This window comes from Vibrio sp. JCM 18905 (assembly GCF_055393305.1).
Map to the genome: position 1 here is coordinate 403,701 of NZ_AP043880.1, position 230,686 is coordinate 634,386.

At 45.7% G+C, this 230,686-nt stretch carries 194 protein-coding genes, 21 tRNA genes, 10 rRNA genes and 1 riboswitch (2 of these 226 only partly in view); of the genes, 145 read left to right on the top strand and 80 right to left on the bottom strand.

Going from position 1 to position 230,686, the window contains the following annotated elements; genetic code table 11:
* The 7 genes from ACZ5ZC_RS18540 to hflC all read left to right on the top strand — a co-directional run.
* Nucleotides 1–8 carry the 3' portion of a LysM peptidoglycan-binding domain-containing protein gene (locus tag ACZ5ZC_RS18540; RefSeq protein WP_085344841.1) on the top strand. The gene continues 1,708 nt to the left of window position 1, outside the view, so 8 of the gene's 1,716 nt are visible here — the last part of the coding sequence; its start codon lies off the left edge, out of view; the stop codon is at nt 6–8.
* A gap of 18 nt (nt 9–26) precedes the next feature.
* Nucleotides 27–2,039, top strand: a complete 2,013-nt coding sequence (gene mutL, locus ACZ5ZC_RS18545; RefSeq protein WP_085344842.1) for a DNA mismatch repair endonuclease MutL — start codon at nt 27–29, stop codon at nt 2,037–2,039.
* Nucleotides 2,036–2,968: a tRNA (adenosine(37)-N6)-dimethylallyltransferase MiaA gene (miaA, locus tag ACZ5ZC_RS18550; protein ID WP_005395375.1), complete on the top strand. Its 933-nt coding sequence runs from the start codon at nt 2,036–2,038 to the stop codon at nt 2,966–2,968. Before mutL ends, miaA begins: the two co-directional genes overlap by 4 nt.
* A 193-nt stretch (nt 2,969–3,161) precedes the next feature.
* Nucleotides 3,162–3,425 carry an RNA chaperone Hfq gene (gene hfq, locus ACZ5ZC_RS18555; RefSeq protein WP_005381379.1) on the top strand — a complete coding sequence of 88 codons (264 nt, stop codon included), beginning with the start codon at nt 3,162–3,164 and terminating at the stop codon, nt 3,423–3,425.
* A 38-nt stretch (nt 3,426–3,463) separates the two neighbouring features.
* Nucleotides 3,464–4,753, top strand: a complete 1,290-nt coding sequence (hflX, locus tag ACZ5ZC_RS18560; RefSeq protein WP_005381380.1) for a ribosome rescue GTPase HflX — start codon at nt 3,464–3,466, stop codon at nt 4,751–4,753.
* Nucleotides 4,754–4,798: 45 nt separating this feature from the next.
* A complete protein-coding gene (gene hflK / locus ACZ5ZC_RS18565) occupies nt 4,799–6,004 on the top strand; it encodes an FtsH protease activity modulator HflK (RefSeq protein ID WP_005395374.1) in 1,206 nt (401 codons plus the stop codon).
* A gap of 2 nt (nt 6,005–6,006) precedes the next feature.
* Nucleotides 6,007–6,987: a protease modulator HflC gene (gene hflC / locus ACZ5ZC_RS18570; RefSeq protein WP_005395373.1), complete on the top strand. Its 981-nt coding sequence runs from the start codon at nt 6,007–6,009 to the stop codon at nt 6,985–6,987.
* Between the two features lie 62 nt (nt 6,988–7,049).
* Here hflC and ACZ5ZC_RS18575 read toward each other — a convergent pair whose 3' ends face one another.
* Entirely contained in the window at nt 7,050–7,235 is a 186-nt protein-coding gene (locus ACZ5ZC_RS18575) for a DUF2065 domain-containing protein (protein ID WP_005381383.1), read from the bottom strand.
* Nucleotides 7,236–7,407: 172 nt separating this feature from the next.
* On the opposite strand from ACZ5ZC_RS18575, the gene ACZ5ZC_RS18580 reads away from it, so the two are divergent.
* On the top strand, nt 7,408–8,724 hold the full coding sequence (locus tag ACZ5ZC_RS18580) for an adenylosuccinate synthase (protein ID WP_256899815.1): 1,317 nt from the start codon (nt 7,408–7,410) through the stop codon (nt 8,722–8,724).
* 219 nt (nt 8,725–8,943) lie between these two features.
* On the top strand, nt 8,944–9,579 hold the full coding sequence (motX, locus tag ACZ5ZC_RS18585) for a flagellar protein MotX (protein WP_005387944.1): 636 nt from the start codon (nt 8,944–8,946) through the stop codon (nt 9,577–9,579).
* Between the two features lie 84 nt (nt 9,580–9,663).
* Here the strand turns inward: motX and hmpA are convergent, their stop codons facing one another.
* Complete coding sequence (hmpA, locus tag ACZ5ZC_RS18590; RefSeq protein ID WP_054868295.1) at nt 9,664–10,848, bottom strand: NO-inducible flavohemoprotein; 1,185 nt, start codon at nt 10,846–10,848, stop codon at nt 9,664–9,666.
* Between the two features lie 157 nt (nt 10,849–11,005).
* On the opposite strand from hmpA, the gene nsrR reads away from it, so the two are divergent.
* From nsrR to trpS, 5 genes are all read left to right on the top strand, one after another.
* The gene (gene nsrR, locus ACZ5ZC_RS18595; protein ID WP_005387939.1) at nt 11,006–11,431 is read left to right on the top strand and encodes a nitric oxide-sensing transcriptional repressor NsrR; all 426 of its coding nucleotides are present in this window, start codon (nt 11,006–11,008) and stop codon (nt 11,429–11,431) included.
* 115 nt (nt 11,432–11,546) lie between these two features.
* On the top strand, nt 11,547–14,051 hold the full coding sequence (gene rnr / locus ACZ5ZC_RS18600; protein WP_046874538.1) for a ribonuclease R: 2,505 nt from the start codon (nt 11,547–11,549) through the stop codon (nt 14,049–14,051).
* A 70-nt stretch (nt 14,052–14,121) separates the two neighbouring features.
* A complete protein-coding gene (gene rlmB, locus ACZ5ZC_RS18605) occupies nt 14,122–14,868 on the top strand; it encodes a 23S rRNA (guanosine(2251)-2'-O)-methyltransferase RlmB (protein ID WP_054868293.1) in 747 nt (248 codons plus the stop codon).
* Nucleotides 14,869–14,967: 99 nt separating this feature from the next.
* Entirely contained in the window at nt 14,968–15,654 is a 687-nt protein-coding gene (locus ACZ5ZC_RS18610) for a phosphoglycolate phosphatase (protein ID WP_005395368.1), read from the top strand.
* Nucleotides 15,655–15,769: 115 nt separating this feature from the next.
* The gene (trpS, locus tag ACZ5ZC_RS18615) at nt 15,770–16,786 is read left to right on the top strand and encodes a tryptophan--tRNA ligase (RefSeq protein WP_005395367.1); all 1,017 of its coding nucleotides are present in this window, start codon (nt 15,770–15,772) and stop codon (nt 16,784–16,786) included.
* Nucleotides 16,787–16,841: 55 nt separating this feature from the next.
* Here the strand turns inward: trpS and ACZ5ZC_RS18620 are convergent, their stop codons facing one another.
* Entirely contained in the window at nt 16,842–17,216 is a 375-nt protein-coding gene (locus ACZ5ZC_RS18620; RefSeq protein ID WP_012841336.1) for a hypothetical protein, read from the bottom strand.
* Between the two features lie 546 nt (nt 17,217–17,762).
* Here ACZ5ZC_RS18620 and ACZ5ZC_RS18625 point away from each other — a divergent pair.
* From ACZ5ZC_RS18625 to ACZ5ZC_RS18650, 6 genes are all read left to right on the top strand, one after another.
* Nucleotides 17,763–20,717 carry an ExeM/NucH family extracellular endonuclease gene (locus ACZ5ZC_RS18625; protein ID WP_464932184.1) on the top strand — a complete coding sequence of 985 codons (2,955 nt, stop codon included), beginning with the start codon at nt 17,763–17,765 and terminating at the stop codon, nt 20,715–20,717.
* A 175-nt stretch (nt 20,718–20,892) separates the two neighbouring features.
* A complete protein-coding gene (locus ACZ5ZC_RS18630) occupies nt 20,893–21,480 on the top strand; it encodes an aminodeoxychorismate/anthranilate synthase component II (protein WP_048626693.1) in 588 nt (195 codons plus the stop codon).
* Between the two features lie 361 nt (nt 21,481–21,841).
* Entirely contained in the window at nt 21,842–23,053 is a 1,212-nt protein-coding gene (locus ACZ5ZC_RS18635; protein WP_054868290.1) for an aspartate aminotransferase family protein, read from the top strand.
* 109 nt (nt 23,054–23,162) lie between these two features.
* Nucleotides 23,163–24,182 carry an arginine N-succinyltransferase gene (astA, locus tag ACZ5ZC_RS18640; RefSeq protein WP_085344615.1) on the top strand — a complete coding sequence of 340 codons (1,020 nt, stop codon included), beginning with the start codon at nt 23,163–23,165 and terminating at the stop codon, nt 24,180–24,182.
* A 28-nt stretch (nt 24,183–24,210) separates the two neighbouring features.
* A complete protein-coding gene (gene astD, locus ACZ5ZC_RS18645) occupies nt 24,211–25,668 on the top strand; it encodes a succinylglutamate-semialdehyde dehydrogenase (RefSeq protein WP_243328456.1) in 1,458 nt (485 codons plus the stop codon).
* Between the two features lie 249 nt (nt 25,669–25,917).
* On the top strand, nt 25,918–26,709 hold the full coding sequence (locus ACZ5ZC_RS18650; RefSeq protein ID WP_005397681.1) for a DUF1338 domain-containing protein: 792 nt from the start codon (nt 25,918–25,920) through the stop codon (nt 26,707–26,709).
* A 145-nt stretch (nt 26,710–26,854) separates the two neighbouring features.
* Here ACZ5ZC_RS18650 and crp read toward each other — a convergent pair whose 3' ends face one another.
* From crp to ACZ5ZC_RS18680, 6 genes are all read right to left on the bottom strand, one after another.
* The gene (gene crp, locus ACZ5ZC_RS18655) at nt 26,855–27,487 is read right to left on the bottom strand and encodes a cAMP-activated global transcriptional regulator CRP (RefSeq protein ID WP_005381432.1); all 633 of its coding nucleotides are present in this window, start codon (nt 27,485–27,487) and stop codon (nt 26,855–26,857) included.
* A 240-nt stretch (nt 27,488–27,727) separates the two neighbouring features.
* Nucleotides 27,728–28,597, bottom strand: coding sequence for a phosphoribulokinase (locus ACZ5ZC_RS18660; protein ID WP_005397679.1), 870 nt, complete (start codon nt 28,595–28,597; stop codon nt 27,728–27,730).
* 124 nt (nt 28,598–28,721) lie between these two features.
* Complete coding sequence (locus ACZ5ZC_RS18665) at nt 28,722–28,934, bottom strand: YheU family protein (RefSeq protein WP_048626696.1); 213 nt, start codon at nt 28,932–28,934, stop codon at nt 28,722–28,724.
* A 33-nt stretch (nt 28,935–28,967) separates the two neighbouring features.
* Nucleotides 28,968–29,975, bottom strand: a complete 1,008-nt coding sequence (locus ACZ5ZC_RS18670) for a hydrolase (protein WP_046874535.1) — start codon at nt 29,973–29,975, stop codon at nt 28,968–28,970.
* Nucleotides 29,976–30,062: 87 nt separating this feature from the next.
* Nucleotides 30,063–30,551 (bottom strand): TIGR02444 family protein, encoded by a 489-nt coding sequence (locus ACZ5ZC_RS18675; protein ID WP_054868287.1) that lies wholly within the window; start codon nt 30,549–30,551, stop codon nt 30,063–30,065.
* Entirely contained in the window at nt 30,548–32,467 is a 1,920-nt protein-coding gene (locus ACZ5ZC_RS18680) for an ABC transporter ATP-binding protein (RefSeq protein WP_054868301.1), read from the bottom strand. Before ACZ5ZC_RS18680 ends, ACZ5ZC_RS18675 begins: the two co-directional genes overlap by 4 nt.
* A gap of 209 nt (nt 32,468–32,676) precedes the next feature.
* On the opposite strand from ACZ5ZC_RS18680, the gene kefG reads away from it, so the two are divergent.
* The 5 genes from kefG (at nt 32,677) to ACZ5ZC_RS18705 (ending at nt 36,985) form a co-directional block, all read left to right on the top strand.
* Nucleotides 32,677–33,270, top strand: a complete 594-nt coding sequence (gene kefG / locus ACZ5ZC_RS18685) for a glutathione-regulated potassium-efflux system ancillary protein KefG (protein WP_301577692.1) — start codon at nt 32,677–32,679, stop codon at nt 33,268–33,270.
* A complete protein-coding gene (gene kefB, locus ACZ5ZC_RS18690; protein WP_464932185.1) occupies nt 33,254–35,050 on the top strand; it encodes a glutathione-regulated potassium-efflux system protein KefB in 1,797 nt (598 codons plus the stop codon). Before kefG ends, kefB begins: the two co-directional genes overlap by 17 nt.
* 33 nt (nt 35,051–35,083) lie before the next feature.
* Complete coding sequence (locus ACZ5ZC_RS18695; RefSeq protein ID WP_005381449.1) at nt 35,084–35,284, top strand: YheV family putative zinc ribbon protein; 201 nt, start codon at nt 35,084–35,086, stop codon at nt 35,282–35,284.
* Nucleotides 35,285–35,376: 92 nt separating this feature from the next.
* Nucleotides 35,377–35,913 carry a peptidylprolyl isomerase gene (gene slyD / locus ACZ5ZC_RS18700; RefSeq protein WP_047010415.1) on the top strand — a complete coding sequence of 179 codons (537 nt, stop codon included), beginning with the start codon at nt 35,377–35,379 and terminating at the stop codon, nt 35,911–35,913.
* A gap of 130 nt (nt 35,914–36,043) precedes the next feature.
* Nucleotides 36,044–36,985 carry an isoaspartyl peptidase/L-asparaginase gene (locus ACZ5ZC_RS18705; RefSeq protein WP_054868300.1) on the top strand — a complete coding sequence of 314 codons (942 nt, stop codon included), beginning with the start codon at nt 36,044–36,046 and terminating at the stop codon, nt 36,983–36,985.
* Nucleotides 36,986–37,056: 71 nt separating this feature from the next.
* Here ACZ5ZC_RS18705 and ACZ5ZC_RS18710 read toward each other — a convergent pair whose 3' ends face one another.
* Complete coding sequence (locus tag ACZ5ZC_RS18710; protein ID WP_005381455.1) at nt 37,057–37,284, bottom strand: SlyX family protein; 228 nt, start codon at nt 37,282–37,284, stop codon at nt 37,057–37,059.
* Entirely contained in the window at nt 37,281–38,267 is a 987-nt protein-coding gene (locus ACZ5ZC_RS18715) for a WD40 repeat domain-containing protein (protein ID WP_046874532.1), read from the bottom strand. The genes ACZ5ZC_RS18710 and ACZ5ZC_RS18715 overlap by 4 nt, the downstream gene beginning before the upstream one ends.
* 128 nt (nt 38,268–38,395) lie before the next feature.
* On the opposite strand from ACZ5ZC_RS18715, the gene fkpA reads away from it, so the two are divergent.
* From fkpA to ACZ5ZC_RS18775, 12 genes are all read left to right on the top strand, one after another.
* Nucleotides 38,396–39,178 (top strand): FKBP-type peptidyl-prolyl cis-trans isomerase, encoded by a 783-nt coding sequence (gene fkpA / locus ACZ5ZC_RS18720; RefSeq protein WP_054868284.1) that lies wholly within the window; start codon nt 38,396–38,398, stop codon nt 39,176–39,178.
* A gap of 143 nt (nt 39,179–39,321) precedes the next feature.
* Entirely contained in the window at nt 39,322–40,044 is a 723-nt protein-coding gene (locus ACZ5ZC_RS18725) for a helix-turn-helix transcriptional regulator (RefSeq protein ID WP_031780643.1), read from the top strand.
* Nucleotides 40,041–40,436 (top strand): sulfurtransferase complex subunit TusD, encoded by a 396-nt coding sequence (tusD, locus tag ACZ5ZC_RS18730; protein ID WP_046874531.1) that lies wholly within the window; start codon nt 40,041–40,043, stop codon nt 40,434–40,436. The genes ACZ5ZC_RS18725 and tusD overlap by 4 nt, the downstream gene beginning before the upstream one ends.
* Nucleotides 40,433–40,789, top strand: a complete 357-nt coding sequence (gene tusC, locus ACZ5ZC_RS18735; protein ID WP_005397648.1) for a sulfurtransferase complex subunit TusC — start codon at nt 40,433–40,435, stop codon at nt 40,787–40,789. Before tusD ends, tusC begins: the two co-directional genes overlap by 4 nt.
* Nucleotides 40,790–40,796: 7 nt before the next feature.
* The gene (tusB, locus tag ACZ5ZC_RS18740) at nt 40,797–41,072 is read left to right on the top strand and encodes a sulfurtransferase complex subunit TusB (RefSeq protein WP_047010412.1); all 276 of its coding nucleotides are present in this window, start codon (nt 40,797–40,799) and stop codon (nt 41,070–41,072) included.
* 177 nt (nt 41,073–41,249) lie between these two features.
* Nucleotides 41,250–41,624 (top strand): 30S ribosomal protein S12, encoded by a 375-nt coding sequence (rpsL, locus tag ACZ5ZC_RS18745; protein WP_004399892.1) that lies wholly within the window; start codon nt 41,250–41,252, stop codon nt 41,622–41,624.
* 101 nt (nt 41,625–41,725) lie between these two features.
* The gene (gene rpsG / locus ACZ5ZC_RS18750) at nt 41,726–42,196 is read left to right on the top strand and encodes a 30S ribosomal protein S7 (protein WP_005382796.1); all 471 of its coding nucleotides are present in this window, start codon (nt 41,726–41,728) and stop codon (nt 42,194–42,196) included.
* Between the two features lie 75 nt (nt 42,197–42,271).
* Entirely contained in the window at nt 42,272–44,371 is a 2,100-nt protein-coding gene (gene fusA, locus ACZ5ZC_RS18755) for an elongation factor G (protein ID WP_005397643.1), read from the top strand.
* 153 nt (nt 44,372–44,524) lie between these two features.
* Nucleotides 44,525–45,709 (top strand): elongation factor Tu, encoded by a 1,185-nt coding sequence (tuf, locus tag ACZ5ZC_RS18760; protein WP_012841343.1) that lies wholly within the window; start codon nt 44,525–44,527, stop codon nt 45,707–45,709.
* A gap of 331 nt (nt 45,710–46,040) precedes the next feature.
* Nucleotides 46,041–46,229, top strand: a complete 189-nt coding sequence (locus ACZ5ZC_RS18765) for a (2Fe-2S)-binding protein (RefSeq protein WP_031780493.1) — start codon at nt 46,041–46,043, stop codon at nt 46,227–46,229.
* 101 nt (nt 46,230–46,330) lie between these two features.
* Entirely contained in the window at nt 46,331–46,807 is a 477-nt protein-coding gene (bfr, locus tag ACZ5ZC_RS18770; RefSeq protein WP_005395745.1) for a bacterioferritin, read from the top strand.
* A 203-nt stretch (nt 46,808–47,010) separates the two neighbouring features.
* Complete coding sequence (locus tag ACZ5ZC_RS18775; protein ID WP_006742766.1) at nt 47,011–48,288, top strand: malic enzyme-like NAD(P)-binding protein; 1,278 nt, start codon at nt 47,011–47,013, stop codon at nt 48,286–48,288.
* Between the two features lie 113 nt (nt 48,289–48,401).
* Here the strand turns inward: ACZ5ZC_RS18775 and metJ are convergent, their stop codons facing one another.
* Nucleotides 48,402–48,722: a met regulon transcriptional regulator MetJ gene (gene metJ / locus ACZ5ZC_RS18780; protein ID WP_005381353.1), complete on the bottom strand. Its 321-nt coding sequence runs from the start codon at nt 48,720–48,722 to the stop codon at nt 48,402–48,404.
* A gap of 225 nt (nt 48,723–48,947) precedes the next feature.
* On the opposite strand from metJ, the gene ACZ5ZC_RS18785 reads away from it, so the two are divergent.
* From ACZ5ZC_RS18785 to metF, 3 genes are all read left to right on the top strand, one after another.
* Nucleotides 48,948–50,111 (top strand): O-succinylhomoserine (thiol)-lyase, encoded by a 1,164-nt coding sequence (locus tag ACZ5ZC_RS18785; protein WP_104969870.1) that lies wholly within the window; start codon nt 48,948–48,950, stop codon nt 50,109–50,111.
* Nucleotides 50,112–50,123: 12 nt separating this feature from the next.
* On the top strand, nt 50,124–52,532 hold the full coding sequence (locus tag ACZ5ZC_RS18790; protein ID WP_464932186.1) for a bifunctional aspartate kinase/homoserine dehydrogenase II: 2,409 nt from the start codon (nt 50,124–50,126) through the stop codon (nt 52,530–52,532).
* A 261-nt stretch (nt 52,533–52,793) separates the two neighbouring features.
* Nucleotides 52,794–53,696, top strand: a complete 903-nt coding sequence (gene metF, locus ACZ5ZC_RS18795; protein ID WP_046874624.1) for a methylenetetrahydrofolate reductase — start codon at nt 52,794–52,796, stop codon at nt 53,694–53,696.
* A 74-nt stretch (nt 53,697–53,770) separates the two neighbouring features.
* Here the strand turns inward: metF and ACZ5ZC_RS18800 are convergent, their stop codons facing one another.
* The 3 genes from ACZ5ZC_RS18800 to argE all read right to left on the bottom strand — a co-directional run bounded on the left by ACZ5ZC_RS18800 (nt 53,771) and on the right by argE (nt 58,778).
* The gene (locus ACZ5ZC_RS18800; RefSeq protein ID WP_005395734.1) at nt 53,771–54,310 is read right to left on the bottom strand and encodes a PadR family transcriptional regulator; all 540 of its coding nucleotides are present in this window, start codon (nt 54,308–54,310) and stop codon (nt 53,771–53,773) included.
* 425 nt (nt 54,311–54,735) lie between these two features.
* Nucleotides 54,736–57,369 carry a phosphoenolpyruvate carboxylase gene (ppc, locus tag ACZ5ZC_RS18805; RefSeq protein WP_074191330.1) on the bottom strand — a complete coding sequence of 878 codons (2,634 nt, stop codon included), beginning with the start codon at nt 57,367–57,369 and terminating at the stop codon, nt 54,736–54,738.
* Between the two features lie 272 nt (nt 57,370–57,641).
* The gene (argE, locus tag ACZ5ZC_RS18810) at nt 57,642–58,778 is read right to left on the bottom strand and encodes an acetylornithine deacetylase (RefSeq protein WP_047009947.1); all 1,137 of its coding nucleotides are present in this window, start codon (nt 58,776–58,778) and stop codon (nt 57,642–57,644) included.
* A 144-nt stretch (nt 58,779–58,922) separates the two neighbouring features.
* On the opposite strand from argE, the gene argC reads away from it, so the two are divergent.
* From argC to argH, 4 genes are all read left to right on the top strand, one after another.
* Nucleotides 58,923–59,927, top strand: a complete 1,005-nt coding sequence (gene argC, locus ACZ5ZC_RS18815; protein WP_006742772.1) for an N-acetyl-gamma-glutamyl-phosphate reductase — start codon at nt 58,923–58,925, stop codon at nt 59,925–59,927.
* A 21-nt stretch (nt 59,928–59,948) separates the two neighbouring features.
* On the top strand, nt 59,949–60,740 hold the full coding sequence (gene argB, locus ACZ5ZC_RS18820; RefSeq protein WP_046874627.1) for an acetylglutamate kinase: 792 nt from the start codon (nt 59,949–59,951) through the stop codon (nt 60,738–60,740).
* Between the two features lie 84 nt (nt 60,741–60,824).
* Complete coding sequence (locus ACZ5ZC_RS18825; RefSeq protein WP_464932187.1) at nt 60,825–62,039, top strand: argininosuccinate synthase; 1,215 nt, start codon at nt 60,825–60,827, stop codon at nt 62,037–62,039.
* Between the two features lie 253 nt (nt 62,040–62,292).
* Nucleotides 62,293–64,167 carry an argininosuccinate lyase gene (gene argH, locus ACZ5ZC_RS18830; protein WP_104971008.1) on the top strand — a complete coding sequence of 625 codons (1,875 nt, stop codon included), beginning with the start codon at nt 62,293–62,295 and terminating at the stop codon, nt 64,165–64,167.
* A 206-nt stretch (nt 64,168–64,373) separates the two neighbouring features.
* Here the strand turns inward: argH and ACZ5ZC_RS18835 are convergent, their stop codons facing one another.
* The 3 genes from ACZ5ZC_RS18835 to ACZ5ZC_RS18845 all read right to left on the bottom strand — a co-directional run bounded on the left by ACZ5ZC_RS18835 (nt 64,374) and on the right by ACZ5ZC_RS18845 (nt 67,427).
* Nucleotides 64,374–64,643, bottom strand: a complete 270-nt coding sequence (locus ACZ5ZC_RS18835; protein ID WP_012841349.1) for a DUF3624 domain-containing protein — start codon at nt 64,641–64,643, stop codon at nt 64,374–64,376.
* A gap of 390 nt (nt 64,644–65,033) precedes the next feature.
* A complete protein-coding gene (locus ACZ5ZC_RS18840; protein ID WP_464932188.1) occupies nt 65,034–66,506 on the bottom strand; it encodes a dihydrolipoyl dehydrogenase in 1,473 nt (490 codons plus the stop codon).
* Nucleotides 66,507–66,698: 192 nt separating this feature from the next.
* Entirely contained in the window at nt 66,699–67,427 is a 729-nt protein-coding gene (locus ACZ5ZC_RS18845) for a redoxin family protein (protein ID WP_005395721.1), read from the bottom strand.
* Nucleotides 67,428–67,597: 170 nt separating this feature from the next.
* Between ACZ5ZC_RS18845 and oxyR the strand changes: the two genes are divergently transcribed.
* The gene (oxyR, locus tag ACZ5ZC_RS18850) at nt 67,598–68,509 is read left to right on the top strand and encodes a DNA-binding transcriptional regulator OxyR (RefSeq protein ID WP_005395720.1); all 912 of its coding nucleotides are present in this window, start codon (nt 67,598–67,600) and stop codon (nt 68,507–68,509) included.
* Between the two features lie 51 nt (nt 68,510–68,560).
* On the opposite strand, the gene ACZ5ZC_RS18855 is transcribed toward oxyR, so the two are convergent.
* Nucleotides 68,561–71,122 (bottom strand): penicillin-binding protein 1A, encoded by a 2,562-nt coding sequence (locus ACZ5ZC_RS18855; protein ID WP_104974736.1) that lies wholly within the window; start codon nt 71,120–71,122, stop codon nt 68,561–68,563.
* 143 nt (nt 71,123–71,265) lie between these two features.
* Here ACZ5ZC_RS18855 and pilM point away from each other — a divergent pair, with 143 nt between their 5' ends.
* The 14 genes from pilM (at nt 71,266) to rplI (ending at nt 82,457) form a co-directional block, all read left to right on the top strand.
* Nucleotides 71,266–72,282, top strand: coding sequence for a type IV pilus biogenesis protein PilM (pilM, locus tag ACZ5ZC_RS18860; RefSeq protein ID WP_005395718.1), 1,017 nt, complete (start codon nt 71,266–71,268; stop codon nt 72,280–72,282).
* Nucleotides 72,266–72,841 (top strand): PilN domain-containing protein, encoded by a 576-nt coding sequence (locus ACZ5ZC_RS18865; RefSeq protein ID WP_464932190.1) that lies wholly within the window; start codon nt 72,266–72,268, stop codon nt 72,839–72,841. The genes pilM and ACZ5ZC_RS18865 overlap by 17 nt, the downstream gene beginning before the upstream one ends.
* Nucleotides 72,834–73,427, top strand: a complete 594-nt coding sequence (locus ACZ5ZC_RS18870; protein WP_012841351.1) for a type IV pilus inner membrane component PilO — start codon at nt 72,834–72,836, stop codon at nt 73,425–73,427. Before ACZ5ZC_RS18865 ends, ACZ5ZC_RS18870 begins: the two co-directional genes overlap by 8 nt.
* The gene (locus tag ACZ5ZC_RS18875) at nt 73,417–73,932 is read left to right on the top strand and encodes a pilus assembly protein PilP (RefSeq protein WP_005395715.1); all 516 of its coding nucleotides are present in this window, start codon (nt 73,417–73,419) and stop codon (nt 73,930–73,932) included. The genes ACZ5ZC_RS18870 and ACZ5ZC_RS18875 overlap by 11 nt, the downstream gene beginning before the upstream one ends.
* Nucleotides 73,933–73,957: 25 nt before the next feature.
* Nucleotides 73,958–75,706: a type IV pilus secretin PilQ gene (locus ACZ5ZC_RS18880; protein ID WP_006742777.1), complete on the top strand. Its 1,749-nt coding sequence runs from the start codon at nt 73,958–73,960 to the stop codon at nt 75,704–75,706.
* Between the two features lie 187 nt (nt 75,707–75,893).
* Nucleotides 75,894–76,412, top strand: coding sequence for a shikimate kinase AroK (gene aroK / locus ACZ5ZC_RS18885; RefSeq protein ID WP_005381319.1), 519 nt, complete (start codon nt 75,894–75,896; stop codon nt 76,410–76,412).
* Nucleotides 76,413–76,443: 31 nt separating this feature from the next.
* A complete protein-coding gene (aroB, locus tag ACZ5ZC_RS18890) occupies nt 76,444–77,544 on the top strand; it encodes a 3-dehydroquinate synthase (protein ID WP_258686143.1) in 1,101 nt (366 codons plus the stop codon).
* Between the two features lie 52 nt (nt 77,545–77,596).
* On the top strand, nt 77,597–79,111 hold the full coding sequence (locus ACZ5ZC_RS18895) for an SPOR domain-containing protein (RefSeq protein WP_054868242.1): 1,515 nt from the start codon (nt 77,597–77,599) through the stop codon (nt 79,109–79,111).
* Nucleotides 79,112–79,180: 69 nt separating this feature from the next.
* Nucleotides 79,181–80,020 carry a Dam family site-specific DNA-(adenine-N6)-methyltransferase gene (locus ACZ5ZC_RS18900; RefSeq protein WP_005395710.1) on the top strand — a complete coding sequence of 280 codons (840 nt, stop codon included), beginning with the start codon at nt 79,181–79,183 and terminating at the stop codon, nt 80,018–80,020.
* Between the two features lie 92 nt (nt 80,021–80,112).
* The gene (rpe, locus tag ACZ5ZC_RS18905; protein ID WP_005395709.1) at nt 80,113–80,784 is read left to right on the top strand and encodes a ribulose-phosphate 3-epimerase; all 672 of its coding nucleotides are present in this window, start codon (nt 80,113–80,115) and stop codon (nt 80,782–80,784) included.
* 242 nt (nt 80,785–81,026) lie between these two features.
* A complete protein-coding gene (rpsF, locus tag ACZ5ZC_RS18910; protein WP_005381299.1) occupies nt 81,027–81,416 on the top strand; it encodes a 30S ribosomal protein S6 in 390 nt (129 codons plus the stop codon).
* A gap of 8 nt (nt 81,417–81,424) precedes the next feature.
* Nucleotides 81,425–81,727, top strand: coding sequence for a primosomal replication protein N (gene priB / locus ACZ5ZC_RS18915; protein WP_005381298.1), 303 nt, complete (start codon nt 81,425–81,427; stop codon nt 81,725–81,727).
* Nucleotides 81,728–81,743: 16 nt separating this feature from the next.
* On the top strand, nt 81,744–81,971 hold the full coding sequence (rpsR, locus tag ACZ5ZC_RS18920; protein WP_000090472.1) for a 30S ribosomal protein S18: 228 nt from the start codon (nt 81,744–81,746) through the stop codon (nt 81,969–81,971).
* Nucleotides 81,972–82,004: 33 nt separating this feature from the next.
* Nucleotides 82,005–82,457, top strand: coding sequence for a 50S ribosomal protein L9 (rplI, locus tag ACZ5ZC_RS18925; RefSeq protein ID WP_005381278.1), 453 nt, complete (start codon nt 82,005–82,007; stop codon nt 82,455–82,457).
* A gap of 79 nt (nt 82,458–82,536) precedes the next feature.
* On the opposite strand, the gene ACZ5ZC_RS18930 is transcribed toward rplI, so the two are convergent.
* Nucleotides 82,537–83,301, bottom strand: coding sequence for a DUF481 domain-containing protein (locus ACZ5ZC_RS18930; protein ID WP_006743223.1), 765 nt, complete (start codon nt 83,299–83,301; stop codon nt 82,537–82,539).
* Nucleotides 83,302–83,522: 221 nt separating this feature from the next.
* Here ACZ5ZC_RS18930 and ACZ5ZC_RS18935 point away from each other — a divergent pair, with 221 nt between their 5' ends.
* Nucleotides 83,523–84,923: a replicative DNA helicase gene (locus ACZ5ZC_RS18935; RefSeq protein ID WP_005395704.1), complete on the top strand. Its 1,401-nt coding sequence runs from the start codon at nt 83,523–83,525 to the stop codon at nt 84,921–84,923.
* Between the two features lie 13 nt (nt 84,924–84,936).
* Nucleotides 84,937–86,013 (top strand): alanine racemase, encoded by a 1,077-nt coding sequence (alr, locus tag ACZ5ZC_RS18940; protein WP_395204481.1) that lies wholly within the window; start codon nt 84,937–84,939, stop codon nt 86,011–86,013.
* A 38-nt stretch (nt 86,014–86,051) separates the two neighbouring features.
* Here the strand turns inward: alr and ACZ5ZC_RS18945 are convergent, their stop codons facing one another.
* Nucleotides 86,052–86,471, bottom strand: coding sequence for a secondary thiamine-phosphate synthase enzyme YjbQ (locus ACZ5ZC_RS18945; protein ID WP_085344358.1), 420 nt, complete (start codon nt 86,469–86,471; stop codon nt 86,052–86,054).
* A gap of 306 nt (nt 86,472–86,777) precedes the next feature.
* Between ACZ5ZC_RS18945 and pgi the strand changes: the two genes are divergently transcribed.
* Entirely contained in the window at nt 86,778–88,430 is a 1,653-nt protein-coding gene (pgi, locus tag ACZ5ZC_RS18950; RefSeq protein WP_046874641.1) for a glucose-6-phosphate isomerase, read from the top strand.
* 103 nt (nt 88,431–88,533) lie between these two features.
* On the opposite strand, the gene ACZ5ZC_RS18955 is transcribed toward pgi, so the two are convergent.
* Complete coding sequence (locus tag ACZ5ZC_RS18955) at nt 88,534–88,995, bottom strand: chemotaxis protein CheX (protein WP_005381269.1); 462 nt, start codon at nt 88,993–88,995, stop codon at nt 88,534–88,536.
* A 9-nt stretch (nt 88,996–89,004) separates the two neighbouring features.
* Complete coding sequence (gene zur, locus ACZ5ZC_RS18960) at nt 89,005–89,469, bottom strand: zinc uptake transcriptional repressor Zur (protein ID WP_005381268.1); 465 nt, start codon at nt 89,467–89,469, stop codon at nt 89,005–89,007.
* Between the two features lie 321 nt (nt 89,470–89,790).
* On the opposite strand from zur, the gene dusA reads away from it, so the two are divergent.
* The 17 genes from dusA (at nt 89,791) to ACZ5ZC_RS19045 (ending at nt 108,211) form a co-directional block, all read left to right on the top strand.
* Entirely contained in the window at nt 89,791–90,771 is a 981-nt protein-coding gene (dusA, locus tag ACZ5ZC_RS18965) for a tRNA dihydrouridine(20/20a) synthase DusA (protein ID WP_257889838.1), read from the top strand.
* A gap of 163 nt (nt 90,772–90,934) precedes the next feature.
* Nucleotides 90,935–91,150 carry an envelope stress response protein PspG gene (gene pspG, locus ACZ5ZC_RS18970; protein ID WP_005398086.1) on the top strand — a complete coding sequence of 72 codons (216 nt, stop codon included), beginning with the start codon at nt 90,935–90,937 and terminating at the stop codon, nt 91,148–91,150.
* Nucleotides 91,151–91,248: 98 nt separating this feature from the next.
* Nucleotides 91,249–91,908, top strand: coding sequence for a TIGR04219 family outer membrane beta-barrel protein (locus ACZ5ZC_RS18975; RefSeq protein WP_005398096.1), 660 nt, complete (start codon nt 91,249–91,251; stop codon nt 91,906–91,908).
* A gap of 157 nt (nt 91,909–92,065) precedes the next feature.
* Nucleotides 92,066–92,296, top strand: coding sequence for a hypothetical protein (locus tag ACZ5ZC_RS18980; protein WP_005455817.1), 231 nt, complete (start codon nt 92,066–92,068; stop codon nt 92,294–92,296).
* 117 nt (nt 92,297–92,413) lie between these two features.
* Nucleotides 92,414–94,285 carry an assimilatory sulfite reductase (NADPH) flavoprotein subunit gene (locus ACZ5ZC_RS18985; RefSeq protein WP_048626709.1) on the top strand — a complete coding sequence of 624 codons (1,872 nt, stop codon included), beginning with the start codon at nt 92,414–92,416 and terminating at the stop codon, nt 94,283–94,285.
* Entirely contained in the window at nt 94,285–96,021 is a 1,737-nt protein-coding gene (cysI, locus tag ACZ5ZC_RS18990) for an assimilatory sulfite reductase (NADPH) hemoprotein subunit (protein WP_006743229.1), read from the top strand. Before ACZ5ZC_RS18985 ends, cysI begins: the two co-directional genes overlap by 1 nt.
* Nucleotides 96,014–96,793, top strand: a complete 780-nt coding sequence (locus ACZ5ZC_RS18995) for a phosphoadenylyl-sulfate reductase (protein ID WP_006743230.1) — start codon at nt 96,014–96,016, stop codon at nt 96,791–96,793. Before cysI ends, ACZ5ZC_RS18995 begins: the two co-directional genes overlap by 8 nt.
* A gap of 592 nt (nt 96,794–97,385) precedes the next feature.
* Nucleotides 97,386–98,938, top strand: a 16S ribosomal RNA gene (locus ACZ5ZC_RS19000).
* A gap of 89 nt (nt 98,939–99,027) precedes the next feature.
* Nucleotides 99,028–99,103 (top strand) — tRNA-Glu (locus ACZ5ZC_RS19005).
* 302 nt (nt 99,104–99,405) lie between these two features.
* A 23S ribosomal RNA gene (locus ACZ5ZC_RS19010) occupies nt 99,406–102,296 on the top strand.
* 163 nt (nt 102,297–102,459) lie between these two features.
* Nucleotides 102,460–102,576: ribosomal RNA gene (gene rrf, locus ACZ5ZC_RS19015) — 5S ribosomal RNA — on the top strand.
* Nucleotides 102,577–102,906: 330 nt separating this feature from the next.
* Nucleotides 102,907–104,459 (top strand): 16S ribosomal RNA (locus ACZ5ZC_RS19020).
* Between the two features lie 67 nt (nt 104,460–104,526).
* Nucleotides 104,527–104,603, top strand: a tRNA-Ile gene (locus tag ACZ5ZC_RS19025).
* A 42-nt stretch (nt 104,604–104,645) separates the two neighbouring features.
* Nucleotides 104,646–104,721: transfer RNA gene (locus tag ACZ5ZC_RS19030), tRNA-Ala, on the top strand.
* A 265-nt stretch (nt 104,722–104,986) separates the two neighbouring features.
* A 23S ribosomal RNA gene (locus tag ACZ5ZC_RS19035) occupies nt 104,987–107,877 on the top strand.
* 94 nt (nt 107,878–107,971) lie between these two features.
* A 5S ribosomal RNA gene (gene rrf, locus ACZ5ZC_RS19040) occupies nt 107,972–108,088 on the top strand.
* The 16S, 23S and 5S rRNA genes sit together here with 4 tRNA genes alongside, the layout of an rRNA operon.
* Nucleotides 108,089–108,134: 46 nt before the next feature.
* A tRNA-Asp gene (locus tag ACZ5ZC_RS19045) sits at nt 108,135–108,211 on the top strand.
* Between the two features lie 742 nt (nt 108,212–108,953).
* Here the strand turns inward: ACZ5ZC_RS19045 and ACZ5ZC_RS19050 are convergent.
* Nucleotides 108,954–110,285 (bottom strand): cation:proton antiporter, encoded by a 1,332-nt coding sequence (locus tag ACZ5ZC_RS19050; protein WP_041852885.1) that lies wholly within the window; start codon nt 110,283–110,285, stop codon nt 108,954–108,956.
* A gap of 191 nt (nt 110,286–110,476) precedes the next feature.
* On the opposite strand from ACZ5ZC_RS19050, the gene metH reads away from it, so the two are divergent.
* Complete coding sequence (metH, locus tag ACZ5ZC_RS19055) at nt 110,477–114,157, top strand: methionine synthase (RefSeq protein ID WP_464932191.1); 3,681 nt, start codon at nt 110,477–110,479, stop codon at nt 114,155–114,157.
* Between the two features lie 86 nt (nt 114,158–114,243).
* Here metH and lysC read toward each other — a convergent pair whose 3' ends face one another.
* Nucleotides 114,244–115,596, bottom strand: a complete 1,353-nt coding sequence (gene lysC / locus ACZ5ZC_RS19060; protein WP_012841364.1) for a lysine-sensitive aspartokinase 3 — start codon at nt 115,594–115,596, stop codon at nt 114,244–114,246.
* 101 nt (nt 115,597–115,697) lie between these two features.
* Nucleotides 115,698–115,876, bottom strand: a riboswitch (Lysine riboswitch).
* A gap of 220 nt (nt 115,877–116,096) precedes the next feature.
* On the opposite strand from lysC, the gene ACZ5ZC_RS19065 reads away from it, so the two are divergent.
* Entirely contained in the window at nt 116,097–117,218 is a 1,122-nt protein-coding gene (locus tag ACZ5ZC_RS19065) for a pyridoxal-phosphate-dependent aminotransferase family protein (RefSeq protein ID WP_337168554.1), read from the top strand.
* Between the two features lie 59 nt (nt 117,219–117,277).
* On the opposite strand, the gene ACZ5ZC_RS19070 is transcribed toward ACZ5ZC_RS19065, so the two are convergent.
* From ACZ5ZC_RS19070 to ACZ5ZC_RS19085, 4 genes are all read right to left on the bottom strand, one after another.
* Nucleotides 117,278–119,059, bottom strand: a complete 1,782-nt coding sequence (locus ACZ5ZC_RS19070; RefSeq protein ID WP_464932192.1) for a PglL family O-oligosaccharyltransferase — start codon at nt 119,057–119,059, stop codon at nt 117,278–117,280.
* 67 nt (nt 119,060–119,126) lie between these two features.
* Nucleotides 119,127–121,949 (bottom strand): excinuclease ABC subunit UvrA, encoded by a 2,823-nt coding sequence (gene uvrA / locus ACZ5ZC_RS19075; RefSeq protein WP_053809097.1) that lies wholly within the window; start codon nt 121,947–121,949, stop codon nt 119,127–119,129.
* A gap of 149 nt (nt 121,950–122,098) precedes the next feature.
* Entirely contained in the window at nt 122,099–122,971 is an 873-nt protein-coding gene (gene galU, locus ACZ5ZC_RS19080; RefSeq protein ID WP_005397418.1) for a UTP--glucose-1-phosphate uridylyltransferase GalU, read from the bottom strand.
* Nucleotides 122,972–123,129: 158 nt separating this feature from the next.
* A complete protein-coding gene (locus ACZ5ZC_RS19085; protein WP_065645062.1) occupies nt 123,130–123,774 on the bottom strand; it encodes a LuxR C-terminal-related transcriptional regulator in 645 nt (214 codons plus the stop codon).
* Between the two features lie 277 nt (nt 123,775–124,051).
* Here ACZ5ZC_RS19085 and ACZ5ZC_RS19090 point away from each other — a divergent pair, with 277 nt between their 5' ends.
* From ACZ5ZC_RS19090 to tldD, 26 genes are all read left to right on the top strand, one after another.
* Nucleotides 124,052–124,588 carry a single-stranded DNA-binding protein gene (locus ACZ5ZC_RS19090; RefSeq protein ID WP_012841367.1) on the top strand — a complete coding sequence of 179 codons (537 nt, stop codon included), beginning with the start codon at nt 124,052–124,054 and terminating at the stop codon, nt 124,586–124,588.
* Nucleotides 124,589–124,830: 242 nt separating this feature from the next.
* A complete protein-coding gene (csrD, locus tag ACZ5ZC_RS19095; protein WP_464932193.1) occupies nt 124,831–126,840 on the top strand; it encodes an RNase E specificity factor CsrD in 2,010 nt (669 codons plus the stop codon).
* A gap of 11 nt (nt 126,841–126,851) precedes the next feature.
* Complete coding sequence (locus ACZ5ZC_RS19100) at nt 126,852–128,297, top strand: hypothetical protein (RefSeq protein WP_048626837.1); 1,446 nt, start codon at nt 126,852–126,854, stop codon at nt 128,295–128,297.
* The gene (gspM, locus tag ACZ5ZC_RS19105) at nt 128,294–128,944 is read left to right on the top strand and encodes a type II secretion system protein GspM (protein ID WP_054868338.1); all 651 of its coding nucleotides are present in this window, start codon (nt 128,294–128,296) and stop codon (nt 128,942–128,944) included. Before ACZ5ZC_RS19100 ends, gspM begins: the two co-directional genes overlap by 4 nt.
* On the top strand, nt 128,937–129,269 hold the full coding sequence (locus tag ACZ5ZC_RS19110) for a hypothetical protein (RefSeq protein ID WP_046873588.1): 333 nt from the start codon (nt 128,937–128,939) through the stop codon (nt 129,267–129,269). The genes gspM and ACZ5ZC_RS19110 overlap by 8 nt, the downstream gene beginning before the upstream one ends.
* Before the next feature lie 20 nt (nt 129,270–129,289).
* Nucleotides 129,290–130,933 carry a pilus (MSHA type) biogenesis protein MshL gene (mshL, locus tag ACZ5ZC_RS19115; RefSeq protein ID WP_046873589.1) on the top strand — a complete coding sequence of 548 codons (1,644 nt, stop codon included), beginning with the start codon at nt 129,290–129,292 and terminating at the stop codon, nt 130,931–130,933.
* Between the two features lie 44 nt (nt 130,934–130,977).
* Entirely contained in the window at nt 130,978–131,823 is an 846-nt protein-coding gene (locus ACZ5ZC_RS19120; protein WP_046873590.1) for an ExeA family protein, read from the top strand.
* The gene (locus ACZ5ZC_RS19125; protein ID WP_464932194.1) at nt 131,820–132,914 is read left to right on the top strand and encodes a tetratricopeptide repeat protein; all 1,095 of its coding nucleotides are present in this window, start codon (nt 131,820–131,822) and stop codon (nt 132,912–132,914) included. The genes ACZ5ZC_RS19120 and ACZ5ZC_RS19125 overlap by 4 nt, the downstream gene beginning before the upstream one ends.
* Complete coding sequence (locus ACZ5ZC_RS19130) at nt 132,911–134,635, top strand: GspE/PulE family protein (protein ID WP_464932195.1); 1,725 nt, start codon at nt 132,911–132,913, stop codon at nt 134,633–134,635. Before ACZ5ZC_RS19125 ends, ACZ5ZC_RS19130 begins: the two co-directional genes overlap by 4 nt.
* Nucleotides 134,636–134,643: 8 nt before the next feature.
* Nucleotides 134,644–135,867 carry a type II secretion system F family protein gene (locus ACZ5ZC_RS19135; protein ID WP_464932196.1) on the top strand — a complete coding sequence of 408 codons (1,224 nt, stop codon included), beginning with the start codon at nt 134,644–134,646 and terminating at the stop codon, nt 135,865–135,867.
* A gap of 3 nt (nt 135,868–135,870) precedes the next feature.
* A complete protein-coding gene (locus ACZ5ZC_RS19140; RefSeq protein ID WP_065274904.1) occupies nt 135,871–136,332 on the top strand; it encodes an MSHA biogenesis protein MshF in 462 nt (153 codons plus the stop codon).
* A 291-nt stretch (nt 136,333–136,623) separates the two neighbouring features.
* The gene (locus tag ACZ5ZC_RS19145; protein ID WP_317387724.1) at nt 136,624–137,085 is read left to right on the top strand and encodes a prepilin-type N-terminal cleavage/methylation domain-containing protein; all 462 of its coding nucleotides are present in this window, start codon (nt 136,624–136,626) and stop codon (nt 137,083–137,085) included.
* Between the two features lie 70 nt (nt 137,086–137,155).
* Nucleotides 137,156–137,380 carry a prepilin-type N-terminal cleavage/methylation domain-containing protein gene (locus ACZ5ZC_RS19150; protein ID WP_039842641.1) on the top strand — a complete coding sequence of 75 codons (225 nt, stop codon included), beginning with the start codon at nt 137,156–137,158 and terminating at the stop codon, nt 137,378–137,380.
* Nucleotides 137,381–137,489: 109 nt separating this feature from the next.
* A complete protein-coding gene (locus ACZ5ZC_RS19155) occupies nt 137,490–137,951 on the top strand; it encodes a type II secretion system protein (protein WP_301948677.1) in 462 nt (153 codons plus the stop codon).
* Nucleotides 137,948–138,511: a type II secretion system protein gene (locus ACZ5ZC_RS19160; protein ID WP_170903450.1), complete on the top strand. Its 564-nt coding sequence runs from the start codon at nt 137,948–137,950 to the stop codon at nt 138,509–138,511. Before ACZ5ZC_RS19155 ends, ACZ5ZC_RS19160 begins: the two co-directional genes overlap by 4 nt.
* Entirely contained in the window at nt 138,511–139,272 is a 762-nt protein-coding gene (locus ACZ5ZC_RS19165; RefSeq protein WP_047009155.1) for a PilW family protein, read from the top strand. The genes ACZ5ZC_RS19160 and ACZ5ZC_RS19165 overlap by 1 nt, the downstream gene beginning before the upstream one ends.
* A complete protein-coding gene (locus tag ACZ5ZC_RS19170) occupies nt 139,262–139,690 on the top strand; it encodes an MSHA biogenesis protein MshP (RefSeq protein WP_145473461.1) in 429 nt (142 codons plus the stop codon). Before ACZ5ZC_RS19165 ends, ACZ5ZC_RS19170 begins: the two co-directional genes overlap by 11 nt.
* A 223-nt stretch (nt 139,691–139,913) precedes the next feature.
* Entirely contained in the window at nt 139,914–143,777 is a 3,864-nt protein-coding gene (locus ACZ5ZC_RS19175; RefSeq protein WP_464932197.1) for a DUF6701 domain-containing protein, read from the top strand.
* 151 nt (nt 143,778–143,928) lie between these two features.
* Nucleotides 143,929–144,972 carry a rod shape-determining protein gene (locus ACZ5ZC_RS19180; protein WP_005381144.1) on the top strand — a complete coding sequence of 348 codons (1,044 nt, stop codon included), beginning with the start codon at nt 143,929–143,931 and terminating at the stop codon, nt 144,970–144,972.
* A 150-nt stretch (nt 144,973–145,122) separates the two neighbouring features.
* Nucleotides 145,123–146,022, top strand: coding sequence for a rod shape-determining protein MreC (gene mreC / locus ACZ5ZC_RS19185; protein WP_005396268.1), 900 nt, complete (start codon nt 145,123–145,125; stop codon nt 146,020–146,022).
* On the top strand, nt 146,012–146,500 hold the full coding sequence (gene mreD, locus ACZ5ZC_RS19190) for a rod shape-determining protein MreD (protein ID WP_012841380.1): 489 nt from the start codon (nt 146,012–146,014) through the stop codon (nt 146,498–146,500). Before mreC ends, mreD begins: the two co-directional genes overlap by 11 nt.
* A gap of 4 nt (nt 146,501–146,504) precedes the next feature.
* Nucleotides 146,505–147,074 (top strand): Maf family protein, encoded by a 570-nt coding sequence (locus ACZ5ZC_RS19195; protein ID WP_005381139.1) that lies wholly within the window; start codon nt 146,505–146,507, stop codon nt 147,072–147,074.
* An 18-nt stretch (nt 147,075–147,092) separates the two neighbouring features.
* Nucleotides 147,093–148,562, top strand: coding sequence for a ribonuclease G (gene rng / locus ACZ5ZC_RS19200; RefSeq protein WP_005381138.1), 1,470 nt, complete (start codon nt 147,093–147,095; stop codon nt 148,560–148,562).
* A 12-nt stretch (nt 148,563–148,574) separates the two neighbouring features.
* Nucleotides 148,575–152,456 carry a YhdP family protein gene (locus tag ACZ5ZC_RS19205; protein WP_104974769.1) on the top strand — a complete coding sequence of 1,294 codons (3,882 nt, stop codon included), beginning with the start codon at nt 148,575–148,577 and terminating at the stop codon, nt 152,454–152,456.
* Between the two features lie 33 nt (nt 152,457–152,489).
* On the top strand, nt 152,490–153,311 hold the full coding sequence (locus tag ACZ5ZC_RS19210) for a carbon-nitrogen hydrolase family protein (RefSeq protein ID WP_085344285.1): 822 nt from the start codon (nt 152,490–152,492) through the stop codon (nt 153,309–153,311).
* Nucleotides 153,312–153,322: 11 nt separating this feature from the next.
* Complete coding sequence (gene tldD / locus ACZ5ZC_RS19215) at nt 153,323–154,768, top strand: metalloprotease TldD (RefSeq protein WP_047009150.1); 1,446 nt, start codon at nt 153,323–153,325, stop codon at nt 154,766–154,768.
* Nucleotides 154,769–154,837: 69 nt separating this feature from the next.
* Here the strand turns inward: tldD and ACZ5ZC_RS19220 are convergent, their stop codons facing one another.
* On the bottom strand, nt 154,838–156,214 hold the full coding sequence (locus ACZ5ZC_RS19220; RefSeq protein WP_006742346.1) for a PhoH family protein: 1,377 nt from the start codon (nt 156,212–156,214) through the stop codon (nt 154,838–154,840).
* Between the two features lie 560 nt (nt 156,215–156,774).
* Between ACZ5ZC_RS19220 and rapA the strand changes: the two genes are divergently transcribed.
* The gene (rapA, locus tag ACZ5ZC_RS19225) at nt 156,775–159,684 is read left to right on the top strand and encodes an RNA polymerase-associated protein RapA (RefSeq protein WP_301578632.1); all 2,910 of its coding nucleotides are present in this window, start codon (nt 156,775–156,777) and stop codon (nt 159,682–159,684) included.
* A gap of 108 nt (nt 159,685–159,792) precedes the next feature.
* Here the strand turns inward: rapA and ACZ5ZC_RS19230 are convergent, their stop codons facing one another.
* On the bottom strand, nt 159,793–161,058 hold the full coding sequence (locus ACZ5ZC_RS19230) for an NRAMP family divalent metal transporter (RefSeq protein ID WP_301578633.1): 1,266 nt from the start codon (nt 161,056–161,058) through the stop codon (nt 159,793–159,795).
* A 342-nt stretch (nt 161,059–161,400) separates the two neighbouring features.
* On the opposite strand from ACZ5ZC_RS19230, the gene ACZ5ZC_RS19235 reads away from it, so the two are divergent.
* Nucleotides 161,401–162,153, top strand: coding sequence for a pseudouridine synthase (locus ACZ5ZC_RS19235; protein ID WP_243328137.1), 753 nt, complete (start codon nt 161,401–161,403; stop codon nt 162,151–162,153).
* A gap of 93 nt (nt 162,154–162,246) precedes the next feature.
* Complete coding sequence (locus ACZ5ZC_RS19240) at nt 162,247–163,209, top strand: D-2-hydroxyacid dehydrogenase (RefSeq protein WP_395195821.1); 963 nt, start codon at nt 162,247–162,249, stop codon at nt 163,207–163,209.
* 87 nt (nt 163,210–163,296) lie between these two features.
* On the opposite strand, the gene yjgA is transcribed toward ACZ5ZC_RS19240, so the two are convergent.
* Nucleotides 163,297–163,824, bottom strand: coding sequence for a ribosome biogenesis factor YjgA (gene yjgA / locus ACZ5ZC_RS19245; protein ID WP_005396253.1), 528 nt, complete (start codon nt 163,822–163,824; stop codon nt 163,297–163,299).
* 110 nt (nt 163,825–163,934) lie between these two features.
* On the opposite strand from yjgA, the gene pmbA reads away from it, so the two are divergent.
* Entirely contained in the window at nt 163,935–165,278 is a 1,344-nt protein-coding gene (gene pmbA / locus ACZ5ZC_RS19250) for a metalloprotease PmbA (protein ID WP_054868193.1), read from the top strand.
* Between the two features lie 61 nt (nt 165,279–165,339).
* On the opposite strand, the gene mgtE is transcribed toward pmbA, so the two are convergent.
* The 11 genes from mgtE to ACZ5ZC_RS19305 all read right to left on the bottom strand — a co-directional run bounded on the left by mgtE (nt 165,340) and on the right by ACZ5ZC_RS19305 (nt 174,102).
* Nucleotides 165,340–166,698 (bottom strand): magnesium transporter, encoded by a 1,359-nt coding sequence (gene mgtE, locus ACZ5ZC_RS19255; RefSeq protein ID WP_006742352.1) that lies wholly within the window; start codon nt 166,696–166,698, stop codon nt 165,340–165,342.
* 148 nt (nt 166,699–166,846) lie between these two features.
* A complete protein-coding gene (locus tag ACZ5ZC_RS19260) occupies nt 166,847–167,122 on the bottom strand; it encodes an HPr family phosphocarrier protein (protein ID WP_005396244.1) in 276 nt (91 codons plus the stop codon).
* Between the two features lie 2 nt (nt 167,123–167,124).
* Nucleotides 167,125–167,988: an RNase adapter RapZ gene (gene rapZ, locus ACZ5ZC_RS19265; protein WP_006742353.1), complete on the bottom strand. Its 864-nt coding sequence runs from the start codon at nt 167,986–167,988 to the stop codon at nt 167,125–167,127.
* Between the two features lie 14 nt (nt 167,989–168,002).
* Nucleotides 168,003–168,449, bottom strand: a complete 447-nt coding sequence (gene ptsN / locus ACZ5ZC_RS19270; protein WP_005381116.1) for a PTS IIA-like nitrogen regulatory protein PtsN — start codon at nt 168,447–168,449, stop codon at nt 168,003–168,005.
* Nucleotides 168,450–168,451: 2 nt separating this feature from the next.
* On the bottom strand, nt 168,452–168,739 hold the full coding sequence (hpf, locus tag ACZ5ZC_RS19275; protein WP_005381114.1) for a ribosome hibernation promoting factor: 288 nt from the start codon (nt 168,737–168,739) through the stop codon (nt 168,452–168,454).
* Between the two features lie 24 nt (nt 168,740–168,763).
* Nucleotides 168,764–170,233: an RNA polymerase factor sigma-54 gene (locus ACZ5ZC_RS19280; protein WP_005396241.1), complete on the bottom strand. Its 1,470-nt coding sequence runs from the start codon at nt 170,231–170,233 to the stop codon at nt 168,764–168,766.
* A 50-nt stretch (nt 170,234–170,283) separates the two neighbouring features.
* Nucleotides 170,284–171,009 (bottom strand): LPS export ABC transporter ATP-binding protein, encoded by a 726-nt coding sequence (gene lptB, locus ACZ5ZC_RS19285; RefSeq protein WP_005396240.1) that lies wholly within the window; start codon nt 171,007–171,009, stop codon nt 170,284–170,286.
* Nucleotide 171,010: 1 nt separating this feature from the next.
* Nucleotides 171,011–171,505 carry a lipopolysaccharide transport periplasmic protein LptA gene (gene lptA / locus ACZ5ZC_RS19290; protein WP_005396239.1) on the bottom strand — a complete coding sequence of 165 codons (495 nt, stop codon included), beginning with the start codon at nt 171,503–171,505 and terminating at the stop codon, nt 171,011–171,013.
* Entirely contained in the window at nt 171,486–172,049 is a 564-nt protein-coding gene (gene lptC / locus ACZ5ZC_RS19295) for an LPS export ABC transporter periplasmic protein LptC (protein WP_005396238.1), read from the bottom strand. The genes lptA and lptC overlap by 20 nt, the downstream gene beginning before the upstream one ends.
* A gap of 86 nt (nt 172,050–172,135) precedes the next feature.
* Complete coding sequence (gene kdsD, locus ACZ5ZC_RS19300) at nt 172,136–173,107, bottom strand: arabinose-5-phosphate isomerase KdsD (protein ID WP_005396237.1); 972 nt, start codon at nt 173,105–173,107, stop codon at nt 172,136–172,138.
* A gap of 29 nt (nt 173,108–173,136) precedes the next feature.
* Nucleotides 173,137–174,102 (bottom strand): calcium/sodium antiporter, encoded by a 966-nt coding sequence (locus ACZ5ZC_RS19305; protein WP_005396236.1) that lies wholly within the window; start codon nt 174,100–174,102, stop codon nt 173,137–173,139.
* Between the two features lie 374 nt (nt 174,103–174,476).
* On the opposite strand from ACZ5ZC_RS19305, the gene mlaF reads away from it, so the two are divergent.
* From mlaF to ACZ5ZC_RS19345, 8 genes are all read left to right on the top strand, one after another.
* Complete coding sequence (mlaF, locus tag ACZ5ZC_RS19310; RefSeq protein WP_054868194.1) at nt 174,477–175,280, top strand: phospholipid ABC transporter ATP-binding protein MlaF; 804 nt, start codon at nt 174,477–174,479, stop codon at nt 175,278–175,280.
* Nucleotides 175,270–176,061, top strand: a complete 792-nt coding sequence (gene mlaE / locus ACZ5ZC_RS19315) for a lipid asymmetry maintenance ABC transporter permease subunit MlaE (protein ID WP_005396234.1) — start codon at nt 175,270–175,272, stop codon at nt 176,059–176,061. Before mlaF ends, mlaE begins: the two co-directional genes overlap by 11 nt.
* Before the next feature lie 2 nt (nt 176,062–176,063).
* Entirely contained in the window at nt 176,064–176,552 is a 489-nt protein-coding gene (gene mlaD, locus ACZ5ZC_RS19320; RefSeq protein WP_012841383.1) for an outer membrane lipid asymmetry maintenance protein MlaD, read from the top strand.
* A gap of 2 nt (nt 176,553–176,554) precedes the next feature.
* Nucleotides 176,555–177,193, top strand: coding sequence for a phospholipid-binding protein MlaC (gene mlaC, locus ACZ5ZC_RS19325; RefSeq protein ID WP_006742355.1), 639 nt, complete (start codon nt 176,555–176,557; stop codon nt 177,191–177,193).
* Complete coding sequence (locus ACZ5ZC_RS19330; RefSeq protein WP_005396231.1) at nt 177,193–177,513, top strand: STAS domain-containing protein; 321 nt, start codon at nt 177,193–177,195, stop codon at nt 177,511–177,513. Before mlaC ends, ACZ5ZC_RS19330 begins: the two co-directional genes overlap by 1 nt.
* Before the next feature lie 3 nt (nt 177,514–177,516).
* Complete coding sequence (ibaG, locus tag ACZ5ZC_RS19335) at nt 177,517–177,771, top strand: BolA family iron metabolism protein IbaG (RefSeq protein ID WP_005396230.1); 255 nt, start codon at nt 177,517–177,519, stop codon at nt 177,769–177,771.
* A 9-nt stretch (nt 177,772–177,780) separates the two neighbouring features.
* Nucleotides 177,781–179,046: a UDP-N-acetylglucosamine 1-carboxyvinyltransferase gene (gene murA, locus ACZ5ZC_RS19340; RefSeq protein WP_464932199.1), complete on the top strand. Its 1,266-nt coding sequence runs from the start codon at nt 177,781–177,783 to the stop codon at nt 179,044–179,046.
* Nucleotides 179,047–179,192: 146 nt separating this feature from the next.
* Nucleotides 179,193–179,918: a 1-acylglycerol-3-phosphate O-acyltransferase gene (locus ACZ5ZC_RS19345; protein WP_005381088.1), complete on the top strand. Its 726-nt coding sequence runs from the start codon at nt 179,193–179,195 to the stop codon at nt 179,916–179,918.
* A gap of 85 nt (nt 179,919–180,003) precedes the next feature.
* On the opposite strand, the gene ACZ5ZC_RS19350 is transcribed toward ACZ5ZC_RS19345, so the two are convergent.
* The 6 genes from ACZ5ZC_RS19350 to arcA form a co-directional block, all read right to left on the bottom strand.
* Nucleotides 180,004–180,393 carry a RidA family protein gene (locus ACZ5ZC_RS19350; RefSeq protein ID WP_005381087.1) on the bottom strand — a complete coding sequence of 130 codons (390 nt, stop codon included), beginning with the start codon at nt 180,391–180,393 and terminating at the stop codon, nt 180,004–180,006.
* Nucleotides 180,394–180,522: 129 nt separating this feature from the next.
* Nucleotides 180,523–180,984 (bottom strand): aspartate carbamoyltransferase regulatory subunit, encoded by a 462-nt coding sequence (gene pyrI, locus ACZ5ZC_RS19355; RefSeq protein WP_005381086.1) that lies wholly within the window; start codon nt 180,982–180,984, stop codon nt 180,523–180,525.
* A 15-nt stretch (nt 180,985–180,999) separates the two neighbouring features.
* Nucleotides 181,000–181,929, bottom strand: coding sequence for an aspartate carbamoyltransferase (gene pyrB, locus ACZ5ZC_RS19360; RefSeq protein WP_005397473.1), 930 nt, complete (start codon nt 181,927–181,929; stop codon nt 181,000–181,002).
* Between the two features lie 87 nt (nt 181,930–182,016).
* The gene (locus ACZ5ZC_RS19365) at nt 182,017–182,112 is read right to left on the bottom strand and encodes a hypothetical protein (protein WP_031780631.1); all 96 of its coding nucleotides are present in this window, start codon (nt 182,110–182,112) and stop codon (nt 182,017–182,019) included.
* Nucleotides 182,113–182,211: 99 nt separating this feature from the next.
* Complete coding sequence (locus ACZ5ZC_RS19370) at nt 182,212–183,216, bottom strand: ornithine carbamoyltransferase (protein WP_012841385.1); 1,005 nt, start codon at nt 183,214–183,216, stop codon at nt 182,212–182,214.
* A 156-nt stretch (nt 183,217–183,372) separates the two neighbouring features.
* The gene (gene arcA / locus ACZ5ZC_RS19375; RefSeq protein ID WP_006742359.1) at nt 183,373–184,593 is read right to left on the bottom strand and encodes an arginine deiminase; all 1,221 of its coding nucleotides are present in this window, start codon (nt 184,591–184,593) and stop codon (nt 183,373–183,375) included.
* 583 nt (nt 184,594–185,176) lie between these two features.
* On the opposite strand from arcA, the gene rraB reads away from it, so the two are divergent.
* On the top strand, nt 185,177–185,590 hold the full coding sequence (gene rraB, locus ACZ5ZC_RS19380) for a ribonuclease E inhibitor RraB (protein ID WP_005381081.1): 414 nt from the start codon (nt 185,177–185,179) through the stop codon (nt 185,588–185,590).
* A gap of 166 nt (nt 185,591–185,756) precedes the next feature.
* Nucleotides 185,757–186,557, top strand: a complete 801-nt coding sequence (locus tag ACZ5ZC_RS19385) for a glycosyl hydrolase 2 galactose-binding domain-containing protein (RefSeq protein WP_464932200.1) — start codon at nt 185,757–185,759, stop codon at nt 186,555–186,557.
* 19 nt (nt 186,558–186,576) lie between these two features.
* On the opposite strand, the gene ACZ5ZC_RS19390 is transcribed toward ACZ5ZC_RS19385, so the two are convergent.
* The 5 genes from ACZ5ZC_RS19390 to pepA form a co-directional block, all read right to left on the bottom strand.
* The gene (locus ACZ5ZC_RS19390) at nt 186,577–187,482 is read right to left on the bottom strand and encodes a bifunctional helix-turn-helix transcriptional regulator/GNAT family N-acetyltransferase (RefSeq protein WP_464932201.1); all 906 of its coding nucleotides are present in this window, start codon (nt 187,480–187,482) and stop codon (nt 186,577–186,579) included.
* Between the two features lie 115 nt (nt 187,483–187,597).
* A complete protein-coding gene (locus ACZ5ZC_RS19395) occupies nt 187,598–188,002 on the bottom strand; it encodes a DUF2061 domain-containing protein (RefSeq protein WP_464932202.1) in 405 nt (134 codons plus the stop codon).
* Between the two features lie 202 nt (nt 188,003–188,204).
* Nucleotides 188,205–191,063, bottom strand: coding sequence for a valine--tRNA ligase (locus tag ACZ5ZC_RS19400; RefSeq protein ID WP_464932203.1), 2,859 nt, complete (start codon nt 191,061–191,063; stop codon nt 188,205–188,207).
* A 96-nt stretch (nt 191,064–191,159) separates the two neighbouring features.
* Nucleotides 191,160–191,609, bottom strand: coding sequence for a DNA polymerase III subunit chi (locus tag ACZ5ZC_RS19405; RefSeq protein WP_046873623.1), 450 nt, complete (start codon nt 191,607–191,609; stop codon nt 191,160–191,162).
* Nucleotides 191,610–191,724: 115 nt separating this feature from the next.
* Nucleotides 191,725–193,233 (bottom strand): leucyl aminopeptidase, encoded by a 1,509-nt coding sequence (pepA, locus tag ACZ5ZC_RS19410; RefSeq protein ID WP_005397459.1) that lies wholly within the window; start codon nt 193,231–193,233, stop codon nt 191,725–191,727.
* Between the two features lie 200 nt (nt 193,234–193,433).
* Here pepA and lptF point away from each other — a divergent pair, with 200 nt between their 5' ends.
* Nucleotides 193,434–194,534, top strand: a complete 1,101-nt coding sequence (gene lptF / locus ACZ5ZC_RS19415; RefSeq protein WP_006742363.1) for an LPS export ABC transporter permease LptF — start codon at nt 193,434–193,436, stop codon at nt 194,532–194,534.
* Between the two features lie 3 nt (nt 194,535–194,537).
* On the top strand, nt 194,538–195,608 hold the full coding sequence (lptG, locus tag ACZ5ZC_RS19420) for an LPS export ABC transporter permease LptG (protein WP_046873614.1): 1,071 nt from the start codon (nt 194,538–194,540) through the stop codon (nt 195,606–195,608).
* A gap of 87 nt (nt 195,609–195,695) precedes the next feature.
* On the opposite strand, the gene ACZ5ZC_RS19425 is transcribed toward lptG, so the two are convergent.
* Nucleotides 195,696–196,175, bottom strand: a complete 480-nt coding sequence (locus tag ACZ5ZC_RS19425; RefSeq protein ID WP_005397453.1) for an RDD family protein — start codon at nt 196,173–196,175, stop codon at nt 195,696–195,698.
* A 184-nt stretch (nt 196,176–196,359) separates the two neighbouring features.
* Nucleotides 196,360–197,628, bottom strand: coding sequence for a DUF2254 domain-containing protein (locus ACZ5ZC_RS19430; protein ID WP_464932204.1), 1,269 nt, complete (start codon nt 197,626–197,628; stop codon nt 196,360–196,362).
* A 227-nt stretch (nt 197,629–197,855) separates the two neighbouring features.
* On the opposite strand from ACZ5ZC_RS19430, the gene ACZ5ZC_RS19435 reads away from it, so the two are divergent.
* Both ACZ5ZC_RS19435 and ACZ5ZC_RS19440 read left to right on the top strand, forming a co-directional pair.
* Entirely contained in the window at nt 197,856–198,521 is a 666-nt protein-coding gene (locus tag ACZ5ZC_RS19435) for an SDR family NAD(P)-dependent oxidoreductase (RefSeq protein WP_464932205.1), read from the top strand.
* Between the two features lie 190 nt (nt 198,522–198,711).
* A tRNA-Leu gene (locus ACZ5ZC_RS19440) sits at nt 198,712–198,796 on the top strand.
* A 329-nt stretch (nt 198,797–199,125) separates the two neighbouring features.
* Here ACZ5ZC_RS19440 and ACZ5ZC_RS19445 read toward each other — a convergent pair.
* Nucleotides 199,126–200,409 (bottom strand): carbohydrate-binding protein, encoded by a 1,284-nt coding sequence (locus tag ACZ5ZC_RS19445; protein WP_464932206.1) that lies wholly within the window; start codon nt 200,407–200,409, stop codon nt 199,126–199,128.
* A gap of 247 nt (nt 200,410–200,656) precedes the next feature.
* Between ACZ5ZC_RS19445 and ACZ5ZC_RS19450 the strand changes: the two genes are divergently transcribed.
* From ACZ5ZC_RS19450 to ACZ5ZC_RS19525, 16 genes are all read left to right on the top strand, one after another.
* Nucleotides 200,657–200,962 (top strand): PTS sugar transporter subunit IIB, encoded by a 306-nt coding sequence (locus ACZ5ZC_RS19450; RefSeq protein ID WP_025767645.1) that lies wholly within the window; start codon nt 200,657–200,659, stop codon nt 200,960–200,962.
* Nucleotides 200,963–201,050: 88 nt separating this feature from the next.
* Entirely contained in the window at nt 201,051–202,385 is a 1,335-nt protein-coding gene (locus ACZ5ZC_RS19455; RefSeq protein WP_048626863.1) for a PTS sugar transporter subunit IIC, read from the top strand.
* Nucleotides 202,386–202,436: 51 nt separating this feature from the next.
* A complete protein-coding gene (locus tag ACZ5ZC_RS19460) occupies nt 202,437–202,748 on the top strand; it encodes a PTS lactose/cellobiose transporter subunit IIA (RefSeq protein ID WP_031780628.1) in 312 nt (103 codons plus the stop codon).
* A gap of 10 nt (nt 202,749–202,758) precedes the next feature.
* Complete coding sequence (locus ACZ5ZC_RS19465) at nt 202,759–204,081, top strand: 6-phospho-beta-glucosidase (protein WP_005397437.1); 1,323 nt, start codon at nt 202,759–202,761, stop codon at nt 204,079–204,081.
* Nucleotides 204,082–204,099: 18 nt separating this feature from the next.
* Entirely contained in the window at nt 204,100–204,855 is a 756-nt protein-coding gene (gene chbG / locus ACZ5ZC_RS19470) for a chitin disaccharide deacetylase (protein WP_464932207.1), read from the top strand.
* Nucleotides 204,856–204,960: 105 nt separating this feature from the next.
* Nucleotides 204,961–205,959: a LacI family DNA-binding transcriptional regulator gene (locus ACZ5ZC_RS19475; RefSeq protein WP_006742369.1), complete on the top strand. Its 999-nt coding sequence runs from the start codon at nt 204,961–204,963 to the stop codon at nt 205,957–205,959.
* Between the two features lie 128 nt (nt 205,960–206,087).
* Nucleotides 206,088–207,341, top strand: a complete 1,254-nt coding sequence (locus ACZ5ZC_RS19480) for an HD-GYP domain-containing protein (protein ID WP_054868202.1) — start codon at nt 206,088–206,090, stop codon at nt 207,339–207,341.
* A gap of 486 nt (nt 207,342–207,827) precedes the next feature.
* Nucleotides 207,828–209,380: ribosomal RNA gene (locus tag ACZ5ZC_RS19485) — 16S ribosomal RNA — on the top strand.
* A gap of 95 nt (nt 209,381–209,475) precedes the next feature.
* A tRNA-Ala gene (locus tag ACZ5ZC_RS19490) sits at nt 209,476–209,551 on the top strand.
* Nucleotides 209,552–209,562: 11 nt separating this feature from the next.
* Nucleotides 209,563–209,638, top strand: a tRNA-Glu gene (locus ACZ5ZC_RS19495).
* Nucleotides 209,639–209,953: 315 nt separating this feature from the next.
* A 23S ribosomal RNA gene (locus ACZ5ZC_RS19500) occupies nt 209,954–212,843 on the top strand.
* A gap of 165 nt (nt 212,844–213,008) precedes the next feature.
* Nucleotides 213,009–213,125, top strand: a 5S ribosomal RNA gene (gene rrf, locus ACZ5ZC_RS19505).
* Nucleotides 213,126–213,226: 101 nt separating this feature from the next.
* Nucleotides 213,227–213,302, top strand: a tRNA-Thr gene (locus ACZ5ZC_RS19510).
* A gap of 56 nt (nt 213,303–213,358) precedes the next feature.
* Nucleotides 213,359–213,475: ribosomal RNA gene (rrf, locus tag ACZ5ZC_RS19515) — 5S ribosomal RNA — on the top strand.
* Between the two features lie 45 nt (nt 213,476–213,520).
* Nucleotides 213,521–213,597: transfer RNA gene (locus ACZ5ZC_RS19520), tRNA-Asp, on the top strand.
* A gap of 598 nt (nt 213,598–214,195) precedes the next feature.
* Complete coding sequence (locus ACZ5ZC_RS19525; protein ID WP_464932208.1) at nt 214,196–215,632, top strand: NAD-dependent succinate-semialdehyde dehydrogenase; 1,437 nt, start codon at nt 214,196–214,198, stop codon at nt 215,630–215,632.
* Nucleotides 215,633–215,915: 283 nt separating this feature from the next.
* Here ACZ5ZC_RS19525 and ACZ5ZC_RS19530 read toward each other — a convergent pair.
* The 16 genes from ACZ5ZC_RS19530 to mutY form a co-directional block, all read right to left on the bottom strand.
* Nucleotides 215,916–215,991, bottom strand: a tRNA-Asn gene (locus ACZ5ZC_RS19530).
* A gap of 15 nt (nt 215,992–216,006) precedes the next feature.
* Nucleotides 216,007–216,082 (bottom strand) — tRNA-Thr (locus ACZ5ZC_RS19535).
* A 40-nt stretch (nt 216,083–216,122) separates the two neighbouring features.
* Nucleotides 216,123–216,198: transfer RNA gene (locus ACZ5ZC_RS19540), tRNA-Asn, on the bottom strand.
* 22 nt (nt 216,199–216,220) lie between these two features.
* Nucleotides 216,221–216,296, bottom strand: a tRNA-Thr gene (locus ACZ5ZC_RS19545).
* Between the two features lie 53 nt (nt 216,297–216,349).
* Nucleotides 216,350–216,425 (bottom strand) — tRNA-Phe (locus ACZ5ZC_RS19550).
* A gap of 233 nt (nt 216,426–216,658) precedes the next feature.
* Complete coding sequence (locus tag ACZ5ZC_RS19555; protein ID WP_464932209.1) at nt 216,659–218,284, bottom strand: methyl-accepting chemotaxis protein; 1,626 nt, start codon at nt 218,282–218,284, stop codon at nt 216,659–216,661.
* A gap of 300 nt (nt 218,285–218,584) precedes the next feature.
* Nucleotides 218,585–218,660 (bottom strand) — tRNA-Asn (locus tag ACZ5ZC_RS19560).
* A gap of 38 nt (nt 218,661–218,698) precedes the next feature.
* A tRNA-Phe gene (locus tag ACZ5ZC_RS19565) sits at nt 218,699–218,774 on the bottom strand.
* A 7-nt stretch (nt 218,775–218,781) separates the two neighbouring features.
* Nucleotides 218,782–218,857 (bottom strand) — tRNA-Thr (locus tag ACZ5ZC_RS19570).
* Nucleotides 218,858–218,928: 71 nt separating this feature from the next.
* A tRNA-Asn gene (locus tag ACZ5ZC_RS19575) sits at nt 218,929–219,004 on the bottom strand.
* Nucleotides 219,005–219,058: 54 nt separating this feature from the next.
* A tRNA-Phe gene (locus ACZ5ZC_RS19580) sits at nt 219,059–219,134 on the bottom strand.
* Nucleotides 219,135–219,141: 7 nt separating this feature from the next.
* Nucleotides 219,142–219,217: transfer RNA gene (locus ACZ5ZC_RS19585), tRNA-Thr, on the bottom strand.
* A gap of 66 nt (nt 219,218–219,283) precedes the next feature.
* Nucleotides 219,284–219,359: transfer RNA gene (locus ACZ5ZC_RS19590), tRNA-Phe, on the bottom strand.
* Between the two features lie 100 nt (nt 219,360–219,459).
* Entirely contained in the window at nt 219,460–220,599 is a 1,140-nt protein-coding gene (mltC, locus tag ACZ5ZC_RS19595; RefSeq protein WP_005393998.1) for a membrane-bound lytic murein transglycosylase MltC, read from the bottom strand.
* Nucleotides 220,600–220,677: 78 nt separating this feature from the next.
* Entirely contained in the window at nt 220,678–220,950 is a 273-nt protein-coding gene (locus ACZ5ZC_RS19600) for an oxidative damage protection protein (RefSeq protein WP_005381002.1), read from the bottom strand.
* Between the two features lie 19 nt (nt 220,951–220,969).
* Nucleotides 220,970–222,046: an A/G-specific adenine glycosylase gene (gene mutY, locus ACZ5ZC_RS19605; RefSeq protein WP_464932210.1), complete on the bottom strand. Its 1,077-nt coding sequence runs from the start codon at nt 222,044–222,046 to the stop codon at nt 220,970–220,972.
* Between the two features lie 203 nt (nt 222,047–222,249).
* Between mutY and trmB the strand changes: the two genes are divergently transcribed.
* The 3 genes from trmB to glsB all read left to right on the top strand — a co-directional run bounded on the left by trmB (nt 222,250) and on the right by glsB (nt 225,034).
* Nucleotides 222,250–222,969, top strand: a complete 720-nt coding sequence (gene trmB, locus ACZ5ZC_RS19610) for a tRNA (guanosine(46)-N7)-methyltransferase TrmB (protein ID WP_006743099.1) — start codon at nt 222,250–222,252, stop codon at nt 222,967–222,969.
* A 17-nt stretch (nt 222,970–222,986) separates the two neighbouring features.
* The gene (locus ACZ5ZC_RS19615) at nt 222,987–224,015 is read left to right on the top strand and encodes a TRM11 family SAM-dependent methyltransferase (protein WP_104974790.1); all 1,029 of its coding nucleotides are present in this window, start codon (nt 222,987–222,989) and stop codon (nt 224,013–224,015) included.
* 98 nt (nt 224,016–224,113) lie between these two features.
* Nucleotides 224,114–225,034, top strand: coding sequence for a glutaminase B (gene glsB / locus ACZ5ZC_RS19620; protein ID WP_005393987.1), 921 nt, complete (start codon nt 224,114–224,116; stop codon nt 225,032–225,034).
* A 60-nt stretch (nt 225,035–225,094) separates the two neighbouring features.
* On the opposite strand, the gene hemW is transcribed toward glsB, so the two are convergent.
* The 7 genes from hemW to ACZ5ZC_RS19655 form a co-directional block, all read right to left on the bottom strand.
* Nucleotides 225,095–226,273, bottom strand: a complete 1,179-nt coding sequence (gene hemW, locus ACZ5ZC_RS19625) for a radical SAM family heme chaperone HemW (protein ID WP_464932211.1) — start codon at nt 226,271–226,273, stop codon at nt 225,095–225,097.
* An 18-nt stretch (nt 226,274–226,291) separates the two neighbouring features.
* A complete protein-coding gene (locus ACZ5ZC_RS19630) occupies nt 226,292–226,894 on the bottom strand; it encodes an XTP/dITP diphosphatase (protein ID WP_085342619.1) in 603 nt (200 codons plus the stop codon).
* Nucleotides 226,895–227,012: 118 nt separating this feature from the next.
* On the bottom strand, nt 227,013–227,444 hold the full coding sequence (locus tag ACZ5ZC_RS19635; RefSeq protein ID WP_005393982.1) for a DUF4426 domain-containing protein: 432 nt from the start codon (nt 227,442–227,444) through the stop codon (nt 227,013–227,015).
* 127 nt (nt 227,445–227,571) lie between these two features.
* Nucleotides 227,572–227,862, bottom strand: a complete 291-nt coding sequence (gene yggU / locus ACZ5ZC_RS19640; protein ID WP_005393980.1) for a DUF167 family protein YggU — start codon at nt 227,860–227,862, stop codon at nt 227,572–227,574.
* Nucleotides 227,862–228,419, bottom strand: a complete 558-nt coding sequence (locus tag ACZ5ZC_RS19645) for a YggT family protein (RefSeq protein WP_012841393.1) — start codon at nt 228,417–228,419, stop codon at nt 227,862–227,864. Before ACZ5ZC_RS19645 ends, yggU begins: the two co-directional genes overlap by 1 nt.
* Nucleotides 228,420–228,471: 52 nt before the next feature.
* A complete protein-coding gene (gene proC, locus ACZ5ZC_RS19650) occupies nt 228,472–229,290 on the bottom strand; it encodes a pyrroline-5-carboxylate reductase (protein WP_047008834.1) in 819 nt (272 codons plus the stop codon).
* A 158-nt stretch (nt 229,291–229,448) separates the two neighbouring features.
* Entirely contained in the window at nt 229,449–230,150 is a 702-nt protein-coding gene (locus ACZ5ZC_RS19655) for a YggS family pyridoxal phosphate-dependent enzyme (protein ID WP_054575409.1), read from the bottom strand.
* 28 nt (nt 230,151–230,178) lie between these two features.
* Here ACZ5ZC_RS19655 and ACZ5ZC_RS19660 point away from each other — a divergent pair, with 28 nt between their 5' ends.
* Nucleotides 230,179–230,686 carry the start of a type IV pilus twitching motility protein PilT gene (locus ACZ5ZC_RS19660; protein ID WP_464932212.1) on the top strand. Its footprint extends 533 nt past the window's final position, so 508 of the gene's 1,041 nt are visible here — the first part of the coding sequence; it begins with the start codon at nt 230,179–230,181; the stop codon falls past the right edge of the window.

A 230,686-nucleotide genomic window follows, 5' to 3' on the forward strand; every position in this document is an offset into this window, starting at 1 on the left:
ACAAGTAGGTGAGCTTTTAACTCATTATGACGATTAAAATTTTGCCAGCTAGACTTGCAAACCAAATCGCAGCTGGGGAAGTGGTCGAAAGACCCGCCTCTGTGATTAAAGAACTGGTTGAAAATAGTCTTGATTCTGGCGCAACTCGAATCGATATTGATATCGAGAAAGGAGGCGCAAAGCTGATTCGTGTTCGTGATAACGGCAAAGGTATCGCGAAAGATGAACTCGGCTTGGCGCTCAGTCGTCATGCTACATCTAAGATACATACCTTGGATGATCTTGAAGCCATCATGAGTCTAGGTTTTCGCGGTGAAGCGTTAGCCAGTATTAGCTCAGTCTCGCGTTTGACGCTCACATCGCGTCCTGCGGCACAAGAAGAAGCCTGGAGTGCCTACTCCGAAGGGCGTGATATGCAGGTGAAGCTTAAGCCTGCAGCGCACCCGATTGGTACGACTGTTGAGGTGTTGGATTTATTTTTTAATACTCCAGCGCGTCGCAAATTTCTTCGTACGGAGAAAACCGAATTTGCTCATATTGATGAGTTATTGAAACGTATTGCGTTAAGTCGCTTTGATGTCACCATCAGTGTGCGTCATAACGGCAAGATCATCCGTCAATATCGCGCGGCGAAAAATCAGCTTCAAACTGAAAAACGTATTGCAGCTGTCTGCGGTAATGCGTTTGTGCGGCATATGCTCAGAATCGAGCTTGAGCATCAAGGGTTAAAGCTACATGGTTGGATTACCACTCCAGAGGGAGCAAGGCAGCAAAGCGATTTACAGTATTGCTATGTGAATGGCCGAATGATGCGTGACAAATTAATCAATCATGCGATTCGTCAAAGCTATGAAATGAGCTTAAAGCCAGATCAGTTCGCTGCCTATGTGCTCTTTATTGAGTTAGACCCGCACCAGGTAGATGTGAATGTTCACCCCGCTAAGCATGAAGTGCGCTTTCACCAAGCTCGCTTAGTGCATGATTTCATCTATCAAGCTTTGGCGGATGCACTTGCGCAAAGCGCCGTGATTGATAAACCACAGGTTAATGAATCCGCATTTCATCGTGTGGAACCGACTGAGTCCGAAGAGGTTGAGCATTCGCCTGAGCCTGAAAAAGTGCAAAGGCCAGCATCTTCACCAGTTCCAGAGCGTGTTTATCAAGCGATAGAAAGTGCACCGGCTTATCCTGGACGCAGTGATTATGAAGTCAAACCTCGCGATCGCAGTCCTAGGGATACATCCGTGCGAGAAGCTCGCGTTGCGGACTCGTTCAAGCGTACTGATTGGGTGGAATCCAAACCAGCACCAAAGCCGAATCACAATAAAGAGCGCCATGTTGAGCCAGCACCAAGCAAGCAAGAAGTGCGCGCTTATCACGAGTTGTTGAAAACGCCAGAGTTTGAGTCTCAACCCGTAACGCCGATAGAGCCCCAAAAGGCAACTGCGCATGCATCACTTCCATCGATTAATGCACTAGGCAAAGCGCTAGTGATGGTCGATGAGCAATTTGTTTTGATGAGCAGTGACAGTGGGGCGGCGTTAGTCTCGTTACCTAGAGCGGAATTTTATCGTGTAAAAGGGCAGCTCACTCCAAGCGATGGCGCGCTTAAAGCACAGCCTCTACTCGTTCCTCTATCTATTAAGTTAGAGGCCGAGTTAGTGAAGCTGGCTCAAGATTATCAACAAGATTTGGCGTTACTTGGCATTCAATTGAAAGCGAGAAATGAGCAAGCCTTAATGGTGATGGGCGTTCCCGCGCCGCTACGTCAACAAAACTTACAAAATCTAGTACCAGATCTGTTATCTTACGCGCAATCTTGTGTGAAGGAAGGTATAGCAACGGCTCAGATGCTGTCTGAGTTGATAGATTGGCTCGCATTGCAGGTCACGACAGTGAAGAGTCATTATACTTTTTCTGAAGCAATTCAAATTATTGCGGAACTTGAACAGCTAAGAGATGGTCAATTGCCATTAGAAGATACAAAATTTGTATCCGCTGTTGATTTCTCTGCCACGATAGCCAAATTAAAACCATGACAGATAAACTACCTTTGGCGCTATTTTTAATGGGGCCAACTGCATCAGGAAAAACTGAGTTGGCGATTCGTCTTCGTCAAAAGTTCCCGGTTGAGATCATCAGTGTTGATTCTGCTTTGATCTATAAAGGGATGGATATCGGTACGGCGAAACCGGATGAAAAAGAGTTAAGTTTAGCGCCTCATCGCTTGATTGATATTTTGGATCCGAGCGAGTCTTACTCTGTAGCCGACTTTCGTCGTGATGCATTGAAAGCGATGGATGATATTGTTGCAGAAGGAAAAATTCCACTCTTAGTGGGTGGAACAATGCTGTATTATAAGGCGCTACTTGAAGGTTTATCCCCACTTCCTGCTGCAAATCCTGAAATTCGTCAGCAAATTGAACAAGAAGCATTGACTAAAGGTTGGTCAGTGTTGCACGATGAACTCAAAGAGGTTGATCCTGTGTCAGCAGCGAGAATCCATCCCAATGATCCCCAACGTTTATCTCGGGCATTGGAAGTTTTTCGTATTTCAGGTAAAACTTTGACTGAATTGACTCAAACGAAAGGTGAAAGCCTGCCATACCGAGTCAAGCAGTTTGCAATAGCTCCCAAGGATAGGGCAGAACTTCACCGTCGAATTGAACTTCGTTTCGAAAAGATGATGGAAGCGGGCTTTGAAGAAGAAATGAAAGCGCTACATTCGCGAAAAGATCTTCACCCCGATCTTCCTTCCATACGATGCGTCGGTTACCGACAGATGTGGGAGTATTTAGATGGGGAGTGTACACGTGACGAAGCAGTATTTCGTGGCGTATGCGCGACTCGTCAATTGGCCAAGCGTCAAATCACCTGGTTACGCAGCTGGGATGACTTAACTTGGTTGGATAGCGAGAACATTGAACAGGCATTAGAAACGATGTCGGAAGCAATAGCATCTGATTGACATAGCTGTGTATAATGTGATCGTTTTTGCGTGAACGCACTCTCAAAGGATCTGTTGTTGGCGGTTTTTATACTATGCTGCTAATTACTTAGAGTGCATTTTTGATTCGTTTAGCTCAGATGCAAAAGCAGTATCTTTTGCATTGCACCACTAGCTAAATAATTACAACTACAAATTAAATAAGGAAAATAAAATGGCTAAGGGGCAATCTCTACAAGACCCATTTCTAAACGCGCTACGTCGTGAGCGTATCCCGGTATCTATCTACCTTGTGAATGGTATTAAATTACAAGGTCAGATCGAATCGTTCGATCAATTTGTGATCCTGCTGAAGAATACTGTAAACCAAATGGTGTACAAGCACGCGATCTCAACAGTTGTGCCGGCTCGTCCAGTGAGCCATCACAGCGGTGAACGTCCACAAGGTGAGCGTCCACAAGAGAAATCAGAAGATTAATTCTTCATCGAGTATTTTTAAAATAAGGAGTTGATTGCTTGTTTGACCGTTATGAATCCGGTGAGCGAGCCGTACTTGTTCATATCAACTTCACGCAAGAAGGTGAATGGGAAGATCTGGCTGAGTTCGAAATGCTGGTTTCTTCTGCTGGGGTAGAGGCGCTACAAGTGGTAACTGGTAGTCGTCAATCCCCACACCCGAAATACTATGTCGGAGAGGGTAAGGCCCAAGAGATTGCTACTGCGGTACAGTCGACAGGTGCCGAAATTGTGATTTTTAATCACGCCCTCTCTCCTGCCCAAGAACGTAACCTCGAAGCACTGTGCCAATGTCGAGTTCTCGACCGCACTGGTCTTATTCTCGATATCTTTGCTCAACGAGCTCGAACACACGAAGGTAAGCTACAGGTAGAGCTGGCTCAACTTCGTCATATCTCTACTCGTTTGATTCGTGGTTGGACGCACCTTGAAAGGCAGAAAGGGGGTATCGGTTTACGTGGCCCGGGTGAAACCCAGCTGGAAACCGACCGTCGCTTATTGCGTGACAGAATCAAAGCCATCCTGCGACGCTTAGACAAAGTAGCGAAGCAGCGTGAACAAGGGCGCCGCGCCCGAAATCGAGCTGAAATCCCAACGGTTTCACTCGTGGGTTACACCAACGCGGGTAAGTCGACACTCTTCAACCGTATTACAGAAGCTGGCGTGTATGCCGCTGATCAACTATTTGCTACTTTGGACCCGACTTTACGTAAGATAGAGTTAGCAGATGTTGGGCCTGCCATATTGGCTGACACGGTTGGTTTTATTCGACATTTGCCACACGACTTGGTTGCGGCCTTCAAGGCAACCTTGCAGGAAACGCAAGAAGCTGACATTTTGTTACATGTTGTTGATGCCAGTGATGAGCGTTTTCGTGAGAATATTCAAGCTGTTCATGAAGTTCTAGAAGAGATCGATGCGCATGAAGTGCCGACTCTGGTTGTCATGAACAAAATCGACAATCTAGATTCGCAGAAACCACGTATAGAACGAGACGAGGAAGGCGTACCTCGCGCAGTTTGGGTTTCAGCAATGGATGGGTTGGGCATTGATGTCCTGTTTGAGGCACTGACGGAACGTCTGGCGTCACAAATGGTCGAGCATCAGTTGCGAATTCCTCCACAGTATCAAGGACGATTCCGTAGTACCTTCTTCCAAATGAAGTGTATTCAACGTGAGGAATATGACCAGGATGGTAACTTGTTGATCGATATTCGAATGCAGCAAGTAGATTGGTCTAGACTTGAAAAAAGAGAAGGGGCAGTTTTGACTGGCTTTATAGTCACTTAAAGGACTGCTACAGTATAACGTCATATCAAATGATGGAGCTTTCTAATGGCGTGGAATGAGCCTGGAAATAACAACGGCAACAATGGCCGCGATAATGACCCTTGGGGTAATAATAATCGTGGTGGCCAGCGTCCTGGTGGCCGAGATCAAGGTCCGCCAGATTTAGATGAAGTGTTCAATAAACTGAGTCAAAAACTGGGTGGCAAGTTTGGTAAAAAAGGCGGCGGTGGTTCTCCAATCGGCGGCGGTGGTGGTAGTGCAATTGGCTTTGGCGTGATTGCTCTTATTGCTGTTGCAGTTTGGTTCTTCGCTGGTTTTTACACCATCGGTGAAGCAGAGCGTGGTGTTGTGCTGCGTTTAGGTAAATACGATCGTATCGTAGACCCAGGCCTTAACTGGCGCCCTCGTTTTATTGATGAATACGAAGCGGTAAACGTACAAGCGATTCGTTCACTACGTGCATCTGGTCTAATGCTGACTAAAGATGAAAACGTCGTAACAGTCGCGATGGATGTTCAGTACCGAGTGACTGACCCGTACAAATACTTGTACCGTGTAACCAATGCAGACGATAGCTTGCGTCAAGCAACGGATTCTGCACTACGTGCAGTAATTGGTGACTCATTGATGGATAGCATTCTAACCAGTGGTCGTCAGCAAATTCGTCAAACTACGCAAGAAACACTGAACCAAATCATTGATAGCTATGATATGGGTCTGGTACTTGTTGACGTAAACTTCCAGTCTGCGCGTCCACCAGAGCAAGTGAAAGATGCGTTTGATGATGCAATCGCAGCTCGTGAGGATGAAGAGCGTTTCATCCGTGAAGCTGAAGCATACAAGAACGAAATTTTGCCGAAGGCAACGGGTCGTGCTGAACGTTTGAAGAAAGAAGCACAAGGTTACAATGAGCGTGTCACTAACGAGGCTCTTGGTCAGGTAGCACAGTTCGAAAAACTACTACCAGAATACCAAGCGGCACCAGGTGTAACGCGTGACCGTCTGTACATTGACGCAATGGAAGAAGTGTACTCAAGCACTTCGAAAGTGTTGATTGACTCTGAATCAAGCGGCAATCTTCTGTACCTTCCAATCGATAAGTTGGCGGGCCAAGAAGGTCAGGCAGACACAAAACGTAAATCGAAGTCATCTTCAACCTACGATCAAATTCAACTGGAGTCTGAGCGTACACAAGAAGACACTTCGAACACGCAGTCTCGTTCAACAGGTTCACGTCAAGGGAGATACTAAGAATGCGTAAGTTAATGATCCCTGTATTGGTAATCGCACTGGCATTAATGTTGATGTCTCTGTTTGTGATTCCTGAAGGTGAGCGCGGTATCGTGGTTCGATTTGGTCGTGTTCTTAAAGACAACAACGACATCACTCGAATTTACGAGCCTGGTTTGCATTTCAAGATGCCTCTGTTTGACCGTGTGAAACAACTTGATGCACGTATCCAAACGATGGATGGCCGTGCAGACCGTTTCGTAACGTCTGAGAAAAAAGACGTTATTATTGATACCTACGTGAAGTGGCGTATTGAAGACTTTGGTCGTTACTACCTAGCAACAGGCGGTGGTAATTCGCTAACGGCGGAGGCACTACTTGAGCGTAAAGTAACAGATGTGCTTCGTTCTGAAATCGGTGCTCGTGAAATCAAACAGATTGTATCTGGTCCACGTAACGATGATGTACTACCAGAAGATGCAAGTGCAGATGTTGTCGCAACTGAAGCGGCACGTGAAGCGCTTGAGATTGATGGTGAACGTGACCTAATTATGTCTGAAGTGTTGAAAGACACGCGTGAAAGCGCGATGAAAGACTTAGGTGTTCGTGTTGTTGATTTCCGCATGAAGAAAATCAACCTGCCTGATGAAATCAGTGAGTCTATCTACCGTCGTATGCGTGCAGAGCGTGAGTCTGTAGCTCGTAAGCACCGTTCTCAAGGTCGTGAGAAAGCGGAAGTTATTCGTGCTCAAGCTGAGCTAGAAGTGGCAACCATTCTAGCTGAAGCTGATAAGACTGCTCGTGTAACACGAGGTGAAGCGGATGCAGAAGCAGCGAAGATTTATGCTGAAGCATACAACAAAGACCCTGAATTCTTTAGCTTCCTACGTTCGCTACGTGCGTATGAGAAGTCCTTCAGCTCTAAGAGCGATATCCTGGTACTTGATCCGAAGAGTGAGTTCTTCCAATACATGAACCAGTCGAAGGGCGGCATGGAGAAATAATCTCAGCGTCAAATGAAACAAAAGGCTCCTTAGGGAGCCTTTTTTGTATCTGATGCTAAGTGCTAGCTCATCATTATGGCGATTACGGCTCCAGCAACTACTAGGCAGCCACCGATGCGTCGTAGCTGATTGTTGGGCTGTTCACTTAATTGAGCCACCATATTCCGCCAACCGTTTGGAGCAATGAGTGGTCCAATGCCTTCCACGATCAAGACGAGCCCAATCGCCAACCATATGGATTCAGACATACCGCTTTCCAGTCGAATAAAGAAAACTAAATACTATCAGTGATATGCTGATTTCAAAATGAGCAAAGCAGCAAGATGACATTCTGGTAGCAACTCTGTGAACAAAAAATGACTGCAAGAAGCGTGATTCGGTGCTAGAATCCATTTTTAACTAGCAATCAGACTTGGAAAGATGGGAAATAACGTAGTCGTTCTAGGCACCCAATGGGGTGACGAAGGTAAAGGTAAAATCGTAGACCTTTTAACTGAAGATGCAAAATACGTGGTACGCTACCAAGGCGGTCACAACGCAGGTCATACTCTCGTAATTGACGGTGAAAAAACCGTTCTTCACTTAATTCCATCAGGTATCCTTCGCGATAACGTAAAATGTGTTATCGGTAACGGTGTTGTACTATCACCTGAAGCTCTACTTAAAGAAATGAAACCTCTTGAAGAGCGCGGTATTCCAGTATGCGAGCGTCTTTTCATTTCTGAAGCATGTCCGCTAATTCTTCCTTACCACGTTGCAATGGACCAAGCTCGCGAAATCGCTCGCGGTAAAAAAGCTATCGGTACAACAGGTCGTGGTATCGGTCCAGCATACGAAGATAAAGTTGCTCGTCGCGGTCTACGCGTTGGCGACCTATTCGATATGGAATCGTTCGCTGAGAAGCTAAAAGAAGTCATGGAGTTCCATAACTTCCAACTAGTTAACTTCTACAAAGCTGAACCAGTAAGCTACGAAGCTGTGCTTGAAGAAGCAAAAGGCTACGCAGAGCTACTTACTTCAATGGTTATCGACGTAACTGACGAACTAGACGCAGCACGTAAGCGCGGCGATAAGATCATGTTCGAAGGTGCACAAGGTACGCTACTTGATATCGACCACGGTACTTACCCATACGTAACGTCTTCTAACACGACTGCTGGTGGTGTTGCTGCAGGTTCAGGTTTTGGTCCTCGTCACATCGGTTACATCTTGGGTATCGCGAAAGCGTACTGCACTCGCGTTGGTGCTGGTCCATTCCCAACTGAGCTATACGATGGTCTAGATAAGCAAGATCCAATTGGTAAGCACTTAGGTGAAGTTGGCCACGAGTTCGGTGCGACAACTGGTCGTCTACGCCGTACAGGTTGGTTCGATGCTGTTGCAATGCGTCGTGCAATCCAAATCAACTCTGTATCTGGTTTCTGTCTAACTAAATTAGACGTACTAGATGGTCTAGAAGAGCTAAAAATCTGTACTGGTTACAAGATGGAAGATGGCTCTGTGCTAGAAGTTTCTCCGATGGCTGCTGAAGCATTCGAAAAAGCAACGCCAATCTACGAAACAATGCCAGGTTGGTCTGAGAACACATTCGGTGCTAAAGCGCTAGAAGATCTACCACAAGCGGCTCTTAACTACATCAAACGTATTGAAGAGCTAACCGGTGTGCCTGTAGATATCATTTCAACAGGTCCTGACCGTAACGAAACTATCATTAAGGTTCATCCATTCGAAGCTTAATTGATAGTCGTTAAAGATTGCAAAAGCCGACCTTCTGGTCGGCTTTTTTGTATCTGAACAAAAAACGGCAGTGATTCTCATATGGCAAATTTTTGCCGCTGAGTCTAAGTCAGAGGCAAAAATTGTCTAAAGCTTAACTGGCTTTTGCCGATAAGGTTATCAAGCAGAGGAGATCCTTCATCGATCTTTGGTTTCTTAGATACCTTAAAGAGTACGTTTATGAAGTTACGAACAGTGGCTGCTTCACTGTTATTGACCTTGGTAGCTACCACAGCGAAAGCCAATGTTGCTGATGTGGGGGCGCCAGTTCCTATCTACACCGAAGCAGAGCTGATAAAGCTTATTGAGCAAAATAAGCACTTACAACGTGTGCGCGCTGATAACTGCCAGCTGGTGGAGGATATCGTTGCTCGTGCGACTCGAATTAACTTGCCCGCTTATGAATTTCTGTACGGCGACATGTTGGCGTGGGGTGTGTGTGTCGAGCAAGATGTCGAACTGGGCCTTTACTACATCGAAAATGCAGCACATCAGGGATTACCTGCCGCGCTAGAGCAGATCGGCCGATACTATTCGCGTGGCACTTTAGTGCAGCAAGATAAAGAACGAGCAATTCCTTACTTGCGAGAAGCCGCCTCAATGGGAAACCTAAATGCGCGTATTCATTTAGCCGAATTGCTCCTGCGTGATTACGGCAGCCCACTTGATTACGAAGATGCGTATCGTTGGTTATATAACTCTGTCACAGCAGATAAGCGGCAGCATAAGCGTATCACTGTATTGAGAAATGGCCTTGAGCAGCGCATGCCACAAAACGTTATTGCTCGAGCCAAACGGCGAGACACCTTTTGGTAACCTCCTATCAAGGCAAACAACTTCATACAACAAAGCCCACATAATGTGGGCTTTGTTGTTTTCCCGAAGAGTAATCTTGAGCGATTAAACGACTTTGTGTGGACCGAAGCATTCGTAATGGAATTGCTCTTGTGGTACGCCAAGTTCTAATAGTTGTTTCGCTACGTGCTGCATGAACCCGACAGGGCCACAGAAGTACACCTGCACGTTATCTTGCTTTAATGCGGCTTCAATTTCATACAGATTGACAAAACCCGTGAAGTGGAAGTCTTCACCTAGTTTGTCTTCTGCCGTTGGGTGGTTATACCAAACGAGCGCGTTCATGTTTTCTTTTTCTGCAACGAGCTGGTTCACGTGTTGCTTGAAAGCATGCTGTTGACCATTTTCTGTTGCATGAACCCAAGTTACAGGTGCTTGATGTGCTGAGAGACTTTCTAGCATGGACAGCGTTGGCGTCAGTCCTACACCTGCAGAAATTAGAACAACGGGTGTTTGTGGTTCGGCATCCATAAAGAAATCACCGGCAGGGGCGGCAAGCTGCACTTTTTCGCCAATGTTCAGGCTATCGTGCAGGAAGTTCGATACTTTTCCGCCTTCTTCACGTTTTACTGAGATACGGTAGGTGTTCTCTTGGACCGCAGAAGATAGGCTATATTGGCGAATTTCTTGGTTTTCTAACTGGTCACTGTTGATATAGATGCCAAGATATTGTCCCGGTTTATACGGTGCTACTTTTTGGCCATCGGTTGGCTTAAACACAAAGCTGCAAATGTGTTCGCTCTCTATTTGTTTATCGACTAACTCAAATTCGCGTAGACCGCGCCAACCGCCTTCCAAAGCTTCATTTTGTTGGTAAATTTGTTCTTCGCGCTGAATAAATACATTCGCAAGTACGCCGTAAGCCTCAGCCCAAGCATCCAACACTTCCTGACCTGGATTAAACAACTCATCAATCGTCGCAAGTAAGTGTTTACCAACGATTTGGTACTGATCTTCTGTGATCAAAAAGCTCGTGTGTTTATGCGCAATTTTTTCTACTGCGCCAAGTAGGGCTGGCAAATTTTCAATATTGGCAGCATAGGCGCAGATGGCGTTGAATAGCGCTTCACGCTGATCGCCGTTACGCTGGTTACTCATGTTAAAAATATCTTTCAACTCAGGGTTATGAGTAAACATACGTTCATAAAAGTGTGCGGTCAGTTTTGGTCCCGTTTCGGCGATAAGTGGTGCGGTCGCTTTGACGATCTCGATGGTTTGATTGCTGAGCATATGGGCTTCCTACTTTAAGTTGTATTTATAATGCATGTTTAAAGTTGTATCTCAAATGTATCTTTCGATCAAGAAAAGATTTACACTTTTATCGATAGCTCAAGTTTGGCGTTTTAGTGTCACCAGCGAGTTATTGAGTCGCACTTTGGGAGAGAATATGCAGTTAACGAGCTTTACTGATTATGCGTTGAGAACCTTAATTTTCTTGGCTTCGTTGCCGGAAGATGAGTTAACTAATATCACTGAAGTGACGGATTTATTTGGTGTGTCACGTAACCATATGGTCAAAGTTATCAACCGTTTAGGGCAACTAGGTTATGTCCACACCGTGCGTGGAAAAAACGGTGGTATTCGGCTGATGAAACCTGCTTCTGAAATCACAGTAGGTGGTGTCGTGCGAGATTTAGAGCCGTTAGATTTGGTCAATTGCGGCGTAGATTTTTGCCATATTACCCCTGCCTGTCGCCTCAAAGATAAATTGGCAAAAGCAAAAAGTGCCTTCTTGGCGGAGCTGGATGATTGCACGATCGAATCCTTGCTTAGCGACAATTCGGAGTTGTTGATCTTACTGGCTCGTCCTTAACTCATTTGCACGTCTAGAGTCGATCTCGATCATTCTTTTTTCAAAGCAATTCTGTAGCTTATCGAGAGACTCAGATATACTAGCCATATACCTTCCTTGCTAGATAGGCGTGCCTATGTCAGACAATATTCCAAACGATCCTTTTGCAGATCGTGAATCCAAAAATTACGAAAATCCAATTCCAAGCCGAGAGTTTATCATCGAGTTTCTAGAGCAAGCGGGCGTTCCAATGAATCGCAATGACTTGTTTGAGGCACTAAAGCTTGAGGGCGAAGAGCAATACGAAGGGTTGCGTCGTCGGCTACGTGCGATGGAGCGAGATGGTCAACTGGTGTTTACCCGCCGTCAGTGCTACGCATTGCCTGAAAAACTTGAAATGGTGAAAGGTTACGTGATTGGTCATCGTGATGGCCACGGTTGGGTGCGTCCAGAAGGCAGCGTCGGCAAGGATGATGATATTCTGTTACCGCACCATCAAATGAAGAACATCATCCACGGTGACTTTGTTTTAGTGCAACCTACAGACAACAGCAAGCGCGGTCGTCGTGAAGGGCGCTTGGTTCGAGTGTTAGAGGAGCGTAATGATCAAATCGTCGGTCGTTTCTTCCTCGAATATGGTTATTCCTATGTTGTCCCTGATGACTCGCGTATCAGCCAAGATATTTTGATCCCAAATGAGCACAAAGCGGGTGCACGCATGGGTAACGTGGTCGTGATTGAAATTACTGATCGTGGCTCACGCTCACGTGGCATGATGGGTAAAGTGGTTGAAGTACTTGGTGAAAATATGGCACCAGGTATGGAAACGCAAATTGCGATTCGTACACACCAAATCCCTCACGAGTGGCCAGAGGCCGTCGATAAACAAATCGAAAACTTAGGCGAAGAAGTACCAGAAGAAGCCAAAGTTGGTCGTGTGGATCTACGTGAGTTACCACTTGTGACCATTGACGGCGAAGACGCACGAGACTTTGATGATGCTGTTTACTGTGAGAAGAACAAAGAAGGTGGTTGGCGTTTATGGGTAGCGATTGCTGACGTCAGTTACTACGTTCGCCCTGACTCTGCGCTGGATAAAGAAGCCATCAACCGTGGTAACTCGGTGTACTTCCCATCGCAAGTAGTGCCAATGCTACCGGAAGTGCTATCAAATGGTTTGTGTTCACTTAACCCACAAGTTGATCGCTTGTGTATGGTGTGCGAAATGACCATCTCAGAGACGGGTAAACTATCGGGCTACAAGCACTACGAAGCCGTGATGAACTCGCACGCTCGTCTCACATATAGCAAAGTGAGCGCGATTCTAGAAGGGGATGAAGAACTACGTGAGCGCTACCAGCCGCTTGTTTCTCATCTAGAAGAGCTGCACAAGATGTACAAAGTGCTGAAAGAAGCACGAGATCAACGCGGTGCAATCGAATTTGAAACCGTTGAAACCAAATTTATTTTCAATGCGGAACGTAAAATCGAAAGCATTGAGCCAGTAATTCGTAATGACGCGCATAAGATCATCGAAGAATGTATGATTTTAGCCAACATTGCTTCGGCATCGCTGGTAGAAAAAGCGAAAGAGCCCGCGCTCTATCGTATCCACGAATCTCCAGGTGAATTACGCCTGCAAGGTTTCCGTGACTTCTTAAGTGAACTTGGTCTTGAGCTAAAAGGTGGTTTAGAGCCTTCACCAACGGACTATGCCGATCTCGCACGTCAAATCTCCGGGCGTCAAGATCAAGAGTTGATTCAGACTATGCTGCTACGCTCAATGAAGCAAGCGGTATACAACGCAGATAACGCGGGGCACTTTGGGTTGGCATTGAAACGCTATGCGCACTTTACGTCGCCAATTCGTCGTTACCCTGACTTGTTACTTCACCGTGCAATCAAGTATCTGATTGCGAAAGAAGAAGGTCGTAATCAAGATCGCTGGACACCAACAGGTGGCTATCATTACTCGTTTGACGACATGGATTTTTACGGCGAACAATGTTCGATGACAGAGCGCCGTGCTGATGATGCAACACGTGATGTTGCGGATTGGCTGAAGTGTGAATATATGCAAGACCACGTCGGTGACGAACTAGACGGTGTTATTGCTAATGTCACTAGCTTTGGCTTCTTTGTGCGTTTAACGGATTTGCACATCGATGGTTTGGTGCATATTTCTACCCTTGCGAACGACTACTATCAATTTGACCCGATTGGTCAACGACTTATTGGTGAAAGTTTCGGTAACATCTATCGCTTAGGTGATGCAGTAAAAGTAAAAGTACTGGCTGTTAACCTCGATGATAAGCAAATTGACTTTGAATTGGTCGAAACAAGTCGTAAGCTACGCGGTGAAGGTAAGACTGCGAAGAAACGCGCAGCGGAAGCAAAACGCAAAGCGAAAGATAAAAAACGCGCTGCGACTCGCTCTTCATCGAAAGAAGGTGGCGCGCCTCGCGCAGTTCCTGCGATAGAGCCAACTAAGCGTCCAGAAGAAACGGGCGCAGTGAGTAAGCGCAATGGCCCCAAACGTGATGACGCCGAAGGCAAAAAGAAGCCTAAAGTGAAAAAAGCACGTAAAAAAAAGCCACACAGTAAGCCGAAGAAAACCAAGCGCACTAAAAAAGAAGCGTAGTAGGCTGAAGCGCCAGCTCAGTTCAAACTCGGCTGGCGCAGGCAATACGACCCGAACAACAGGTTAAACAATGAGTAACGAATTTATCTACGGCATTCACGCAGTGAAAGCGGTATTGGAGCGCGAACCAGAGCGTTTTATCGAGGCATACGTTTTAAAAGGTCGTCAAGATGATCGCCTGATGCCAATCCTAAATGATCTTCAGGTTTGTGGTGTCTCTATTCAACAAATGACGCGTAAAACTCTGGATGATAAAGCGCGTGGTGCAAATCACCAAGGCATCATTGCACGCGTAAAACCAGCAAAACAACTGAACGAGAACGACATTGATGACATCTTAGCGCAGCATGAATCACCGCTACTGTTAGTGTTAGATGGTGTGACGGACCCGCACAACCTTGGTGCGTGTTTGCGTAACGCAGATGCGGCAGGCGCTGCGGCGATCATCGTACCGAAAGATCGTTCTGCACCAATGAATGCCTCGGTAAGTAAAGTAGCATGTGGCGCTGCAGAGGTTGTGCCTTTGATTCGTGTAACCAACCTTGCACGTACAATGCGTACGCTACAGGAAAAAGGTATTTGGTTTGTGGGTACGGCTGGTGAAGCTACGCACGACATTTATCAAGCTAAGCTTACTGGTCCTCTTGCTATCGTGATGGGTGCTGAAGGTGATGGTATGCGTCGTCTTACTCGCGAAACCTGCGATGATTTAATTAAGATCCCTATGGCGGGCAGTGTATCAAGCTTGAACGTATCAGTGGCTTCTGGTATCTGTTTGTTTGAAGCGGTTCGTCAGCGTTTGGCTGTCCAAAAATAAGGCGAGCACACTAAGCGTCGCTGAGTGTGACACTGAGTGACATCAAGATTAAGCACACAGGATGGGGAACCATCCTGTGTTATTTTAGCTAGGGAATTTATGACCCAACAAGATATTAAATTGATTGCTTTTGATCTGGATGGAACACTGCTTGATAGCGTGCCAGATCTTGCCGTAGCGGCCGATCAAGCAGTTCAGGCGTTAGGCTATCCTTCTGTATCAGAAGAGCAGGTGCGTGATTACGTTGGTAATGGTGCAGATATATTGATTGGACGTGCATTAAGCCAAAGCATGACCATCAGCAGTGATTTGAGTGATGAGCTGCGTGCAAAAGCGCGTGAGCTGTTTGATGAATACTACAAGCAAAGCGGCCATAAGCTAAGTCACCTTTACCCAACAGTAAAAGAGACGCTTGAAGAGCTACACCAAGCTGGTTTTACGATGGCGATTGTGACGAACAAGCCCTCGAAATTCGTACCAGAAATTCTAGAGCAGCATGACATCGCCAAGTACTTCGTAGACGTATTAGGTGGTGACGCGTTTCCAGAGAAAAAACCAAACCCGGTGGCGCTGAACTGGCTAATGGAAAAGCACCAGGTAAAACCAGCAGAGATGTTGATGGTTGGGGATTCGAAAAACGATATCTTGGCGGCGAAAAATGCGGGTTGTGCTTCATTTGGTTTAACTTACGGTTATAACCACGGCGAGCCCATTTCAGCTTCGAACCCTGACGTAGTGGCGAACCGCCTCGCGGAATTACTGGAAGTCGTCGCTGTTTCTGCATAACGGCAACAAAAGATCTTCCAAAATACTTGTTAATGAGTACACTGAGTAAACCGTGCGCTAAAAGCCGCACGGTTTTTCATTTTAATTAGATTAAGAAGTCAAAGGAATCATTCTAATGAGCAAACCCATTGTATTGAGTGGTGTTCAACCGTCAGGTGAACTAAGTATCGGTAACTACTTGGGTGCTCTACGTCAATGGCAGCAGATGCAAGACGATTATGATTGCCAATACTGTGTAGTAGACCTTCATGCGATTACGGTTCGTCAGGATCCTAAAGCACTGCATGAAGCGACATTAGACGCACTGGCAATTTGTCTGGCAGTTGGTGTTGATCCGAAGAAGAGCACGCTATTTGTTCAGTCACACGTACCAGAGCATGCTCAACTTGGTTGGCTTCTTAACTGTTACACGCAAATGGGTGAGCTGAGCCGTATGACTCAGTTTAAAGACAAATCGGCACGTTACGCGAATGACGTAAACGTGGGTCTGTTTGATTACCCTGTGTTGATGGCAGCAGATATTTTGCTTTACGGCGCACACCAAGTGCCAGTTGGTAGCGACCAGAAACAGCACCTTGAGTTAGCGCGTGATATCGCAACGCGTTTTAACAACATCTACTCACCAGAGAGTCCGATTTTTACCGTTCCTGAGCCGTACATTCCAACAGTCAATGCACGTGTGATGAGTCTTCAAGACGCGACGAAGAAAATGTCGAAGTCAGATGACAACCGTAAGAACGTGATTACTCTGCTTGAAGAGCCAAAGTCGATCATCAAGAAGATCAACAAGGCGCAAACAGACACCGAAACCCCACCAAGCATTCGCCATGATATCGAGAACAAAGCGGGTATCGCGAACCTAATGGGACTTTACTCTGCGGCGACAGGAATGAGCTTTGAAGATATCGAAGCCAAGTACAAAGGCGTAGAAATGTATGGTCCATTTAAGAAAGATGTTGGCGAGGCGGTTGTAGCAATGCTGGAGCCAATTCAAGCAGAATACCATCGTATTCGCGCTGATCGTGCTTACATGGATGAGGTAATGCAGCAAGGTGCAGAAAAAGCATCGGCTCGCGCCGCTGAAACGCTGAAGAAAGCATACAAAGCGGTAGGCTTTGTCGCTCGCCCATAGTTGCTAAGAATAGATTACAAAAAGCTCCACGTTGGTGGAGCTTTTTTTATGCTTTTTACTGGAATGGCGTGTCTTTCATGCAACGTTCCATATCGTAATATTCAACACGTCCTCGAGCACCTAAAAAGGCGGACTTCACCACCATGCCTCTATCAATGAAGTAACTGAGCTGCACGCATGATATATCGTAGCTAAGTTCTTTAATTCTCGCTGGGATCCAGTAGGTTCCTGGTGTTCTTAGACGCTGGGTAAAAGTAATAACCCCCTCGTCACTGACCTCTAACTCTTCAATTCCATCCAGCTCATTTTTGGCTGATTCGATGATGTTTTGATTCGCGGTAGGTTGAAGTGGCTCACTGGCGGTCAATTGACATCCCGTTATCAAGCCAAGTAAGAAGAGAGCTAGCGCACTACGTTGAATTTTTTTCATTTATCGTTCCTGGGTTTACAGCTAATGAGATCTTAATGTCTCGCGCAGGTGTTATATCTTTTGTGTATGAATTTGGCTAGTGAATAAGGAGAAGTTATTGAGCAAATGATGAAAATTTTGAAGTATGAGGGTCATGCGTAAGAAAAAGCCGAGCGAATAATAGGTGACTTAAGTTTAGACATGGCTATAAAAATGAAAATCAAAGCTTTCTAAATTAGTGATTAATTATATTTTCATTTATAACAAAGTGAGCTTGGTTAATAAGCCACTTCACGAGCGATGTATTTTCTACTCCTTAACATGAAGTGAAAAAATAAACTGAGTAATTAATCTAAATTTTGATTTGTTTATCAATAGCGTTCTGTATTTATTACAAAAAATGTTTGAATGGGATGTTCTGGCATATTTTCTTACATTCACATGTGATTCATTTCACGGCTTTAATTGCTCATTCTTATTTATTTCATAAATAAACCTGATAGTAGACGCAAATGGTAGGCTCTGATCAGAGCTAAGTTTGCATTTACATAAATATCAGGTATGACAATGGACACGTTAATCAAACCCTCAATACTCGCACTAACCATCGCCAGTGCACTTAGCGCAAACGCGAACGCAGAGATTATTATTTCCCAGTATGTGGAAGGCGGCGCTTATAATAAAGCGGTCGAGATCGCCAATACAGGTGATACTGCGGTGACACTCACAGGCTATGAATTAGCAAAATCTTCGAATGGTGGCGGCTCGTGGGGCAGCACTCTTGATCTTAGTGACGTAACGTTACAAGCGAAGCAAGTGTATGTGCTTGCTCATGGCGATGCGAGCGAAGCAATAAAGGCGGTTGCGGATTACACTGATAAAAATGTAGCGAACTTTAATGGCGACGATCCGTTGGCACTTCTTAAAGATGGGGAAGTGCACGATATATTAGGTGTGATGGGGGACGTGGATTTCGCTAAAGACACCACGTTAGTTCGTAACAGTGATGCGCTTACACCTTCAACTACCTACCAATCCACTCAGTGGACAGCCTTACCTAAAGATAATATTGATGGTTTAGGAGAATTAAATACAACTGAGCCACCTGCGCCATTTGCTTGTGAAGTAGATGGACAAGAACCAGCCTTTACCACCATCCAAGAGATTCAAGGTGAAGGTGCTTCTTCTCCATTTATTGATGGCTACCCTTACATCACGACCGAAGATCACTTCGTAACTGGTGTGGTCAGTGCTGTAACAACAGGCTTAACTAAAGGCTTCTACCTGCAAGCACTTGAGAATGATGGCAACGACAAGACATCTGAAGGTTTGTTTATTCACACCGATGTTGCCGATACAGAGCTGAAAGCTGGTGATGTTGTTTGTGTGAAAGGGAAAGTACAAGAGTACTACAGCAACACTCAGCTTTCTTCTGATGCAAACAGTTATGTAAAAACAGGCACATCAAACGCCTCTTTGGTTACTCCGTTAACGATTAAGGAAGGGGAAACACTACGTGATGCACTAGAGCGTCATGAAGGTATGCAAGTTGAGCTGAGCTCGGCTAGCGAACTTTTCGTTACTCGTAACTTTTCTTACGATTATGACTCTCGACGCAACAACATGATGTTGTCTCATGAAGCACCGTTGTTTAAGCCGACTCAATTGCATGCAGCAGAGAGTGACGCTGCGGTTGCCCTTGCCAAAGAGAATGCGGCCAACCGTATTTACTTGGAATCGGATAGCAAAGCGCCAAATGGTCAAATCCCATATTTCCCAACGTTTGCACAAGATCTTGACCAAAATGGCTCTTCAGAGCAGCACATTCGCCTAGGCTCTCGTGTCGAAGGCCTGCAAGGTGTCGTGGCTTACAGCTACAACGAGTACCGCCTAATTGCGACCAATGAAGTTGATAGCAGCAACTTTGTCACGTCAGGTGATGACTTTGACGTTGCGCGTAAAGCGGCGCCAGCCATAGCCGATTCTGATTTACGAGTGGCGAGCTTTAACGTTCTTAACTACTTCACTTCGGTTGCTGACAGCGGGCACGACAACCCAACCGGGCAAAATCGTGGCGCGACAAACCTTGATGAGTTCTTGATCCAGCAAGCGAAAATCGTTTCAGCGATGAATAAGATGGACGCGGACATCATTGGCCTGATGGAAGTGGAAAACAACGGCTTTGGTGATGGTAGTGCTATCCAAAACTTGGTTGATGCTTTAAACGCTGAGATTGATGACGTGGAAGATCATTACACGTATGTCGAAATCGAAGAGCAAGACAAATACCAAGAGGAATACTTTGGCAGTGATGCGATCATGGTTGCGATCTTATATCGTGCTAACGCAGTAACACCAAAAGAAGCAGCAAAAGTCATTGTGACGCCAGAGCAACACATTGCAGAGAACACCATTACTCGTAAAGAGGGCACTGAAAGTAACCCTGCATACGACAAATATCAACGCCATAGCTTATTACAGACCTTTACAGTTAAAGAGACTGGCGAAGATTTTTCAGTGGTCGTGAACCACTTTAAATCGAAAGGTTCTGAATGTATTGAAGAGTGGATTGCTGGTGTAGAAGACTCAGAACCCGCGGATCTGCAAGGTAACTGCAACAACTTCCGTGTTTCTGCTGCGAAAGTCGTTGGTGAAGCGCTGAAAGATATTGATGGCGATGTGCTCGTCATGGGCGATTTGAACGCTTACGGCAAAGAAGATCCGTTACTTACCCTCACTGATTACTCAAAAGAGAAATACGGCCGTGATATCTACACTGCCGCTTACACAACCATTGGTGGCGGTGAGCTTCAAGTAGAGAAAACCAAGATTGAAAAAGGCTACGGCCTACACAATTTAAACACCTTGCTGCATGGCGCTGATACGTTCTCGTACACCTATTCAGGTGAGTTGGGGAACTTGGACCATGCATTGGCAAGCAGCAGTTTAGCGCAAAAGGTGGTGGCGATTGAAGATTGGCACATCAACTCCCTAGAAAGTAACTTGTTTGAATACAGCAGCAAATACACGGGTGACATGCCGAAGTATAAAGATGCGTTCTCAGCCTCTGATCATGATCCAGTGATTATTGCTATTGATTTGCCAGATGATGATATCGATTTACCGAAAGCGGGTGAAAACTTAGCTATTGATGTACGTCTACCACCAACTGCGGTTGCGGGCGATATTGTGACAGTGAACTTAACAGCATCCACACAAGCGGCCGCGACAAGCAGTGATGCAAAAGTTTACTCGGCTAGCCAAACCTTGACTCAAACTGACATTGACGCACGCAGCGTGAATATTGAGTTTGAACAAGCGCCAGAACAAGGTAATTACCAGTTAGAAGAGAAAGTGACAGACTCGACAGGCAACGTCGTTAAGTTTAGCTCTGTTCGTGATGTCTCAATGACGCAAACTGAAACGGGTGCAGAAGGTTCGAAGGACTCAGATGGTGGTTCGTTTGGTTTTGGCGCGCTACTCGCGATGCTTGGACTTGGCTTAGTACGTCGCCGCAACTAAGCCTTTATCTCCTAAAATACAGCTGTAAAGACCAAAGGCCAGCCGATGCTGGCCTTTTTATTGCACAAAGACTTGCCTTTCTAGTTTGGTGTTGCAAAATACCGCCCTTAATTGTCGCAAACCAGACAATCATCTCTTAAGTCTTGCCTAAACGGATTGGAGCAGCTGACACTCTATGTTGTTGATCATCGATAACTACGATTCTTTCACTTACAACCTCTACCAATACTTTTGCGAGCTTGGCGCTAGTGTAAAAGTCGTGCGTAACGATGAAATCGACATTCAAGGGATTGAAGCGTTGAACCCAACTCACTTAGTGATCTCACCTGGACCGTGTACGCCAAACGAGGCAGGTATCTCTCTACAAGCTATCGAATACTTCGCTGGTAAGCTTCCAATATTGGGTGTTTGCCTTGGTCATCAAGCGATAGCGCAAGCGTTTGGTGGGGAAGTCGTGCGCGCTCGACAAGTGATGCATGGGAAAACGTCACCTATTCGTCACAATGGTCGCAGTGTGTTTAAAAACCTGAATAACCCACTCACGGTAACCCGTTATCACTCTCTCGTGGTGAAAAACGGTACGTTACCCGATGTGTTTGAACTGACCGCATGGACTGAGCTGCCGGATGGAAGTATGGACGAAATCATGGGTTACCAACATAAAACCCTGCCAATTGATGCAGTGCAGTTTCACCCAGAATCGATCAAAACAGAGCAAGGTCACGAGTTGCTCGCGAACTTTCTAGCACGTAAAGCGATCTGATCGCGATCACTTTTCTTAACAAATCATTCATCTTTTTGCCGAGGTGAGTGGATTGCAAAACTATGCGGTTCATTCTGGCCTCTTTGTCTATTCATGTCTTTTTAAACCTTCTATCCCCTGTATTACATAACATTTATAAAAAATCGCTTCTCTATTTTACTTTCTTGATGCATAAATAGTCATAAGCAGTGATTAATGGAAGTTGCTTTCGAGAACGAAAAGAATAAATCACTATTGAAATGGTTAATTAAATGTAAATACAATGCCGCAATAGCTTAAATGCAAAACATTATTTGCTGGCAAAGAGCGCCGGTTAAATTCGCTTATCTGCTACGCATGCGGTATCAAGAAGGAATGTGCAATGACAACGGAAATTAAAGTAGAGCGCGGTTTATTCGATGAGGTAATGGTACCTTGCTATAACCCGATGGAAATGATCCCTGTTAAAGGTGAAGGTTCACGTGTTTGGGATCAGGAAGGTAATGAATATATCGACTTTGCTGGTGGTATTGCAGTGAGCTGTCTTGGCCATTGTCATCCAGTAATGGTAAACGCATTAACAGAGCAAGCTAACAAGCTTTGGCACTTAAGTAACGTGATGACGAACGAACCAGCACTTCGTCTGGCGAAAAAGCTAACAGAAGTGAGCTTTGCTGAGCGCGTATTCTTTGCTAACTCTGGCGCAGAAGCGAACGAAGCGGCACTTAAGCTGGCACGTCGTTACGCTGCTGACGTACATGGTGCTGAGAAATCAGAAATCATCGCATTCAAACAAGGTTTCCACGGTCGTACGTTCTTTACCGTAACGGTTGGTGGTCAAGCGGCTTACTCTGACGGTTTTGGTCCTAAGCCTGGTGACGTTACCCACTTACCTTACAATGATATCGAAGCACTACAGGCACACATGTCTGATCGCACATGTGCGGTGATGATGGAGCCGCTACAAGGTGAAGGCGGTATCGTGCCACCAACGCCTGAGTTTGCTCAAGCAGTACGTGAGCTGTGTGACAAACACAACGCGCTACTGATCTTCGATGAAGTGCAAACCGGTAATGGTCGTACAGGTAACTTCTACGCTTACCAAGGTTTAGGTATTACACCTGATATTCTAAGCACCGCGAAATCACTTGGTGGCGGTTTCCCAATCGGTGCAATGCTTACTACTGCAAAATTAGCAGAGCACATGAAAGTCGGTACGCACGGTTCAACATACGGCGGTAACCCACTCGCGTGTGCTGTAGCAGAAGCAGTTGTGAACGAAGTTACTAAGCCTGAAGTGTTGGCTGGTGTGCTAGAACGCGAAGCGATGTTCCGAGAAGGTCTAGAGAAGATCAACGCGAAGTACAACATCTTCTCAGAAGTTCGTGGTCAAGGCCTATTGCTTGGCGCTGCACTGAATGAAGAATGGCAAGGCCGCGCACGTGATGTTCTCGTCGCTGCAGGCAGACAAGGTCTAATGGTATTGGTTGCGGGTGCCAATGTCGTACGTTTCACACCATCACTCGTTATCACACAACAAGAAATTGAAGAAGGCTTGGCGAAACTGGATAAAGCGATCGCGACTTTAGTTTAAGCGCGATATCAGTTTCAACGTCAACGCAGACACCCCCGTCAAGGATCTCTGATGGGGGAATTGTTCCTACAATATAGTTAGGATCTTCTTGCATCTGGAGGGAGTATTGATGCTAGTAGTTCGCCCTATCGCGATGTCGGATTATGACGCGCTGCACACTTGTGCGGTGGAGTCTGGTCACGGATTTACATCTCTACCGGTTAACGAAGAACTGTTAACCAATCGAATCAAACACTCAGAGTACAGCTTTGGTAAGCCAGATGTGGCAGAACCAGGTGATGAAGGCTACCTGATGGTCGGCTTTGACTCTGAAACGGGTGAGGTTGCGGGTACCACCGGAATCGAAGCATCTATCGGCTGGGATGTCCCATTTTACTCGTATCACATTAGTAAAGTGGTGCACTCGTCACCAAAGCTTGGCGTCAATAATGTCGTCAAACTGCTTACTTTTGGTAATAACTACACGGGTAACAGCGAAATTTGTACCTTGTTCTTGCGTGAGAAATTCCGCCAAGGTCTGAATGGTCGTCTAATGTCGAAGTGTCGTTTCCTCATGATGGCTGAGCACCCAGAGCGTTTCTCTGAAACGATCTTTGCGGAGATGCGTGGTGTTTCAGACGACGAAGGCAACTCGCCGTTCTGGCAATGGTTACAAGAGCATTTCTTCTCCATCGATTTCACGCTTGCGGATTACCTCACAGGTATCGGCAAGAAAGGCTTTATTGCTGACTTAATGCCGAAGCTGCCTATTTACATCAACCTGTTGAGTCCAGAAGCGCAAGCCGTGATTGGTCAAGTGCATGACAATACTCGCCCAGCATTAAAGCTGCTTGAGCGTGAAGGCTTCACTAACCGTGGCTACGTGGATATTTTCGATGCGGGTCCAACCGTTGAATGTGACTTACGCAATATTGAATCGGTACGTCACTCGTTCCGTGCGCAAGTGAAAATTGCACAACATAGCAGTACGCAAGACTTCTTGATGTGCAACTCATCGTTCGAAAACTTCCGCGCAGCAGTCACCAAAGCGGCGTATGACCCTGAAACACAAAGCGTCATGATCGCACCAGACGTTGCGGATGCACTTTTGGTTGAGGAAGGGGATTTTGTTCGCCTTCTTCCGCAGTAACAGACGACAGAATTTAAGGATAGAAACAATGACACATTGGATTGCAGGTGAATGGGTACAAGGTCAGGGTGAAGCATTTACGTCTCTGTCACCTTACAACCAAGAAGTGATCTGGCAAGGCAACGGTGCAACGGCAGAGCAGGTGAATCAAGCGGTATCTGCAGCGCGTGAAGCGTTTATTGACTGGAAAAAACGCCCATTTGCAGAGCGTGAAGCGATCGTGTTGGCTTTTGCTGAGAAAGTAAAAGAGAACAGCGAGAAAATCGCTGAAGTCATTGCCAAAGAAACTGGTAAGCCAATTTGGGAAACGCGCACTGAAGCAGCGGCAATGGCAGGTAAAATTGCCATCTCTATTCGTGCTTACCATGACCGCACTGGTGAAGCGAGCCGTGAAGCGGCGGGCAACCAAATTGTGTTACGTCATCGCCCACTGGGCGTGATGGCGGTATTTGGCCCATATAACTTCCCTGGTCACCTACCAAATGGTCACATTGTGCCTGCGTTACTAGCGGGTAACACCGTTGTGTTCAAGCCATCCGAGCAAACGCCTTGGACTGGCGAGCTAGCTATGAAACTTTGGGAAGAAGTAGGTCTGCCGAAAGGCGTGATCAACCTTGTCCAAGGTGCGAAAGAAACCGGTATTGCGCTTGCTGATGCGAAAGGCATTGATGGCGTACTGTTCACGGGCAGCGCGAACACGGGGCATGTATTGCACCGTCAATTTGCGGGTCAACCAGGCAAAATGTTAGCACTAGAAATGGGTGGTAATAACCCGATGGTGATCTCTGATAAATACGGTGATTTGGATGCCACGGTGTACACCATCATCCAGTCAGCGTTTATCAGTGCCGGGCAGCGTTGTACGTGTGCTCGTCGTTTGTATGTGCCATTGGGTGAGAAAGGCGATGCGCTTATCACCAAGCTCGTCGAAGCGACGAAGAATATTCGCGTAGACCAACCATTTGCAGAGCCTGCGCCATTTATGGGGCCGCAAATCTCCGTTGCCGCAGCCAAGTTCATTCTCGATGCACAAGCGAACCTTCAATCACTTGGTGGTGAAAGCTTGATTGAAGCTAAAGCAGGAGAGGCGGCGTTTGTTTCTCCGGGCATTATTGATGTAACGAACATTGCTGAGCTACCAGATGAAGAGTACTTCGGTCCACTTCTGCAAGTGGTGCGTTACGAAGGGCTAGAAAAAGCCGTAGAACTGGCGAACGACACGCGCTTTGGTCTCTCTGCTGGTTTAGTTTCAACTGACGACCAAGAATGGGAATACTTCGTTGACCATATTCGTGCAGGGATCGTGAACCGTAACCGCCAGCTCACTGGTGCAAGTGGTGATGCGCCATTTGGTGGTCCTGGTGCGTCAGGTAACCTACGTCCAAGCGCTTATTACGCAGCAGACTACTGTGCGTACCCGATGGCATCAATGGAAGGTCAAGAGACTATCTTGCCTGCAACATTAAGCCCAGGTGTGGCGCTATAAGTTTTAATAACAGAGTCGCAACCATGTATTGCGGCTCACCTTGCCGGCGAATCATTTAGGTATGGGTTGTAGTGATCGTTGGCAGAACACGGAAAGTGAGCAAAGACTCGGAAAAGCGTGTTGACTGACTGGCATTTACCGTCACAGGTTGATGGCTGCTCGTTCATTATTCTGGACAACTTTTCGTTGTGAGCGAGCAGTCAACTTCCGCTTACCTTTTAACTCTACATCTCGTAACAAGGAGTCGTTATGACGCCCGATGTGTTATTTGAATCGCTATGGCAAGATTACATTCAACGTCTTTGCCCTTCTGCTGCGAAAGTACATCAGCTGCTTCAAGAAGATGAGCCTCTGATTAATGATCATATAGCTTTACGTACCTTCAATATTGCGCCTCTTGGTATCGAAACCTTAGCTAAACCATTTGTAGCCATTGGCTACCAGGCATGTGGTGACTACGTTTTCGAAAGTAAAAAGCTGGTTGCTAAACACTATGAGCACCCTGATCCGAAGCAACCTAAAGTCTTTATTAGTGAGCTAAAAGTTGAGGAGTGTTCACCTGAGCTGCAAGAGATTGTGAAAAAGCTGGTGGCACAAGTCGATGCAGGCAAGCTGAACGATAGCGCATTCTTACATGGTGGACGCTTGTGGGATTTAAGCTTTGCTGACTACCAAACGTTGGCTAAAGAAAGTGAATATGCATCTTGGTTGGCTGCGCATGGTTACGGCGCAAACCACTTCACGGTGAGCGTTAACCAGCTCAATGAATACGAAGAAGTGAAGCAAGTAAACGATCACTTACGTACGGCCGGATTTACCATCAATGAAAACGGCGGGGAAGTGAAGGGCACTCCTGAGGTGCTACTAGAACAATCATCGACCATGGCGGATAAAGTGGCGGTTCGCTTTAGCGAAGGCACTGAAATTATCCCTGGTGGCTTTTACGAGTTTGCTAAGCGCTACCCGATGGAAAATGGTGAGCTGTACCCAGGTTTTGTGGCGGCTTCAGCGGACAAAATCTTTGAAAGTACGAATGGCTAACTTTTAGGGTGAACCTTTCGGCTAACCAACTTGCTCATTAGTCTTTTGTTGCTCTGAGCTTAATGTGGTTACAAGACAAATAAAAAGCCACCAATGTCGCCATTGGTGGCTTTTATAATTTTGTTCGCGTCACTCTGGTTTGAGATTAACGAGTACCGTAAACCACGATAGTTTTACCGTGCGCAGAGATTAAGTTCTGCTCTTCTAACATTTTCAAGATACGACCTACTGTCTCACGAGAACAGCCAACGATTTGACCGATTTCTTGACGAGTGATCTTGATTTGCATGCCGTCTGGGTGAGTCATTGCGTCTGGTTGTTTTGCAAGGTTCAGAAGCGTCTGAGCGATACGACCAGTTACGTCTAGGAACGCCAGGTCACCCACTTTTTGGCTAGTTACTTGAAGACGACGAGCCATCTGCGCAGAAAGGCGCATTAGGATGTCTGGGTTTACTTGGATAAGCTGACGGAATTTCTTGAAAGAAATTTCAGCAACTTCACAAGGAGATTTAGCACGAACCCAAGCTGTGCGCTCTTGGTCTTCCTCGAATAGACCAAGTTCACCAATAAAGTCTCCTTGGTTTAGGTAAGAAAGGATCATCTCCTTACCTTCTTCGTCTTTGATAAGAACCGCAACAGAACCTTTAACGATGTAGTACAAAGTTTCTGCCTTTTCGCCCGCGTGAATTAGCGTGCTCTTTGAAGGGTACTTATGAATATGACAATGTGAAAGAAACCACTCTAATGTTGGGTCGGTTTGAGGTTTACCTAGAACCATAATATCTCACTTCCTCTGCAGGGTACGCTTGCGCTATCCATATTTTAGCTAAGCCTGAATTAGGCATACTAGAATAAGAGCACTTTTTATATGCTGCAAGCTCTCTTGTGTTTCGGTAAGAAATAGTATCCTTTTTCGAAAACGATTTCTTGATTTTAATCGTGCCATGATTGAGATTTTGTAAGCAAAACTGTGCACATGATCACGGTATGAAAAGTAAACATCTTCGCAGGCAGGTTTTTAGCCAATTTTCCCTGTTTCGATGAGCTGTTGTAGGATAGGCCGAACTATGAGCTCCATTGCAAAGCTCATCTTACCGCCTGGCACGACAATCGTGTTGTGGCGTGACATGAATGAGCCATCAATCATAGCCAGGAGATATGGGAAGTCGACTTTCTTTATCCCACGCAAGCGAATCACGACAAAGCTCTCATCTAGACTTGGGATACCTTTCGCGTTAAGTGGGTTAGAGGTATCGACCGTTGGGACGCGCTGAAAGTTAATATGAGTGCGAGAAAATTGCGGAGTGATGTAGTTAAGATAATCGTCCATCGAGCGCACGATAGAATCCATTACTGCTTCTCGTGAATGACCGCGGTCACGAGTATCACGCACAAACTTTTGGATCCACTCTAAGTTTACGATTGGTACCATACCAATCAAGAAATCCACATGCTGCGCAACATTAACATCGCCATCCACAACACCGCCGTGCAAGCCTTCATAGAAGAGAACGTCACTGTTCTCCGGTAAGTCCTGCCATGGTGTGAAGGTACCAGGCATTTGATTATAAGGTACGGCCTCGTCAAAGGTGTGTAGGTAGCGACGTACGCTGCCTGCGCCATCGTGACCATATTTACGGAAAAACTCTTCCAATCCTGGAAAGTCATTAGCTTGAGGGCCAAAGTAGCTAATGTGTCGACCTTGCTCGCGCGCTTTACGGATTTCTATATCCATTTCAGGGCGAGTAAAGCGATGGAAGCTGTCGCCTTCAACCCATGCGGGTTTAACGTTCATCATATTGAACATCTTACGGAAGGCTTCAGATGTAGTGGTCGTGCCGGCACCGGATGAACCAGTAACCGCAATAATTGGGTGTTTAGCTGACATGACAAACCTTGTCGAAAATTACTTACCTGTAATGTGCAGTAGGCTGCTACTGCACGGTCGATAACCCACTATAGCACGTAACAATGCCTTGTCATTGAGTGGGGTACGGTAAAATGTGAAGGGTCTAAAATTTTGTTTTTACCTGAATATCGACGGTTTCGTGCAGTTCAGAGAATACGATAACCGCTTCGCCTTTTTCTAATTGAGTTTTTACTTGATCCACTTTGTCTTGCAAAGAAATCTCGACGGTTCCGTAATCCGTGCCTTCACGTAAGACGAATTCACGAATTAAGTTTTCCAATGTTTCTGGCGCAATGTCTTGCCATGGAATGATCATAAATACCTCGAACTTTTATGATGAGCGGCTAGTTTACTGCTTTCGCTGCTTGGATACAGCAGAAAGGTAATCTGCGGCAATACTTTCGTAATACGCTGGCAGCGCTTCTTCCAACCAAAATTTCGGCTTGAGCGCTGAACCTGTAAGGAAACCAACATGCCCACCGTGCTCAAAGAGACGGTAATCAATATTATCTGGCAGAACAAATTTCGGGATCACATCGTCGGTCATGAATGGATCGTCTTTGGCGTGAATGATCAGTGTCGGTAGCGTGATCTGTTGTAATTTACTTAAGCCAGAACATTGATCGTAATAATCTTGTGCGTCTTTAAAACCGTGCAGTGGTGCCGTGATCAAATCATCGAATTCATACAATCGTGTGACACGTTTTATTGAGTTGTAGGACAAAGCGAGCTCGCCATGCAACAAGTGATGTTTTTGCAACGCGTTGCGTTTGAGCGAAGAGAGCAGGTAACGGCGATACACTTTCGAAAAGCCTTGTTCAATACGGTTCGCACACGCTGCTAGGTCTAAAGGCGCTGAGATAATGGTCGCCGCATTCAAAATGGGGTGGTCTTTGTATTGGGCTAAATAATTCGCCAACATGTTACCGCCAAGAGAAATACCGACCGCAACTTTGGGGTTATCAGGAAAGCGTTGCTCAAGGTGCTCTAAGAAGTGGCGGGCGTCAGTCACTTCACCAGAATGATAGGCGCGAGCTTTCTTGTTTGGCTTACCGCTACAACCGCGGAAATGCATCATCACCGACAGCCATCCGGATTGAGCAAATGCATTCATTAGGCCATTGGCGTAAGGGCTATAGAAGCAGCCTTCTAGTCCATGAAATAAAACAAAAATCGGCTTTTTTTGCGCAGGTTCTTGGGTTGGGTCCTCGCTCCATGCGAGATCGAGAAAGTCTCCATCGGATGTATCGAGGGTTTGCCAAATCGGCGTAAACAACGCTTTTTTGCGAATAAAACGCGGTAAAAGCGTTTGAAGATGCGGGTTTTTGATCCCGGCGGCTGCGAAAAATTGTGTCATACCTAACTGCTCTTATGCGGTTCTTCGGTGTCAGTTGAAGAACTTATTAATATAATCCTTTATAAAGATTATAGGTATTCTACAGATTTATGGGCGTTTTGGTGGTTGAATGTTTGGCACCGGAATAGCAAAGGCCTGTTGCAAATGCTCACCACCAAGTTGACGACAGTATCTCAGCGTGAGTGGGACGCCATCATTTTTGACCAGCGTGAGCGAGTTAATGCAGTTCACCAAATCCGCTTGTTGCTGCTTTTCTAGTTGCAGCTCAAACTGCAAGGTTTCACGATATAAAGCGTCATTGACTTGAGACTTAAGATGGCGACGTAAGTCGCGAAAAGAGTGCAGTAAGGTTTCGCTTCGGCCCAGACAGCTTTGCACCAGAGGCCAGTCTTTTTCTTGGAAAATGAGTTGCTGCTCATCGAGCCATCTGAGCAGCAGGAGTAGGTTCACGTTGCCGTGATAATTGTTCTGCAATGATAAACACGCTTCTTTCACTTCTCGCACACCATAAAACTGCAGACTGAACTGCCAAAGGTGTTCTAGGGTGAGTGTGTATTCAGCGTGTTGATTACTCATTGATTAAACTCTAGCTCCATCTGCTCCAGTTCTTCCTGAGCAGACATCCATTCCATTTCAATTTCTTCGAGCTCTGCCTTACTAGAAGCTTGAAGAGCCAGCACTTGGTTAAGTTTAGCTTTATTTTCGGCTTCATACAGTGAGTTATCTGCCAATTGTTCTTCAGCTTCGGCCAGTGCAGCACCTAACTTATCCATTTTATTTTCTAATTGTGTCAGCGTTTTGCGAATTGGCGCCGTCTGCTTACGAAATTCTGCATCGCGACGTTTCTGCTCTTTTTTCGCTGCGGCGCTGTTGGCGCTATCTTTGGCTGGCTGTGTGGCTTGTGCCTCTTTGCGTTCCGCTCTTTGTTGCTCGGTTAACCACTTGTAGTAGTCGTTTAAGTCACCATCGAACGGCGCAACTTGACGATCGTGCACCAAGTACAAGTCATCGGTTGTAGCACGCAATAGGTAACGGTCGTGCGAAACAATCACCATTGCACCTTCGAACGTTTGCAGTGCCATCGTCAATGCCTGACGCATGTCCAAATCCAAGTGGTTGGTTGGTTCATCAAGTAGCAACAGGTTTGGCTTTTGCCACACAATTAAGGCCAGCACTAAACGGGCTTTTTCACCACCCGAAAACGGCGCGACGCTCTCCAGTGCTTTGTCGCCTTGGAAGCCAAAGCTGCCTAGGTAATCACGTAGCTGTTGTTCGGTTTGATCCGGCGCGATCTGCATCATGTGTTGCAGCGGCGTTTCCTCTGGGTGCAGCGTTTCTAATTGATGCTGAGCAAAGTAACCTATTTTTACGCCTTGTGAGTAAGTCAGATCGCCACCTTGCGCGTTAAGCTCACCAGAGAGTAATTTGATTAAGGTCGATTTACCCGCGCCATTACGGCCGAGCAGACCAATGCGACTGCCAGGAACCAAGTTCAAGCGGATCTTCTCTAAGATCAGGTTGTCACCGTAGCCTGCCGATACTTCATCCATCATCATGATTGGGTTTGGCAGCGCCGCGGGCTCACGGAATTGGAAGCTAAATGGGTTATCGAATTGAGCGGGTAACACTTTTTCCATACGCTCCAAAGCTTTAATACGGCTTTGAGCCTGGCGTGCTTTAGAGGCTTTATAACGGAAGCGGTCGATGTAGCTTTGCATGTGCGACATCTGTTTCTGTTGCTTCTCGAACATCGCTTGCTGCAGCACCATTTTTTGCGCTCGTTGGTTTTCGAACGACGAATAGTTACCCGTGTATTCGTTCAATTGTTGGTTTTCGATGTGGATAATACGGCCAACAATTGGGTCAAGGAAATCACGGTCGTGCGAGATCAGGATCAGTGTACCTGGGTAGTTTTGTAGCCAACGTTCAAGCCACATCACTGCGTCTAAGTCCAAGTGGTTGGTTGGCTCATCGAGTAGCAATAAGTCAGAACGGCACAATAGCGCCTGGGCTAAGTTAAGGCGCATACGCCAACCACCTGAGAATTGAGTCAAACTCCAACTCATTTGCTCTTGGCTGAAACCTAAACCGTCGAGCAATTCTGCCGCGCGAGCGCGAATGCTATAACCGCCGATGGTTTCAATTTTACCGTGGATCTCGGCAACCAAGGTGCCGTTGTCTTGTGCTTCCGCTTCAGCCAACTGCTTTTCGAGCGCTCGGTACTCGCGATCACCATCAATGACGTATTCCAGTGCAGTGCGCTCTAGCGCAGGCGTTTCCTGTGCGACCCAGGCCAACTCCCAATGTTGAGGTTGGCTAAATGAGCCTGCATCAATCGACAGTTCATCTTTCAGCAATGCAAATAGCGTTGATTTACCACAGCCATTTTTGCCCACAAGGCCGACTTTATCGCCAGGATGGATAGTCGCTGAAGCTTGATCTAAAAGAGGTTTACCGCCACGCAGTAACTGAATATCAGAGAAGGTAATCATAAAGTTTTCATTCACTTTGCGCAGTGCGCGTTGCTTGGTTACATAGCGAAGTGGTTTCAATCGTTTTTAAAGCCACTTGGGTATATATCTAGCGGTGAATAGTAGGGGTATTGGCCGGAAAAGTCGATTGATTCGCTTTAATTGCATTATGCTGTACAAAAAAGTATAACAATTTGATAACGGATAAAAATAACCACAAGGACGACCATTTGGCTGTTGCACCGTCTATTCTCCCAAAAGTTCTGGTCATTTATGCTCATCCAGAGCCACATAACTCGATTGCTAATCAAGTGATGATTAAAAAAGCTCAGTCGCTTGATCACGTCACTGTGCACGATCTTTACGGTGTTTACCCTGACTTCTTTATTGATGTGAATTACGAACATGAGTTGTTGCTTACGCATGATGTGATCGTGTTTCATCACCCGCTTTATATGTATTCATGCCCAGCCCTGTTAAAAGAGTGGTTGGACCGAGTGCTGGGCAAAGGTTTTGCTTTTGGCGGAGGTTCGGCACTAGAGGGAAAATACTGGCGCAGTGTGATTACAACGGGGGGGAAAGAAGAGGCCTTTAGCGCGAAGGGGTACAACAAATATCCATTAGAGCAAATCCTACAACCGTTTGAACTGACGGCCGCCTTGTGTCAAATGCACTGGATTGAACCTTTGGTGTTGTATTGGTCGCGTAATGTCTCGGATATTGAGCGGTATGAGCACGCCGAATTGTATCGTCGGTGGTTGAACAACCCACTTGAAAACTGGGAAGCAACAGACCAAGGAGGTCAGTATGGCGATAACCAGTGAGTTTCTTCAAAGTAGCGTGGTCTTTCTCTCGGCTGCGGTTATCGCGGTGCCGATTGCTCAGCGTCTCGGACTTGGCTCGGTTTTAGGTTATTTACTTGCCGGTGTGTTGATTGGCCCTTGGGGTCTTGGCTTAATCAGTGATGTTGATGCTATTTTGCACTTTGCTGAACTTGGGGTCGTGTTGTTACTGTTCTTGATCGGCCTTGAACTAAATCCTAAAAAACTGTGGCAAATGCGAGGACCGATTCTAGGTTTAGGCGGCGCGCAGGTGGTGGTTACGACCGCCGTGCTCGGCAGTATCGTCAGTATGTTCGGCGTAAGCATGCAAGTGAGTTTGGTGATTGGGATGGGGTTGGCGCTGTCCTCGACGGCAATTGCTCTTAAAGTGATTGAAGAGCAAGGGCTCAATGGCACCGAAACGGGTCAGTCTGGTTTTGCGGTATTGCTCTTTCAAGATATTGCCGTGATCCCAATGTTGGCAATGTTGCCCTTGCTTGCTGGCGGGCAGAGTGGCGGTAGTTGGGTGGATGTCTTCACGGTATTAGGCAGTGTGGTGGCACTGCTGATTGGTGGTCATTTCTTATTGCGTCCACTATTTCGTTTTGTTGTGATGAGCGGCGTTCGTGAGCTCTTTACCGTCGCCGCATTGTTGGTTGTGCTTGGGATTTCTGTCGTGATGCAAAAGCTCGGGCTTTCTATGGCTCTAGGGACTTTCTTAGCCGGCGTTCTGCTGGCTGAGAGTGAGTATCGACATGAATTGGAAATCGCTATCGAGCCGTTTAAAGGTTTGTTGTTGGGGTTGTTCTTCATCGCGGTTGGCATGGCGGTAAATTTGGGATTATTGGCATTACACCCTTTAGAGATTCTGGGCGCGGTGGTGGCTTTGGTCGTGGTTAAGGGCTTGGTTTTGTATGCATTGGCGAGAGCTGCCCGTGTCGGAGCTAAAGCGAGAAGCCGTATGGCCGCGATTTTAAGCCAAGGTGGTGAGTTTGCCTTTGTCATATTTACCGCAGCGAGCCAAGAGGGCATTTTATCCAAAGAGCAAGTAGCGTTTTTGTTGGTGGTGGTCAGTTTATCCATGGTGACGACACCACTTTTGCTGATGGGACAAAAAAAATGGTTTGCTCATACCCTGAATCAAGAAGAAGAGGGCATGACCACGAAAGTAGTGGATCGTCGGCCACGTGTGATCATTGCAGGCTTTGGACGTTTCGGTCAGATCGTCGGACGTTTAATGTATGCCAATAAAATCAAAGTGACGGTATTAGAAAGTGATGCCAGCCAAATCCACCTACTGCGCAAGTATGGTTACAAAGTGTTTTATGGCGATGCTACCCAAATTGATCTTTTGCGGGCTGCTGGCGCAGATAAAGCAGAAGCATTGGTCATTTGTACCGATTCACCTGATGAGGTGATGGCCATCGTTGATATCTGCCGCGTGCACTTCCCGAAACTTAAGTTGCTAGCCCGAGCAAGAAGCCGTGTCGAGGCGTATCAGTTAATGAGCCACGGTGTCGAGAATTACTCTCGTGAAACATTTTTAGGGGCATTAGATCTCGGTCGCCAAGCGCTCGTAGAACTTGGTATGCACCCTTATCAAGCAAAGCGGGCAGAAGCACATTTTCGTAAGTTAGATAATGCTATGCTTAAGGACTTATTGCCTCAGCACAATGAAGATAAGAAATTGGCTCAGAGAGCGAAAGAGGCACGCAAAGAGCTAGAAGAAATATTTGGTCGTGAGATGGAGAGCGACCATCAGTCACCTAATCATTGGAAGTAGTACTTGAGCCAAGACTCAAGCTAAGGAAATAGCGTGAAAATCAAGAAACGTTTTATTGCCGGCGCTAGCTGCCCAAATTGCAGCCAGCAAGATACCCTGCGCTGGTGGATTGAAAATAATATCGAGTTAGTTGAGTGTGTCGAGTGTGAGTTTACTGAGCAGCGTAAACCGCAATCTGTAGAGAAAAATAAACACTCAGATCAGGAAATGATCGGAATTTTTAAGCCGGAATAATTGAACTTCGATAATTGATCCCCATAATACACCCAGATATCTCAGTACTTAACCCCATTCAGGTTAAGTCAATTAATCTCCCTGGAGTTAGTATGAAAATTGAAAAGAACGTTGTTGCAAGCCTTGCATACAAAGTAATGTTGGAAGACGGTGTGGTTGTTGATCAATCAACAGCAGAAGCGCCTCTAGATTACCTTCACGGTCACAACAACCTAATCACTGGTCTTGAAAAAGAGCTTGAAGGTAAAGTGGCTGGCGACAAGTTCTCAGTAACGGTAGCTCCTGAAGAAGCTTACGGCGAGCACAACGATGCGCTAGTACAACGCGTTCCTGCGGACGTATTCCAAGGCGTTGACCAAATCGAAGTGGGCATGCGCTTCCTAGCTGACACTGACCAAGGTCCAATCCCTGTAGAAGTAACAGAAGTTGACGGCAACGAAGTGGTTGTTGACGGTAACCATATGCTAGCTGGTCAAACACTAACTTTCGAAGTAGAAGTTATGTCTACACGTGAAGCAACAGCAGAAGAGATCGAACACGGTCATATCCATCAAGCTGGTGGTTGTGGTCATGACCATGATCACGATGATGAAGGCTGCTGTGGCGGCGGCAGCTGTGGTTCTCACTAATCACAAGCTCCTTCACTAGATAATCTTATCTAGTAAAGCTTTGAAAAGCGCAAGTTGAGGTTTCAACTTGCGCTTTTTGTTTATCTAAGGTGTAGTGCATAGAAGAAAAGAACAACTCATGGAAAAAGCGATGACAAAACCTTTCTCGATTGCGATTCATGGTGGCGCAGGCACCATTTTACGTGAACAGATGAGCAATGAACTTCAGCAATCGATCTTGGCTGATTTGGAAGCGTCGGTAAAAGCTGGCTATCAAATTCTAGAGAAAGGCGGCGACGCTTTGGATGCGGTTGTTGCTGCAGTAAAAGTATTGGAAGACTCGCCTAACTTTAATGCGGGTAAAGGCTCGGTGCTGACCAACAACGAAATGGTAGAAATGGATGCCTCTGTCATGGATGGTCGAAACCAAGCCGCAGGCGCGGTCGCTGGTGTTCGTCATATCAAGAATCCAATTGAGCTCGCTCGTGACGTAATGCGAAACAGCAATCACGTGTTGTTGGTGGGTGAGGGCGCAGAGCAGTTTGCTTTTGAACAAGGCCATGAGTATACCGAACAGGATTACTTCTTTACTGATCGCCGTTATGAGCAGTTGCTGTCTATGCGTGAGAAAGGGCTGTTTGCTTTGTCGGAATCTCGCTACCCAGATGATCGTAAACATGGCACCGTCGGAGCCGTAGCGTTGGACCAACAAGGTAACTTAGCCGCTGCCACCAGTACGGGTGGCGTAACGAATAAGCAATACAATCGAGTTGGGGATTCGGCTTTGATAGGCTGTGGCACGGTGGCCGAAAATGGCGTTGTCGCAGTTTCAAGTACGGGTGTCGGTGAGTTTTTTATCCGTAAACGTGTCGCAGAAGACGTCGCCGCGCGGATGCGTTACTTACAAGAAGATATTCATACTGCTTGTGAGCATATTATTCAGGGGGAACTGAAAGAGATGGGCGGCGAAGGCGGTTTAATCGCAATTGACGCGCAAGGTGAGCTGCACTTTGCGATGAACAGCTCTGGCATGTACCGAGCTGGCATTAATACGCAAGGCGAGCTGAGCGTTAAAATTTACGCCGACGAATAGCTTCCTCTTAAGTAATCAATACAACAAAGCCCAGAATATGTTCTGGGCTTTGTGCTATTTGAGCCTGCATTTTAATAATGCGGTGGTGGGGTTTCTTCTGACGGATCGGCTAAATTCGACGAGTCCATATTTTTTACTTTACCTACCACATATTTCATCTGATCGAGCATCTTGGTAATTTGCAGTTGCTGCTGCGATAAGGCGCCGTTCAGATCTTCAATAGTCTGTTCTTGGAACGCAAGCTGACATTCTAAGTCATTAATGCGTGCTTCCAATTGCTGAATGATTTTTTCTGTCATGATCCGTTCTCTAACTGCCAAGCTTGGGCAATACCTGCTGAAGTAGCAGTAATTACGCGTTGTTTTGAATCAAAGGCTGCATCATACACGACCGCACGGGGAGGGCGAGTGTCTTTTTTTGGCTCAACTTCAAATCCGCCAATCCGTTTTCCGGTTTGAGTATCCCATATTGAAACGCGGCCAGAAGGCGTTCCTGTCACTAACTGAGTTCCGTCGTCAGAAAATCGCGCAGTAGAAAAGATCAATTGGCGCGACCAACTGCTCAACTGTGTGACTTCTTGTCCAGTTTTTAAATCCCAAATTACCGCTTGGTTTCCGCCATCGGATGTCATTGCTAACTTGCCATCTCGTTGCAGGGCAACACGAACAACCCGTTGTTCATGTTCGAAGGTCCGCAGCACTTGTCCGGTTTCGGTGTCCCACAAATACGCTTTGTAGTCATTACCACCAGTCAGTGCGAAGCGGCCATTAGGAGAAATGGCGACGGAATTGACTTTTTCACGATGCGCAAGGAACTCCAAGCGACGTCCGGTGACTAAGTTGACGTAAATTGCTTTACCGTTGGATAACCCGAGCAGAACTTGCTCACCGTTACTGGTGATATCAACGTCGCGAATGAGCGCATCAGAAATAGACCAAAGGCCTTCGGATTGCGTCCAACCTAAGTCCCAAACTGCGAAGTTCATTTGGCTTGCTGTGACTGCATAGCGACCATTGTCTGAGATACGAATATGGGATACCACGTTGGCATCGGCATCGAGCTCACCCAGGTTGGCTAGTTGTTCATTTTGCTCTAGGTCCCACAACATCAAATGGTGTTGCTGAGAATAGAGCAGAGCAAATCGTCCATCTCTGCTAAGTGCGAAGCTCGTCGCACCCTGAGGCTCTATCGGCCAACGGTGCACTTCACGCTCGGCGAAAAAGCAACCATTTAACGTGGTGATGACAATTAAATATAGGAATAAATGAGAAATTCTTTGCATCACATCTAATAATCCGGTTTGTGTCTTAAGACATATAGCTAGTATATTGGTATAACGATTGTCTTCACTAGTCTCATAGAAGATTTGTGCACAACAACCAATGGCAAAGCCATTATTGGGAGAATTTAATGAAATCAGTTTTAAAAGTGTCGCTACTTGCTGCAACAGTTATGCTAGCGGTAGGTTGTCAGAAAGAAGAAACTAAAACAGAAGCCGCACCTCAAGCAGAACAAGTTCAAGCAGAAACCGGTAAAGCGGTTCACTTTAAAACCGACGACGATAAAGCGGCATACGCAATCGGTGTTTCATTTGCTAACTACCTAAGCACAAGCATCGACAAGCCAAGCGAAATCGGCATTAATCTTAACAAAGACTTGGTACTAAAAGGTATCGAAGACGTCTTCAGAGGCAATGCTGAATTGAATGAAGAAGAAACACGTGCAGCACTAGAATCTCTAGATAAGCGTGTTGCTGAAAAGATGCAAGCACAAGCGGCTGAGAAAGCAGCTGAAGCAAAAAAAGCTGGCGATGATTTCCGTGCTGAGTTCGAGAAGCAAGAAGGCGTAGTGAAGACAGATACAGGTCTTCTATACCAAGTTATTACTCCTGCTGAAGGTGAGAAGCCAAAAGACACTGATACGGTTCAAGTACACTACAAAGGTACGCTAATCGATGGTACGCAATTTGATAGCTCTTACGATCGTGGTGAACCTGCAACATTCCCACTTAACCGTGTAATCCCAGGTTGGACAGAAGGTGTTCAGCTAATGCCTGTGGGTTCTAAATTCAAATTCGTTATCCCGCCAGAGCTAGCATACGGTGATCAAGACACACCAAGCATTCCTGCTAACTCAACGCTAGTATTTGAAGTTGAGCTGCTAAAAGTCGAGAACGACAACGCAGAGCAATAACAATAAGCCGCGATAAGTTATTGAAAAAGGTCCGTTTAACGGGCCTTTTTTGTTCTAGGTCACTAGTTGGTGAGTTTGCTAGGTTGATTTTCAAATTTTCTGATAAACTTACACCAATTTGTTGATTTTTCGCTCGAAGGCTTATGACAACTACAGAAACAATAAACGCGGAGATGTTGCTCGAAATGGAATCCGTTAACGTGATGCCGTTTACCGAGCACGACAAAATCATTTTAAGATCTTATGAGGCGGTCGTTGATGGTATCGCCAGCCTGATAGGTCCCTTTTGTGAAATCGTTCTTCACTCGCTAGAAGACTTAAATACCTCTGCAATTAAAATCGCTAACGGTGAAAACACGGGTCGCCAAGTCGGCTCACCGATCACTGATTTAGCGCTTAAAATGCTAAAAGACATCGAAGGCTCGGAGCGCAACTTCTCACGTTCGTATTTTACCCGTGCAAAAGGTGGCGTGTTGATGAAGTCGATCACTGTTGCCATTCGTAATGGTGAAAACCGCGTGATTGGTTTGTTGTGTATCAACGTCAACTTGGATGCGCCTTTCTCGCAAGTCCTTCAATCTTTCATGCCAACGCAAGAAGCAAAAGAAGCGGCTTCCTCGGTTAACTTTGCTAGTGACGTAGAAGAGCTGGTGGACCAAACTGTTGAACGCACCATCGAAGAGATCAATGCGGATAAATCCGTATCGAACAACACCAAGAACCGCCAAATCGTGATGGAGTTGTACGACAAAGGCATTTTCGATATTAAAGATGCCATCAACCGCGTTGCAGATCGTCTTAACATTTCAAAACACACCGTCTACTTATACATTCGTCAACGTAAAACCGAGGACGATGAAAAGTGAGTAAACTGACTTACACGTTGGTGGTGAACGGTCCTGTTTACGGTAGCCAGTCAGCGCGCAGTGCTTATCAGTTCGCCAAGGCGGTGATTGAGCAAGGCCATCAGTTAGTGAGCGTTTTCTTTTATCAAGAGGGCGTGACCAATGGTACTGCTTTGAGTGTGCCTGCCAACGACGAATTTGATCTCAATAAGGCATGGCAATCTTTGGCAAAAGAGCATGGTGTTCGTCTAGAAACTTGTGTTGCTGCAGCTTTGCGTCGCGGTATCGTAAGTGAAGAAGAAGCGAATCAACATGGTTTGGTCCAGAGCAATCTAGCGGAAGGTTTTGAGCAAGCCGGCTTAGGTAGCTTAGCCGAAGCGATGTTAACCCAAGACAGAGTGGTACAGTTTTGAGTCAGCTAACTTATCTATTTCGTAGCGCACCGCATGGCAGTGCGGCTGGTCGTGAAGGTGTGGATGCACTGTTAGCTGCATCGGCTTACTGTGAAGATATCAGCGTCATTTTCATGGGAGATGGGGTTTACCAGCTTCTACTAGGACAAGAACCGAGTAAGATCTTGAGCAAAGATTATGCGCCGATGCTGAAGCTTTTCGATTTATACGATATCGAACAAGTCTTTGTGTGCTCAGAGTCATTAGCTCAGCGAGGTTTGGCTCAAGCGGATTTAGTCATTGAAGCTCAAGCGTTAAGCTCAGAGCAGCTCAAAGATAAGTTGCAACACGCTGGCAAGCTACTGTCGTTCTGAGGAAGTTATGCTACATATTATAAAAACGGTCTCCGCTCTAGAAGACGCCATGCCCTTATGTAATGTACAGGATGACATCTTACTTATAGAAGATGCCGTGTACGCTGCTAACTCGCAGCATAAAGCGTTTTCCCACCTAAAAAACCGCAGTGTATTTGTGCTAGAGAGCGATATTCACGCTCGCGGTATTGCGAATCGTATCAGTCCATCACTGACGATCGTGAATTACTCAGGCTTCGTTGAGCTCACAGTTAAACAGGATAAATCGCTTACTTGGGATTGAACGTGATTTACTGTCGCTAAAGCTTTACGGATGAATTGTCCTAATTGAACAAAAAAGATCCGTATATTTCTTGACACACCTCTCACTGCTGCATAGAATTTTGCGTCCCTAACTGCAATGGTAGTTGGGGATAGATTTTTCACAAAGCTTACTTTCAAGTAAATCAGGAGCTAGTTAATGGCAACTATTAACCAGTTGGTACGTAAGCCTCGTGCAAAGCAAGTTGTTAAAAGCAACGTGCCTGCACTAGAAGCGTGCCCACAAAAACGTGGTGTATGTACTCGTGTTTACACTACTACACCTAAAAAACCTAACTCAGCACTTCGTAAAGTTTGTCGTGTACGTCTGACAAACGGCTTCGAAGTTACATCGTACATCGGCGGTGAAGGTCACAACCTTCAAGAGCACAGTGTTGTACTAATCCGTGGCGGTCGTGTAAAAGACCTTCCGGGTGTACGTTACCACACTGTTCGCGGTGCACTTGACTGTGCTGGCGTTAACGACCGTAAACAAGGTCGTTCTAAGTACGGTGTGAAGCGTCCTAAGTCTTAATGGATTCCGTTAAGTAAGGCCAAACACTAAATTATTTTTAATTTTTTGAAAAAACTGAAAAGTTTTGGATAAAACCTGAAGAAGACAACGGAGATAAATCCATGCCACGTCGTCGCGTCATTGGTCAGCGTAAGATCCTTCCAGATCCAAAATTCAAATCTGAATTGCTGGCAAAATTCGTTAACATCCTAATGGTTGACGGTAAAAAATCTACTGCAGAGAAAATCGTTTACACTGCACTAGATGCTATGGCTGAAAAGTCTGGTAAAGACCACTTAGCTATTTTTGAAGAAGCTCTTGAAAACGTACGCCCTGCGGTAGAGGTTAAATCTCGCCGTGTTGGTGGTTCAACTTACCAAGTACCTGTAGAAGTACGTCCGGTTCGCCGTAACGCACTTGCTATGCGTTGGTTGGTTGAAGCTGCGCGCAAGCGTGGTGAAAAATCTATGGCTCAACGCCTAGCAGCTGAAATGCTAGACGCGTCTGAGAACAAAGGTACTGCGGTTAAGAAACGTGAAGACGTTCACCGCATGGCTGACGCAAACAAAGCGTTCGCTCATTACCGCTGGTAATACCTTCTGTGCTGCGAGGTTCTCTCGCAGCACTTTTCTATACTCTAAGGTACACCTTAGTAAGAGGATACAATCGTGGCTCGTAAAACTCCTATTGAGCGCTACCGTAATATCGGTATCTGTGCTCACGTAGATGCAGGAAAAACAACCACAACTGAGCGTATTCTGTTCTACACTGGCCTTTCTCACAAAATCGGCGAAGTTCACGATGGTGCTGCAACCATGGACTGGATGGAGCAGGAGCAGGAACGTGGTATCACTATCACATCCGCTGCGACTACTACATTCTGGCGTGGTATGGAAGCACAGTTCCCTGAGCATCGCGTAAACATCATTGATACCCCTGGACACGTTGACTTTACTATCGAAGTAGAGCGTTCTCTTCGTGTACTTGATGGTGCTGTGGTTGTGTTCTGTGGCTCATCTGGTGTTGAACCTCAGTCTGAAACTGTATGGCGTCAAGCAGACAAATACCACGTTCCACGTTTGGTATTTGTAAACAAGATGGACCGTGCGGGAGCAGACTTCCTACGCGTTGTGGACCAAATTAAAAATCGTCTTGGTGCGAACCCTGTTCCAATCCAACTGAACGTTGGTGCAGAAGATGAGTTCAGAGGTGTCATCGACCTTATCAAGATGAAGATGATCAACTGGAATGAAGCCGATCAAGGCACTTCGTTTACTTACGAAGACATCCCAGCTGACATGATCGAACTTGCTGAAGAGTGGCGCAACCACATGGTTGAATCCGCTGCTGAAGCTAGCGAAGAGCTGATGGACAAGTACCTTGAAGAAGGTGAATTGACTGAAGCTGAGCTCAAACAAGCTCTACGTACTCGTACACTAAACAACGAAATCGTACTGGCCACTTGTGGTAGTGCGTTTAAGAACAAAGGTGTTCAAGCGGTACTAGATGCTGTGATCGAGTTCTTGCCATCGCCAGTTGACGTACCTGCAATTAAAGGTGTTGACGAAAGAGAAAATGAAGTTGAGCGTCACGCTGACGACAACGAACCATTCTCTGCGCTAGCATTTAAGATCGCGACTGACCCATTCGTGGGTACGCTAACGTTCATGCGTGTTTACTCTGGTGTAGTAAACTCCGGCGACGCTGTTTACAACTCTGTAAAAGAGAAGAAAGAGCGTTTCGGTCGTATCGTTCAGATGCATGCGAATAAGCGTGAAGAAGTGAAAGAAGTTCGCGCTGGTGATATCGCTGCTGCTATCGGTCTGAAAGACGTAACAACAGGTGACACATTGTGTGATCAGAACCACAAAGTGATTCTAGAGCGCATGGAGTTCCCTGAACCAGTTATTCAGATTGCTGTAGAACCTCGTTCTAAGGCAGACCAAGAGAAAATGGCTATCGCGCTAGGTAAACTGGCTGCGGAAGATCCATCATTCCGCGTGGAAACGGACGACGAATCAGGTCAGACTCTGATCTCAGGTATGGGTGAACTTCACCTAGACATTATCGTTGATCGTATGAAGCGTGAATTCAGCGTTGATTGTAACGTTGGTAAACCTCAGGTTGCTTACCGTGAAACCATTCGTGGTAAAGCGGAAGTTGAAGGTAAGTTTGTTCGTCAATCAGGTGGTCGTGGTCAATACGGTCATGTGTGGGTCAAACTTGAGCCTTCTGAACCTGGCGAAGGTTTCGTATTCGTAGACGAAATCGTGGGTGGTGTGATTCCTAAGGAATACATCAGTTCGGTATCGAAAGGTATCGAGGAACAAATGAATAGTGGTGTTCTAGCGGGTTACCCTGTACTAGATATTAAAGCTACACTATTTGATGGTTCTTACCACGATGTAGACTCAAGCGAGATGGCGTTTAAGATCGCTGGCTCGATGGCATTCAAGAAAGGTGCACTAGAAGCACAACCTGTGATTCTAGAACCAATGATGAATGTCGAAGTAACCACTCCGGAAGACTGGATGGGTGACGTTGTTGGTGACCTAAACCGTCGTCGCGGTATCATTGAAGGCATGGACGAAGGTGTGGCTGGTCTTAAGATCATCCGTGCTCAAGTACCACTATCTGAAATGTTCGGTTACGCAACTGATCTACGTTCTGCAACTCAAGGCCGTGCGTCTTACTCTATGGAGTTTCACGAGTACGCTGAAGTGCCGAAAAACTTCGCAGATAAAATTATTGCAGAGCGTGGTTACTAATTGACGATTGAACTACAAAAAGTTTACGACTTTTTGCGAGATCAGGGCGTCCAAATATTGCGCTAACGGGCGTTGGCGCATAAAATAACAATTTCTGGCGCGTCGTCGATCAATAATGATCACGACGAATCATAACTAGGAAGGAACACGATCGTGTCTAAAGAAAAATTTGAACGTACGAAACCGCACGTTAACGTTGGTACTATCGGCCACGTTGACCACGGTAAAACAACTCTAACTGCAGCTATCTGTACTACTCTTGCTAAAGTTTACGGCGGTGTAGCTAAAGACTTCGCATCTATCGATAACGCTCCAGAAGAGCGTGAGCGCGGTATCACAATCGCAACTTCTCACGTTGAGTACGACACTCCAACTCGTCACTACGCACACGTTGACTGTCCAGGACACGCGGACTACGTTAAAAACATGATCACTGGTGCTGCACAGATGGACGGTGGTATCCTAGTTGTTGCTGCGACAGATGGCCCAATGCCACAAACTCGTGAGCACATCCTACTAGGCCGTCAGGTTGGTATCCCATACATCATCGTATTCATGAACAAATGTGACATGGTTGACGATGAAGAGCTACTAGAACTAGTAGAAATGGAAGTTCGTGAACTTCTATCTGAATATGATTTCCCAGGTGATGACCTACCAGTTATCCAAGGTTCTGCACTAGGCGCACTAAACGGCGAAGAGCAGTGGGAAGCGAAAATCGTTGAACTAGCTGAAGCTCTAGATACTTACATCCCTGAGCCAGAGCGTGCGGTAGATCAGCCATTCCTAATGCCTATCGAAGACGTATTCTCAATCCAAGGTCGTGGTACAGTAGTAACTGGCCGTATCGAGCGTGGTATCCTAACTGTAGGTGACGAAGTTGCTATCGTAGGTATCAAAGACACTACTACTACTACATGTACTGGTGTTGAGATGTTCCGTAAGCTTCTAGACGAAGGCCGTGCAGGTGAGAACGTTGGTGCACTTCTACGTGGTACTAAGCGTGACGAAGTTGAACGTGGTCAAGTACTAGCGAAGCCTGGTTCAATCACTCCACACACTAAGTTCGAATCAGAAGTATACGTACTGTCTAAAGATGAAGGTGGTCGTCACACTCCATTCTTCAAAGGCTACCGTCCACAGTTCTACTTCCGTACAACTGACGTAACTGGTGACATCCAGCTACCAGAAGGCGTAGAAATGGTAATGCCAGGTGACAACGTACAGATGACTGTTGAGCTAATCGCACCAATCGCAATGGACGAAGGTCTACGTTTCGCGATCCGTGAAGGTGGCCGTACAGTAGGTGCTGGTGTTGTTGCTAAGATCTTCGACTAATTCATAACGAATTAAACGAAATCTTGCACTCTTCTTCTTTATGAAGAAAGCGCATCGAGAAAGGGAAGCTTAGGCTTCCCTTTTTTATATCTAAATTATATTTGGTTATAAGTGTTCGTAGGAAATACGTTAATTTTTTAATTTAAAAACAGAATATTACCGGCTCTATTTTTCAACACCTTTGGTCGTAACACCTAACTCTCTGATCTTGGCCTACTGTCACCAAATCTATATAACAAAATATTCTGAACAGACCCATCAATGCGACTGGTAACAAGAACTATTCTTGTTTATATTGGTTGCCACAGGTTAATTTAATAGGTTTTTGAGTATGTACGTTTGTCTTTGCCATGGGGTCTCCGACAAGAAAATTAGGAAGTTGGCGATAGATGAAGGCGTAACGGATATTAAAGGAATCAAAAAATGCACAGCATTGGGTAGCCAATGTGGTAAGTGCATCAGACAGGCCAAGGATATTTTAGCGGAAACCAGTTACACGGTATTCAAACAAGCTAGCTAATTACTGTGAGCATGCGGTAATTAAGTAATTATTTGCCTAGCGTTTTGACACCTTCTCATTTGCTTCTACATTTAAATGAAGCTAAAGAGGAGGTTTTTGTCATGAAAGGCGATCCAATCATCATCCAACATCTCAATAAAGTGCTCGGAAATGAGCTCATCGCTATTAATCAGTATTTTCTTCATGCTCGAATGTATAAGGACTGGGGGTTAAAGCACCTAGCAGATAAGGAATATCACGAATCTATCGATGAGATGAAACATGCCGATCATCTGATTGAGCGTATTTTGTTTCTTGAGGGCTTACCGAATCTACAAGATTTAGGCAAGTTGATGATAGGTGAAGACACTAAAGAAATGCTCGAGTGTGACTTAAAGCTTGAAATGGCCGCCATTCCAGATTTAAAAGATGCGATTGCTTATGCTGAAGACATTCGAGACTATGTGTCTCGCGATCTATTTCAAGATATTCTTGAAGATGAAGAAGAGCATGTTGATTGGCTAGAGACGCAACTTGGCTTGATTGAAATGTCTGGCATTGAGAACTACCTCCAAGCGCAATACGTAGACGAAGAGTAATAACGTCCAGGATTTTGCGCACTTCAATTGTAAGAAGAAAAGAGCACCTGACTCGAAAATCAGGTGCTTATCCCCGCTATCTGGTCTAATCTCTTTTATTATCGGCTTTTTAAGGATATTGCTCGCAATCTTGCCTATGAAGTTTGATTTCTATCCGATAGAATTTATCCCCCCTTACCTAAAAATAAAAAAGAGAAACGTCCATGTCTGAAGACAATCGCCAAGCAGCCACTCCAGAAGAAGAACATCGCCAAAAAGCATTGGATTACCATGCTTATCCAACCCCAGGGAAGATTGCTGTCGAGTTGACAAAGCCTGCGGAAACGGCGGGTGATCTTGCCCTTGCTTACAGCCCTGGTGTTGCAGAACCAGTGCGTGAGATCGCACAAAACCCTGATAACGTGTACAAGTACACAGCGAAAGGCAACATGGTTGCTGTTATTTCTAACGGTACCGCTATTTTAGGTCTAGGTAACCTAGGTCCACTTGCATCTAAGCCAGTAATGGAAGGTAAAGCGTTACTGTTTAAGCGTTTTGCAGGTCTTGATTCGATTGATATTGAAGTTAAGCACCGCACGATCGATGAATTTGTTGATACTGTCGCAAGCATTGCAGACACCTTTGGTGGTATCAACCTTGAAGATATTAAAGCACCAGATTGCTTTGAGATTGAAAAGCGTTTAATTGAGCGTTGTGATGTACCAGTATTCCACGATGATCAGCACGGTACTGCGATTGTAACGGCGGCAGGCATGCTGAACGCGATCGAACTTCAAGGTAAGAAGCTTGAAGACTCAACGATCGTTTGTCTTGGCGCTGGCGCTGCAGCTGTTGCGTGTATGGAGCTGCTGATTAAATGTGGTGCAATGCGCGAAAAAATTTACATGCTGGATCGTAAAGGTGTGATCCACACTCGTCGTGATGATCTTAATGAATACAAGCAGCTATTCGCAAACAACACGGACAAACGCACATTAGAAGATGTGATTGAAGGCGCGGATCTGTTCCTAGGTGTATCTGGTCCAAACCTATTGCCAGCGGAAGCGTTGAAGCTGATGGCAGATAAGCCAATCGTATTTGCATGTTCGAATCCAGATCCTGAAATTAAGCCGGAACTTGCCCACGCTGTTCGTGATGATTTGATCATGGGGACTGGCCGTAGTGATTACCCGAACCAAGTAAACAACGTATTGTGTTTCCCATTCATCTTCCGTGGTGCTCTTGATGTGCGCGCAAGTGAAATCAATGATGAAATGAAACTTGCAGCCGTTGAGGCGATTCGTGAGCTAGCAAAAGAGCCTGTACCTGAAACTGTATTGAAGGCCGCAGGCGTCGATAAGCTTGAGTTTGGTGCAGACTACATCATTCCAAAACCAATGGACTCACGTTTACTACCACGTGTTGCAAAAGCAGTGGCTCAGGCGGCGGTTGATTCAGGTGTTGCTCGTATCGAGATGCCTGAAAACTACATGGCAGAGTAATATATCTATTAGATGTGATGTACAAAAAATGGGACGCAATCGCGTCCCATTTTTTATGTCATTCTGTTGGCTTGAGATAAGAATTGCTATCTGAAGCCTCCAGCCTCGCTTTTTTACTCTTCGTCAAACGACTCAAATTCGATGCCCATTTCCGTCATCAGTGCTTTTACTTCTGTTGGAATATCATCTGGACGGTCTTTACGAAGGTCTTCATCTGTTGGAAGTGGCTGACCTGTGTACGCGTGCAAAAATGCTTCGCATAGTAATTCACTATTGGTTGCATGGCGTAAGTTATTGATCTGACGGCGAGTACGCTCATCAGTTAGCACTTTTAAAACTTTTAGCGGGATAGAGACGGTAATTTTTTTTACTTGTTCGCTTTTTTTGCCGTGCTCTGCATATGGGCTAATGTATTCGCCATTCCAGTCAGCCATTGCACACCTTCATTTATGTAATCGGTTAAAAATAATTTAGGTGCTGATTTTAGCTGCATTTACCGCCATAAGCAAAGACATATAGACGTCTAGAAGTGTTGACGTCTCATTTTTTGACGAGTAAAGTGAACAGAACAGCAAAGGAAGCGTGTTGATCACTTTATTTTACTCATTAGATATAGCGCATTCCTATTTAGAAGTCATTACCCGTGAAAGGATACACCCATGAGCTCTCGCAAACCTGCGACCATTGCAGTACGCACTGGTATTGAATCAGACAGCCAATATCACGCTGTCGTTCCACCTATTTATCTTTCCACTAACTATGGTTTTCCTGCTTTTGGTGAAGTACCTAAGTATGATTACACGCGATCTGGAAATCCAAACCGCGGACTGTTGGAAAGTGCGTTATCTGAACTCGAGTCTGGAAAAGGAGCGGTTGTCACGAACTGCGGTACGTCTGCATTAAATTTATGGGTGTCCGCTTTTCTTGGCCCTGATGATCTCATTATTGCTCCTCACGATTGTTATGGCGGCACCTATCGTCTTTTTAATACCCGAGCCAACAAAGGCGATTTTAAGGTTCAGTTTGTCGATCAATCAGACGAGCAAGCTTTGGATGCAGCATTAGCACAAAAACCAAAACTCATTTTGCTAGAAACTCCGTCAAACCCTCTGGTTCGCGTAGTGGATATTGCAGCTACCTGTGAAAAAGCGAAACAAGTCGGCGCGTTAGTTGCGGTGGACAATACCTTTTTGACACCCGTGTACCAAAAGCCCTTGGACTTGGGCGCAGATTTCGTCATTCACTCCACAACGAAGTATATCAACGGTCATTCAGACGTGATTGGTGGCGTGATCATCACCAAAACAGAAGCGCATGCAGAAGAGCTTGCATGGTGGGGCAATTGCATTGGTGCGACTGGCACACCTTTCGATAGTTATATGACGTTGCGAGGCATTCGTACACTTGGTGCTCGCATGCGAGTGCATGAAGAGAGTTCACAGCAGGTACTGGCTTATCTCCAGAAGCAAGCGTTAGTTAAAACCATTTATCATCCAAGCCTGCCGGAGCACCCAGGTCATGACATCGCTAAAAAGCAGCAAACTGGTTTTGGCTCTATGCTGAGCTTTGAGTTTGCCGGTTCGTTTGAGCAGTTAAAAGTGTTCGTTAAAGAGCTCCAACTGTTTTCATTGGCTGAGTCATTAGGTGGAGTAGAAAGCTTGATTTGTCATCCGGCATCCATGACGCATCGCGCTATGGGAGAGGAAGCACTGGCAGAAGCGGGGGTGTCACATCAACTATTGCGTTTGTCTGTCGGCTTGGAAGATGCACAAGATCTCATCACGGATTTAGAGCAAGCATTCGCTAAAGCTGCCCAACAATAGGAGACGAGAATAATGACTGTACAACGTCAGCTGCATAAGTTTGGTGGCAGTAGCTTAGCAAACCCAGAATGCTATTTACGCGTTGTGGATATTCTTAAGGAGTATTCGACGGAAAATGATCTCGTGGTCGTTTCGGCGGCAGGAAAAACTACTAACCGCTTGATTGAGTTCCTGGAAGGGTTAGAGAAAGATGGCCGAATCGCACATGAAGCACTTCAAAGCCTAAGGCAGTTCCAAACGGAGCTAATAGAAAATTTGTTGGAAAATGAAGTACAAGAAGAGCTATTAGCGTTACTGCATGATGAGTTCAGTACCTTATCTGAGCTGACAGCACCACTCACTGGCGCGCAAAAAGCCGCGGTACTAGGACATGGAGAAGTTTGGTCTGCTCGCCTATTGGCCGCGTTATTATCTCAACGTTCTATCCCCGCTGTTGCACAAGATGCACGAGCGTTTTTACGTGCGGAAGCCGGGACTCAACCTGAAGTTGATCGCGCTCGTTCATATCCTTTGATAAAAGAAGTTCTCGCGCAACACAATCATAAACGTGTGGTAATTACTGGCTTTATGGCTCAGAACGAGACGGGCGAAACCATTTTACTTGGTCGTAATGGCTCTGACTATTCTGCAACTGTCATTGGTGCTCTGGCTGAAGTGAGCACGGTCACCATTTGGAGTGACGTTGCCGGTGTCTATAGTGCCGATCCGCGTTTGGTGGCAGACGCATGTCTGTTACCGTTACTTCGATTGGATGAAGCCAGCGAACTCGCCCGTTTAGCCGCCCCAGTCCTACACAGTCGTACACTTCAGCCTGTGGCGCAAAGTACTATGGATCTCAACCTCAAGTGTAGCTATCTGCCGGAATCGGGCTCTACTCGTATTGAGCGTGTCTTAGCGTCTGGCCGTGGCGCTAAAATTATTACCTCGCTGGATGATGTTTTATTGGTGCAGATGTCTTTCATGCATGGGCACGACTTCGAAAAAACACAGAATGATGTATTACAAGCGTTGCAGCGAGCGCAATTGGAGCCATTGGCATTTGAGGCACAGCCCGATCAACACACGTTGCGCTTGGCGTATACCGCAGAAATTGCCGGTGGCGCACTGAAACACTTACAAGAGCTTGCGGTTGAAGCGGAGATTAAGCTCAAAGAAGGCTACTCTCTCTTGGCGGCGGTAGGCGCTGGCGTTACGAAAAACGCCAACCATTGTTTTGGTTTTTATCAGAAGTTAAAACACTCTCCGGTTGAATTTATTTCTGAAACTGAGTCGGGGCTGAGTTTAGTCGCCGTTTTGCGTCGTACTGATACCGAAGTGTTGGTTCAAACGATTCATAGCCAGTTGTTCCAAGCGCAAAAGCGCGTGGCGGTGGCTTTATGTGGCAAGGGCAACATTGGTTCTAGCTGGTTAAATTTATTTGCAACTCAAAAAGGTGAACTCGAAAAACGTCATGGAATGAGCTTTGACCTTGTAGCGGTCGTGGATAGTCAAACCTACTGGTTCGATGAGCAAGGTATTGATGCAGCAAGTGTTGCTGAACGATTTGATGATGAAAGCCTAGCAAACGATGGGTCTTGGTTGACTCACTTAGGAGCGCTAAAAAATTACGATGAAGCCGTAGTGTTTGATGTGACAGCGAGCAAAGACTTAGCTCAGCGCTATGTAGAAATTGCGCAGCAGGGCATTCATTTGATTTCCGCTAACAAAGTGGCAGGTTCGGCAGATAGCCAATATTACCATCAGGTTCAAGATGCATTCGCTAAAATTGGTCGTTATTGGCTGTACAATGCGACGGTTGGTGCAGGGTTACCAATAAACCATACCGTGCGAGATCTACGTGAAAGTGGGGATGAGATCGTTGCTCTATCGGGTATTTTCTCAGGGACGTTATCATGGTTATTCCAACAATTTGACGGCTCAGTACCATTTAATGATTTAGTCGACCTCGCTTGGCAGCAAGGTTTAACAGAGCCTGATCCTCGTTCTGATTTAGATGGTTCAGATGTGATGCGTAAGCTGGTTATCTTAGCTCGAGAGTCTGGTCTCGATATTGAGCCGGGCAGCGTTAAGGTTGAATCTCTGGTACCAGAAGAATTAACAGAACTTAGCATCGATGACTTCTTCGATAACGGAGGACTGTTGAGTGAAATACTTCAAGAGCGTCTGACAAAAGCACAGAGAAACGATCAAGTGCTTCGCTACGTTGCTCGTTTAGAAAAAAATGGTAAAGCGACGGTGGGAGTAGAAGCGTTATCTCGTGAACATGCGCTCGCCAACCTACTGCCGTGTGACAACATTTTTGCCATTGAAAGTAAGTGGTATAAAGATAACCCACTTGTTATTCGAGGGCCTGGCGCAGGAAGAGAAGTGACAGCCGGCGCGATTCAATCCGATCTCAACCGATTAGCTGGTTTATTCTAAAGTTGCGAGATACCTAAAACCCTGGAACCCGACCAGGGTTTTTTATTCTTCCTTCAGTGCCATACTGAAGTATCGGCTTGTGATAAGTGGTGAAATAACGTTCAAGTAATAACTTGAACTATCCTCATTATTAACTTGAGAAAAATTCATAATTACAAGGTTGACATTAAATCGTATTCAATACATTCTGTAGACATATAGACGTCTAAACGTCGATTTAAGGAATTTGTTTTCGTGGCGGAGTGCCACAGGGAGAGTAAGATGGGATACACACACGCAGGCCATATTGACGCCTTGAACCAGAATATTGCTGAGTTGTCAGACAACATCAATGTATCATTTGAGTTTTTTCCACCAAGCAGCGCTAAGATGGAAGAGACACTCTGGAATTCAGTGCACCGTCTTAAAACGCTCCAACCTAAATTTGTTTCTGTGACTTACGGCGCTAACTCTGGCGAGCGTGACAGAACGCACTCCATCATTAAAGAAATCAAGGCAACAACCGGATTGGTTGCTGCTCCTCACCTCACTTGTATTGATGCGACTCGCGAAGAGTTAATTAATATTGCCGATGATTACTGGAATAATGGTATTGAAAATATCGTTGCTCTGCGTGGTGATATTCCTCCTGGTGGCGGTGCGCCTGACATGTATGCCTCGGATCTGGTTGAGTTGCTGAAATCACGTCACGATTTTGATATCTCAGTTGCCGCATTTCCTGAGGTTCACCCTGAAGCTAAAAGTGCGCAGTCTGACTTATTGAACCTAAAACGTAAGGTTGATGCAGGCGCAAACCGTGCAATTACTCAGTTCTTTTTTGATGTTGAGTCTTACCTTCGTTTCCGCGATCGCTGTGTGGCGGCAGGAATTGATGTGGAAATTGTTCCTGGTATTTTGCCAGTGTCGAATTTTAAGCAAGCCTCTCGCTTTGCTGCGCAGAACAATGTGAAAGTACCAGGCTGGATGAGTAAACAGTTCGAAGGCTTGGATGATGATCCGGTGACTCGTCAGCTTGTAGGAGCTAGCCAAGCTATTGATATGGTGCGTGTACTGAGTCGTGAAGGCGTTAAGGATTTCCACTTCTACACCCTAAACCGTGCAGAGATGACTTACGCTTTATGTCATACGCTAGGCGTTCGTCCTCGCGCTGCAGTAGGTGCATAAATCGACCGGGTTTCAAAAAGACAAAAGGCTTGCCGAGCGGCAAGCCTTTTTCGTTGTATCAAAGTAAAAGGAAATTAACCAATCACTTCAAGTTCTGTTAGAACTTCTTCAGCCCACGTGATCCACGTTTCACGTAACAGTAGGTTACGACGAAGCGTTAGACGTTCTAGGCGAGCTTGTTTGTCTAAAGTTGACGGTGTTGCGTAGTAAGCCGCTTCAATTTCTTTGTAGTGAGAAACCAGTTTGCGAGACTCTTCAACTAGTTCGGCGAGTTGATCACGGAAAGGTGTTGATGGTTGAACGGCACATGCCATCAATTTCGCTGAAAATTCATCACGAACAGTCGGGTGTGCAGTTGGTTGATCAAACCATTCTCCTAAAGCGCTGCGACCAGCATCTGTGATGGAGTAAACCTTACGGTCTGGTTTGCCTTCTTGGGGTTCTAATACGCAAGTAACCAGCTCTTTCTCGGCCATTTTATTGAGTTCACGGTACACTTGTTGGTGGCTTGCTTTCCAGAAGTAACCGATGCTAGCAGAGAATTCTTTAGTGATATCGTAACCGGTTGCGTCGCGAGTGCTAAGAACAGTTAAGATTACGTGTGGTAATGACATGTCTTCAATCCAAATGGTCAATAAACTTGTAAACAAGCTACTTATACTTTCAGCTGTGCTCTTTCTGGCACTTGAGTTTTTTAATGTATAAGTAGCACCAACAATGTTGGTCCTGTCACCTTAAAGCCGTTTATCACCTAGAGAGATGGGGAGTCCCATCATGGCTGGAGCAGGTATGATTGGATTTATGAGCTCTCAGCAGGCAAGTAGTATATAAATAATAAGCATGAAGTGGAATAGTAGGACAAAATTACCCTAAAAAACTAACATAATAATCAATAGCGTTAACTTGTGGTTTTTTATTCTTTTTATGTGGTAATTTTTGGGTTTTTTATAGTTTATTAAACTGCCTTTTGGTTGCGCAATTATCCAGCGCCAAAAAAAAGCTGAGCACTTGCTCAGCTTTTTTATTACAAATGAAGTGATTAGCCTGTGTTGCGCATGCCAGCTGCAATACCAGCAATTGTCACCATTAGCGCTTCTTCTAGGTTTGCAGATGCTTCTTCGGTTTGGCGTGTACGGTATAGCAACTCGGCTTGTAGCATGTTCAATGGCTCAACGTAGATGTTGCGCAAGCGAATCGATTCGAGTCCCCAAGGGTCATGCTGCATCAAGTTTTCGTTGTTCTCTACATTCAGTACTGCTTTGATATCTTCTTGAAGCTGAGCGCGCAGCTTTTCACCGAGTGGACGGAGTGATTCATCCACCAATCGCTCATCATAATAGCGAGAAATATCGATATTACACTTCGAGTACACCATTTCTAACATGCCAAGGCGAGTCGAGAAGAACGGCCATTCACGACACATCTCTTCGAGCAACGCTTGGTGGCCTTTATCGATCGAGTATTGAATCGCTTCACCCGCACCTAACCATGCTGGAAGTACCAAACGATTTTGGCTCCACGAGAAGATCCACGGGATTGCACGTAAGCTTTCCACTCCGCCCTTCGGATTACGTTTTGCAGGACGAGAGCCAAGTGGCAACTTACCGAGCTCGAGCTCTGGTGTCGCTTGACGGAAGTAAGGCACAAAATCAGGCTCGCCGCGAACTACGTTGCGATAAGACTCGCAGCTAACTTCTGATAGCACTTCCATTAAGTCGCGCCATTCTTGTTTTGGCTCTGGTGGTGGCAATAGGTTGGCTTCTAGAATCGCGCTCGCGTAAAGGTTAAAACTGTTTACGGCGACGTCTGGGAGACCGAGTTTAAAGCGGATCATCTCGCCCTGTTCTGTTACGCGCAAACCACCTTTCAAGCTTTTTGGTGGTTGAGACAGAAGTGCAGCGTGTGCTGGCGCGCCACCGCGGCCTACTGTACCGCCACGACCGTGGAATAGAGTCAGTTCAACACCTTCTTCTTCCGCCACTTTTACTAACGATTCCATCGCATGGTACTGAGCCCAGCCTGCAGACATGACACCCGCATCTTTCGCTGAGTCAGAGTAACCAATCATGACCATTTGGTGGTTTTGGATAAAGCCACGGTATAGGTCGATACCCATCAGCTGTTTGATGACCGATTCTGCATTGTTCAAGTCGTCTAGCGTCTCGAATAATGGGCAAACATCCATACGATATGGGCAGCCAGCTTCTTGCAGAAGTAGGTGGACTGCTAACACATCCGATGCAGTGCGTGCCATAGAAATAACGTAGGCACCGAATGCTTCACGCGGTTGTGCTGCAATAATCTTACAGGTGTCCAAAACCTCTTTGACAGGTTCTGATGGTTCCCAATCACGAGGCAGAAGAGGACGCTTAGATGCGAGTTCGTTGGTTAGGAAAGCAATCTTATCTTGCTCGCTCCATTGTTCGTAATCACCAATGCCTAAGTAGCGGGTTAATTCAGACAATACGTCTGAATGACGCGTGCTCTCTTGGCGGATATCAAGGCGAACAAGATGAATACCAAATGCTTTTACGCGGCGCAATGTATCTAGTAGAGAGCCATTTGCGATCACACCCATGCCACATTCATTTAGCGACTGGTAACAGGCATACAGAGGTTCCCAAAGTTGCTCGACTTTTTGCAACGGAGCTTTAACGGCCAGTTTTTGACCATGGATTTTAGCATCGAGAATATCTTTGGTTTCGTTCAATAGTGAGCGAAGTTGTTTCAGGATCGCACGATATGGTTCGTGCTGATCTTCGCCAGCAAGTTCACGAACTTGATCGTTTGAAACCGTCATAGACAGTTCACTGATCAACTCGTTGATGTCATTGAGATAAAGATCTGCGGCTTTCCAACGAGACAGAAGCAATACTTCACGTGTCACGCTATGAGTGACAAACGGGTTACCGTCGCGGTCACCCCCCATCCAAGAAGAGAAGTGCACAGGGCGAGCATCAATTGGTAAACCTTCACCCAAGTAAGATTTCAAGCGATCGTGCATTTCACGTAAGAAGTCTGGCACTGCTTCCCACAGTGAGTTTTCTACTACGGCAAAACCCCATTTCGCTTCATCCAATGGAGTAGGGCGTTGTTGACGAATTACGTCAGAATGCCAGCTTTGTGCGATAAGTTGCTCTAAGCGACGCTCGGTTTTCTTGCGCTCTTTAGAAGAAAGATCACTCAGTTCCAACTTTGATAAGCACTCGTTGATCTTGACCAATTTGTTGATCATCGTGCGACGCGTGATTTCCGTTGGGTGAGCCGTCAATACCAATTCAATATTCAGATCACGAACCGCTTGCGCAGTGTCCAGTTTGCTCACATCGTTTTGTACCAGTTTAGAAAACAGCGAGTTAATCGCGTCTGGTTCACAGATGTGTTCTTCACAGTGGCGTGAAATCGTGTGGTATTGCTCAGCAATATTGGTGAGATTTAGAAATTGGTTAAACGCACGGGTAACGGGCGTTAGTTGCTCATCGGGTAGGTGTTTGATTTCTTCTATCAAGCTTTCCCTGTCTGCTTGATTACCTGCTTGAGCCGATTTGGATAATTTACGAATGGTTTCCACTTTCTCGAAGATTTCTTCGCCATGGGCATCGCGAATGGTGTTACCCAATAAGTGGCCTAACATGCGCACATTACTTTTGAGTGCGGCGTATTTCTCGTTCATTGTCGTCCTGCCTCGTAAAAAAACTACATCCATTGTCCTTGTTAAGACTCCAATCTAGCGAAAAGCACCAGTTATAGTCAAATAAAGCAGACTAAGTTTGCAATTATTCCGCTGTCTCCTGATTTAGAGCAAATTTACGGCAGCTGTAGAATAAGAAGTGAAAATTAATTACAAAATAACAAGTTAAAGAAGTGTTAAGGCTAGCGCTAAATTGTGAAGATAAAAAGATGCAGCTCAATCGAGCTGCACTGACTTTTGAGTTTATTCGTGTATTAACAGCAATACTTGACCATTGCCTTTGAAAGCACATCAATTGTGGGATCGATAAAATCAAATGAGAGAAACTCATCCGGTTGGTGCGCTTGGTCAATTGAACCCGGGCCGAGAACTAAGGTTGGACAGAGCTGTTGTAAGAAGGGCGCCTCAGTACAGTAGTTCACGGTTTCTGAACTGGTTTGGCAGATCTCTTCAACACCACCGATAAATGGGTGGTCATGTTGGCATTCGTAACCCGGAATTGGTTCATGTAACGGAATTATCTCCAAGCGTCCAGGCCACTTTGCTTCGACTTCTTTTAATGCTCCGCGCAGCATATTTTCTAGGCCATCCAGGCTGATCCCTGGTAGTGGGCGAACATCATAGTGCAGCTCACAACAACCACAAATACGGTTAGCGCTGTCACCGCCGTGAATGTGTCCAAGGTTTAGGGTAGGGCTTGGAATGGCAAAACCCGGATGGTGGTATTCTTTCACCAATTTATCGCGCAGTTGCATCATGGCAAACATCACTTCATGCATGATCTCAATCGCGTTAACGCCTAAGGCAGGATCGGATGAATGGCCTGACTTACCCGTGACCCGAATTGCATTAGCCACATGACCTTTGTGGCCGCGAATAGGAACGAGGCTGGTAGGCTCACCAATAATGCAGTAATCCGGCTTAAAAGGGGCGTTTACGGTGAAATGTCGCGCACCCAACATGGTGGTTTCTTCGTCACAAGTGGCTAATACGTATAGCGGCTTGGCTTGCTTGCTCCAGTCGACTTTTTTGACGGCTTCGTAAATAAAGGCAAAAAAGCCTTTCATGTCTGCCGTGCCTAAACCGTAAAAGCGGTTGTCTTTTTCAGTCAGTTTATGTGGATCAAAACTCCATCGCCCTTGATCGAATGGCACGGTATCACTATGGCCCGCAAGTAAAAGGCCGCCTTCACCCTCACCCATACGTGCAATCATATTGTGCTTGCCTGGCTCGACCTCGATCACTTCAACGCTAAAACCCAGATCTTTAAACCAAGATGCGAGTTTTTCGATGACTTTTGCATTGCCCTGATCCCAGCTCGGATCCGTGGAGCTGATAGAAGAGGTGCTGATGAGTCCTTCATAGACCTCTAGAAAAGTTGGTAATTGCATGGATTCTTCAAATCTCCTGTTGACAGACAGACCACAAAAATGTAAAACACATATTAAATCATATTTAATGAATAAAAAATCAAAATAAAGCAAAAATTAAATATGAATAGTCATTTGAGCCTTTAAGTATATGGATGTCACACAATGCTAAAAACCACGATTATTGGAGCCAGCGGTTACACCGGCGCAGAGTTAGCGTTAATGGTTAATAAACACCCACAACTCACGCTATCAGGTTTATACGTTTCCGCCAACAGTGTTGATGCAGGAAAGAATATTGCGCAGCTGCACGGTAAGTTAGCAGGCATCATTGATATGCCGGTCTCGCCACTAACGGATCCACTGCAAATTGCTCAAGAATCGGATGTGGTGTTTTTAGCAACGGCTCATGAGGTGAGCCACGATCTAGCCCCAACTTTCTTGGAGGCCGGCTGTCAGGTATTCGATTTATCGGGGGCATTCCGCGTCCAAAGTGAAGGTTTTTACAACACCTTTTATGGCTTCGAGCATCAACATAATAACTGGCTAGATAAAGCTGCATACGGCTTAGCAGAGTGGAACCAGGAATCAATTAAAACTGCTCCCTTAGTTGCTGTAGCAGGTTGCTACCCGACTGCTTCGCAGTTAGCCATCAAACCTCTACTCGAAAATGCATTAGTGGATACCAATCAATGGCCTGTCATTAACGCGACCAGCGGTGTGTCCGGAGCTGGGCGTAAAGCTTCTATGGTGAACAGTTTCTGTGAAGTGAGCTTGCAACCTTATGGTGTATTTACTCATCGTCACCAACCAGAAATTGCTCAGCACTTAGGTTGCGATGTGATTTTTACTCCGCACCTAGGCAACTTTAAACGCGGCATTCTTGCCACGATCACCATGAAGCTAGCATCAGGCGTTACAGAGCAACAAGTCGCTCAAGCATTTGAACAAGCTTATCTAGGAAAGCCTGCCGTGCGTTTAAAAGGCGATGGCATTCCACGTATTCAGGATGTCGAAAATACCCCTTTCTGCGATATCGGCTGGAAGGTACAAGGCGAACACATCATTGTGATTTCAGCCATCGACAACCTACTCAAAGGTGCATCAAGTCAAGCGATGCAATGTCTCAATATTCATTATGGTTACCCAGAACTGACAGCGTTGCTGTAGTCGTTGAAAGAGGGAAATGCGATGACGCAAACCAATCAAGCTCCTTTAGTCATTAAGCTAGGCGGTGCAGCTCTATCTTGCACTCAAACCTTAAGCCAACTGTTTGGTGCCATTGCGGCTTACCAAAAATCGGCACAGCGACAAATCGCCATCGTTCATGGCGGTGGCTACCTAGTTGATGAGTTGATGGCAAAGCTTCAGCTTGAAACCGTAAAGAAAAACGGTTTACGCGTAACGCCTTACGATCAAATTCCGGTGATTGCAGGCGCGCTTGCAGGTACCGCAAACAAGCTGCTTCAAGGTCAAGCGATTGCGGACGGTCTTAACGCTGTGGGTCTTAGCCTTGCGGATGGTGGTTTGTGTCTTGTTGAAGAACTTGACCCAGAACTCGGCGCGGTAGGTAAAGCATCACCGGGTGATTCAACGCTATTACAAGCGGTACTAAACACAGGCGCACTGCCGATCATCAGTTCAATTGGCTTAACCACAGATGGCCAGATGATGAATGTGAATGCTGACCAAGCCGCAGTCGCGGTGGCAGGTGCTCTCGATGCTGAATTAGTCCTGTTGTCAGATGTGAGTGGCGTACTCGATGGCAAAGGGCATTTGATCAAAACGCTATCTGAGCAAGAAGCCGATGCATTGATCAAAGGGCAAGTGATCACAGACGGCATGATCGTCAAAGTTAAAGCTGCTTTGGAGGCGGCCAATGATCTTGGTCGCCCTATCGAAGTCGCGACCTGGCGTTACCCAGAAAAATTAGTACAGCTATTCGCTGGTGAAAGTATTGGAACGCAATTTTTGCCTCAATAAGCATCAGCAAAAGAATTCAATATTAGGAAGTAGTAGTTGGCACTGACCGCCGAGCGCAGCGCCAGTTAAGTTTGGAGAATAAAGATGAGCAAAGTGAACGTAAATAAAGTGGTAGTCGCATACTCAGGCGGTCTAGATACCTCAGTAATTATCCCGTGGCTAAAAGAGAACTACGATTGTGAAGTCGTTGCTTTCGTTGCCGATGTTGGTCAAGGCGCAGAAGAGCTAGAAGGTATTGAAGAGAAAGCAAAAGCCTCAGGTGCTTCTGAGTGTTACATCGCTGATCTGAAAGAAGAGATGGTGGCGGATTACATTTACCCAACGCTAAAAACCGGCGCGTACTACGAAGGTAAGTACCTGCTGGGAACATCAATGGCGCGTCCAATTATTGCTAAAGCACAGGTTGAAGTCGCACGTAAAGTGGGCGCGGACGCATTGTGTCACGGCTGTACAGGTAAAGGTAATGACCAAGTTCGTTTCGAAGGCGCATTCGCAGCACTAGCACCAGATCTACAAGTGATTGCCCCTTGGCGTGAATGGGACCTAGTGAGCCGTGAAGAATGTTTAGATTACCTAGCTGAGCGTAACATTCCTTGTTCAGCGTCTCTTACTAAGATCTACTCACGTGATGCAAATGCATGGCATATTTCCACTGAAGGTGGCGTCCTAGAAGATACGTGGAACGCACCAAACGAAGATTGCTGGGTATGGACTGTAGACCCAGAGCAAGCACCAAACGAAGCGGAATACGTCACGCTGAAAGTAGAAAAAGGTGAAGTGGTCGAAGTTGATGGCGAAGCGATGACACCATACAACGCGTTGGTGTATCTAAACGAAAAAGGTGCGAAGCACGGTGTTGGTCGTATCGATATCGTTGAAAACCGTCTTGTAGGAATGAAATCTCGTGGCTGCTACGAAACACCGGGAGGCACCATCATGATGGAAGCGCTACGTGCCGTTGAACAGCTCGTGCTAGACAAATCATCATTCGAATTCCGTGAAGAGCTGGGTCTAAAAGCGTCTCACCTTGTGTACGATGGCCGTTGGTTTACGCCACTATGTAAGTCGATCCTTGCCGCTTCAGAAGAGCTAGCGCAAGACGTGAATGGCGAAGTGGTTGTTAAGCTCTACAAAGGCCAAGCCACGGTAACGCAAAAACGTTCTGACAACAGCTTGTACTCAGAAGAGTTCGCGACTTTTGGTGAAGATGAGGTTTACGACCAAAGCCATGCGGGTGGTTTCATCCGTCTTTACTCGCTATCAAGCCGTATCCGTGCGTTGAGCAGCCAGAAGAAATAATCTCTCCACATCTTGGATTGAGTAAAGACCTGCTATTGGATAGCAGGTCTTTTTTGTTGGCTTACGTCTATGAGCACAAAGATGCAAATACATTTCGTTTGAATATATATGTAAAAATATTGAATTTATACTTTATTTTTTGTCGAAATTGCCGTAACGTTGACCCATAAGAAAAAGTGAGCAAATGACCATCAAATTGGTTACTACTCATTCGAGAACGTTAGAGTAAGCAATAGTCATCAGGAGAAACGCAATGGCATTATGGGGCGGAAGATTTACCCAAGCGGCAGACACTAGATTTAAAGAGTTTAACGATTCGTTGCGTTTTGACTACCGATTGGCTGAGCAAGACATCGTAGGTTCAATCGCATGGTCTAAAGCTCTGCTTTCTGTAGATGTTCTATCGGCAGAAGAACAGCAAAAGCTGGAACTTGCTTTAAACGAGCTGAAGTTAGAAGTGATGGAAGATCCTCATCAAATTCTTCGTTCAGATGCAGAAGATATCCACTCTTGGGTTGAACAGCAGCTGATTAGTAAAGTGGGAGATTTAGGTAAAAAGCTCCACACTGGGCGTTCTCGTAATGACCAAGTAGCGACAGACCTAAAACTTTGGTGTCGTCAGCAAGGCCAGCAACTGTTGATTGCTTTAGATCGTCTGCAAGCACAAATGGTTCATGTTGCTAAGCAGCACCAAGGCACTGTATTGCCTGGCTATACTCATCTTCAGCGCGCTCAACCTGTCACCTTTGCTCACTGGTGTTTGGCTTATGTTGAAATGTTCGAGCGTGACTACTCTCGTCTGAATGATGCCTTACAGCGTCTCGACACTTGTCCACTTGGCTCGGGTGCTTTAGCTGGCACGGCTTATCCGATTGATCGTGAACAATTAGCTCATAACCTTGGTTTCCACCGCGCTACGCGTAATTCACTCGATTCGGTTTCGGATCGTGATCATGTGATGGAACTGATGTCGGTGGCCTCGATTTCTATGTTGCACCTTTCTCGTCTTGCAGAAGATATGATCTTCTACAACTCAGGGGAGTCTAACTTTATTGAGTTAGCGGATACGGTGACGTCTGGTTCGTCATTAATGCCACAGAAGAAAAATCCGGATGCACTTGAGTTGATCCGTGGTAAGACAGGGCGTGTCTATGGCGCATTATCGAGCATGATGATGACAGTGAAAGCCCTACCATTGGCGTACAACAAAGACATGCAAGAAGATAAAGAAGGGTTGTTTGATGCGTTAGACACATGGAATGATTGCATGGAAATGGCAGCGCTGTGTTTTGATGGCATTAAAGTGAATGGTGAGCGTACGCTTGAAGCTGCGAAGCAAGGGTATGCGAACGCGACGGAGTTAGCTGATTACTTAGTGGCGAAAGGCATCCCGTTCCGTGAGGCGCACCATATTGTGGGCGTAGCGGTGGTAGGGGCAATTGACAAAGGCTGCGCGCTGGAAGAATTGTCTCTGCAAGAGCTAAAAGCCTTCTCTGAGGTGATTGAAGATGATGTGTATGACATTCTGACAATAGAGTCTTGTTTGGAAAAACGTTGTGCGCTGGGTGGCGTTTCGCCTCACCAAGTCGCTTATGCGGTAGAGCAAGCGGATAAACGTCTGAGCCAGCGTGACAGCTCGGCAGTGAAAGTGCGTCCTGCACGTTTGACGGACATTGAAACACTAGAGGGCATGGTGGCTTATTGGGCGAACCTCGGTGAGAATCTACCCCGCTCTCGTAATGAGCTCGTGAGAGATATAGGCTCCTTCGCGGTGGCTGAGCATCATGGTGAAGTGACAGGTTGCGCTTCTCTATATGTGTATGACTCAGGGTTGGCTGAAATACGCTCTCTTGGTATCGAAGCGGGCTGGCAAGGCCAAGGGCAGGGCAGTGCAATCGTAAATCACTTGGTTGAGAAAGCACGTCAAATGGCGATAAAGAAGGTCTTTGTCCTCACTCGAACGCCAGAGTTCTTTATGAAGCAGAGCTTCTTACCAACATCGAAGTCGCTGTTGCCAGAAAAAGTCTTGAAAGATTGCGATCAGTGTCCACGTCAGCACGCGTGTGATGAAGTGGCGCTAGAGATCAATTTAATGGAGCAAGTGATCCAAAAATCGCATGTGGCATGAGCTGAAATTTCGGAGTGATTTTATTAGCATTCAATGACATAGTTATTTTCTGATTCACTTACATCAGTATTTGCTAAAAAAATCGAAAAAATTTGGAACCTTTGAGAGGAAGCTCGGTCTATTAAAGTACCACTGCTTTTTCTTAGAAGAATCTAAGAGAGCCCCAGAACTGATATTGGTTTTGGGGCTTTTTTCTATCTGCCACTTTACTCTTTTTTATCCGTCTCTTTTCGTCCTCGCCGACGTTGCCACGGCAAGATGACAAAACGCATCCATAAGTGCAAAAATAATAAAATATTGAAAGCGAAACCAGCAAAGATCAAAGCGATCGACTCGATGCTTTGTGGATCATCTTTGAACGCAAACCACCACACAATCCAGCACAGTACCGAAAGCACCGTTAACTGATCCAAGCATCGTTGGCAACGCCCAAGCTTTTTCCAAAACCAATGTTCCTCGCAACGGCGACAAGTCATAGTGTTTTCCAAGGCATCAGTGTTGCTTCAGATTATATACCCAACACAAAGAGAGAAAGCGTTTTTTGTCGCAGCTTAGAGCGCAGGAACACAACCAAAAATGGAAAGTTAGCTTTGTAGAGCTTATGTGGCACGTGATTGATGTATGGTGCGCTGTCAGTCTTTAATAGGAAAAATAATCATGTCGACAGAATTGAAATTTGCACTGAGTATCGCTGGTGGCTTTTTTACGATCGGTGTAGTCGCGATCATCATGGTAAGTCGTTACGCAATGATGGCAGTGTAGTACTTATGTAATCGCCTCAAAGTAGTCAACAGAAAGCCTCGTTAATCACGAGGCTTTCTGTTTTGTTTGGTATGTAAAGACTGGCTCGATTGAGCATGAAAGCGTTAGCAACCAGGCCCACAGTCAAGGCAATGTTTCACCATTTCTGGCCCTAAGTGTAGTTTTGCATTCAAATCACGTAGAGCGGTGCGGACACCCTCTTCGGTCACTGGATGATAGAAGGGCATATCTAGCATCTCAGAAATCGTCATTCTATTTTGGTGTGCCCAAGCCAAAAGATGCGCGAGGTGTTCTGCGTTCGGCCCCATCATCTCTGCACCTAAAAAGCGTCCAGTACCTTGCTCGCCATAGACATGTAACATCCCTTTGTTTCGTAGCATGACACGCGAACGTCCTTGATTCTCAAACGAGACTTCGCCAGTAACAAAACAACCACAGCTTCCTAAGCGAGTTTCCAGTTGTTTGAAAGTTTCACCGACCATAGCTATTTGCGGATCGGAGAATACAGCTGAAATTGGCGAACGACGCAGACCTGCACGAATATCCGGAAAGCGACCAGCATTATCACCAGCAATGCGACCTTGGTCAGCGGCTTCGTGCAGCAGTGGAATTTGGTTACTTGCATCACCTGCGATGAAGATGCTCTCTACCGAAGTTTGCAATGTATAGTGATCTGCGGTTGGTACGCCGCGTTCATCGAGGGTAATATTGGTGTTCTCGATCGCTAGCTTATCTACGTTAGGACGTCGTCCAGTGGCTGCTAAAACGTAATCAACAATAAAGGTTTCTAATTCGCCATCGTGGTTGATGAATTGGATTTCGACCTTGTCTTCGCTGTCATTGTCTGATGAAGCAATGCGCTTCATGCTTTCTACTTTTACATCGGCATCAAGATAGAACTCTTCTTTAAAAGTTTTATCGGCATAAGCCATCACCTCTGGATCTGTCAGTGGACCAACTTGACCACCAAGACCAAAGAGCTTCACTTTCACCCCTAGGCGGTGCAATGCTTGACCGAGTTCAAGTCCGATCACTCCGGGGCCAAATACCGCAACGGACTCAGGCAAATCATCCCAATCAAAGACATCATCATTAATTACAAGACGGTCACCCAACTCATTCCAAGCTGCTGGATAGGCAGGACGAGAGCCCGTCGCGATCACAATCCGTTTTGCGGTGACCTGAGTATGGTCATCTATGATAAGTGTATGATCATCGGCAAACTTCGCGTAACCTGACAACTTGTCGTCTGCGGGAATATCATCGACGCTCTCAAGTACAAAGCCAACAAAACGATCACGTTCGCGTTTTACACGATCCATGACTTCTTGTCCGTTAATGCGTATTTCACCTTGCGGATGGATCCCAAATCCAGGCGCTTTTTCGATTTGGTGGGCACTTTCTGCGGCCGCAATCAACAGCTTAGAGGGCATGCAACCGACGCGAGCACAGGTTGTTCCGTAAGGGCCGCCTTCAATCATTACTACGCTATTAGTATGAGCTTTTGCTGCTCGATAAGCGCCAAGACCAGCAGTACCACCACCAATAATCGCTACGTCGACATTAACTTGTTTCATCGTGAACTCTCGCTTTTTGTTTTTAAGCCAAGCTAGCTACATTGAGCTTGGAGAGTGAATTGGGTCGTTGAATCTGTATAAGGAGTCACCTTATCGGTAGACGACTACTTATCTAGACTAGTAGAAGAAGTGAGTTAGGGTTGGCCTCCGAGCCAAAGGCACCGGAGACCGAGGGTGTAGGCTATGGACAGCTTAGCCTAGATACGCTTCTAGCTCTTCGCTACCGCCGATGTGCTTGCCACCGATAAAGACTTGTGGAACAGTCGTGCGACCAGATATAGCTCGTAGACTAACTGTCGTTGCGTCTTTACCCAGAATCACTTCTTCATATTGAAGACCGTGGTCAATCAGGTTTTGTTTCGCTTTCATACAGAAAGGGCAGCCTGGTTTAGTGAACACCGTGATGGATTCTTGCGTTTTGTAGTCAGGCGCTATGTAATTCAGCATCGTATCTGCGTCTGACACCTTGAATGGGTCGCCTGGTTCGTTTGGCTCAATGAACATTTTTTCCACTACGCCATCTTTTACTAGCATGCTGTAACGCCATGAACGTTTGCCAAAGCCGATGTCGTTTTTATCCACTAACATACCCATGCCATCGGTGAATTCACCATTACCATCCGGGATGAAGGTAATGTTTTCTGCTTCTTGGTCTTGTTTCCATGCATTCATCACGAACGTATCATTGACCGAGACACAAATAATCTCATCCACTCCGTGCTCTTTAAATACAGGGAACAACTCGTTGTAACGAGGTAGATGGCTTGATGAACAGGTTGGAGTAAATGCTCCTGGTAAGCTAAATACGATAACGGTCTTACCTTTAAATAGCTCATCAGTCGTTACATTCATCCAAGAGTCACCTTGACGAACTGGAAAAGTAACTTGAGGGACTTGTTGACCTTCTTTAGATACAAACATAATGATTTCCTTTAACTATTTTAAATTATGCGTATAGAGCTTAGCGTTTTTCTTTGCTCTGTTTCGTTCTGTTGAGCCCATTATTGTAAAAATTCTTTGATAGCTCTAATCGTTTGGTGTTATGGTTTTGATAGGTATTAGCTATTGTTAAAAGAAGCGAATTGTGAGTTATGAATATTCGAGATTTTGAGTACTTAGTTGCACTTGCGGAACATAAGCACTTTCGCAAAGCGGCAGAAGCATGTTTTGTTAGCCAACCAACATTGAGTGGACAAATTCGTAAGCTAGAGGATGAACTCGGTACCACGCTTTTAGAGCGAAGCAGCCGTCGCGTTTTGTTTACCGATTCAGGGTTGCAGTTGGTGGAGCAAGCTAAGCGTATCTTAAGTGAAGTGAAAACTTTTAAAGATATGGCGAGTGGTCAGAGCGGAGCAATGACTGGGCCTATGCATATCGGTTTCATCCCGACGGTAGGTCCGTATCTACTACCCAAAATTCTGCCGCAGATAAAAGAAGCATTTCCTGAACTGGAGCTGTTCCTGCACGAAGCTCAAACACATCAGTTGGTGCGTCAATTAGAAGAAGGTAAATTGGACTGCTTAGTCTTGGCTTCGGTTGATGAAACGGCACCTTTTAAAGAAATCGAAGTGTATAACGAGCCGTTAAGTGTTGCGGTGCCATGTGATCATGAGTGGGCCTCTCTCGACCATGTTGATATGTTGGAGCTGAATGGTAAAACCGTTTTAGCGCTAGGAGACGGTCACTGTCTGCGTGATCAAGCGTTAGGTTTCTGTTTTGCTGCCGGAGCGAAAGACGATGAACGCTTTAAGGCCACCAGTTTGGAGACACTGCGCAATATGGTCGCTGCTGGTGCTGGGATTACGTTATTGCCTCAGCTTTCTATCCCCAATGAGAAGCAAAAAGATGGCGTGTGCTATGTACCAGCCGTTAACCCTACGCCTTCGCGCAATATAGTCCTTGTATATCGCCCGGGTTCACCACTGCGTGCAAGGTTTGAAGCTTTGGCGGCGAAGATTAAAGAAGTATTGGCTTCTTATCCTTCATTGAACGCCGCGGCGTAAAAGCCGACATAAAAAAGGGAGAGCGAATGCTCTCCCTTTTGCTTTAGTGATTTAGAACAGCTCTTCTGCGCCAGAGCCGGAAGAATAAATACTGTCTTCCAAACGGTCTCCAGCGTATTCGGTAGGCTCAGTGCCTTTTTCAAAGTATTCGAACATCGATGTGCTGTCTACTTTGTGCGTTAGCATGCCAGTGTTGCGATCAATACGAACACGAATGATGTTATCTGGAATATTTTTACCTTGCTCAGGTGTTTCTTCTAGTGCAACGCGCATAAAGTCAATCCAAGCGGGTTCTGCGGTTTTCGCACCCGATTCAGCACCAGAAATTTGGCCTTTGCCTAGGTTGCTATTAACTGTTGTGCGACCAAGGGCGCGTGAGTGATCATCAAAACCAACCCAAGCAATGGCAACAACACCAGGGCCATAGCCGTTGTACCAAGCATCTTTGGAGTCATTCGTTGTACCCGTTTTACCACCGATATCACGACGCCCCAGTTTTTGTGCACGCCAGCCAGTACCGTTCCACCCCGTACCTTCACGCCAGTTACCACCACCCCAAATGTTGCTGTACATCATCTCACGCATCAAGAATGCGTTTTGCTCAGAGATAACTTGTGGAGCATATTGAGGTTCATCATTTTCCAGTGCGTTGTCTGTTGCCAAACCATCAATCGCGACGTCTTGTTCGCCAAACTCATCGGCATAGCGATTGTCTGGCTGAGCGCTCATTTGTGGGCAATCCTTATGACAAACGCTCTTTGGATTCGCTTTAAACAGCACTTCACCGAATGCATCTTCCACGCGTTCTACGTAGAACGGTTCGACGTAATAACCTCCGTTCGCAAATACAGAGTAGCCTTGTGCCACTTTCATTGGTGTTAAGCTACCAGCACCGAGCGCGATGGTCTCTGAACGTGGTACTTGGTTAATATCAAAACCAAAACGAGTAAGGTACTGACGAGTTTCATCAAGGCCTACTTCACGCAGCGTACGCACTGCCATCACGTTCTTTGACTGAGCTAAGCCGAGGCGAAGGCGAGTTGGACCGCCATAGGTTGGTGGTGAGTTTTTAGGTCGCCAAGCCGAACCAGAACCTGCGTCCCATTTGTTAATTGGCGCATCGTTGATCAGAGTGGCTAAGGTAAGTCCCTTGTCAATTGCAGCTGAGTAGATAAATGGTTTGATACTTGAGCCAACCTGACGCACTGACATAGTGGCACGGTTAAACTTACTATGAACAAAGTTAAAACCACCCACTAACGATAATATCGCACCATTTTCCGGGTTCATCGCGACAAACGCGGTGTTCGCTGTTGGCACTTGGCTCAGTTTCCAGCTTTGTGTCGTGTTGTCATCTTCATTGGTTTCGCTCACTTCGCGAACCCAAACTTGTTGACCCGTCGCTAGCACATCATGCGCTGATTTTGGTGTTGAACCTTGGCGGTTTTCGGTGATGTATTTACGTGCCCAATGCATTCCAGTCCAAGGAATGGTCTGCTCTTCATGGTTTTTAACCCAAACTTGCGCAGTTTTATCATCGACTTTTGTCACGACGGCAGGGTAAAGGTCACCATAAGTTGGTTGCTTCTTAAGGTGCTTTTCTATTTGCTCGCTGTTCCAAGCGGTTTCACCTTCTTTCCAAAGCACTTTCTCCGCACCGCGGTAGCCGTGACGTTCATCGTATGACAGCAGATTATTTACCACGGATGTATTCGCGGCATCTTGCAGTTTAGAGTCCACCGTCATGTAGATATTCAAGCCAGAGGTATAGGCTTCTTCTTCACCATACTCTTTCACGGCCCATGCACGAGCTAGTTCTGCCACATAAGGAGCTGAAAGTTCAATTTCAGCACTGTGGTAACGCGCCACGATAGGTTCGTTGCGTGCTTCGTCATACTGTTCTTGCGTGATGTATTTTTCATCAAGCATTCGCATTAACACGACGTTACGGCGTTTTGTCGCACGCTCAAGAGAGTAAATTGGGTTCATCGTTGATGGCGCTTTTGGCATCCCTGCGAGTGTCGCAAGTTCGCTTAACGTCAATTCATCAAGGCTCTTACCAAAGTAAACTTGAGCGGCCGCACCAAAACCATATGAGCGGTAACCAAGGAAGATTTTATTGACATAAAGTTCCATGATTTCTTGCTTACTCAGAAGCTGCTCAATGTGGATAGCAATGAAAATCTCTTTAATCTTACGCATGATCTTCTTCTCATTAGATAAGAAGAAGTTACGCGCTAGCTGTTGCGTAATGGTACTTGCGCCCTGCTTAGCGGAACCTGAGATCGCAACTACAACGGCTGCACGAGTGATGCCGATAGGATCGATACCTGGGTGTTCGTAAAAACGGCTATCTTCGGTTGCGATTAGCGCATGAATTAAGTCTTGAGGAATTTCATCATAAGTAACAGGAATACGACGCTTTTCACCGAACTGTGCGATCAGCTTCCCGTCTTGACTAAACACCTGCATAGGTGTTTGTAATTCAACGTCTTTTAGAGTTGCAACATCTGGCAATTCAGGCTTCACGTACTGATAGAAGCCAAATATTGTGGTGACTCCAAGAATTATGCAAATCAATGTTAAAAATAATAAACGCTTTATGAACTTCACCGGAGAATCCCTGATTGGTTGAGGCTGTGTAACGGCAAACCCTTGTACTCTTAGGTCAAAAATTTAGCACATAGAGATATTAACTCTTATTTGGGTGCTAATAACAACCTTTGCACGAAGAAATTTCGGAGCGAGAGTAAGAGATGGATAAGCTAATCGTTACCGGCATCGATATAGGCCATAACAGCCTCAAAGCCGTAGTACTTAAACCCACAGGCAACAATTACGCTCTGTTGGGTTACAAAGAAATATTACTAAAGGAAGGTATTGTCGCTGAAAATAACACTATAAATCATCAAGAAATTGTAAAGACCCTAAAGCTGATTAAAAAAGAACTGCCTTTTGGTGCTAAAAAGGTCGCAATTTCAGTGCCTGATAATTCGGTGATCAGTAAAAAACTGCAAATAGAACAAAACCTTGAAGATAGCGAAGTTGAGTTTGCTGTGATTCAGGCATTTTCTCATCAATCGCCATTCCCTGTCGAAGAGCTGAGTTTAGACTTCGTCCGTCTTCGTGCCGAAGATGGGTTGCGTGGGACTGATAACTATCAAGTGTTTGCGACAAGAAAAGATGTGGTCGATAGTCGCGTGGATGCATTACAAAAATCCGGACTAAAACCCGTTTTAGTGGACGTGCATTCACAAAGTCTTGGTCATATCTGGAAGCTCACCGCCGATCGCTTTCCTGACAAAAATAAGTACTGCTTACTCGATATTGGCACCTCATCGAGCTCCTTTACCATGTTTACCGAACAAGGTGAGCTGTTTCACAAAGAGTTTGCTTGCGGCACACGCGGAGCAAACAGCCCTGTTCAAGATGATTTGATGTCCGATGATGCTCAGGAGAAAACAGAGCTGTTTAATCGCCAAATCGTGGAACGGGTGAAACGTCAGATGCAGCTCTACACTTCAATTAATGGCTCGCAAAATATCAAAGGTATCTGGTTATCAGGGGAAGGAGCTTCGACACCAATGCTCGCGGAAGAGTTATCTCAGCAACTGTCACTAGAGTGTGAATTGCTAAACCCGCTAGGGCTATTTGAGATGAAGGTGTCCAAACGTAAGCGTCGTGCCGCGGATTGGCAGCATTTCTCTACAGCAGCAGGACTCGCGATTCGAGGCATTCATTGGCTAGGAGGTGCGCGTGCTTTATCGCATTAATTTACTTCCTTGGCGAGAGAACCAAAGAGAAGAGCACCGACGTCGTTTCATTAGCTTGGTCGCGTTAGGCGTGTTGGTCGCCATTGGTATTCAATGGGGTATTGGAAAGTTTTTTGAGTACCAACAAGATCAGCAGCAGGAGCGGCTTGATTACCTCACTCACTACATTGCTGAGCTCGACCAGCGTATTGAAGCAATGAAAATCGCCGAGCAAGAGCACAGCAAAATCCTCGAACGTTTAAAAGTGGTTGAAGGGTTACAAAACGGTAGAAACAAAACGACCGAGTTTATGAACTTGATGCCAGCCGTCATTCCTGAAGGTGTATATGTCGACAAGATCAAAATGAATGATCTGGAAATTGAGATCTCGGGGATCTCTGATAGCACTCCAAAACTTGCCACGATGCTGGACAACATGGAGCGTTCGGCCAAGTTGAATGATGTAGAAATGCACTCCATCGTTCACGGAAAAGCGCGTTTTGGAAAAGAGTTCCAAACGTTCAAAGTGTCTTTCATGTTCAAAGTGCCGGAGAAGAAAGTGGAGGCCCAGCATGGTTGATTGGCAGGATCTCGAAATAGATGAAATGGCAGAGTGGCCATTGTTGCCTCAGCTTGTGGTTATCGCGCTGCTGATTTTCCTCATTCAAGGTTTTGGCTATTGGTTTTACCTTAAGCCAAAAGAAGAGCAATTGAATAACTTGGTCCAGCAGGAGCAGACGCTCAAGGTAGCACTGAAGATCAAAGCGAACAAAGTAGCTGCATTGCCTCAGCTTCAATCTCAATTGGATGAACTCACCACGCGTTACGAGTTATTGCTACAACAACTGCCCGCGCAAAAAGAGTTGGCTACGATGCTCGCTTCGGTGAATGAACTCGGTATCGACAATAAGTTGACCTTTACTCGTATCGACTGGGGTGAAAAGCAATCAGAGCATTTCCTCTATCGTCTTCCTTTAAACATTGAGTTAACGGGAGATTTTCATGACATCGGACATTTTTCTCAGGCGATAGCAACGCTACCTCGAATCATCACGTTTAAAGATGTGACTTGGCAGCGTGTCAGCCAAGAAAGTGAAACTCTGCACTTTAGGGTACGAGCCAATACCTATCAGTTTAAGCCAGAGGAGACGAACAATGACAAGTAAGCATTTGTTACTGGTACTGATGGGGTCTCTGCTACTTGGATGTCAGGCGAATGATGAGTCATTAACGGATTTTATTCGAGGGGTGGAGAGTCAGGCGCGTCGAGATGTCGAGAAACTTAAGCCTGCAGATAAGTATGTTGCCGTCACGTACGCACCTGAAGTACAGCGTGCGCCCTTTGAGTTACCAAAAGAAGCCACGATCGCCACTCAGCCCGTTGCAAGAAAAGATTGCTGGCAACCGCCTTCAAGAAGGCGCACTGGCAAATTAGAAAAATTCCCATTAAGCCAATTACGTTTGAAAGGAGTTATGGGCATGGGTAATACGGTTTCTGGTCTCGTTCAAGCACCCAACGGCACCGTTTATAAAGTGAAGCCGGGGCAATACCTCGGACGCAACAATGGCAAAGTGACCCATGTCAGCCATTCCTATTTGTTAATTAATGAAACGTTGCCCGACGGCTTAGGGTGTTGGCAGAAGCGTAAAGTTAAGTTGGCTTTGAGATAGCCCCATTTATTTTTGATATTGAGTAATGAAAATGAGACAAGGATTAACACGTACACCAAGGATACTAACTGGGCTCTTCTCCTTATGGTTGTTTGTATTTTTAGCCCCTTTAGTGGCAGCAGAAGAAGTATCGTCTAATGCCTTAAAGAGTATCGATTTTCGCACTAATAAAGATAAAGACGCCGTTATTGTCGTTGAACTGGCGTCACCTGCCGCGATTGTTGATGTCAAACGCGTACAGGAAGGGTTAAGTATCGATTTGCTTAATACTTCGGTAAAAGACGAGCAACTGTATCTCCTAGACGTAAAAGATTTCTCGACTGTGGTTGAAAGTGTAGAGGTGTTTCGCGATACCTCAACTACGCGCTTGGTTGCGCACATTAATGAAGAATATACGCATGATTACCGTTTAACGGGGCGATTCTTGGAAATCAAAGTGGCTAAGATCAAACCCAATGAGAAAGCCCCGGATAAAAGCATTCTAGAAAAAGAAGGCAAGCTCATTTCAATTAACTTCCAAGATATTCCTGTACGTAACGTGTTACAGCTGATTGCTGACTACAACCAGTTCAACTTGGTTGTCTCAGACTCCGTAGAAGGTAACCTCACACTTCGTCTTGATGGTGTTCCGTGGCAGCAAGTGTTGGATATTATTTTGCAAGTTAAGGGGTTAGATAAGCGTGTTGATGGCAACGTGATTCTGGTTGCTCCAACAGATGAGCTTGATCTGCGCGAAAAACAGCAACTCGAAAAGCAGCAGCTAGAACAAACGATGGGAGAGCTTTCGTCTGAAATCATCAAGGTAAACTTCGCTAAAGCATCAGATATTGCAGAGATGATCAACGGAGAAGGGAACATCAGTATGTTGTCTGAGCGAGGCAGTATGACCATTGATGAGCGGACTAACTCGTTATTGATTCGTGAGCTACCTGAAAACATTGAAGTGATTCGAGAAATTATTGAATCTTTGGATATCCCGGTGAAGCAGGTTCAAATTGAAGCGCGTATTGTGACCATCAATGAAGGCAACATGGACGAGTTGGGAATTCGCTGGGGCTTTACCTCTATTAATGGCAATAACACGGTTGGTGGTTCTATCGAAAACAACCTTGCCACGATCGGTTTATATAACGGTGGTGGTGAAGGAGAAGACGGTGGTGACGGTGATGGAGTAGGTATCGATGACTTTCTAAACGTAAACTTAGCTGCAACCAGTCCAAACGCGACCAGCATTGCTTTTCAGGTTGCAAAATTAGGCTCAGACACCTTGTTAGACCTCGAGCTTTCTGCGCTGCAACAAGAGTCCAAAGCTGAGATTATCTCAAGTCCACGTTTGATCACTACCAATAAGAAGCCTGCCTATATTGAGCAAGGTACCGAGATACCTTATCTAGAGTCCTCATCAAGTGGTGCTACGACGGTAACGTTCAAAAAAGCAGTATTGAGTTTGAAGGTGACGCCACAAATTACACCGGATAACCGTCTTGTGTTGGACTTAAGCGTTACGCAAGATAGACCTGGACAAGTCGTGAAAACAGGCACTGGTGAAGCCGTTGCGATTGATACTCAGCGTATCGGGACGCAAGTGTTAGTAAATAACGGTGAAACCGTCGTTCTTGGTGGTATTTTCCAGCACAGCATTACTAACTCGGTGGACAAAGTGCCTTTGTTAGGCGATCTGCCACTATTAGGTGCGCTTTTCCGTCGAAGTTATGAAAATGTTGGCAAAAGTGAGCTGTTAATTTTCGTCACCCCTAAGGTGGTGATTCAGTAGTTCTACCTCGTGAAAAACTGATTAAATCAAAAATAAAGTTGCAATAGTGGCACCATGCTTGGATAATTTCGGGTCTTATCACGAATTATCTGTGAGGAACTGGTGCCACAAGCCTTGTAGAACAGCGATTTAGCTGTGTTTTCTTGTGGCGATCTTATTGAATCAATGTTGTAAATTACTGCTAAACATGGCTGAGAAACGTAATATTTTCCTTGTTGGCCCAATGGGCGCCGGCAAAAGTACAATTGGTAGACATCTAGCACAGCAACTGCATATGGAGTTTGTTGACTCCGATACAGTGATCGAAGAACGCACTGGTGCAGACATCTCTTGGGTTTTTGATGTAGAAGGTGAAGAAGGCTTCCGCAAGCGTGAAGAAGCGGTACTTGAAGACCTAACACAAGAGCAAGGCATCGTGCTTGCGACTGGCGGTGGCTCTGTTAAGAGCAAAGAAAACCGTAATCGTCTTTCGGCACGTGGTGTTGTTGTTTACTTAGAAACGACGATTGAAAAGCAACTTGCGCGCACAAACCGTGACAAGAAGCGTCCTCTACTTCAAACGGACAACCCTCGCGAAGTATTGGAGCAATTAGCTGAAGAACGTAATCCTCTGTATGAAGAAGTAGCGGATTACACTGTTCGCACTGACGATCAGAGTGCAAAAGTGGTAGCCAACCAGATCGTAAAAATGCTAGAAGAGAGATAAGTTTTTATCTTTTTTTAATTGGAGCAAACCGATGGAACGGATTACGGTCAACCTAGCTGAGCGTAGCTACCCAATCTCTATTGGCGCCGGGTTATTTGAGGACCCGGCGTACCTCTCTCAAGTTCTCTCAAACAAAAATGCAAAACAAAAAGTTGTTGTGATCAGTAATGTCACAGTGGCGCCTTTGTATGCTGACAAAATTTTAAAGCAGCTCGAGCAGCTCGGTTGTAGTGCATCCTTGTTAGAATTGCCTGACGGCGAACAGTACAAAAACTTGGATGTGTTTAACCAAGTGATGGACTTCCTCCTCGAGGGGAATTACGCTCGTGATGTTGTGATCATCGCGTTAGGTGGTGGCGTTATTGGCGACCTTGTGGGTTTTGCTTCTGCCTGTTACCAGCGTGGGGTCGACTTTATTCAAATACCAACGACATTACTATCTCAAGTGGATTCTTCGGTGGGTGGAAAAACCGCGGTTAACCATCCGTTGGGTAAGAACATGATAGGTGCGTTTTACCAACCTAAAGCCGTGATCATCGATACCAACTGTTTATCGACGTTGCCTGAGCGTGAATTCGCAGCAGGTATCGCAGAAGTCATTAAGTACGGCATCATTTACGATGCAGACTTTTTTGTATGGTTGGAAGAAAACCTTGAACGCTTGTACGCGTTGGATGAAGAAGCGCTAACTTATGCCATTGCACGTTGCTGTGAAATAAAAGCGGAAGTGGTAGCTCAGGATGAGAAAGAATCGGGCATCCGCGCTCTGCTCAACTTAGGTCACACCTTTGGTCATGCGATTGAAGCTGAGCTTGGCTACGGCAATTGGCTGCATGGTGAAGCGGTTTCTGCTGGCACGGTTATGGCGGCCAAAACTTCGCATCTGCGCGGTCTTATCTCAGCAGAGCAATTTGAGCGTATTGTTGCGATTTTACGTCGTGCCAAACTGCCTGTTCATACTCCAGAAAGTATGAGCTTCGATGACTTCCTCAAACATATGATGCGAGATAAAAAAGTCCTCTCTGGTCAATTAAGATTAGTTCTACCTACAGGCATTGGTAGTGCCGAGGTCATTGCTGATACGACACAAGACGTACTCAAACAGGCGATAGACTTCGGTCGCGATATTTAACCTTGTAATGGCGCCTTTGGGCGTCATTCTTGTAGTGTATTAAGGTTATTAGATGAGTGTTGCTCACGTTCTGGAATTAGATTCTCAAATCGAGTTGCTTGATAGGTTAGGATTGCTGACTAATTTTGGTTCCAACTTCATTGCGATTAATGGTCATGATGGTTATGGAAAATCTTGGTTAGCGCAGCGATACCTTGAAGTGGGTGCCAGTAACAAGAATCAATGTTTGTTACTTTGTCATTCTAATCAAGATGATGTGCAGCGCCGCATCCTTATTTTGAGTCAACTGGTTTCGGACGCATTGTTTAATCAGCAAGAACCTTTACTTGATAGCCTCGAAAGACTATTGGGTGATGAGCCTTGTGATATCGCGATTGTGGTTGATGATGCGCATTTATTAAGTGAGACGCTCGTTTCTGAGCTTTGGATGCTGGTTTTAGAGGCGCATCATAAGCCGAATTGGACCATCAATGTCTTATTATTTACGCAGTCTGGGCGCTTAGAAGGATTGCTGTCACGTCTCAGTTACGGACAAGAGATAAAGCCTGTTGAGCTTGATATTGATATGTTGTCCGAAGTGGAAGCCCGTCGTTTCTTTGAATCACTTGTTGCGCGCTATGTTGATGATGAGGCGGAGAAGCGGGTTCGAGATGCATTTAAAAAAGTTGACCCAGTACCGGGTGACATCATGGCGTTAGGAGAGATGAAAGTGGAAAAAAGGATCATTATCCGCTCGATTGTCGGTTCACCGCTGAATATTGCGTTAGTGGTATTAGCATTACTGTTGCTTGCTGCTGGTGGCTATTGGTGGATGTATAATCAACCAAGCCCTGATGATAAAGCGCAGCAAATTGCTGGTAGTTTAGAGCAAACGGCTATCCCAACTTTTGAAGAGTCAGGAATCAGTGCTGCGCAGTCTTCACTACAATCTGTGACTGATGACACTAGCAGTGGCCTTGATGGCTCTGGCGCGATTGATGATTCTGATTCATTACCGCCAGCAGTAACGGAAGAAGTGGCGAGCGTTGGCAGTGATGACAATCAACAGAGAGTGGTGATTGAGTCGAATGTGGTCGATGCATTGCTTGAAGGTAAAGCTGATTCAGCAGACACAAAAGCGATTGATGATATCGTAGGTACTGATAAAGCAGAAACTGCTGATGAAACTGACTCTCCTTTGATTAAAGTCGTAAAACCAAATCAAGGTATGACGCAAACTTCTGCTCAGTCAGGAGAAGACGGTACGAAGCAGCCTGTGGTTAAGTTTTCATTTGCTCGCGAAGAATTAAAAGCACTATCACCAAGAGCCTATACACTGCAGCTTGCTGCTATGACGTCAATGGAGGATGTACAAGCCTTCCTCGATGAGCATCAGCTGAATAATCAAGTACGAATTTATCCTACCGTTCGCAATGACACCGAGTGGTATATCATCACATACCAAGATTATCCGACAATTCAAATGGCTCGCGATGCCGTTGCAAGCTTGCCTGATTCGGTTAAGTCGGTGAGTCCTTGGGCAAAATCACTCCGTCAGGTTCATCGCGAAATTGATCGCGTGAAATAAACCTGAGCTTCGCTGAAAAATATGTTACATTCCGCAGCCTTAATTTTTGGTCGATAGATAGAGCAGTAGATGAAAAAGCAACGAGCCTTTCTTAAATGGGCAGGAGGAAAATACGGACTGGTTGAAGACATCCAACGTCATTTACCGCCGGCTCGAAAGCTAGTTGAACCTTTTGTTGGCGCGGGCTCAGTGTTTCTGAATACCGACTATGACCATTACCTACTGGCAGATATCAACCCAGATCTGATCAATCTGTACAACCTACTGAAAGAACGCCCTGAAGAGTATATCTCTGAAGCGAAGCGTTGGTTTGTTGCCGAGAATAACCGTAAAGAAGCCTACTTACACATTCGCGCTGAGTTTAATAAAACAGATGACGTGATGTACCGCTCTTTGGCGTTTTTGTACATGAACCGCTTTGGTTTTAATGGCCTATGCCGTTACAACAAAAAAGGCGGCTTTAACGTTCCGTTTGGTTCATATAAAAAACCTTACTTCCCAGAGGCGGAATTGGAGTTTTTTGCCGAAAAAGCCAAGAAAGCCACGTTCGTTTGTGAAGGTTATCCAGAAACTTTTCGCCGAGCACGTAAGGGGAGTGTGGTGTATTGCGATCCCCCTTATGCACCGCTTTCAAACACGGCAAATTTCACCTCATACGCAGGTAATGGTTTCACGTTGGATGATCAGGCTGCATTAGCCGACATTGCTGAAAGAACGGCGACTGAGCGTGGTATTCCGGTTCTGATTTCTAACCACGACACTACGTTGACGCGTCGGTTGTATCACGGTGCAGATCTCAATGTAGTAAAAGTAAAGCGCACCATTAGCCGCAATGGCAGTGGTCGTAATAAAGTCGATGAGCTTCTTGCGCTTTTTCATGCCCCTGAGATGGATCAACCAAGCTCTTAGTTCTCACACTATTAAATCTAAATAGTGGATCTCCCCACTGGCTTCGGTAGAATTGCGCGCAGATTGTTTGCTCATTACTACTGAGGTCAGGTATGAAAGATTTTCTTATTGCTCCATCCATTTTATCGGCAGATTTTGCTCGTCTCGGTGAAGATGTCGAGAAAGTACTCGCAGCGGGTGCGGATGTGGTGCATTTCGACGTTATGGATAACCACTATGTACCAAACCTGACTTTTGGTGCGCCTGTGTGTAAAGCACTACGCGATTATGGCATCACAGCGCCAATCGATGTTCACCTAATGGTGAAACCCGTTGACCGTATTATTCCTGATTTCGCAAAAGCGGGTGCGTCGATGATTACGTTCCATGTAGAAGCTTCTGATCATGTAGACCGTACACTGCAGTTAATTAAAGAGCACGGCTGTCAGGCTGGTGTGGTACTAAACCCAGCAACGCCACTTGCAAGTCTTGAGTTTATTATGGATAAAGTCGACATGATTCTACTGATGTCGGTAAACCCTGGTTTTGGTGGTCAATCATTCATTCCTCATACACTAGATAAACTGCGTGCCGTTCGTAAGATGATTGACGAGTCTGGCCGTGATATCCGCTTAGAAATCGATGGCGGTGTGAAGGTTGACAACATTCGTGAAATTGCAGAAGCGGGCGCAGACATGTTTGTTGCAGGCTCGGCGATTTTCGGTCAGCCAGATTACAAACAAGTGATCGACCAAATGCGCACGGAACTGGCTGAAGTGAAATAAGTCCTGATATACGCGCGATAATGCCCTGATTTTACAGGCTGTCACTTTATTGGCAGCCTTTGTTATTTCTAGCGTTGGATGAAATAAAATATCCCCTGCGTTGAGCAAATAATCACTTGCCTATTTTGCGCCCTTTCTGTACTATTCGTGCTCCTTAAACTCAGTCAATTATCTTTAGTTCCTTGCTTCCTCTGGACGACTGAGCCATTTGTGGAAGCTGAATAATCCGTAAGGAGCAACCAATGCGTCATTACGAAATCGTATTCATGGTGCACCCAGATCAAAGCGAGCAAGTTGCTGGCATGATCGAGCGTTACACTGGTTCAATCACTGAAGCTGGCGGTAAAATCCACCGTCTAGAAGACTGGGGCCGTCGTCAACTGGCTTACCCAATCAACAAGCTTCACAAAGCTCACTACGTTCTTATGAACGTTGAAGCTGACCAAGCTGTAATTGATGAGCTAGAAACTGCTTTCCGTTTCAACGATGCAGTTCTACGTAACATGATCATGCGTACTAAAGCAGCGATCACTGAGCAATCTATCATGCTTAAGCAAAAAGAAGAGCGTGCTCCACGTCGTGAAGAGCGTTCTGAAGCTAAGCCTGAAGCTAAGTCAGAAGCTGCTGAGTAAGTTTTCTTATGGCCAATCGAATGGAGCTGAGCGGCACCATTGCCAAACCGCCCATTCGTAGTAAAAGCCCTGGTGGCATTGAACACTGTCGGTTTTGGCTGGAGCATCGCTCTACTATTATCGAAGCTGACTTACCTCGACAAGTTTATTGTCGTATGCCGGTAGTCGTCAGCGGGCTTGGGTCACAAGCACTAACTCAGAATTTAGTTCAAGGCAGTAACATTAAGGTAAGTGGTTTTGTCACTTATCAAACCGGCCGAAATGGCGTGGGAAAATTAGTGTTACACGCCGACAACATTACTCAAATTTAAGATCAGGAGATAGCCCATGGCTCGTTTCTTCCGTCGTCGTAAATTCTGCCGTTTCACTGCAGAAGGCGTACAAGAGATTGATTACAAAGACGTAGCAACTCTTAAAAACTACATCACTGAAGCTGGTAAAATCGTACCTAGCCGTATCACTGGTACAAGCGCTAAGTACCAGCGTCAACTAGCACGTGCTATCAAGCGTTCACGCTACCTAGCTCTACTACCGTACACTGACAAGCATCAGTAATCGGTTCATTTTATTAAGAAAGAGGATTAAGCAATGCAAGTTATTCTACTTGATAAAATTGGTAACCTAGGTGGTCTTGGCGATACTGCAAACGTTAAATCTGGCTACGCTCGTAACTTCCTTATCCCACAAGGTAAAGCAGTTATGGCAACTAAAGCTAACGTTGAAATGTTTGAAGCTCGTCGTGCTGAACTAGAAGCTAAAGTTGCTGAGCAACTAGCTGCTGCAGAAGCTCGCGCAGAGAAAGTTAACGCTCTAGAAGCTGTAGTTATCGCTTCTAAAGCTGGTGACGAAGGCAAACTATTCGGTTCTATCGGTACTCGTGACATCGCTGACGCTATCACAGCTGCAGGCGTTGAAGTTGCTAAGAGCGAAGTTCGCCTTCCTGAAGGTGCTCTACGTACAACTGGTGAGTTCGAGATCAGCGTTCAACTTCACTCTGAGGTTTTCGCAACTGTGAACCTACAAGTTGTTGCTGCTGAGTAATTCAGTATCAAGACGAAATACTAAAAAGCACCTCTTCGGAGGTGCTTTTTTTATTTCTAAAACTGGGAGAAAAAACGGGTTAAAAAGCGAAGAGTAAATTAACGGAAAATACGCTATCCGCTTTGCTTAAGCCTTCAGGCACTTTATCGTGATACTGACGAGAGTGTGCCAGTTTCAGTGCAATATCTTCAGTAATATCATTGGTCACGCTGAGTTCACTATCGGCCCGAGTGTTACTTTTACCTGTTACCAACGTAATATCAGCCGCGAAACTCAAATTATCTAGTGCGTGCCAAGTCGTATTGATATTCCCTCGAAAAATGCCTTCTCGAACGATATCGGGAAAGACAATGTCGTCATCATCTATCTCATCTAAATTTGGTTCTTGATAACGAAAACCAGGACCGACTTCTACCTCTAAAATGAAGTTTTCAGTGTAGGAGAACTGGTAACCCAAACCGCCTGATAATGTGTAGTCTTTAAAATAGGCACTGTAACGAGAATCCACCCCTTTAAAGCTGCCATACAAATACGTTTTAGGACCTAACTTGTAGTCACTCTGTAGGGCGTAGGTGGATGAGCGTTTGTCTTCTTCACCGTCTTTGTACAAGTTGTAGTACTTCCATTCACCATTAGAACGGTGTCGACCTGACGTATATTCAGCACTCAAACGAGCATTCAGGGAACGAGAGTCCGTGTTACCTGTGTGAGCTTGATAGCCGAACTCCACCTCGGTTTTTAATGGGTCGGGCACATCAATATTTTGCTCTGGCTGTACTGATTCGTCAGCATACGATGCACTAGCGCATAGTAGGCTAAAGCTAAGTAACCAGTATCGGGACACATCAACCTCGAACGTAATTAAAAAGGAGGGGCATGATACTGATACAGATATTTTGTTGGGTCAATGGTAGGTTAATTTTTATTAGAGCTGGGCGGAAGAACCAGGCTATTACTTGTGCGGTTCGCATGTTGATTTCTTAACAAGTAATTGTCGCTTCGGGGAAGCATCTCAGTTAGGTTAAGGTTATAATCGTGGGTCAATAGTAGTTATCGAGCAAAGTCATGGCGGAAAACAGAAATCGCAAACCTTCAGACAGTCAGGTCGACGCAATCAAAGTGCCACCTCACTCACTAGAAGCCGAGCAATCAGTAATTGGTGGTCTTTTACTGGACAATGAACGTTGGGACACCGTTGCCGAACGTGTTGTAAGCAGTGATTTCTATAGTCGTCCGCATCGCCTAATTTTTGAAGGTGTAAAAACAATTCTTGAAGCGGGCAAGCCTCTCGATCTTATTACTTTATCGGAATACCTGGAACGTCACGAGCAATTAGAAGATGTGGGCGGTTTTGCTTACCTTGCAGATTTGGCGAAAAATACGCCAAGTGCCGCTAACATTAACGCATACGCTGATATTGTTGCCGAACGTGCGATCGTCCGTGGTTTGATCGGTGTCGCGAATGAAATTGCTGACGCGGGCTATGACCCTCAAGGTCGCAGTTCTGAAGATTTAATAGACATGGCGGAGAGTAAAGTTTTTGCTATCGCCGAGTCTCGAACTAGTGAAAACGAAGGACCACAAAACGTCGACAACATCCTCGAAAAGACGTTAGAACGTATCGAGTTGTTGTATAAAACGCCACAAGATGGTGTTACCGGAGTCGATACCGGTTTCACAGATCTCAATAAGAAAACCGCAGGTTTGCAAGGTTCTGATTTGGTGATTGTCGCGGCGCGTCCATCGATGGGTAAAACGACCTTTGCGATGAACTTGTGTGAAAATGCGGCCATGCAACAAGAGAAGCCTGTGCTTATTTTCTCGCTAGAGATGCCAGCCGAGCAGTTGATGATGCGTATGTTGGCCTCTTTGTCTCGCGTTGACCAAACCAAGATCCGTACGGGTCAGCTGGATGACGAAGACTGGGCGCGTATTTCTTCTACTATGGGTATCTTGATGCAGAAGAAAAACATGTACATTGATGACAGCTCCGGTCTAACTCCGACCGAAGTGCGTTCACGCGCTCGCCGTATCGCACGTGAACATGGCGGTCTGTCGATGATCATGGTCGACTACCTTCAGCTTATGCGCGTGCCTGCACTCTCTGATAACCGTACGCTGGAAATCGCGGAGATTTCGCGCTCTCTGAAAGCGCTGGCAAAAGAGCTGAATGTGCCCGTCGTGGCGCTGTCTCAGCTTAACCGTTCCCTAGAGCAACGTTCAGATAAACGCCCAGTAAACTCGGACTTGCGTGAGTCGGGCTCTATCGAGCAGGATGCCGACTTGATCATGTTCATCTACCGTGACGAGGTATATCACCCAGATAGCCCATACAAAGGTACGGCAGAAATCATCATTGGTAAGCAACGTAACGGCCCTATCGGCTCTGTACGTCTCACCTTCCAAGGTCAACACTCGCGCTTTGACAACTACGCGGGTCCTGCATTCGATATTGATGATGAGTAACCCCATGAGCTATATGAAAGCGGCCAAGGCGTGCATTGATTTGTCTGCGTTGCAGCACAACTTACAGCGCGTGAAAGCGCAAGCGCCCCAAAGTAAAGTGATGGCTGTAGTGAAGGCCAATGGCTATGGTCACGGATTACGTCACGTTGCAAAACATGCCAACCATGCGGATGCCTTTGGTGTTGCGCGCATTGAAGAAGCGTTGCAACTGCGCGCTTGTGGCGTGGTAAAGCCGATTCTATTGCTAGAAGGTTTTTACTCTCCAGGTGACTTACCTGTTCTTGTGACGAACAACATCCAAACGGTGGTTCATTGTGAAGAGCAGCTTATCGCCTTGGAGCAAGCCGACCTTGAAACTCCGGTTGTCGTGTGGCTTAAGATTGACAGTGGGATGCACCGTCTTGGCGTTCGCCCTGAGCAATATGATGAGTTTGTCACGCGGTTGAAAGAGTGTCCAAACGTAGCCAAGCCGTTACGTTACATGAGTCACTTTGGCTGTGCAGATGAGCTGGATAGCCATATCACTCCCCAACAGATTGAGCTGTTTAAGTCGTTGACCTCTGGTTGTCAGGGGGAGCGTTCACTTGCGGCCTCTGCGGGGTTGTTGGCATGGCCTCAAAGCCATTTGGATTGGGTTCGTCCGGGCATCATCATGTATGGTGTATCGCCATTTGATGACAAGACCGCACAAGATCTGGGGTATCAACCCGTGATGACACTTAAATCCCATCTTATTGCGGTACGTGAAGTTAAGAAGGGCGAAAGTGTTGGCTACGGCGGTATGTGGACCAGTCAGCGAGATACAAAAGTCGGTGTCATCGCAGTAGGGTATGGCGACGGTTACCCAAGAAGTGCCCCGAATGGCACTCCGGTTTGGGTAAATGGTCGTAAAGTACCTATCGCAGGTCGAGTTTCCATGGATATGCTGACGGTCGATTTGGGACCAGATGCAACGGATAAAGTCAGCGACGAAGCGATTCTTTGGGGGAAAGAGCTCCCAGTAGAAGAAGTGGCGGGTCACATTGGTACCATTGCGTATGAACTCGTGACTAAGCTAACGCCTCGCGTCGAGATGGAGTACTCAAAATAAACAGCGAAAGGCTAACCTAAGGTTAGCCTTTGTTTTATCTACTCACCGTTAATCGTAGCAATAACGCGGCGGCCGCCGCCATAGTCTCGGTGCTCACCTAAGTAAATGCCCTGCCATGTTCCTAAAGCTAATCGACCATTTTGGATTGGTATCGTCACACTACTGCCAAGTAGGGATGCTTTAATGTGTGCTGGCATGTCGTCATCCCCCTCATAGGTGTGCTGATAATAAGGAGCACGCTCTGGCACAAACTTATTGAAGTGCGCTTCCATATCCATACGCACGGTTGGATCAGCATTCTCATTTAAGGTCAAACTGGCGGAGGTATGTTGAATAAATAGGTGTAATAAACCTACCGAAAGCTCGTTTATTTGTGGTAATTGTTGTTCAATTTCATCAGTTATTAGGTGAAAACCGCGGCTTCTCGCTTTTAATTGCAGTGTTTTTTGTGCCCACATACGTGTTCCTTTGGAAATTTATAAATTGGCGTCTATCCTATTCCAATTAGAGCCTGTCATTAGTAAGTGATATGATTCTTGTCATCGTAAATGAATTGTTCATTTTCAGGGCAGGGAACGTGACCTAACTCAATGTGAGTGTAAATACTCTCAGTCATAATTGGCACCTGAAAAAAAATTACAAAGACTTGTTTTGTGGCAATTCGCCCAAACATCTAATTAATATTCTATTTGCTAAATCGGGGATTCCACAGTTTTCGCTAGACTGTAAGGAATGGAACCTACTGTAACATCGGGATAAAGACCATGTTGAAAAATATCAATCCAACGCAAACACAAGCTTGGAAAGCGCTAACTGCGCATTTCGAATCTGCACAAGATATGGATCTTAAAGAGTTATTTGCTCAAGACGCAGCGCGTTTCGACAAATACTCTGCACGTTTCGGCTCAGACATCCTAGTCGATTACTCAAAGAACCTCATCAATGAGGAAACTCTGAAGCACCTCTTCGCTCTTGCGAACGAGACTGAGCTGAAATCTGCAATTGAAGCGATGTTCAGTGGCGAAGCGATCAACCAAACAGAAGGTCGCGCTGTTCTTCACACTGCACTACGTAACCGCGCGAATACACCAGTAATGGTAGACGGCGAAGACGTAATGCCAGCAGTGAACGCGGTTCTAGAAAAAATGAAATCATTCACTGAACGCGTTATCGGCGGTGAGTGGAAAGGTTACACAGGTAAAGCAATTACAGATATCGTGAACATCGGTATCGGGGGTTCTGACCTTGGCCCTTACATGGTGACGGAAGCTCTAGCACCATACAAAAATCATCTAAACCTTCACTTCGTATCTAACGTTGATGGTACTCACATCGTTGAAACGTTGAAGAAAGTTAACCCAGAAACGACGCTATTCTTGATCGCGTCTAAGACGTTCACAACGCAAGAAACCATGACTAACGCGCACACTGCTCGTGATTGGTTCCTAGAGTCAGCTGGCGATCAAGCGCACGTGGCTAAGCACTTTGCTGCGCTTTCAACGAACGCGACAGCCGTGTCTGAATTCGGTATCGATACCGCGAACATGTTCGAATTCTGGGACTGGGTTGGTGGCCGTTACTCACTATGGTCTGCAATCGGTTTATCAATCGCATTAGCGGTAGGTTACGACAACTTCGTTGAGCTGCTTGAAGGTGCTCACGAGATGGACAAGCACTTCGTATCAACAGACCTAGAAAGCAACATCCCTGTGATCCTTGCGCTTATCGGTATTTGGTACAACAACTTCCACGGTGCGGAATCAGAAGCTATCTTACCTTACGATCAGTACATGCACCGTTTCGCGGCATACTTCCAGCAAGGTAACATGGAATCAAACGGTAAATACGTTGACCGTGAAGGCAATGCTGTGACTTACCAAACGGGCCCTATTATTTGGGGTGAACCAGGTACCAACGGTCAGCACGCGTTCTACCAACTGATTCACCAAGGCACTAAGCTGATCCCATGTGACTTCATTGCACCTGCAATCAGCCACAACCCAGCTAGCGATCATCACCAAAAACTGATGTCCAACTTCTTTGCGCAAACTGAAGCACTAGCGTTTGGTAAGAGTGAAGAAACAGTGAAAGAAGAGTTGGTGAAAGCAGGTAAGAACGTTGAAGAAGTGGCAGCGATTGCGCCATTCAAAGTGTTTGAAGGTAACCGTCCAACAAACTCTATCCTAGTGAAGCAAATCACGCCTCGTACGCTAGGTAACTTGATCGCAATGTACGAACACAAAATTTTCGTACAAGGTGTTATCTGGAATATCTTCAGCTTTGACCAATGGGGCGTGGAGCTAGGTAAACAACTGGCTAACCAAATTCTACCTGAGCTTGCAGACGAGTCTCAAATCAGCTCGCATGACAGCTCAACAAACGGCCTAATCAACGCATTTAAAGCGTTCAAAGCTTAATGTTTGGTTTGAATAGATAAAAAAGGTCAGCAAATGCTGACCTTTTTTATTGCCTGAGGCAAAAACAAAATAGGTTGGCCAGTGCCAACCTATTTTTTCTCTTTTATTCGAAGCAAATTTCGATAAAGGCATTTCCCCATTGGGAAGAGAAAGGCATGATGATGATTGAGCCCTCACACTTGTGGCGAATCGTATGGCCTCGGCCAGAAACCACTACCGGTGTTGCCATATCAAAATCAAAACCACTTTCCGCCAGAATGCGTTTCGCACCACCAGTAACCATGTTGGTGATCTCACCCACCATATCGGTGACCTCTTCATTGAGTCCATTTGGACGCTCACCAAGCATGTTCTGCATGATTTCTAGAGCTAGCGCTTCATCAAAGGTAATCGACATTGAACCACGAGTTTGTGGACCTACCATGCCAATCAGACCAGAAACGTCACCTCGTGCGATCTCATCTTTTTTGATTCGCGGTTTTTGTGGCTTCAGCTCAAGAGAAGCCATGGTTTTTAGCACGTTCATTAAAGAAGCTAAAAACGGGTTTACAAATTCAGCGCGCATAACGTTCTTCTATACTTTTTCTTTCGTCTCGGAGGAACAGGCCTGGCATTCACCATGAGTTTCAATAACTTGGTTGGTCAGTTTGAATCCATGCTTCTCGGCGTTTTCGGCTAACAAGGATATCAGCGTCTCATCTTCGAGTTCAACGACATCACCACATTTATCGCAAATTAGTAATTGGAAAAAGTGCTGCTGAGTATTGAAAGAACAACAAGTAATAAAGCTATTTGTCGATTCCACTCGGTGGATGAAGCCTTGCTCTAGGAGAAAATCTAATGCTCGATAAACAGTGGGAGGCTTAGCCTGAGGCTCACTCTCTTTTAGTTGCTCCAATAGCTCATACGCACTTGAGGCGCGGCGATTAGAACAAATGAGTTCAAATACGCGTCGGCGTTGCGGAGTCAATCGTACTCCACGCTCTGCGCAGATACTTTCAATTTGTTCAATGATTGTTGGGTTCAAACCTTTCACCATAACTATCGGACGTGCTCTATGATAAATCATTTCTATACGAAGTTCGTTTAGAAATGCTTCATTTTACCCACTATCAGAACGAAAATCATGAATTAAAGCAAGTCGGTGGTGGTGTGAAGTCGGAATAGTCATCACAGAATGAATCAACGAGTGACGAATTCGTATTACTGCTGCATACTCCTAAGCATTTGGCTAGCCAGCCAACCAAATCATTCTCGCTGAAACTAGCACCTAGAGGTGCTTGGGTATACAATACCCGACTTATTTTTTGAGCGTACTGCTGCGCTCGACCTTGGCAACATAAAAACGGGTGTTTATATCATGACTCATTCTTGCAGGCTCTCCGTAGCACCAATGCTCGACTGGACCGATCGTCATTGTCGCTACTTCCATCGCTTAATGACCAAAGAAACCCTGCTGTACACTGAAATGGTGACGACAGGTGCGATCATTCATGGAAAAGGAGATTTCCTGGCTTACAACGAAGAAGAGCATCCGTTGGCCCTTCAGTTGGGTGGTTCAAACCCAGAAGACTTGGCAAAGTGTGCCAAACTGGCTCAAGAGCGTGGCTACGATGAGGTTAACCTCAATGTGGGTTGCCCGTCTGACCGTGTACAAAACGGTCGCTTTGGTGCTTGCCTAATGGCGGAACCACAGTTGGTTTCGGATTGTGTCGCTGCAATGAAGGACGTGGTTGATATTCCTGTGACAGTCAAGACTCGTATTGGTATTGATGATCATGATTCTTACGAGTTCCTAACGGATTTTGTTTCTATTGTCTCAGAAAAGGGGGGCTGTGAGCAGTTCACTATCCACGCGCGTAAAGCTTGGTTAAGTGGTCTTAGTCCGAAAGAAAACCGTGAGATCCCACCATTGGATTACCCACGAGCTTACCAATTGAAGCAAGACTTCTCACACCTAACGATTGCGATTAACGGTGGCGTGAAATCATTAGAAGAAGCAAAAGCACATCTTCAGCATCTTGACGGTGTGATGATTGGTCGTGAAGCATACCAAAGCCCATATTTACTGGCATCGGTAGACCAAGAGTTGTTTGGCTCTAATGCTCCAGTGAAGAAACGCAGCGAAATTGTTGAAGAGATGTATCCATACATTGAAGCGCAATTAGCGAAAGGTGCGTACCTTGGTCATATTACCCGCCACATGTTAGGTTTGTTCCAAAGCATGCCCGGTGCTCGTCAATGGCGTCGTCATATCAGTGAAAATGCGCACAAGCCGGGTTCTGGTTTAGAAGTGCTGCAAGACGCGTTAGCGAAGATTCCAAAAGAATTGAATGTGTAAAATTCACCAGTGGTTGGCTAAAATTGCCAACTAAAGAATGATAAAGCCAGAGTGCAGAAATGCCTCTGGCTTTATTTTTGAATAAAAATCATTGTGTTATCGTCATCTTGGTAAGTTGGTATGGAAACTGCTCTGTTTATTAAAAACAAATGGAGAAGTGATTATGTTGGAGCTAATCTTTATTTTAGTCTTTGCGGCGACCCTATTGGTTACCGGTATCACAATGATGACCGTATTCGCAGCAACCGGTATCGCGTTAGTTGTGATGTTTTTACTGGGAATGGTCGGAGCGGTACTCAAACTATTGCCATGGTTAATCGTGATTGCATTGGGTGTTTGGTTCTTCAAGAATTACGTTGCCCAGCCCCGCTATAAATAATGAGTGACATGATTTAGTTGATAGAGAGACGTGAGAGTATGGTATATTTCCTCTCACGTCTTCAACGTGAACATCAGCTATCTCGGAGTACACACTACATGACAAATAAAGCGACCATCGCTTTAACAGCATTATCGTTGGCAGTCTCTTTTCCTGTTTTTGCAGAATATTCTGTATCGACAAAAGTCGGCGCAGAGATCTGGGCTGCTGACACTAAAGTAAATGAAGTAAGACGAGATAGCAGCACAACAGGCGCATTTTACGCGGCGATTGAGCATGATGTGAAATACGTTCCTAATGCGCGTCTTCGTTACTCGAGCATTGATGCTGATTATATGGGGTTCAATAAGCTTGATTTCACCATGTACTACCAAATTCTGGAGCATGATTTATTGCATTTTGATGCGGGTGTTACATTCAGTAATTTAAGTGACACTAAATACATTGATGCTGGCTCAAACAAGCGTATAGAAGAGTTTGATGAGCTGATTTGGGCTTGGTACGGTTACGCAGAGATTCAAGTTCCGGACACAAATTTTGATGTGATTGGTGAGATAAACTTTGGTGACAACAAAGGTATCAAAAGTACCGATTTCATGGCCGGTGTTCAATACCATGTACCGCTCGAAAAAGCTCAACTGGCTTTTCGTGGTGGTTACCGCGTGATTGATTTGGAGTCCGAGAAATTCATGTCGGATCTAGGGAAAGAGTTTATTTTTGCTAACGGCTTTTTTGTGAGTGCAGAATACGCATTCTAAATGCAGCCAGATTAGATACTCGATTTTTTTAAAACGTCGCTTTATAAGCGGCGTTTTTTTATATCACTTCATTATATCCAATCGAATTTTCTGCCTATTTTGCTGACTTAGACCATGCTTACCTAGGAGCAATGTGAAAGTTAAAGCAGGGATAGCGATGACAATAAACGAACTAAGACATCTATTCCGTGAAAACCAGCTTGTCGAAGCGATTATTGAACCTGCAATCCAAGAGGGTGGCTGGGTTGTGGAGTTCAGACATGCGCGCGGTGGTTTTGTTTTTCTGACGGACAGTCATGGTGAAGAATGTCTTTATGAAGATTTGGATGCAGCGTCAAAATCGGCAATGGCAGTAGGCTTTCAACAAGTCCGCATTGAAGATCGATGAGCAAAAAGTAAGCCGTTCTTACTTCCAAAAAGTTATAAAACATTCACTTCTATTCTTTCTTGTTATTAAGGAGAGTGGGTACTCTATCGTCACGCAATGAATAGGGATGTCGTGATAATGTCTTTTCAAAAGAATGAGTATTCTCACAAGAATGTGTCTGAAGATAATAATGGGCAAGGAGGAACTCCTCCAATCGCAAGCCCTCTGAATGACCAACAAATTAGCTCACTCCAACAAACTGTCTCTGAGTTGTCTTCACAGCAACTTGCTTGGGTCAGTGGGTATTTTTGGGGATTAGCTCAAAATCAACCAAATACAGCGGTAACGCCAATTGCACAAGCGACGGCAGCCGTATCAGCGAAGCCAGCAGGTAAGTTGAGTATTATTTTTGCTTCCCAAACTGGCAACGCTAAAGGCGTTGCTGAAGCTCTAGAACAGGAAGCAAAAGCAGAAGGAATTGCTGTCGAACTTTTTGATGCAAGTGATTACAAAGGTAAAAACTTAGCCAAAGAAACACATGTCATTATTGTGGCATCGACGAACGGCGAAGGCGAAGCACCAGATAACGCTATAGAGCTACACGAGTTTTTGCAATCTAAGAAAGCTCCTAAGCTGTCAAACCTTCAATATGGCGTTATTGCTCTGGGTGACTCGAGCTACGAATTCTTCTGCCAAACCGGTAAAGACTTCGACGCTTACCTATCAAAGTTAGGTGCGACCCCATTTATCGATCGTCTTGATTGCGATGTGGATTATGAAGCACCAGCAGCTGAATGGCGTAAGAATGCGTTAGGTAAGGTAAAAGATACGCTTTCTTCTGGCACTGAAGCGGATGTGGTTCAACTTCCTGTGGGTCAGGCGGCGACTGCGCACTCTCCTTACAATAAACAAAACCCATACACAGCGACGTTACTGACCAGTCAAAAAATCACGGGTCGTGATTCTGGAAAGGATGTTCGTCATATAGAAATTGACTTGGAAGGTTCGGGGTTAACGTATCAGCCTGGTGATGCGCTAGGTGTGTGGTTTGAAAATAGTTCAGAACTTGCTAATGCCATTCTTGGTAAGGTCGGTTTGTCTGGGGTTGAAACCGTTGATGTTGATGGCGAAAGCTTGTCAATCCATAGTGCTCTCGTGAGTAAATATGAAATCACAACATCTAACCCTCAGCTCATTACAAAGTTTGCCGAGTTATCCGGTAGCAAGAAGCTACAAAAGCTGGTTGACGATAAAGATAAACTTCGCGAGTACTCTGCAAATACTCAAATTGTTGATGTATTGGCAGAGAAGAAAACCAAGTTAACCGCAGATGAGTTGATTAGTTTGCTTCGTCGTCTTACTCCTCGCCTTTACTCTATTGCATCAAGCCAAGAAGAGGTCGATGAAGAAGTACACCTAACGGTTGCTTTGGTTGAGTACGAACAAAACGACGAAAAACGATATGGTGGTGCGTCGAGCTTCTTAGCACAGCGTCTCGAAGAGGGAGATGAAGTTAAAGTATTTGTTGAGCATAACAACAACTTTAAACTGCCGGAAGATGATAGCACTCCAATTATCATGGTTGGTCCGGGCACTGGGATCGCACCATTCCGTAGCTTTATTCAGGAACGTGAAAACCGCGATGCTGAAGGCAAAAACTGGTTGTTCTTTGGTGATCGTACTTTCACTCAAGACTTCTTATACCAAGTTGAATGGCAAAAGTACCTCAAGTCAGGAGTACTAAGCCGATTGGATGTTGCTTTTAGTCGTGACCAAGTAGAAAAAGTTTACGTACAACATCGCATCTTAGAAAACGCAGCTCAAGTGTGGCAGTGGATCCAAGAAGGCGCTTATATCTATGTCTGCGGTGATGCCACTCGTATGGCAAAAGATGTGCACGACGCACTGGTTATCGTTGCTGAACAAGAAGGCAAGATGCCGCGTGACGATGCGGAACAATTTATTAATGACCTACGTAAAGCGAAACGTTATCAGAGGGATGTGTACTAATGACTTTTTCTACGGACAATAATAAGCAGGTTGTATTAGGTGAAGAGTTAGGGCCGCTATCTGATAACGAGCGCCTGAAGCGAGAAAGTAACTTATTACGTGGCACCATTGAGCAAGATTTACAGGACCGTATTACTGGTGGCTTTACTGCCGACAACTTCCAGTTAATTCGTTTCCACGGTATGTATCAACAAGACGATCGTGATATCCGTAATGAACGCACAAAGCAAAAACTGGAACCATTACATAATGTGATGCTTCGTGCTCGTATGCCTGGAGGCATCATCACGCCAACGCAATGGTTAGCGATCGACAAGTTCGCAACGGAGCACTCTTTATATGGAAGTATTCGTCTGACGACTCGCCAAACGTTCCAGTTTCATGGGGTATTAAAACCGAATATTAAGTTGATGCATCAAACGCTCAACAGTATTGGCATTGATTCGATTGCAACCGCGGGTGATGTAAACCGTAACGTGTTGTGTACCACTAACCCGGTCGAATCAGAACTTCATCAAGAAGCTTATGAATGGGCGAAGAAGATCAGTGAACACCTGCTTCCAAAAACACGTGCTTACGCTGAGATTTGGCTGGACGGTGAGAAAGTAGAAAGCACTGAAGAAGATGAGCCTATTCTGGGTAAAAACTATTTACCGCGTAAGTTTAAAACGACGGTGGTGATCCCACCGCAAAATGACGTAGACGTTCATGCCAATGATCTTAACTTCGTAGCAATTGCGGATAACGGCAAGTTGGTAGGCTTTAACGTTTTAGTTGGCGGCGGCCTAGCGATGACACATGGTGATACGTCAACTTATCCGCGCCGCGCTGACGACTTAGGTTTCATCCCATTAGAGAAAACGCTTGATGTTGCAGCGGCGGTGGTTACCACTCAGCGTGATTGGGGTAATCGCTCAAACCGTAAGAATGCCAAAACCAAATACACACTTGACCGTGTAGGTACTGATGTCTTTAAAGCCGAAGTCGAAAAGCGAGCAGGCATTCAGTTTGAAGCAAGCCGCCCGTACGAGTTTACTGAGCGTGGTGACCGTATTGGTTGGGTAGAAGGAATTGATGGTAAATATCATTTAGCGCTTTTCATCGAAAACGGTCGCTTATTAGACTTTCCAGGTAAACCACTTAAGACGGGTGTTGCTGAAATTGCCAAAATCCATAAAGGCGATTTCCGTATGACTGCCAACCAGAACTTAATTGTTGCGGGGGTACCTAAAAGCGAAAAAGCGAAGATCGAAAAGATCGCTCGTGAACATGGCTTGATGGATGACAATATCAGTGAGCAGCGCAAAAATTCAATGGCGTGTGTTGCCTTTCCAACGTGTCCGTTAGCAATGGCAGAGGCAGAGCGTTTTCTTCCTCAGTTTGTTACTGATGTGGAGGGGATTTTGGAAAAGCACAACCTACCAGAAAATGACAACATCATTTTGCGTGTAACTGGATGTCCAAACGGTTGTGGTCGCGCCATGTTGGCTGAAATTGGTTTAGTTGGTAAAGCGCCAGGTCGTTACAACCTACATTTAGGTGGTAACCGTGCTGGTACTCGAGTACCAAAAATGTACAAAGAGAACATCACGGATAAGCAAATCTTAGAAGAGATTGATCTGCTGGTGGCTCGATGGTCGAAAGAGCGTGAAGAAGGCGAAGCCTTCGGCGATTTCACAATTCGTGCTGGTATTATCCAAGAAGTGCTCGTATCAAAGAGGGACTTTCATGCTTGATTCTGTAGCATCCAGGCTTGAGCTTACAGAGTTATTGACATTAACAAAGACGGAGCAAATCCTCCGTCTTGCTCAAATTAATGTCGAGCTCGAAAAGCTTTCGGCACAAGATAGAGTAAAGTGGGCTTTAGAAAATCTAGAGGGCGAGTTTGCGGTTTCTTCTAGTTTTGGTATTCAAGCCGCGGTTATGCTTCATTTAGTGACTCAAGTCAAAGCGGATATCCCCGTCATTCTAACCGATACAGGATACCTGTTTGCTGAAACCTATCAATTCATTGATGAGCTGACAGATGCTCTCAACCTAAACTTAAAAGTTTATCGAGCGAAAGAAAGTGCGAATTGGCAAGAGGCTCGATATGGAAAGTTATGGGAGCAGGGTGTAGAGGGAATTGAAAAATACAACAAGCTCAATAAAGTGGAGCCAATGCGTCGAGCGCTAAAAGAGCTTAATGTTGGAACGTGGTTCTCTGGACTACGTCGAGAGCAAAGTAAATCACGAGCAGGTTTACCGATACTATCAATTCAGAACGGTGTGTTTAAGTTTTTGCCAGTAATTGACTGGACTAATAAAGACGTCCATTACTACTTAGAACAACACGGCCTTAAATACCATCCATTGTGGGATGAAGGTTACCTTTCAGTTGGTGATACTCATACCACTCGTAAATGGGAGCCGGGAATGTCAGAGGAAGAAACTCGATTTTTTGGTTTAAAACGAGAGTGTGGTCTACATGAAGATGATGGTTCAGAACAAGATGGGTCCGGCATATAACCATAATGACCTTTAAATCGAGTTTAGAGTAAATAAAGAAAGCTGCAATAAAGCAGCTTTCTTTATTTATAGCACCTGAAAAACACGCTTTATAGAATAACTCTGTGGATAAGTTGTGCGATTTCTTGGGGTAAAGTTGAATAAATGAAGCTTTGATCGAAAACTCATCGCTTAACCATTGTTTTTGCAATTTTTGAAAAATAACGCTTGCCAATGTGAGCGCGATCTCTATAATGCCTCCTCGTCGACAGGGCAAGGGCTCACAAGGGTTTAAGCAAAGTCGGCAAGGCTTAAAAAGAAAAACGAAATAATTTAAAAAAAGTGTTTGACACAATAAATTATCTCGCTAGAATGGCCGCCTCTTACGAAGTGATGTTAATCACAAAGAAGAGTTGCTCTTTAACAATATAGACCTATCAATCTGTGTGGGCACTCGTTGATGATAATCCAATTAGAAATTTCTCTTATATAAAGAGGGGTTTCAAATTAGGTTTCAATGAAACGAAGTGACCATTGAATCTTAGGATTCAGCACAGTCAATTCAAGCATTACTTATGTAATGTTCAGTATTCATTGAGCCGAACAAAATCTTAAATTGAAGAGTTTGATCATGGCTCAGATTGAACGCTGGCGGCAGGCCTAACACATGCAAGTCGAGCGGAAACGAGTTATCTGAACCTTCGGGGGACGATAACGGCGTCGAGCGGCGGACGGGTGAGTAATGCCTAGGAAATTGCCCTGATGTGGGGGATAACCATTGGAAACGATGGCTAATACCGCATGATGCCTACGGGCCAAAGAGGGGGACCTTCGGGCCTCTCGCGTCAGGATATGCCTAGGTGGGATTAGCTAGTTGGTGAGGTAAGGGCTCACCAAGGCGACGATCCCTAGCTGGTCTGAGAGGATGATCAGCCACACTGGAACTGAGACACGGTCCAGACTCCTACGGGAGGCAGCAGTGGGGAATATTGCACAATGGGCGCAAGCCTGATGCAGCCATGCCGCGTGTATGAAGAAGGCCTTCGGGTTGTAAAGTACTTTCAGTCGTGAGGAAGGCGTTGTCGTTAATAGCGGCATCGTTTGACGTTAGCGACAGAAGAAGCACCGGCTAACTCCGTGCCAGCAGCCGCGGTAATACGGAGGGTGCGAGCGTTAATCGGAATTACTGGGCGTAAAGCGCATGCAGGTGGTTTGTTAAGTCAGATGTGAAAGCCCGGGGCTCAACCTCGGAATAGCATTTGAAACTGGCAGACTAGAGTACTGTAGAGGGGGGTAGAATTTCAGGTGTAGCGGTGAAATGCGTAGAGATCTGAAGGAATACCGGTGGCGAAGGCGGCCCCCTGGACAGATACTGACACTCAGATGCGAAAGCGTGGGGAGCAAACAGGATTAGATACCCTGGTAGTCCACGCCGTAAACGATGTCTACTTGGAGGTTGTGGCCTTGAGCCGTGGCTTTCGGAGCTAACGCGTTAAGTAGACCGCCTGGGGAGTACGGTCGCAAGATTAAAACTCAAATGAATTGACGGGGGCCCGCACAAGCGGTGGAGCATGTGGTTTAATTCGATGCAACGCGAAGAACCTTACCTACTCTTGACATCCAGAGAACTTTCCAGAGATGGATTGGTGCCTTCGGGAACTCTGAGACAGGTGCTGCATGGCTGTCGTCAGCTCGTGTTGTGAAATGTTGGGTTAAGTCCCGCAACGAGCGCAACCCTTATCCTTGTTTGCCAGCGAGTAATGTCGGGAACTCCAGGGAGACTGCCGGTGATAAACCGGAGGAAGGTGGGGACGACGTCAAGTCATCATGGCCCTTACGAGTAGGGCTACACACGTGCTACAATGGCGCATACAGAGGGCGGCCAACTTGCGAGAGTGAGCGAATCCCAAAAAGTGCGTCGTAGTCCGGATTGGAGTCTGCAACTCGACTCCATGAAGTCGGAATCGCTAGTAATCGTGGATCAGAATGCCACGGTGAATACGTTCCCGGGCCTTGTACACACCGCCCGTCACACCATGGGAGTGGGCTGCAAAAGAAGTAGGTAGTTTAACCTTCGGGGGGACGCTTACCACTTTGTGGTTCATGACTGGGGTGAAGTCGTAACAAGGTAGCGCTAGGGGAACCTGGCGCTGGATCACCTCCTTAAACGATGATTATTGCGATGAGTGTTCACACAGATTGATACGGTTTATGAAGTTTAAGAGATAGAACATCCCCCAAGATGTTCACTTAGTGTCCCGTTCGTCTAGAGGCCTAGGACACCGCCCTTTCACGGCGGTAACAGGGGTTCGACTCCCCTACGGGATACCATCTTTAAGCGCATTCAATGAGTGCTTTTAAAAATGGTTACTTCATTAGAAGTGATTAGCTCTTTAACAATTTGGAAAGCTGACAAAACAACAATTTATTGTTGTTTGTAAAGTTCTCAATGTTTATCGAAAGATAAACACCAAAAAACACATTCAAGTGTTCTTGGCTTTTTGTTTTCATTTTTTCTAAAAATGAAGGTAAAGAGATGAGTCCGGCAAAATCGATATGTCTCTCGCTCATTCAAATAATGAGAGACAACTTTGGTGATTTGATTATCAACTCGAAACTCCTTCGGGTTGTATGGTTAAGTGACTAAGCGTACACGGTGGATGCCTTGGCAGTCAGAGGCGATGAAGGACGTATTAACTTGCGATAAGCCCAGATTAGGTAGTAAAAGCCACTTGAGTCTGGGATTTCCGAATGGGGAAACCCACTTACATAAGTAAGTATCGTTATGTGAATACATAGCATAACGAGGCGAACCGGGGGAACTGAAACATCTAAGTACCCCGAGGAAAAGAAATCAACCGAGATTCCGAAAGTAGCGGCGAGCGAAATTGGACTAGCCCTTAAGCTTTATAGGCGTCAGGTGAACAAGCTGGAAAGCTTGGCGATACAGGGTGATAGCCCCGTAACTGACGACGCATATTCAGTGAAATCGAGTAGGGCGGGACACGTGATATCCTGTCTGAATATGGGGGGACCATCCTCCAAGGCTAAATACTACTGACTGACCGATAGTGAACCAGTACCGTGAGGGAAAGGCGAAAAGAACCCCTGTGAGGGGAGTGAAATAGAACCTGAAACCGTGTACGTACAAGCAGTAGGAGCAGGCTTTGTCCTGTGACTGCGTACCTTTTGTATAATGGGTCAGCGACTTATATTCAGTGGCAAGGTTAACCATCTAGGGGAGCCGTAGGGAAACCGAGTCTTAACTGGGCGTTCAGTCTCTGGATATAGACCCGAAACCAGGTGATCTAGCCATGGGCAGGTTGAAGGTTGAGTAACATCAACTGGAGGACCGAACCGACTAATGTTGAAAAATTAGCGGATGACTTGTGGCTAGGGGTGAAAGGCCAATCAAACCTGGAGATAGCTGGTTCTCCCCGAAAGCTATTTAGGTAGCGCCTCGGACGAATACTACTGGGGGTAGAGCACTGTTAAGGCTAGGGGGTCATCCCGACTTACCAACCCTTTGCAAACTCCGAATACCAGTAAGTACTATCCGGGAGACACACGGCGGGTGCTAACGTCCGTCGTGGAGAGGGAAACAACCCAGACCGCCAGCTAAGGTCCCAAATTACTACTAAGTGGGAAACGATGTGGGAAGGCTCAGACAGCCAGGATGTTGGCTTAGAAGCAGCCATCATTTAAAGAAAGCGTAATAGCTCACTGGTCGAGTCGGCCTGCGCGGAAGATGTAACGGGGCTAAGTAGTAAACCGAAGCTGCGGCAATGTGCTTTTGCACATTGGGTAGGGGAGCGTTCTGTAAGCGGTTGAAGGTGTGTGGTAACGCATGCTGGACGTATCAGAAGTGCGAATGCTGACATGAGTAACGATAAAGGGGGTGAAAAACCTCCTCGCCGGAAGACCAAGGGTTCCTGTCCAACGTTAATCGGGGCAGGGTAAGTCGACCCCTAAGGCGAGGCCGAAAGGCGTAGTCGATGGGAAACGGGTTAATATTCCCGTACTTCTTACAATTGCGATGGGGGGACGGAGAAGGCTAGGTGGGCCTGGCGACGGTTGTCCAGGTTCAAGTGCGTAGGCTTGAGAGTTAGGTAAATCCGGCTCTCTTTAAGGCTGAGACACGACGTCGAGCTACTACGGTAGTGAAGTCATTGATGCCATGCTTCCAGGAAAAGCCTCTAAGCTTCAGATTGTAAGGAATCGTACCCCAAACCGACACAGGTGGTCGGGTAGAGAATACCAAGGCGCTTGAGAGAACTCGGGTGAAGGAACTAGGCAAAATGGTACCGTAACTTCGGGAGAAGGTACGCTCTCGACGGTGAAGTCCCTCGCGGATGGAGCTATTGAGAGTCGCAGATACCAGGTGGCTGCAACTGTTTATTAAAAACACAGCACTGTGCAAAATCGCAAGATGACGTATACGGTGTGACGCCTGCCCGGTGCCGGAAGGTTAATTGATGGGGTTAGACTTCGGTCGAAGCTCTTGATCGAAGCCCCGGTAAACGGCGGCCGTAACTATAACGGTCCTAAGGTAGCGAAATTCCTTGTCGGGTAAGTTCCGACCTGCACGAATGGCGTAATGATGGCCACGCTGTCTCCACCCGAGACTCAGTGAAATTGAAATCGCTGTGAAGATGCAGTGTACCCGCGGCTAGACGGAAAGACCCCGTGAACCTTTACTACAGCTTGGCACTGAACATTGACCCTACATGTGTAGGATAGGTGGGAGGCTTTGAAGCGCAGTCGCTAGATTGCGTGGAGCCGTCCTTGAAATACCACCCTTGTAGTGTTGATGTTCTAACGTCGACCCCTTATCGGGGTTGCGGACAGTGCCTGGTGGGTAGTTTGACTGGGGCGGTCTCCTCCCAAAGCGTAACGGAGGAGCACGAAGGTGGGCTAATCACGGTTGGACATCGTGAGGTTAGTGCAATGGCATAAGCCCGCTTGACTGCGAGAATGACAATTCGAGCAGGTGCGAAAGCAGGTCATAGTGATCCGGTGGTTCTGAATGGAAGGGCCATCGCTCAACGGATAAAAGGTACTCCGGGGATAACAGGCTGATACCGCCCAAGAGTTCATATCGACGGCGGTGTTTGGCACCTCGATGTCGGCTCATCACATCCTGGGGCTGAAGTCGGTCCCAAGGGTATGGCTGTTCGCCATTTAAAGTGGTACGCGAGCTGGGTTTAGAACGTCGTGAGACAGTTCGGTCCCTATCTGCCGTGGGCGTTGGAGAATTGAAAGGGGCTGCTCCTAGTACGAGAGGACCGGAGTGGACGAACCTCTGGTGTTCGGGTTGTGTCGCCAGACGCATTGCCCGGTAGCTAAGTTCGGGATCGATAACCGCTGAAAGCATCTAAGCGGGAAGCGAGCCTTGAGATGAGTTCTCCCTGATACTTTAAGTATCCTAAAGGGTTGTCGTAGACTACGACGTTGATAGGCAGGGTGTGTAAGCGTTGTGAGGCGTTGAGCTAACCTGTACTAATTGCCCGTGAGGCTTAACCATACAACACCCAAGGGGTTTTGATGGACTCAATGAAAGAACATTGAATGTGTAAGAACGAGAATTAAACACAGCTTTCCGAATTATTCGATTTGCAAGCAAATCTCACCCTAAAGGGTCGCACTAAAGTGCGTTTGAATTTGCGAGCAAATTGATAAAGAATTTGCTTGGCGACCATAGCGTTTTGGACCCACCTGACTTCCATGCCGAACTCAGAAGTGAAACGAAATAGCGCCGATGGTAGTGTGGGGCTTCCCCATGTGAGAGTAGGACATCGCCAGGCTTTATTTTGCACTTGCTTAAGATTTAAGCAGGTCACCATAAAGTTCTAATCTTTTTAGAGTTTTATGTTGACTTTCAAAGTGGAAAGCGTATTATATGCACCTCGCTTACGTGCTAAGGCACTGAAAGCCAAGCTCTTTAACAATATAGACCTATCAATCTGTGTGGGCACTCGTTGATGATAATCCAATTAGAAATTTCTCTTATATAAAGAGGGGTTTCAAATTAGGTTTCAATGAAACGAAGTGACCATTGAATCTTAGGATTCAGCACAGTCAATTCAAACATTACTTATGTAATGTTCAGTATTCATTGAGCCGAACAAAATCTTAAATTGAAGAGTTTGATCATGGCTCAGATTGAACGCTGGCGGCAGGCCTAACACATGCAAGTCGAGCGGAAACGAGTTATCTGAACCTTCGGGGGACGATAACGGCGTCGAGCGGCGGACGGGTGAGTAATGCCTAGGAAATTGCCCTGATGTGGGGGATAACCATTGGAAACGATGGCTAATACCGCATGATGCCTACGGGCCAAAGAGGGGGACCTTCGGGCCTCTCGCGTCAGGATATGCCTAGGTGGGATTAGCTAGTTGGTGAGGTAAGGGCTCACCAAGGCGACGATCCCTAGCTGGTCTGAGAGGATGATCAGCCACACTGGAACTGAGACACGGTCCAGACTCCTACGGGAGGCAGCAGTGGGGAATATTGCACAATGGGCGCAAGCCTGATGCAGCCATGCCGCGTGTGTGAAGAAGGCCTTCGGGTTGTAAAGCACTTTCAGTCGTGAGGAAGGCGTTGTCGTTAATAGCGGCATCGTTTGACGTTAGCGACAGAAGAAGCACCGGCTAACTCCGTGCCAGCAGCCGCGGTAATACGGAGGGTGCGAGCGTTAATCGGAATTACTGGGCGTAAAGCGCATGCAGGTGGTTTGTTAAGTCAGATGTGAAAGCCCGGGGCTCAACCTCGGAATAGCATTTGAAACTGGCAGACTAGAGTACTGTAGAGGGGGGTAGAATTTCAGGTGTAGCGGTGAAATGCGTAGAGATCTGAAGGAATACCGGTGGCGAAGGCGGCCCCCTGGACAGATACTGACACTCAGATGCGAAAGCGTGGGGAGCAAACAGGATTAGATACCCTGGTAGTCCACGCCGTAAACGATGTCTACTTGGAGGTTGTGGCCTTGAGCCGTGGCTTTCGGAGCTAACGCGTTAAGTAGACCGCCTGGGGAGTACGGTCGCAAGATTAAAACTCAAATGAATTGACGGGGGCCCGCACAAGCGGTGGAGCATGTGGTTTAATTCGATGCAACGCGAAGAACCTTACCTACTCTTGACATCCAGAGAACTTTCCAGAGATGGATTGGTGCCTTCGGGAACTCTGAGACAGGTGCTGCATGGCTGTCGTCAGCTCGTGTTGTGAAATGTTGGGTTAAGTCCCGCAACGAGCGCAACCCTTATCCTTGTTTGCCAGCGAGTAATGTCGGGAACTCCAGGGAGACTGCCGGTGATAAACCGGAGGAAGGTGGGGACGACGTCAAGTCATCATGGCCCTTACGAGTAGGGCTACACACGTGCTACAATGGCGCATACAGAGGGCGGCCAACTTGCGAAAGTGAGCGAATCCCAAAAAGTGCGTCGTAGTCCGGATTGGAGTCTGCAACTCGACTCCATGAAGTCGGAATCGCTAGTAATCGTGGATCAGAATGCCACGGTGAATACGTTCCCGGGCCTTGTACACACCGCCCGTCACACCATGGGAGTGGGCTGCAAAAGAAGTAGGTAGTTTAACCTTCGGGGGGACGCTTACCACTTTGTGGTTCATGACTGGGGTGAAGTCGTAACAAGGTAGCGCTAGGGGAACCTGGCGCTGGATCACCTCCTTATACGATGATTATTGCGATGAGTGTTCACACAGATTGATACGGTTTATGAAGTTTAAGAGACGATACTGGGTCTGTAGCTCAGGTGGTTAGAGCGTTCGCCTGATAAGCGAGAGGTCGGTGGTTCGAGTCCACTCAGACCCACCAATTTCCTTCCCAAGGAATTGGCGACAGTATCGACACCTTGATGGGGCTATAGCTCAGCTGGGAGAGCGCCTGCCTTGCACGCAGGAGGTCTGCGGTTCGATCCCGCATAGCTCCACCATCTTTAAGCGCATTCAATGAGTGCTTTTAAAAATGGTTACTTCATTAGAAGTGATTAGCTCTTTAACAATTTGGAAAGCTGACAAAACAACAATTTATTGTTGTTTGTAAAGTTCTCAAAGTATTCATTTATGAATACAACTAAAAACACATTCAAGTGTTCTTGGAATTTGAGTCCGGCAAAATCGATATGTCTCTCGCTCATTCAAATAATGAGAGACAACTTTGGTTGTTTAACATCAATTCGAAACTCCTTCGGGTTGTATGGTTAAGTGACTAAGCGTACACGGTGGATGCCTTGGCAGTCAGAGGCGATGAAGGACGTATTAACTTGCGATAAGCCCAGATTAGGTAGTAAAAACCACTTGAGTCTGGGATTTCCGAATGGGGAAACCCACTTACATAAGTAAGTATCGTTATGTGAATACATAGCATAACGAGGCGAACCGGGGGAACTGAAACATCTAAGTACCCCGAGGAAAAGAAATCAACCGAGATTCCGAAAGTAGCGGCGAGCGAAATTGGACTAGCCCTTAAGCTTTATAGGCGTTAGGTGAACAAGCTGGAAAGCTTGGCGATACAGGGTGATAGCCCCGTAACTGACGACGCATATTCAGTGAAATCGAGTAGGGCGGGACACGTGATATCCTGTCTGAATATGGGGGGACCATCCTCCAAGGCTAAATACTACTGACTGACCGATAGTGAACCAGTACCGTGAGGGAAAGGCGAAAAGAACCCCTGTGAGGGGAGTGAAATAGAACCTGAAACCGTGTACGTACAAGCAGTAGGAGCAGGCTTTGTCCTGTGACTGCGTACCTTTTGTATAATGGGTCAGCGACTTATATTCAGTGGCAAGGTTAACCATCTAGGGGAGCCGTAGGGAAACCGAGTCTTAACTGGGCGTTCAGTCTCTGGATATAGACCCGAAACCAGGTGATCTAGCCATGGGCAGGTTGAAGGTTGAGTAACATCAACTGGAGGACCGAACCGACTAATGTTGAAAAATTAGCGGATGACTTGTGGCTAGGGGTGAAAGGCCAATCAAACCTGGAGATAGCTGGTTCTCCCCGAAAGCTATTTAGGTAGCGCCTCGGACGAATACTACTGGGGGTAGAGCACTGTTAAGGCTAGGGGGTCATCCCGACTTACCAACCCTTTGCAAACTCCGAATACCAGTAAGTACTATCCGGGAGACACACGGCGGGTGCTAACGTCCGTCGTGGAGAGGGAAACAACCCAGACCGCCAGCTAAGGTCCCAAATTACTACTAAGTGGGAAACGATGTGGGAAGGCTCAGACAGCCAGGATGTTGGCTTAGAAGCAGCCATCATTTAAAGAAAGCGTAATAGCTCACTGGTCGAGTCGGCCTGCGCGGAAGATGTAACGGGGCTAAGTAGTAAACCGAAGCTGCGGCAATGTGCTTTTGCACATTGGGTAGGGGAGCGTTCTGTAAGCGGTTGAAGGTGTGTGGTAACGCATGCTGGACGTATCAGAAGTGCGAATGCTGACATGAGTAACGATAAAGGGGGTGAAAAACCTCCTCGCCGGAAGACCAAGGGTTCCTGTCCAACGTTAATCGGGGCAGGGTAAGTCGACCCCTAAGGCGAGGCCGAAAGGCGTAGTCGATGGGAAACGGGTTAATATTCCCGTACTTCTTACAATTGCGATGGGGGGACGGAGAAGGCTAGGTGGGCCTGGCGACGGTTGTCCAGGTTCAAGTGCGTAGGCTGAGAAATTAGGTAAATCCGGTTTCTCTTAAGGCTGAGACACGACGTCGAGCTACTACGGTAGTGAAGTCATTGATGCCATGCTTCCAGGAAAAGCCTCTAAGCTTCAGATTGTAAGGAATCGTACCCCAAACCGACACAGGTGGTCGGGTAGAGAATACCAAGGCGCTTGAGAGAACTCGGGTGAAGGAACTAGGCAAAATGGTACCGTAACTTCGGGAGAAGGTACGCTCTCGACGGTGAAGTCCCTCGCGGATGGAGCTATTGAGAGTCGCAGATACCAGGTGGCTGCAACTGTTTATTAAAAACACAGCACTGTGCAAAATCGCAAGATGACGTATACGGTGTGACGCCTGCCCGGTGCCGGAAGGTTAATTGATGGGGTTAGACTTCGGTCGAAGCTCTTGATCGAAGCCCCGGTAAACGGCGGCCGTAACTATAACGGTCCTAAGGTAGCGAAATTCCTTGTCGGGTAAGTTCCGACCTGCACGAATGGCGTAATGATGGCCACGCTGTCTCCACCCGAGACTCAGTGAAATTGAAATCGCTGTGAAGATGCAGTGTACCCGCGGCTAGACGGAAAGACCCCGTGAACCTTTACTACAGCTTGGCACTGAACATTGACCCTACATGTGTAGGATAGGTGGGAGGCTTTGAAGCGCAGTCGCTAGATTGCGTGGAGCCGTCCTTGAAATACCACCCTTGTAGTGTTGATGTTCTAACGTCGACCCCTTATCGGGGTTGCGGACAGTGCCTGGTGGGTAGTTTGACTGGGGCGGTCTCCTCCCAAAGCGTAACGGAGGAGCACGAAGGTGGGCTAATCACGGTTGGACATCGTGAGGTTAGTGCAATGGCATAAGCCCGCTTGACTGCGAGAATGACAATTCGAGCAGGTGCGAAAGCAGGTCATAGTGATCCGGTGGTTCTGAATGGAAGGGCCATCGCTCAACGGATAAAAGGTACTCCGGGGATAACAGGCTGATACCGCCCAAGAGTTCATATCGACGGCGGTGTTTGGCACCTCGATGTCGGCTCATCACATCCTGGGGCTGAAGTCGGTCCCAAGGGTATGGCTGTTCGCCATTTAAAGTGGTACGCGAGCTGGGTTTAGAACGTCGTGAGACAGTTCGGTCCCTATCTGCCGTGGGCGTTGGAGAATTGAAAGGGGCTGCTCCTAGTACGAGAGGACCGGAGTGGACGAACCTCTGGTGTTCGGGTTGTGTCGCCAGACGCATTGCCCGGTAGCTAAGTTCGGGATCGATAACCGCTGAAAGCATCTAAGCGGGAAGCGAGCCTTGAGATGAGTTCTCCCTGATACTTTAAGTATCCTAAAGGGTTGTCGTAGACTACGACGTTGATAGGCAGGGTGTGTAAGCGTTGTGAGGCGTTGAGCTAACCTGTACTAATTGCCCGTGAGGCTTAACCATACAACACCCAAGGGGTTTTGATGGACTCAACTAAGAACATTGAATGTGTAAGAACGAGAATTAAAAAAAACAGCTTTCCGAATTAAAGAATTTGCTTGGCGACCATAGCGATTTGGACCCACCTGATTTCCATGCCGAACTCAGAAGTGAAACGAATTAGCGCCGATGGTAGTGTGGGGCTTCCCCATGTGAGAGTAGGACATCGCCAGGCTTTAAATTATGGACACTTGCTGATTACAAGCGGGTGATACCACTGCGGAGTGGTAGTTCAGTTGGTTAGAATACCGGCCTGTCACGCCGGGGGTCGCGGGTTCGAGTCCCGTCCACTCCGCCATTTATATTAAGCCTCAGTCGAAAGACTGGGGCTTTTTCCGTTTTGGTTACCCGACTTACCTTAACCTCATTTCCATATTGAAACCTTGCATTGAGAGGCAGGCTTCCCTCTTCGCTATGCTTTCTAAGCCCTGTCATGAACTAGTTGATGCCAGTCTCGAGCTCTAGCTTTGAGTACCAGCACATGCTTACCAAAGATTCCTCTATAACATATTAGAAATATCTAGCTATGAACCTAGTTATTCGAGGTGTCGCTTTGTTTCTATCTCGAAAACAGAACAACTTTGAATATAAGTTCAGTGTCGCTGAGATCAAGTATGAGGACTCTAAACTTCTGCTAAGGGCTTGAACAACCTGAGTGCTAGCTCAGACTTTAGTTTGGTGGGATTTCAAGCCCGTTTGGGGGAGTGATCTCGCAATCATCCTCAATGCTTCTTTCTCTATACAAATACAAAGTCGCTCATTGTTAAGTGTTGTGGAAGTTTAGCTGTGGTGTTTACAGGGAGCCTGTATTGCCAAAGGAAGAGAAGTGATGATGAAAATGCTTAAACTAAAAGACTCCCTCTATGGATACTATCTATCGGCAATAGTTAGTATGTATGAAACCGTAGTGTGACGATTATTCGGATATTTAACTGTATATCAAAGAGTAACAAGCGTTTTGTTCTTGAAGGGGAGTCCGAAGATTAGATATGAAAAAAGCAGCTAGATAGCTGCTTTTTCATCTATTAAGTTACGTGTCTTTAAGAGTCCACTGGCTCCGTATGCTCCGGAGTGGTTATTGCTTGGTTGTTCTCTTCCATTTTCTTCTCTTCATCTTTTGCTTTTTCAATCATTGGGGTGATTGTTGAGCCTTGAATGAGGATAGAGAAAACAACGACGGAGTAGGTCATTACAAGAATAATCTCTTTTACATCGATTAACTTATCTTGAATCACCCAAATACCTGATGGAATAGAAAGTGCCATCGCTAGTGCCAGGCCTCCGCGTAAACCGCCCCACGTCAAAATACGCACTGACCATGGATTATATTTTCTGTAACGTTTAAAGCCAATGTACGAGAGAAATACGCTTAGATAGCGAGCTGCTAGTACAAGAGGGACTGATATAGCCATCATGATCCAGTCTTCTTTGTGGAATTCAAATAGCAGCATTGACATACCGATCAGTAGGAATAACACGCCATTCAAAAACTCATCAACAAGCTCCCAAAAATGGTCAAGGTGATCTTCACTCTCTTTTGAAAAGCCAATAAAGCGTGTCCAGTTGCCAATCATAATACCGGATACAACCATCGCGAGTGGGCCTGATACATGGATGTATTCAGCAAATGCGTAACCTGCCGTTGGGACACCAATGGTAAGTAACAATTCCATTGAGTGATCGTCGGTGGCACTGATTAAGTAGTGGAATAGCAAACCGAGTACGAAACCATAAGTGATACCACCGATAGCTTCTTGGATGAAGAGTAAGGTGACACTACCTACAGTTGGTGCCTCAGTACCAAATGCAATCGTAAATAGAGTGACAAAGATAACCAAACCGAAGCCGTCATTGAAGAGCGACTCTCCTTCAATCTGGGTGGAGATACGTTTGGGAGCATCGAGCTTTTTAACTATAGCCAGTACAGCGATTGGGTCAGTTGGCGATATAAGTGCACCGAAAAGTAAGCAGTAGACTAAATCAAATTGGATGCCAATTAACTGACAGAATCCGTAGAGCGCAAACCCGATAAAGAAAGTGGAAAACAGGGTGGCTCCAAGGGCTAAAACAGTGATCTCCCACTTTTGATCTTTAAGGTTCGGGAGTTTGATGCCTAATCCACCCGCAAATAGTAAGAAGCCAAGAATGCCTTTGAGCAAGAAATCTTCGAAGTTGATCCTTGTGACCGTCTCCGTCGCAATTTCGGTGAGATGGAACCAGTTGTTTTGGCCCGCAATTAAGATTAGAAGTGAAAGCACCATTGAACCAGCGGTAATCGCAATGGTGGTTTGCATCTTTCCTATCTTGCTGTTTACAAAAGCAATTAGCATCGCAGCTGCGGATAGAAAACATAAAGTATGATAGACCGACATAGAGCTCTCTATTTGTAACATTTTATGAATGGGATTCTCGACTGATGCTGCTTAAATAGCAAACATTTTTTCGCGATTATTTTGTAAGTTAAGAAGGAGATAAAATAATCATTAATTCCACGTTTAGACGTCTAGACTCCTGAAGTTTGTGTGATAGGATGGAAAGATAACTAAAGGAATGAGGCTGTACTGTGGGAAGTAACGTAAGACAACAGATTGAAGCTCAATTGAAGCAACGTATTCTTTTGATTGATGGTGGTATGGGAACCATGATTCAGGGATACAAACTTGAAGAGCAAGACTATCGAGGAACGCGCTTTGCGGATTGGCATTGTGATCTAAAAGGTAACAACGACCTGTTGGTTCTAAGTCAGCCTCAACTTATCAAGGAAATTCACGCTGCATATTTAGAAGCGGGTGCAGATATTCTCGAAACCAACACGTTTAACGCAACAACCATTGCGATGGCTGACTACGAGATGGAAAGCCTAAGTGAAGAAATTAACTTTGCTGCTGCCAAGCTTGCACGTGAAGTTGCAGACGAATGGACCGCAAAAACACCCGATAAACCGCGTTATGTCGCAGGGGTTTTAGGGCCGACGAACCGCACTTGTTCTATTTCTCCTGATGTAAATGACCCCGGATATCGAAATGTTTCTTTCGACGAGTTAGTTGAGGCTTACTCTGAATCGACTCGAGCGCTGATTAAAGGTGGTTCTGACCTTATTCTTATCGAGACCATCTTCGATACTCTTAACGCTAAGGCTTGTTCATTTGCTGTTGAAAGTGTGTTTGAAGAGATGGGTATTGAGTTACCTGTGATGATCTCGGGGACTATTACCGATGCTTCCGGTCGGACATTATCCGGTCAAACCACAGAAGCGTTTTACAACTCATTACGTCATGTTAAACCGATTTCGTTTGGTTTGAACTGTGCGCTGGGCCCAGATGAGCTTCGTCCTTATGTTGAAGAGCTCTCGTGTATATCAGAATCTTTTGTTTCCGCTCACCCAAATGCTGGGCTTCCGAATGCATTCGGCGAATACGATTTGTCGCCAGAAGATATGGCTAAGCATGTTAAAGAGTGGGCTCAAAGTGGCTTTTTAAACTTAATTGGTGGGTGTTGTGGTACAACTCCTGAGCACATTCGCCAAATGGCACTCGCGGTTGAAAATATCGCCCCTCGTAAATTACCTGATCTTCCCGTTGCTTGTCGCTTGTCTGGCTTAGAGCCGCTCGCGATTGATAAAGACTCTTTATTTATCAATGTCGGTGAGCGTACTAATGTAACCGGTTCTGCGCGTTTTAAACGCTTGATTAAAGAAGAGCTGTACGATGAAGCGCTCGATGTGGCTCGTCAACAAGTTGAAAATGGCGCTCAAATTATCGATATCAACATGGATGAAGGCATGTTGGATGCACAAGCTTGTATGGTTCGCTTTTTAAACCTTTGTGCGTCAGAACCTGAAATCTCAAAAGTACCAATCATGGTCGACTCTTCCAAATGGGAAGTTATTGAAGCCGGTCTTAAGTGTATCCAAGGCAAAGGTATTGTTAATTCGATCTCACTCAAGGAAGGTAAAGAGAAGTTCGTTGAACAAGCTAAGTTGATCCGCCGTTACGGTGCGGCTGTGATTGTGATGGCGTTTGATGAGATTGGACAAGCAGATACACGTGAGCGCAAAGTAGAAATTTGTACCAACGCTTACCGAATTCTCGTTGATGAAGTGGGCTTTCCACCAGAAGACATCATCTTTGACCCCAACATTTTTGCCATTGCTACGGGTATCGATGAGCATAATAACTACGCGGTGGATTTCATTGAAGCCGTTGGCGATATCAAACGTGATTTACCACACGCGATGATCTCGGGTGGTGTTTCTAACGTTTCCTTCTCATTCCGCGGTAATAACTATGTGCGTGAAGCGATTCACGCGGTGTTCCTCTACCACTGTTTTAAAAATGGTATGGATATGGGGATTGTGAATGCGGGTCAGTTAGAAATCTACGATAACGTGCCTGAAAAATTGCGTGAGGCTGTGGAAGATGTCGTTCTTAACCGTCGTGATGACGCCACTGAGAGATTGTTAGATATCGCAGCGGAATACGCAGGCAAAGGGGTAGGTAAAGAGGAGGATGCCTCTGCACTTGAGTGGAGAACTTGGCCTGTTGAAAAGCGTTTAGAGCACGCGTTAGTGAAAGGAATAACTGAGTTCATCGTTGATGATACCGAAGAGGCTCGTGTCAACGCTTCAAAGCCATTAGAGGTGATTGAAGGTCCACTAATGGATGGGATGAACGTCGTCGGAGACCTGTTTGGTGAAGGTAAAATGTTCCTTCCTCAAGTCGTAAAATCTGCACGAGTGATGAAGCAAGCAGTCGCGCATCTGGAGCCCTACATCAATGCAGAAAAGCAGGTGGGACAAACAAACGGTAAGATTTTGCTAGCGACGGTCAAAGGTGATGTACATGATATCGGGAAAAATATCGTTGGCGTTGTATTGCAGTGCAATAACTACGAAATTATCGATCTTGGTGTCATGGTTCCTTGCGAAAAGATCTTAAAAGTAGCGCAAGAAGAGAACGTCGATATTATTGGTTTGTCAGGGTTGATCACGCCTTCATTAGACGAAATGGTGCATGTTGCAAAAGAAATGGAGCGTCTCGACTTTAACTTACCTCTTCTCATCGGTGGCGCAACAACGTCAAAAGCCCATACAGCAGTAAAGATTGAGCAAAATTACAAGCATCCAGTTGTTTACGTGAATAACGCCTCACGTGCGGTGGGCGTATGTACTTCTCTATTGTCAGATGAACGTCGCCCTGAATTTGTTGAAAAACTTGAAGCTGATTACGAACGAGTACGTGATCAACATAATCGAAAGAAACCGAGAACCAAACCAGTGACATTAGAAGCGGCTCGAGCGAATAAAGTTGCGATCGATTGGGAAGCTTACACTCCTCCAGTGCCTGTTGAGCCTGGTATTCATATCTTCGATGATTTTGATGTGGCCACATTACGTCAATACATCGATTGGACACCATTCTTTATGACTTGGTCACTTGTGGGCAAGTATCCAACAATTTTCCAACATGAAGAAGTCGGTGAAGAAGCAAAACGTTTATTCGAAGATGCCAACGAGTTGCTTGACCGAGTTGAGCGAGAAGGCCTGTTAAAAGCGCGTGGAATATGTGGCTTATTCCCTGCAGCAAGCGTGGGGGACGACATTGAAGTTTATTCTGATGAAACTCGTACCGCCGTTGTGAAAGTATTGCGTAACTTGCGTCAACAGACCGAGAAACCAAAAGGATTCAACTATTGTTTATCTGACTACATCGCACCTAAAGAGTCGGGTAAACATGATTGGATAGGGGCATTTGCTGTCACTGGTGGTATTGGTGAACGAGAGCTTGCGGATGAATACAAAGCACAGGGAGATGATTACAACGCAATTATGATTCAAGCGGTGGCGGATCGCCTAGCCGAAGCGTTTGCTGAGTATTTGCATGAGCGTGTCCGTAAAGAAATTTGGGGGTATGCTGCGGATGAAGATTTATCTAACGATGATCTCATTCGTGAAAAATACCAAGGTATTCGTCCTGCGCCGGGTTATCCAGCGTGTCCTGAACATACTGAAAAAGGACCGCTTTGGGAGTTACTTAATGTGGAAGAGAACATTGGCATGACTCTAACCTCCAGCTATGCAATGTATCCGGGCGCGTCAGTCTCTGGTTGGTATTTCTCTCATCCTGACTCACGTTACTTTGCGATCGCACAGATCCAAGAAGATCAGCTAGAGAGTTACGCCGATCGTAAGGGGTGGGATAGGATCGAGGCTGAAAAATGGTTAGGGCCAAACATTAACGGTTAAATTGATGTTTACCTCGTCCAAACGTAACAACTATTGAAACAACAAAGGGCTGCAGATACGCAGCCCTTTGTTTTATTGAGTTGAACTTACTTCTCAAACAACTCGGTGTGGAGTTTTTGTATGGCTTGTTTCGATACCGATTCATGGAGCAAGAAGCATAAGTTGTGAGGGCTAGCGCCATAACAAATCATGCGTAGGTTAAAGTCTTCTAGCGTGCCAAAAACCTGTTTCGCGTAGCCTTTACTCTCACTCATGTTGTTACCAATGAGAGCAACGAGGCATAGGTCATGTTCAACTTCTACCTTACATAACTCTTCTAACTCTTCTCGTACAGCTTGCGGCAGCTGTGGTGCTCCGCCAGAGGTATCAGTTTGATCAAGTGTTAACGATACACTGATTTCAGATGTCGTGATCAAATCGACAGAGATCTTATGCTTTGCAAGGATCTCAAAAACCTTTGCTAAGAAGCCGTATGCGTGGAACATGTTGGCGCTGCGTAGCGTTACCATGGTTTGGTTACAACGCAAAGCTAGCGCACGGAATAACGGTGAGCTTTCGACTTGGTGGCGAATCCAAGTTCCCCCTTTTTCAGGCTCTTTCGATGACCCTACAAATACCGGAATGTCGTGGCGTAATGCGGGTACTAGCGTAGAAGGGTGAAGGATTTTAGCGCCAAAGTTAGCCATTTCTGAAGCTTCACTAAAGCTGATCTCGGGAATTGGTGAGGCTTTTGGCGCAATTCGCGGGTCTGTTGTGTAGATGCCCGGAACATCAGTCCAGATTTCTAACCCTGCCGCTTTGACGCTCTCAGCAATTAAGGCGGCGCTATAATCGCTGCCTCCTCGACCTAGTGTTGTTGTATTACCGGCTTCGTCAGATCCTATGAAGCCTTGAGTAACAACAACGGATTGTTGGCAAAGTGGTATGAGTTTATCTTGCGCAAGCGTCGAAATTGCTTCAATGTTTGGCTCCGCGCGACCAAAGTTGTCATCAGTACGCAGCACATCGCGGATATCAAAGCGCACAGCTTGAATGCCTCGCTCACACATTAACTGAGTTAGAATATGCGTCGACATGAGTTCGCCACATGCGACCAAATGATCGGTTAACTTCGCACTAGCTTGGATAGATGCAGCCTCGGCCAGGCTGGTTACGGTATCTAATATGCCATACACCTCGGCAGCAGTTTTCGTGCTGTCTTCGAGCTGAGTTAAAATGGCGTCATGAATGTTGGCCAGATTTTGCAGCAGCTCAGTACGGTGCGTTTGATCCTGAACACCGTTGGCGAGTTCTACCAATAGGTTGGTGACGCCAGAGCAAGCGCTGCTCACGACCAAGCGAGTATTTGGATTGTTTTCGATAATGGTGGCACAACGACTCATTGCCTCAAAGTTGGCAACACTGGTTCCACCGAATTTAGCTACGTTAAATGCGCTCACTGCGTTCTCCCACGACTTCCTAAAAAATTGTACATCCAATGTTTAGTGAGAAAAGGAACAGAGCAAAAAGAGAGGTATTTAGAATGCTATTTGAAAAATTTACCCTCAGAAGCCCTTCATCAGACTGCGCTGATGACAGTTGATGGGATTCAGCCCAATTCAACCGACAAGTCAAACCCTGCAACTTTGACTTACCTCGGCACTACTCCCCCTCAATGATTGGTGTTGGAATTGCGGTTCCACAAATCATCTACCTGGGTAGCGCTCCTCTTCTACATAAAGCTCAAACATTGAACGGTTTTGAGGCCTTAATGTCAATCAATATTTCAACCTTTATGGTGTTTTTTATTAACGATTTTGTGACACTGGTTTGACCTCCATACTTACGGCTAATTGCTGATAGAGGAAAAATCTATTAGGGTGAAGAACCCTACACCTGAGCCATGTTATTGAATAGAACTTTTAGAATGCTCAGGATAAAAGATAATCAAGGAGCTGACATGTCGATCCAAAGCTTTATTCCACCTCACCGTATTTTAATGGGACCTGGTCCTTCTGATATTTATCCTCAAGTGTTACAAGCGCTAAGCCGTCCTACCGTAGGTCACCTTGATCCTCTGTTTATCGGTATGATGGATGAGCTCAAGCAGCTATTGAAGTATGCCTTTCAAACTGACAATGAGTTCACTATTGCGGTTTCAGCGCCAGGTAGTGCAGGGATGGAAACCTGCTTTGTAAACTTGATCGAGAAAGGCGACAAAGTGATCGTCTGCCGTAACGGTGTTTTTGGTGAACGCATGCGCGAAAATGTCGTCCGTGCTGGTGGTGAAGTTGTTATCGTCGATGATGAATGGGGGACGCCTGTTTCCATTGATAAAGTCGAGCAAGCACTCGAACAGCACCCAGATACAAAAATTCTTGCTTTTGTGCATGCGGAAACCTCAACTGGTGCAGTCAGTGATGCTCAAGCATTGGGTAAGCTGGCGAAACAGCATAATGCATTATCTATTGTTGATGCGGTGACGTCACTTGGTGGTGTGCCGTTAAAAGTGGATGAATGGCAACTGGATGCGGTTTACTCTGGCAGTCAAAAATGTTTGTCATGTGTACCAGGGCTCTCACCAGTGACGTTTTCTCCTGCCGCGATTGAAAAGATTCAAGCAAGAACAACACCAGTAAAGAGTTGGTTCCTCGATCAGAGTTTAGTGTTGGGGTATTGGAGTGGAGAAGGTAAGCGTAGTTACCATCATACGGCGCCAGTTAATAGCTTGTATGCGCTTCATGAAGCTTTATTGATACTGAAAAATGAAGGATTAGAAAACGCTTGGGCTCGTCATCAACTGATGCATGAAAAACTCAAAAATGGCCTACAAAAGCTAGGTTTTGAATTTGTTGTGGACGAAGCCCATCGTTTGCCGCAATTAAATGCGATTTACGTGCCTGAAGGAATTGATGAAGCAAAAGTTCGTGCTCACTTGCTAGAAACCTATAACCTAGAAATTGGTGCAGGCCTCGGGGCATTAGCTGGTAAAGCGTGGCGTATTGGCTTAATGGGTTACGGCGCTCGACCTGAAAACGTTGCACTGTGCTTAAAAGCGTTAGAAGAGTCACTCACTGAATAAAGCTATACCGCAATGAGATAAAGAAAAGCGAAGGTCATCCCTTCGCTTTTTTGTAATTATTACTCTGCACCTGAAGTGGGTGCTGGTGAGGCAGAGATTGCTTGAGAAGGTGGTCGGTAATTGACGTCACTGAAATCAATCTTCGGGAACAAAAACTGCGCTTCAGCTCTGATTTGCTCCGCTTTACTTGAGTCATCTAAGCCTTGGTAGGCCAAAATCAAATTATTATAAAATGCAGGGCGAGGCTTATCTTTGATGATTTTTAGCGACCAATCGATATAAGGCTGAATCAAGGTTGCGTCTTGTTGGTACAGCCCAATATTTAAAAACGTGCTATAGACATCCCAATCAAACCTGTCTTTCCAAACCACAGGGTTACTGACTTGATTCAGAATATCAGGGTTAGTTGGTCTAGTGGTCTCAAACTTCGTCAATACATAGTTCGTATGTAATGCGCTTACCATGTAAAACGTAAACGCAACGGGAAGTACCAAACTAAAGACTCGCAGCAAGCTTTTGGTCACATTACTAAAGCCGACTTGTCGATAACGAGAGACGCGCTGATCTACCCAGTACAGCAGGATAACGAAGATCAACCAATGCACGAGAGAGTGGTAGAAAGGGTATTCCAGTTGTGAGTGCAATACGATAGGTATAAACAAGGCCAGCAACGCAAGACGAGTTCCGCGTTTGGCTTGATAGATTCGATACAGTACCAGTGCCATCGCTAAGAAGATGCCGAGTATTGGCAGCAAACCACCTTCGGCTCCCCAGTAAAGCAGCTCGTTATGCGGATGATCCATGGCTGGCAAACCAGCTGGGTAATTCTCATTTAGTGCATGTTGACGAGCCGTATACAGCATGTACTCAGATTCAAACTTGCCATATCCATAGCCAGTAAAAGGCTTTTCAATCACCATGTCTAATGTTTGCGGAAAAGTATACGCTCGAGCAGACTCCATGTTTACTTTTTCTGCGGCTAACCCACCTCCATCAGGAAAGGCAAGATGCATGACAACCACTGAGAGTAAGAGCCCACTTACAAGTGACACAACCCAGCGGATAAAGCGCCCTTTGGTTGCAAAGCGGTACATGTATGGAATGACCAACAACACGGCGATGACCGAGGCTAACCAACCAGTGCGTGAAGCCAACGCCACAATTAGTGGTAAGGTTAAAACTGGCACGGCATAGAGAAGGTAAACATCGCTTAACTTACGGTCGTATTTGTAGGGCTGACGTGCAAGTAAATAGCTAGCAATCACCAACCCTGTCGCAAGAAAGCTGGCCATTACATTGGGCTGTTGGAAAATACCATAAGGACGATTGGCCACCGTGTCGTAACCAAACGGATTGCCTGGTTTGAGATACAGATATTGTGTCAGACCAAAAATGGCTTCGATAACAACCGCAAGGACAATGAACCATAATAGGCGTTGGCGATGTTTATTACTGAAATGAAATTGTTGTAAGACAATAAAGAACAGGACACCACACCACAGGCCAATGAGCTTATTGGCTGCCAAACTGCTATTCGCATTTGGGTACAGAATGGGCACTGTCATGATAAGAGCACTAATGAACAAGCCGATGGTTAATTTTGAGTAACGTAGCGCTCGATTATTCGCGAGTTGGTAGCACCCAATGCCTAATGCAAAGCTAAAAGCAATCCAAGTTGTCGCATTGAAGGAAAGTGAAAGCCCTGAACCGCCGGGGTTGGGCATGAAAAAGTGCATTGCCAACACAAATAGTGTTGCCAAGGCAATGAGAAACTTGCGATTGAGGGGAACCTGTACTTTTTCGGGAGAAAGCTTTGTTCCACTTACATGTATAGTAGCCATAGTTATTGCGTTGTTTTGAATGAAAAAAGACCAGCACTTGCTGGTCTCGGTACTTTACCTGTTTTTTCTACTTCAACATAGGCTTAAGGAAGTGAGCTGTGTGCGAGCCCTCGATTTGCGACACATCTTCCGGTGTGCCTTGAGCGATTATCTCGCCTCCACCCTGTCCCCCTTCAGGTCCTAGATCGATAATCCAGTCCGCAGTCTTAATGACATCTAGGTTATGCTCGATCACCACGACAGTATTTCCGTGGTCGCGAAGTCTGTGCAATACAGTGAGCAACTGCTGGATATCATGGAAGTGCAGGCCGGTTGTTGGTTCATCCAAAATGTACAAGGTTTTTCCTGTATCACGCTTGGATAGCTCTCTCGCTAGTTTCACACGCTGAGCTTCACCACCGGAGAGTGTCGTTGCCGCTTGACCTAGGCGAATGTAAGACAAGCCCACATCCATTAGAGTCTGTAGCTTACGTGCTATAGCAGGTACGGGTTCAAAGAACGTTCGGGCGTCTTCGACCGTCATTTCTAGCACTTCATCAATGGTTTTGCCTTTGTAACGTACTTCAAGTGTTTCACGGTTGTAGCGCTTACCTTTACATACATCACATGGCACATAAACATCTGGTAGGAAATGCATTTCAACTTTAATGACACCATCACCCTGACAGGCCTCACAACGACCACCGCGTACGTTAAAGCTAAAACGTCCAGGCTTGTAACCGCGAGAACGCGACTCTTGTGTGCCTGCAAACAGTTCACGGATTGGGGTAAAGATCCCCGTATAGGTTGCAGGGTTAGAGCGAGGTGTACGACCAATTGGGCTTTGATCGATATCGATAACCTTGTCGAAGTGCTCTAGGCCTTTAATCGATTTATAAGGTGAAGGTTGAGCCGTTGTTGCTCCGTTGAGTTGGGTGTGAGCAATTTTAAAGAAAGTATCATTAATCAGCGTTGATTTACCTGAGCCAGATACCCCTGTAATACAGCTGAATAACCCAACAGGAATAGAGAGGTTAACGTTCTTAAGGTTATTACCTGTTGCGCCTAAGAGCTCAACCGTTTTTTTCGGATCACGCGGCGTGCGATCTTTCGGTACTGCGATTTCTTTAACGCCACTTAAGTACTGACCTGTCAGAGAATTCGGATTTGCGATTATCTCTTCCATGGTGCCTTCCGCGACAACATTACCACCGTGTACGCCAGCGCCAGGACCGATATCTATGACATGATCCGCACAGCGAATAGCATCTTCATCGTGTTCTACCACGAGTACGGTATTCCCCAAATCGCGCAAATGAGTAAGCGTTTTTAATAAGCGTTCATTATCTCGCTGGTGGAGACCAATCGATGGTTCGTCCAGAACATACATCACACCAACAAGACCCGCACCAATTTGGCTGGCTAAGCGAATACGTTGAGCTTCACCACCAGAGAGCGTTTCGGCGCTGCGAGACAGGTTCAGATAGTTCAAACCAACGTTAACCAAGAACTGCAGGCGATCGTTGATTTCCTTCATCACTTTTTCAGCGATTTGGGCGCGTTGACCCTCCAGTTTCAAGGAATGGAAGAATTCCAATGCATCAGCAATGCTGAGTTCAACAATCTCAGGCAGTGTCGTATCAGCAATAAACACGTTACGTGCTTCAAGGCGCAGACGAGTACCACCACAGCTTGAACAAGATTTAGTGGAGATGTATTTCGCAAGCTCTTCACGGACAGAGTTGGATTCTGTATCACGATAACGACGTTCGAGGGTATTCAGAATACCTTCGAATGGATGGCGTTTAACACGAATATCGCCACGATCGTTGATGTATTTAAACTCAATCTCAGTGCGGCCAGAGCCCTTTAGAATGACATCTTGCGTTTTCTTTGGCAGAGAATTAAAAGGGGCATGGAGATCGAAACCATAATGATCGGCCAATGAGGTGAGCATTTGGAAGTAGTAGTAGTTCTTTTGATCCCAACCGCGAATCGCACCTTGTGCCAAGCTTAATGAATCATCTTGAATTACTCGGCTTGGATCGAAGTATTGCTGCACACCCAAACCATCACAAGTGCCACATGCACCAGCAGGGTTGTTGAATGAGAAAAGTCGCGGCTCTAACTCTTGCATGCTGTAACCACATTGTGGACAAGCGAAGTTGGCGGAGAAAATAATCTCTTCACCGTCTCCATCCATTGGCGCGACAACCGCAATTCCGCCTGATAATTCGAGCGTTGTCTCGAAAGATTCGGCTAAGCGCTGTTGCAGGTCTGGACGAACTTTAAAGCGGTCTACCACGACTTCAATGGTGTGCTTTTTATGTAGCTCTAGCGTTGGAGGATCTGAAAGATCGCAAGTTTCTCCATCAATACGCGCACGAATAAAGCCCTGAGCTGCCAGGTTCTCAAGCGTTTTAACATGCTCACCTTTACGCTCTTTGACAATAGGGGCCAACAGCATCATTTTGCTGCCTTCTGGCATCTCTAGAACTTTGTCCACCATTTGACTGATGGTTTGTGCGGCAAGAGGGGCATGGTGCGTTGGACAGCGGGGTTCACCCACACGAGCATACAACAGACGTAAGTAATCGTAGACTTCGGTAATTGTACCGACGGTTGAACGCGGGTTATGAGAAGTAGACTTCTGTTCAATAGAAATCGCGGGTGATAATCCTTCAATATGGTCTACATCGGGTTTTTCCATCAGAGACAAAAACTGACGAGCGTAGGCAGAGAGAGACTCTACGTAGCGTCGTTGGCCTTCTGCATACAATGTATCGAAAGCGAGAGAGGATTTACCGGAGCCACTTAGTCCAGTAATGACAATCAGTTTATCGCGAGGGATTGTAAGATTAATGTCTTTGAGGTTATGGGTTCGGGCACCGCGAACTTCTATTTTATCCATCGTTTTTGCTCTATGTATAACCAAGTGGGGCAAGTATTACATAGTGTGAGAAATGTGCAAAGAAAATTACTGGATAAAAAAACAGTAAAAATAAAAGCCCAACATAATGCTGGGCTTTAGAAACAATAATTTCGTACTACGACGATGCTTTATACCGCTTTTTGTGTTGCGTGTTTACCTAACTCTGAGGCTTTTTCATCTTTTAGATACAGGTTTTCAAAACAGTAGTTGGTTGCTTCGATGTAACCTTCAACACTACCACAGTCAAAGCGTTTGCCTTTGAATTTGTAAGCCAAGACACAGCCCGCTTTTGCTTGTTTAAGTAGCGCGTCAGTGATTTGAATTTCACCACCTTTACCTGGCTCTGTGTTTTCAATCAGTTCGAAAATATCAGGGGTCAGAATGTAGCGACCAATGATCGCAAGGTTGCTTGGTGCCGTGCCTTTCTCAGGTTTTTCTACCATGTCGTCTACGCGGTAGATGTCATCTTTGATCATTTCACCAGAGATAACGCCGTATTTGTGAGTCTCATCTTCTGGGACTTCTTGTACGGCAACGATAGAACAACGGAACTGTTTAAATAGCGCCACCATTTGAGCTAGCACGCCTTCTTCTTCGTTGACACAAAGGTCATCAGCAAGAACGACGGCAAATGGTTCGTCACCCACCAGTTCACGCCCGGTCAGAATCGCGTGGCCTAAGCCTTTCATCTCGCGTTGACGGATGTAAGTGAAGTTTGCAGATTCAATGATTTCACGGATATCTACCAATAGCTCTTCTTTATTGGTACCGCTAATCTGGTGTTCCAGTTCGTAGTTCTTATCAAAGTGGTCCATGATAGAGTGTTTGCCACGACCCGTCACAATACACATGCCGTTCATACCAGCTTGAATTGCTTCTTCAACGCCGTATTCAATAAGCGGTTTATTCACGACTGGCATCATCTCTTTTGGCATAGATTTCGTTGCCGGTAAGAAGCGAGTGCCATAGCCTGCAGCAGGGAACAGACATTTTTTAATCATTGGGGGAATATCCTATCTCGTTATTATCAAGAATCTGCGCATAACTTTAACACGAGAGTCGTCAATGAATCATGAATAAAGTAGGAAAAAGTGTGAGACTCAGTGCGGAAAAAAGATGAGCGACTCGTCATTTCAGTCATTAGAGTCGCGGCATCGCATCATGACATTAAGTTTTGATCTGCCCACGCGATAGCCTGAACGCGATTCTTCACTGATAGCTTTTTGAATATCTGATACAAGTGCGATTTGATGGTGAATTCACTGACAAATAATTCCTCGGCCATTTGGCTGTTCGATGCGCCAGCTTGCAAGCAACGCAGTACTTGCAGCTCGCGAATGGTTAGGTCTACCGTGGCTGGGGCAGTATGAGTGTTAATGACGTTACGGTAATAGTGTAAAAGTTGACTGGTTACATTACGCGGCAGCCAGTTTTGACCGTTAACAATGCCCTTTAACCCTTCTCCAATTTGCTCTAGCGTATCTTCGGAATAGAACAGCCCCTTTAATTGACCAAATGAAAGAAGCTCATCCGTGGTCAGCCTTTTAGGGACATTGAACACAACGGTTTCAAAGTTCTTCCATACCAGCGGTAAGTTTTTGATCGATTGAACGAGTGATTTATGTTCACTGAAGTCGATCAGTAGGATTTTATTACGATGCTGTGGCTTAGCTTCCATGAGTGCTTCGGTCGAAATCACCGGGATACTCATATCAATGTACTTTTCGAGTGCCGCCACCTTTTTTTCCGCATTATCTTCCATACTGATCAGAAATAGCTTTCTTGCGTAAGCCGACTTTCTCACGTGTTCACATCTCCCAGCGTTCAATAAAGGCCATAAGTTGGCATTAAAGAGAGGTTATAACCATAGCTTTTCTGAATAAATGCGTTCGAATTCAAAGCTTCACGAAACGATGTCTGCAAAGCGAATCAAAAATGCTACATGCGTAAGTTGAAATGCGATTTGGGTTCTAGTAGGTGACTCATTAGATCACAATGGTATTAGGCTTTAATCAAAACATTAAAGCGTGCTATTCTAATGCGCTAAAATTTTATATATCCAGAGTGAAACGGAGCACATCATGGCCAGCCGTGGAATTAACAAAGTTATTTTGGTGGGGAATCTAGGTAACGACCCTGAAATTCGTTACATGCCGAACGGCGGTGCAGTAGCAAACATTACTATTGCGACTTCTGATTCATGGCGTGATAAAGCGACTGGCGAACAGCGCGAAAAAACGGAATGGCACCGTGTTGTGTTGTTCGGCAAACTTGCGGAAGTAGCAGGTGAGTACTTGCGTAAAGGTTCTCAAGTATACATTGAAGGCCAACTGCAAACTCGTAAATGGCAAGACCAAAGCGGTCAAGATCGCTACTCAACTGAAGTCGTTGTTCAAGGCTTCAACGGCGTGATGCAAATGCTTGGCGGTCGTGGTCAAGGTGGCGGCGCACCAATGGGCGGTCAACAGCAGCAGCAAGGTGGATGGGGTCAGCCTCAACAACCAGCTCAGCAGCAGTACAATGCGCCTCAGCAACAGCAACAACAGCAGGCTCCGCAGCAACCACAGCAGCAGTACAATGAGCCACCAATGGATTTTGACGACGATATCCCGTTCTAAATTCTGCTTATGCTTGAATCGAAAAGGCCGCGAATATCGCGGTCTTTTTTATTGTCACTATCTAATGATCTCAAAGGCTTATCTCAGCAAGGTTAGGCGTAACAATAAAACTTATCAATGAGTGTGATGTTCTTTATGCTCCAGCCTCTCACTATCAGACGAATCCGATTGTTTGATGAACTCTTATCAAGTATAAATATTTCAATAAGGTATATGATGAATAAAAAAGGAATTTGGTATTCATGAGGTATACCCCAACTCTTAAGTTAAGCACACGGCTGGTGGCTTTTGTCACCATGATCGTCATCTGCGCCATGTTTATCTTGTTTGTCGGTGGCACCCTCTCTTTTAAACGTCTTGGGCAGGAATATCTCACCCATTATTTAGAAGGGATCGTAGAGGTGGTCGACAAGGAGATGGAAGATCCTGACGCTGCTTATTCTATGCAGCGCTGGATACCGAAAATGCTGCAGGCTTCCAATATTGTCGAAATGACATTGTCGACCAACAATGCGGTTGTTTATCGCTTCAAAGATACTTCTCATCAAATGGAAGCGTCAGTCTTGTTTGAGACAGAATACCAACTGACTCACAATCAAGATTACACGATTCATTTTAAAGCGATCCCGCCTTACTTAGGTTACAGCTACTCAATGCAGGCGCTTTGGTCGATCACGCTTGCCGTTATCCTGATCATCTTCTGTTTAATGCGCGGCGTTGCGTGGCTTAAGGAGCAATTAGAAGGCTCTGAAATGCTCGAAGAGCGAGGCAGGATGATCCTTGCTGGTCGGGTAGAGCAGTATGCAAAAGGTGACAAAAAAGAATGGCCTTATACTGCCAGTGAAGCGCTCGATGTATTAATTGAAGAGTTACAAGATGCGCGTCAAGAGCGAAGCCGATTTGATACCTTTATTCGAACTCAAACCTTCCTTGATAAGTTAACAGGTACCGCCAATCGAGTGCTGTTTGATAGCAAACTGGAATCGGCGTTACTAGAAAGTGGGGCTCGCGGCGCCGTTTTGCTAGTACGTATTCAAGACTGGAAACTGGTTGAAGAAGAGCAAGATAAGCAAATTACGGATGAGTTTATTGTTGAAGTTGGGAGTTTATTATCCAACTTAGTTCAGCGATACCCTGATGTTGTATTTTCTCGTTATTACGATGCTGATTTTGCGTTATTTCTGCCGCATCAAAGTGCTAAAGATGTGGCTAATTTGGCATCACAATGCATTCGCCAGTTAGAAAAATTAATTCCGCCAGAGCCACTCGACCCAGACAACTGGTGCCATATAGGCATCACTACTTATAAAGAGGGTGAGCGACACAGCCAAATCATCGATGAGGCAGAGACAGCTTTGCGTAGTGCGCAACTACAAAATAACAATAATTGGAGTCGCTTCAAAAAATGGAACCACGATGAAGAAGCTCGCGGAAGTGTGAGGTGGAGAACGTTATTTGACACAGCACTTACACCAGAAAATGTGATACTCTACGCACAATCTGTGCACCCAATAAGTGATGCGACGCATAAAAAATCATTATATGAAGAGTTAACATGTCGGATTCGCGATCCTGAGAATGGCATTGTTAAAGCGTCTCGGTTTATTTCTGCGATCAGACAGGTTGGTTATGAAGCGCAAATGGATAAGTCAGTTATTAATAAATTCTTAAGAGAATTTAAGGATAATTTTGATAACTCGAGAGAGTATGCGCTCAATTTGAATGTAACGCCTTTTTCTAACCGAGAGTACTTTAAATGGTTTCGTGATGAACTCTTACAGTTGTCACGTGAACAGAGAAAGTGTCTCAGTTTTGAGTTTGTTGAAGCACAATTTGTAAGACACTTAGACTTTATGCGACCAGTCGCTAAAATGCTGGCCGGTTTAGGGTGCCACTTAATGGTTGGGCAGGCTGGACGAACCATCGTCAGCACTCACTATTTAAAAGAAGTGGATATTCGTTACCTTAAACTTCATCGCAGTTTAGTAGCAAAAATCGACCAGCGACATGAGAACCAGCTATTTGTCCGCAGCATGCTAGGTGCCGCGGCAAACAGTAAAACTAAAATCATAGCAGTGGGAATTGAGAATCAAAACGAGCTCAACACGTTAATTGAGCTCGGGGTTTATGGTGGGCAAGGGCGCTACTTTTCTGCAGAGCAGCAGTTTCTTCCTCGTCCACAAGCATTGCCAAGTTCTCAATCAGAATCCCAAGTGAAATTGGGAAGACGAAATCGCTGGCGTAAAAAATAAAGATAATAATCATGGATTTCAAAGCACTACTCGACAAGCTCAAACGATCATCAGGTGGTGGTCGTTCCTGCTTTTTGGTTATTCAGCCAGACGCCGTTTATTTATCATCTTCAATAAAAAGTGGCCGCCCATACCAATTTGATATTTCTGAATCCAATTGGGAGAAAGCCGTAGAGCAAGCATTGAGCGTTGCTGCGAGTGCGTATGATTCTCTGACGGTTGTCCTTTCTCATAACTATTATCAGATGTATCAAATTGACAAACCTGTCATGCCGCGCCAAGAATGGCCTGCAGCATTACCGTTTTTGTTGAAAGAACTGATCTCTGAGCGTGCCGTTGACATCATTGCAGATGCGGTAGAGTTACCCAATTCAACCAAAGTGCAAGCTTACGTCTTATCACGAAAAATGTTGGATAAGATCGTGTTACTGGCCAGTCGCGCCCAGTTGCCATTAGAAGCTATTCTTCCTGAAGACGACATTTGGGGAGAGACCGCAGGTGAACTAGGTAACTTCCTATTATTACAACGCAGTGTGCGTGGTCACTTCCGTATTAGCGCTTTTGTCGAAAATACTATCGCGTTCCATCGTTCGATTCGCAGTGTGACGCCACCGTTAACGGGTGTTCCGTCTAGCGAGTTACAGATGGATAGCCTCTCGTTAGAACTGCAACGTTCGATTGATTATCTTTCTTCTCAGTTGCGCCATGTGCAGCTGCATCAATTGAAAGTGTGTTGTGATGAGGAGGATGAGAGTGAGCTTGTTCAGTCTCTGAACTACCGTTTAAGCACTAAAGTTTCTCCGTTATTACCACCAGAACATGAGTTATCAGGACACGTTTTAGCAGATGCTGCTGCGGCTTCTAATACTCGACGCGTTAACTTATACCCTGATTACTTAAAGCCGAAAAAAGAGCTCCTGACACTAAGAAATATCGCGTTATCTTGGGGTGTCGCGGCTGCGGCCATTCTACTCTCTTACGGCTATGTGACTTGGCAGAGCAGTGGTTTAGAAGATGAAATTGCTATTGTAAAAAGCAAAGGCGATATCATGAAGTCAGAGCTTGAACGCTATCAAGTCAAGCTACGTAAGCATCAACCCGACAATAATAAGCTGGCAGCTAAAGCCCGCTTAGAGCGTGAAGTCAAGGCGAAGCGAGACTCACTTAAAGCCGTCGGGAAATACGATGACTCGCAGCGCACGGGTTACTCTGGCGTGATGCAATCATTAGCTAAGCTAGGAAACCAAGAAATTTCTTTGTCCGAAATTCGAATCAATAACCATACCTTAGATCTGAAGGGACTGGCGAAAAAGCCGAGCTCAGTACCAAGTTGGGTTAACCAATTTAAAAATGAAATTAGCTTGGTTGGCCGGACATTTGACGACGTCAAAATTGGCCGAAATGATAAGGATATTGTGACGTTTGAACTAAAAACGCGCGAGGATAAAGAGAAATGAACGAATTCTGGATCTCATTAGAAGAGCGCTTTGGCGAAATGAGCGCGCGTGAAAAAGTGCTTATCGCGCTGTGTGGTTTAGTTGTCGTGATCATGTTGCTTTTTACGCTGGTACTGGAACCAAAGCTTAACGAGATCATCAGTAATGAGAGGCAACTAAGCAATTTAAAGCAAGCCAATCAAAAGATTGAAATCGACACGCTACGTATTCAAGCGCAGCTGAAGAAAGATCCAAACGCTGAGATTGATCGCGCGATATCTAACCTGCTAACAGAAAGTCAGCACCTTTCGATGCAGCTAGCGGAGATCATCGAACACCTTATTACACCTTCGCAAATGGCTGAGCTACTGGAAAATGTATTAGAGCAGCAAAGTGGCATTCACCTTTTGTCTTTGCAAACTTTGCCATCTGAGCCAATTACGGAAGATAAAGAAGCATCGCAATACTCTGGTTACTACGTGCACCCTGTACGCATGGAGCTGACTGGCGACTACTTTTCTATTGCCAATTATCTAAATAAGTTGGAGAGCCTTCCTGCCAGTTATTATTGGCGCAGCTTTAGTTACAAAGTCGAAGAGTACCCGAAAGCGAAGCTTGTGTTGGAAGTCTACACACTAGGATCTCGAGAGGAGTTTATTGGTGGTTAAAAAACTCATCATCTCATTGCTTGTCATGGCTGCGGCAGGAACCGCTTGGGCGAACCAAGATCCAACGGCACCACTTGGCTGGGAAAAGCCTGCGGTTGAAACGTCAGCGAAACCAAAAGCAAAACAGTACCGACTGCCTACGCTCAACAGTATTGTGTGTAAGCCAAGTACTGCTTGTGTCGCGATTATGGATAACAAGCTTGTTGAAAAAGGCGAGCTATTTAAGGGTTATCGCGTCGCGAGCATTAATAGTGAATTTGTAACTTTAAAGCGTGGTAACCGTCAGTGGGACCTAGAGCTTTTTGGTTTAAACGTAAAAAAATAATAACCAGAGCCTGATCAGATATGCGCAAATTAGTTGTAGGAATAACGATTGCTTCTTTAATGGGATGTTCAATGGGTCATCGTGACCCAGTGGAAGTCAAAGAAGCGCTCAATGAATCTATCAATCAAGCGAACAGCCGCACGTTAGAAGAAATTCCTTCTTCTGTCGAAGCGGACCTGATGCCTAACTTAGACTCGAATGTTGCTTCAGAGCAAGGCACCTCGAAGCGTTTCCGTATTCAAGCGAATGCGGTCGATGCACGAAGCTTTTTTGCCTCTCTAGTCAAAGGCACTGAGTACAGCGTGGCGATTCATCCAGCGGTACAAGGTAATATCACCGTCAACTTGTCAGATGTTACGTTGGATGAAGTCCTGAGCGTTGTACAGAACATGTATGGCTATGATGTGGTGAAGTCTGGCAAAGTTATTCAAATCTACCCTGCTGGTATGCGTACGGTAACCATTCCTGTTGATTACCTCCAGTTCAAACGCTCTGGTCGATCATTGACGAGCATTGTCACGGGCTCAGTGACCTCGGCTGGTACGTCTAATTCTGGCGGTAGCTCAGACAGTTCTGACTCATCAGACTCTGACAATGGAAGTAACAGCGGCGATAGCTCGACGACTTCTACGGGCGGTACGCGCATCGAAACCATCACTGAAAGTGACTTCTGGCCGATGCTGCAGCAAGCCGTTGCGAATCTAATTGGTTCAGGCAAAGGACAAAGCGTTGTCGTAACACCTCAAGCAGGAGTGATTACGGTTCGAGCGTTTCCAGATGATATTCGAGAAGTCCGTGAGTTCTTAGGTGTATCGCAGGAGCGCATGCAGCGTCAGGTCATTCTTGAAGCTAAAATTCTAGAAGTGACGTTGAATGATGGCTACCAACAAGGCATCAACTGGTCGAACTTATCGGCGTCAATTGGTAACTCGGGTAGTGTCGTAGTGAACCGCCCTGCGTCGGCATTACCACCGTTGGATGCGATTGGCACGCTATTGGGCGGCCAAACCAACGTGACTATCTCTGATGGCAACTTCAATGCTGTGTTGAGTTTTATGTCTACACAAGGTGACTTGAACGTTCTTTCGAGCCCTCGTATTACCGCTGCCAACAACCAAAAGTCGGTCATCAAAGTGGGTACCGATGAGTACTTTGTTACCGAGCTATCGAGCAATGCAGGCAACGGTGAAAACTCAAATGCCGTTCCAGAAGTGGAATTAACACCATTCTTCTCAGGTATCTCTCTCGATGTGACTCCGCAAATTGATAACAAAGGCAATGTGTTCCTGCATGTTCACCCTGCGGTTATTGAAGTCTCGGAAGAAGTGAAGAAATTGAACTTGGGCGGTGAGTTCCAAAACATCCAATTGCCACTGGCAAAAAGCTCTATTCGTGAATCAGACTCGGTTATTCGTGCTAAAGATGGCGATGTTGTGGTTATCGGCGGTTTGATGAAACAGCAAAATCGTGAGCTTGTTTCTAAAGTCCCATTCTTGGGCGATGTGCCCGCATTGGGGCATTTGTTCCGCAACGTAAATAACGTGACTGAGAAAACAGAATTGGTCATCTTGCTAAAACCGACCGTAGTTGGTGTGAACTCTTGGCAGAAAGAGCTAGAGCGCTCTCGTGATCTGCTGCAAGAGTGGTTCCCAGATGCGCAATAAGCGCGGGGAAAGGTTCCGTTTTTCAATGAGTTTGTGATTCGAGTATGTACTTGTCACATTTTGGATTTCGAGTTCAGCCTTTTTCGTTAACCCCAAACACAGAAATGTTCTTGGGGTTAGTCCCTCACTATGAGGCGATCCAAACCATTTTAGCCGCTGTGCAAATGGGAGAAGGGGTGATTAAGGTTACGGGAGAAGTCGGCACCGGAAAAACCATGGTGTGTCGTAAGTTAATTGAGCAGATTGAATCTGAAGTCGAGCTGATTTACTTACCCAATCCAGTTTTGAATGGAGAGCAGTTGCAGTTTGCTGTCGCCAGAGAGTTAGGCATCGAGAACGATGACCCGCTACGTATTGTTTCTCTCATTCAAGAACACCTGATTCAAGTGCATTCTGCGGGAAAGAAAACCGTCTTGATCGTCGATGAAGCGCAAGCTCTTTCTCCACAAGCTTTAGAAACATTGCGTCTGTTCGGTAACCTAGAAACGGAACAAGATAAACTCATTCAACTGGTGTTATTCGGACAACCTGAGTTGGATGAGCGGTTAGCCAGCCACGAGCTAAGGCAGTTTCGTCAACGTATTACGTTTAGTTGTCAGCTGCGTCCTCTTTCTATCGATGAAGGCGTGGCTTACATCAATAATCGTTTAGACAAGGCAGGCAATGGAGCGCACATTTTTTCTATTGAGCAGAAAAAAGCGATTTGGCGTTCATCCATGGGGATTCCACGTTTGATCAACCAAATTAGCCACAAGTCGTTGCTTGCGGCATTTAATGATCGTTGCACACTATTAAAAAATCATCACGTTTACGCAGCTATGCACGATACGTTTGATGCCCGTAAACCTAAGTTTAAAACACCCGTATTTTGGGGATGGAGTCAACCTTGAGTGCCATCAATAAAGCATTATCAGAACTCGCTGAAAAAACATCACCGTCAGAGCTTACTCGTGCGGACATTCCCAACGTTTCACGCAGTAAACCTTGGCTTTGGCTCGTTGCCGGTTTCTCGTTAAGCCTTGCGGTGGGCGGCTGGGCGGTCTCTCGCGGTCCTATCCCTTCAGGCGAGCTTTCACCTGCTCAAACAGAAACCATGCCATTGTCGTCAGTGAATGCTTCGTCAATCACATCATCAGAGCGTACTCATTCGCCAACGAGTAAAATGACGCCCGAGACAGCCCATGTGGTTTACACGAAGCCAGTGACACAACCGGCTGCGCAACAGCTTCATATGCCAGAGACTGATAGGTTTACGCCAAGAGCGGACGTAAATACGGTCTCTGAAGATGCAGTGCTACTCGCGCAAGTGGCAACGATGCCAAGCGATGAGCAATCTAATCATGTAATCCGCACGACAGCAGAAAACAGTTCAATGCGTATTGAGCAGGTTGAGCTGACGCACCGACAGTTATCTCTTAAAGCGGTTAGCCGAGCGGAAAAAGCACTGGATGCTAACGATATGCAAACGGCGTTGTCAGCTTATGCTGAGGCGTTACGTTATGAGCCAATGAATGCAGACACTCGTCAAAAATTATCGGCGTTGTACTTTGGCAAAGGCGACACGCGTAAAGCGTATGAGATTATCCAAGAAGGCATCAACCTTGACACGAACAACCAAGTACTTCGCTTGGCTCTGTCTAAGTTGCTAGTGAAAGCCAATCAACCTGAAGCGGCGCTGAGTCCGCTTGTGCATTTGCCTCCAATGCCAAGTCGAGATTACTTGGCGATGCGTGCGGCATTGGCACAAAAACACAAGCAGAATGATATTGCGCTTGAGAGTTATCTACTCCTCACTCAGCGTGAGCCGGAAAATGCGCGCTGGTGGCTAGGTTTAGCGATTCAACAAGAGCGCGCGCTGACGTTTACCGCCGCGATCAACTCTTACAACCAAGCTCTGGGTAAAGTTGGCATTTCGAATCAATCGCAAGCGTTTATCCGCGACCGTTTGAGCATCTTGAAACAACTGGAGAATGCACAATGAAAATTCAGTTGAGAAAACGCTTAGGCGATCTTCTGGTTGAAGAAGGCATCGTCTCTGAAGAACAAATCCAGCAAGCACTAAACGCACAACGTAGTACCGGGCAGAAGCTAGGCGATGCGTTAATTGATCTCGGCTTTATTACTGAGAAGCAAATGTTGGACTTCTTGTCCCAACAACTTGGTTTGCCATTGATCGATCTTGGTCGCGCACCTGTGGATGCGGAAGCGGTACAGATTCTACCTGAGGTACACGCACGTCGCTTACGTGCGATGGTCGTTGCTCGAAATGGGAACACGTTGCGCGTTGCTATGAGTGACCCTGCGGATTTGTTCATCCAAGAGTCACTGATGAATTTGCTAGGTGAATACAACCTTGAGTTCATTGTGGCTTCAGAGCGCCAACTCATTTCAAGCTTTGACCGCTATTATCGCCGCACTAAAGAGATCGCTTCTTTCGCGGAACAGTTGCATGAAGAGCATAAAGACGAGCAAAGCTTCGATTACGGTATTGATGGAACCGACAGTGAGGAAGTTACCGTTGTAAAGCTGGTTAATTCCATGTTTGAAGATGCGGTACAAGTCGGGGCATCGGATATTCATATTGAGCCAGACGATCAGATATTGCGCTTACGTCAGCGTATTGATGGTGTACTGCATGAAACCATCCTGAATGAAGTGAATATCGCATCGGCTTTGGTTCTTCGATTGAAGTTGATGGCGCACCTAGACATCTCTGAGAAGCGCTTGCCGCAAGATGGCCGATTCAATATCAAAGTGCGTGGTCAATCAATCGATATTCGTATGTCGACGCTACCAACGCAATACGGGGAGTCCGTAGTAATGCGTCTGCTTAACCAGTCTGCTGGTTTGCGTCCATTAGAAGAGTCAGGTTTGCCGCCAGATTTGCTTGCTCGTTTACGTCGACAGTTGGCTCGTCCGCACGGCATGATCTTGGTGACGGGGCCGACAGGTTCAGGTAAAACCACCACGCTTTACGGCGCATTAAGTGAGCTCAACGAGCCAGGGAAAAAGATCATTACAGCAGAGGATCCGGTCGAATACCGTCTGCCTCGCATCACTCAGGTACAGGTAAACAGTAAGATCGATCTGACTTTCTCGCGTGTGCTTCGAACCTTCTTGCGTCAAGACCCAGACATCATTCTTGTTGGTGAGATGCGTGACCAAGAGACGGTAGAAATTGGTCTGCGAGCTGCACTAACGGGTCACTTAGTATTGAGCACTCTTCACACCAATGATGCTGTCGACAGTGCGTTACGCATGATCGATATGGGCGCACCGGGTTACTTGGTTGCCAGTGCGGTCAGAGCCGTGGTGGCGCAGCGTCTTGTTCGCCGTGTTTGTCCAGATTGCAAAACAGAAGACCATCTAGACGAGTCACGCCAACAGTGGTTAGCTGGGCGTTTTCCAAACCAAGTGGGCACCACTTTTTATAAAGGTGCAGGCTGTCAAAACTGTAACTTGACTGGCTATCGAGGCCGAATTGGTGTGTTTGAAATGCTCGAACTTGAGCAAGAAATGATGGATAAATTGCGCGCCAATGATGCGGTTGGCTTTGCCCAAGCCGCGCGTCGCTCAGAAAACTATAAGCCACTGCTTGCTTCTGCAATGGAACTGGCGCTACAAGGCACCGTCAGTTTGGATGAAGTGATGACCCTAGGTGAGGGTGACGCTTCTGGTAAGACTGATCCCATTTTCATATAGGTAAGTGAATGCCAACTTTTCGTTATCAAGGCCGCACGCTAGACGGCTCATCCACTAACGGCAAAATCGAAGCAGTGAACTCAGAGGCTGCGGCGGAAGCATTGATGAACAAAGGGATCATCCCGCTCAATGTGCGGTTAGAGAAAGAGTCGGCAAAAAGCCAAGTGAGCTTGTCTAAGCTATTTGTGCCAGCCATTCCATTGGAAGTGATCATTCTTTTCTCTCGCCAGTTGTTTAGCTTAACTAAAGCGGGCGTACCGTTGCTGCGTTCTATGCGTGGCCTGCTGCAAAATTGTGAAAACAAACAGCTCAAAGAGGCACTGGAAGATGTCGTTTCTGAACTGAGTAATGGCCGAGGTTTGTCTTCTGCGATGCAGCAACACAGCAAAGTATTCAGCCCACTGTTCGTTTCTATGATCAATGTAGGTGAGAATACGGGTCGACTCGATCAAGCGCTATTGCAACTGGCAAATTACTACGAACAGGAACTCGAGACTCGTAAACGCATCAAAGCGGCGATGCGTTATCCGACGTTTGTGGTTATCTTTATTACCATCGCCATGTTTATATTGAATATCTTGGTGATCCCTGAGTTTGCATCGATGTTTACGCGCTTTGGTGTTGAGTTACCACTGCCGACGCGTGTTTTGATCGCTACTTCTAATTTCTTTGTTAATTATTGGGTGTTGTTGATTGTGGCAATGATTGGCGCGTTTGCGGTTTTCAGAGCTTGGGTGGCGACGGCTGATGGTCGGGAAAAGTTCGATAAGTTTCGGCTTCGGCTTCCAATTGTGGGCGATATTGTTAATCGCGCGCAGCTTTCCCGTTTTGCCAGAACCTTCTCGTTGATGCTGAAGTCAGGCGTTCCACTTAACCAGTCTTTAGCTTTAGCCGGGGAAGCTCTGGGGAACCGCTTTTTAGAAAATCGAATTCTTGAGATGAAATCCGCGATTGAAGCGGGTAGCACCATCTCAGTGACTGCCATCAACAGTAAAATCTTTACCCCTTTGGTGATTCAGATGATTGCAGTAGGGGAAGAAACCGGTCGTATTGATGAGCTGCTGCTAGAAGTGTCGGATTTTTACGATAGAGAAGTTGATTACGATCTAAAAACACTAACCGCAAGAATAGAACCGCTACTTTTGGTGATTGTCGCCGGCATGGTCATGGTGCTAGCACTGGGTATCTTCCTGCCAATGTGGGGAATGCTAGACATCATCAAAGGCGGCTAATTGGTGGTTGAAAATCAAAGTCGAGCGACGCTAATCGTTTTTGGGGTAATTGCTACCATCATTGCTGTTGGCTTGGCGGTCAAATTACGTCCTGTTACCGAGCAGGCGCAAGTGACCGGAGCGAAGTTGGCGAGAGTTTGGATGCAAGATAGTGTTCAGCGTTATCGTCAAGCTTGGTTAGTACAAGGCGAGCCAAAACATATGCTGATGGATGGTTTTAATCTCACCATGACTGAGGGCGGGCTAGTGTCTCCCTTTACTCAACAAGGTGTTTTAGATTGTGGTTATTGGCTAGCAGTGCATTATCCACAACGTAAAATAATGACCAATAAGTTAATAGATATCAGTGGAGCCATCAAAACTGATCGTTATGTCTGTCACTATACTTATGAAAATGGTCAGTCGATTGTAGTTATTTCAACAGCTAATCAACTGAAAATAGACGTCGAAATGTCGGCGGAGTGAATTTTTTGACACCTAATCACTATAATTGGTAATGAAAGTCGGTATAATGCAATCATTACCATAAGTAAGACGCTGTAATAGAGGGTAAACAATAATGTGTTTTTCTCATTGCAGCATGAACTGAATAATGGCGAATCGTCATTCTGCTCAAGCGGTAGATACAGTATCCACTTCACGGTCAGTTTTAGTGAACGTTGCTGCCCCAAACCGTTTTGACAATATCCAAAATGGTCGCGTGACCTAAACAAAACTTTGCAGTTGTACTGCATGCTTACATAGAGAGAGTAAACAATGAAAAGACAAGGTGGTTTCACCCTTATCGAACTAGTAGTGGTAATTGTAATCCTAGGTATTCTAGCGGTCACTGCAGCCCCACGTTTCCTTAACCTGCAAAATGATGCTCGAGCTTCATCTCTACAAGGTCTAAAAGGTGCTATTGAAGGTGGTGCTGGTATTACTTACGGTAAAGCTGCGATTAATGGTGTAGAAGCAAATTCTACGGCTACAGATGTTGAAGGCATTGAAACAGTTTATGGTTACCCAACAGCTACAGCAGGTGGTATTGGTGAAGCTGTTTCTGGTTTAAACGATGATTGGGCTGTAGTAGCAAGTGTTGCAGGCACTAGCATTACTTATGGTTTTAAAGGTGCAAAAACTACTAATGAGTGTATCGTAACTTACTCTCAAGCTACTGGTACTGCAGCTGCAAGTGCAGCTAAGACAACAGTAACTTTAGGTTCTGCTTGTAAGTAAGACTCAGTCTTTTAAGGCCAGCTAGTCTGGCCTTTATCTCTTTATTTTGATGAATCTCGGAATAGTTCATATGCGTAAATCATCGGGTCTTAGTGCAATAGAGTTTGTGGTTGTGCTGGTCATTTTAGGTGTAGTCGGTTATGTGGTATTACCAAGATTTATCAGTTTTGAACCAGAAACTTACGAAGCGAAGTGGGAGCAAACCAAGCAAACCGCTGAGCACGTTTCTGAAACGCTGAGCAATAAAGAAACCTACGATCGAATTGAAGAAGAAATCGATAGATCGAAAAACTAACCTAGAGCAATCTTGTTTGCTACGTAAAAGAAGTGTGATTTTAGTCCAAAATCACCATGCTTTTTTGCTTATAATTTAATCGCTTGTTGTAAGCCGAAGGTTCCTCAGTATGAAGTCGCGCTCAACGATATCAGGTTTTACTCTCATTGAGCTGATCATGGTAATCGTCATCCTCTCTATATTATCGCTTTATGCATCCAGTCGATTTATACGCGCTGGTATTTCTGCCGTCGCAATTCAAGATCAAGTCATTTCAGTTGTTCGCCAAGTTCAGGTGAATCGAATGCAATCTAACGTCAGTAGTGCGGTAGGAAACAACGATTTTATTTTATCCATCACTTCCAACTGTATCGGCTCGAAAGCTTCTTGTTTGTCTAAGGCGAGTGGTCGCAGTGACTGGGTCGAAGACAGCAGTGTTACTTTTTCTTCTGTCCAAGAGGTTCAATTTGATCTTCTAGGAAATCCGACCCCTTCTTCGGTCACTATTTCTATTAGTGAAAACAATAGCTCTCAAACTTGTACGGTCACAATCAATGAACAAGGCTACGTGAGTAAAGGTGGCTGTTCATGACTATGAAAGGCAAAAAAACGCTCAGAGGAATGACGCTAATCGAGATGATAATCGCGATCGTCTTGATGGGAGTCGCAATGGTGATGTTTTCGACAGCCTTGATACCACAAATTAAAGATGCTTCCACCTCTCATTATCAAAGTCGAGCCATCGCTTTAGGGCATAGTATGATGTCGCAAATTTTAGCCCGTAATTTTGACCATTATTATGATGATAACGGTGGCATGCTCCGCTGTGGTGAAAGCGGTGCAGATGCTTGCTCTGCTCTTGGAAGGGATGGAGAGACTTCGCCCTCTGCTTTTAATGATGTTGATGATTATATTGGTTGTTGGTACACCAAAAATACTCAGAACCGTTGCCCCTCAGGTGGCGAAAAATACCAACTCTCAGATGTTGTAGGTAATAGTGCAGACAGTAGTTATATCAATTTTCGCGTAGAGGTTGCGGTAGAAACGACAGAGCTCGAAGGAAGTGTTCCTAAAATGAAGCAAGTGAAACTAGATATATTTGCTGGTTCCGCGTTAGCGATTTCATTGGTTGGTTACAGAGGTAATTATTAATGAGTCAAAGAGGCTTCACTCTCATAGAGCTCGTGCTGACCATTGTTATTGGTAGCATCATCATGCTGGGGATTGCAGGTTATGTTCAAGTTGGGATGAAAGGGTATGTTGATGCGAGTTCAAGACAAAGAATTCAGACCCAAGCTCAATTTGTGCTAGAAAAAATGGCGCGTGAAATTAGACACGCCGTTCCCAATAGTTTTGCAATGACAAACACGGTTGACGAATCCTGCCTGTCGTTTGTTCCAACTTTAAATTCCGGTTATTACTTTCAAGAACCAACCAGCAACGATCTGCTTTTTATCACTGGGGAAAATGTTCCAGGAAATACATTAAAAGCTTCCGAGGAGATACGCTTTGTCATTAACCCTACACGCTATGACGATTTGATATCAGGCGCTGTGAGTAATCACTTAATTAATAGTGACCTTTCTTTAAATGGTAATGATGGCAATGGTAATGCCGACTTTTATCGTTATAGCTTAACGACGCCTTTACCTAGTGACTCGATCGCTCATCGTATTTATCTATATCAGTTAGCAACCAAAGTTGAATACTGCATTGTCAAAGCCGGGGCTCATACTAATCGCTTAACTCGCAATGGCACTGTTGTTGAAAATATCGTGGCAGATGAAAGTCAATTTAACTACACGAATGTGAGTTTACAGATTGGTGGGATTGTTTATCTCAAATTTGCTTTTGAACAAAATGGTGAAGTGAGTACCTACCAACAAGATGTGCAGGTGTTAAATGTCCCATAAACAGAAAAACAGTGGAAATGTACTCATTGTATGCTTGTTCGTGATTATTATGATGGGATATCTAGGTGCAACGCTCACAAAGACTAACTGGTCTAATCAAAACTCAATGACTCGTGAGTTTTTAGGGACACAAGCATGGTTTTACGCTCAATCTTCAACAGAGTGGGCACTCACTGAAATATACCCACTTAACAATGAAAACCCAGATGTGGGAAGTAATTGCAGTAATAAAGTCAATGGTAAAGCGCCAAGCTCAGAGAGCATTGATTACGGAAGCTGCCGATTAGTTTCGCTTGTGTGTGACGGGGGAGATAAAAAGTTAGATAGCCAAACATTTTATCGTATCGAAGCTGCAGTCCAGTGTGGTTCTGGATTGAGCTTGGTTGAACGCAGACAAGAGATTTGGATTAAGGATTAAAATAATGAAAAGAAAAATAATTGCTGCTTTATTTTTTTGTTTGTTTTCTCTCAAGAGCTTTTCTGCTGAAACTTTTGATATGGCACCATATTGGTCAATTAGTAAGGGAGCGATGAAATCGAGAGGGAACCTGTGTGGTGGTTATTATCATAGTTACAATGATTATGTTTGCCCGAACGGGTTATACCTACATAAATGGCAGTCAATTTCTTCCGATCGGCCAATGAATATTCTAGTTTATGGTGATGTTGAATTTAAAGGAAAAAATGTAATTGGCAGCTCTATTCGCCCTATTAATATTCTTGCTAAAACCAGTAATGTGAAAGGCCGAAATCAAGTTCAACTCTTCGGCAATATTGAAGCCCATGGAAGTGTTGAACTAAAAAATAATATCGACATAAATGGTTTCATCTATTCGTCTCACGGTAATGTGTATCTTGAAAGTGCAGAAGTGGCAGGAAATGTTACAAGTCTTACGGATGGCATAGAGATTAAAGGTACAGGGAATGTTATTGAAAGTGATATTTGGGGGGCGAGGGATATCGTACTCTCCAAAGTTACTGTCAAAGGTGACGTTACCAGTGCTGGAGGGCAAATAAAAACGGAGAGGAATAACAACACCATTGACGGTGATGTGGTAGCTCATGGCGATGTTATATTGAAGCAGACTGTAGTTCGTGGGGATGTAAAAAGTAAAGGTGGTTCCGTAAAAACAGAAAACTCGAATAATCAAATTTACGGTGACATCGAAGCATCACACGAAGTGGTGTTGAAAGGAACGACAGTTGTTGGAGACATCCAAAGCCTCGGTGAAGAAATAAAGCTTGAAGAGGCGGGGGACGGTAACTCCGTTTACGGAAATTTGACAGCTTTACACAAAGTTGAAATTAAAAAATCCCTAGTATGTGGTCAAGTTACCTCCATAGGTTCAGAAGTTAAACTCGAGAACTCCAAAGAAAATAAAAATAGGGGCATTTACGCCTACAAAAACGCTATCCAAGCAAGTCATAAGGCAACAGTAAAGAACTCAAGTGTGTGTGGTTCTGTTGTTGGTCATTCATATGACTTTGATAATGAAAAAATCTACTGCGGCGTGAATGATCCAAGCTGTACTCCATCCGATACAGATGGCACTTGTCCTATCGATGTTATTCAGTCTGTTTGTCCCGATATGACCCCAGAGCCAACACAATGTAATTTACTTCCAATGGAAGACTTCAACGCTAATGATATTAGTAACTGGTCTGTTATTGGCTTTGGGCAAAGCATCAAACCTAAACCGTCTGGTGGTCGATTCGTTTTAAACTCGTCTCAAAGAAATCAAGCAACTGCATCGGCATACAACTATCTATTCCCTTCGAAAGATAACTACCTTGAAGTGGAATTTGACCATTATGCACACTCCGGCTCTGGGGCTGATGGTGTAGCATTGGTTTTATCTGACGCAAATGTTCCGCCACAAACTGGGGCATTTGGTGGTCCACTTGGCTATGGCGTGAAACCTAACATACAAGGCTTTGCTGGTGGTTGGCTTGGGTTTGGTATCGATGAATACGGCAACTACTCAAGAGAAGGTAGTTTTGAGGATAGTAATTACCGACCAGGGTTTAAGCCAAATACAGTCGCGATTCGTGGCTCTGGGATTAAGAATGACTCAGGGCATTGGATGGGAGGCTATCGCTATATCAAAGGTAATCACAATGTTGGTGACTTAGATGGACGTAGCAATCAAAACCATAGATATAAAGTTATCATTGATTCTAAACAACAAGGTAAAGTCTACATTACGATTCAGCGTAAGATCGGTAGCGCGAATTCTTGGACAACATTGATCTCGAAATTTGATGTCATGAGAGGTTTTGGGCAAACCACTCCTCCAGAAAACTTCCGTGTGTCAATTACCGCCTCGACCGGTGACATTACCAATATACACGAAATGGATAACTTCCAAGTTTGTGCTGATAAGTATCAAAAAATAACGGAAGGCATTCACCACTTCGAGTTTGACTATGCTGGAACTGGCAGTATTTGTCAGGCATCGGAAGTAACGCTTCGAGCGTGTATGAATGACTCTTGCTCGAAAACATATCCAGCATCAGTGTTGTCTAGTAATCCTGGGGCGAGTATTGAGCCCGTCACGGTATCGTTGTTGCCTCAATCTTCCTCTTTGGTTAAGTGGGAGGAAGGAGATAGTGCCACATTCTCTGACTCTATTTCGTTAAAATTGCAGGCTTATCAATCTGGCTCTGCAAAACTTGGCATTGCGAGTAGTTCAGTTCCACAGTTCGGATTTGAAGGCGCTAAGTGTCGTATCGCTGGTGGTCCGCTATCTGAGCAAAACTGTAATATCTTGTTTAACTCTGCCGCGTTGGGCGTAAATATTCCAGATAAGGTAGCGGGCAAACCATTTTTTACTGATGGAACCCCTTTATATGGAATTGAAAATAGACCTTACCTTGAGTTTTGTAGTGCACCTAGTCAGCAAGATGGAGTTGGTCAACATCGCAATGTGATTCTTTCAGTAGAACGTGTTGAACCTGAGAAAAATGCAGTGCAAGTTGAAACATACGTTTCTTTTCTAAAGGAAGATGGCAAGTTTAGTGAAGAGGTTGCTATCGACAACACAGAGAGTATGGAAATTGACGATGTTTACTTTGACAGCGAAGGCAAGGCTTACTTTAACTTGAGATACCCCGAAGCAGGTAAAGTTGCGCTGAAGGCGAAAATCAAAGGTGAGAAGGATTCATTAGGTCAAAATAGCTTTGTTAGTTTTCCTGCTTATCTTCAGTTGACGGTTGATGGTGGTCTTTGTGGGGCATCCGATTCATGTGATAAGAGTTTTGTTGCCGCTGGAGAGCCGTTTACGATGAAAGTAACTGCCTACCAATTTGGTGGTAATAAGAAGCCAGCACAAAACTATCAGCAATCAGGTTTAACGATTAGTCATAAAGTATCTTACCCGCAGTTTGATAGTGCGATTCCTGGCACTTTAGGGACGACCACATACGATCATATCAATCTAACTAATGGTACGGGGTCAGTGACGCAAACTGTATCCGAAGTTGGTGCTTTTGATTTTAAGATTACACCACCTGAAACGTATCTCGGCAGTAAAGCTTTCACCATTACGCCAGCAGAAGAAAATATTGGTCGTTTCTACCCTAAGTATTTCCGAGTTGATGACGCGAAAGGAAATCAATGGGCTTACCCACATAAAGAAAACTTTGCTTATATGGGACAAGGCTTTGGCGTCGAGGAGTTTTATGTTGAGGCATTAAATGCGGATAAAGGCGCTTTAACAAACTACGCCTTCTTCTCTAGTGGCTTACAAGCAAAGTTTGGTTTGAAAGATACTAGCTCTTATCAATCTCGTTTTATTTTGAACAAAACCTATACGGGAACTTGGGTGAATAATGGTGCTGCTTATGTCACTTCAAGAAGTCTAGGTAAGTTTACTGGTTCAACGACGGATGGGTTAGAGCTATTAAAAGGTTCTGGCTCAAGTTACCCAGATGGTCCGCTCAACTTTAACGAGAACGCGAAAGATACGGCGATATCAATCAAACCTGCGGATGATAATAAGGATCCAGTATCTATCGATGGTAGTGAGGGGTTATTGCCTACTCAACCTGACATCCGCTTTGGTCGTATAGACCTAGATGATGTTGGTGGCAACCAGGGTTCGACGTTGAGAGTACCACTTCGAGTTGAATACTGGAATGGCAGCCGTTTCATTGCTAACCCGAACGATAGTCAAACCGAGGTTAAAGGTGTTACAGCTGCTGAAACGCACATTTGGCCAACAGGTGCTAGTGCTGCTCCAAAAGCAGTCACGTTAGGAGACGGTGGGACCGTTTCCTCAGGTACTTCTCGCTCTGTTACTGCAACTCAAGCTGAGCCATACCGTCAGCAAACGCGCGTTTGGTTAGACCTTGATGATTCAAAAAATGGTTTACCTTGGCTCAAGTACAACTGGGATAATGACAAAGCGGGAGAAGAAAACCCATCCACCGTCGTCACCTTCGGTATTCACCGTGGTAATGACCGTGTGATTTACCGTGGTGAGCCTGGGTTAACCGGACAGTAACAACTTAGGTTTTTGCCCTTAAGTTAGGAAACTGCAAGAAATTGAGGCTTTCTGCTCATGTTTGTGTACCAATACCTTGCTGTGACAGCGAGGCATTGGTACATTTAGAGCAATTTTTGTCTTCTATATTTTTGCAGGATGAGCGAAGAGTATGTTTAAGAAACTTCGTGGCATGTTTTCTAACGATCTATCTATCGATTTAGGTACAGCCAACACTCTAATTTACGTAAAAGGGCAAGGAATTGTCCTTGATGAACCTTCTGTAGTTGCTATTCGTCAAGATCGTGTAGGTTCTGCAAAAAGCGTTGCTGCAGTCGGTCACGCAGCAAAACAGATGCTTGGTCGTACACCTGGCAACATTTCCGCTATCCGCCCAATGAAAGACGGCGTAATCGCTGATTTCTACGTAACCGAAAAAATGCTTCAGCACTTTATCAAACAAGTGCATGACAACAGCATCCTAAAGCCAAGCCCACGTGTTCTTGTTTGTGTTCCTTGTGGTTCTACCCAAGTTGAGCGTCGCGCAATTCGTGAATCAGCTCTCGGTGCTGGCGCGCGTGAAGTTTACCTAATCGACGAGCCAATGGCGGCAGCAATCGGTGCTGGCCTGCGCGTATCTGAGCCGACAGGTTCAATGGTGGTTGATATCGGTGGTGGTACAACTGAAGTTGCTGTTATCTCTCTAAACGGTGTGGTTTACTCATCGTCTGTACGTATCGGTGGTGACCGCTTTGATGAAGCGGTAATTAACTACGTACGTCGTAACTACGGCAGCTTGATTGGTGAAGCCACGGCTGAAAAGATCAAACACGAAATCGGTTCTGCTTACCCTGGCGATGAAGTTCAAGAGATTGAAGTTCGCGGTCGCAACCTTGCAGAGGGTGTGCCACGCAGCTTTAGCCTGAACTCAAACGAGATCCTTGAAGCGCTTCAAGAGCCGCTATCTGGCATCGTCTCGGCAGTCATGGTTGCACTAGAGCAGTGTCCACCAGAGCTTGCTTCAGACATTTCTGAAAACGGCATGGTTCTGACTGGTGGTGGCGCGCTACTGAAAGATCTCGATCGTCTATTAATGGAAGAAACCGGTATCCCTGTGGTTATCGCGGAAGACCCACTAACGTGTGTTGCGCGTGGTGGCGGTAAAGCACTAGAAATGATCGACATGCACGGTGGCGATCTGTTCTCTGAAGAATAAAGGTTTAGGTGAAGCTCATGTCGGGCTTCACCTTCATTTCTGCTCTCTCTGTAATTCAAACATGCTCCATACCTAAAAGTATTTATTTAAGTATTTTTAGGTTGCCAAGTAAGGCTCAATAATCATGGAAGCAATCAGGTCAAAAACAAGATGAAACCGATTTTTGGCAGAGGTCCGTCTCTGCAATTACGTCTGTTTTTTGCTGTCATCGTGTCGGCGAGCTTAATGCTGGCTGATAGTCGTCTAGATACGTTTTCCAACGTCCGATACTTATTGAACAGTATGGTTGCGCCCATTCAATACGCAGCCAATTTGCCTCGCAGCATGTTCGATGGCGTATTTGAACGTTTTAATACTCGTCAGGCATTAGTTGAAGGCAATCGCAACTTAAAGCGAGAAGTGCTACGCCTGAAAAGCGAGCTGATCTTGCTCGATCAATATAAAGAAGAAAACCAACGTCTACGCAAATTGTTAGGCTCTTCATTTGTCCGGGATGAAAAGAAAGTCGTAACTGAAGTGATGGCGGTTGATACCTCACCTTATCGTCATCAAGTGGTGATTGATAAAGGACAAATAGACGGTGTATACGTCGGACAGCCAGTGATCAACGAAAAAGGCATTGTTGGTCAGGTCACGTTTGTCGCAGCGCACAACGCACGTGTTCTGTTGCTAACGGATGCGAAAAATGCGATTCCTGTCCAGGTGATCCGTAACGATATTCGAGTTATCGCGTCGGGCAATGGTGAAATGGATGAAATCCAACTGGAGCACATTCCAACCAGTACTGATATTCAGGTTGGCGATCTATTGGTGACATCCGGCCTAGGTGGGATTTACCCAGAAGGGTACCCAGTCGCGACGGTTACCAATGTGGATCACGATACGCGCCAAGAGTTTGCGTCAATCAAGGCTGAGCCAGTTGTAGAGTTTGATCGTTTACGTTACCTACTGCTGATTTGGCCGAATGAAGATCGTCAACACAAAGTGCTGCGATCCAATGTGGATGAAGGGCTAGAGCAAGAAGAACAAGAGGTAACTGATGGCCAATAATGTAGTGAGCAGCCGAATGGTGATTGGTGTCAGTTTCTTCGTTGCGCTGGTATTGCAAACCATTCCGTGGCCAGGTGTGTTGGATGTTTTACGTCCATCATGGTTGTTTCTTGTCACTTGTTATTGGGTGTTGGCACTGCCGCACCGAGTGAACGTTGGAACCGCGCTAGTGCTGGGCTTATTATGGGATATCTTGATCGGCTCAACGCTTGGAATTCGCGGCATGATGATGTCGATTGTCATCTATCTGGTGGCGTTGAATTTCCTGTTGATTCGTAACATGGCATTGTGGCAACAGTCGATTTTAATTGCCTTTTTTACTGCGTTATTGGAAGTTTTGATATTCTGTGGGGAATATTTGAACCAGGACGTAGTATTTAATCCATTATCTCTGTGGACGGCGGCAATAAACTGTATACTTTGGCCATGGATGTTTTTATTAATGCGACGAGTTCGTCGTGCATGGCACGTAAGGTAAAGCGGTGAAGAAAAGCTTATCTCTCGTTCTCGCATCGGGTTCTCCGAGAAGAAAAGAGCTGCTTGCTCAACTGGGTTATGATTTTGAGATCGTATTGCCTGATATTGAGGAAGCCAAACAGGCTCATGAGCAAGCACGAGATTACGTGTTGCGTCTTTCTTTGGAAAAAGCTCAGGCAGGCTTAGCGTTGGCTAAGCCTGATTCCGTTGTATTGGGCTCTGATACGGTCGTAGTATGCGATGACCGTGTGTTAGAAAAACCAAAAAGTTTTGAAGATTCAAAGCGTATGCTTACTGACTTATCGGGTCGTCGTCATCAAGTGATGACTGCGGTGAGCGTTGTATCATCGGAACAACAACATTCAGTGGTCGTTACCACTGACGTGTGGTTCAAACCACTGACTCACGAAGAAATCGAACAATATTGGCAGTCAGGAGAGCCATGCGATAAAGCTGGAAGTTATGGTATTCAGGGACTCGGAGGGCGATTTGTCACCCGAATCGAAGGCAGTTATCACGCTGTAGTAGGCTTACCTTTGTTCGAAACCGATCAGCTAATTCAAGAATTTTTATAATTGTTTTGAGGTGTGCACATGAGTGCAGAATTGCTGCTTAACGTGACCCCGAGTGAAACTCGTGTGGCCATGATTGAAGGTGGAGTACTACAAGAAATACATATCGAGCGCGAATCGCGTCGCGGCATTGTGGGCAATATATACAAAGGCAAAGTCAGCCGAGTACTGCCAGGTATGCAAGCGGCTTTCGTCGATATCGGTTTAGATAAAGCGGCGTTTTTACATGCGTCAGATATTGTCCCGCATACCGAATGTGTGGCAGAGAACGAAAAACAGCAGTTTCAAGTCCGTGATATCTCTGAGCTGGTACGTCAGGGGCAAGACATTGTTGTACAAGTGGTCAAAGATCCGCTCGGTACGAAAGGTGCGCGTTTAACGACGGATATCACCTTACCTTCGCGTTATCTTGTTTTTATGCCGGGGGCCAGTCATGTCGGTGTTTCGCAGCGTATTGAGAGTGAGAAAGAGCGCGAGCGTCTGAAAAAAGTGGTGAATCATTACTGTGATGAGCACGGTGGTTTTATCATTCGTACCGCAGCGGAAGGCGCAGATGAAAAAGAGCTTTCTCAAGACGCTGCATTTCTAAAGCGTTTGTGGCTAAAAGTCATGGAGCGTCGTTCAAAATACAAAACGCGTTCAACGCTTTACGGTGAACTTGGTTTAGCCCAGCGCATTCTGCGTGATTTTGTCGGCACAGAGCTCGATAAAATCATGGTCGACTCCCGCCTCGAATATGAAAACCTGAAAGAATTCACTTCTGAGTATGTACCTGAGTTAACAGACAAGCTTGAGCTTTACGAAGGTGACAAGCCAATCTTTGACATGTACGACACCGAGAATGAAATTCAGCGTTCTTTAGAGCGCAAGGTTGAGCTAAAGTCGGGTGGCTACTTGATCATCGATCAAACTGAAGCCATGACAACTATCGACATCAACACTGGTGCATTTGTTGGTCGTCGTAATCTTGAAGAGACCATCTTTAATACCAACATTGAGGCAACGCAAGCTATTGCTCGTCAGCTGCGTTTGCGCAATCTCGGCGGCATCATCATTATCGACTTTATCGATATGGCGTCTGAAGAGCACCGTCAGCGAGTGCTCACCTCATTGGAAACCGCACTGGCTAAAGATCGAGTAAAAACCAACATCAACGGCTTTACTCAGCTCGGCTTAGTCGAGATGACGCGTAAGCGCACACGAGAAAGTATTGAACATATCTTGTGTTCTGGCTGTCCTACTTGTGAGGGCCGTGGCAGTGTGAAAACGGTTGAAACCGTGTGCTTTGAGATATTACGCGAGATTACTCGTGTAAACCGTGCTTACGACGCCGATAATTTTGTTGTGTACGCATCGCCGTTTGTCGCTGAAGCGCTGTTGGGTGATGAGTCTCATGCATTGGCTGAGCTCGAAGTATTTATTGGCAAGCAAGTGCGAGTTCAGGCTGAGCCCCTGTACATTCAGGAACAGTTTGACGTCGTAATGATGTAATTTGGAACATTTGTGAATTCTGGTGTTAACCGTTTTGGGCGTTTTTGTGCGTGGAGTTTAGTTACTGTACTGGTGTTATTGGCCATATTAGTAACCACACTGCGCGTCACATTGCCACAACTTAACCACTTCCAAGATGAGATCAAAACCTGGGTCAAGCAGGACACAGGTTTTGACTTTTCTATCGCCAACGTCGCAGGGACGTGGCGCAATAATCACCCCTCGATCGCGCTACTCGGTTTAGAAGCGAATCTGCCGAATATTCAGGATGCACGCTTTGCCGTTGAAGAAATCCAAATTGAATTCGATCTCATTCAATCTCTTTTGCAACTCAAACCGGTGGTTGCTGACCTCACCATTCATAACCTCGCTCTGGATATTCACACCGTAGACATTCTGCCGACCTCTAGTCGTCAAGAGCAGGAGCCGAGTGTGGATAAGAGCGAAGTGAAGCTCATCGACCAACTCGACTCACTTCTTTTACGTCAGTTTGAAGACTTCACCATTACCGACTCACGGATTTGGTATAAATCGGTATCTGGTGAGACTCGCCGTTTAGATATCGAGCAGCTCCGTTGGAGCAACCAAGGCAAGCACCACTTAGCCGAAGGCACCGTGAACATTGCCGATGTTCGTCTGAATTCATTGTTAGTGAGCGCTAACTTTAAAGATCATGGTTCGCTACGTGATGTGTCTGGTGAGTTTTACGTAAGTGCCCAAGATGTCTCGGTGACGCCTTGGTTAACCACTTACATGCAAGAAGAGTCGGGTGCTGAGTCGGGTAAGGTCAGCTTAAACACTTGGCTGACGCTGAAACACAGCCAACCGAATGATGCGTATGTTGAACTGTTGCCTTCTGAGCTGGTGTGGAATGAAAACGGTCGTCATGAGCTGTTTATCGAGTCAGGTATTTTCAATCTTCGACCAGATAAACAAGGTTGGAAAGTAAACGGTCACTCACTTCGGATCCGAACCGACAACACTCCTTGGCCGGAGCTAGACGCAGCGTTTGATTGGCAACCGAATGGTTGGACGCTCAACCTTTCTCAACTCGATATCGAAGCACTTATTCCGCTCATCAAATTGGCTCCAGAGTCGGAATCGACCAGTGATCTTATCAACAAATTGGCACCGAAAGGCCGAGTTGAAGATGTTCGCTTGTCCATGAACGGTGGTTTAGACACGTTACGCTACTCCGCGGAACTGGATGAACTTGCAATGACGCAATGGGAACTGCTACCAGGATTCCATCATGTACAGGGCAGTGTATCTGGTGATTTAGATCAGGCAAAAGCGAAAGTAACCGTCATTGATGATGTATTTCCGTACGGTGATGTATTTCAAGCTCCGCTGAATATCAAACAAGGTGAAGTCGATATTATCTGGCAACAAGATGAGAGTGGCTGGCGCTTGTGGTCTGATAAAGTGACGGCCGCGACACCGGATCTTCAAGTACTAGGAGCATTCCGTCTTGATTTTCCAAAAGAACAAAGCCCATTTTTATCGTTTTATGCTGAGGCGGATCTTTATAACGCAGGTGAAACATGGCGTTACCTGCCGACTCTGGCACTTGGACAAGACTTAACGGATTACCTATCGACTGCGATTCAAGGTGGTAAAGTTAATACGGCTAAGCTGCTGTGGTATGGCGAGTTAGGGGATTTTCCTTACAAAGATCATAATGGCATGTTTCAGGCATGGGTCGGTTTAAAAGACGCGAAATTTAGCTTTGATACGGCGTGGCCAACCATCACGGATCTGCAGCTGGACTTGCTGTTTGAAAATGATGCCATGTATTTGGATTCAAAGTCCGCCACGTTAAATGGTGTCCATGCAAAGCGTATTACCGGGCGAATTCCTGAGTTGGCGGAAGGTGGACACATTGAGATTGAAGCCAAAGCGAGCGCGCCGGGCAATGAAGTTCGTGACTACATGATGGCGACGCCATTGGTGGACTCGGTCGGGGCAGCGTTGACGGCGCTGCAAGTGAGTGGTCCGGTTTACTCTGAGTTCCAGCTCAACATTCCGTTTGATTTTGAAAAAGAGTCCCGTGCTTGGGGTTATGCCGATTTAACAGAAAACCGTGTCGATATTGAAGCGCCGCCAATGACGCTGGAGAAAGCCACAGGGCGTATCCACTTCGATAATGATGTGGTCACCACATCGGGTTTGTCTGCAGAGTTGCTTACCCAGCCTATCTCCCTCGATTTTCGTGGTGAGAGTGCGGAACAGGGCTACAATGTGACGATTAACACATTAGGGGATTGGGACGTTGAGCCTCTCAAACCTTATGTTGGCGAGCGTTGGCTAAAGCTTGTTTCTGGGCATGCGCCGTGGCAAATGGACATTGACTTACAACTTAATGATGTAGGCTTCACCTATCAACTTGATGTATTGGCGCAGCTAAATCGTTTAGCGAGTCAATATCCCTATCCGCTAGCGAAACAAGTTGGCGAGTCCGGGCAAGCAAAACTGCAGGCATCCGGCAACCAAGAAAGTATTTCAGCAAGACTACAGATCCCAAATGCTAAGTATCAAACCGAGATAGATATAACTGGCGACGTACCTGTTCTGACGGCGACTCATTTAATGGTCGGCAAAGGTGGTTTCAGGATCAGCCCTATTGTCGGACACGATGCATCAGTGCGTGTCGGTGAGCTTAATTTAGACCAATGGGCAGAGCTGGTTCAGGGCTCGGAAGGTAAGCAATCCTCATCTGTTTTGGCAAGCATGAAGACGCCGAGTATTCCATTGCCGACACGGATTGATGTTGAAACGCCAAACTTGCAGCTTGGTGGGATTGAGTTTCATGATGTGGACTTCTCCGCAAGCAAAAAGAATTTGAGCTGGCAACTCGATGTGGACAGTCAAGAGGTTAAAGGTAAGGCTAACTATCTGAAACCTTATGACTTATCGGTCTCTTTGGAACACTTACACCTGTATATTCCAGGGTTTGAAGAGATGACCAAAGAGCGCAGTTCGCTCTTTGCTAGTGAGGATCAAAACGCGCCTTTGATTACCAATTTTGACCGCCAGTTTCACGCTGAGATGCCAAACTTAACTTTGAACATCGATGATTTTTGGTTGCAAGGTTACAAAGTGGGGAAGGTGAATGTTGATTTGCAGCGTCGCGAGAACCGTTTGGAGTGGAAAAATATCACCTTTAGCAGCGGCAAAAACCGTATTGATATGAGCGGTTGGTGGGATCTGACAAAAGAGAGCAGCCATTCCAACTTAACCATGAAAATGAAAGGTGATAACAACACTGACCTTATGGAGCGCTTTGGTATCACATCAGGTATTCAGCAGGCACCATTTGAGATCAACGCCAATATGGAATGGGACGGCGCGCCTTGGTCGATGAAGACACAAACCTTGCAAGGGAATGTCTCAACGGAATTTGGTAAAGGCGTGATCAGTGAAGTCAGTGGTGCGGCACGTTTGTTAGGCCTGTTCAGTTTGGATTCTATCATCCGTAAGATGCAGCTCGACTTTACCGACGTATTCGACAAAGGCATGGCGTTTAACTCGATCACAGGCACGGGCAAAATCCAAGATGGCGTATTTATCACCAACGATATCGTGATGGATGCGTTAGCAGGGGAAATGCAGATCCGCGGCATCGCCAATATGAACAGCAGAATGGTCGATGCGGAAGTGAAGTTCACCCCAGACATCACATCAGGCCTACCAATGCTGACCGCGTTTGCAGTAGCGCCACAAACCGCGTTGTATGTTTTAGCCATCTCAACAGTGATTTCTCCGGTGGTTGAGGTCTTCACTCAAGTCAATTATGAAGTGAAAGGCCCACTAGATTCACCAACGGTAAAAGAAATTTCTCGAAGTAAAGGTGAATACAAACTGCCAGAAAAGCTGCGTGAACAGGCCAAATAACTCACCGACTAAAATGGAATAGGGAGGAAACACATGGAACGTGTTGGCATTATTCAAATGACATCGGGTCCTGATATCACTGCGAATCTGGACTTTATTGAAAAACAGTGTGCTTTGGCGAGTAAGCAAGGTGCCAAGCTTGTCCTTACCCCTGAAAATACGGTGCTGTTTGCCAACCGCGAAGCGTACCATCAACATGCAGAGCCACTTGGGAGTGGCGTGATTCAACAGCGGCTCTCTGAAATCGCAAGAAAGAACCAGTTAACACTGATTGTCGGAAGCATGCCTATTCAAACCGCAAAAGGTGTCACGACCACAACACTTGTATTGCCGCCGCACGGTAAATGCATTGCTCACTATGACAAACTGCATATGTTTGATGTCGACGTAGCCGATGGTTATGGTAGTTATCGTGAGTCGGATACGTTTATGGCGGGTAATCAAATTGTAGTGGCGGAAACCGATATCGGCAGCGTTGGATTGAGCATCTGTTACGATCTTCGTTTTCCTGAGCTTTATAAAGTATTACGCCAAGAAGGCGCGGATATCATTGTGGTGCCTGCTGCGTTTACTGCTGTGACGGGGCAAGCTCACTGGGAAGTATTATTGCGAGCTAGAGCGATTGAGACACAATGTTGGATTTTGGCAAGCGGACAAACTGGAACGCATCCATGTGGACGAAAAACATGGGGACACTCGATGGTCGTTGACCCTTGGGGACGTATCCATAAGCAGCTTCAGGATGAAGTAGGCTTGTTAGTGACAGAGATAGATTTGTCACAAAGCCAACAAGTAAGGCAGAATATGCCGCTGACTCAACACAGTCGCTTTCAAAATGAATTGAGACGGAAATAAAAGAGCTAACTATGAGCACAAACCAAATAGAACAGGCACTCCTTGCCCCAAATGGTCTGACAGAACAAGACATTGCTGACACGCTTGCCAGCATTGCGACGCGCCAGATCGATTATGCGGACATTTACTTTCAGTCCAGCTGGCATGAGTCTCTGGTTCTAGAAGACAGCATCATCAAAGATGGCTCTTTTAACATTGATTGTGGTGTTGGTGTCCGCGCCGTAACTGGCGAAAAAACAGGCTTTGCCTACTCTGATCAAATCCAGCCTGAAGGCCTGAAGCAGAGTGCAATGGCGGCGCGCGGTATTGCTCAGCAAGGGCAAAATGGCAAAGTTCATGCGTTTAAACGTACGGAGAACCAAGCGTACTACGCGGCTGTGAATCCACTAGCTGAATGGGAAAAGCAGCAAAAAACAGAATTACTTAAGTCTCTAGATGCTTACATCCGCACTAAAGAACCATTGATTAAAGAAGTCTCGATCAGCATCAGCGGTGTGCATGAGCAGATGCTTGTTGCGGCAACAGACGGTACTTATGCAGGCGATATTCGTCCTTTGGTACGTTTGTCTATTAGCGTGCTCGCTCAAAAAGGTGAACGACGTGAACGAGGTAGCGCTGGTGGCGGTGGCCGTTTTGGTTACGATTTCTTTTTAACGGAAAGCAATGGTGTGAAACAAGCTTTCCATTATGCAGACGAAGCGATTCGCATGGCGTTGGTTAACCTTGAAGCAGAAGCCGCGCCAGCAGGCATGATGCCAGTGGTATTGGGCTCAGGTTGGCCAGGCGTATTGCTACATGAGGCGGTAGGTCATGGCTTAGAAGGTGACTTTAACCGTAAGGAATCTTCGGTTTTCTCTGGCAAAATGGGTCAACAAGTGACGTCTTCACTGTGTACCATCGTCGATGACGGCACGTTAAAAGACCTTCGTGGTTCACTCAATGTGGATGATGAAGGGGTGAATGGCCAGTACAACACGCTTATCGAAAATGGTGTGCTGAAAGGTTACATGCAAGACAAGCTAAACGCGCGGTTAATGGGTGTGAACCCAACAGGTAACGGTCGTCGTGAGTCGTATGCACATTTGCCGATGCCGCGTATGACCAACACCTACATGCTTCCAGGTGAACATACGCCAGAAGAAATCATCTCGACGGTAGAGAAAGGGTTGTATGCGCCAAACTTTGGTGGCGGTCAGGTGGACATTACTTCGGGTAAGTTTGTATTCTCCGCATCGGAAGCGTACTTGATTGAAAACGGTAAAATTACGCGCCCTGTTAAAGGTGCGACGTTGATTGGCTCAGGTATCGAAGCCATGCAGCAAGTCTCTATGGTCGGCAACGACCTAAGTATCGACAAGGGCGTTGGCGTATGTGGTAAAGCAGGTCAAAGTGTGCCAGTAGGCGTTGGTCAGCCAACGTTGAAGCTTGATTCACTGACTGTTGGTGGCACCGAGTAAATCACTCGAACCTTGATAAAAGAGCGCTCATTGGAGCGCTCTTTTACTTTGTGCGTGAATCGATGTGGGTTAGAGGTTTTCTTCTGCAAATTCCGCCAAGCGGCTACGAACCACGCCGTTGAGGTGAATGTTCGCACTGCCTTCAAAGTTCTTGAAGCGTTCAACCATGTAGGTCAAACCAGAGGTCACAGGGGTGAGGTAATGGGAGTCAATCTGCGCCAAGTTACCGGAGCAGACGATTTTAGTTCCTTCACCGCAGCGGGTGATGATGGTTTTGATTTGTGATGCTGTGAGGTTTTGACACTCATCAAGCAACACAAACGCATTTTGAATCGAACGGCCACGCATAAAGTTGATCGACTTAAACTGAATATTGGCTTTATCGCAGATGTATTTCAACGAGCCTTCGGTGCAGTGATCGTGCTTATGCAGCGCCTCCAAAGTATCGGTTACCGCCGCCAACCAAGGCATCATTTTTTCCTCTTCTGAGCCTGGTAAGAAGCCAATCGACTCACCAATGTCTGGCGTGTTACGCGTCACGATAATTTTATCAAACATGCCTTTTTCAATAGTTTGCTCGAGCGCAGCTGCCATGGCTAATAGCGTTTTACCACTACCAGCGGCACCGGTTAAAATCACCAGGTCAATATCCGGGTCAAGTAAGGCATCCAACGCCATTCCTTGGTAGATATTTTTTGGTGTGATGTCCCAAGCCTTACGGTGCATCATGCGTTCGCGGCTCAGGTCGAGTAGCGTTAATTTGTCTTCATTGATGGTTTCTACGCGGCCAGCAAAGTCGCTGTCTTCATCAATCACATATTGGTTAATAAAGGTTGGTTCAAAAGGTTCACGACTGAGCTTGTGATAGGTTTTTCCGCCCAGCGCATAACTTTCTACTTCCTCAATATCACTCCAGAAGTCCCCCTCACGCAGTTGAAAACCTTTGGTGAGGTATTGAATGTCGTCAATCAGTTGATCGGTTCGGTAGTCTTCAACAAAACGTACGCCAGCGCCTTTGGCGCGCAGACGCATGTTAATGTCTTTCGTGATCAGTACCACTTCACGTGGTGCTCGTTTGTTTTGCAGATAAAGCACCGCATTGAGTATGCGGTTGTCACCGGCTTTGTCGGCGAAGGCTTTGACGGTTTCCTGCAGTTCAAAATCCGCCAAAATGGAAATGGTGCCTTGGTCGGGGCTGTCTTTAGAAACAGGAATACCTTCAGAAATTTCATCGGGCGTTGCTTCTTTAAACAAATCTTCCAAAGCGCGAATAGCCACGCGAGCGTCTCTTGCGACATCGCGTTTGCTGTCTTTGATTCGGTCGAGTTCTTCCAACACGGTCATGGGGATAACGACATCGTGTTCTTGGAAAGAGAAGATGGCAAAGGGTTCATGAAGAAGAATGTTGGTATCAAGTACAAACAGTTTCCGATCGGTATCGCCCATAGCGTCTCCTTGCCGTAATACGGCTCTGCATGCGAGTGGTTAGGTCGTTCTCAAATAGGTGTGAAGCGGCCTAACTCTGATTGCTTGCAATAGAGGTTGTCGGGCTGATGTCGGTTAGTGTGCAACCGAGTAGCAAGACAACTTACTGCAAACCCGTGTTGATCCTAATCGTGTACTAACGCGCTTAAATCATATGCAATGGTTTTAAACGCCCCTCACTAGAAGTATACGTAATATTTACGTTCTACAACTTAATAATTGGCATGAGTATTTTACAATTTGATTGCATTTATAGTTTGGGAAAAAAAGTTTCCGCTTGATGCGGTTTCGGCGTGACCTAAATCACAGCTTCAAGTAAGATTAGCGACCTTTTTCTGCGTATAGGCTACGTCCGATTTATCATGTTGAGCTGGCTTAAAAATACTCAGTTCATACTGGAATGACGAATGCTATCGGCATAGCAGAAGCCAGAATCAGATCTAAACTATTATCCATGCCTACGGGCATGAGTAGACCAACAAGAAACACGAATCAAGAACTAATAACGAGGTAGTCAATTCATGACATTTGCTTTGGGGCAGCGCTGGATTAGCGATACGGAAAGCGATTTAGGTTTAGGTACCGTTGTAGCAATGGATGCTCGTACTGTGACATTGATGTTTGCAGCGTCAGAGGAAAACCGAGTTTACGCACGTAACGATGCACCTGTTACCCGAGTCACCTTTAACGTTGGTGATGTCATCGACTGCCAAGAAGGTTGGTCTCTAAAAGTTGAAGAAGTACTGGAAGATGAAGGTCTATACACCTATTTCGGTACTCGTGAAGACACGCAAGAAACCGCCGTTGTTCTGCGTGAGATTTTCCTTAGTAACCAAATTCGTTTTAATAAACCTCAAGATAAGTTGTACGCCGGTCAAATCGATCGCATGGACAACTTTGTTCTGCGTTACCGTGCGCTAACCAACCAGTTTGAGCAGCATAAGAGCCCAATGCGTGGCCTATGTGGTATGCGTGCAGGTTTGATCCCTCATCAGCTTTACATCGCGCACGAAGTTGGCCGTCGCCACGCGCCACGCGTATTACTGGCGGATGAAGTGGGTTTGGGTAAAACCATCGAAGCGGGCATGATCATCCACCAGCAAGTGCTGTCTGGCCGTGCAGAACGTATTTTGATTGTGGTACCTGAAACACTGCAACATCAATGGCTGGTTGAGATGATGCGTCGTTTCAACCTGCATTTCTCTATCTTTGACGAAGAGCGCTGTATCGAAGCATTCGCGGATGCAGAAAACCCATTTGATACCCAGCAATACGTGCTGTGTTCTTTAGACTTCCTACGCAAGAGCCGCAAGCGTTTTGAACAAGCACTGGAAGGCGAATGGGACCTACTGGTTGTCGATGAAGCGCATCACCTTGAGTGGAGCCAAGATAAACCGAGCCGTGAATACCAAGTAGTGGAAGGCTTGGCTGAACGCACTCCGGGCGTACTGCTACTGACGGCAACGCCAGAACAGCTTGGTCGTGAGAGCCACTTTGCTCGTCTGCGTTTGCTGGATCCTGACCGTTTCTACGATTATGAAGCGTTTGTCGAGGAAGAAGAGCAATACGCACCTGTAGCGGATGCGATTACTTCACTTTTCTCTGGTGAAAAACTGCCTGATGAAGCGAAAAACCAGATTACTGAGTTGTTGTCTGAACAAGACGTAGAACCACTTTTCCGCATTATCGAAAGTGAAGCGGACGAAGAAGCGAAAGCGTCAGCGCGCCGAGAGTTGATCGACAACTTGATGGATCGTCACGGTACGGGACGAGTTCTGTTCCGTAACACACGTGCGGCTATCAAAGGGTTCCCTGCACGTAACGTGCACCTGATGCCAATGGATATTCCACCGCAATACACCACGTCAATGCGTGTTGCTGGGATGATCGGCGGTAAGATGAGTTCGGAAGCACGTGCAATGAAGAACCTTTACCCAGAAGAGATCTTCCAAGAATTTGAAGGCGATGATGCAAGCTGGTGGCAGTTTGACTCGCGCGTGAATTGGTTACTTGAAAAGGTAAAAGAGAAGCGCAGCGAGAAAATTCTGGTGATTGCCTCTCGTGCAAGTACGGCTCTGCAATTGGAGCAAGCGCTGCGTGAGCGTGAAGGCATTCGTGCGACCGTCTTCCATGAAGGTATGTCGATCCTTGAGCGTGACAAAGCAGCCGCTTACTTTGCGCAAGAAGAAGGTGGTGCACAGGTTCTTATCTGTAGTGAAATCGGCTCTGAAGGCCGTAACTTCCAGTTTGCCAACCAATTAGTCATGTTTGACTTGCCGTTCAACCCTGACTTGCTTGAGCAACGTATCGGTCGTTTGGACCGTATCGGCCAGAACCGCGACATCGACATTCATGTTCCTTACCTGAAAGGTACCTCGCAAGCCATTCTTGCTCGCTGGTTTGATGAAGGTTTAAACGCTTTTGCAGAAACTTGCCCAACAGGCCGTGCCGTTTACGATAAGTACTCTGATGATCTGATTGAAATCCTTGCTTCTGGTGACACCAGCACGCTAGATGAGATCATTGAAGCGTCAGCAAAAATGAATAAAGAGCTGAAATCCCAATTGGAGCAAGGCCGTGATCGCCTGTTAGAAATGCATTCAAATGGCGGGGAAAAAGCACAACAAATCGTTGAGAAAATTGAATCAACCGACGGTGATACCAATTTGGTCACCTTCGCACTTTCTCTTTTCGATACGATTGGTTTGAACCAAGACGATAAAGGTGAAAACGCACTGATTGTGACCCCATCTGAGCACATGATGGTACCAAGCTACCCAGGTCTGCCATACGAAGGAGCGACGATCACGTTTGATCGTGATACGGCTTTATCTCGTGAAGATATGCACTTTATCAGTTGGGAGCACCCAATGATCCAGGGTGGTATCGATCTTCTGATGAGTGAAGGGGTGGGGACGTCTGCGGTATCTCTACTGAAAAACAAAGCGTTACCAGTCGGGACCATTCTTCTTGAGTTGATTTACGCGGTAGATGCGCAAGCGCCAAAACGCAGTGGTATCGCGCGCTTCTTACCGAAAACGCCAATCCGTTTGATGATGGACTCGCGTGGCAATGACTTGTCTGCTCAAGTGGAATTTGAAAGCTTTAACCGCCAGCTCAGCCCTGTAAACCGTCACTTAGGCAGCAAGTTGGTCACGTCGGTACAGAAAGACGTACACCGCTTAATTGAAGCGGGGGATAGTCTTATCGAAGCGAAGGTTGAGGAAGTACGCAAGCAAGCTCATCAAGATATGCAGCATAGCTTGAATGCAGAACTTGAGCGTTTGCAAGCACTGAAAGCGGTAAACCCAAATATTCGTGACGAAGAAATTGAAGCCATTGATGCACAAATTAAGGAACTCACTGGTTACATCAACCAAGCTCAAGTGCAGCTCGACTCGCTACGTTTGATTGTGGTAAGCCACAACTAAGTAAGTTTTTATTGCTCATTAAAAAAGGTCTTCAGTTGAAGACCTTTTTCTTTATTTGCGGTTTAGTTTCTTTATGCAGAATGCATTACTCACTCATCGCTAACTCATTTACATCAACCATTTCCACCAGATAAATACAGCCAAGAAGCCAAACAAGTAAATCAGGCCTGCAATCGACAACCACTTCAATTTAGGTCCAACAGCCAAAGGTTCAGGTAACTCGGTTTTGCTCACTAATGTGTAATTTAGCAGAGCAAAGAATGGCGTGGTCATAAAGGCGAGGATCATCGCAAAGTTCAGCATAGGCAATAACGCAGAAGCCCAGAAAACCACAATACCCAATGCAAGTAAGGAGACTACCAGCATGATCGCTGAAGTGGTTTTAGGGTTAGTGTCTGGTTGCGAGCGCAGTAGGCGTTGAGAATCCGAAATAACGCGCGAGTAGCCATCAATAACGGTAATCGTGCTGCCAAAGATACAGAAAAACGCAATTACCGCGATTAAGTAACGAGACCATTCGCCAATTGTTGCCGCATATAAGCCAACCAATTGGTGGGAGAAGCCAACGCCTGAGTTTTCAAGTGCAACGCCAGAACCATAGAGCATCAAAGAACCTAACGATACAAAGATAATGGCAAGAAAAGCCGTGCCAATATAACCGACATTAAAGTCAAATAGAGCAGAGCGGTATGTTACTTCTTGCTGGCTTGATTGGCGTTTTAGCCATGCAGAGGTTAAACAGGAGATCTCTATCGGTGCTGGCATCCAGCCCATTGTTACGACGATAAAGCCAATTGCCGCAATCGACCAAGGTGACGGTGGCTCGAAGTTGGCCACTTGCTCAACAGGGTTACCAAAGGCGATAGAAACGGCAAGTAAAGTCGCGATGGTTAACACCGACATGATCACCTTAGATAGCGTATCGAGCGCTTTGTAATGGCCAGCAAATAATATGATCAGGCAGGTGACAATCACAATGATACTGAGTGATGCCATTGATAGTGAAAACGGAATGAAGTAGCCCAGCAAGCTAGCACTAAACATCAACAAAGCGGCGGTATTGATTACGGCTGAGACCACGCTCAGAAATAGAAATAGCCATAGATAAGGCCGACCTAATTTCGCGTAGCCCTCAACCAAGGTGAGCCCTGTCCCCATGGTGTACTGTACGCCCGCTCGGAAAAAAGGGTATTTAAACAGGTTTACGAGCAGAATCAGTGCAGCCAATTGCCCGCCATAAATCGCACCAGCTTTGGTTGATGCGACGAGGTGAGAGCCACCGACCGCAGCAGATGCCATTAATATGCCGGGGCCTAGCGAACGAAAAAATAAGGAAAGTTTGGATTGGGGTTTATCTATAACGGCGGAGTCCATTGCTTATTGTCCTTTTTATCTTATGTATCTTTCTAAAGAGATACATACCGCAGTACATGACAAGCTGAGCGCTCGCCCTATACTGCGCAACGGTAATATCTTTTAAATGCTGTGTTTTGATGTATTTATTTTAAGTATTCTTTGCGAATATCATGCTGTGTGCATCTAGCACTCTATTCAGTTATGCGTCTTGTTGTCAAACTAAATTTACAACGTGCTATTTTTAGTTTTTATGCTAAAGGATTGACTTTGTTTTATTGGTTTGAACTTTTCTTCAGCACCCTGCATTTGGGTGCTATTTGGGTATATAATCGCGGCGTTTTTATTTTGTAGAGATCTCCCATGGCAATGCTTGAATATACCCCTCCCACCGATCCTTGGGTCGATATCGTTTTTGAGGATGACGACATTCTGGCAGTGAATAAGCCATCAGGATTGCTGTCTGTTCCTGGTCGACTTGCAGAGCATTACGACAGCATGTGGAGCCGCCTCAAGGAAGTGCATCCAGAAATCCAAGTAGTGCATCGCTTGGATATGTCGACATCAGGGTTGATGCTGCTGGCGAAAAACAAACCTTCGGAGCGAGCATTAAAAAAGCAGTTCCAATATCGTCTAACCCACAAGGTGTATTACGCACGTGTTTGGGGGCATGTCGAGCCGCAAGAAGGGAATATTGACCTTCCATTAATTTGTGATTGGCCAAACCGTCCGCGACAAAAAGTATGCTTCGACGACGGCAAGCCATCTCAAACTTTATTCCAAGTGGTGAAGCGTGAAGTGCACCCTGATGGCACCCATACGACCGTTGTGCGACTACTGCCCATTACTGGTCGATCGCATCAGTTACGCGTGCATTTGATGGCGATTGGTCATGCGATTATTGGTGATGAGTTTTATGCAACTGAAGAGGCGTATCAGTTTTCAGAACGTTTAGAGCTGCACGCTGCGGAGCTAAGTTTTTATCACCCAGCCACGGATCAGCTGAGTAGTATTTTTGTACCTTGTGACTTTTATCCTGAAGCCGAGGCGGCGATCTTTAACTATTTTTCGCCAGAACGTACATTGCCTGATTATAAAACGTTGCCACACCCTTAATGCCAACCGCAGTCAACAACGGTTCTTTCTAGTTCGCTATTTCGTTACTGTGGTTGATGTATCCTGTCTTTCAGCCGTGAACAAGGAGTTGTTATGTCTTTGCCGACCATCGTATTTTTGGACCGAGCGACCATCCCAGAACACATTGAGATCCCACGACCTAGCTTTCAGCACCACTGGCGTGAGTACGACTTAACCGCGCCAGAGCAGGTAATAGAAAGGTTAGCAGATGCAGATATCGTGATTAGCAATAAAGTCCTGCTTGACCAAAATGTATTAGAGCAACTACCACAATTGCGGATGATCGCGGTTGCCGCGACTGGTTTTAACAACGTCGATGTGGACTACTGTGCTAAGCATGATATTGCGGTTGCCAATGTACGTGGTTACGCGACGCGTTCGGTGCCTGAGCACGTGATTGCGATGCTGTTTGCTTTACGCCGAAATTTATTTGGTTACCATCAAGATATTGCCGCTGGCGAATGGCAGCGTAATAAGCAGTTCTGCTTTTTTACGCACCCAATCGGGGATATAGGTGGTAGCACACTAGGTGTTATTGGCAGCGGCGCTTTAGGGCAAGCGACAGCACAGTTAGCTAATGCGCTAGGCATGCAGGTGATCTTTGCTGAGCGTAAAGGTGCACCGGAATGTCGACCTGGTTATGTACCGCTTGAGGAAGTGTTGAAACGTTCTGATGCGTTGACTTTGCATTGCCCGCTCAACGATCATACTCAGAATTTGATTGGTCAAGCAGAGTTGCAACAAATGAAGCCCAACGCCATTCTAATTAATACGGGGCGTGGAGGCTTGGTGAATGAGGACGCGCTGGTGGATGCCCTAAAACAGGGAGAAATCGCTGCGGCTGGTTTTGATGTTTTTACACAAGAACCAGCTGATGAGAGCAATCCGCTGATTGCCAATATGGGTTTACCTAATTTGTTACTTACACCGCATGTTGCATGGGGCAGCGACTCATCGATTCAACGTTTAGTGGAAATCTTGATTGAGAACATTAACGCTTTCGAGCGCGGAGAGCGTATTAATCGCTTGGTGTAACGCTGACATTTAAGTAAAAGATAAAAAAGCAGACATCATGTCTGCTTTTTTCGTTAATTGAATGCTCGTTGGAATCGAACCGTCTAATTAAAACTCTTCTTCGTTCAGACCTTTTAGGATCTGGAAGATTTCGCGGTACGCTTTTGCTGGTTTCCCAGCCTTTTTCTCTTTCGCTGCTTGGCGAGCCAATTGGCGTAGACGCTGACGATCCGCCTCTGGGTACATTTCCATTACGTCATCAATGGCTTTGTCGCCTTCTTCTACCACGCGATCACGCAGAGCTTCAAGCTTGTGGAATACCGCCGTTAATTGAGAGTGCTTGTTACGAATCTTATCCAATGCCGCTTGGATTGGCTCTGGATCTTCATAACGCATCAACTTACCAATACGTTGTAATTGGCGACGACGTGCTTCGTTTTTAAAGCGTTGTGCGTCTGCAATTGCTTCTCGCAGGTCTTCGCTCAATGGAAACTTTTCTAGAACTGCAGGTTTGAGGCCGACAAGCTCCTCACCTAGCTTTTGCAGTTCTTCCATGTCTCGCTTCATCTCGGATTTGCTTACCCAGATGATCTCTTCTTCTGGTTCCCATGGCGCTTTTTGATTCTTACGTGCCATTTCAGTTGCCTGTGTTTTGATTAATATTATGACTATTTTAACAAGAATCGTGGGGAGAAAGCGAAATTCTTGTTATCCTATTGTTCATCAAAGACAAGATGTGAAAGACAATGGATATTAAACAGCAGGTTGCTGAGCAACGTACCGAGCTAGAGCAAGCCGTCGCAAGAGCCTTAAAGCTTGCATCGGCAAAATCTGACGCCGCCGAAGTCGCAATTACCAAAAGCACTGGTTTAAGTGTATCTACTCGCATGGGCGAGGTAGAAAATGTCGAGTTCAACAGCGATGGTGCGCTGGGCATTACCGTTTACCGAGGTCAACGTAAAGGCAGTGCTTCCACGTCTGATTTAAGTGAAGCTGCTATCGAGCAAACCGTTATTGCGGCGCTGGATATTGCGCATTACACATCTGAAGATCCATTCGCAGGGCCCGCTGCCAAAGAATACATGGTGCAAGAGATCCCTGAGCTTGATCTTTTCCACCCAGACGCACCAGATCCTGACTATGCTGCCAATGTGGCGATTGCCGCAGAAAAAGAAGCGTTAAGTTATGACAGTGCAATCAAGCAAAGTGATGGCGCGAGTTATGATAGCCACTACGGTGTAAAAGTGTATGGTAACAGCCATGGCTTATTAGCAAGCTATGCGTCTAGCCGCCACAGTACCAGCTGTTGTGTGATTGGCGTTGGTCAAAATGGCGAAATGGAGCGTGATTACAGCTACACTGTGGCACGTCATCGCGATGACTTATGGACACCAGAAACAGTGGGTCGTAAGGCGGCAGAGAATACGATTAACCGCTTAGATGCGCAGCGCCTAAAGACAGGTAAATACCCAATCATGTTTGCCGCTGATGTTGCAACTGGCTTGATTGGTCACCTTGTGATGGCGATCAGCGGTGGTAACCTGTACCGTAAATCTTCTTTTCTACTTGATCACCTTGGTAAGCAAGTGCTTCCTGAGTGGTTCAATATCTCGGAACGTCCACATGTATTACGTGGTTTGGCGTCAAGCCCATTCGATAGCGAAGGCGTATATACTCAAGACCGTGAGATCATTACTGACGGTGTGCTAGCAACTTATCTGTTAACCAGTTATGCCGCACGTAAAATGAAGATGGCGCCGACAGGTCACGCTGGTGGGATTCATAACTGGTACGTGAAGTCGACAGGCCAAAACTTCGAACAAATGCTCAAAGAGCTCGGTACTGGTCTTCTAGTGACAGAAGTGATGGGACAAGGCGTGAACGTGGTAACAGGTGATTACTCTCGCGGTGCTGCAGGCTTCTGGGTTGAGAACGGTGAAATCCAATACCCAGTATCGGAAATTACCATCGCTGGTAATCTGAAGGACATGTTCAATAAGATTGTTGCCGTAGGTAGCGACGTTGAAACGCGCTCGCAAATTCAAACGGGTTCAATCTTACTGGATGCGATGAAAGTTGCGGGTGAGTAAGATTTCCTAATTCAGAATTAAAAAAGCCTGATGTGTTCATCAGGCTTTTTAGTTTTTGCAGTTAGGTAATCAGTATTGTGGCAAGCCCTAAGAATACTGATAAACCAATTACATCCGTTACGGTCGTTAACGCCATACCACCAGCTAAAGCTGGGTCGATGTTCATTTTCTTTAAGAGGATTGGAATCGTTACTCCGGCAACCCCAGCGACCAATAAGTTAGTCAGCATCGCGGCGGAAATGATTCCCCCTAGCATCCAGTTACCTTTCCAAGCGACAACAATGCCGCCAATAATCAGCGCCCACATGATGCCGTTGAGTAAACCGATCGAGGCTTCTTTCATCAACAGTTCTCGTTTGTTCGAGTCACCGATATGACCAAGAGCAAGACCACGAATCACTAGTGCGACGGTTTGGTTACCAGCGACACCACCCATGGAAGGAACAATCGTCATCAATACGGCAATGGCAGCCATCTGGTCTAGCGTAGCTTCAAACATGTTAGAAACAGAAGCGGCGGCGAGTGCGGCCAACACATTAGCCCCAAGCCAGATACTGCGTTTGCGAGCTGATTTTACAACGGGTGCGAAGGTATCTTCGTCATCGTCCATACCTGCCATACTCATCATCGAGTGTTCGGCATCTTCACGGATAACGTCAACTACGTCATCGATAGTGATACGGCCAACGAGATGCTGATTCTCGTCTACGACAGGAGCAGAGACCCAGTTCCGACGTTCGAACAGACTAGCAACATCTGAATCACTGGTATCGACAGTGATCGCTTCGTCAGCATCTTCCATGATGTCGACAATTTTGACATCAGGCTGGGTCGTGATCAGCAGAGTAATGGGTAGTTCACCAATCAGTTTGCTTTCTTCATCAATGACATAAAGTGCATCCGTTGCTTCGGGTAGTTCACCTTTCATACGCAGATAACGTAAAACCACGTCCACATCTACGTCACCACGAATCGTGATAACGTCGGTGTTCATCAGCCCACCTGCAGTGTCTTCTGGGTAGGACAGGGCGGTTTCGACACGCAGACGGTCAGAGGAGTCCATTTGCGACAGGACTTCGCGTGACAGGTTGTCTGGCAAGCTACGCAGTACATAAGCCACGTCATCGGTATCCATGCCTTCTGTCGCTTCTGCAAGCGCTTCTGGTGCCATTTTGGATACGAGACTATCTTTGACGTCTTCGTTCAGTTCGTCGAGGATTTCACCGTAGTCTTCAGGGTCGGTGAGTTGCCAGAGAACTTCACGGCTTTTGCGTGGAGAGGCTTCTAAAAGGTGAGCTATATCCTCAGGTTCCATGTCCTGTAACTGACGACGAACATGGACGAAGCGGCCATTTTCTAGCGCTTCTGTGACTTCTTGGAGGGCTTGGTGAGCTTGGTCGAATTCAATTTGCTCTGCCATTCATTCCTCCCAATTCCTGATATTTACAATGCGTTGAATAATAACTTAATTCTAGGCGCCTTTTAATAACAACTTATGATACTAAGCAAATTTATTTATTGGCGCAGTCAGGGGAAGGGGAGTGAGAGGTAATAAAAAAGCGAGTAAATTACTCGCCTTCATCAAATTTATCTTCGATTAAGTGGCAAACGGCATCCAGTGCTTCTTCTGCTTGCTCACCCGCAGCGTGGATTGTGACGTACTGTCCTTGAGCAGACTCAAGCATTAATAAACCCATTACGCTGTCTGCTGTGGCGGTTTTGTCTTCTTCATTGTCGATAGTGATGACCGCTTCAAAGCTCTGGGCCAGTTCGACCAGTTTGACGGCTGCGCGAGCATGTAAGCCAAGGCGATTTTGAATCAATACTTTACGACTTAACTCCACAGCTACTCCTTAGTGTTTTTCTCTAGTGAGGTATGGCGAATTTGCACTTGGTGTCCTTTATTGGCGAAGTACTCACCGATTTGCTGAGTTAAGTACACCGAACGGTGTTTACCACCGGTACAACCTATTGCAACGGTCAAATAGCTGCGATTGTTTTTCTCGAGCAGAGGTAACCAATTCTCTATAAAGTTTTCAATTTGGTATTTCAAACTTAACACCGATTGGTGCTGCTCCAAAAATGCGGCGATAGGGGCATCCAAACCCGTAAGTGGGCGCAACGCTGGTTCCCAATGCGGGTTGGGCAAGAAGCGAACGTCGAATACGTAATCGGCATCGGAAGGCAGGCCATATTTGAAGCCAAAAGACTCAAATACCATAACAAGCCCTTTGCGATCTCTGCCTTCAACACGCATACGCACGGTTTCACTCAACTCATGCAAAGATTGTCCACTGCTGTTCAGTACAAGATCGGCATGCGCTTTAAGTGGTGTTAAAATTTCTTTCTCACGCTCGATGGCTTGGTCAAGGGAGAGAGAGGTGCCACCTAAAGATAAAGGGTGGATTCGGCGTGTTTCGCTGTAGCGTTTGAGTAGCGTTTCCTTATTGGCGTCCAAGAAAAGCACGGTCACATCAAGCTCTGTTTTCAACTGCTCCAGTGTACCAGTCAGTTCTTTTAGCTTTTTAGGGATATTGCGAATATCAATGCTTACCGCAACATTCTGCTTGCTGTCAGCAACAGAGTGAACAAATGCGTCCAGCAAATTCACTGGGAGGTTATCAACACAGTAATAACCTAAGTCTTCCAGTACGCGCAGCGCAATACTCTTACCGGCACCTGAGTGCCCGCTAACCACGATTAGTCGCATGATGTCCGTCCTGCTTATTGGTGAATCATGATGTCGTAAAGTTCTTCATCACTCTGAGCATTGCGCAGTAGTTTCAATACTTGCTTATCGCTCAGACGTTCTGCCATAGAGGATAGAGTCTTGAGGTGCTCTTTGCACTGTTCTTCTGGTACAAGGAGCGCAAAAAGAAGGTCGACAGGTCGATTATCAATCGCATCGAATTCAATTGCTTCATCACATTGCAGCAAGACAGCAATAGCCTTGTCGCTCGATTGCATTCTAGCGTGTGGGATCGCAATACCGTTTCCGATACCAGTACTGCCCATTTTCTCTCTGTTGAGCATGCACTCGAACAGTTCGGTAGAATCTTGGCCCGTTTGATCAGCCACGATGCGGCTGATCATTTCAAGGGCGCGTTTTTTACTCGTGCAGTGGACCGCACTCTTGGTGCAGTCCAATGACAGTATTTCGCTCAGTTGCATGATTAATGACTGTTTAGTTTTTCTTTGTGCTTATTGAGTTGGCGAACCAATTTATCTACCAGCGAATCGATCGCGGCATACATATTTTCGTCATCAGCTGATGCGTGGATTTCGCCTTGATTTATATGAAGCGTAGCTTCCGCGATTTGAGTGATTTTTTCAACTTTTAGTACAACATGTACTTGATTGATATGGTCGAAGAACCTTTCGAGCTTCTGAAACTTAGAATTTACATAGTCTTGCATTGAATCGGTAAGATCAACGTGATGGCCTTGAATATTGATTTGCATAGACTTTCCTTTTCAGTTAGTGCCTTATAATAGGCGTTTACGCTGACTTGAAGGGGCAATTCCCAAGGATTCTCGATATTTGGCTATCGTACGTCTCGCGACCTGAATCCCTTGGTCAGCCAGAAGAGCAGCAATCTTGCTATCACTCAATGGCTTAGCAGTATTCTCTGCTGCGACCAGTTTTTTAATGAGTGCGCGAATTGCTGTTGACGAACATTCTCCGCCGTTGTCAGTACTAACATGGCTAGAGAAGAAGTACTTCAATTCAAAAATGCCACGTGGTGTATGCATAAATTTTTGTGTTGTTACACGAGAAATCGTGGATTCATGCATGTCCACTGCCAAGGCTACATCATTTAGTACCATTGGCTTCATGGCTTCCTCACCATACTCGAAGAAATCTTGTTGATGTTCAACAATACATCTTGCAACTTTGAGTAGCGTCTCGTTTCTACTCTCTAAGCTCTTAATTAACCATTTTGCCTCTTGCAAATTGCTGCGGATGTACTGGCTATCCGCGCTATTGCCTTTGCCTAATTGAGCATATTGTTGATTTACTTTTAATTTTGGAACGCTATCTGGGTTGATAGAAACGGTCCATTTGCCGTTGTCTTTAAAAACGGACACATCTGGAATTACGTACTCGGTATCATCCGGTGTGATACGGCTACCGGGACGAGGATCTAACTGCTGGATAAGTTTGAGGACTTCACGGAGATCGGCTTCTTTCAGCTTAGTCTCTTTGATGACGAGCTTGTAATCACGGTTCCCCAGGTGATCAATATGATCCGCAAGAATCATTTTGGCTTCAGCAAGCCACGGTGTGTCTTCTGGGAAAGTCGCTAGCTGTAGCAGTAGGCACTCTTGTAAGTTGCGTGATGCCACACCGAGCGGATCGAACTGCTGAATACGTTTACGAACGGCTTCTACTTCGTCTAACTCAATCTCTTCGTTATCGAAGCTCTCATGAATTTCTTCAGGAGATAGGGTTAGGTAACCGTAGTCATCAACAGCGTCAATAATCGCTAATGCAATCGTACGATCGGTTTCACTGAATGGTGTCAGGTCAAGCTGCCACATTAGGTAGTCATGCAATGATTCCGTGGTTTCGCCTTGGTAGACGGGCATATCATCGTCAAGAGCTAAGCCAGTGCTACCGGTATTCGCGCTGTAGACGTCATCCCAAGTGGTATCGATTTCAAGTTCAGAGCTGATCTCTGACTTCTCAATTACGTCTGAACTGTCTGGAACGTCAATGTCTGCTGGTTCGTTAGCACTGTTGCTATCAGCAGCCTCGACCGCTGATTTATCTTCACCGTTTGCTAGAGGCTCATCTTGGCCTTCTTCAACTTCCAATAATGGGTTTGAATCCAATGCTTCTTGGATTTCCTGTTGAAGATCGAGTGTCGACAGTTGCAGTAAGCGAATCGCTTGTTGCAACTGTGGCGTCATGGCTAACTGTTGACCTAGCTTGAGTTGTAATGAAGGTTTCATTCAGTGTTACTTACCTTGTAATGCTCAGAATCTTACCGTTCCTAATATAATCATAGACGGAATTGTTCGCCGAGATAAACTTGTTTCACCTGTTCATTATTGAGAACTTCTGCCGGAGTTCCCGATGCAATTAGGTGCCCTTGGCTTACGATATAGGCTTTTTCGCATACGTCCAGTGTTTCACGCACGTTATGGTCAGTGATTAACACTCCGAGGCCGCGATCGCGTAGATGCTCGATGATTTTCTTGATGTCATTAACCGAGATTGGGTCAACACCTGCGAAAGGTTCATCCAACAAAATGAATTGAGGGTTGGCTGCTAAAGCGCGAGCGATTTCCACTCTGCGTCGCTCACCCCCTGATAGTGCCATACCTGCACTGGTTCTGATGTGCTGAATGTGGAATTCTTCCAACAAATCTTCCAGCTTATCTTGGCGCTCTTCACGTGTCATTTCTTGACGAGTTTCGAGTACAGCCATGATGTTATCTTCTACCGACAGCTTACGGAAAATCGACGCTTCTTGCGGAAGGTAGCCAATCCCGAGACGCGAACGACTGTGCATCGGCAGAATACTGATGTCTTTATCATCAATGGTGATGGTGCCTTCATCTCGTGGCACTAAGCCGACAATCATATAAAACGAGGTGGTTTTACCTGCGCCGTTTGGGCCTAGCAGCCCAACAATCTGACCAGATTCAACTTCCAAGCTAACATCGGTTACGACTTTGCGCTTTTTGTAGCTTTTCGCCAAGTTTTTCGCACTCAGTACTGCCATATTAGTTCTCTATCTGATTGGGTTGCAAAATGGTCGTAACGCGCTCTTCCTTAGAGCTATCAGCGACTAGCTTTTGTTTACCAATTTGGTAACGAATCGAAGAACCTTTAATAGTGTTGTTGTCTTGTGCCAGTTGCGCTTGACCTTTCATGGTCAATTCGTCTGTAGAAATACGGTAATCCAGCTCCACAGCTTGACCACTCAGTGTCTTACCATCGTCCATCAGCTGAGAAAACTTCGCAGGTTTACCAAATGCTTGAATCTGTTTGATGGCTTCGGTTTTAGGATCGCGCGTTACCACGATTCTATCAGCATCGATATTGATGCTACCTTGCTTAAGAGATACATCGCCTTTAAAGATAACCTGGTTACTCTTCATATCCACCTGTTGGGTGTCAGAGTTAATGTAAACCGGTTGTTGAGTATCCGACTTAAGTGCCAGCGCTTGAGGCGCCGCCAATACCAGTGCCAGTAGGCTAAGGTGTAACGGTTTCATATCGACCTTGAACTTCGTCTGTCAGAGTTGCGGTATGCTGCTTTAAGTTGCCTTGCATTGCGCCTCCAGTAGTTTCAAATTGTGGCCCAACCAACATGACCTGTTGATCAGCTTTAAAATCACGATTGGTTAGATTAATGACTAACTTGTCTGTTGCCATGGTATCAAAACTCGCACCTGGCAGAAGATTTTGCATTAAGACTTTGTCATATAACGTTAAGACTTGGTCTTCATCTAACACGGCTCTTGTGGCCGTCACCTTCCATTCAATGACGCTACCTTCACGGTAAACCATCAAAGTCGGGTTATTAAAAATGGTATCTCCACTCTTAGCATAATGGTCTAAGTTCGTGGAGCGGATGATGTAACTGCGGACACCATCTTCACCATAGGTGATGTTTTCCAGTCCAGTACCACTGAACATGGGCAGTTCAGAATCTGGTGCTACTTGAATTGCGTCGTTGCCTTTTGGGGTCAGTAGGTAATAACCGCACCATGCGACAACGAAGATCAAGAGCAAATAAATAAGGCGAGTAAAACTCATATAATGAAGGCCTATCGTTTAGCTCAGTACTTCCCTGACCATTGCCTTTATTTGTGTAATAAATGATTTAAATGTTTGTGCTGATATTACATCACGCCAGCTTTTAGTAAATCGTGCATGTTCAGTGCACCCACAATTTTTTCGTCTTTACATAAAATCAGAGCGTTAATATTTTTATTCTGCATCAAGTTCAAACCTTCAACCGCTAGCATATCAGGGTGCGCTGTGGTTGGATTTGTCGTCATGACTTCGCCAATCGCGGTCGTATGAATATCAATGCGTTTGTCTAAGGTGCGACGTAAATCACCATCGGTGAATATACCAAGCATAGCATCGTGTTCATCGACGATAGCGGTCATGCCTAGCCCTTTTTCTGAAATTTCAAGCAGGGCATCACGAATCAATGCGTTTGGAGAAACTTTAGGTAACGCTTCTCCAAAGTGCATAATATCAGACAACTTAAGCAGCAGTTTTCTCCCTAACGCGCCACCTGGATGAGACAGGGCAAAATCTTCGGCAGAAAAACCACGCGCTTGAAGTAGGGCTACGGCTAGTGCGTCTCCCATTACTAATGTGGCAGTGGTACTGCTGGTCGGTGCCAACCCTAGTGGGCAAGCTTCTTGAGGTACCGTGATTTGCAGGTGCAAGTCAGACAGTTTTGCCATATTGGATTCTGGCTTGCCTGTCATGCTAATTATCTTGATGTTCAGGCGTTTTAATACCGGAAATAGAGACAGAATTTCGTTTGACTCACCAGAGTTAGAAATTGCGAGCACAATATCTCCAGGGCTGATCATGCCCAAGTCGCCATGTGCTGCTTCGCCAGGGTGAACGAAAAACGCAGAAGTCCCCGTGCTTGCCAGAGTCGCAGCAATCTTGTTACCAATGTGGCCTGACTTGCCAATACCCATAACGACTACTTTGCCGCTGTTGGAAAGGATCAGTTCGCACGCTTTCTCAAATTGATCATCAAAGTAGGTATCCAGCTCTTGCAGAGCAGCAACTTCGATATCAAGAACTTGTTTAGCAGCAGCGCGAAAGTCAAATTGATTGGACATATCAGTTCTCTACTTATTTATCGTGGTAATTAAGCGGCCATGTTTGCGAATAAGTACACTTGATAACCTAGGAAGCATGCAAACAAGATTGCACCTTCAATACGGTTAATACTGCGTGATTTACCCAAACACATCGCGACAAGTAATAGTGAAACGCCTAACATGACCCAGAAGTCACGTCCCATCGCGTACTCACTCAGCACCGATGGATTAATGATGCCAGGAATGCCCATTACGGCCAGAATATTAAACACATTCGAGCCAATAATGTTACCGACGGCCATGTCGTCTTCACCTTTTAAAACACCAGCAAGCGATGCTGCGAGCTCAGGTAGACTAGTGCCGATGGCAATGATAGTCAGACCGATGACAAGATCGCTCATGCCAAAATACTTTGCAATAATCACCGCGTTATCCACTAGCATGCTTGCTGCCAAAGGAAGCAGTATCAGGCCAATAACCACCCACATGATCGCTTTAGGGTTGCTGACGCCTTCTGGGATCTCTGACTCTTGGTCATCAAGAAAAACATCACCTGATTTTTGTTCTTTGCGGCTGATCTGCAACATAGCAAATAAAAATGCCCCAAAGAGTACAAACAATAAGACACCTTCATAAAAACCGAGATGGCTATTCCAAAGCAGAATACCGGCGAGTACTGTTACAGCAATCATTAATGGCAGTTCCCGGCGGATGACCGCGGAGCTAATCGACAGAGGCTTGATGAGTGCTGTAATACCTAGGATTAACGCGATGTTCGCGATGTTTGAGCCTAAAACGTTACCCACGGCAGTATCGGTTTTTCCGTCCCAGGCTGCGGTTGCAGAAACCATCATCTCTGGCGCAGAAGAGCCCATCGCAAGGATTGTCATGCCGATGACAAGAGGTGAAATACCGACGTTGCGGGCTATCGCTGCAGAACCAAAAACAAGTTTATCTGCACTCCATACGAGCAAAACAAGACCGACTATAAGCAACGCTACGGCTTCGAGCATGAGAATTCCTAAGTATTAAATAAGTAAAATGAATAACCGCTAATTTTGACCTTTTGCGGCCTAAAATGGAAGATAAACGACGAATAAATTAAAGGTTAGTAACGAAAATGTATGCAAATGTCGTTCATTTAAATCAGCAATTCTTGTCTAGGATTTAAACACTTTGCGCTGATTTGATCGTAATCCACAAAAAATTGCAGGTATATACTCGACTTTATTTAATTGAACAGTGCTTTAAATTCAAAGCCAATGTGCTTATGATTGCAGCCTAATAAATGTACCGACGTTACTTTATTAAACGTGAAATTCAACTCCGTTGTGTGTCTGGTTGATGATGCCGTGAGTTGCAACGCTCCGACAGTAGAAGAGATGATATGTCGAACAACGATTTAGTCACCGTGAACAACCTCACTTTTTCACGGGGAGATCGCAAGATCTTTGATGGTATTGATCTGCATGTTCCTGAGGGCAAAGTGACGGCCATTATGGGACCATCGGGAATTGGTAAAACAACACTGCTGCGTTTAATTGGTGGTCAGTTGTATCCCGAGCAAGGAGAGATCTGGTTTGATGGCGACAATATTCCCTCTCTCTCGCGTAAAAAACTCTACCATGCTCGAAAGAAAATGAGCATGTTGTTTCAATCAGGAGCTTTATTCACTGATTTGAATGTCTTTGATAACGTTGCCTTCCCATTGCGAGAGCATACGAATTTATCTGAAGAGCTAATTCGTACCATGGTGCTGCTTAAGCTTGAAGCCGTCGGTTTACGCGGCGCGGCACAATTGATGCCAAGCGAGCTATCGGGTGGCATGGCTAGACGCGCTGCGTTGGCGCGTGCGATCGCCCTGGATCCTGATTTAATCATGTACGATGAACCATTTGTCGGACAAGACCCAATCACCATGGGTGTCTTGGTTGAGCTCATTAGTAATCTAAATCAAGCGTTAGGTTTAACTTCTATAGTCGTTTCTCACGACGTGCCTGAAGTGATGAGTATTGCCGATTGGGTTTATCTGATGGCCGATGGCAAAATTATCGCTTTTGGCACACCAGAAGAGCTTAATCAGAATCCTGACCCTCGCGTTCAGCAGTTCTTACAAGGTGATGCAGATGGTCCTGTACCGTTTCGCTTCCCTTCTCAAAGTATCGAAAAGGACTTATTTGATGGTCGATAACTTTATGCATTTTGTCGCCTCACTAGGTAGACGAACGCTCTCCATCTGCGGAGCATTTGGTCGTGCGACTTTCATGCTGATTGGGGCACTGTTTACTAAGCCACAACCGCTCAAAAGCTTTCCTCTGCTCGTTAAACAACTTTATTCCGTAGGCGTCCAGTCTCTGGCGATTATCGTCGTATCTGGGTTGTTCATTGGTATGGTCTTGAGCCTACAAGGCTATGTTGTGCTGGTGGATTACGGCGCAGAGGGCAGTTTGGGGCAAATGGTGGCGCTCTCATTGCTACGTGAATTAGGGCCCGTTGTCACTGCACTTCTGTTTGCTGGTCGCGCAGGCTCTGCGTTAACTGCAGAGATAGGTTTGATGAAAGCGACGGAGCAACTTTCTAGCCTTGAAATGATGGCGGTAGATCCTTTGAAAAGAGTGATTGCGCCACGTTTTTGGGCTGGCGCTATTTCAATGCCATTACTGGCTATGATTTTCATGGCGGTGGGTATTTGGGGCGCCCAGCTTGTTGGTGTTGACTGGAAAGGTGTTGACCATGGCAGTTTTTGGTCAGCGATGCAGTCCTCAGTTGAACTAGGACAGGATATTGGTAACAGTATGATCAAGTGCTTTGCGTTTGCAATTACGGTTACTTGGGTCGCTCTATTTAATGGTTATGATGCTATTCCAACTTCGGAAGGGATCAGCCGAGCAACTACGCGCACTGTTGTGCATTCTTCTTTAGCAGTACTAGGACTAGACTTTGTACTGACCGCATTGATGTTTGGGAATTAATCATGCAACAAACACGTAAAACTGAATTATGGGTTGGCAGCTTTGTATTAGCGGGAATTTGCGCGATTCTTGTGATGATTTTTCAAGTTGCTGACGTAAAAAGCATTGGCTCTGGTGATACTTACACCCTCAAAGCTGAGTTCGATAATATTGGTAGTTTAAAAGTTCGCTCGCCAGTAAAAGTGGGTGGGGTTGTGATTGGCCGGGTAAGCAATATTTCACTTAACCCAGATAACTTATTACCTGTTGTAACTCTATCGATCAATAGCAAATACAATCAATTCCCAGAAACGTCAAGCGTACAAATTTTGACGTCTGGCTTGATTGGTGAGCAATACATTGGTTTAGTACCAGGCTTTGTTTTTGACGATGAAGTCATGCTGGTCGATGGCGATACCATCGAAGACACCAAATCAGCGCTCGTGCTTGAAGACTTAATTGGTCAAGTGCTTTACAGCGTAGGTGGTTCAGACGATTCAAGTAAGGAATAACTATGTTAGCGAGATTATTACTTTCAGTTTGTGCTGTGTTTAGCGCGTTTGGTACAAGTGCAGCAGAAGTGGATAAAACTGAACCTTATAAGATGATGAAACAAGTGGCTGAAGTCACGTTCGAAAGATTAAAAGCCGAGCAGCCGAAAATCAAACAAGACCCAGATTTACTTAAGGTGATTGTTGAAGAAGAGCTAATGCCTTACGTCAACTACCGCTATGCTGGGTTAAAGCTCCTAGGTCCAAACCTAAAAGGAGCGAAACGTGAAGACGTACTTGAGTTTATCGATGCATTTCGCGCGTACTTAATTGCTTCTTATGCCCAAGTGCTAACGCAATACAGTGACCAGAAAATTGAATTTGGTCCTGAGCCTAGCATTGATGACTCTAAGCGTATCACCAGTATTAAAGTTGATATCATCGATACGCCGCGTCCAAACATCAAGCTAGAGTTCAAATTGCGTAAAGACAACAAATCTGGTGAGTGGGAAGCGTTCGATATGATTGCGGAAGGCATTAGTTTACTCTCTAGCAAACAGTCAGAATGGAATAGCAAAATTCGTCAAGAAGGCATTCTATCTGTCGCGAAAGATCTAGAAAAATTAGCTGCGGAACCGGTTCGCTTTGAGGCGAAGAAATAATGGCCCAGACTCCCGCTCAGTGGCAATTAGATCAAAACATTCTTAAGCTAACAGGGGCACTTGATAGAGATACGGTGCCCTCATTGTGGGCGTATGCTCAGCAATGGCAACCAGCTCAAGCTGAGCTGGAATGCTCGTTAAAAGAGATAGAGCGCGTCGACTCTGCAGGAATGGTGATGTTAATCCACTTATTAGAGCATGCAAAAAAGCAAAACTGTCATATAATGCTCAGTTTCGTGCCGGCGCAACTGCGCACTTTGTTTCAACTGAGCAATGTTGAATCTTTAGTGGCCAAACACATACAGAATTATCAGGGGTAAATTGTGGATAGCGCAAAAGTACAACAGTTATTAGAAGAAGCACTAAACCTTCAAGAAGTGCATGTAAAAGGTGAAGGTAGCCACTATGAGGTGGTTGCTGTTGATGCTTGTTTCGATGGAATGAGCCGCGTTAAGAAGCAGCAGTTAATTTATGGTCCTCTGATGGAATACATCCAGCGTAACGACATTCACGCATTATCAATTAAAGCGTTCACACCAGAAGAGTGGGCTCGTGATAAGAAACTGATGTCGCTTTAAGGTTTATTGATGGAAAAGTTTCGAGTTATTGGGTCAGATAAACCACTCGTTGGTGAAGTGACCATTTCCGGTGCAAAAAACGCAGCACTGCCGATTTTATTTGCGTCTATCTTGGCGGAAGAGCCTGTAGAAGTGGCAAACGTGCCACACCTTCGTGATATCGATACAACCATGGAACTGCTTAAGCGTTTAGGCGCGAAAGTAAGCCGTAATGGTTCTGTTCACGTCGATCCTAGTAGCATTACTGAATACTGCGCACCGTATGATTTGGTGAAAACCATGCGTGCTTCTATTTGGGCTTTGGGCCCGCTCGTAGCGCGATTTGGTCAAGGTCAGGTTTCTCTACCTGGCGGTTGTGCTATCGGTGCTCGTCCTGTTGATCTGCATATTTCTGGCCTAGAGCAGCTGGGCGCAACGATTACGCTTGAAGATGGTTACGTTAAAGCTGAGGTTGATGGTCGTCTAAAAGGTGCGCACATCGTGATGGATAAAGTCAGCGTAGGCGCGACGATCACCATCATGTGTGCTGCAGCACTTGCTGAAGGCATTACAACACTAGACAACGCGGCGCGTGAACCTGAAATTGTAGACACCGCGGATTTCCTAAATAAGCTTGGTGCAAAAATTTCTGGTGCAGGTACAGATACGATCACGATTGAAGGTGTTGAGCGCCTAGGTGGTTGTAAACACAACGTAGTTGCCGACCGTATTGAGACAGGAACATTCCTTGTCGCTGCCGCGGTATCTGGTGGTAAAGTAGTATGTCGTAACACTAACGCTCATTTGCTTGAAGCGGTTTTAGCCAAGCTAGAAGAAGCTGGCGCGCTTGTCGAAACGGGTGAAGATTGGATTTCAGTTGATATGACTGATCGCGAGCTGAAAGCAGTGAGTGTACGTACAGCGCCGCATCCAGGCTTCCCGACCGATATGCAAGCGCAATTTACGCTACTAAACATGATGGCGAAAGGCGGCGGCGTGATCACTGAGACTATCTTTGAAAACCGCTTTATGCACGTACCAGAACTCATGCGTATGGGCGCGAAAGCCGAGATTGAAGGCAACACCGTTATCTGTGGTGATGTTGAGTCATTAAGTGGTGCGCAAGTCATGGCAACCGACCTACGAGCTTCGGCTAGTTTGGTAATTGCGGGCTGTATTGCTAAAGGCGAAACCATCGTTGACCGTATTTACCATATCGACCGCGGTTACGACAAAATCGAAAATAAACTGGCTGCACTTGGCGCAAATATTGAGCGAGTGAGCGAGGCAAGTTAAACTGCACCGCAGGTAACTTGGATATCAAGAGAGCCGAAACCTGAGTTTCGGCTTTTTTATATCACTCTCATGACCATAGTTATCCTTTATGGAAAGAGAGAAATTAATAGCTGTATCTGGCAAAAGCCGGTTCCTGGAGAACAAGAATGATTGCACTGTTACGTGTATTTGCTGTCGCTATCTTTGCGATTGTTATGTTTATTGGTGGTTGTGGTTACTGCCTGTTAAGCCCCCGAAACCCTAAGCACGTTTTCACTTTTGGCCGCTTGTTTGCCAAGATGTCTCGTGTATTTGGGATTAAGTTAGAGCTGCGTATCCCTGAAGATGCGTATTCACGCGGACAACATGTTTACATTGCTAACCACCAGAACAACTGGGACATGTTTACTGTTTCTGCTGCTGTGACCCCGAAAGTTGTGACAGTAGGTAAAAAGAGCTTGGCTTGGATGCCACTGTTTGGTCAGCTTTACTGGCTTACGGGTAACATCCTGATTGACCGAGCGAATCGCTCTAAAGCAAAAGGTACTATCGATCAGGTCGTGAGCAGCATGAAAGAAAGTGATGTTTCGGTGTGGATGTTCCCAGAAGGCACGCGTTCTCGTGGGCGTGGTTTGCTGCCATTCAAAACAGGTGCTTTTCATGCGGCAATTGGTGCAGGTGTGCCAATCATTCCTATCGTATGTAGCTCGACGAATAAAATTAAGCTGAACCGTTGGAACAATGGTCATGTGATTGTTGAAATGCTACCTCCAATCAGCACTGAAGGCTATGGTAAAGAGGGCATTCGCGAGTTAGCGAATATCTGTCGTGAACAGATGAAAGAGAAGCTTGAATCGTTAGATGAAGAAGTCAAACAGCGCAACGCTGCTTAAGTTTTACTGCGATATCATCACGAAAAGACAATAAAAAACGGGTAGCCTGAGCTACCCGTTTTTTTATGTTTGTCAGCAAGTGCAATTATTTGCGAACAGCGATTGCTTCAATCTCGATGCCAACATCTTTTGGTAGGCGAGCCACTTCTACACAAGAACGTGCAGGGTAGTTTGCTACGCCGTGCTCATCAAAGAACTTGCCGTAAACTTCGTTCACCGTGCCAAAGTCGTTTAGGTCTTTAACAAAAACCGTTAGCTTCACGATATCTGACACTTTAAGGCCTGAAGATTCAACCACAGCCTTTACGTTTTCTAGAGACTGACGAGCTTGCTCTGCGATATCAGCAGACACTTCACCTGTCGCTGGGTTTACTGGGATTTGGCCTGAAGTAAGAACCATGTTACCTAGATCTACGCCTTGAACGTAAGGACCGATTGCTGCTGGTGCAGATTCAGTGTGAAGTACTTTCGTCATTTGATTTTTTCCATCAGTTGTAGGGAATAAAGATTCTCAGTTTGCCTCTAAACCCGTGGTAGGTAAAGAGTAAAATACCCCGACATTGCGGGGTATTTTAAACGTATCACGCCCAGTCGTACGGTGTGTTTATCGTTCGGTTACGATCTCGCGTGAGAACACTTTCTCACAGTACTTACACTTTAGGCGGATTTCTTGTTTCTTCTCGAACACGCTAAAGCTGCTTTCTACTGGTTCATTGTGAGAAATACAGTTTGAATTTGGGCATTCGAAGACATCATTGATGCGCTCTGGAAGCTCTAACGCGAGCTTTTTCACCACTTCATAATTCTCGATTTGGTTCACGGTCGCGTGCGGAGCATACAGCGCCAACTTGCTCGCTTGCTCTTCATTAATAAACACATTTTCTATTTTCAGTAGATCTTTATGACCGAGTGCTGATGATGGCAAGTTCAGACCAATAGTAACGCGCTGTGATGAATTGTGCATATCGAACAGTCTTAGTACTTTGATGCCGATTTGCGCAGGGATGTGGTCGATGACCGTACCATTTTTGATTGCTTCTACCTGCAATTGAGTTTCTTTAGCCATGGGTTTTCTCCTCGATTACAGTGTTTCGTTTAGAACAAGCGCCAACAGTGCTTGGCGAGCGTATACGCCATTTTGAGCTTGCTGGAAGAAGTAAGCATGAGGCGTTTTATCAACATCGGTTGTGATTTCATCCACACGTGGTAGTGGGTGGAGTACTTTTAGATTCTCGCGCGCCCCTTCGAGTAATGCAGCTGTCAAAATATACGCCGATTTAATGTGCGCGTACTCCGATTCGTCAAAACGTTCTTTCTGTACGCGCGTCATGTACAGAATATCCAGTTCAGGAATCACACTTTCCATGTCTGTGTGTAGGCTATATTGAATGCCAGCTTCGTCTAGCTCTTCGCAGATGTAATCTGGCATTGCCAATGCTTCTGGTGCAACAAAGAAGAAGCGGATGTTGTTAAACTTTGCTAAGGCTTGAGTCAGAGAGTGCACCGTGCGGCCATATTTTAGGTCACCGACGAACGCGACGTTCAAGTTGTCTAGACGACCTTGTGTTTCCGCGATGGTGTATAGGTCGAGTAGCGTTTGAGTTGGGTGTTGGTTTGCACCGTCACCCGCGTTGATCACTGGCACGCCATTTGAAAATTCAGAGGCCAAGCGAGCGGCGCCTTCTTGTGGATGGCGCATCACAAAGGCATCGACGTAAGAAGAGATGACCTGTACTGAATCTGCGAGTGTTTCGCCTTTTTTCGCCAGAGAGGTATTACCATCATTATCAAAGCCAATCACGTCACCACCAATGCGTTGAATCGCTGTTTCAAACGATAAACGTGTACGTGTTGATGGTTCAAAGAAACAACTGGCAACGACTTTGTTTTTAATCAGTTCTGGTCGAGGTGCTTTTTTAAGGCTGCCTGCTGTTTCTACGATAAGTTCCAGCTCTTCACGTGAAAGCTCTGGAATAGAGATGATGTGCTTCTGGTAAAGCGAGTTCGCCATGATCTTCTTCCCTATAACATTGATGACTATATCCAAATTGCCGAAAGGAATTTTGGACATAAAAAAACCTCCCCAAATGGGGAGGTTTTAAAATTCAATAGAATTAACGAAAATAACACCACGTAAGCGTAGTCGCTTAGCTAGAGCAAATCGCGTTTTCATGTCGGCAATTAGCTTGGTCATTTCTTAATCCTCAGACAAATTGCCGAGCATTATACGCTTAACTTTCGTGAGCGCAAGCGATTACATCATGGTTTTTGGCAGCTGTTTTGGCTTGCTAGTTTAGCTTCCTAATGTTGCTACCATCACGGCTTTGATAGTGTGCATACGGTTTTCAGCTTCGTCGAATACGATGGAGTATTCTGACTCAAATACCTCTTCTGTTACTTCAAGCCCTTTCATGCCGTATTTTTCAGCGACTTCTTTGCCGACGGTAGTTTCATCATTGTGGAAAGCCGGAAGACAGTGCATGAATTTCACATGTGGATTACCCGTTTGTTTAATCACGTCCATATTGATTTGATATGGTGTCATTAAAGCCACACGTTCATCCCATGCCTCAGCGGATTCACCCATAGATACCCAAACATCGGTGTAAAGGAAGTCACAACCCTTCACGCCTTCCTCCACGCTTTCAGTTAATGTGATTTTTGCACCAGTTTGCTGCGCGATAGTTTGGCAAGTCGCCACGAGATCTTCTTCAGGCCAGAACGCTTTTGGCGCGACAAGGCGAATATCCATGCCCATTTTAGCGGCCCCCACCATGAGCGAGTTGCCCATATTGTTGCGTGCATCGCCTAGGTAAGCGAAGGTCATTTCATGCAGCTGCTTACCGCGTCCGTGCTCTTGCATGGTAAGGAAATCGGCAAGGATTTGGGTTGGGTGGAACTCATCAGTCAAACCATTCCACACTGGAACACCAGCATAAGTGCCAAGTTCTTCAACAATGGATTGGCCAAAGCCGCGATATTCGATGCCGTCATACATGCGACCTAAGACGCGTGCGGTGTCTTTCATTGATTCTTTATGGCCAATCTGAGAACCAGAAGGGCCGATGTAAGAGACTTGAGCGCCTTGATCAAAAGCTGCGACTTCAAACGCACATCGGGTACGAGTCGAAGATTTCTCAAAGATGAGTGCAATGTTTTTACCTTGAAGTGTCTTCTGCTCTGTTCCTGCATATTTTGCTTTTTTTAGCTCTGCAGACAGTTCGAGCAAGAACTGGATTTCTTTGGTTGAGAAATCCAATAGCTTCAAAAAGTTGCGGTTACGTAAATTGAAAGCCATAGCTCGTCCCTTAGTACGTGTGATTGAATTAATAGAATGCATTAAAACATATAAATGCTTTATTTGTGAATAATTATTTTTATGTAAAACTAAAAAAGGTTGATGCATTCACATCAACCTTAGTTTTTATTCATTTAATGTAAAAGGACGAATTGGTTATATATCGTCTCGTTCTATCGGACAACTCATGCAGCGGGCGCCACCACGGCCACGGCCAAGCTCGTTACCTGGGACTGTCAGTACTTTGATACCAGCTTTGTCGTATTTTTCGTTGGTGTATACATTGCGTTCGTAACCAATCACAACGCCCGGTTTTACGGTAAGAACGTTATTGGCGTCATTCCATTGTTCGCGCTCAGCTTCATAACTGTCACCACCCGTGGTGATGATTTTCAGCTGATCTAAGCCAAGAGCAGATTCAATCGCATGTAGGTAGTTATGAGATGCTTCAACATGCATTTCACCATTGCCTTTTGGTGTTAAGCGCCATGTGTCGAGATCTTTGCGCATGATCTCTGGGTAAACAGAGAACGTGTCCACATCCATATGGGTCATAACGGTGTCTAAATGCATGCATGAACGGTGTTTAGGCAGATCAATCGCAATCACTTCGGTTGCTTGTCCTGCCTTAAACAGGCTCGCTGCAAGGTTTTCTACACCTTGCGCGGTCGTGCGCTCAGACATACCGATCAGAACTGCACCTTTACCAATAACCAACACATCACCGCCTTCGACATTCGCATTATCATAATGCAGATCATCATCACCGAAGTATTTGATAAAGTCTTGGCCAGCAAAAATTGGGTGCCAACGATAAATCGCACGTAAGTGGTTTGTTTCACGTTGGCGTGCAGGCATCATCATTGGGTTGAGCGATACACCACCATAAACCCAGCATGAGGTATCACGCGTAAATAGGTGGTTAGGTAGTGGCTCAATAACAAAATCCAGCGGACGCTTCATTTTTGGCAGCATAGAAGATGAGGTGATCGGCAGCTCTGAGTAAGCTAAGCCACCTAAAAAGATGCTGGCAAGGTGTTCATCATCCATTTCTGAAAAATATTGGCGTAGGTCTCGCGCAAAGGTTGGCCCGTAACGAAAGTCAGAAATCTGAGTATCTAGCAGCCACTGTTTTGCTTCTGGAACGGCGAGGGTTTCGACCAGTAAATCGTGGAGGAGAAGCACTTCTACATCTTGATCGCGTAGCGTGCGTGCGAACGCATCGTGCTCTTCACCTGCCGCTTCTACAGCAAGAACATCATCAAACAGTAATTCATGACAGTTTGATGGAGTTAAGTGGGTTAGGGCGCGCTCTGGGCGATTTAATAGAACTCGTCGAAGTTGACCAACTTCTGATCCAACGTACAGCTTGCTCATTTTGTATCCTTACAAATTTTCCAGCCGTTAGTTATGACAAGCTTCCTAGAAAGATGCAAATCACTACACTTTGTCTATATTCTGAGTTTTTATTGTTTTTTAGATTTTAGTTTTGTCTGTTTTTCTTATTAAGTCTTGGTTTGGGTTTAAATTCTATTTTGTGAAATGTGGAGAGCGTGCGTTTTTATTCTAATTTCCCCGTTGAGAAAGAATACATGCATAGTGCATAAAACGTGCATTTTTATTCTCAATTATGCATTATTAAAGTGAATTTATTCGTTATGCTTCTTCGTTTTACACGTGAGTGTATTCAAGAAAGCGCCATAAACACGCACAGAAAGAGAAAATAACCGCATTAAGTGTCAGTTAGGATGTTCTGAATATTAAAAAATGCCATTTTTTGTTAATTTTTTGTTTCTTTGCGTGGTCGGTTTAATATTTATATTCAAATAACCGATAAGAATCGCGGTGGTATGATGTTTGTTTGTGGCTTTTCATCGCAATCCATGCCATATTTCACCGGATCAGCATACTCAGTATCGGGTATAGTGTTTCTATCAAGTAACTAATCTGGAGCCAAAACATGTCTCACGAAGATGAATATCTATCAGTAGAAGAATTAATTGAGATTCAAAAGGAAGAGACTCGCGATATCATTGCAGCATTGCTAGAAGATGGCAGCGATCCAGATTCGCTATACGAAATCGAGCACCACCTGTTTGCAGAAGATTTTGACACGCTAGAAAAAGCGGTAGTTGAAGCATTCAAGATGGGCTTTGAAGTGCTTGAAGCGGAAGAAACTGAAGATGAAGATGGCAACAAGTTGCTTTGCTGTGACGCAACCATGGAATCAGCATTAGACGCAGAAGCCATTGATGCGCAAGTTGAAAAACTGATTCACTTGGCAGAAAAATACGACATCATCTATGACGGTTGGGGTACGTACTACGAAGGCGAAGATGCGCTTTACCCTGAAGAAGATGAAGACGACGAGTAATCAAAGCTCACCTCTTTTAGAAAAACCAGCGTTTAACGCTGGTTTTTTTATACCTTGAAAATGGCATCCAACAACAGATGAATGTGGAGGTGATAAATAATTCACATTGAGTTTATAGGGGATTTCTCCCTATAATGCGTGAAAATTGATCTAGCGCAAGGTGTATATGCAACTCTCACTCGCCGGTTTATGGCAAGTCTCTCCACTGACGGACCTCTCGACTCCACAGGATGACATCACTTTTCCCGCCCCTTTAAGTCTGGTCCTGCCTGATGAATTGACGGAGGAAGCGATCCGTCAACAAGAATGGCACCTGATGCATGACATTGAAGTGGATGAGGCGATGATGGCATTTCCTGCAGTGGAAATGGTAATGGGTGGTGTTGATTACCATGCGGAGGTACGTTTGAACGGCGTGGCTGTGTTTGATTGTGATGGCTCGCAAAGTGTGTATAAGAAAGACATTCGCCCATACATGCAAATGGGGCGTAATCGCTTTGAGATATTGTTCCTAGAGGAAGAAGAAGATCTTTTATTCGATGAGGATAAGCCAGAGCTGTGCCCGCTTTCTGAACATCAATATAAGAAAAGTGATGAGCGACTGGGCGTGTGGCAAGAACCGTACTTGCAGTTTATTCGCAACGTGCGTTTAGATCGCGTGGCAACCGAGCAGATTTGGCACCATGGTGGCGGGTGTGAATTTAAGGTCGATTTGTATTACCAGACATTTGCGCCAGGACTAGTGTCAGCAGCGGTAAAGTTTAATGGCATGACTTACCATATCCCAATTGACGTTCGTGCAGATCACGCCAGTGCACTCTTTCAGATTGAAGCGCCAAAGTATGCTGATCTTAATGACCCTGATCCAAATGATCTCTATCAGTTGTCTGTTGAATTGGATGGGCAACGCCAAAACTTCACTGTTGCATTGAGCCAGGAGCTTTGCGTTACCCATGTTGTGCTTTAACGTCTGATAATATTTTTTATTACAATACCTTAAGCATTACGACTTCACATGCATCATGCCCTGTTTGTCCAAGCGGGGCATCGAGATGCTCAAAGCCTAGCTTTTCATACAAGCCTACCGCCTCTCTTAGACATTCGGTCGTTTCTAAATAGCACTGTTGATACCCAAACTGTTTCGCCAGTTGTAAGCTCAATGCGACGATGCGTTTGGCTAAACCGTGTCCTCGTGTTTGAGGTAAGAAGTACATCTTTTGCAGCTCACACACATTTGGCTCACCAGCTAAAGGGGCAAAGCCACCGCCACCAACGATCTCTCCGCGATGTTCAATGACCCAATAGGCGGCGCCGCATTGATTGTAAACCGAATACATATCATCAAGCGTTGGATCGGCCACACCATAACCTTTGTCTGCGGTTAAGCCGTGTTCTGCGGAGACTTTACGAATTACGTCTGCCACTTGCGGATTGTCTGCTTTGGTAAGAGGTCGAAGGGTGTATTCCTCTGCCTGACACACTTTTGTTAGCCCTTTTAGGTAAGTCTCTAGACCAAGTTTGAGTTGTTCTTGCTCACAGTCATCAAGTTGTGTAAGCAACTGCTCAAAAAAGCTGTTTTGCTGTTGGTCTAGTTGCGCTAACGCCTGCTGTCCTTGAATTGTGAGCACTACGAGTTGGCTTCGTTTATCTTTCGGGTTTTCGATGCTCTCAACCAAACCTAATTTAATCAAACCAGTAATGGTGCGGCTTGCATTGGACTTGTCGACACTAAGCTGCTGCGCCAGTTGGTTGATGGTCAATGGCTGCAATTGGATTTCACCTAATGCGTGCGCTTGTACCGGGGTAAGAGCGACATCGCCGCATTGTTTATCGAGCATACCAAGCAATCGGACGGCTTGACGGGAGTAGTGTCGGAGTTGACGAGCGTTCATTATCACTTACCTCTAAAAATAAAGTTGCGCACCGCAATTAAATTAATTGCGGTGCGCAACTTTGTCAATGATAAATGTCATTTGGCTCGTTAGGAGATGTAGTGAGCCTCCATGTTTAAGCGTGGCGATGTAAACAAAACTGCGGTGCTGGAGTTTTTGCTGATGATTTACGCATCCATACTTTCTCGTGGAAGTAGTAAGCCACCGTATTCAAACTCGGCTCTAGCATCGCCATTACGCCGCCGACAAATGCATCACCTGTTAGTAAGTAAACCACGGTAAAAGCGACGCTGAAGTGCACGGTCGCAAAGCTTGCGGTTTTTAATTTGGTCATCCACTGACGAGCTTTAAGTGCTGGGACTTTTGCCCATGCCTTTTCATGAAAGTAGAAGGCTACGGTGTTCACTGAAGGCTCAATCATGGCAATTAAACTACCAATTAAAATGTCGCCTGTGAGTACGTAAGCGACACTAAATGCGATAGTAAAATGCAGTGCTGCGAAAGTTAGTGTCTTTTTCATGATAATTACTCAATCGTGTTTGTTTCGATGAGTTCATTATCGATAATAATTCTCATTAATGCTAATGGATGATGAGTATTGTTGCGATAGGGGAAAGCTATTGATGATGGTTTTTGGTGAAAGATATACAAAAAAGGTTGACCATGATGGCCAACCTTTGGATTCAAAGTGAGAAGTGTTAGTTCTTCTCTTTCACTGAGGCTTAAAGTGCAGCGATCGTTGTCTTCTGCTCTTCTAGCTTAGCTAGTGTCTCTTTGTAGCCTTCAAGCTTCTCACGCTCTTTAGCAACAACCGCTTCCGGTGCTTTCGCCACGAAGCCTTCGTTACCTAGTTTGCCTTCGATACGCTTGATTTCGCCATGAGCCTTTTTGATTTCGCCATCTAGACGAGCAAGCTCTGCATCTTTGTCGATCAAACCCGCCATTGGGATCATCAGCTCAGACTTACCAACCAGTGCCGTTGCACACGCAGGGGTCTCTTCGCCAGCTTCAAGCACGCGTACTGCTTCTAGCTTCGCTAGAGACATCAATACTTGTTTGCTTGCTTCTAGACGAGAGGCGTCTTTCTCATTCGCTGCTTTCAGCATAACGTCTAGAGGCTTGCCCGGGTTGATGTCGTACTCAGCACGTAGGTTGCGGATGCTAGTGATGAACGCCTTCACCCATTCGATATCGTCTAGCGCTTCTTGGTGGAAGTTTGCTTCGTCGAATTGAGGCAGCGTTTGTAGCATGATTGTCTCGCCCTCAACACCGTCAACTAGTGGCTTGATGCTTTGCCAGATAGTTTCTGTGATGTAAGGAATCACTGGGTGAGCCAGACGTAGCGTCTTCTCAAGTACCGTGATTAGTGTACGGCGAGTACCACGCTGTTGCGCTTCAGTACCTTTCCATAGAACGGGTTTAGTTAGCTCTAGGTACCAGTCACAGAATTGGTTCCAGATGAATTCGTAAAGTGTGTTTGCAGCCATATCTAGACGGAAGTTGTCGATATGGTTGTTGAACGCTTTCGCTGCGAGTTCAAACTGAGACTCGATCCACTTGTCTGCTAGTGAGTACTCGATCTCACCTTCACCAAAACCACAATCTTGCTCTTCTGTGTTCATCATTACGTAACGGCTTGCGTTCCATAGTTTGTTACAGAAGTTACGGTAACCTTCAAGACGCTTCATATCCCAGTTGATATCGCGACCTGTTGATGCCATTGCTGCAAGGGTGAAACGCAGTGCGTCTGTACCGTATGCTTCGATACCGTTTTCAAACGTCTTACGCGTGTTCTTCTCGATCTTCTTCGCTAGCTGAGGCTGCATCATGTTGCCACAACGCTTCTCTACTAGAGACTCTAGGTCGATACCATCGATCATGTCGATTGGGTCAAGTACGTTACCTTTCGACTTCGACATCTTGTCGCCGTTTTCGTCACGGATTAGGCCGGTAACGTAAACTGTCTTAAATGGTACTTGTGGTTTGCCATTTTCGTCTTTCACGAAGTGCATGGTCATCATGATCATGCGCGCAACCCAGAAGAAGATGATGTCGAAACCAGTTACTAGAACGTCTGAAGGGTGGAATACTTTCAGATCGTCAGTTTGCTCTGGCCAACCTTGAGTACCGAACGTCCATAGCGCAGAAGAGAACCATGTATCCAGTACGTCTTCGTCTTGGTGCAGCTCAATTACTGACTCTAGGTTGTTGTTCTTGCGAACTTCTTCTTCAGTGCGACCTACGTAAACATTACCTTGGTTGTCGTACCACGCTGGGATGCGGTGACCCCACCATAGCTGACGAGAGATACACCAGTCTTGAACGTCACGCATCCAAGAGAAGTACATGTTTTCGTATTGCTTAGGAACGAATTGGATGTCGCCGTTTTCTACTGCTTCAACTGCTGTTTTCGCTAGAGGCGCAGTACGTACGTACCATTGGTCAGTTAGCATTGGTTCGATAACCACGCCACCACGGTCGCCGTAAGGAACTTGTAGATCGTGATCTTTCACTTCTTCAAGTAGACCTAGCTCGTCGAATTCAGCAACGATAGCTTTACGAGCGGCAAAACGCTCCATACCGTGGTATTTAGCTGGTAGCTCAGTGCTGTAAGCGTCGCTTGCTTCGCCGTTAGTGTTGAATACTTCTGCTGCGTCGCGGATGTTCGCGTCGAAAGTCAGAATGTTGATCATTGGTAGCTGGTGGCGCTTACCAACTTCGTAGTCGTTGAAGTCGTGCGCAGGTGTGATTTTCACACAGCCAGTACCTTTTTCCATATCTGCGTGCTCATCGCCCACGATTGGGATGCGACGATCAACGATAGGAAGGATGATTTCTTTACCGATAAGATCTTTGTAACGTGGATCTTCTGGGTTAACTGCAACACCCGTATCGCCTAGCATGGTCTCTGGACGAGTCGTTGCAACAACGATGTAGTCTTTGCCATCCGCTGTTTTAGCGCCATCTGCTAATGGGTAGCGGAAGTGCCACATGTTGCCTTTAGTATCTTTGTTCTCTACTTCTAGATCTGAAATCGCTGTGTGTAGCTTTGGATCCCAGTTAACTAGACGCTTACCGCGGTAGATTAGATCGTCTTCGTATAGACGTACGAACACTTCTTGAACGGCGTTAGATAGACCATCGTCCATCGTAAAGCGCTCACGGTCCCAGTCTACTGATGCGCCAAGACGACGAAGCTGTTTAGTGATAGTGCCACCAGATTCGCCTTTCCATTCCCAGATTTTGTCGATGAAAGCTTCACGACCGTAATCGTGTTTTGTTTTGCCTTCTTCTGCAGCGATCTTACGCTCAACAACCATCTGAGTTGCGATACCAGCGTGGTCAGTACCTACTTGCCAAAGGGTGTTTTTACCCTTCATACGTTCACAACGGATAAGCGTATCCATGATCGTATCTTGGAACGCGTGGCCCATGTGTAGGCTACCAGTGACGTTCGGTGGCGGGATCATGATGCTGTATGATTCTTTAGTAGTGTCACCGTGTGGCTTAAAGTAGCCTTTCTCTTCCCAAGTCTGATACAGAGCTTGTTCGATTGAAGTTGGGTTGTATGTCTTTTCCATAGCGCTCTTTTAATGGATACGTTGATGGTTGAATCTTAGTCAATCTTTATAAGTGAGGGATCTTAACAAGATCGCCTTAACTATAAGGATTGACCGTTAAGGATATTGAATTTCGATCGTTTGCAGCTGGTAACCTGCTTGACGGTAAATTTTATATCTTTCTCTTGCGAGTTGTTTAGCTTTTTCTTCGCAGGGCACGAAGTCTACCACTTGAGCAAACTTGTTCGCAAAGGTTGTCTCATTTTCCGCCAAATTAATTACCAATTGACGATTCCAAGACGGCTTTACACCGTTATGGCCGATCTCAATATTGGTGGCGTATTTCGGTCCTTCGCCTACGAGGTTATGTGCCATGAACTTGTCTGCATCAACTTGCCAAAAGGCTTCAGCGAGCTGCTCGGCGTGTGGTTTGTCTTGGCAGTTTAAATACACTTTAGCGCCTTGGCGGGCAAAGTGCTGCGCCAAAAACACAATGTACTCTTCAAAGCCAGCCACCGTTGCTTGCGGGCTCTCTTCGTTAATGATGTAGAAGGTTGCAGTTTGCATCATTCTCTCACTTGCCTTGGGTCTCTTCCTAAGACCATCTTAAATCCCATTTTCATTTTAGAAAATTAGGATAATAAAAAAGGGCCTTGCGGCCCTTTTAGATGTTGTTCAGAAATTACTCTTCTGTCTCTTGGCCGCTGCGGTTCAAAAGGAATTGGACAAGCATTGAGACAGGACGGCCCGTTGAGCCTTTCGCTGCGCCTGATTTCCACGCAGTACCTGCGATATCGACGTGAGCCCAGTTGTACTTCTTCGCGAACTTAGATAAGAAGCAACCCGCAGTGATAGTACCAGCAGGGCGGCCACCAATGTTTGCCATATCCGCAAACGGGCTCTTCAACTGCTCGTGGTACTCATCTGCCATTGGTAGACGCCATGCACGGTCACTCGCTTGCTCTGAAGCGTTAACTAGCTCATGAGAAAGAGGGTTGTGGTTAGAGATAACGCCACTGATGTGGTGACCTAGTGCGATAACACAAGCGCCGGTTAGCGTTGCAACGTCAACCACGCAGTCTGGTTCGAAACGCTCTACATAAGTCAGTGCGTCACAAAGAACAAGACGACCTTCCGCATCCGTGTTCAGAACTTCTACAGTTTGACCAGACATGGTTGTAAGGATGTCACCTGGACGGTAAGCGTTGCTGCCAGGCATGTTTTCACAGCCTGCTAGAACACCAATAACGTTGATTGGTAGGTTTAGCTTCGCTAGCGCTTTCATTGTACCGAATACAGATGCTGCACCACACATGTCGTACTTCATCTCATCCATACCTTCGCCCGGTTTTAGAGAGATACCGCCTGAATCGAAGGTTAGACCTTTACCTACTAGCACAATAGGTTTTGCATCTGAGTCAGGGTTACCTTTGTACTCGATGATAGACATCATAGATTCGTTTTTAGAACCACGACCTACTGCTAGGTAAGAGGTCATACCCAGCTTTTCCATCTCTTGCTCACCAATAATTTTGGTGGTTACGGTTTCGTAATCGTCCGCTAGACGACGAGCTTGAGAAGCAAGGTAAGCTGGATTTGCTACGTTAGGCGGCATGTTGCCAAGGTCTTTTGAGGCTTTGACACCTGATGCGATAGCTAGACCATGAGTGATTGCTTTTTCACCCAAGTTCAATTCACGACGCGTTGGTACGTTGAAAACAAGCTTGCGCAGTGGGCGGCGAGTCTCAGGTTTAACGCTCTTGAATTGATTAAATGTGTATAGACCATCTTTAGTCGCTTCTACAGCTTGGCGTACTTTCCAGTATGTATCGCGACCCTTAACATGCAGTTCAGTTAGGAAACATACCGCTTCCATTGAGCCTGTCTCGTTAAGTGTGCTGATCGTCTTTTGAATGATTTCCTTGTACTGGCGCTCGCCAAGTTCGCGCTCTTTGCCGCAACCGACAAGTAAAACGCGCTCTGACAAAACACCTGGTACTTGATGCAGTAGCAGCATCTGACCAGGTTTACCCTCTAGATCACCACGGCGAAGTAGTGAACTGATGTAACCGTCACTGATTTTATCAAGTTGTTCGGCTACTGGAGAAAGGCGACGTGGTTCAAACACACCAACAACGATACATGCGCTACGTTGTTTCTCTGGACTGCCACTTTTTACACTGAACTCCATGCGTACTCCTACATCCTGAAGACAAATTGCTCTAAATGTTAGATAATGATCGCTTACTTGTTGAATTTTAGCTCCAGGCTTACATGCAGAGCTGATTAAGCGACTAACATCTAGTTTATAATTTTTAAAAAAATAAATGGTTCAACGGGAAACTATAGTGATTCGACCAAAAAAACAAGTTTTGTATAGGTAATTTCAGCGTGATTATTGTTAGATATTTGATCCGCGAAACACTCAAGAGCCAATTTGCGATTTTTTTCGTACTTTTTTTGGTGTTTGTAAGCCAGAAATTCATAAGTGTTCTTGCTGATGCTTCTGATGGGGATATTCCTGCTGGATTGATTTTCTCGATTGTTGGTTTGAACATGCCAGCAATGGGTCTGTTAATGCTGCCTTTGAGTCTGTATATCGGCATATTGATCACCTTTGGTCGCCTGTATGCAGAGAGCGAAATTGTCGTGATGAACGCGACAGGTATTGGTAACAAATTCTTGGTACAAGCGGCCTTGTACTTAGCGCTGATTACTTCTGCTGTGGCGGCTTTCAATGCATTGTGGTTATCGCCGTGGTCTCAAGACCGTGTAGAGCAACTTTATGAGCAAGTGGCAGCAGAAAACAGCGTTGACTTGCTAAAAAAAGGGCAATTCCAAGGCACGCCAGATGGTTCATCGGTTGTCTTCATCGATGACATTAAAGACAATACATTGAGCAACGTTTTTGTCGCGCAGATGCGCCCGAGAGATTCAGTATTGCCGAGTGTGATGTTCTCGTCCTCTGGTGAAGTAAAAGAACTGTCGGACGGCCGTCAGGTCATCACCATGAAAGAAGGCACGCGTTATGAAGGTGTGCCTACTCGCGTTGAATATATGATCACAAAATTCGATGAATACGAAGGCGTTATCGGCCAGCGTGAGGTCAAAAAGAAAGGGCGAGATTGGGAAGCGTACCCAACGGTTGATTTGATTGGACACCCAGACCCAGAAGCGCAAGCAGAGCTGCAATGGCGAATTTCGTTATTTGTGTGTATTCCACTCTTAACGATGCTGGTTATTCCTTTGTCGGCGGTGAATCCGCGTCAGGGACGATTTGCCAAAATGGGGCCCGCGATTCTTATTTATCTAGCGTATTTCCTGGCGATCAGTGCAACAAAATCTGCATTAGAAGATGGTGACATTCCGGCGGCAATCGGCATGTGGCCTATTAATGCGATGTTACTGATTGTCGCAATCATGGCCAATATGATGGACAGCGTTGCTGCTCGACGAATAAAAGACAAATTCCGTAAGAAGAGGCTCGCGTAAGCTGTGTTCAAAATCTTAGACCTTTACATCGGTAGAACCATCATCTCTACCACTGCCTTGGTTTTAGCGACGTTTGTTGGCTTATCGGGCATCATCAAATACGTAGAACAGTTACGTAAAGTAGGGCGAGGCGTGTATGACCTCACTCATGCATTGTATTTTGTGTTGCTCAGTGTGCCGCGTGATATCGAAATGTTCTTCCCAATGGCGGCATTACTCGGCGCCCTGATCGGCTTAGGTATGTTGGCGTCAAGCTCTGAGCTGGTGGTGATGCAAGCTGCTGGTTTCTCAAAGTTGGATATCGGGTTGTCGGTGCTCAAAACGGCGGTGCCACTTATGCTTATCGTTATGACGTTAGGGCAATGGGGCGCTCCAGAAGCACAAAAAATGGCGCGTGACTTACGTGCGTTTGCGATATCGGGAGGTAGTATTGTCTCAGTTCGTTCTGGAGTTTGGGCTCGTGACGCAAACGACTTTATCTTTATAGGTAAAGTCGAAGACGACAAGCTTTATGCTTTAAATATGTGGCGTTTTGATGATGATAAGAATCTACAAAAGGTTATCTTTGCTGAAGAGGTCGACTATCAACAAGATAACAATTGGTTGATGCGAGACGTACAAATCACGGATATGAAAAATGAAAACGTGATTTCGAAGCAAGACATCGAACAGATGGAATGGCATACGTCATTGGCTCCAGATAAGCTAGCTGTGGTGACGGTAAAGCCTGAAGAGTTATCACTGAGCGGTTTGTATGATTACGTGACCTATCTGAAAGCATCAGAGCAAGATGCATCTCGCTATGAATTGGCGTTTTGGCGTAAGTTGACACAGCCGCTTTCAATTGCCGTGATGATGTTGATGGCGCTATCGTTTGTTTTCGGTCCACTCAGAAGTGTGACCATGGGGGCAAGGGTATTATCGGGTGTGGTTGCCGGGTTTACTTTTTATATATCCAGTGAGTTCTTTGGCCCATTAAGCTTGGTATATGGCATATCCCCAGTGTTTGGTGCATTGGCTCCGAGTCTGGTGTTCTTAGCCATTGCGATTGCGCTGCTGAGAAGAAAGCTGTAGCTGAAGTATCACCGAATAAACCATGCTTCATCGGATAAAGTGTAAAAGGAAGGCATTATGCCTTCCTTTTTTGTATTCCCGGATAAGTTAGTTTGCCTTAGGCAACACAACAACCTCTGTTTTTGCCCAAATGTCGTGGAAACCACGTTTCTTGGGATCAATCGGCACAGTCAGGTTTGCCAAACCAAAGCCAGATGTTGCAATGCGGATCAGGGCTTGAGTGACTGTAATCGGCGCACCGTCTTTGGCATTGCGAACTCGAAGTTTCCAAGCGCGCATCCCAAGTGTTTGCCCTGCTCGCGTCCAGAAGAAGACAAAGAAGTAAATCCATACAACCGCAAGATACAGTGTAAATAGAGGGCTTAATACAGGGTGCTTTCCGAGCATATCAGCGGCATCTGCGTACTCGCCGTAGCTCAACAGCCCTGCTGCATTTAGTGCAAATACAACGGCCATAACAATACCTGCGGCCATCATTTCAATTGCGATAATAATCAATGTGTCGTAAATCAACGCTGCAAGTCGACGAAAGAGACCAGCAGGTGGAAGAGTTGTAGACGTTGTCATTATTCCATCACTTACCTTAAAAATTGTGCGTCAGAATATAGATTCCCTCACCAAGAGAAAAGAGACCTAACGCACAGAGTCTTTAATTATGCATAAACGAAGTGACTTTTCTGCTGTGTGTTATGAATATATACCATGATGTACAATGCCTTTCGGTAACCTATTTCAACTGAATTTTACTTGCCTAACCATTAGCTTTTTGGTCTGTAACTAGATTAGACAGATGAGAGAGTTGGTGTTTCTCATCTTCGGTATAATGCTGGCTCAAGGAGAGCTCTAAAGCTTTTTCTGATAGCTTGGTTGCAGGTGATAAAAACAACTTGGGGTGCATACTAGAAAGAGCCAGCAAGGCTTTTTGTAGGCGAATCTGTATTTGGAGTTGCGCTGCACCATCGTGCGCGATTGGCAAAAAGACATCATCAAATAAATCTTGGCAGCTTAATGCGGGCACAAATAGCCTAGGGTATCGAGTCTTGGTGGGAGGTTCGCTGAGTAACTCTCCCCACAATGAAAGGGCTCGTACAGAACGCCCAAGAACATCAATCGCGGTACCGTTATCATTCACGGCGGGGGAGAGAGCTCGTGAGGCAATCTCCGCTATGACGACTAATCCAAAACGAGGATCTTGATCATAGGAACGCTCCGTTCGAATCGTGAAGGCCGCAGTTATTTCGTTTTCGTCTGGCAACGCTCCACAAACCCAAGCCAATGGTTGACTCATATACACAAAGCTTCCTGGTTGTCGTTCAAGATAGATAGTGCATTGGTTTGCTTCGGCAATACTATCGAGATGATGCATATCAACATGCTGTAAGTAGCCAATTTCTTGGCTGAAAATAGGTGTACTTCCTCTGGGTTTATGTTCTGGGTGGCTCCACGGGTGAGCACCTAGCCAACGCTCTTTGCCCCGTTTTCTTATCGCATCTAACAAGGCTTGCTCCACGTATGACGTGGTTTCACTGACCCTCCCTAGTACGGAAAGGTGCTGAATCCAACGTAGCAGAGTGAGTATGATCATCACGATCACGGCGATGGTAACGATGAATAGGTAAATTTGTGCTTGTTGATGATAGGCGCCAATGCCTAGCGCGATAATGCCTACCAAACTAAATAGAAAAGAGCCAAGAAAGGTCGCCAAAGCATTTTGTGTTGTGCTGTCTTCCATCAACAGTTTGGTGGCCCGTGGCGTTACCCCTGCACTAGCGGCACTGTACGCTGAGACCATTATATTGAGCGAGAATGTGGTCACCGCAAGCATGGAAGTCGCGAGGATATTTAATATGTTGTTAAGCAAATCCTTACTGACGTTGATTGCAGGAGGCAGAGTAATGAACTGGTTTAAAACAATGGATATTAGGGCGGTGGCGACAGCAAGTAAGGCATAAAGTGACGTGCGAACCCACAATTTGCGCGTCATTTGCTTCAGTAACCATTGCCATTTTGACCCAGTCATTCGCATGCTCCTATTAGGTTCTTACTCGAAAGTCGATAGAAAATTCAGAAAGTTATTCTTGCTTAAGCATAGGTTAAATCTTCCTCGTTCTACTTGGAATTTCATGCATCATGAGAGTAAGAAAGCCGCTTGCTTCAAAGAATGGTGTTCTTGAGGTGTGAATTACCAAGATTCTGTTACCTTAATTGATAGATGCATTAAAAGTATGTGATTGATAAGAGGTAGCCATGATTGTAATTACAGGTGCAAGTAGCGGTTTAGGGGCAGAGTTGGCAAAGCGTTATGATGCGGAAGACAAAGAGACATATATCATAGGAAGAAACACAGAAAAACTATCCGCACTAGCAAAACAACTCTCTCATAACGTCGGCTATCAAGCTTGCAACCTCTCATTACATCAAGATGTGAAACACCTATTTGATGGGATGAAACAGCCGCTTGAAATGGTCATTCATAGTGCAGGAAGTGGTTATTTTGGCGAACTGGAAGAGCAGGAGCCGGAAGAGATTCAAAAACTGATTGATAATAACCTGAATTCCGCCATTCATGTATTAAGAGAGTTAGTAAAGCGTTACAAAGATCAACCGATAAAAGTGGTCATGGTTATGTCTACTGCTGCGCAACAGCCTAAAGCGCAAGAGTCTACGTATTGCGCTGTGAAGTGGGCTGTCAAAGGATTAATCGAGTCGGTTCGTTTGGAGTTAAAAGGAAAGCCAATGAAAATTATCGCGGTTTATCCTGGTGGAATGGATACGGAATTCTGGAAAACAAGCGGCAACACGATGGACACGAGTCACTTCATGCAAGCGGAAGATGCTGCTGAGATGCTCCATACAGCTTTGTCGAGCATTGGGAATGGTTATGTTTCTGATATTACAGTGAATAGAATTTAAAAAGAGTTACGTATACACATTTTCACCTGGATCAGTAGTAGGAAATGGAGCGTACGTTTCTTATGAGTACAGCTTTGTCACACTTTGTGGCGAAATTATCAGCAAACGATAGTTATTTAAGGTATTTCTGCTTGCGCAGGTCAAAAGCTTCCGTATAATGCCAACCATCAAAGGGCAATAGCCCAAAGATGCCGGTGTGGTGAAATTGGTATACACGACGGATTCAAAATCCGTTGCCTTCGGGCGTGGCGGTTCAAGTCCGCCCACCGGTACCATATATAGAAAGGTCGCTCTTATAGCGGCCTTTCGTCGTTTTAGGTGCTTGTAAATATCAAAAGAAAGTTAGCGTTGCCTTTGCGGTGGCGGTAGGAGTGCTTGTCCAATCAACTCTGCCCACGGGTACCATAATTCATATGATAAAGCCTCAACGAAAGTCGGGGCTTTGTTGTATCTAGGGTTTGTGAATTCAAATCCAGCGTGGCGTCAGGAATGCCAGGCCCAGTCACTCCACTCTTTACTGCTTTCCATTTTTACTTTTCTAAAAATAAAAAAGCGCGAGGGATTACCTCGCGCAAGCTACTACATGATAATAGTAGGGAACAGCTTATAGAGCTGTGAACAAGGTGTTCTGTGAGTCAGGTGTCCAATCGGCTTGAGATACGTGTGGCACATTGACGAGATAACGTTTGCCAGAGTACGTCACAACATCTCCCTCTTTATATGAAACATTCACTTCCCAATTTGTTGCCGGATCAGCATTGGTCCAAAGGCTAGAGGTTGGGGAAGGTGCCCAGTCCTGCTGTGCGTTATGGCTGGTCACTGCTTGGTAAACGGTGCCTAAATGTAGGACGTAGTCGCCAGCGTTGTAGCTATGACCAACTTGCCAGTTTGGTGTGTAGTTATCCATCGTATCGAATACATAGCCAGCTTGTTTTGCTAGTCGGATAAATTCCGTTAATTTAGGTAAATTCTTGGTTGCGCCCATTCCACGCTTACCGTCTTCAAACAAAAACTCATGCGTTAGAATAATGACCTTGTCTGCGTGGAGTGGTGTACCACATGGAAACTCTTGTGCTTTTGAATTGATAGGGTTGATGGTGGTAGGAGCACAGTTGTTCAATGCTGCATCTACGTAACCTAGGAAAGGTTCTGCCTCTGTTAGACTGTTGGCTGGCATTGCTATCCCCCAGTTTTCAGGTGCCCAATCCACATCCCAACCATGTGTTTGATAGCCTTTATTAGCCAGAATGTTTTGTACCGCAATTGAGGCTTTCACACTGTTTGACGGGTCGTTGATATTACAAACGTAGCCTGGTTCCCAAGGTTTAAAGTCATCAGACGTTGCACATAATCCATCTGCTTTGAAGTCTTTAGTCACGCGCCAGCCGTTGGTGTAGGGCAGTCTAGCAAACTCTGTTGCCTTATAATTCGGGTAGCTTGTAATGTTAGGCAGATACTTTTCTAAAACAGATAAGTTTTCTGTAAACATTGAGGCATCGTAAACAGGATCTTGGTACGAGTTAAGCTGGTGGTCGCCGGTAGCATTACATTCTGCTGCGCTATTAGGTCCAAACTCATCAACGCAGTTATGAACCATATGATCGTAACTATGATTCGCGACAATATGACCAGTGTCTAATGCGAGCTTTAAGGCTTCTAGCGAACGGTCTTCATTCTCATCACCAATTCCGTCTAAGTGCCAAGCATTAAAGTAAAACGTCGCTTTGATATCTTCTTGGTTAAGTACTTGAATAACGTCAATAGATGCATTGATTGGTCCATCATCAAACGTTAGATAAATGGTGCCTTTAGAGTCGGTTTGAGCAAATGAGTATTGTGATAGTGCGGCACTTACAAGCATTGCAATAGCCAATTTATTAAATTTCATTCTCTATTCCTTTTTAGAAATTAATAACGACGTTGTCAGTAGTAATATATTGATAATTTGAAACCTAATGTGGTGTCTTAATTTATTTCCTGACTTTTATCCTAGACCTAAATAATTACTAAAAAACAGGTCGTATTTTCTAAATTGGGATTGTGTTCACGAATAATGCAACCGGTTGCGCTTTTTTGTCTTGGTTATTTTTGCTACAGTTTTTGCAGGTTGAAATTTACACAACGGGAGTAAGGCTATGAAAAAGATCCTTTTATGCTGTAGCGCAGGGATGTCAACCAGTATGCTTGTTAAAAAAATGGAGCAAGCTGCTGAAAATAAAGGAATTGAGTGCAAAATTGATGCGATGTCAGTGAATGCATTTGAAGATGCAATTAAAGAGTACGATGTTTGTCTTCTCGGGCCTCAAGTACGTTTTCAGCTAGAAGAGCTAAGAAAAACGGCGCAAGAGCATGGTAAAAACATTGATGCGATTTCTCCTCAGCATTATGGAATGATGAAGGGAGAGGAAGTACTAGAGCAAGCATTAGAATTAATTAACTAAACCATAGTTTTAAATTAAAAAAGATAACTGTACATCAAATATAAATATTTGATGCGGGATTCTTTTGCCTAAAATAAGGATGGATTCTATGAAGCTTTATGACGCAATTATAGGCGCAGTCGAAAAGCATATAGCCCCTATAGCAGCAAAAGTGGGGAATCAGCCCCATGTTCGAGCAATGAGAGACGGTTTTATAGTTGCAATGCCGTTTATTATTGTCGGTAGTTTCATTTTGATTTTTGCATTCCCACCATTTGCCGAAGACACGACCTTTACTTTTGGTCGAATTTGGCTCGATTTCGCCACCACACATTTTGATACCATAATGATGCCCTACAACATGTCGATGGGGATCATGACCATTTTTGTTTCGCTCGGCGTTGCTTATAGCTTAGCTAAGGCTTACAAGATGGATGGGATCACTAGTGCTGTATTGTCGCTGATGTCTTTTTTACTCATCGCGGCCCCAGCTAAAGATGGCGCGCTGTCTATGTCACACATGGGAGGAACCGGGATCTTCACCGCAGTGATGTGTGCATTCTTCTCGGTAGAGCTCTACCGTTTTATGAAAAAGCACAACATTACGATTCGCATGCCAGAGCAAGTTCCACCGGCGATTGCACGATCATTTGAAGTGCTGTTACCAGTCTTAGCGATATTCATTACCTTATACCCACTTAGCCTTTTCGTGCAAACCCAGTACGACATGCTGATTCCAGATGCGGTCATGGCAGTCTTTAAGCCTTTAATTAGTGCGTCTAACTCATTGCCTGCCATTATTGGCGCTCTATTGCTTTGCCAACTACTTTGGTTTGCGGGTATCCATGGTGCTGCAATTGTTGTGGGGCTGCTTTCTCCAATTTTCTTGACCAACATTGGTGCCAACATCGAAGCCTTTGTTGCAGGTGAACCGATTCCAAACGTATTTACTCAGCCTTTCTGGGATTTTTACATATTTATCGGTGGCTCTGGTGCAACACTTGCTCTTGTTATGCTGATGTCATTTAGCCGTTCTGTTCACCTTAAGAGTATTGGTCGAATGAGTGCGGTGCCTGGCTTCTTCCAAATCAATGAACCTGTGATCTTCGGTAGCCCAGTTGTGATGAACCCGACCTTGTTTATCCCGTTCGTCTTCGCTCCAGTCATCAACGCTACGATAGCGTACTTTGCTGTGCATGTCGGCTTTGTGGGTATGGGGGTCGCTACAACGCCTTGGACAACACCAGCACTGATAGGTGCTTCGTGGGGGAGCGGTTGGACCTTTGCTCCAGTATTGCTCGTCATTGGTTTATTGATTCTTGATCTAATTATCTACTTCCCATTCTTCAAAATGTTTGAGAAGCAAATGTTGGAGCAAGAACTACCGACGACGAAAGATACTAAAGATGAGGCGCAACCTTCAGGCGAAGGTGTTACTGCTTAACGGTGCTTAATGGGCCGCAATTACCGCGGCCCGATTTTCGGAGAGAAAATGATGGAACAAGAATTGGTTGTAATGGAGATCATCTGCAATGCTGGCGAAGCCAGAAGTTTGAGCTACGAGGCGTTGCGTTTATCTAGAGAACAAGATTTTGATGCGGCTGAGGAGAAGCTCTCTCAAGCAAGAGAGTGCATTAACAAAGCCCACTTAATTCAGACTCAGTTGATTGAGGAAGATCAGGGGGAAGGGAAAGTCCCGATGACGTTAGTGATGGTACATGCTCAAGATCACTTAATGACCACGATTTTGGCTCAAGAAATGGCTGTAGAAATCGTTGCACTGAACAAAAAAATCTCGAACAAATAAGGGGAGAAAAATGTCTAGAGAGGCGATCAAACTTGCCATTATTGGCGGTGGTAGTAGCTATACCCCTGAACTGGTTGAAGGGGTTATTAAGCGCTTAGAATATTTACCCGTTAAGAAGATTCATTTTGTGGACATTGAGTCAGGGGCTGAGAAGCTTGAGATTATCAAAGGTCTAGCGCAGCGAATGGTTGATAAAGCAGGTGCAAAGATTGAGATAAAAGCAGACTTTGATCGTCGTGCTGCGATAAAAGATGCGGACTTTGTGATGACGCAGTTCCGTGTGGGTGGCCTTGCTGCTCGTGCTAATGACGAGCGAATTCCAATTAAATACGACGTCATCGGCCAAGAAACAACAGGCCCTGGTGGGTTTGCTAAAGCACTGCGAACCATCCCGGTTATTCTTGATATATGTAAAGATATTGAAGAGTTGGCACCCAATGCATGGATGCTCAATTTCACCAACCCTGCGGGTTTGGTCTCTGAAGCCGTCAGTAAGTACACCAAAGTAAAGAGTATTGGTTTATGTAATGTGCCGGTTTCGATGGAAATGATGATCGCAGAAATGATGGAGTGCGAGCCAAAAGAGCTACAACTGGAGTTTGCCGGATTAAACCATCTCGTTTGGGTGCACAAAGCATGGCTCAATGGAGAAGATATTACTCAAACGGTATTAGAGAAAGTCGGTGATGGTGCTAACTTCAGCATGAAGAACATCTGGGAAGAACCGTGGGATCCAGCATTTTTAAAAGCGCTGGGGGCGATACCATGTCCTTACCATCGTTATTTCTATCAAACCGATGCTATGCTCGCTGAAGAGAAACAAAGCGCGGGTGAAAAGGGCACTCGTGCTGAGCAGGTAATGGAAACAGAAAATGCGCTATTCAAGCTCTATCAAGATCCTAATCTCGATCATAAGCCGAAAGAGTTAGAAGAGCGGGGTGGGGCTTATTATTCAGATGCATCACTAAACTTGGTTGATTCAATTTATAACAATCGTAATAGTATTCATGTTGTTAACGTCTTAAATAACGGAGCGATTAACGGCCTCCCCGACGATGCTGTGATTGAGTGTAGCGCGGTGATTGGTAGTTGGGGCGCGAAACCTCTTGCGGTTGGTGAGCTGTCAAACAATATCAAAGGATTACTCTATCAAGTCAAAGCATATGAACAGTTGACAATAGACGCTGCTGTTGAAGGTAATTATGACAAAGCGCTCATGGCATTAACCAACAACCCATTGGTGCCAGACATTGGTCGTGCCAAGTCAATTCTGGATGATATCCTAGCGGTGAACGCTCCGTATTTACCTCAATTTAAACTAACGACGTTGTAGTACTAAGGAAGGGCGCCAATGAAAGTCATTTTTAATGCTGATGATTTTGGTTTAACGAGAGGTGTAAATAACGGCATCGTAAAAGCTCATCAGCAAGGTGTTGTTCATTCAACCACCATGATGGTCGGTATGGATGCTGAGAAACATGCTTTAGAGTTGGCTCGCCATAATCCAGACTTGAGAATTGGCGTTCATCTTAGGTTTACAGCGGGAGTGCCTCTAACTGGGCACCCTAATTTGACCAACGGTCGAGCGCATTTTATCAAATACGACGAACTGTGGGGTAAGCAGGACTTCGAAACTCAGGTCATTTATGACGAAGCAAAAGCTCAGGTGGAACATTTTTTATCGCTTGGGTTAGAGCTAAGCCACTTAGATAGCCATCATCACGCGCATACTCACCCTCAAATTTTGCCCGTTATTAAAGAGGTAGCGAGTGAATACCGAGTGCCACTGCGGGGCACTGGCTTGTGTCAAGAATCGATGACAACAAGGTATGTCTTTACTGACGAGTTTTACGATCAAAAAGTAAGTTTAGATGGTTTGATGGCGCATTTATTGAGTCTAAAGACAAACTATGATTTGGTTGAGGTGATGTGCCACCCGGCAGAGGCCGATCAAGCGCTGATTTTAAAGAGTGGTTATGCGCTTCAGCGAGAGCTAGAGTTACAAGTTCTAGCCTCTCCCATTTTAAAAGAACAGTTAGCTCAACATGGTATAGCTGTCACGGATTACTCTGAGCTCGTTTCTACCAATCAAATGGTCGGTGTATGATTAAAGGCTGCCAGCTTCGCCCCCTATAAGCACCTTACGAATTGCTGGCAGCCGTTCTACACAAACGGATATTTAATAACAATTGCAGTTGGACCCAATAGCATTATGGCAAGGATTAAAGATGTCGCCGAACTCGCCGGTGTAAATCGCTCTACCGTTTCTCGAATCATTAATGGGGAGGGGAAGTTTCGCGAAGAAACTCGAAAAAAAGTAGAGCAAGCTATGGCGCAACTGAATTATCGCCCGAGTGCGATTGCTCGTTCACTCGCAACCTCATCCAGTAATATGGTTGGCTTATTGGTGACTTACTATACGGGGGGCTTCTTTGGCGAGATGATGGAGCAGGTTCAGACTGAGCTGGATATTCATAAAAAGTTTCTGATTACCGCTCAAGGACATCATTCTGCAGAAGGTGAAAAGGAAGCCATTCAGCGTTTTAATGATCTGCGTTGTGATGGCTATGTCCTCCATAGTCGTTATTTGTCAGATGATGATTTACGTGAATTAGCAAAACAGCCTACGCCTTTCGTTCTTCTGGATCGCTATGTTGAAGGAATAGAAGAGCGTTGCGTTACTTTTAATCATCATCATGCAAGCCGTATTGCCGTCGAGCATCTTTTAGCTGGTGGTCATAGAAAAATCGCCTGTATTACCGGTCCATCCCAACGTCATAATAGTTTATTAAGAAAGCTTGGGTACGTTGATGCGATGAAGGACGCAGGTATCGATATTGACGAAAGCTGGTGTGAAGAAGGGAATTATGGTCGGCAAAGTGGTTATGATGCAATGGCTGCAATTTTACAACGACACCCTGAAGTTACTGCAGTCTTTTCTTGCAGTGAGGAAATGACGGTCGGTGCAATGCAGTACTTACACGAGCACAATATTTCAGTACCGGAGCAAATCTCTTTAACTAGCTTTGACAGTGTCGACCTTTGTGAAAGCCTTTATCCTACAGTGTCGGCAGTGCACTTTCCTATCAGTGATATGGCCCGTGTAGCGGTACAAACATTAATGGGGTTAGTCAAAGGTCAAGAAATAATAGATAAGCCAACGTTCGAGGCTCAGCTTAAAATACGCAAAGCAGATCGCACCTTAAAGTAGCTTGCTTTTGCTCATTAAATGAGTCATTAGAAATGACCATCTGATGTTTTGATACTTACTGATGAATTTATTCACAAAATTTACTAGTATTCTAACTCTCTTAGGCAACGTAAATCAGTAGTGAATAAGTGGCAGCCATTAAACTTACGGTCGATCGTATTCAACCCGGATTACATATCCGTCTTCCGCTAAAGTGGAACGATCACCCTTTTCTACTCAATAGTTTTAAGATTAAAGATCAAGAACAAGTCGAGATGATCCGTCACCTCGGTGTAAAGTTCGTTTACTTTAATCCAGAGCAAAGTGATGCGGCACCACTTCCAGTCGACCAGATACAAGCTGATAGAGTAACGAATGAAGCGTCGCTAGATCATGAAACTCAAAAACTTTGGCAAGAAAAACAAAACCGCATAGAAAAGTTAAGTGCGTATCGTCGACGCGTTATCCAGTGCGAAAAAGAGTTTGAGCGCTCTCTTGCGCGTATGCGCTCGGTCATGACGAAAATTCGTAATCGTCCAACAGCTGCCGTTGATGAAGCGAAGCTTCTTATTGAAGATATCGTCGAGAAGTTAATGTGTGATGATAATGTCACTCTACACCTGATGAACGGTAAAAATGAGTTTGAAGATATTTATTTCCATTCGTTGAACGTTGCTGTTATCGCCATGATGATTGGCCGTGCTAAGGGGTACTCAGCTGCGCAGTTGAAAGAGCTTTCATTCTCAGCGCTATTCCACGATATCGGGAAAATAAAAATTCCTACCGCAATATTAAGAAAGCAAGCACCGCTGACGGAACCAGAAACTAACTACTTAAAGTTGCACACCAAATATGGAGTAGACCTTGCGAGCCAAATAGAAGGTTTTCCCGAAGTTGCAAGAGTTGTGATTGCACAGCACCATGAACTAAGAGATGGGTCTGGCTATCCCAAAGGTCTGAAAGGAGATGAGATCAACGAGTTTGCTCAAATTATTGCTGTAGCTAACGCATTTGATAACTTGTGTCATACACCTATAGTCTCAGATCAAAAAATTCCTTATACCGCACTCTCTCATTTATATAAGAACTGTAAACACCTATATAAAGAAGAAAACCTGAATATCCTGATTAAGTTTATGGGCGTGTTTCCTCCAGGCACTGTGGTTCAGCTTTCCAATAATATGGTGGGCTTGGTTATCTCAGTGAATGCATCGCATCTATTATTCCCAAATGTATTGGTTTACGACCCATCAGTGCCAAGGACGCAGGCGCCAATCATTGATCTTGCATCAAAGGATATAAAGATAGTTAACGCGATTCATCCGTCTAAATTGCCGGAGAAAATCAAAGAGTATCTTAATCCGCGTTCACGCATTTCTTACTTCTTCGATAGTGATGAGTAGTTATCCACAGATTTTTGTGGGTAAGCTGTAGAAATCTTGAGTGTTATTTTGGGGTGATTTTTAGGTTGGATGGAAAGTATCCATTTGGCATGTTTTTTAGAAAAAAATGTACTTTTAGTATTGCCAAAGAAAATCTTCTCCCTATAATGCGCATCCATCGACACGGCAGACGCCACAAGGCTTCAGCAATGTCGAAGAGGTAAAAAGGTTCTAAGAAAAATTAGTTGAAAAAAGTGTTTGACACTAACAACCAAATCGCTAGAATGCACCTCCGCTTTGAGAGAAAAAGTTCTCGCAAAGCAAGCTCTTTAACAATATAGACCTATCAATCTGTGTGGGCACTCGTTGATGATAATCCAATTAGAAACTTCGGTTTCAAATTAGGTTTCAATGAAACGAAGTGACCATTGAATCTTCGGATTCAGCACAGTCAATTCAAACATTACTTATGTAATGTTCAGTATTCATTGAGCCGAACAAAATCTTAAATTGAAGAGTTTGATCATGGCTCAGATTGAACGCTGGCGGCAGGCCTAACACATGCAAGTCGAGCGGAAACGAGTTATCTGAACCTTCGGGGAACGATAACGGCGTCGAGCGGCGGACGGGTGAGTAATGCCTAGGAAATTGCCCTGATGTGGGGGATAACCATTGGAAACGATGGCTAATACCGCATGATGCCTACGGGCCAAAGAGGGGGACCTTCGGGCCTCTCGCGTCAGGATATGCCTAGGTGGGATTAGCTAGTTGGTGAGGTAAGGGCTCACCAAGGCAACGATCCCTAGCTGGTCTGAGAGGATGATCAGCCACACTGGAACTGAGACACGGTCCAGACTCCTACGGGAGGCAGCAGTGGGGAATATTGCACAATGGGCGCAAGCCTGATGCAGCCATGCCGCGTGTGTGAAGAAGGCCTTCGGGTTGTAAAGCACTTTCAGTCGTGAGGAAGGCGGCGTCGTTAATAGCGGCGTTGTTTGACGTTAGCGACAGAAGAAGCACCGGCTAACTCCGTGCCAGCAGCCGCGGTAATACGGAGGGTGCGAGCGTTAATCGGAATTACTGGGCGTAAAGCGCATGCAGGTGGTTTGTTAAGTCAGATGTGAAAGCCCGGGGCTCAACCTCGGAATAGCATTTGAAACTGGCAGACTAGAGTACTGTAGAGGGGGGTAGAATTTCAGGTGTAGCGGTGAAATGCGTAGAGATCTGAAGGAATACCGGTGGCGAAGGCGGCCCCCTGGACAGATACTGACACTCAGATGCGAAAGCGTGGGGAGCAAACAGGATTAGATACCCTGGTAGTCCACGCCGTAAACGATGTCTACTTGGAGGTTGTGGCCTTGAGCCGTGGCTTTCGGAGCTAACGCGTTAAGTAGACCGCCTGGGGAGTACGGTCGCAAGATTAAAACTCAAATGAATTGACGGGGGCCCGCACAAGCGGTGGAGCATGTGGTTTAATTCGATGCAACGCGAAGAACCTTACCTACTCTTGACATCCAGAGAACTTTCCAGAGATGGATTGGTGCCTTCGGGAACTCTGAGACAGGTGCTGCATGGCTGTCGTCAGCTCGTGTTGTGAAATGTTGGGTTAAGTCCCGCAACGAGCGCAACCCTTATCCTTGTTTGCCAGCGAGTAATGTCGGGAACTCCAGGGAGACTGCCGGTGATAAACCGGAGGAAGGTGGGGACGACGTCAAGTCATCATGGCCCTTACGAGTAGGGCTACACACGTGCTACAATGGCGCATACAAAGGGCGGCCAACTTGCGAGAGTGAGCGAATCCCAAAAAGTGCGTCGTAGTCCGGATTGGAGTCTGCAACTCGACTCCATGAAGTCGGAATCGCTAGTAATCGTGGATCAGAATGCCACGGTGAATACGTTCCCGGGCCTTGTACACACCGCCCGTCACACCATGGGAGTGGGCTGCAAAAGAAGTAGGTAGTTTAACCTTCGGGGGGACGCTTACCACTTTGTGGTTCATGACTGGGGTGAAGTCGTAACAAGGTAGCGCTAGGGGAACCTGGCGCTGGATCACCTCCTTAAACGATGATTATTGCGATGAGTGTTCACACAGATTGATACGGTTTAGATTTCAGAGCAAAATTGGTTCTGCGTAAAATGCTGAAGCAATTTATGTGGGGCTATAGCTCAGCTGGGAGAGCGCTTCGCTGGCAGCGAAGAGGTCATCGGTTCGAACCCGATTAGCTCCACCACATACTTCTGTGTCCCGTTCGTCTAGAGGCCTAGGACACCGCCCTTTCACGGCGGTAACAGGGGTTCGACTCCCCTACGGGATACCATCTTTAAGTGTACTTGATTAAGTGCTTTTAAAAATGGTTACTTCTTTGAAGTGATTAGCTCTTTAACAATTTGGAAAGCTGACAAAACAACAATTTATTGTTGTTTGTAAAGTTCTCAATGTTTGTCTTTATGACAAACACCAATACAACACATTCAAGTGTTCTTGGCTTTTGTCTTACTTTTTCAAAGTAAGGGAGAAGAAAAATTGAGTCCGGCAAAATCGAGTCTGCATCATGTTTAAATAATTGCAGACAACTTTGGTTGTTTAAACAACATCCTCAAGAATCGCTTCGCGAAACTCTTTGGGGTTGTATGGTTAAGTGACTAAGCGTACACGGTGGATGCCTTGGCAGTCAGAGGCGATGAAGGACGTATTAACTTGCGATAAGCCCAGATTAGGTAGTAAAAACCACTTGAGTCTGGGATTTCCGAATGGGGAAACCCACTTACATAAGTAAGTATCGTTATGTGAATACATAGCATAACGAGGCGAACCGGGGGAACTGAAACATCTAAGTACCCCGAGGAAAAGAAATCAACCGAGATTCCGAAAGTAGCGGCGAGCGAAATTGGACTAGCCCTTAAGCTTTATAGGCGTCAGGTGAACAAGCTGGAAAGCTTGGCGATACAGGGTGATAGCCCCGTAACTGACGACGCATATTCAGTGAAATCGAGTAGGGCGGGACACGTGATATCCTGTCTGAATATGGGGGGACCATCCTCCAAGGCTAAATACTACTGACTGACCGATAGTGAACCAGTACCGTGAGGGAAAGGCGAAAAGAACCCCTGTGAGGGGAGTGAAATAGAACCTGAAACCGTGTACGTACAAGCAGTAGGAGCAGGCTTTGTCCTGTGACTGCGTACCTTTTGTATAATGGGTCAGCGACTTATATTCAGTGGCAAGGTTAACCATCTAGGGGAGCCGTAGGGAAACCGAGTCTTAACTGGGCGTTCAGTCTCTGGATATAGACCCGAAACCAGGTGATCTAGCCATGGGCAGGTTGAAGGTTGAGTAACATCAACTGGAGGACCGAACCGACTAATGTTGAAAAATTAGCGGATGACTTGTGGCTAGGGGTGAAAGGCCAATCAAACCTGGAGATAGCTGGTTCTCCCCGAAAGCTATTTAGGTAGCGCCTCGGACGAATACTACTGGGGGTAGAGCACTGTTAAGGCTAGGGGGTCATCCCGACTTACCAACCCTTTGCAAACTCCGAATACCAGTAAGTACTATCCGGGAGACACACGGCGGGTGCTAACGTCCGTCGTGGAGAGGGAAACAACCCAGACCGCCAGCTAAGGTCCCAAATTACTACTAAGTGGGAAACGATGTGGGAAGGCTCAGACAGCCAGGATGTTGGCTTAGAAGCAGCCATCATTTAAAGAAAGCGTAATAGCTCACTGGTCGAGTCGGCCTGCGCGGAAGATGTAACGGGGCTAAGTAGTAAACCGAAGCTGCGGCAATGCACTTTGTGCATTGGGTAGGGGAGCGTTCTGTAAGCGGTTGAAGGTGTGTGGTAACGCATGCTGGACGTATCAGAAGTGCGAATGCTGACATGAGTAACGATAAAGGGGGTGAAAAACCTCCTCGCCGGAAGACCAAGGGTTCCTGTCCAACGTTAATCGGGGCAGGGTAAGTCGACCCCTAAGGCGAGGCCGAAAGGCGTAGTCGATGGGAAACGGGTTAATATTCCCGTACTTCTTACAATTGCGATGGGGGGACGGAGAAGGCTAGGTGGGCCTGGCGACGGTTGTCCAGGTTCAAGTGCGTAGGCTGAAGAGTTAGGTAAATCCGGCTCTTCTTAAGGCTGAGACACGACGTCGAGCATCTACGGATGTGAAGTCATTGATGCCATGCTTCCAGGAAAAGCCTCTAAGCTTCAGATTGTAAGGAATCGTACCCCAAACCGACACAGGTGGTCGGGTAGAGAATACCAAGGCGCTTGAGAGAACTCGGGTGAAGGAACTAGGCAAAATGGTACCGTAACTTCGGGAGAAGGTACGCTCTCGACGGTGAAGTCCCTCGCGGATGGAGCTATTGAGAGTCGCAGATACCAGGTGGCTGCAACTGTTTATTAAAAACACAGCACTGTGCAAAATCGCAAGATGACGTATACGGTGTGACGCCTGCCCGGTGCCGGAAGGTTAATTGATGGGGTTAGACTTCGGTCGAAGCTCTTGATCGAAGCCCCGGTAAACGGCGGCCGTAACTATAACGGTCCTAAGGTAGCGAAATTCCTTGTCGGGTAAGTTCCGACCTGCACGAATGGCGTAATGATGGCCACGCTGTCTCCACCCGAGACTCAGTGAAATTGAAATCGCTGTGAAGATGCAGTGTACCCGCGGCTAGACGGAAAGACCCCGTGAACCTTTACTACAGCTTGGCACTGAACATTGACCCTACATGTGTAGGATAGGTGGGAGGCTTTGAAGCGCAGTCGCTAGATTGCGTGGAGCCGTCCTTGAAATACCACCCTTGTAGTGTTGATGTTCTAACGTCGACCCCTTATCGGGGTTGCGGACAGTGCCTGGTGGGTAGTTTGACTGGGGCGGTCTCCTCCCAAAGCGTAACGGAGGAGCACGAAGGTGGGCTAATCACGGTTGGACATCGTGAGGTTAGTGCAATGGCATAAGCCCGCTTGACTGCGAGAATGACAATTCGAGCAGGTGCGAAAGCAGGTCATAGTGATCCGGTGGTTCTGAATGGAAGGGCCATCGCTCAACGGATAAAAGGTACTCCGGGGATAACAGGCTGATACCGCCCAAGAGTTCATATCGACGGCGGTGTTTGGCACCTCGATGTCGGCTCATCACATCCTGGGGCTGAAGTCGGTCCCAAGGGTATGGCTGTTCGCCATTTAAAGTGGTACGCGAGCTGGGTTTAGAACGTCGTGAGACAGTTCGGTCCCTATCTGCCGTGGGCGTTGGAGAATTGAAAGGGGCTGCTCCTAGTACGAGAGGACCGGAGTGGACGAACCTCTGGTGTTCGGGTTGTGTCGCCAGACGCATTGCCCGGTAGCTAAGTTCGGGATCGATAACCGCTGAAAGCATCTAAGCGGGAAGCGAGCCTTGAGATGAGTTCTCCCTGATACTTTAAGTATCCTAAAGGGTTGTCGTAGACTACGACGTTGATAGGCAGGGTGTGTAAGCGTTGTGAGGCGTTGAGCTAACTTGTACTAATTGCCCGTGAGGCTTAACCATACAACACCCAAGGGGTTTTGATGGATTCAATGAAAGAACATTGAATGTGTAAGAACGAGAATTAAAAAAACAGCTTTCCGAATTATTCGATTTGCAAGCAAATCTCACCCTAAAGGGCCGCACTAAAGTGCGTTTGAATTTGCGAGCAAATTGATAAAGAATTTGCTTGGCGACCATAGCGTTTTGGACCCACCTGACTTCCATGCCGAACTCAGAAGTGAAACGAAATAGCGCCGATGGTAGTGTGGGGCTTCCCCATGTGAGAGTAGGACATCGCCAGGCTTTAAATTTAGTTTTCTCCTTTTTAAAAAGTTGAAGACAAAAGTTAAGAGAGCCCGTTTGTAAAAGCGGGCTTTTTTAGTCCTTAGGGACACAAATAATGTGCTGATATGGCTCAGTCGGTAGAGCGCATCCTTGGTAAGGATGAGGTCCCCAGTTCGATTCTGGGTATCAGCACCATTTATTGTTTGTTTTGGACTTTAAATTAAAGCCTAAAACAAAACGTAAAGAATTTGCTTGGCGACCATAGCGTTTTGGACCCACCTGATTTCCATGCCGAACTCAGAAGTGAAACGAAATAGCGCCGATGGTAGTGTGGGGCTTCCCCATGTGAGAGTAGGACATCGCCAGGCTTTAAATTTTGGACACTTGCTTATTAAAGCGAGTGATACCACTGCGGAGTGGTAGTTCAGTTGGTTAGAATACCGGCCTGTCACGCCGGGGGTCGCGGGTTCGAGTCCCGTCCACTCCGCCACTTATATTAAGCCTCAGTCGAAAGACTGGGGCTTTTTCGTTAATATGAGTATACTTTTTCCTTTAATCGAATGAGTCCCGCGGAAAAGGCCTGTTAGTAGCCCAGAGCCGCTGCCACCTATATTAAGCTTCACTTGAAAGACTAAGACTTTTGGTATCTGTAGTGCCAGCTTTATCCGCAACCGAGTTTCACAATTCTAGTTGAATGTAACCTTGCTCATTTCTCTACAGATTCGAACCTATAGTAAATGCTGGAGATTGATGGGTTATATCGGTCATTAGACCGATGAATCCGCATAAGCTAGCTCGTAGTCTCATTCTTGTCACTGCGTATTTCGTTAACGCTCCTCTCTAATAAGAGTTTTCTACTGCTACTTCGCAAATATTCATCGTTCTAGTGTTCTGGATAGTCCCTAGGAGAATGGATTGCTGGAGTTTGTTACCGCTAGTCTGATTTAGTCATTGGAAGAGAATGAGCGTCTAGACTGTTAAGAGAATAAAGTCATTCGAACATTCATGTCTTTTAGAAAACTTTGTTTTCTTTGCTGATCTTGCTAGTAAAGATTAACCTAAGAGGAGTTCTCGTAGGAGTAAGTTTGATGATGCAACAAATAAAAAATGAAACCTTGAAATCCGTATTTAAACAATGGTCTTCCGAAGAGGGAATTGTGGTCATCAACCCTGCAACTGAGCAAGAGTTAGTTCGATTAAAGCCCAGTGCTCTTGAGGAATTAGATGACATTATTGGTAAGTGTAAAACCGAGCAAATTCGCTGGGCAAAGTTAAGTGCCAAAGAGCGCTCTCGTCGCTTGAAAAAGTGGTATCAATTACTCCTTGATAATGCAGAAGACATTGCCACGATTATTACCTTAGAGCAGGGAAAACCATTAACCGAGAGTAAAGGAGAGGTGATGTATGGCGCCTCTTTTGTCGAGTGGTTCTCAGAAGAAGCCAAACGTGCTTATGGCGAAGTTATACCTGCCCCCACGACAGATCGACGTCTGTCTGCTATTCGCCAGCCTGTAGGGGTATGCGCTGCAATTACGCCGTGGAACTTCCCTATTGCGATGATTACAAGAAAAGCAGCACCAGCCCTGGCGGCAGGCTGTGGCATGTTGATCAAGCCCTCTGAGCTTACTCCTCTTACTGCAATTGCTGTTGTTGAATTAGCTTATCAGGCAGGAATCCCAAAAGAACTGCTTCCTGTGGTGGTATCAGAGCAGGCAGCTGAGTTTGGCCAAGTACTAAGTACTGATCCTAGGATTAAGAAAGTTTCTTTTACGGGCTCTACGCGAGTCGGGAAGATTTTGATGAAACAAGCCAGTGACTCTGTCAAAGCGGTTTCGATGGAGTTAGGTGGTAATGCACCTTTTATTGTTTTTGACGATGCAGATTTAGATGCGGCGGCGGAAGGGCTTGTCGCTTCGAAGTTCCGTAATGCAGGGCAAACATGTGTTTGTACCAATCGGCTGTATGTCCATGAAGATGTAAAACAAGCTTTTATTGAAAAAGTATTGTCGGAGTTAAACAAATTACAGCTTGGTAATGGTTTAGAGAAAGGTGTCACATTAGGTCCTGTTATTACGATGGCTTCTAAACATCGCCTAGAGGCAGTGATCGATCAAGCCGTACAAGAAGGAGCTTCTATTGCCAACTCTCCGCAGAGACGCCCTGGGCGCTTTATGGAGCCCGTTCTTTTGGATAGCGTCAAGCAGCATATGTCGATTGTTCAGCAAGAGCTATTCGGGCCTGTATTACCTATTATTACCTTTGAGAATGATGAGCAAGTTCTCGGAATGGCGAATGACACAGAGTATGGTTTGGCTTGTTACTTCTACACGAATAACTTCAAGCGTATTGTTGCTTTCAGCGAAGGTCTGGAATACGGCATGGTTGGTGTCAATGAGGGGATTATTTCTACTGAGGTGGCCCCGTTTGGTGGAGTGAAAGAGTCAGGAGTTGGCCGAGAAGGTGCGAAACAAGGGCTCGATGAATATTTGGAGACAAAGTATATTTGTCTCGGTGGTTTAAGCTGAGTTGGTTGATTTAAGCAAAAAGCTGGGTTTTACCTGGCTTTTTTGATCTGGGAGATGTGTGCCACCCACTATGATTATTATTTATTGGTGAACATTACTTATGGTGGGACTATCGATAGAAAGCAGAGTTGTTGGTGAGCAGATATTCCACTCTAAGTTAAGCGATGCCTTCAAGGTAATGATCTAAACTCTGATTTTCTTTCCTGAGTGACATGAGTAGAAAAGAGTTTGACTTTAAACCAATGCAAAAAAGCCGTATCAAGAGATACGGCTTTTTCTAATATGGCTCCTCCTACTGGACTCGAACCAGTGACCTGCGGATTAACAGTCCGTCGCTCTACCAACTGAGCTAAGGAGGAACAAATTTTAATAAGTGGTGCCGACTACCGGAATCGAACTGGTGACCTACTGATTACAAGTCAGTTGCTCTACCTACTGAGCTAAGTCGGCACATTTTCGTTAATAAGTAATCGACTTACTAACTGAAAAATGGCTCCTCCTACTGGACTCGAACCAGTGACCTGCGGATTAACAGTCCGTCGCTCTACCAACTGAGCTAAGGAGGAATTGTCTTTTTAAAAGAATAAATGGTGCCGACTACCGGAATCGAACTGGTGACCTACTGATTACAAGTCAGTTGCTCTACCTACTGAGCTAAGTCGGCACACTATATTCTTTAACTATTGTTCGTGCTAAGCACCAACAATTAATAAATTGTGGTGCCCGGAGGCGGAATCGAACCACCGACACGAGGATTTTCAATCCTCTGCTCTACCGACTGAGCTATCCGGGCGACGAGGTGTATTAAACGGTTTTTCGGCTCTTAGGTCAACCATAAAATTAAAATAAAATATCGTTTGATGAAAATGTGCTCGGAGTGGGCTGTTTTTATGCATTTTTGATACAAATCCACCATCAACTAAGCTTTCTTTAATGGAAAGATAGGAGTTTGAAAGTAGAGTAAATGGATAAAAACAAAAAAAGCACGCTTGAAAACGTGCTTTATACTAAACAATTGACTTTAACCTAGTGCTTTACAGAGAACTTGTTTACCCAACCTTCTAGCTCATCCGCCAGCGAAGCTAAACTTTGAGTGCTTGATTGACTCTCCGTTACCACTGAGTTGAGCTGGCTTCCGCTTTCCTCGATAAGATTTACGCGCAGCGCAATATCATCGCTAACCTGAGTTTGTTCGGCTGCTGCGGTCGCGATCTGTTGACTCATTGCGGTGATAGATTCTAAAGCCGTTACAATTTGCTGCAGAGCTTCAGAGGCATTCTTAGACTCTGTTACTGTGCCCTCACTGGTTTCTGCACACACTTCCATTGTGTGAATAGCGTTACGTGAACCTTCTTGCAGGTTGGAGATCATATGCTGAATCTCTTTAGTGCTATCTTGTGTTCGGCCTGCCAGGTTACGCACCTCGTCGGCAACAACGGCAAAGCCTCGACCTTGCTCTCCGGCACGTGCTGCTTCAATGGCAGCATTGAGTGCGAGTAAGTTTGTTTGCTCTGCAATATCGCCAATTACATCGAGCACTTTCACTATACTATTTACATCCTGATCTAGATCGGCGACCGCTTTACTTGCAGTATTTAATTGAGAAGCCAAACCTTGAATGTTTTCAACAGTACTGTGAATCAGCTTCTGAGTATGCTGACTTTGTTTATCGGCTTCGTCTGTGTTGTTTGCTGTATCACTTGCCGAGTTGGCAACATGGTTGGCTGAAGATGCCATTTCAGTCATCGCTGTGGCAATCATTGCTGTTGACTGCTGCTGGGATACGGTGAGATCGGCAATCGTATTTGAGCGAGATTCTACGGCAGATAACTCAGCGCGCAGTGCGTGCATGGATTTCTCAAGGTTTGTCACCATGGTGGCTAGTGATTGACTCATATCTTGCACCGCACGATAGATACTTCCTCTCGGCGCCACTGCATCAAAACTGGTCTGAATGTCGCCTTGTGCAACAGCTTGAACGGCTTTGCGCACATCGTTTGGCTCTCCACCAAGTAGATTGAGCATCTTGCGAATCGAGATTATCAGACCACCGAGAATACTCCCCGCGATAACTAAACACAGTACAAGCTGCCATTGGGCGGTAGCCCAGAAGCGAGCATTCACCTCATTAAAGCCGATCCCTGTACCTACAACCCAGCCCCAATGTGGTGTTTTCTCGGCAATTGAGTGTTTTTCTTCAATGCTTCCGTTGGCCTGCTTTTGACTCCAAGTATATTCGACGATTTGACCTGTTTTGCGCCCCAAAACATCTAAGATAAGTTGGCCGACGCTGTTGCCATCTCCATCACGAAAGTCGTGAAAGCTTGTGCCATGTAATTGAGGGTCAAGCGGAGCTGCAACAAAAATCATGTTCTCATCTGCTACATAAACGTATTCGTTGTCTTTGTAGATATTATTACGAAGTAGGCGAGTGGCTAATGATTTCGCTTCGTCCTCTGGCATTTTGCCTTCGATAGCCATTTTTTCTACTTCGGTAAGAATGCTGTACGCACTTTTGAATAGCTCAGTAACCCGAGCTTTGTTATCAAGGTTACTTGCGACGCGAAGTGTCCATAAGCCCGTTGCGGTCAGTGCTAGGAGTGCTAGTAATATGATCGCAGATAATAAATAGGCTTGAGTTTTTAGTTTCATATTTAGCTCACAAATAAAGTGTCATCACTATGCAAGGCATAGCTAAAAGAAGAAATGTAATAACTCGGGCATCTTAGTGAAGATGAATATGAGCGCATACTAGTGCGTATTGAAATTATGATGAGGATTAAATTTTTAGCGTAAAATAAGTGTTTTTTAGAGATTGGGCTTAATATTTTGCGATGCTAGAAACAGAGAAACAGAGAAACAGAGAAACAGAGAAACAGAGAAACAAAGAAAATGAAATGAGCGTAGGACAGATGCCAAAAAGCCGCATCAAAAGATGCGGCTTTTTAAAAATGGCTCCTCCTACTGGACTCGAACCAGTGACCTGCGGATTAACAGTCCGTCGCTCTACCAACTGAGCTAAGGAGGAATTATTCGTGTATCGTGTTTAGCAATGACACCAAATAATGGTGCCTCGAGGCGGAATCGAACCACCGACACGAGGATTTTCAATCCTCTGCTCTACCGACTGAGCTATCGAGGCAAAAGAATGGTGCCGACTACCGGAATCGAACTGGTGACCTACTGATTACAAGTCAGTTGCTCTACCTACTGAGCTAAGTCGGCACACTTTATTCTTTTTAGAAGAGTTCAACTCTTCATCTTTTAGAATCTCACTTAAGTGAAACTCTGAAAAGTGGCTCCTCCTACTGGACTCGAACCAGTGACCTGCGGATTAACAGTCCGTCGCTCTACCAACTGAGCTAAGGAGGAACTATTCTGTTTTGTGTCTTGCCAATGATTTAAATTAAGCAAGCGCACCAAATATGGTGCCTCGAGGCGGAATCGAACCACCGACACGAGGATTTTCAATCCTCTGCTCTACCGACTGAGCTATCGAGGCAAAAGAATGGTGCCGACTACCGGAATCGAACTGGTGACCTACTGATTACAAGTCAGTTGCTCTACCTACTGAGCTAAGTCGGCACACTTTATTCTTTGTGCTTTTGTCCGTGTTATAACATTTCGTTAAGACACCAACAAATCAAATTGTGGTGCCCGGAGGCGGAATCGAACCACCGACACGAGGATTTTCAATCCTCTGCTCTACCGACTGAGCTATCCGGGCGACGGAGCGCTATTAAACGGATTTTCCCGCTTTGCGTCAACCACTTTTTTTAAATAATTTCAAAAAAGTGCTTGTTCGAACGCTTTTTATTCAACTGTCACTACAAAGTTTGCTTTGAGTTAAATTCCTTTTTGAAATTTGTAACTTTTTCTAGGTAACGACGTGCTTCTGCGTTCGGATGTTTCTTAGTTAGTGCCCAATAAACTTGGTTGGGTTGCAACGAATTAAGATCTTGCATTGCGCGTTTGCGATCGCTGCGATGGAATGTGTTTAAAACACCTCCAGTACCGCCATTGTAAGCGGAAATCATACTGTACTCGAGAGAGGTAGGGTGATGGACTTCTCTTAAATAACGATTTTTTAAGATGTAGAAATACGCAGTACCGGTATCGATGTTGTTTTCTGGATTAAACAAATATTCAGGGCTTGGTTGGCCTGAGCGCTTTTTCACGAGCTTGAATACGTCTCGACCGGCGGTTTTAGGTACAACTTGCATTAAGCCATACGCATTTGCCCAACTTACTGCGTACGGGTTGAAGCTGCTCTCGGTTTTAATAATGGCGTATATCAAATCTTCTGGAATATCGTATTTCTTAGAAGCTCGGCGCACGATATCGGCGTATTGGTAGCTGCGTGTTGAAAAATGGTCTTCAACCATGGGGATTTCGACGTAATACGCTTTCTTGAAATCAACGTCTTTGGTCTTGATCTTGTTTGCGATGAGATACTCCGCAAATCGGTTTGCCCGCCAAGACCACTGAATTGGCTTATTGTCTTGATCGACAACTTGTTTATACAGAAATGGTTGCCCTTCTAACGTGATTCCTTTTGAGGAGAACAAGTCGACGTGAGCTGGATCGTCTGGCGTGAGTAAGGTAGTGACAATCGCCTCTTTGAGGTGCTTTTGGGGCTCGGTAGGTGATACGGTTTCAATCGTGATCACGCCTTTGCGAAAGTCGACCTCGGCACGGCTAAGGTAGTTATCGATATATTTGACGTAATTACTTTTGCCTGCGTACTTAATTTCTTTTTTACCCCAGCGCTTTTGAATATTACCAGAGAAACTATTGATCAGGGCATCTAACGCGGCGGTATCTTTTTCAAATTGTCCAGGTAGCTCAGCTAAGTTATTGGCAAAACGGTTTGTGGGCTCGTAGTTGACGTCATAAATCTTTTCGACGAATTCACGGCTACAGCCAGCCATTAAAAGTGCGGCAGCAATAAAGACAATTTTTTTCATAAGTATCAGGGCTATTGAAGGTAATAGAAAAATGACACCACAAGTGGTTGTGATGTCATTGTTTTAACTCAAGCGACTTTATTCGCTCGGCGGTGTGTAACCTTCGATATGAACGTCTTTTCCTTCAAAGAGGAAGTTTACCATTTCTGTTTCGATCAGTTTTCGGTGCTCTGGATCCATCATGTTGAGTTTCTTTTCGTTGATCAACATGGTTTGTTTGTGTTGCCACTGAGCCCACGCTTCTTTCGAGATGTTGTCGAAAATACGTTTACCTAGTTCACCAGGGTAAAGTTGAAAGTCTAGACCTTCGCCTTCTTTTTTTAGTCGAGCACAAAATACAGTGCGGCTCATAATGACTCCTTGTATTCAATTAACGAAGTTCGTGGGGTAGCGCTTCCAGCAATAGTTTTACTGGCGCGGCTAAACCGACTTCTTCAGGTTTAGATAAGTTATACCAAAGACCTTTGTTGCCTTCCATTATCACGTCCGGTTGCTTTGCTAAATCAATCAAAATTGGCGTGATATCGAGGTGGTAATGGCTAAAGGTATGGCGAAAGGTAATCAGTGTTTGCTGCTGCTTGATATTGCTGGCTTGAATGCCACGTTGATCCAGTAGCAATTCAATGTCGCTTTCTACATCTACATGTTCGGTTTGTGGGAAGCAAAATAAGCCACCCCAAATGCCTGTTTGTGGTCTTTGTTCTAACCACACTTCATGACCATTTTCGGTGTTGTGGTGAAGCATTACAAAACGAGTTTGCTTGATTGGCTTGTCTTTTTTCGGTTTTTTACTCGGGTAGTCGAGCACATTGCCTTGTTGTTTTGCCACACACAGATCCGCAACAGGGCAGAGGCTACATTTGGGTTTGCTGCGTGTGCAGACCATTGCGCCCATGTCCATCATTGCCTGGTTATACTTATCTACGTCCGTTTGTGGGGTATGCGTTTCGGCAATTTCCCACAGCTGGTTTTCAACCTTTTTTTGTCCTGGCCATCCTTCGACTGCGAAACAGCGGGATAGGGTGCGCTTCACGTTGCCATCAAGAATCGCATGTGGTTGTTTATACACAGACGATAAAACGGCGGCTGCGGTAGAGCGGCCAATCCCCGGTAAGGCGTTCATTTTCTCTATATCAAGAGGAAACTCACCATTGTATGTAGAGGCGACCTCTTGTGCTGCTTTGTGAAGGTTACGGGCTCGGGCGTAATACCCTAAGCCAGTCCAAAGGTGCAGGACTTCATCTTGCTCAGCATTGGCAAGATCGATAACGGTTGGAAAACGCTCCAAGAAACGTTGGTAATACGGAATAACCGTAGTGACCTGAGTTTGCTGAAGCATGATTTCAGACAACCAGACACTGTATGCGGTCTTATTTTGTTGCCACGGAAGATCTTTTCTTCCATATGCGTCATACCATTCTAGGATGGCACTGGCGAAAGGTGTCACGACTTGCTCTGTATTCTATTATTGGTTAGGTGCAAAATTGCACCACATAATGGGCAAGAAGTACAACGGATAAACAGTAGGGATATAAAGAGGTGTGCTATTGCTTTTGGGCTGCCATAGGCCAAGAGCTCAACAAATACTTGCACCTCAGTAAATTCTTTGGATAATCCCCGCTTTGATTAATCAATGTGCAGGCAAAATCAATGAGTGAAGTAACCACTAACGAATACAACGAAGACGGAAAGCTGATCCGCAAAATCCGCAGCTTTGTGCGCCGTGAAGGGCGTTTGACTAAAGGTCAAGAGAGCGCGATGAATGAATGCTGGCCAACGATGGGTATTGACTTCAAAGCTGAACTTCTCGATTGGAAAGAAGTGTTTGGTAACGACAACCCCGTTGTACTAGAGATCGGTTTTGGTATGGGTGCTTCATTGGTTGAAATGGCAAAGAATGCACCAGAGAAGAACTTCATTGGTATCGAAGTACACAGCCCGGGTGTTGGTGCTTGTCTTGCGGATGCGCGTGAGGCGGGAGTTACTAACCTGCGTGTGATGTGCCATGACGCAGTGGAAGTGTTTGAGCATATGATTCCAAACGGCAGCCTATCGACACTGCAGTTGTTCTTCCCAGACCCTTGGCACAAGAAACGTCACCACAAGCGTCGTATCGTTCAATTAGGTTTTGCTGAAATGGTTCGTGAGAAGCTGATCCCTAATGAAGGTATTTTCCACATGGCGACAGACTGGGAAAACTACGCAGAGCACATGATTGAAGTTATGAACCAAGCGCCAGGTTTCGAAAACATTGCTAAAGATGGTGATTTCGTTCCTCGTCCAGACGACCGTCCTTTAACGAAGTTTGAAGCTCGTGGTCATCGTCTTGGTCACGGTGTGTGGGATATCAAATATAAGCGTATCGCGTAACTAGAGGAGTTCATGGGATGTACCATTACGCGATATTAGCGAATCCGGGTCATAACCGAATTTACTTTGATAGCGCAATGACCATTGCCTGTTCAGAGCTAAAAGCAATTTTAGCTTCACAAGGCGTGGATGTGACAGAAATTGGTAGTAAAGAGGTTGGCTTACCTGCAGCGTTGGTGTTTTCTTGTCAGGAAGCTCTAAGCGATGAGCAGACGCGAAGAATCGCAGCCTCTTCGATTTACTATGCACTATTTGAAGTGCGCGAAGATGGTTTACTTCGACCAATTCAAGCGCCAGCGTTCAATACTTTCCCGGAAAGCATGAGTCAGATTCTGCGTTATACCGGGAAAACAAACGAGCAGTTTACCCGTTTGATGGTGAATATCGGCATTAGTGCGTCCAATACGGGAAGTGAACAACTGACCTTAATGGATCCAATGTGTGGTAAAGGTACAACCTTATTTGAAGGCTTGATCCACGGTTTGAACGTGGTAGGGGTTGAGATTAACGCCAAGTGGGTGCAAGAGATCCAGACCTTTATTGTTAAGTTCATGAAGAATGGCCGCTTTAAGCACAAAGTGAGTAAAGAAAAGCGCACTGCGGGTGGCAAGAAAGTGGCGGATGGTTTCGTGGTTGAAGCTGCAGCAAATAAAGAAGATTACAACCAAGGCAATCTTCAGTTTATGAAGCTGTATTCGGCTGATACTCGTATCGCTGATCAAGTCGTGAAAAAGAACTCAGTTGATGTGATGGTGTCTGACTTGCCTTACGGCGTGCAGCACGGCAGCAAAAATGCCAAGGACAGCAAACTGAACCGTAGTCCACTAGAGCTTTTAAACGAGGCTCTGCCTGCATGGAAAGTGGTATTGAAAAAGCAAGGTTCAGTGGTGTTGTCTTTCAATGAATTCACATTGAAATGGAAAGATGTCGCGGCATTATTTGAAGAACAAGGTTGGAAGGTACTTTCAGAAGAGCCTTACATCGGTTATCTTCACCGTGTTGATCAATCTATCAACCGCAATATTATTGTGGCAGTAAAACCATAATCGACTTGAGTCGAACGAACCCTATGGAAAAGCCAACGACACGTTGGCTTTTTTTACCTCTGAGCTCAACGAGTTCTCTTGTAAATAGAAGGTAGAGAATGAAACCGACAGTGGAAATTTTGACAGATATTTTGGCGGAAGTACGCCCTTTAATCGGCCAAGGTAAAGTGGCTGATTACATTCCTGCTCTGGCAAAAGTACCCAGCAACAAGTTAGGTATTGCGGTATACACCAACGAAGGTGAGGTTATTAAGGCGGGCGATGCCGATGAACCTTTCTCTATCCAATCTATTTCAAAAGCATTGAGCTTGACGTTAGCGATGTGCTTGTACAAGCAAGAAGAAATTTGGTCTCGAGTGGGAAAAGAGCCTTCGGGGCAGGCATTTAATTCGCTAATCCAGCTAGAAATGGAGCAAGGTATTCCTCGCAATCCTTTTATTAATGCTGGAGCGATAGTTGTGGCGGATCTGTTGCAAACTCGCTTATCTGCACCTCGTCAGCGCCTATTGGAATTTGTACGTCAGCTTTCTGGTGATACTCATATTGTGTATGACAAAGTCGTCGCGGCATCTGAAATGATGCATGGTGATCGTAATGCGGCGATTGCTTATCTCATGCGCTCGTTTGGTAACTTCGAAAATGAAGTAATTCCAGTGCTGCAAAACTACTTCCACGCTTGTGCACTGAAGATGAGCTGTGTCGACTTGGCTAAAACGTTTAGCTATTTGGCAAATAAGGGCACATCGGTACAAACGGGTAAGCCCGTTGTTTCTCCCGTGCAAACCAAACAACTTAATGCACTGTTAGCAACGTGTGGCCTGTATGATGGCGCGGGCGAGTTTGCTTATCGTGTTGGCATGCCTGGTAAGTCTGGTGTCGGTGGTGGCATTATCGCGGTAGTACCTGGTGAAATGACCATTGCAGTATGGTCTCCAGAGCTTGACCCTTCAGGTAACTCCCTTGCTGGTACTAAGGCGCTTGAATTGCTATCGGAGCGAATTGGCCGTTCGATTTTCTAATGTTGAATGTTCTATATAAAAAGCCTCTCAATTGAGAGGCTTTTTTGTTTTTGGGCTGCGTTACTCTTCGCTTTCTTCGGCCATAAAGGCTTCGAGCAAGTCATTAAGGAAGAGCTTCCCTTTTTCAGTAATTTGCCAATGAGTGGCGGTTTCACTCAAGTAGCCCATTTCTAACGCCCAATCGATGGTTTCTTGAATCGTACTGAGCGGCAAGCCTGTGGTGTCCACGTAATCTTGCTTCGGGCATGCTTCCATTAAGCGGAATCGGTTCATAAAGAACTCGAATGGACGATCTTCATCCGCGACGACATGTTCCGTATGCAGATAAGGTTTGACCATATTTTGATAAGCCGCTAAATAGCCACGCGGGTGTTTTACCTTTGTCGTTCGAATAATACGTCCGTCGGTAAAACTGAGTTTGCCATGAGAGCCACAACCGATACCAAGGTAATCACCAAAGCGCCAGTAGTTGAGGTTGTGCTGACACTGATAGCCCGGCTTGCTGTAACCCGAGATTTCATATTGCACATAACCCGCGGCTGCAAGTTTTTGGTGTCCGAGATCGAAAATATCCCACAAATCATCATCATCAGGTAGCGTTGGTGGCTTGTAGTAAAACATGGTGTTTGGCTCGATGGTCAGCTGATACCAAGACAAGTGCGGCGGTGCCAACTCAATCGCTTTGTCCAAATCTGCCAAGGCTTGTTCGATGCTTTGATCAGGTAAGCCGTGCATGAGATCGAGGTTAAAGCTGTTCAAACCGATTTGGTGCGCCAGCTTAGCAGCATTGACGGCTTCGTCTTGGCCGTGAATGCGCCCCAAACGCTCAAGCTTCTGTTGCTCAAAGCTTTGCACGCCGATAGAGATACGCGTTACACCAGCTTTGCGGTAGCCAACAAAACGCTCTGCTTCGATGGTGCCTGGGTTAGCTTCCATGGTGATCTCAATTTCTGGCTTAAACGGAATACGCGCTTCAATGCCCTTAAGTAGACGCTCGATGCCTTCTGCCGAAATCAAACTCGGCGTACCACCACCAATGAAGATTGAATGCAGTGGACGTGGCACTTCGTTAAGGCGGTATTTCTGAATGTCAGTATCTAAATCTTCTAGAAGAGCACTGATGTACTCTTCTTCTGGAATCTCGGTTTTGAGCGCGTGAGAGTTAAAGTCGCAATACGGGCACTTTTGTACACACCAAGGGATGTGTACATACAAGCTGAGTGCTGGGGGCGTTAACATGGTCTAATTCGCTCGTGATTACTGAGACACTTGCTCAGACAGTTGAGCAAACAACGACTTGAGCGCTTTACCGCGGTGAGACAGTTGTTTTTTACGTGCAGGTTCAAGTTCGGCTGACGCACAGTTGTTTTCAGGAACAAAGAAGATTGGGTCGTAGCCAAAACCATTTTCACCGTGCGCTTCAGTTAGAATGCGGCCTTCCCATTTTCCGTGGCAGACGATAGGCGTTGGGTCGTTCTCGTGACGCATGAGGACTAATACACAGTGGAAACGTGCTGTACGCTCTGCTTCTGGTACGCCTTCCATTGCCGCTAGCAATTTTTCTAGATTCTCTTGATCAGATGCGCTCTCGCCTGCGTAACGTGCAGAGTAAATGCCCGGAGCGCCTTTTAAGAAATCGACTTCTAATCCAGAGTCGTCTGCAATGGCAGGAAGCCCTGTTTCTTGTGCGGCATGGCGAGCTTTAATGATTGCGTTTTCAATGAACGTTGTGCCCGTTTCAGCTACTTCCGATACATTGAATTCACTTTGCGCTAATACTTCAAAGCCGAAGTCAGACAACAAATCTGCCATTTCACGAACTTTGCCTTGGTTACCAGTTGCTAGCACAATTTTTTTCATGGGAATCTCTTTTAATAGTGATAGAGGAGAACAAATCGTTCTCCTCTAGATATTCTTTAACTAATAAGTAGTTTTTAGCCTGCTTAGATCCAAAAGCTTTTGGATCATCACAACCCAATTACTCTTCAACATAAAACTTCTGGGTGAATTTAAGCTTACCTGAGCCTTTGTTTCCAGCTTTTACGTCAATATCGAAAGTAAAAGTTTCTTCGTGGGTAATTGGCAGTTCGGCTAAATAGTATATCGCATTGCCTTCTTTGACTTCACGAAAGGATAAGGTCTGAGTTTGGCCGATGAGGTTTTTCGCGCGTCCAGCAATTTTTGCTTCTAATGCAGGTTTACCCAATGAAGCTCTATCTAGCACGCTAATATTAACCACAGCGAGGTATCCATTGCGCTTGATATCGTAGCTACGTGCGACTTTCGGTGTTAAGAATGTCGAGTTAAACGCGACATAGTGTACTTCGATATCTTTCATATTTTTAAACTGATCGGCGAAGCTTGGTAACGACAATAGGCTGATCAGTAATGCGGTAATCCATTTGCTCATTGTTACTTCCTCAAAGCACTTGTTATAAAACAACCATAGCCGCAATTTTACCTTGGTCACGGGGTAAAAATGCGAACTCAGTCATTGGTACTAGTAAGTGTGGTACAAAATTGTAAATAAAAAGCCATCATAAGATGGCTTTAATTTCTGTCGGTATCTGGGTAGGTGATTCTATCCGAATTTGTTTGTGCCGTCCTAATTCACCTTTTTCTATGTGAACCAAACCCTTAGCGATTTTAAACTGCTTGGCTAAGAACTTAGTTAGGTGCGCATTAGCTTTGCCATCGACAGGTGGAGCAGTAATGGCGATTTTGAGCTCTTCACCATGCAAGCCAACAATTTTATCGCGGCTTGCTTTAGGTTGAATATAGAGCTTTAGGATGATGTCCTCGCCATCTTGCCAAACTGCGGCTGACATTATAATTGGAACCAAATTGGACCAATGATATCGCCCATCAAGAAATTCGCGAACTGCAAGCCGATAAACAGCACCAGTACGCTCAAATCAAGACCACCAATAGCCGGAATAATACGACGGATTGGTGCGCACATTGGCTCGGTTAATTGATGGAATACGTACTCGATAGGGCTGCGACCTTGGCTTACCCAGCTCAAAATTGCACGGATCAATAGTACCCAGAACAGCAGACCTCCAGCGGCTTTGATTAATGATAACAAGCCCAAGAACAAGAAATCAGCGCTGAAAGAGACGGAACCGTTCGAAGCTATCAGGATCAGAACGACAAATTTAAGCACACACAACACGTAGGCAAACAACACTGTTGCTAGGTCAATATTCCCCACGGAAGGGATAATGCGGCGCAGTGGACCAATGACCGGCTGAGTCGCTTTTACTATGAATTGCGAGAATGGGTTGTAGAAGTCTGCGCGTGCAGCTTGCAACCAAATTCGCAAAATTACGACCATGATGTACAGGTCAAATAGGGTTGAGATGAGAAAACTCATTGAATTCATAAGGTACCCTTAACAAGTGATGGATGATACTAAACGGAGTTCATCCAAATAATTAAAACAGTTTTTCCATTTCTTCCGCGCGAGCCACAGCAGCTTGCATGGCTTTAGCAACAATATCTGAAAGTTGATGTTCGTTGAATGTACGCAGTGCTTCTGCCGTTGTCCCACCTTTCGATGTCACGTTCTCACGCAGGGTCGATAGCTCAGTTTCTGGGTTGCTAACCACCATACTGGCCGCGCCCAATGCAGCTTGCTGAACCAATAGTCGAGCGGTGTCTTTATCAAAGCCTTGAGCAATCGCTTCTGCTTGCATCGCCTCCATAAACAGGAAGAAGTATGCCGGAGCACTGCCTGCAGCGGCAATCACATTATTGATGCCAGACTCTTGCTCAACCCAACATACTTTACCGACCGCTTCCATTAACTCTGCAGCAAAAGCTTTGTCTTGCTCAGTTACATGGGCTGGTGCGAATAAACCACTCATGCCCAACCCAAGTTGTGATGGCGTATTTGGCATAACACGAACCAAGTTCAATTTGGTGGCTAGCATATCATCCAATCGTGAACAGTTGATGCCTGCTGCAATAGAAATCACCAGTTTATTAGTGAAATCGATCGCTTGCAGTGGTTTACAAACATCCGCCATCATTTGCGGTTTCACAGACAATACCACCACATCCGCCTCGGTCGCCGCTTGGATGTTATCGCTGGTGGTACGGATGCCAAAATCTTGTTCTAGCGGAAGACGGCGAGCCTCTGAAGGCGCTGTCGCGGTAATGTTTTGCGCTGGGTATCCGTTAGCAACCAAGCCAGAAACAATGGCTCTCACCATGTTGCCAGCACCAATGAAGGCGATTTTTTTATGTTCCATTTGTCTGATTTCCATCATGATATTTAGAGTTTATTGTGCGCTCAGATGTATAATGGCGCCGCTGTTACTTACTGCTCCTATTGGCGAGTAAGATGATTGCGCGATTTACTCTTTAATTTAACGACGAATTTATGTCGCTAGTGAGCGTTTTTTTTGATTTAGCTGTAGTCTCGCGCGCCGAAAATAGCGGTTCCAATACGAACCATTGTACTACCAGCTTCGATTGCAGCGGTCATATCACCACTCATTCCCATTGATAATGTATCGATTTCTGGGAACTGAGCTTCGAGTGTTTGCTTCAATGTAGCCAACTTCTGAAATTCATGAAGTTGTGATTCGTAATCAGACACGTTGGCAGGAATCGACATCAACCCTCTTAAAGTGAGGTTGGGTAGGCGAGAAATCAACTCCGCCAGCTCGAATACTTCCGCTTCGGTGACACCAGACTTAGATGCTTCACCACTGGTGTTAACCTGAATCAGAACTTGTAGCGGTTTAAGTTCGCTTGGACGCTGATCATTCAGGCGTTGAGCAATCTTGGTTCGATCGATGGTGTGAACCCAATCGAAATGTTCGGCAACAAGTCGCGATTTATTCGACTGAATCGGGCCAATGAAGTGCCATTCGATTCGATTATCTGGATAATGCTCGGCAAAGTGCTGAACTTTACTGACGCCCTCTTGGACGTAGTTTTCACCAAAGGCGGTTTGTCCCGCTTGGTAGGCTTCGAGAATTGCCTCGACAGGTTTAGTTTTGCTTACCGCTAGAAGTTGCACTGACTCTGGAGTTCGACCACATTTTTGCTCGTCATATCGAATTTGAGAGGTGATATGTTCAATATTTTGTTGAATACTACTCATAGCTGTACTTTAGACTTAAGGATTTTAAATGGATATCACTGAGTTACTGGATTTTAGTGTAAAACATAATGCCTCAGATCTACATCTTTCTGCAGGTGTCCCACCAATGGTTCGTATTGATGGGGATGTGAGAAAACTAGGCATTCCAGCGTTTACACACCAAGAAGTGCATCGTTTGGTTTTCGAAATCATGAACGATGCCCAACGCAGTGAGTTCGAAGAAAAACTCGAAGTCGACTTCTCTTTTGAGTTGCATAACGTTGGTCGTTTCCGTGTCAACGCTTTCAACCAATCTCGTGGCTGTGCGGCAGTATTCCGTACCATTCCAAGTAGCATTCCAACTTTGGAAGAGCTGGAAGCTCCCGAGATCTTCAAAAAAATTGCGAACGCTGAAAAAGGCTTAGTTCTGGTTACTGGCCCAACAGGTTCTGGTAAATCGACGACCTTAGCAGCCATTGTTGACTACATTAACCGTAATCACAACAAGCACGTACTCACAATTGAAGATCCGATTGAATTTGTTCACAACAACAATA

Coding starts and splice junctions, on each gene's coding strand:
- ACZ5ZC_RS19070 (WP_464932192.1), bottom strand. CDS start 119,059: ATGGCTACTATACATGTAAGTGGAACAAAGCTTTCTCCCGAAAAAGTA.
- astD (WP_243328456.1), top strand. CDS start 24,211: ATGACACATTGGATTGCAGGTGAATGGGTACAAGGTCAGGGTGAAGCA.
- ACZ5ZC_RS18725 (WP_031780643.1), top strand. CDS start 39,322: ATGACAACTACAGAAACAATAAACGCGGAGATGTTGCTCGAAATGGAA.
- csrD (WP_464932193.1), top strand. CDS start 124,831: ATGAGGTATACCCCAACTCTTAAGTTAAGCACACGGCTGGTGGCTTTT.
- ACZ5ZC_RS18610 (WP_005395368.1), top strand. CDS start 14,968: ATGACCCAACAAGATATTAAATTGATTGCTTTTGATCTGGATGGAACA.
- dusA (WP_257889838.1), top strand. CDS start 89,791: ATGACTCATTCTTGCAGGCTCTCCGTAGCACCAATGCTCGACTGGACC.
- ACZ5ZC_RS19385 (WP_464932200.1), top strand. CDS start 185,757: ATGCAACTCTCACTCGCCGGTTTATGGCAAGTCTCTCCACTGACGGAC.
- ACZ5ZC_RS19175 (WP_464932197.1), top strand. CDS start 139,914: ATGAATATTCTAGTTTATGGTGATGTTGAATTTAAAGGAAAAAATGTA.
- ACZ5ZC_RS18575 (WP_005381383.1), bottom strand. CDS start 7,235: ATGTCTGAATCCATATGGTTGGCGATTGGGCTCGTCTTGATCGTGGAA.
- ACZ5ZC_RS18875 (WP_005395715.1), top strand. CDS start 73,417: ATGACAAGTAAGCATTTGTTACTGGTACTGATGGGGTCTCTGCTACTT.
- gspM (WP_054868338.1), top strand. CDS start 128,294: ATGAACGAATTCTGGATCTCATTAGAAGAGCGCTTTGGCGAAATGAGC.
- ACZ5ZC_RS19305 (WP_005396236.1), bottom strand. CDS start 174,102: ATGCTCGAAGCCGTAGCGTTGCTTATAGTCGGTCTTGTTTTGCTCGTA.
- rnr (WP_046874538.1), top strand. CDS start 11,547: ATGTCAGACAATATTCCAAACGATCCTTTTGCAGATCGTGAATCCAAA.
- ACZ5ZC_RS18945 (WP_085344358.1), bottom strand. CDS start 86,471: ATGTGGGCACAAAAAACACTGCAATTAAAAGCGAGAAGCCGCGGTTTT.
- ACZ5ZC_RS19655 (WP_054575409.1), bottom strand. CDS start 230,150: ATGAGTAGTATTCAACAAAATATTGAACATATCACCTCTCAAATTCGA.
- ACZ5ZC_RS18790 (WP_464932186.1), top strand. CDS start 50,124: ATGACTGTACAACGTCAGCTGCATAAGTTTGGTGGCAGTAGCTTAGCA.
- ACZ5ZC_RS18995 (WP_006743230.1), top strand. CDS start 96,014: ATGCTTGATTCTGTAGCATCCAGGCTTGAGCTTACAGAGTTATTGACA.
- hflK (WP_005395374.1), top strand. CDS start 4,799: ATGGCGTGGAATGAGCCTGGAAATAACAACGGCAACAATGGCCGCGAT.
- yjgA (WP_005396253.1), bottom strand. CDS start 163,824: ATGGCACGTAAGAATCAAAAAGCGCCATGGGAACCAGAAGAAGAGATC.
- ACZ5ZC_RS19165 (WP_047009155.1), top strand. CDS start 138,511: ATGAGTCAAAGAGGCTTCACTCTCATAGAGCTCGTGCTGACCATTGTT.
- bfr (WP_005395745.1), top strand. CDS start 46,331: ATGAAAGGCGATCCAATCATCATCCAACATCTCAATAAAGTGCTCGGA.
- ACZ5ZC_RS19235 (WP_243328137.1), top strand. CDS start 161,401: ATGGCAATGCTTGAATATACCCCTCCCACCGATCCTTGGGTCGATATC.
- ACZ5ZC_RS19155 (WP_301948677.1), top strand. CDS start 137,490: ATGAAGTCGCGCTCAACGATATCAGGTTTTACTCTCATTGAGCTGATC.
- ACZ5ZC_RS18955 (WP_005381269.1), bottom strand. CDS start 88,995: ATGCGCGCTGAATTTGTAAACCCGTTTTTAGCTTCTTTAATGAACGTG.
- ptsN (WP_005381116.1), bottom strand. CDS start 168,449: ATGCAACTGAGCGAAATACTGTCATTGGACTGCACCAAGAGTGCGGTC.
- trmB (WP_006743099.1), top strand. CDS start 222,250: ATGAGTGAAGTAACCACTAACGAATACAACGAAGACGGAAAGCTGATC.
- ACZ5ZC_RS18620 (WP_012841336.1), bottom strand. CDS start 17,216: ATGAAAAAAATTCAACGTAGTGCGCTAGCTCTCTTCTTACTTGGCTTG.
- rplI (WP_005381278.1), top strand. CDS start 82,005: ATGCAAGTTATTCTACTTGATAAAATTGGTAACCTAGGTGGTCTTGGC.
- galU (WP_005397418.1), bottom strand. CDS start 122,971: ATGATTAAAAAATGTCTGTTCCCTGCTGCAGGCTATGGCACTCGCTTC.
- rapZ (WP_006742353.1), bottom strand. CDS start 167,988: ATGCGACTAATCGTGGTTAGCGGGCACTCAGGTGCCGGTAAGAGTATT.
- pgi (WP_046874641.1), top strand. CDS start 86,778: ATGTTGAAAAATATCAATCCAACGCAAACACAAGCTTGGAAAGCGCTA.
- ACZ5ZC_RS18895 (WP_054868242.1), top strand. CDS start 77,597: ATGAGTGTTGCTCACGTTCTGGAATTAGATTCTCAAATCGAGTTGCTT.
- rraB (WP_005381081.1), top strand. CDS start 185,177: ATGTCTCACGAAGATGAATATCTATCAGTAGAAGAATTAATTGAGATT.
- zur (WP_005381268.1), bottom strand. CDS start 89,469: ATGGTGAAAGGTTTGAACCCAACAATCATTGAACAAATTGAAAGTATC.
- trpS (WP_005395367.1), top strand. CDS start 15,770: ATGAGCAAACCCATTGTATTGAGTGGTGTTCAACCGTCAGGTGAACTA.
- argC (WP_006742772.1), top strand. CDS start 58,923: ATGCTAAAAACCACGATTATTGGAGCCAGCGGTTACACCGGCGCAGAG.
- metF (WP_046874624.1), top strand. CDS start 52,794: ATGGGATACACACACGCAGGCCATATTGACGCCTTGAACCAGAATATT.
- oxyR (WP_005395720.1), top strand. CDS start 67,598: ATGAATATTCGAGATTTTGAGTACTTAGTTGCACTTGCGGAACATAAG.
- ACZ5ZC_RS19425 (WP_005397453.1), bottom strand. CDS start 196,175: ATGACAACGTCTACAACTCTTCCACCTGCTGGTCTCTTTCGTCGACTT.
- ACZ5ZC_RS18670 (WP_046874535.1), bottom strand. CDS start 29,975: ATGACACAATTTTTCGCAGCCGCCGGGATCAAAAACCCGCATCTTCAA.
- ACZ5ZC_RS19600 (WP_005381002.1), bottom strand. CDS start 220,950: ATGAGCCGCACTGTATTTTGTGCTCGACTAAAAAAAGAAGGCGAAGGT.
- ACZ5ZC_RS18935 (WP_005395704.1), top strand. CDS start 83,523: ATGGCGGAAAACAGAAATCGCAAACCTTCAGACAGTCAGGTCGACGCA.
- ACZ5ZC_RS19450 (WP_025767645.1), top strand. CDS start 200,657: ATGAAAAAGATCCTTTTATGCTGTAGCGCAGGGATGTCAACCAGTATG.
- ACZ5ZC_RS19430 (WP_464932204.1), bottom strand. CDS start 197,628: ATGACTGGGTCAAAATGGCAATGGTTACTGAAGCAAATGACGCGCAAA.
- pilM (WP_005395718.1), top strand. CDS start 71,266: ATGGATAAGCTAATCGTTACCGGCATCGATATAGGCCATAACAGCCTC.
- nsrR (WP_005387939.1), top strand. CDS start 11,006: ATGCAGTTAACGAGCTTTACTGATTATGCGTTGAGAACCTTAATTTTC.
- ACZ5ZC_RS19435 (WP_464932205.1), top strand. CDS start 197,856: ATGATTGTAATTACAGGTGCAAGTAGCGGTTTAGGGGCAGAGTTGGCA.
- ACZ5ZC_RS19120 (WP_046873590.1), top strand. CDS start 130,978: ATGTACTTGTCACATTTTGGATTTCGAGTTCAGCCTTTTTCGTTAACC.
- hemW (WP_464932211.1), bottom strand. CDS start 226,273: ATGTTAACGCCCCCAGCACTCAGCTTGTATGTACACATCCCTTGGTGT.
- ACZ5ZC_RS18705 (WP_054868300.1), top strand. CDS start 36,044: ATGACAAAACCTTTCTCGATTGCGATTCATGGTGGCGCAGGCACCATT.
- ACZ5ZC_RS19135 (WP_464932196.1), top strand. CDS start 134,644: ATGCCAACTTTTCGTTATCAAGGCCGCACGCTAGACGGCTCATCCACT.
- fkpA (WP_054868284.1), top strand. CDS start 38,396: ATGAAATCAGTTTTAAAAGTGTCGCTACTTGCTGCAACAGTTATGCTA.
- ACZ5ZC_RS18710 (WP_005381455.1), bottom strand. CDS start 37,284: ATGACAGAAAAAATCATTCAGCAATTGGAAGCACGCATTAATGACTTA.
- ACZ5ZC_RS18630 (WP_048626693.1), top strand. CDS start 20,893: ATGTTGTTGATCATCGATAACTACGATTCTTTCACTTACAACCTCTAC.
- ACZ5ZC_RS19630 (WP_085342619.1), bottom strand. CDS start 226,894: ATGAAAAAAATTGTGCTAGCAACTGGTAACCAAGGCAAAGTTCGTGAA.
- ACZ5ZC_RS19050 (WP_041852885.1), bottom strand. CDS start 110,285: ATGTCGGTCTATCATACTTTATGTTTTCTATCCGCAGCTGCGATGCTA.
- ACZ5ZC_RS19475 (WP_006742369.1), top strand. CDS start 204,961: ATGGCAAGGATTAAAGATGTCGCCGAACTCGCCGGTGTAAATCGCTCT.
- chbG (WP_464932207.1), top strand. CDS start 204,100: ATGAAAGTCATTTTTAATGCTGATGATTTTGGTTTAACGAGAGGTGTA.
- ACZ5ZC_RS18675 (WP_054868287.1), bottom strand. CDS start 30,551: ATGAGTAATCAACACGCTGAATACACACTCACCCTAGAACACCTTTGG.
- slyD (WP_047010415.1), top strand. CDS start 35,377: ATGAAAATTGAAAAGAACGTTGTTGCAAGCCTTGCATACAAAGTAATG.
- mlaE (WP_005396234.1), top strand. CDS start 175,270: ATGGTCGATAACTTTATGCATTTTGTCGCCTCACTAGGTAGACGAACG.
- ACZ5ZC_RS18625 (WP_464932184.1), top strand. CDS start 17,763: ATGGACACGTTAATCAAACCCTCAATACTCGCACTAACCATCGCCAGT.
- ACZ5ZC_RS19210 (WP_085344285.1), top strand. CDS start 152,490: ATGGAACGTGTTGGCATTATTCAAATGACATCGGGTCCTGATATCACT.
- ACZ5ZC_RS18580 (WP_256899815.1), top strand. CDS start 7,408: ATGGGAAATAACGTAGTCGTTCTAGGCACCCAATGGGGTGACGAAGGT.
- ACZ5ZC_RS19390 (WP_464932201.1), bottom strand. CDS start 187,482: ATGAACGCTCGTCAACTCCGACACTACTCCCGTCAAGCCGTCCGATTG.
- ACZ5ZC_RS18975 (WP_005398096.1), top strand. CDS start 91,249: ATGACAAATAAAGCGACCATCGCTTTAACAGCATTATCGTTGGCAGTC.
- hpf (WP_005381114.1), bottom strand. CDS start 168,739: ATGCAAATCAATATTCAAGGCCATCACGTTGATCTTACCGATTCAATG.
- ACZ5ZC_RS18715 (WP_046874532.1), bottom strand. CDS start 38,267: ATGCAAAGAATTTCTCATTTATTCCTATATTTAATTGTCATCACCACG.
- rpsL (WP_004399892.1), top strand. CDS start 41,250: ATGGCAACTATTAACCAGTTGGTACGTAAGCCTCGTGCAAAGCAAGTT.
- ACZ5ZC_RS18775 (WP_006742766.1), top strand. CDS start 47,011: ATGTCTGAAGACAATCGCCAAGCAGCCACTCCAGAAGAAGAACATCGC.
- rlmB (WP_054868293.1), top strand. CDS start 14,122: ATGAGTAACGAATTTATCTACGGCATTCACGCAGTGAAAGCGGTATTG.
- ACZ5ZC_RS19405 (WP_046873623.1), bottom strand. CDS start 191,609: ATGCAAACTGCAACCTTCTACATCATTAACGAAGAGAGCCCGCAAGCA.
- ACZ5ZC_RS18650 (WP_005397681.1), top strand. CDS start 25,918: ATGACGCCCGATGTGTTATTTGAATCGCTATGGCAAGATTACATTCAA.
- tusB (WP_047010412.1), top strand. CDS start 40,797: ATGCTACATATTATAAAAACGGTCTCCGCTCTAGAAGACGCCATGCCC.
- rpe (WP_005395709.1), top strand. CDS start 80,113: ATGAAAGATTTTCTTATTGCTCCATCCATTTTATCGGCAGATTTTGCT.
- ACZ5ZC_RS19525 (WP_464932208.1), top strand. CDS start 214,196: ATGATGCAACAAATAAAAAATGAAACCTTGAAATCCGTATTTAAACAA.
- pepA (WP_005397459.1), bottom strand. CDS start 193,233: ATGGAGTTCAGTGTAAAAAGTGGCAGTCCAGAGAAACAACGTAGCGCA.
- ACZ5ZC_RS18665 (WP_048626696.1), bottom strand. CDS start 28,934: ATGATCATTCCATGGCAAGACATTGCGCCAGAAACATTGGAAAACTTA.
- mshL (WP_046873589.1), top strand. CDS start 129,290: ATGCGCAAATTAGTTGTAGGAATAACGATTGCTTCTTTAATGGGATGT.
- arcA (WP_006742359.1), bottom strand. CDS start 184,593: ATGAGCAAGCTGTACGTTGGATCAGAAGTTGGTCAACTTCGACGAGTT.
- mreD (WP_012841380.1), top strand. CDS start 146,012: ATGGCCAATAATGTAGTGAGCAGCCGAATGGTGATTGGTGTCAGTTTC.
- ACZ5ZC_RS18985 (WP_048626709.1), top strand. CDS start 92,414: ATGTCTTTTCAAAAGAATGAGTATTCTCACAAGAATGTGTCTGAAGAT.
- ACZ5ZC_RS19645 (WP_012841393.1), bottom strand. CDS start 228,419: ATGAATTCAATGAGTTTTCTCATCTCAACCCTATTTGACCTGTACATC.
- aroB (WP_258686143.1), top strand. CDS start 76,444: ATGGAACGGATTACGGTCAACCTAGCTGAGCGTAGCTACCCAATCTCT.
- ACZ5ZC_RS19065 (WP_337168554.1), top strand. CDS start 116,097: ATGTCGATCCAAAGCTTTATTCCACCTCACCGTATTTTAATGGGACCT.
- ACZ5ZC_RS19365 (WP_031780631.1), bottom strand. CDS start 182,112: ATGACCAAGCTAATTGCCGACATGAAAACGCGATTTGCTCTAGCTAAG.
- ACZ5ZC_RS19395 (WP_464932202.1), bottom strand. CDS start 188,002: ATGAAAAAGACACTAACTTTCGCAGCACTGCATTTTACTATCGCATTT.
- ACZ5ZC_RS19460 (WP_031780628.1), top strand. CDS start 202,437: ATGGAACAAGAATTGGTTGTAATGGAGATCATCTGCAATGCTGGCGAA.
- ACZ5ZC_RS18825 (WP_464932187.1), top strand. CDS start 60,825: ATGAGCAAAGTGAACGTAAATAAAGTGGTAGTCGCATACTCAGGCGGT.
- ACZ5ZC_RS19400 (WP_464932203.1), bottom strand. CDS start 191,063: ATGGAAAAGACATACAACCCAACTTCAATCGAACAAGCTCTGTATCAG.
- tldD (WP_047009150.1), top strand. CDS start 153,323: ATGAGCACAAACCAAATAGAACAGGCACTCCTTGCCCCAAATGGTCTG.
- ACZ5ZC_RS19150 (WP_039842641.1), top strand. CDS start 137,156: ATGCGTAAATCATCGGGTCTTAGTGCAATAGAGTTTGTGGTTGTGCTG.
- mutL (WP_085344842.1), top strand. CDS start 27: ATGACGATTAAAATTTTGCCAGCTAGACTTGCAAACCAAATCGCAGCT.
- mreC (WP_005396268.1), top strand. CDS start 145,123: ATGAAACCGATTTTTGGCAGAGGTCCGTCTCTGCAATTACGTCTGTTT.
- ACZ5ZC_RS19465 (WP_005397437.1), top strand. CDS start 202,759: ATGTCTAGAGAGGCGATCAAACTTGCCATTATTGGCGGTGGTAGTAGC.
- aroK (WP_005381319.1), top strand. CDS start 75,894: ATGGCTGAGAAACGTAATATTTTCCTTGTTGGCCCAATGGGCGCCGGC.
- hfq (WP_005381379.1), top strand. CDS start 3,162: ATGGCTAAGGGGCAATCTCTACAAGACCCATTTCTAAACGCGCTACGT.
- ACZ5ZC_RS18800 (WP_005395734.1), bottom strand. CDS start 54,310: ATGTCATTACCACACGTAATCTTAACTGTTCTTAGCACTCGCGACGCA.
- ACZ5ZC_RS19555 (WP_464932209.1), bottom strand. CDS start 218,284: ATGAAACTAAAAACTCAAGCCTATTTATTATCTGCGATCATATTACTA.
- ACZ5ZC_RS18680 (WP_054868301.1), bottom strand. CDS start 32,467: ATGATTACCTTCTCTGATATTCAGTTACTGCGTGGCGGTAAACCTCTT.
- ACZ5ZC_RS19330 (WP_005396231.1), top strand. CDS start 177,193: ATGGCCCAGACTCCCGCTCAGTGGCAATTAGATCAAAACATTCTTAAG.
- ACZ5ZC_RS19145 (WP_317387724.1), top strand. CDS start 136,624: ATGAAAAGACAAGGTGGTTTCACCCTTATCGAACTAGTAGTGGTAATT.
- ACZ5ZC_RS18980 (WP_005455817.1), top strand. CDS start 92,066: ATGACAATAAACGAACTAAGACATCTATTCCGTGAAAACCAGCTTGTC.
- kdsD (WP_005396237.1), bottom strand. CDS start 173,107: ATGTCCAATCAATTTGACTTTCGCGCTGCTGCTAAACAAGTTCTTGAT.
- ACZ5ZC_RS19455 (WP_048626863.1), top strand. CDS start 201,051: ATGAAGCTTTATGACGCAATTATAGGCGCAGTCGAAAAGCATATAGCC.
- ACZ5ZC_RS19100 (WP_048626837.1), top strand. CDS start 126,852: ATGGATTTCAAAGCACTACTCGACAAGCTCAAACGATCATCAGGTGGT.
- ACZ5ZC_RS18785 (WP_104969870.1), top strand. CDS start 48,948: ATGAGCTCTCGCAAACCTGCGACCATTGCAGTACGCACTGGTATTGAA.
- yggU (WP_005393980.1), bottom strand. CDS start 227,862: ATGTCAGCCGCAGTTTGGCAAGATGGCGAGGACATCATCCTAAAGCTC.
- ACZ5ZC_RS19170 (WP_145473461.1), top strand. CDS start 139,262: ATGTCCCATAAACAGAAAAACAGTGGAAATGTACTCATTGTATGCTTG.
- hflC (WP_005395373.1), top strand. CDS start 6,007: ATGCGTAAGTTAATGATCCCTGTATTGGTAATCGCACTGGCATTAATG.
- mlaF (WP_054868194.1), top strand. CDS start 174,477: ATGTCGAACAACGATTTAGTCACCGTGAACAACCTCACTTTTTCACGG.
- ACZ5ZC_RS18900 (WP_005395710.1), top strand. CDS start 79,181: ATGAAAAAGCAACGAGCCTTTCTTAAATGGGCAGGAGGAAAATACGGA.
- ACZ5ZC_RS19370 (WP_012841385.1), bottom strand. CDS start 183,216: ATGGCTTTCAATTTACGTAACCGCAACTTTTTGAAGCTATTGGATTTC.
- ACZ5ZC_RS19230 (WP_301578633.1), bottom strand. CDS start 161,058: ATGGACTCCGCCGTTATAGATAAACCCCAATCCAAACTTTCCTTATTT.
- ACZ5ZC_RS18635 (WP_054868290.1), top strand. CDS start 21,842: ATGACAACGGAAATTAAAGTAGAGCGCGGTTTATTCGATGAGGTAATG.
- argH (WP_104971008.1), top strand. CDS start 62,293: ATGGCATTATGGGGCGGAAGATTTACCCAAGCGGCAGACACTAGATTT.
- mgtE (WP_006742352.1), bottom strand. CDS start 166,698: ATGGCAGAGCAAATTGAATTCGACCAAGCTCACCAAGCCCTCCAAGAA.
- ACZ5ZC_RS19615 (WP_104974790.1), top strand. CDS start 222,987: ATGTACCATTACGCGATATTAGCGAATCCGGGTCATAACCGAATTTAC.
- lptA (WP_005396239.1), bottom strand. CDS start 171,505: ATGAAACCGTTACACCTTAGCCTACTGGCACTGGTATTGGCGGCGCCT.
- ACZ5ZC_RS19220 (WP_006742346.1), bottom strand. CDS start 156,214: ATGGGCGATACCGATCGGAAACTGTTTGTACTTGATACCAACATTCTT.
- murA (WP_464932199.1), top strand. CDS start 177,781: ATGGAAAAGTTTCGAGTTATTGGGTCAGATAAACCACTCGTTGGTGAA.
- hmpA (WP_054868295.1), bottom strand. CDS start 10,848: ATGCTCAGCAATCAAACCATCGAGATCGTCAAAGCGACCGCACCACTT.
- crp (WP_005381432.1), bottom strand. CDS start 27,487: ATGGTTCTAGGTAAACCTCAAACCGACCCAACATTAGAGTGGTTTCTT.
- miaA (WP_005395375.1), top strand. CDS start 2,036: ATGACAGATAAACTACCTTTGGCGCTATTTTTAATGGGGCCAACTGCA.
- ACZ5ZC_RS19445 (WP_464932206.1), bottom strand. CDS start 200,409: ATGAAATTTAATAAATTGGCTATTGCAATGCTTGTAAGTGCCGCACTA.
- lptC (WP_005396238.1), bottom strand. CDS start 172,049: ATGAGTTTTACTCGCCTTATTTATTTGCTCTTGATCTTCGTTGTCGCA.
- motX (WP_005387944.1), top strand. CDS start 8,944: ATGAAGTTACGAACAGTGGCTGCTTCACTGTTATTGACCTTGGTAGCT.
- kefB (WP_464932185.1), top strand. CDS start 33,254: ATGGCGATAACCAGTGAGTTTCTTCAAAGTAGCGTGGTCTTTCTCTCG.
- ACZ5ZC_RS19160 (WP_170903450.1), top strand. CDS start 137,948: ATGACTATGAAAGGCAAAAAAACGCTCAGAGGAATGACGCTAATCGAG.
- mlaD (WP_012841383.1), top strand. CDS start 176,064: ATGCAACAAACACGTAAAACTGAATTATGGGTTGGCAGCTTTGTATTA.
- ACZ5ZC_RS19280 (WP_005396241.1), bottom strand. CDS start 170,233: ATGAAACCTTCATTACAACTCAAGCTAGGTCAACAGTTAGCCATGACG.
- cysI (WP_006743229.1), top strand. CDS start 94,285: ATGACTTTTTCTACGGACAATAATAAGCAGGTTGTATTAGGTGAAGAG.
- ACZ5ZC_RS18870 (WP_012841351.1), top strand. CDS start 72,834: ATGGTTGATTGGCAGGATCTCGAAATAGATGAAATGGCAGAGTGGCCA.
- ACZ5ZC_RS19180 (WP_005381144.1), top strand. CDS start 143,929: ATGTTTAAGAAACTTCGTGGCATGTTTTCTAACGATCTATCTATCGAT.
- ACZ5ZC_RS19090 (WP_012841367.1), top strand. CDS start 124,052: ATGGCCAGCCGTGGAATTAACAAAGTTATTTTGGTGGGGAATCTAGGT.
- rpsG (WP_005382796.1), top strand. CDS start 41,726: ATGCCACGTCGTCGCGTCATTGGTCAGCGTAAGATCCTTCCAGATCCA.
- rpsR (WP_000090472.1), top strand. CDS start 81,744: ATGGCTCGTTTCTTCCGTCGTCGTAAATTCTGCCGTTTCACTGCAGAA.
- ACZ5ZC_RS18765 (WP_031780493.1), top strand. CDS start 46,041: ATGTACGTTTGTCTTTGCCATGGGGTCTCCGACAAGAAAATTAGGAAG.
- ACZ5ZC_RS18835 (WP_012841349.1), bottom strand. CDS start 64,643: ATGACTTGTCGCCGTTGCGAGGAACATTGGTTTTGGAAAAAGCTTGGG.
- pyrI (WP_005381086.1), bottom strand. CDS start 180,984: ATGGCTAAAGAAACTCAATTGCAGGTAGAAGCAATCAAAAATGGTACG.
- ppc (WP_074191330.1), bottom strand. CDS start 57,369: ATGAACGAGAAATACGCCGCACTCAAAAGTAATGTGCGCATGTTAGGC.
- ACZ5ZC_RS18845 (WP_005395721.1), bottom strand. CDS start 67,427: ATGTTTGTATCTAAAGAAGGTCAACAAGTCCCTCAAGTTACTTTTCCA.
- glsB (WP_005393987.1), top strand. CDS start 224,114: ATGAAACCGACAGTGGAAATTTTGACAGATATTTTGGCGGAAGTACGC.
- rng (WP_005381138.1), top strand. CDS start 147,093: ATGAGTGCAGAATTGCTGCTTAACGTGACCCCGAGTGAAACTCGTGTG.
- ACZ5ZC_RS19635 (WP_005393982.1), bottom strand. CDS start 227,444: ATGAGCAAATGGATTACCGCATTACTGATCAGCCTATTGTCGTTACCA.
- ACZ5ZC_RS18660 (WP_005397679.1), bottom strand. CDS start 28,597: ATGTCAGCTAAACACCCAATTATTGCGGTTACTGGTTCATCCGGTGCC.
- mlaC (WP_006742355.1), top strand. CDS start 176,555: ATGTTAGCGAGATTATTACTTTCAGTTTGTGCTGTGTTTAGCGCGTTT.
- rapA (WP_301578632.1), top strand. CDS start 156,775: ATGACATTTGCTTTGGGGCAGCGCTGGATTAGCGATACGGAAAGCGAT.
- pspG (WP_005398086.1), top strand. CDS start 90,935: ATGTTGGAGCTAATCTTTATTTTAGTCTTTGCGGCGACCCTATTGGTT.
- mltC (WP_005393998.1), bottom strand. CDS start 220,599: ATGAAAAAAATTGTCTTTATTGCTGCCGCACTTTTAATGGCTGGCTGT.
- argE (WP_047009947.1), bottom strand. CDS start 58,778: ATGCAATTACCAACTTTTCTAGAGGTCTATGAAGGACTCATCAGCACC.
- ACZ5ZC_RS18880 (WP_006742777.1), top strand. CDS start 73,958: ATGAAAATGAGACAAGGATTAACACGTACACCAAGGATACTAACTGGG.
- lptB (WP_005396240.1), bottom strand. CDS start 171,009: ATGGCAGTACTGAGTGCGAAAAACTTGGCGAAAAGCTACAAAAAGCGC.
- pyrB (WP_005397473.1), bottom strand. CDS start 181,929: ATGGCGAACTCGCTTTACCAGAAGCACATCATCTCTATTCCAGAGCTT.
- alr (WP_395204481.1), top strand. CDS start 84,937: ATGAAAGCGGCCAAGGCGTGCATTGATTTGTCTGCGTTGCAGCACAAC.
- uvrA (WP_053809097.1), bottom strand. CDS start 121,949: ATGGATAAAATAGAAGTTCGCGGTGCCCGAACCCATAACCTCAAAGAC.
- astA (WP_085344615.1), top strand. CDS start 23,163: ATGCTAGTAGTTCGCCCTATCGCGATGTCGGATTATGACGCGCTGCAC.
- ACZ5ZC_RS19345 (WP_005381088.1), top strand. CDS start 179,193: ATGATTGCACTGTTACGTGTATTTGCTGTCGCTATCTTTGCGATTGTT.
- proC (WP_047008834.1), bottom strand. CDS start 229,290: ATGGAACATAAAAAAATCGCCTTCATTGGTGCTGGCAACATGGTGAGA.
- argB (WP_046874627.1), top strand. CDS start 59,949: ATGACGCAAACCAATCAAGCTCCTTTAGTCATTAAGCTAGGCGGTGCA.
- pmbA (WP_054868193.1), top strand. CDS start 163,935: ATGGATATTAAACAGCAGGTTGCTGAGCAACGTACCGAGCTAGAGCAA.
- ACZ5ZC_RS19240 (WP_395195821.1), top strand. CDS start 162,247: ATGTCTTTGCCGACCATCGTATTTTTGGACCGAGCGACCATCCCAGAA.
- ACZ5ZC_RS18840 (WP_464932188.1), bottom strand. CDS start 66,506: ATGAAACAAGTTAATGTCGACGTAGCGATTATTGGTGGTGGTACTGCT.
- ACZ5ZC_RS19130 (WP_464932195.1), top strand. CDS start 132,911: ATGAAAATTCAGTTGAGAAAACGCTTAGGCGATCTTCTGGTTGAAGAA.
- rpsF (WP_005381299.1), top strand. CDS start 81,027: ATGCGTCATTACGAAATCGTATTCATGGTGCACCCAGATCAAAGCGAG.
- ACZ5ZC_RS19350 (WP_005381087.1), bottom strand. CDS start 180,393: ATGACGAAAGTACTTCACACTGAATCTGCACCAGCAGCAATCGGTCCT.
- metJ (WP_005381353.1), bottom strand. CDS start 48,722: ATGGCTGACTGGAATGGCGAATACATTAGCCCATATGCAGAGCACGGC.
- priB (WP_005381298.1), top strand. CDS start 81,425: ATGGCCAATCGAATGGAGCTGAGCGGCACCATTGCCAAACCGCCCATT.